Genomic DNA, 230,686 nt, shown 5'->3' with positions numbered 1-230,686 from the left:
TTATTGTCAGGCCTTGCAGTAATCCTTTCGGCAGCTTCTTTTTGCACGGTAAAGAGCATTGTATCAAAAACGGCTCCGGCTTCTACAGTAGAAGCAATCAATTCGGAAGCAATGTTATACGGAAGATTGCCGAAAAAAATATCGGGCTTTCCGTGCTCTTTTAAGTAAGGAAGCCAGTTTTTTTGAACATCCCCTTCAACAAGAGTAAAGCTTTGTTTTGAGTTTTCTAAAAAGAATTTCTTTAAAAGGGATATAAAGCCCTTGTCAATTTCAAAGGCGGTAAGCTTAACTCCCTTTTCTAAAAGAAGATAGGTCATAGCCCCAAGCCCGGGGCCTACTTCCCAAACCCTTGTTCCCTTATCAAGATTTAAAAAGGAAATCAAGCTATCGCGGGTCTTTTTATCGATTAAAAAATTTTGGCCGAATTTTTTTTGCATGGCAAAACCCAGAGTCTCTAAAAGAGCCTTGAGTTCCGCCGGAGAGTCATAATTCGGAAGACCTAAAAGAGCCCCGGAGTCCATCACTACCGCAGCCTATTCGCACAAAAGAGCATAAATCTCCATGGGGTCGGTAGAATTTAATAGGCTGCTTTTAAGCTCTTCATTACGCAGTTTTGCACTAAAATGGGAGATTGTCTGCAAATAATAATCATGTTGATTGTTTGCAGCGGCAATCATAAAGACCAATCGCACGGGGTTTCCGTCAACAGCATCAAAGTCTAAGATATCCCTTTTAGAAATACCTACAGCCATTACAAGATCGGTAACTGAGGACAATCTTACGTGGGGAATGGCAATTCCTCTTCCTACAGCGGTAGACATGAGAGCTTCTCTTTTTAAAATTGCATCTAAAAGCTCTGCCGAATTTTTTACCTGAGGAGCCTTAGCCAGCACCTCCGACATCATAACCAAAACATCATGCTTTGTAGAATAATCTAAAAGGACAACCCTGTCAGGCGACAAAAAATTTTCGGTTACTATTTTATGCTGCTTAGGAGCCGAAGTTTTTGAAGAGGCTAACCTTTCATCCACCCAGCTCTCAATATCATCTTTTTTAAAACGCCAGACCGTCCCAATCTTTCCGGCAGGTATTTCACCTTTTTGAGCCCACTCGTAAACGGTTCTCTCGGAAACACGCAAATAACGGGCTACTTCTTCAATAGTTAAAATTTCGCTTGCCAATAACTTACCTCACTAAATATTTAAGCTCTCTCGACTAAACATATAAACTAAAAAAATGAGCTCAAGTATTCTGCATAAAATGTAAGAATATGTCAAGATATCGCAAAGTTTTTGGGAAAGATTTTTATCCGTTTTTTACGGCCCTTGCCAATTCCCTGCCTCTTTCTTTTAATATCCGCTTATCCTCATCGCTGAGCTTACCCTGCCATTCATGGGATTCGATATTGGTCCACTTAAATTTTTCTATTTTTTCCTCGTATTCTTTTTTGGCTCCCCCTACCCAGCCCCAGCTTCCTATGCGGAACACCTTTTTATTGATAAAGTGCTTCCTTTCAAATAGGTCAAGGATATGGGCCATAGGCGGGAACATCTTGTACTCATAGGTAGGCATTGCCAATAAAAGACCTGCAGAGCGGTAGGCTTCTCCCAAAATAAAGGTAGCATCCGTGTCGGGAATTCTATAGATAGAATAAGGTACGCCTTCTTCATCTATTCCTTCAATAACCGCATCAAGACCGGCCTTGGTATAACCGTACATTGAGCCCCAAATAATACAGATGGTCTTTTCCAATCCGCTTCCGGTTCCGGTATTATAATCTGCAAATTTTTTATAAAGTTCTACGATTCGTGAAGGATTTCCCCTCCAAACCAGACCGTGACTCGGACAAATAAATTTAAGCTCAAGGGCGGCAAGTTTTTCGATTCCCTTGTTTACAAAGGTACTGAAACTTGCAACGATGTTTGCATAGTACCTAAGGGCCTCATTTTCAAAAAAGTTAAGTTCATCTTCCGTGTGCTGGTCATCGAAGATTTTTTCGCCTATACAACCGTACGAGCCGAAGGCATCGCAAGAAAATAAAATTTTATCGTCAGGGTCATAGGTCATCATGGTTTCGGGCCAGTGGATATTCGGCGTCTCATAAAATACAAGTTTTTTCCCTCCGCCTAGGTCCAAAACCTCTCCGTCTTTTACGGCCCTTACCCCCTCGTTTATCTTAAAAAAGTTTTTGACAAGGGCAGCACCTTTTGAAGAAGCCAAAATTTCGGCCTTAGGGTTTTCTTCCTTCACAAGGTTTATAAGGTCTGCGTGGTCAGGTTCAAGGTGGTTTAAGATCACATAATCAAAAGAAGAAAACGAAAGCCCTATGGATTCAAGCTGCTTTCGGTAAGAATCTACCGAGCCGTCCCAGTCTTTTACTATATCTATAAGGGCGGTTTTTTCTCCCTTTACAACATAAGAATTTATAGAAACGCCGTGAGGCAATAGCCATATACCTTCAAAGCGTGCTGTTCTGTCATGTATATCTGCATGAATACAATAAACGCTTTCCGTAAGTTTTTTTGCTTCCATAAAATTGATACCTCCATAAAATAAAAGCTGCGAGTTACAGTAACCCGCAGTTTAAATACTATCATAAGAAATGTATTTGCTCAAGAGAACCAAAGTTTGTTTTGTTATAAATTTTATAATAGACAGTTTTTTGCCTCAGTTATTGTTTTACCTTTATTTTCCCAAATCTCGCGGTAATTATAATTCCAGTAAAACCTGAAAAAACCGCTCCTGCAATAAGAATCTTAAAAAAACCTGCATAGTCAATTACAATGCCGATTATAATCGTTGTACCGATACCTACCAAACTCGCAAATCCGCTTACCAACGAAAAAACCGATGCATGCGCTTCTCCTTTAATTACCTCACTTAGATGTCCGTAAAAAAGCGGAATAACGGCTCCTGTTCCCAAACCGTAAACAAACATTGCCGCTGTAAACGGCTGTAAAAATAGATATGTTTTTGAAAAAATACAACTGTTACCTCTAATCGCCATAATACAAAACGAAACGGCAATCAATATAAAGCAACTTGTAAGTATTTTTCTTTTAGCTGAAACGGTTCTAGCTTTACGAGCTGTATACGAGGCAATAGCTCCTCCTACAAGAGTGATCGATCGCAATAATGGAATATGTGCATCTGTAAAAGATAAAGAGCGAGCCATATTTTGCCAAATAAGAATATATATGGAAAAACAGGTGTATAATGAAGCTAAAATTAAACCAGCCTGTAAAACGGATTTACTATGGAATAGCTCGTTTACGGACGATTTTAAATTTTGCTTTATCGTTGCATCTTGAGCCTTGTTATCGGGGAAAATAAAAAATGCTGCCCCCGATAAAATAAATAAGCCTATTCCGGCAAAAACAAATAAGCGGTTAATACCTAAATCGATAAAACGGGTTATCAGTAAAATTGAAACAACGGAAAATATATTTATGCATGTTCGAGAAATAGAAAAAACTCGTACATTATTTTTTTCATTTTCTATCTTTTTATTTTCAGAAACAAGCCAGCCTTCAAGTGAACCCGATAAAAAAGCATCACTTATCCCTGCAAAAAAAGAACCGAACAAAAAAAATAAAAAGTTTCTCGCAAATCCGTAACATAAATACTGCATACAAGAAAAAAAGAGACCTGCAGCAAAAGTTTTTTTGCGCCCAAAGTAATCGGCTAAAAGACCTGAAGGATATTCAAAAATAAAACCTACACCGAGAATAAGCGAAAATAAAATACTTATTTGAAAATACGAAAAGTTTTGATTTTTCAAATAAAGTGATATTACGCATGAATTTAACACAGTAAAAAAAATATTCGCCGTCTTTAAAAAAATAAACCATTTTTCATGTGTCTTAAATTTACTCATCAGCACATCTCCCCATATTGTAAATAAGTTTTTTAAATTCTGAAAAACCTCCTGACTCATGATATTCTTCATATCATCTATGCGCTATTTTTATACCATACTATGAAGCATTTTTTTCATATTCCGTACCAGGATGAGGACATAAAATGTATGTAGACTTCCTTAAAAACACACAGTTGCATCAGAAAACGGTTAAAAAGCCTCAAATTTATCAGTTTATTATGTAAAAAATTGATAAGGCTCCTCTATTTTAAAAAACACAAAGCAAATTTAAGTCAATTTTTTAGAGGAGCCCATTACAAGAATCACTCACTATGCAAATGCTGAGAGTGTGCTAGTTCCCCTATGTTCCTGAGTTTTTATCCCAGCATAGCCACTGATTTGTAAAAACTTCCACTTCAGGGATAATCCATTCTGTCATAATTTAAACTCCATTTTACCCCTTCTTAATCTCTTCGGCCTTTCGGCAAGCATGAAAGTGTCCCTTTCCTATGTCCATCAAAGAAGGTTCTTCCATAGAAGAACATGACTCGTCCGCATAGGGACATCTCGTATGGAAGCGGCAGCCCGAAGGCACATTTGCAGGAGAAGGAATTTCTCCCGAAATGGGAAGTTTTTTAATCACCTTGAGCATTCCCGGTTTGGGCTCGGGAACGGCTTCAATCAGGGCCTGAGTATAAGGATGCATAGGATTATCTATAACATCATCGGCATCCCCCATCTCTACGATGCGGCCGAGATACATAACCGCTATTCTATCGGTAAAATACCTTGCCGTTGAAAGGTCGTGGGTAATATACAGATAGGTAAGACCCAGTTTCCTTTGAACTTCCCTCATCATGTGAAGAATTTCCGCACGGGTTGAAAGGTCGATCATCGAAACAGGCTCATCCGCAACTATAACCTCGGGATTTAGGATAAGGGTTCTCGCCGTAGCTATACGCTGTCTTTGACCGCCCGAAAGCATGTGAGGATAGCGTGTCATAAATTCCTCAGGCGGGTTGAGCTTTACCTCCGAAATAGCCTTGATGATTTTTTCATCGTTTTCGGCCCTTGTTCCCTTAATCTTATGAATAAGAAGAGGTTCCTCCATTACATCCCGAATTTTAAAACGGGGATTCATAGAAGCATAAGGGTCTTGGAAAATCATCTGAACACGGCGGCGGTAAAAGGCAGTTTTTTCCTTGTCGCTGTTTGTAACATCTTCCCCATTATATAGGATTGTTCCCTCGGTAGGAGTATGAAGCTTCATCGCTATCTTCCCTATCGTAGTTTTACCTGAACCCGACTCCCCTATGAGGCCGAAGATTTCTCCCCTCCTCAGACGCAAGGTAACATCATCTACAGCCTTTATCTTTTTGGCTATACCTTTTGAAAGGCTTTGGACAAAACCTTGATGGGGCTCAAAATATTTTTTTATATTAATCAGTTCAAGAACATGGTCATTAGGATCTATCTTTTTTTCGTTATCGCTCATTTTACACACCTCCAGCATGCTACTTGATGCCCCGGTTCAACCTCAATAAGAGGAGGTTCAACTTCGAAGCACTTATCCATTGTACAATGACACCTCGGATTAAAACGGCAGCCCTTGGGCGGAGAAATAAGGTCGGGCGGTGTTCCCGGAATATAGGAAAGCTCGCTCACCCTCTTCCTTAAAAGAGGTGTTGCCTGTAAAAGTTTTTGGGTATATGGGTGCATGGGCTCCTTACCGTATATCTGATCATTGGTTCCGAGCTCGGCAATTTTTCCCGCATACATAACACAAATCCTATCCGAAATCTCGGCTTCAAGCGACAGATCGTGGGTAATAAATATAAAGGAAAGCTTAAATTTCTGTTTTAGTTCCTTTAAGAGATTTATAATCTGGGCTTGAACAATAACGTCGAGGGCTGTGGTAGGTTCATCCAGAATAACCAGTTTAGGCTTTAAAAATAAACCGCTTGCTATAACAACCCTCTGCTTCATTCCTCCGGAAAGCTCGTGGGGATAGCGGTTTAAAACTTCGGGCGGAAGGCCGACATAGCCCAGATACTCTTCCATTAGGTCTTGAGCTTCTTTATCGCTCATTTCCTTGTGCTCCCTCAAGGTTTCAAGCATCTGTTTTCCGATTGTGTAAACCGGAGTTAAACTGTTCATCGCTCCTTGGAAGACCATCGAAATTTCCTGCCAGCGCACATTTTTTCTTATCTCTGAATCGGAGAGGGGAACAATATTCCTTCCATTGATTATAATCTGAGAATTCTCCTCTACTCTTCCGGGAGGCGAGGGCATTTTAAGCAGAGCCATACCTGTAGTCGTTTTACCGCAGCCGGATTCTCCTACAAGTCCCAGCGTTTCGCCGGCATGAAGAGTAAAACTCACATCATCCAAGGCTTTTACAATACCTGCGGAGGTGTGATAGTACAATCTCAAATTTTTTACATCAAGAACTACTTCTTTATTTTCCATATTAAAACCTCCTTACCTTGTCCTGAGTTTAGGATGCAGTATCTTATCCATTGCAAAACCTAGGAATGCAAATATCATACCCAAAAGGGCTATAAAAAGACCGGGGGGAATAATCCACCACCATAAGCCGTTTAAGGTTGCACCCGAACTTTGAGCATCATGGAGAATTTGTCCCCAAGTTACAATAGAAGGATCTCCCAAACCTAAAAGCGAAAGAGAGGATTCAAAAATAATAGCTCCCGGAACCGAACTTGCCATAATAGCAAAAGAATAAGGCAAAAGAAGAGGTGCGATATGTTTTAGAATGATTCTCCATTTTCCGGCACCGAGGGCCTTTGCAGCTTCAATATAGGTTTCTTCCTTTATTTGTAAGGCCATTGAGCGGACGGTCTTTACCGAGCCTGTCCAGCCGAAAATAATAAGGGCAAGGATTATCATCCATATACTCGGTTTAAAAACTGCGGCCGCTACAATCAATATAGGAATAATAGGAACGGACACGACTATTTCAAAGATAAACATCATAATCGTATCAACCGTTCCGCCGAAGTAGGCACTTATAATTCCGTACATAACGCCGACCAAAACCGAAATAATACTTGCAACAAGACCTATTAAAAGAGCCCATTTTAAACCGGCCATAACGCCGGAAAATAAATCTCTCTTGTTTAGGTCGGTACCCAAAAGTCCCGAAACCGCTCCCGGAATTATAAGCCGAGGATTTTCAATCTTATTAGCAGAGTTGGATGCAACATCTTTAGGTATAACGAATTTAAAAACATATTCACCCTTTAAAGGCTTTTTATCCCTGTACATGGTCTTTGAAACTTCAGAGAACAATAACTGAACAGGATTTGCATTTCCCGATGTAGCAGAAGCGCCGTAAGAAGCCGTAAACTGCTGCATTGTGGATTTTGCATCGGTTAAAACCGTAAAACGGCTGTGATAATCTTTTAAATTTCCTTTTGGAAAAACACCGAGCTCAATACGCTTTCCGTCAGGCCGGATAACATCCATACTCATTATTACATTGCCCGTAAGTTCGGCTCTAAAAATAATGTTATTGGGATTTTTATCGTAATTATAGTTATACTTAAAATTATAAACCTTAGCCTTACCGAAATGCTCCGATTCCTCTTCCGTAATCTCGGGTTCGGTAAACCGAACCGTCCTAGCCGATTTTTTTGAGCTGAACAATTCCGACCATACGGGAGGGGCGGAAGCAGGGTTATCTTCCCAATAAGAAATGTTATGCCAATTATCGTTTGTTCCCTTAAAGGGCAAGACAATAGGCTCAAGTATAATTAAAAGCACAAGTAAACCTAAAAGAACTATAGCAACTATGCCTATTTTTTCTTTTTTAAAATCATTCCAAAATTCTTTAAATCTATCAACAAAATTTTCCATTATTCCTTGCCTCCGACTTTTATACGCGGGTCTAAGAAACCGTAAACCAAATCAAGGATTATAAGACCTGCTTGATAAAGACCTGTTGTAATGGCCAAATCTCCCATTAAGACAGGGATATCGTTTTGCTGAACGGCGATCCAATAAAGCTGACCTAGACCGGGCCACGAAAAAATACCCTCAAATATGATACTTCCCGACATTGAGGCCAAAAAGGAAAGCAATATCATCGTTACCAATGGAGGTGCCGATGTCCTTAAAGTGTGGCCGTGAAGTACCTTCTTTTCGGGGATACCGCGCGCCCTTGCACTCATTATAAAATCTTCCTGCAATGTCCCCAAAACAAGGTTTCGGATAACGTAAGCCGTACTCCAAAAACCTAAGAAAACTAAGGTAAGAATCGGAAGAGCAAGATGCTGCAGCCTATCAAATACAAACCATATACCTTCCGGCACAGGGACAGAGTTTACTCCACCCGATGGGAAAAGAGGAATTTTATAAACAAACACAAATATTAAAAGCATGGCTAACCACCAGCTGGGCATACCGTAAATGATAAGAGTAATCAAACTTGTTACCTTATCCTGCCGGCTTCCCGGCTTTTGGGCTTTTTTTAAGCCCAGGGCTAAACCGATCAGCGTATTAATCACAAAGGCTGTTGTAAAAAGCAAGAGGGTTCTGGGAATCGCTTCTCCCAATATTTTGATAACCTCTTGAGAACCCGTTAAGGATTTTATCGTCGTCGATTTACCGAAATCAAAAGTCAAAACCCTCTTTGCGTTGTGTAAAACACGTTCAACTAAGGGCCTGTCTAATTTATATTGTCTGATAAGGGTCAATTCTTGATCTTTACGCCATGCCATTATCTGTTCGGCAGTCATATTTTTTAGACCCTTTGCTTCAGCACGTACCATTTCCATTATCTGGCTGCGCTGAACCTTTTCATTTATCTGATTAAATAAAAAAGAAAAGATAAAAATAAGAATGGAATATATTACTACACCGCGTAAAATACGTTTAAGTGCATACCACTTGTACATAAAAGTCTCCTACAAAATTTAGGCTTTGAGCTCAAGGCACATTACCGCTAAAAAAGCTCAAAATGCCTCAAAGCCTTTGAGCATCTCTAAAAACATTATTACACTTTTAGAGATACCCTGCTTCAAGGCATCTTGATTTAAATACAATCTTACATTTTATTTAAGAATTGTAAAGCTTACCGAATTTGCTGAGGGCGGCTCATCGGAAATTGAGGTTAATACAACCATTATATATTCCACGCCTTTTTCAAGTCCGGCTAAGTCCGATGCAGGTACGGTAATAGTGAATTTACCGTCACCTATTGCTTTAGCAGTATAAGTCTTCTCTCCGCCTGAAGGAAGCTGGAGACGTCCTTCAACCTTTCCCTTATCGAGAGGAACTCTTTCAACCTCAGGATAAGCATACTTGGAAACGGTTGCCTCAAATACGGCATCCTTGTCTGCCGAAGGAGCTACAGGAGCCTTGACATACTGAATCTCGGTAAGGTCCGTTCTAAACATATTCGGGAAGTAGTCGCTCTTATAAGGATATTTATCAAAGTTAGCCAATACGACGGAGCTTGTAATAGGGTCGATTTTTTCGAACATCAAGGGACCTGTTGTAATATAAGCATTTCCGTATTTTTCGATAAAGGCTATAGAAGCCTTGTATCTCTTAAGGGCGTAATCTTCATTTATAAAATCCTTTAAAGACACAGGAATATGCTTTGAAGCAACAAATTCTTCCAATTTGGCCTTGAGGTCTGCAAGACAATCGGGGTTTTTAACGTTTGCTTCTACACCGCGCTCTCCGCCGTCTTTAGCAAAGTTATAAACCGTTCCGCTCTTTGAGCCGTGTACTACCATTTCTGCCAAGGCTTCATAAATTTCCCAAGGTACGTTTGTTCGTCGTCCGGGGTTAGCAGCCTTTACGCTTAAACCGCCTACAGTTATAGCTGTGTCTCTTGGGATAGGAGCATGGAAGTAGTTACTGTATGTAGTGATAGAACCGTCCTTATTAAATACTATACCTTTTGTGGTTTTAAGACTTGGAAGAGTTACACTGCTTAAAGGAGCATCATAGTAGAGGTCTCCCTCTCCGTCTTGAATAGCCCACTCATAAGCAAAAGCAAAGGCATACCTGACATCGTTAAGATCGACAGGTTCGCCGTGATGCCAGTAATAACCGTCTACAAGCTTACCTGTTACAACAGTTGCAACACTTTGACCGGACTCTGCAGGAACCCATTTTTTTGAAGCCGTATCATACATAACGGCTTCTGCAGGAACGGGAATATCACCGCCCATTGCAAGTTCATCATCTCCTTCCTCTGTCTTGTTGCCTGTGGCTACGAATTTGGGAGCGAATTTCGCATTTGCAACATCAACCGTTGACATAGCAAATTCCAATCGTCCTACAGCAGGGTTATCAAAGGAAGCTCTATCGGTAACGGCATTAAAAAAGGCAGTGCTATAAGAATCACTAAAGCCCTGTCCGCCTACAGGATCCCATTCAGACATAAATAGGGAGCCTTGAGCCGAATACTGCAATACGCGCAAAACCCTCTTTCCCTTATAGGGGCCATCAGCATCGGGCTTAACATCGGCACATCTTACGGTCCAGCCGTTAAAGCCGTCAGAGGTTCCATAGAAAAGACGGGAATTAAATCTTCCTCTGTTGGCTACAAATAAATCGTTTTGAGAAACAACATAAACGCGGACAGCCTCTCCCATTCCTATAGCACACATATCGGTTGTTTCGCTAAAGAATTCTTCGGCAGTCAAATACTGTCCGTAGGCGGCCTTTTTACCTAAAACATCTAATTTTTCGTTTGAATAATTCCAGAATTCGGCCTCTCCGCCTCCGGGCATGTAGCCGTAGAAGGGGCTGTACATCTGGCAAAGAGGAGTTTCCCATGTTACATAGAAACCGCCTGAACCCCAGCCTTCAAGGTACATAGTCCAATCATAGTTGGCAGGGTTTCCGCCGTAAACAAGACTACCGGCTGTTTTTCGGTCGCGCTCAAAACCTTCAACCGTAAGACCGGCTTTTTCGATTTGAGCATGAATATAGCGGGCTGCAGGAAGACGGCCTGTAGGATCGTCAACACGCATTATGGACTTAATTGTAACGGGCTTGCCCTTGTACATCCATTTTCCGTTTTCCTTTACAAGTTTTCCCTTGTTTTCTGCAAGTTGAGAAGCTTTTTGCATAGCATTTTCAATCATGTTGACGGCTTTTTGCTCATCTCCCGTTTCGGTGATACCGAATTTGGAAGCCAAAATATTGTAGCGGTATGCTCCGGGAAGACCCACGGTACAGGGAGTGTACATAGGAGAGCCTTCACCCAAAAGAAGTTCATCTACCAATTTCTTTCGGTTGATTAACCAGTTAAAAGCATAGCGGACTTCCTTGATTGCAACGGGGTTAAACATTTCCTCTCCGGCTTCGGTCTTCCAAACATAGGGAGCCTTGTTGGGAATAGGATTAAATAGAAGAGACCAATAACCTGTAGGAACGGGATAAACATCTATCTTATCTCTGTCTTCATCACTTAAACCCGACAAAAGTACCGGCGGAACAGAGGTAAACATAAGGTCTACCTTTCCCTCAATAACATCTTTTAAGGCAACTGTTTGATCGGTACTTATGGAGTAGACAACCTTATCTACATAGGTACCGTTTTTTACGGGGCTTTTGCCTCCTGCGGCAGTTCCGGCGCCGCCTCCGCATGCAGTAAATACCAAAGCCACTGCAAGCATACATGCTAAAAACTTAACAAAATTCTTCATTAAATTCCTCCTGTTGTTTTTATGTGTTTAAAACACTGCATATATTAAAACATACTATTATGTATTTGTCAAACATTTTTTTTATTTTTTATTTTATTGAGATTTTTTTACCTTAATCTTTACATTTTTATCATTTTATGATACACTTTTTCCTGGTAATTTATCTTACCGACTAAAATACTTGGAGGACACTATGAAAAAAATTCTGGTGCTGATTGTAACACTAGTGCTGGCTTTTTCCGTAATAGCATGCGGCGGAAACAGTGCAGCAACAACTAAGACAAACGAAAGACCTTTCGTTGTAGCTTCTGCAGAATTTAACGGCGACTTTTACACAGGCTGGACAAATTCGACTTATGACAACGATATCCGAAAGTTGATCTGGGCATTCGGTCTTATGAACGAAAATTCCAAAGGTCAAGTTGAGGATTCGCTTCTCGTTGCAGAAAAAAAGGTAAGCGATGACCTTAAAACATGGACATTTAAGCTTGTAAAAGGAGCAAAATTCCATAACGGTGAAGCTTTAACTGCAAAGGATGTAAAGTTTACATATGACTTTTACATGGATACAAAAGCTTTAAGCGATACGGGAGGATCGTCAACAATCAACGATTATGTTGAAAGTATTGAAATTGATGAAGCCGCAAATACCGTAACTTTCCATCTTAAAAAAGTAAGCTATACCATTGACACAGCCGTATTCAGTTCTTATTACCTCTTCCCTGAAGAAACCTTCACAAAGGGGGCAAAGGAAGAAGGTCTTACCGTACAGCAGTATGTAAAAAAACATATTTCAAATCCGATCGGCTACGGACCCTACAAGATGACCGAGTACAAGGAAGGCGAATATGTTAAGTTGGCAGCCTTTAAAGACTACCTCGGTAAAGTACCTGCCATCAAAGAGGTAATCGTTAAGGTTGTTCCCAGTGAAACCGAACTTGACCAGCTCCTTCAGGGTGAAGTAGACATGCTGACAGGTCAAGGTCAAGCCGAAAAAATTGATCCCGTTAAAGATAAGCCCGGCTTTTCTTACACCAATTACTATAGACACGGAGGAGGAACAATCGCCCTCCACTGTAACTTCGGCCCCACTTCCCTTACGGAAGTACGCCAGGCCTTTGCCTATGTTCTTAACAGACCTAAAATCATCGAGCTTTTCTTAGGTCAATACGGTATTTCTTCCAACGGCCCCTACTCCAAAAACGACTGGCCCTTGTGGGATGATGATGAAGAAAACCTTATTGGAACAGCTGCCGTAGGTAAATTCGAAAGCACCTTGACAAGCTATGATATCTTAGATAAAGACGGAAAATTCGATGAAGCTGCAAATATTGCAAAAGCTCAGGAACTCCTTGATAAAGCAGCTGCAAGAAAAGACGGAGATTATGCAAAACTCACAGGTAATGCAAAATCAGGTTATCTTTGGGAAGGAAAACCCCTTGAAATCAAGATTACTTACACACCTTTCTGGTCAGATACATATAACCTCATATTTAATGATACTTATGTTTCAAAGCTCGGCTTTAAGATAAGTTTAACAGGTCTTGATTGGCCCGTAATGTACAGCCACTGGACAGGAGACACAAAAGAAGAAAGAACTTATCATGCTTTTGTAGGCGGTGTAGGTTATGTACTTAAAGCCAATCCCAAAGCCGACTATGCAACAAATCTTATTATGCCTTGGGGACAGCCCTCTAGCAACAACGTAATGTTCTCGGGAGGTTCTTCTTATACCCCTGCAGAATGGGACAAGTTGCTTGACGACATCGAAAATGTTCATCCCGTAACCGGAAGAGAAGAATACAGGAAAAACTGGAGAAAATTCGTAACTGCTATAAATAAAGAAGTTCCCGTTATCCCTGTTTACTCAAATAATTATTTTGACCTCTTTACAGATAAATTGGAAAACTTCCATACTACAGCTTTGTGGAACTGGGCAAGAGCTTTACCTGAAGCAAATTGGAAAAAATAATTAGTCCATTACTGATTGTTTAACTCAATCATAAGACCTCTTGTTTAATTTAAGCGGAGGTCTTATTTTTTACCTAAAGGAGATTTTATGGCAAATAATAATGTAAGCGGTTCAAAATCGCTGTTTGAAATCCTTTTTCCATATATCCGATATATATTCAAGCGTTTAGTATCAATAATTCCGGTATTAATAATCATGTCGGTTGCTATCTTTATACTTATCAACCTGATGCCGGGAGATCCCATACTGGCAATGCTTGATCCCGAAAAGACCAAGGCTATGACGCCGGAAGAAAGAGCCCTATATATTGAAAATATGAGAAAATTTTTAGGATATGATAAGGGCCCTGTAGAAAGATATTTTTTATGGATGGGCGATACCTTTAGAGGAGAATTCGGTTATTCGATAAAATACAATAAACCCGTAAACGAGTTTATAGGTACATACATCGGAAGATCTTTTAAAATAAATATTTGGGGCTTTCTTTTAGCCTTTTTAATTTCGATTCCGGTAGGAATCACGGCGGCAGTAAAAAAGAACAGTTTTTTTGATAAAACCGTAACGGTTTTAACAATAATAGGTATATCCCTGCCCTCTTTCTTTTTAGCGCTGCTTTTAATAATGATATTCGTTATATTTTTGAAAATTTTACCCTTTTCAGGTATGTCAGACCCTAGAGGTATACAGCCTGACTGGCATTATATCATACTGCCGGTTACCGTAGTAGTTCTTACATCCCTTGTAAGTCTTATACGCTATGTACGATCAGCAATGATTGAAATATTAAAATCAGACTACATTAGGACGGCAAGAGCAAAGGGCCTTTCAGAAAAGGTAGTTATATACAGACATGCCTTCCAAAATGCTTTAATACCGGTTGTTACCCTCATAGGTTTATCCATACCGGGACTATTCGGCGGTTCTATAGTTGTAGAAAAAATATTTGCTTATCCCGGAATGGGCCTACTGATGAACTATGCATACGGCTTTAAGGACAGGGCAGTATTACAGACTGTTCTCTTATTCTTTGGACTTCTTACATTATTGGGTAATATCTTCATAGATGTAGGATATATGGTCGTAGATCCGAGGATTCGGGAAGGAAAGGTTTAAATGGCTCAAGAAGAAAACAAAAATTTCAGCGAAAAAGACGAAGTTATTCTATCCCCTGCACAGCAGATAAGAATTAAATTCAAAAATAACAGGCTTGCGATGATAGGCTTTTATATGTTCCTTACAATAGTCCTTCTTGTTGTAGTAACTCATTTCTATACCAAATTCACAGGCTATGATTTTGCAAAAACCGATCCTGCATTAAAAAATAATCCGCCCTCATGGGTTCACCCATTCGGAACGGACAAGTACGGACGGGATACATTCATGAGAGTTCTTGAAGGAGGATGGATTTCGTTACAGGTAGGTTTTTTATCTACATTTATGGCCGTAACCATAGGTTTAACTATGGGTTCAATTGCAGGATTTTTCGGCGGCAGGGTTGATAATATTATTATGAGGTTAATAGAAATACTTTCCTCATTCCCTTTTTTGGCCATAGCTTATACAATTTCTGCCATATTTAGGGAAAGGCCGCCCGAATTCAGGCTCTATGTAATAGTTATAATACTGGGACTTTTAAGCTGGACAGGCTTAGCCCGATTGATACGGGGCCAAATTTTAGCTTTAAGGGAACAGGAATTTATTGTGGCTACAAGGGCTTTGGGCATAAAAAGGCGTAACCAGATTTTTAGACATTTGGTACCCAACGTATTAGCGACCGTTGTAGTATCTGCAACCCTCACCTTTGCATCATCTATTTTGAGCGAAGCATTCTTGTCATTCTTAAACTTGTCGGTAACCGAACCGATTCCGACATGGGGAGCTCTTTTATCGAAGGCAGCAGAAAACAGCACAAGCCTTAGAACTTTTTGGTGGATTTGGATATTCCCCGGTGCAATGCTCTTTTTGTTTATTATGAGTATCAACCTCATCGGTGAAGGTCTTAGAGACTCTATTGACCCGAAGGCCGAATATACAACAAAGGCACAACGAAAAGAGGCCAGAGCCAGACGAAAAGAAGAAAAAAGGCTTGCAAAACAGGCTAAGCAAACAGTAAAGGAGGCGGCTGTATGAAAAATCCTCTACTTGAAGTTAAAAATTTACATACATACTTTTTTACAAACAAGGGAACGATAAAGGCCGTTCAAGGTGTAGATTTTACTATAGAAGCCGGTAAAACTTTGGGAATAGTAGGAGAATCAGGCTCGGGTAAATCCATTACAGCCTTTAGTATTCTCAACCTTCTTGAATATCCGGGCAAAATTGTCCAAGGAGAAATCAATTTCGGCGGAGTAAATCTTGTAAATTTAGGCAAAAAGGAAATAAGAAAGATAAGGGGTAACGATATATCGATGATATTCCAAGAGCCCATGACCTCTCTTAACCCCGTTCACAGAATAGGAAAACAGCTAAGCGAGCCCTTAATTCTTCATCAACACATGTCAAAAAAAGAAGCTTGGAATGCCGCTATCGACCTTTTGCGCGAAGTAAAAATCCCCAATCCGGAAAACGTAGTTTATAACTACCCCTTCCAGCTTTCGGGAGGAATGAGGCAGCGCGTAATGATAGCAATGGCCTTGGCTTGCGAGCCTCGTCTTTTGATAGCCGATGAACCTACAACGGCCCTTGACGTTACAATACAGGCACAGATCTTTAAGTTGATGAACGATTTAAAGAAAAAGCACAACACGGCAATCATGTTTATCACCCATGACTTGGGCGCCATTGCAGAATTGGCCGATGATGTTGCCGTAATGTACACAGGCGAAATCGTTGAAAGGGCTCCGGTAGATGTTATTTTTGACCGACAGACTCAATTTTCTCATCCTTATAAGGAAGGTTTGCTTGAATCAATCCCCCTCTTGGATGAAGAAGTAGAATATCTCGCTCAAATTCAAGGAAGTGTACCTCATCCTCTTAAACTTCCCAAGGGCTGCAGATTTTCGACAAGGTGCGAATATGCAACCGAAAAATGCCGAAACGAAAAGCCCGAATTGGTTGAAGTAGAAGAAGGACACTTAATCAGATGCTTTTATCCGAAATCAGGAGGTAGACATGAGTAAGATATTATTGGAAACTCGAGGCCTTAAACAGTATTTTCCTACCGGCAAAACACGAAATGAGAGAAAAACTCTTAAAAGAATAGCCGATGAAGCTCTTAGGGTTTGTGCCGGCATGTTTAATACTAAGGTTGACATGAATCAGCTGATGGACATGCATAAAAGCGGTAAGGACCTCGGCAAGGAGCTTACAGACCTAATTTTGGACTATGAAACCTATTCTGACCTGCACGGTCAAAACTTATGCGTAATTGCCAATGACGGTATCGACCTCGTTATCCATGAAGGAGAAACCGTAGGCCTTGTAGGAGAATCAGGCTGCGGAAAGTCAACCTTAGGCCGCACAATACTAAAACTTTATAAGCCCACAGCGGGTGAAATCTTTTTTGAGGGTGAAAACATTACAAATTATACTGTAACTCAAATGATGCCCTTACGAAAGAAAATGCAGATTATCTTCCAAGACCCCTATTCATCTCTTAATCCTAAGATGACTGTAGGACAGATCATAGGCGAGGCCTTGCTTGAGCATGGAATGTTCAAGAAAAAAGACCCCGCATATGAAAAGTATGTAAAAGAGATAATGAACACTTGCGGCTTGGCAGACTATATGATTTACAGATATCCTCATGAATTTTCAGGCGGTCAAAGGCAGCGAATCGGTATAGCACGGGCCCTCGCATTAAAACCCAAATTCATAGTATGCGATGAAGCCGTTTCGGCCTTGGACGTATCGATTCAGTCCCAGATCATAAACCTCCTCAATGACCTGCAAAAGGAATTCCACCTATCCTATTTGTTTATTTCGCATGACCTATCGGTTGTAAAGCACATAAGCGATAGAATCGGTGTTATGTATTTGGGAAATATGGTCGAATTTACCGATAAACGCGAAATGTATGCCAATCCTCTTCATCCTTATACAAAAGTCCTTCTTTCAGCCATTCCTGAAACAGACTTACAAAAGATGAGAACAAAGAGGCGAATCTTATTGGAAGGAGACATTCCGTCCAACATCATCACGCCCACAGGCTGTAAATTCCATACAAGATGCCCCATTGCAAAGGATATATGCAAACGCGAAGTTCCTCAATTTAAGGAAGAAAAACCGAGACATTTTGTTGCCTGCCACTTTAGCGGAGCGGAGCTGTAATGTTTTTTAGAGACCATGAGCATAGTTTAAAGTCAAAAAGGCGCCAAGCCATGGAAGAAAATGAAGAATTGAATCATCTGCGGGAAGAAGCAAACCTTGAAAAAGGAGATGTTCCTGCCTTGATAATAGCAGCCCTTACAACCTTGCTGCCTATCGCAGCAATAATTGTATTAGCCTATTATCTGATATCAATGTTCATCTTCGGCTAGAGACTTAAACAAAAGGGATGTTCCTTTAAGGATCATCCCTTTTGTTCATCCTCTCATCCTAACTTTATACAAAATAATCAAATTTACTATTGTAAGAATTTAAGAAGAGTGATATTATAATGAATAATAGCGTGCAAATCACAAAATTTTTCATTATAGGAGATTCTGATATGAAAATTGAAAGATCTGAATACATTGAAAAGCTGGAAAATAGACTTCATAATGGAATGATAAAAGTAGTAACGGGAATTCGCAGAAGCGGAAAATCCTATTTAATTTTTGAATTATTTAGGGAATATTTGCTGCAAAATAAAACCGATGAAAATCACATTATAAAAATAGAATTGGAGCGGTTGGAAAATAGAAAGTTTAGACAACCGGAACAGGCCTTGGATTATATCAAATCTTTTATCAAAGATGATAAGATGCACTATATTTTTTTGGATGAAATTCAAATGATGGAAGATTTTGTAGAAGTGTTAAATTCTTTGCTCCATATTAAAAATGCAGATGTGTATGTTACAGGCAGTAATTCCAAATTTTTATCCAGCGATATTTTGACGGAATTTCGAGGCAGAGGCGATGAAATCCATGTATATCCCTTATCTTTCAAAGAAGTGATGAGTTTTTCTTCAGAAAATCCGTATAGGACATGGGCAAATTATATCATTTATGGCGGATTGCCCCTTGTGCAGAGTATGAATACCGAAGAACAGAAAATCGGTTATTTGACTAAATTATTTGAGGAAACCTATATTAAAGATATTGTTGAAAGAAACAAAATTGAAAAAGTTGTAGAACTGAATGATATGATAAACATATTGGCCTCTTCCATCGGTTCATTGACCAATCCAAGCAAGATTTTAAATACTTTTCAAAGTAAATTGAAATCTAAAATCAGTTTAAATACCATTCGGAGTTATTTGGAATATCTTAAAAATGCCTATGTAATTAGTGAAGCAAATCGATATGATGTAAAAGGCCGAAGATACATAGGAACACCGCTAAAATATTATTTTGAAGATATTGGGCTTAGGAATGCAAGACTCGGATTCAGACAGACTGAAGAATCACACCTCATGGAAAATATTATTTATAATGAACTCAAAAGAAGAGGATTTTCTGTAGATGTAGGTTCTCTCGAAAACCAAAAAACAATGGACGTCAAAAACAGAGAAAGATTTTTTTTGGAGATAGACTTTGTAGCGAATTTGGGAAGCAAGAGATACTATATCCAATCAGCACTTAACATGTCTGCAGAGGAAAAGGAGAAGCAGGAAAAAGCTTCATTACTTGAGATTAAGGATTCTTTTAAAAAAATAATCATTGTTAAAGATGGTCTGCCTGTCAGACGGGATGAAAGCGGAATTGTAACAATGGATCTGTTTGATTTTCTGTTAAATGCAGAATCATTGGGAGATTAAATCAAACATTTAAAAACACTCGGGTTTATATCAAATCATAAACCCAAAAATCGTCCTATCCCGCTTCTCCGGTTTTTACCTTTTCAAGCTTCATTTCTTTTCCGGCAGCCAAAGGTTTTTTACCCTCAATTTTAGGAATATAATCTTCTATCAATATGGGAGCGGCAAAGAAGGTATCTGCGTCTATCGCTGCCGGTTTTTGTGCGTAAAAGGCTTTTACAGCCTCAGGGTCGGAAGGATCGGCATCGCCTTCAAGGATTACGGGCGTTCCGGGAGCGGTCCATGGGGCTTGAAGAAGCTCAACATGCTCTTTTTCTTCTTCATCATACCAGCTTGCCGCCAAAAGCATCCCCTTCGACTCGATACCGCGCATCTTTCGTGGTTTTAGGTTGTCTGCAATTATGACGGTTTTTCCTAAGATTTCGTCTTCCTTCAAAAAGGGGACAAGACCTGAAAGGATTGTTCTTTCTTCGCCTGAGCCGTCATCAAGCTTTTCGATGTAAAGCTTGTCGGCATCGGGATGTCTTTCGACGGATATAATCTTGGCGGTTTTTAAGGCAATCTTTTTGGAAAAAAGCTCGGCCGGAGAGAGTTTAACTTCCGGCTTTGCAGAAGAAACAGCATCGGACTTTGAAGAGCCGCCGTCCTTACAAGCTGAACAGCCTTTTTCCGATTTTTTTCTGTCCTTTTGGCTTCCCGAATAGCGGTCACGATAGGCATCGATGACCTTGTTGTCGAGGGTCTTAAAGATGATTACGGGGTTTTCTACCGTTTTAAGCCCTTCCCTTTCGCCTAAATTTTTCCATGAAAGGAAGACTCCTTCCGGCTTATTAAATTGCGGAGCATTACCGTCAAAGATATTTCCCGACCAAATCTTTTGTCCGAAAAAGCCTGCGGCCTGATCGGCGTATTGGGGCATATAGGGATGAATTAAAATTAAAATATCCTTTATAAGATAGCAAAGCTCGGACATAAGGGCTTCGGCATATTCAGGGTCGGTTTCGCGCCTCTTCCAAGGCTCTCCATCTTGAAAGGCCTTGTTTGCAACTGAGGAAAGGGCAAAGGCTTCATGGAAGGAATCTCTAAGCTCGGCCCAATCCGAAAGCTCCCTTATCTTTTTGAAGCTTGCAGAGGCGGCATCTCTTAAAGATTTTACCATACTCTTTATATCCTCCCGACCTGATTTTGCTCCGTCAACTTGAGGTATTTTGCCATCATAATAGCGGTGAATAAAGGTGGCAGTCCTGTTTACAAGATTGCAGAGGTTTCCGATAAGCTCGCTGTTTACCCTCTCCTGAAAATCCTTCCATGTAAACTGGGTGTCGTTCTTTTCGGGGCGGTTATAAAAGATGTAGAATCTCCACATATCGGCAGGGATACCCGATTCTTTGGCATCGTTTCCGAAAACGCCCACTCCCTTCGACTTTGAAAATTTTCCGTTCTCGTAATTAAGGTACTCGGTGCCGGACATGTGAAAGAGTTTTGTCCAATTTTTTCCGGAACCTATGAGAGAACAGGGGAAGATTACCGTATGGAAGGGAATATTGTCTTTTCCGATAAATTGAAAAAGCTCTACATCATTTTGATCAAGCCACCATGCCTTCCAATCCTTTTCGGCAAGGTCAGCCCAGCATTTTGTTATCGAAATATAGCCTATTGGAGCATCGAACCATACATAAAAAACCTTGTCTTCAAAGCCTTTTTTGGGCACGGGGATTCCCCATTTAAGGTCCCTTGTTATAGCCCTTTCTTGGAGGCCGTCCCTAAGCCAGCTTTTTGACATTTGAAGGGCATTGTTTGACCATCTTCCCTCCTCTGCCGTCTTAGGCATCCACTTTTTGTACTCCGGTACGATTTTGGGAAGGTTTATATAAAGATGGGTTGTAGAGCGCACTTCGGGAGATGCCCCGCAAGAGGAACAACGGGGTTCTTTTAAATCGGTAGGATCTAAAAGTTTTCCGCAATGCTCGCACTGATCGCCCCTTGCTCCGTCATAGGAACATGAAGGGCAGGTGCCCAATACATAGCGGTCGGCCAAAAAGCGCTTACAGGATGGGCAGTAAAGCTGTTCTATAGTATGCTCGGTAATGTAACCGTTTTTATCGAGGTCATTAAAAATACCCTGAGTTATTTCGGTCTGCTGCGGTGTAGAAGTTCTTCCAAAATAGTCGAAGGCAATATTAAACCAATTGTAAATTTCAGCATGAATTGCATGATAGAATGAGCATAGCTCTTCGGGGCTCTTTTTTTCTTCGAGAGCCTTTGTCTCGGTAGCGGTTCCGTATTCATCGGTGCCGCAAATATAAAGAGTTTCATATTCTTTTAAGCGGCAAAAGCGCGCAAATACATCAGCGGATAATACTTGAATTAAGTTTCCCAAATGGGGAAAATTGTTTACATAGGGCAAAGCCGAGGTTACTAATTTTCGTTTCATAGAAATGATTATGAATTATTATTAAAAAAAAATCAACTACCCGCATTAGCTTGCAAGTTTAGTTTTATCTATAAGGAGGTACGGAAGAGGCAGGAATCGAACCTGCCATTGCGAATTATGCAACCTACGGTTTTGAAGACCGCGGGAGCCACCAGACCCCATCTGCTTCCGCAAGGACTATACACAAAATCGGAGCTTTTGTCTAGGGGTGGTTTTGCTTATAATTTAAGTAATATGGAAGATTGGTTATATTTTATTTTTTTTCTACCGATAAAAAGACCTTATTCGGCAGGCAGGCATTCCAATCGCCGTGATTTTTTAATCTTGGAGCTAAAATACAGCTTTTATTTGAGCAAGTTGAACTGACAACAAAAGCTTCGCCTCCTTCTATTTTTATATTTACAATACCTATCTCACCTTCTACGGCAAAATCTATATTTTCTTCCATTGGATAAATCCAATATCCTTTAGGAGTTCTTACCGATAAATATAAAGAAGAGCTATCCGCTGAATATATAAAGAGGGAAACAGTAATTATAATAGCGGTAATAACAGTGAGTATTAAAAAATCTAAGATTTTAATATTATCAAAAACCTTTTTCATTTTTTAAACGCCTAATAACTTTCTTTGTCATTTTTCTTCTGTATAAAAAACCTGAAATACCATCTTGAAAAAAATCAAGAAGATTTTCCCGATTATTCATAGTTACGGCATATCCATGTTGAATCGGGTAAAGAGGATCAGAAAAATCATAGGCAGCAGTTTTTTTCATGTCAATATCGAGAATATGAGTCGGAGTATTACATACTCTATAGTCGGATCGTATTGAAGCGACTTCCAAACATCGTGTTAAAATTGCAATCGAAGAATCTATATCATCATTATTTATTGCCTTAAAAGTTCCAAGCGTAACGGCCAAGATATTTTTAAAACCTTTTTCCTTAGCAATCCAAACAGGAGTATTATTTTTTACACAACCGTCTACAAAAAGTTTTCCGTTATAATTAAACGGAGCAAAAAAACCGGGATAGGAGTATGAAGCTCTCATCGCATCAGCCAATAATCCCTTATCAAAAACCACCTCATTCCCTTCACATAAATCGGTTGCGTTACAATAGAAAGGAATCTTAAGCTGATCAAATGTTTGATAACAGGAAAGTTTTTTAAAAAGAGTTAAACTCCTTTCACCTGAGTCTGCTCCTTGATGAGAAATTAAATTATTTAAACCTACTCCGATTTGTAAAAGCTTTGTCAACTTAGTAAGTCCAAAACCCAAATGAGATACATCCAGATAGTCGGTTAGATCAAAACCTTTTGAAAAAAAAGAAATCATCTCATCTACGGTCATGCCTGAAGCATAGAGCCCGCCGATAATCGCCCCCATAGAACAGCCGACTATACAATCAGGAAGCGGACAGTTCAATTCTTCAAGAGCTTTAAACATTCCAATATAGGCAAGGCCCTTTGCGCCTCCGCCCGATAAAACCAACGCCCATTTCATAATATAATTATATCTATATTTTTAAATTTATACTAGAGGAATCTTTATAATAAAGCGGCAATTTTATCAGGATAGTCCGTTATAATTGAATCCAAACCTGTACTTAAAACTTGGGAATAATCCGTTTGAATTGAACCGAACCAAGCATTGACCCTAAGGCCTTCATTATGAAGCTCATCGACAAATTCTTTTGTAAGCCTATATGCAGGAGGATGATAACACTCTACGCCATACTTCTTTAAATAAGCGGCCGGATGCAAATCCCAAGAATCAACCAAAAAGCCGCATACAAGGGAAGAATCTGTCTTTTTCATCCTCAAAACACTTTCATGGTTAAAAGAAGAAATAATACATTTGTCTTGCAGATTATATTTTTTTAAAAGAGCATATACCTTTTCTTCTATTCCAGGATATTCAAAAACACCTGTCTTTAATTCGATGTTGGAAATAATATCCTTATTTTTTATAAAATCAAAATACTCTTCAAGAGAAGGAATCTTTTCATCCAAATGTTTTATTCCGCTTGAAGCTTCCGAACTTTTAAAATTTGCTGCGGCATTTATTTTTTTTAAGTCGGCAAAGAAAAAATCTTTTACAAGACCTGAAGCATTACATGTCCTATCCAATGCTTCATCATGAATGATAACGGGTACACCGTCGGAAGAAAGGTGCACATCGAACTCTATACCGTCAACGCCTAAGTCCGCTGCTTTAGAAAAAGCAAGCATCGTGTTTTCAGGATACTTACTTCTGAAACCTCTGTGGGCAAAATTAAGAACTTTCCTCATACTACCAACCTCCTGAGGCACCGCCGCCGCCGAAGCTGCCGCCTCCTCCTGAAAATCCTCCGCCAGAAAAACCGCGGCCTGACGATCTTCCTATAGACCCGCCGAAAAAGGAACCTCTTGAAGATGATCTTCCGCTAAAGGAACGTCCCGCTCTGCCGCTTCGGGAGAGCAAGTAGAATATCCAAAAAAGCCCTCCCGGAGAAAATTTTGAAATCATAAGATAGGCAAAAAGTAAAAACAATAAGGCTTGCGGAAATCCGCCTTCATCATCTTCATTTGATGCATTGATTTCTTTTAAGAGGCTTTCGTCTTCTAAAGCATAAGCCGCCATAGCCTTGAGTCCGTCATAAATTCCTTCTCCGTAATTACCCGAACGGAATTGAGGAGCGATAAAGTTTTGGATGATTTGACCGCTTCTTGAATCTGTCAAGTTTTGTTCAAGTCCGTAACCTACCTCAATACGAAGCTTTTTATCCTTAACAGCAACCACCAAAAGAGCTCCTGAGTCTTTTTCTTTATTACCCAACTTCCATTTTTCGGCAACCTGCATAGAATAATCTTCAATAGATTCGCCTTCTAAGGACGGAATTATCAAAACAGCTATCTGAACCTGAGACCTATTGTTCAAGTCCAAAAGGAAATTTTCTATTTTATTAAATTCATTCCTCGAAAGAATTCCGGCCTTGTCAACTACAGGACCGGAAAGCGAAGGAACGGCTAAGCCGAAAGAATTAAAATTATAAAAGATAAAAAAACATAAAACAATTATCTTTTTTAAGATTTTATCTTTTTGCATAATTTTTAAAAGTTAACTTTAGGAGCGGTTGATGCTTGATCATCAGCCTTAAAATAAGCCTTTTCTCTAAAGCCGTTCATATTTGCAATAATAGAACGAGGAAATTGTCTTATATAAACATTGTATGATTGAACGGCTTCATTATATCTTTTTCGTTCAACGGCAATACGGTTTTCCGTTCCTTCAAGCTGGGTTTGTAAATCCATAAAGTTTTGATTTGCCTTAAGCTCAGGATAGTTTTCGGTAATAACCAACAAGCGCTGCAAAGCTGATCCAAGTTCGCTTTGAGCTTGTTGAAATTTTGCAAAGGATTCCGGATTATTTAAAACCTCATCGGAAACCTGCATAACCCCTCCGGCCTTTGACCTTGCTTCTGCGATATCTGTAAATACCTTAGATTCATGACTTGCATAGCCTTTTACAGTATTTACCAAGTTAGGAATTAGATCAAAACGCCTTTGATAAACATTTTCTACCTGACTCCATGCAGACTTTACATTCTCTTCTGCTTTGACAATAGAATTATATGTTCCTACAAAAAAATTATATAAACTGAAAGCCAAAACAAGAACGACAGCCAAAATAATCAATCCGGTTTTCAAACCCTTACTCATAACGCCTCCATAAATGTTAAAATAAGTTGTATTTAATTTAACAAATTACGGATAAAAAAACAAGCACTTGAGTTTTCAATTTATTTTTTTCTCGCGGAAGGTGCTGCAATAAAGAAGATTAGAGCTACAACATAGGGAAAAGACAATAAAAGCCCTGAAGGAATTTGTATTGAGCCCTGCATAATATTAACGGCATATTCGGCTGAAGAAAAAATTAGTACGGCAACAGTGCACAAAATAGGATTTTTATTACCTAAAAAAATTGCGGCTAAGGCAGTCCATCCTCGGCCTGCACTTATATTGGGGGTATAAGCTGAAAGGCGAAACACAAGAGTTGCTCCGGCACAAGCCGCAAAAAAACCTGCCATAGTCCATGAAAATATTTTATAATTATTAGGATTTATTCCGTGGGCTATTAAAACATCGGGCGCTTCACCCGAATATTTTAAATTGATTCCTTTTGAGGTGTGCTTTAAAAATAAAAATATTAAAAAAGCAAAAATCAATGCACTTATAAACGGGATTAAATTGTTTGACGGTAGAATATAAGAAGAAGATGAAAACTCTTCAAATGAGATTATGCCGCTTTTTCCTAAAAAAACTTCCGATGCCCAAGGTACAATTCCTGCTGCAAATAGATTTAAAGAGAGTCCTGTTAAAAAAGAATTTGCATTTGTCTTAACGGTAAATAAGGAAAGTAAAAAAAGGACTAATGATGTCAAAATAATTGAACCTATAAATCCTAATATAGGATAACCTGTAGCGATTGTTATAAGAGCGCAAAAAAATGCCGATATTATAACTGCACCTTCCAAAAAAACAGCCAGAGAACCGGCATACTCCGTCAGCAAAGCAGCTAAAACCAAAAATAAAAGAGGAGCAGAAATTTTCAAAATAACAGGTAATGCATCAATCATTATTTTTTCCTTTTGAAAACACAACCCTTTATACGGGAAAGAAGTTTTATTAACCTTATAGGTAAAAAATTGGCCGAAATAAAAGGAAAAACTACAGCCTGCAAAAACACGGCAGTATCAAACACCAAAGAACCTGACATTACAGCAGCATCTGAAGCACTTTGTATCCATGAGTATAAAAAAGCAGTAGGAATAATTGCAAAGAAACTATTTTTTGCAATTAAAGCTATCGCAAGAGCAGCCCATCCCATTCCCGAAGAAAAAGAGAGATGACAAATATACCAAGTTCCTGTAATTGCAAAAAAGCCGGTTAAGCCGTGAAGCCCTGCAGAAATACCCATACCCGCAAGAGGAGGAGCATAAATTGAAAAACCGGCAAACCTTGAAAACTCCGGAGCAGTTCCGGAAAGACGCAAACGGTATCCCCATTTTGTTTTTGCAAAAAAAACAATAAAAAATAAAACCGCAATAAGTGAAAATATAAAAGATATATTTAAAGAAGAAGGAGGTAAAAAACTTTTAAGTTGAAACTCATCGGCAATCGGGGGCAGAGCAAGTAAATTGCCTGATGTATCTCTCAACGGATTTCCTATAAGATAATTTACCGCAGGCAAAATAGCAGCTGAAATTAAAAAAGAAGTTAAAAGCTCATCAGCATTAAATTTAATTTTAAAAAAACCGGAAATAAAGCCGATTAAGCCTGAAGCAAAAAACACAATTAAACCTGTAATAACAAGTTGAAATACAGGCTCTGTCCAAGTATTCTGCAAAAGGATTCCCGTCAAAAGACCTGCAAAATATATTTGCCCCTCCCCGCCTAAATTAAAACAGCCGCACTTAAAAGCAAATAAGGAGCCCAATGAAGCAAATAGGAGCAAGCTTGTTTTATTCAGCATATTTCCGAAATGCCAAAAAGACGAAAAAGGCTTTAAAAAGAATTGAGATAAAGCATTTCTCGAATCTTGGGAACCTAGGGCAATGAAGCCAATTATTACTATAGTTCCTAACAAAAAAGCCGGTCCGGAACTTAAAAATCCGTATTTTTTCAATTTTCTTTTCCTAAAATATAAACTTTATCAAAATAATTTTTATAAGAAGCCGTGTCAAATTCTTTTGTCAATATTAAAATTATTTTACCTTGATCTGCCAGACTTCGAAACTTATTCATAAGTATTTCTGTACTCAGCATATCCAAACCCCATGCCGGTTCGGATGCTATTATAATTTCAGGATTTTCTGCAAGACAACGGGCCAATATTAAACGTTGGAGTTGCCCCCCTGAAATAGTTCCCTCCAAACGGCTTTTGCCGGCAATTATATTTTCAGTTTTTAATACCGATAAAATAAATTTCTCTGAATCTTTTTTATCGAAAAAGGCATTTTTAAATCTATAACAATTTAAAATATCTTCAATTGAAAGATTTGCATCAGCTCCGCGGAAATTACGATCTGACGGAATAAAGCCTATTTTGTTTTTTAGAAGAAAGGAAGGTTTAATTAGTTTACAATCAAAAACTTTTTTTTCGTCTTTTGTTTCAATTGAAATATATCCACTATGATATCTTGTATCTATATTCCCATGCTTTGTCTCTACCATTCCGGATAAAATATCTTCCAAATACTCAATACCGCTATTAGGGAAACCTATAAGTCCGATAATACTTCCGCTTTCAGCTTCAATTTCAACTTTTTGTATTTCAGAACTAAGGCCTGAATTAAAAGAAATATATATGTTAAAAAGCGAGACACCTTCTTTTTTATCTTTATCAATATTTTTTTTAACCGATTTTTCACGCATCAAAAATACATCTTCAGAAAAGAGCAGTTTTTTTATAAAAATATCTGCCGAGCTATCCGATAACAATGATTTAGTTAAAAAACTACCTTGCATTTTTCCATTTTTTAAAACCGAAATTCGATCGGAAAAATTTAAAGCTTCTTCAACCTTATGAGTAATTAAAATTACTCCCATCTTAGACTCCATACAGTTCTGCTTTAACATTGAAAAGAAGGTTATCCGCTCTTTATCTGTAAAAACCGATGCAGGTTCGTCTAAAATTAAAAATTTGGGATTACGATATAAAGCTGAAAGCATTGCAGTATAAAATTTTTTATCGGCAGAGAGATTTTTTATCTTTGCATTTAAATTCAAATCAATATTCCATTTGGATTTTAAATTCTCTATTTTTTGTTTTTCAGTGCGTAGATTTATAAAAGATAAAAATCTTTTTTGTCCGCTGCCTATCATTATATTTTCAAAAACGCTTGCATTTAAAGCAAGGCGCGGCTTTTGGTGGACAATTGCAATACCGGCATTTAGAGCATCATTCGGAGATCTGAATTTAAAAACTTTATCCGCTATCTTTATTGAACCTTGCGTCGGAGAAATAAGTCCGGAAAAAATATTTACCAGTGTAGATTTTCCGGCTCCGTTCTCTCCGAGCAAAGCATGAATTTCAGAAGTGTAAAACTCTATGTCAACATAACTCAATGCGGCATTTACAAATATTTCTCCGGTACGGCTGTTTTCCGTTTCATATATTTTATAAATACCTCTAAGTTCAGCCGTGGTTTTATTCATCACTTCTTGAAAAACCTTTAATAATTTATTTTACCGGCAAATCTAAAGAGCCGTCATATATTTTCTTCAACATTTCTTCTTGTTTTTTTCGTATCTCCTCCGGAACGGTTTGAATATAAATAGGGTCATCGGAAACAAAATTAACATAACCTTCTTTAATTCCAAGAGTCGAAGCAGTTCCTTCTTTTATAGTTCCTTCAATGAAATTTAGAATTTGCTCGTAGGCCAATTTTTTTTGCATCATCTCGGAACTTGAAATTACATAGCCCTTTGCTTTTGAGTAACCGTTATTATCAAACCATGAAACATAAAAACCCAATTCCTTTGCTGCCGCAAGTACTCCTTGATTAGCACCGCCTGAAATAGGCATGATTACATCTGCTCCGTTTTTATACATTGCTCTGGCCAGCTCCGCCCCTTTAGATGCATCATACCAATTTCCGACAATTTTAAAGTCAACGGAAAATTCCGGATCTACAGCCCTTGCACCCTCTAAAAATGACGGTAAAATTATATTCATCATTGCCGGATATTCCTGCCCCGCTATAAGCCCTAATTTTTTTTCAGCATTTGCAAATTCCATTTTACTTAAACTTACCAAGGCAGAAATATAACCTGCTATATAAGCCTGCTCTCTTTGATTATAACGGAAAGTTGTGATCATCGGATTTCCCTGAGCATAGGCATCAAGAATTAAAAATTTTTGATTGGGGAATTGCTTGGAAATAGGCTCTATAATTCCGGGTAAAGACGGATTAGAAGAAACTATTAAATCATATTTTCCGTCAACAACAAGCGAGGTGAGCTTCGTTCCCCAGTCTGCCTGATTTGTACCGGCTTCCAAAATTTTCAAGTTTACTTTTTTACCCTTTGAATTTGCAGAATCAACTGCCTCTTCAGCTCCTGACGCCAGCATATCGTAAACCGGACTTTCAGCTCTAACACCGGGTAAAAAAACCGCAATACTTATTTCTTTTCCTTCTTTGGTATTCTCTGTTTTTGAACACGAAAAAAAGCAGGAAAGAATTAAAAAACATAAAACAAAACTAAATATTTTTTTCATGGCTAACAATATAACAAAAAAAAGAATGTAATGCAAGACGGACAAAATATAGGGAGCCTCTAAAAACATCAGTTTTTAGAGATGTCCTAAATATAAAAAAACAGCTTTATATAGTCAGGATAAAATATAAAGCATTTACTTTTTGTTCTTTTTATGTTAGAGTGCTAAAACTATAAATTATTCTTGGAGGATTTTATGGATTTTAAACGAAATATAGAAAAGTATGTTGAACTTATTTTAAAAGTCGGCCTTAATATACAAAAGGGCGACGGAATATTTGTGCTTGTAAACGAACACTCAATCGGCATGGTTCGTGAAGTTACAAAACAGGCTTATAAGATGGGAGCTAAGGATGTTGTCTATGATTTTTCGGATGATGAGATGACTCTTGCCCGCTATGCCTATGGAGACGAAAGCATCTTTAAGGAAATGCCTAAATTTAAAATCGACTACATGGAAGCGGCTTATAAAAATAATTACCACCGCCTTGCAATAGTAGCCGACAATCCGGAACTCTTAAAAAATGCAGATGCCAAAAAAGTTTCGGAATGGAATAAAACCAGAGCCATAGCTTCAAAGCCCATAATGAAATACACTATGGAAAACCATGTAAAATGGTGCGTTGCGGCCCACCCTACTCCGGCTTGGGCAAAATCTGTCTTTCCGGAATTAACTGAAGAGCAAGCCCTTACAAAACTTTGGGAAAAGGTCTTCGATGCAACAAGGGTCAGCATGGACGATCCGGTCGCCGCATGGAAAGAACATGATGCAGCCTTAAAAAAACATCAAAACTTTTTAAACGAAATGGCCTTTGAAAAACTCTTATACAAGGGACCGGGAACAGACTTGGAAGTATATCTTACCGAAGGGCACCGCTGGGTAGGCGGTTCAGGCAAGAGTACTCGAGGCGATGTCTTTATGGCTAATATCCCGACTGAAGAAGTATTTTCGATGCCCCACGCCTTTAAGGTAAACGGAACATTAAAAGCTACAAAACCCTTGGCTGCCAGAGGAAGAATTATAAACGATTTCCATTTTACCTTTAAGGACGGAAAGGTTGTAGACTTTGATGCTAAGGAAGGAAAGGATGTGCTTCAATCCCTATTAGACTCCGATGAAGGAGCGAGCCGATTAGGCGAGGTCGCTTTAGTCGCAGATGATTCCCCCATCAGCAATACCGGAGTTCTTTTTAAAAACACCCTTTTTGATGAAAATGCATCCTGTCATTTTGCCATAGGAAATGCCTACAGCGAAAACATAAAAGGCGGAGCAGACTTTTCCGATGAAGACAAGAAAAAAATAGGAATGAATAATTCGATTATTCATGTAGACTTTATGGTAGGCGGCCCCGAACTTTCCGTTATAGGCGTAAAAAAAGACGGAACTCAAGTTCAAATTCTAAAAGACGGAAACTGGGTAATATAAGGAAAAAAATGTTTTACCTCTATCCGATATAACCGGGATAATTGATAAAACAGATATTATTCGGGCACTGCCTGCAATGCCCGAATAATTTTTAAATAAAACCACCTAATTACTTAATTGCCTGTGCGCCGAAACCTTTTACCGCACCGAACAGCTTTACGGCATCATCTTGAGGATATTTGTTTGCAAACATAGACACATCGGTCTGAACCTTCATTGTTTGGTTCATTCCCATTGCACGCCTAAACTCATTAGCAGGAGAGTTGGCATCATAGTCTGTTTTTTCTTTATAAGTAGCATTTAAAAAACCAGCCAGGTATGCCTTGTTTAAGACATTTTTAAGCGGAGCGATGTCTTTTAATTCTTCATTTCCTTCTGCACTATTAAAGCGGTCTACATCTTCAAAGTCCTTTACCCATACATACTCGAAGGTTCCTAAACCCGGCAGGGTTACATCCGCCTGTTTGTTCATAAAAAAGCGGTTGTTGTCTACGAGTACCTTTCGTCCATTTTCCATTGAAGCGGGACTATCGATTCGGCATCGGTCGATTGCAGAAAGACAAGACAGTCCAATAATATTGTGGTGTATATTTACCTCAACCTTTGTCATAACGCGGAACCCATAGCCCATATCTTCAAAAGCATGAGTACGCGGCCATGTAAATAAGACCGTGTTATATGCGAACTCCACCGTTATGGCATTTGGTTTATTTTCTTTTCCCCAAATTTCACAAGCAGACATTGCATTTGCAGTAAAGACGTTATTTAAAATTTTAACATTGCCTGTTCCTCCAAACTGAATGGCAAAATTGGAAGCATTGTTGAATACGCAGTTTTGAATAAGCACATCGCATTTCATAATACTGCCGCCGAATATAGCCTTTTCTGTTGTAATGGATTTTTCATTACCATTCACACCTTGACCCGGCGGTAAAACAAGCATACCGGTTTCTACACCCTGAGGCTTACCCTTTGTGGGATGATACCCGTTTGAAAGACCTTTATCAAAAATAATACCGTCAATTACGAGTTTTTTACCCTCACCGTTTTTAATGTCGAATTCCATAGCTTTGTTTGCTCTGCCTGTTCCGTTTGAGGAGGCCGGCGGCATAACAAGAGTGCGGTATTTTAAAACATCCCGTTTGGAAAAGTCTTTGGAATATCCGCCGTAAATTTCGACTGCTTTTTGTATCATGATAAAACCCTTGTCTCGAATGCCGTAGTAATTGCCTTCTGCAACATAGATTTTATCGCCCGCCTGAGCCTTTTCAGCAGCCTTTTCAATATTCTTAAACGGAGCATCTTTTGTGCCTGCGTTTCCGTTCTTACCCGTTTCTTTTGAAACATAGTAGTCAGCGGCTGCTGCCTGCATTAGGACACAGCACACCAGTAAACAAGTTATAATTCCTTTTTTCATTTTATAACCTCCTATAATATACTTAATTACGGTTCAGTTATATTTCCCTGTGCATCAAGATAGTACACAGGGATAGCAACAACCGGCTCACGATCGCTTCGCCATTTTGATTGAAGCCCTTTCTGAAGCGGGCTGTAATAATAAGCCTTTGCGCTTGCCTCACACTGGGATGTCCAAAAGTCTTTGCTCGTAAATTGAGCTATTTTTTCAGCCTCATCCCGTGATGGGAGCCAGCCTCCTCGTGAAATGCAGTACATAACCGCGCTATTTTTTACCGTATGCGCTTTGGAACTGTTCGATTCGAATTCGCTTTTTAAGAAAATACTGTTTTCTTTTCCGGCACCCATATCTGAGGATAGGTACTTTGTGCTTATATACCGTGAACTATCAAGATCCCATGGCATCGGCTCAGAAGGCGTTCCCATTGCAAGATACCGCCAGCGCCCTGCACCCGTGTTTACCCACACGATCGTTTTACCGTTCAGTATATCGCCTGCATAATACGATTTTGACGGCGTCGACTGCCTTGATTGTGTCGACGACGACGCTGAACTGTTGTCTGAAAGGATAAGCTCTTCCAAAAAAGCACAGCTTGAAAAAAGCAGTCCAATCAGTACGGTTATGATGAGCACCGCAGATCTCATTTTATTGTTGTTTATTTTCATTACAACCTCCTTATTATCAACTATACCACGCTTTTGTGCAGATTTCAACATTCAGTGGAAAATTAAGGGGAAAATTTTATACTTTTTTTACGGAATTAGGCGGAACTTGAGGATATAAAGAAAAGAAAGAGAATACTTTGTTATGCCTTAAAGGCTTTCCCTTAATTTGAAAGCTCCAGATAGATTTGATCGGCAAGGCCGAAGCCGGCGTTTTTGGTCATGCTGCGGCCTAGCTCATCATACATCATATCTTGGTACATCTTGCCTGCAAAGGATTCATCTCCTGCAAGAGTTTTTCCGGTCAAGGTATTCCGCATAGAGTCGAGCATTATTTTTACAAAGTAGGATTCAAACTCAAGAGCTTGTTCGTAAAGCTTACTCGTCCTGTCAATCGAATATCTTGAATGAACCGTCTCGCCGGATTTTCCGAAGGAGGAGGCCATACCTTGAACCTCCCTGTGAGTGTCGGCCGGAACGGGATTTTCTATCTTCATAGATTTTAAAATATCGCCAGGTAGGCGGGTATCAAAGAGGGCTTCCGAATTGCCCGTCTTTAAACCTGAGACGGAAGCAGAGCTTTCGCCCTGAATATTGGAAATAATGGAAGACGCTCTTTCAGAACCTCTTAGAGCTTCAAGCATTTGAGTAAAATTTTGTTGAGATTTTGCCGATGCAGGGACTTCACTTTTATTTATCAAAGAATTTTTTACCTCTTCCCTGCCCGCTTGATTTGTTCCTATTTTGTTTACTTCCATTTCTTCCCTCCCAAGCCTTAACTAAAATTATCTTTAAGATTAACTAAAAACTATCGCTTTAAACTTACCGCAGTACCAAGCATATTGTCGCTTGTCTGGATAGCCTTAGAATTAAACTCGTAAGCTCTTTGAGCCACAATCATATTTACCATTTCGCTTACGGTTGAAACGTTTGACATTTCCAAAAACTTGTGCTCGGTTCTTCCGAAGCCGGTAAACCCGGGACGCCCCGGAATAGCCGTACCTGATGCAGGGGTCTGCCTAAAAAGGTTAGAACCCTCGGCTGAAAGACCTGCATTATTCTGGAAGCGGTAAAGCTCTATCTGGCCTACTTCGATCGGATCGTCTATATCGCCGACTTTAACGGTAACACGGCCGTCCCTGCTGACTGCAATCGTATTTTCACGATAGCCTTCGGGAAAGATTATTTCGGGCAAAACGCGTAAACCGTTTGAGGTTACAAGCTGGCGGTCTGCATCAATCTTAAAAGAGCCATCCCTTGTATAAGCATAGGTTCCGTCATATTGAAGAACCCTAAAAAAACCTTCACCCTGAATTGCTATATCGCTTGTTACGCCCGTATTTTGCAAGGAGCCTTGTTCAAATATTCTTTGGGTAGCGGCAAGCCTTGCACCGTGTCCCATCTGAACTCCTACCGGAGTAATCGTATCCTCTGTAGCAGGTGTACCGGCAGTTTTTACCGTCTGATAGATGAGGTCTTCAAATTCCGCTCTCTGCTTTTTAAAACCGCTTGTATTTACGTTTGCCAGGTTGTTTGCAACCGTGTCGATGTTTGCCTGTTGAGTGTTCATGCCTGTTGCGGCCGTCCATAAACTTCTAACCATAACTTAACTCCTATTTCTTATTTTTTAACTGCTTCATTCCATAGTTTGGCCATCATTGTATCTTCGGCCTGAATGGATTTTTGATTGGCCTCATAGGCCCTGTTTACTTCTATCATCCTAACCATTTCGTTTACGACATTTACATTGGAAGCTTCGATAAAGCCCTGCACTACAACGGGACGGGACGGTCCCTCGGCGGCAATGGCCTTTCCTGAAAGAGGTGTATCCAAATAAAAGCTTGTTCCGTTTTTGCTTAAATATCTGTCGTTTTCAAATTCCACTATTTTTAAGCGGTCCAGATAAACTGAATCGCTTTCGGGTGCGGTAATCGGGCGTACATAGATTTGTCCGTCTTGGTTGATCTTATATTCCATGTCCTGTAAAAAGATGCGGCCGTTTTCTCCCATAACGGGATAGCCTTCCTTAGTCATAAGATAGCCTTCAACGCCAATCATAAAATTTCCGTTTCGGGTATACTTTTCTCCATAAGGAGTTTCGACGGCAAAAAAGCCCTGTCCTTCCAAAGCTAAATCGGCCGGAGAGCTTGTCTGTTTTAAAGAGCCTTGCTCAAACTCGGTAAAAATCTCGTTAGTTTCAACGCCGAGCCCCAGTTTTCCTATAATAGGAGCTATGTCCGATGAGCCGAATGGATTTTTTATTACGCCGTCATCATTCAACCTTCTTAAAAGCAATTCGGGAAAAGACTTTTGAACTGAAACATCTCTTTTAAAACTGGTCGTATCCAAGTTAGCCAAATTATTTGAAATAACATCCAACTGACGCTGTTGAGCAAGCATTCCGCTCGCCGCAGTATACCAACCTCTTACCATATAACCACCTCTTATAATACTGATAAACAGTGAGGCTGAATTTCTGCCGAACTGTTTATCATAGCTCTTATATGATTTTCGGCATAGTAAAAGGTTTTTTTAGTAAAATTTAAGCTTTATAAGGCTATATCTTTTCTATAATCTTTTTGATAGCAGCAAGGGCTCTGCCTCTATGCGAAACGGAGTTTTTTTGATCGGAGCTGAGCTCGGCAAATGTTTTGCCGAATTCTTCCATAAAAAATATAGGATCGTACCCAAAGCCTCCTGAACCGGCCGGTTCTTCAGTTATATAACCTTCGCAAGTTTCCTGAACCGCATAAAAGCGGTCTTCGCTTAAAAGAAAAATCATACAGCAAGCAAAGTGAGCTCTACGGTTTTTCTCTTTTTTTAATTGCAAAAGAACCTTGTTAATACCGGCTTCGGCCGAAACATGTTCTCCGTTTACGGCCCCATAACGGGCAGAATGAATGCCCGGAGCACCGTTTAACGAATCTATACACAAACCTGAATCATCCGCGAGAACAGGAGTTTTTACTATATCATAAAGAGCCTTTGCCTTTATCATAGCGTTTTCAAAAAAACTGCTTCCGTTTTCTTCAGGATCAAATTCTATATTTTCTTCTTTGGGTAAAACAATTTTATGAGCAGGAAGAAGCTCCTGTACCTCATGTTTTTTATTTATGTTTCCTGATGCCAGATATATTTTCATTTTTAGGAGTATACCAGATTTTCATGGTTTTTGCAATATTTTTATCTATTGTTCCTTTACATATGTTTATATACTTTTGTATATCAGTGCTGCTCGGAGCCTTTATTTGTCTCTTATTCAATTTTAAAGTTTTTGTCATTAAATTATGATTATAGTCTAATGAGCGTTTAATTGTTTCATATTGATCTTGAGTATTATTGGTCTTGTATAAAAGATATCTAAAAAGTTGAACCTTTATATAATATTTGTTTCTATTACAACCGTAATAATTAATTTTTTCAAGCCTTTTAAAACAAGCAGCCCTAAGATCTTGAAGGATTGAACACAGAAGAGAAGGAGACATTTTTATTTCGGCCGATATTTTATCGATTAAATCATCATCTAAAAACAAGCAAGCCTTACATGCCAGTAAAAAAATTTTCCTATGCTTGGAAGGCATATTAAAATATAAGGCTCTTCTAAACTCCAATTCTTCTTTTGAAATTTCTGTTTTAGAATAAATAAATTTCTTTTTCATGTTTTTACAATAATCCGGCTCAGACTCAGCTGCATACAGATTAAAGTCATCATTTGAATCACGTTCATGAAGAATATTATGCCATCTAAAATCTTCTTCTTTGGCAATAATTTCTCTATTTATCTCATCTCTTACATTTTTACACCTGAATGTCAAAGCGGAAAACCTTATTGAATTTGTCAAATAAGTATAAAAACTAGCTAAATTATGATTATAGGTATCCAGAACACGTGGAATTTTATAATAAAATTTAAGCAAAAAATCGCTGCGCAAATCTTCATCTTTAAAATACACACCGAAACTCTCCAAATTCATATAGATAATTTCAAAAATTTCCATTATCAGCTCTTGCTTTTTTGAAACGCTTATTTTATTGTCATAATAGGTATTGACAAATTCCTCGCCTTTTTTTAAACTGAAGTTCACTTTTTACCTCCTTTTAATTTTAATATATTGAATATTTAAAAGCAAAAAGTGTGCTAAGAAGCGTATAACAAAAAAACAGTGTTATTGGAGTTTATTTTATTTTTAGAAACCTAAAAACTGATTTTTTAGCTTGTGTCTATTTAAGTTTAATAAAATCTTAGGTCTAAAATGAGTTTTTATAAACATATCGGAAATTCAAACCTTAAAAATACATAAAAAGAACCGATAATCAATAACGGGGAATAAAGCGATGATAAAAAAAAATACTGAAAAAGAATCTCGTACAAGCAGCATAACATTTTATTCAAAAGAGCAGGTACAGTGTCCCGTGTGCAGTACAAAATTTAAAAGAGAAGAGCTGCACTCAGGCGGCGGACGATTAATCGCCGGAGACCTTACCGACGAATTACGCAGGCTTTATGAACCTTCGGCAAAATACGGCGAAATATTTCCGACCGTGTACAATTTAACCGTTTGCCATAAGTGCCTTTATGCAGCCTTTCCGCAAGATTTTTCCATTCCTTCCCGTCCGGTTATCGAAAACCTTTTTGAAAATACGGAAGTAAGATATGATGCAATAAAGGGACTATTTCATAATGTGGATTTTACAAAATCCCGCGGTTTAAATGAAGGAGCAGCCTCATATTACCTTGCGATTTTATGTTACGAGCTTTTTGAAGAAAAATTTTCGCCCACAATAAAACAGGCTATATGCGCCATAAGGGCGGCATGGCTTTTTGACGAACTTGGTAAAAAATACCCTGAAGAAAATTATAAATATGTTTCAGACCTTTTTTATCAAAAGGCAACCTTTCTTTACCGCCGCGCCCTTGAATTGGAATCGACAGGAACGGAAATAATTGCAGGCTTAAAATCTTTCGGCCCTGATGTAGATAAAAACTACGGTTATGACGGTATAATCTATCTTTCAGCCCTTCTTGAATATAAGTACGGCCAAAAGCTCGATATGGAAATGCGTTTAAAACGTTTGGATTATCACAAATTTGCCCTTGCAAAAATGTTCGGTCTAGGAAAATCAAGTAAAAATAAGCCGGGGCCGATTTTGGAAGCGGCAAGAAATCTCTACGACACTCTCAAAGTAGAGCTAAAGGATGTAGACGATTAATGGAAGCATCCCAAAATCAAAAAAACATTCTCCTTACCCTCTCCTATGACGGTACTAATTTTTGCGGCTGGCAAAAGCAAACCAAGGAAGGAGCTGAAACCTTCCGTACGGTTCAAGGAGAATTGGAAAAAGCCTTAACCAAAATTCATAAACATCCTATCGAAACAAACGGCTCAGGCCGCACGGATTCAGGGGTTCACGCAGCCCGCCAAGCCGTAAACTTTTTTAGCGACATAAAAAGCATGAAGGCCTCAAATTTTTTACCGGCACTTAACTCAATCCTGCCTAAGGATATAAGGGTGATAGATGCAGCTGAAGTATCCCCCCTCCTGCATGCACGCTTTAATGCTCTTTCCAGAACCTACCGCTATAAAATCAAATGCGGCAAAACAATCTTTGCCCACGAGCAGCCCTATACTTGGCACATAAGGCGGTATCCTGACATAGCCGCCTTAAACGAAATGGCCTCCTGTCTTTCCGGCGAGTTAGACTGTACCGCTTTTTCTGCAGCCGGAGATCAAAGTATAAGTAAATCCCGCTATATCAAAAAAGCAGTCTTTTTTATCGAAAACGATTATCTTATTTTTGAAATTTGTGCAAATGCCTTTTTATGGAAGATGGTACGCTCAATAGTGGGAACTCTTTTGCATTTAGACGAAATAGGAGCTTCCAAAAAAGATTTTAAGGATATCTTAGAATCAAAGATGAGGGAAAAAGCAGGCCCCACAGCTCCTCCCCAAGGCCTTTTTTTATGGTCTATAGAATATCCTAACGACCTGCTCAAAACACCGCCGGACAGTTTTTAATAGAAAATCAACACCCCTCCGCACGAATAAAGCTAATTACTCTTAAAGCGGTCATATCTGCTTACTGCATTAGAAATAACAAAAAACACAATAACTATCCCGAAGATTACAAAATAAGAGCCTATAGAAAAAAACATATTATATAAGCCGTGTATACCCCAAGTAAAAAGAAAAGGCTTTATAAGCTGTCTTGTCTTTTGCACCATGCTTATTTCAAGATAATACACGCCTAAACCTGCGTGTAAAATATTTGAAGTTAAACTTCTAATCCAAATTGCTTCCGGATAGCGTATTGCATAAGCAAGATTCTCAAAAGAAGCAAAAATTAAGCCGTAAAAAACCGATAAAAGCATTAGGATTCTTATATTCGCCCTCGTTTGAGCCGGAGTAATCTCATCCATATTTTTCATCTTATCCGACCAAAGCAATTTTACGAAAATAGAAAAAAGGAGTGCCTTAACGGCTTCTTCCGGCAGAGAAGAATGAATAAAACAGTCAAAAAGAATGCCGTAAGCATATCCAGTAGTTTTTAAAAAATCCTGAGACAAAAAGTATACAATAGTCTGCATTAAAATCGAAATAAGGACTGCAAAAAATGAAAACAAAAAAATATATAATAATGGTTTAACCGATAAATTTTCTTTTCCTATAATAATAAAAGCCCAAATAATTGAAAGTGCAAAAGAAAGAAACATGAGTGCTGCAATCTGCATATTTGTAAGCATACATTGAAAAAGAATTAAATTCAAGGGGTTTGCCGGACGAGGTCTTTATTTTGAGAGCAAAATGACTTATAATATTTATGTGGGGTTAAGACTATGAATAAAGAAAACAATGATTATGACAAACTTTTTTCGGAGATTACAAAAGCAAAACATCTTGTAGCCTTCACGGGGGCCGGAATAAGCACCCTTGCAGGAATTAAGGACTTTAGAGGAAAGGACGGCCTTTATAAACAGCCGAATACCGAAAAAATGTTCGATATAGACGTCTTTTATCGGGATCCTTCGGTTTATTACGGAATGGCAAAAGAATTTATCTACGGACTAGATGAGAAAAAACCAGCCATAGTGCATACCGTCCTTGCCGGCCTTGAAAAAAGAGGCATCTTAAAAGCCGTAATAACCCAAAACATTGATTTACTCCACCAAAAAGCCGGCAGTAAGAATGTAATTGAGGTGCACGGCTCTCCATCGGTTCACTATTGCACAAGCTGCTCCTACACAGAAACCTTTGAAGAAGCTGCAAAAACAGCTAAAACCGGAGAAGTTCCCAGATGTCCCAAATGCGGAAGCCCCATAAAACCGGCAATAACATTTTTTGGAGAAGCCCTTCCTCAAAAAGCCCTGATGAAGGCAGAAACGGAAGCCTCTAAGTCGGATTTTATGCTGGTTCTAGGTACAAGCCTTTTGGTCTATCCCGCAGCGGCTCTTCCGGCCTATACTTTAAGAAACGGAGGTCAAATAGCAATAGTAAACAATCAGCCGACACAATTTGACTCCTATACGGACCTTTTATTTGAAGATTTAGAAGAAACTTTCGAAGAAATAGACAAAAGATTAAAGAAAATTTAATTTTTTTATTTAAATTCACTTGACAAAAAAGTAAGAATATGGTAACTTACATTCAGGCACAGATTGCGGGTAATTATCCTAAATTACCTGCGTAAAGCGTTCATAAAAGTATTTATATGTGAATGGTTTATACTCTATTTTAATCGCTCCGGTCCGCATACTCCCGGGGCGATTTTTTTTATATTGCAAAATAAGCATTTAAGATTTAAGACTTTGAAGCCGATAGTTAAAATGAGGAAAATCTATCATAAATAATCGAAAGGGTATTTATCTTTTTTTATTTATGTGTTAGGATATGGATTATGGAAAAAGAGAAAAAAATAATTGTTGATTCAGAAAAAATTAAAACAGCCATTCATTTAGGTGTACCTATAGCTATAACTTCGTATACTCTGCCTAAAGAAACAGAAGTCTATATCACGGACGTTATCTCCGAATTTTTAAAGCAGCTCCATTGTGCCGACATTACAGACTATATCGTATATTATACAAACGAGCTCACAACAAACGCAAAAAAAGCCAATACAAAAAGAGTCTATTTTAAAGAAAGAGGTTTAGATATCTCTAATTCCGAAGATTATGAGAAAGGAATGAAGGATTTTAAAGAAGATACAATCTCAAACATGGATCATTATCTTGAACTTCAAAAAAAAGCAGGACTCTACATTAAGCTGGCACTACAGCTAAAAAAAGATAATATAGTCCTTGAAGTCAGCAATAATTCTGCCCTAACCCGTCAAGAATTTAAGAGAATTTTTGATAAAATAGTCAGAGCAAGACAATTTTCTTCATTAATGAGGCCTTTACTCAAGTTTTGGACAATACCGAAGGTGCCGGTTTGGGCCTTGTAATAATGGTTTTGATGCTCAAAAAGATGGGACTGGACGAAAAGGCCTATCAAATAGATGTTGTAAACGGCGTTACCATAAACAGAGTTACAATTCCCCTAAGATTGGAGTTAAAAAAAGAGGCCGCTCCTCTTACAAAAGCTATTGTAGAATATATCAACGAAATACCTCAATTCCCCGAAAATATTATGCAGATACAGAGAGCCATTAACGATCCCGAATCAAAGATGCAGAAGATTGCACAGCTTATAAGCAGCGATATAGGATTGGCGACAGACCTCTTAAAACATGTAAACTCAGTAGCTTTCGGTCTTTTAAAACCATGTATGAACATTGTTGAAGCCGTTAAGTTCGTAGGTTTGCGAGGTATACAGAATTTGCTGTACTCGATGGGAACCATCAAAATATTGGAAGCAACGGAAAACGAACAAAAGCAAATTTGGGAAAATGCTTATCGACTGGCTTTTTTCTCCCTAAATGTTGCAAAACTTACGGGAAAACGGACAGTAGTTGATGATGCCTATATTTGCGGTCTTCTCCATGACCTTGGAAAGATTATACTCGGTTCAATGTATCCCGAATTGGTCGTAAAGCTGGCAGAAATCCAAGCCGAAAGGAACATACCTCCTCAAGTTATGGATATGATTATGAGCGGAATGGCACAGGCCGAAATAGGAGCAACTCTTGCAGAAAAGTGGAACTTCCCCGAACCTATAATAGTAACAATAAGGTATCAGGATAACTTCGAAAATGCCCCCGAAGAACATAAGGACTTAGTCGAAAGCGTTTGTCTTGCAGATTTTATGCTTAACTTTTCTCAGGGAAAAATAGAATACTATCAAATTCCTGAAGTCCTGCTAAAAAGATTTAAAATAAAATCCGAAGAGCAACTTAGAAACCTCTGCGCACGCTTTGAAGCAGCCTTTGAAAAATAAAGACTTTAAAAACTTTATTTAATGTCGGGAAAAAGTTCCTTTATAATTTCACTATAGTCTTTGCCGTAATATAGACAGCCGTAAATAAGGGCTGAGGTAAGAATATTTCTGCCGTAGCCCCTTGTTTCTGCATAGGCAAGACTTTCTAAAAATAAATCCATCGGTAAACCTCCGCCCTGCCTTACCCAGCGCTTTACCGCATTAGGTCCTGCATTATAAGAAAACACGGCATGCATAATTTTTCCGCTATTGCGGCGTATCATATCCGAAAGATAAAAGGCTCCGAAACGGATATTTGTATCGGGATTATTAAGGTCATAAGATTCCAGCTTTAGGCGGCGGGCAATGTCGGCAGCAGTGGGCTTCATAAGCTGAGCAAGCCCTATAGCCCCCGCATGAGAAACTACCTCCGGCTTAAAATAGCTTTCACTCCTGAGCAGGGCATATAAAAGATACTCCGGTAGATTGTATTCTGCCGAATATCTTTTAACCGATTCCAGCCAAGGCCGAGGATACATTAATTTTAAATGATCTTCATTAAATTGAGAACCTGCAGAATTGACCGCAAAGGAGATAATCTTCATAGAATCGGCATAATAGCCGTTTTCCGATAAAACTTGAGAAAAGAAAGCAGCTTCTTTTGCACTGATTTGTGGGTATAAAACAGTAATCTTTTGATATAAGTGAGAGTAAAGCTTATATTTTACAAAGCCCTCTAAAATTTTAATAGAATCTTCATCCGAAAATTCAGCACTCGATTTTCTTTTATAATTTTGTTTACAGGCAGACAGGGCAATGGGGACGCCAAGCTGATAAGCTGCCATAGCCCTATAATAAAAGGAATTATGATCTTTTTCATAGGCTTCAATGTAAAGTTTTTTAGATGTTTCTTCCGGCAAACTGTTTGAGCGGGCTAGTACATAGGCAAGGCGGGCTTGTGCCGTAAATAGATTGGTTTTTTGAACGGCTTTTTGAAGTTTTTCAAGGCCTTTCCAATCTTGTAAAAGAACCAGCTTCACACAGGCATGAGCTGTCAGTTCTTCATAAACCGAAGGATTCTTCCATGAAGGAGCCGATGAGCAAAGTTCTTCCAAGAACACCTTAAATGACCTATTTTTTTCTATATCGAGGATGTACCAAAGGGCAATGTCATAGTCGTAAGGTTGGGGCGGATAGGCTTTAGCCTTTTTAAAAAGCAAAAGAGCCTTTTCGGTATTTTCCTTTCCGCCCATCTTTAGCCGCAGGCGGGCAGCATAAAAAGCATACATGTATTTTTGTACGGCATAATCGGAATGTTTTGCGGATTTTTTTTCATAAAAATCAAGCCGGTTTTCAAAAAGCATCACATCGGAGGCATAATCCGTTGAACCTGATAAGGCAGATCTTCCCGCATCAGAGAGAACCATTCTATGCTCAAAGCACGGGTTATCCCCTGCTTCAATTAAGCTTTTAAAAATACTCCACGCATCTTTAAACTGAGATTCAAAAGTCAGCTTTCTTGCTTTTAGAATATTAAAAAAATCGTCTCCGCAGCCTTTTAATTCATTTTGGTTTTTTTCGATATTTTTTAAACCTTCAATAATCTCTGCATCAAATTTCTGCATATTAAGATAGTCAGGCAAGGGCTGTTCCATTCTTTTAAAATCCCCCGATAGGAATAGTAGCCTTTGAATTTCTTCCCTTATTGTTTGATTGTCTAATTTATTGTCTAATTGGATAGCTTCGGGTAAAGTAAGTTTTGCTTCAAGCTTTTTAAGCTTTTCTTCATTGGATAAAAGAGAATAAAGAGCATCATCGGCCAGTTTTTTATAGGGTATGGGAGCATTTTTTACTGCGTACTCAAAATAAGCCCTAGCCGATTCATCATAGATTTTTTTATCCGAAGCCCCTACCCTCGCCTTTTGGAGGGCAAGGCCTATATAGTACAAGGACGAAGGGTCGGTATTATACAGCTTTTTCAGTTCCAAGGTTTGGGGCTTTAAAAAGCGGTAAAAATTTTCCGAATAAAGGTCCTCAACCAGGCGGGCTTCTTCCGTTTTATCGTAAGAGCCCGCACAGGAAACACTGCAAAGACAAATAAACAAAAAAGACAAGATTAAAGCAATGCGGATAAATTTAAAAGTTATAAGGCTATCCTCTTAAAAATTATTTAGGCGGAATATCTATATAGGTTCCTGCTATAATCAGGTTCGGATTTTTGATTTTATTGTAATCCGCTATTTTTTTATAGAGCCAAGGAGTCTTATAATAGGTTTCGGATAAATCCCAAAGGGTATCACCCCATTTGATCTTGTACCTTACTACGCCCTTAGAATTTACATTCGATTTTTTTTGAGCATCAGCCTTTTTCTTGGCATCAGCTTTTTGTTTAGCTTCTTCTTCAGCTTTCTTTTTAGCCTCAGCAGCAGCCTTTTGCTTGGCTTCTTCCTCCTCTTTTTTCTTAGCTTCAGCCTTTTGCCTTTCTTCCTCTTCGGCTTTTCGTTTAGCTTCGGCAGCGGCTTTTTCTTCAGCATTTTCTTTAGGAACCGTAGAGGTCGTAGCATTTACATCTTTTTTAGACTCCTGCACTTGTTCAATCTTTTCAAGGGCAGAGGCTATTTTATCCCCATCTGCAAAGGGCATTTTTTTTGTCAAAAGAAGGATTGCAAAAACCAAGGCCGTTATACAAAGAATTATTATTATAATTATCAGCCATAGAGGCATCTTTTTCTTTTCGGATTTTTCTTCACTTTGACCGTAAAGCTGAGAATCTGCCCCGGACTCTTCCTCATATAACTCTTCCGTTGAAGAATGTTCAGCCGGCATCATAAAATCATCGGTATCTATGATCCCCTCATCGGAAGTTAAAGGACTATCAAACGAGGCAAAATCGAAATCCAGTCCATCAAGACTTGCCTCATCAAGGTTTTTTAAGGAAACTTTTAGAGACTGATGCGAACCTGAGCCCTCATCAATCGCTTCTGCAGAAAGATTTTTTTCTTCATCAAGCTTTATTTTGAGGTTTATGGTAGGATCCCCTGCAGCACCTGTTGAAACATCTTCTACAATAAGGGAACCTATGTATTCGGGAGCTTCTTTTTCAAATTGCTTAAATAAATTTATTTGAACGCTTTCCTGATTTTCCCTAACCGTAGTCAATTCCAAAGATTGTTCCGACAAAGCATCTTCATCCAAAATCGGGAAAAATGTCCCGTCTGCAAGTTTTATTCCTATTTTTGAAGCCATAATATCCTCCTGCAAAATTCCAAGTTTAATAATTATTTACAGCATCTATAACTATTCTAAACGCAAAATAGGTTCTTGTCAATGAATTTAAAACAAAATCAAGACCTCTTATGTTATTATCGGATAAAATATCTTAAATAATTAAAAGTTTTTACCGTATATCGTAAAATCGAGAGTTTTTTTTCCGGCCAAGAGCATGATAAGGCGGTCAAAGCCCATGGCAACACCGGAGCATGGCGGCATCTTAGAGCAAGTCTCCCCGAAGTCCTTTACAGGGGGATGCGGAACGAGAGCGTTTTTTTGCTTTAATTCGTTTTCGTTTTTAAAATAAGAATTTATTTTGCTTTCATTTCTTTCTTCGGTATAGCAGTTTGCAAGCTCAACCCCGTTTAAATAAACTTCCCAACGCTCGACAGTCTTCCATTCAATAACTTCATTTTTTTTATTGAAAATCTTTTCGGAATTTTCTGCGGCAAGGCAGGGCACAAAGGCGGGATAATCCAAAAGAGCTATGAGTTTGTTTTTAGGAAGATTGGGCTCAACTGCGTGGACTAAAATAAGCTCATATAAATCGTCCTCTTTCCAGTCCGAATAGTTTTCAGCTTCTCCGAGCCCTAACTTTTCAGCGTAGTAAGCGAGTTCCTCCGGTGAATGTTCCGTACTTAAAGGAACTCCTGCGTATTTTCTAAAGGCCTCGTCCATAGTCAGACACTCAAATCCCTTTGATAAGGTTTTTAAGACCTCCCCGTCAACAAGAGGATTTTCTTTAACCCTATCGGAAACATGGCTTAAAAATTCTTCGCTTATCTTTACGGAATCTTTATAGTTTGCGTTTACCGTGTAATATTCCAGCATGGTAAATTCGGGGCTGTGGATATTGCCTATCGATTCTGCATTGCGGTAGCATTTTGAAATCTGAAAAACCGAGCGGGCTGTTTGGGCTATTATCGGCTTAATATAAACTTCGGGCGAGGGAACCAAAAAAAGAGCTTTCCCCTGATGAGTATCTTTTGACAAGGACGGACTTATGTATTCCGTTTTAAAAACTTCCAGACAGGTTTCGGGGATTAGCTCTTCTGAAAGAGCCGGCGTATCCAATTCCAAATAATTCTTTTTAATAAAAAATTCTCTTGCGGCCTGAATACTCAGGGCACGCAATTCTAAAGCTTCAATATCCATAAGAAAAACCTCATTTATTCTGCAAGGGCTAGGACGGGATCAAGCCTAGCCGCCTTGATGGCAGGATGAAGGCCAAAAAATATTCCCGTACATACGCTGACCGAAAAGGCTATCAGCGAGCCCGAAAAATTGGGTAAAAAGATTATTTCGGGAGGGAAGAAAACATTTACAATCAGCTTACTGATTAGAAGCCCTAAAACTATACCTATGAGCCCCCCTGTAAGAGTAAGAGAAGCCGACTCTATTAAAAACTGCATTCTTATGGCTCCGCCCGTAGCCCCGAGAGCCTTTCTTATGCCTATCTCCCTTCGGCGTTCGGTTACGGTAACAAGCATTATATTCATAATGCCTATTCCCCCGACAAGCAAAGATATTCCCGCTATGGCTGAAAGCACAAGGCTTACCATTCCGGTAATCTTAGTCATTTGCTCAAACTGCTGACGGGCAGAGTAAACCCACAGAGCAAAACGGTTACCGCCCGACAGTTCTTCAGAAAAATCCTGAATCTTTACTTCAACCTTGGAGGAGTCCTTAGGATCCGAGATAGCAACTTCGGCTGCCCAAACAGCCTCAGATACCTTTCCCGGAAGCCTACTTAAAGCAAATTTTCTTGGAACAAAGACGGCATCCGAGGTGCGGATCACCCAGGTATTTTTGGGTTTTACAACGCCTATGACCTGAAGACGCACAATAAGTGGAGGAGACTTTTCGCTGCTTGACGGAATCTGCAAAGTAATAAATTTACCTACAGCCCTGCCCTCAGGAAAAAGCTGAAAAGCTATCCTTTCGCCTATAATAGCCTTTTCAGCTCCCATAGAATAATCGGAAGAAGAAAAAAAACTGCCGTAATCCATAACCACGCGGTGAGATTCAAGCCTTTCAGCTTCAATTCCTTCTATATCGCTAATTTCAATCCGCAAATCATTCCTTATAATCGAGGCTTGAAAAGTGTTGGAATAAAAAACATGCTTTATCTCGGGAATTTTTTGCATCAACTTTTTACGGAAAGCTTCATCAAATTTTATGCTTTTACCTTCACCTGCGAATTCGGGATTATCCGCCTGAGTTCCTATGTTGATTATATCCATACTGAACTCTTCAAATTCTTTTATCATGCTGTTTGAAAGAGAACTTGCAAGGCTTGTAACAATTATAACCGAGGTAACGCCTATCACTATGCCCAATAAGGAAAGAAGGGTCCGCATCTTGTTTGTTCTAAAATTATGAAGGGCGTTTATAAAATCTTCAAACATTTTTCTCTTACCACTTAGGAGGCTTTACCCTCAAGGTATCGCCTTCCTTTAAGCCGGATAAAACTTTTACAGTGCCCGGAGTATAGGCTTCAACTTCGACATTAACCCTTTCAATCTTGCCGTTTTCAAGAACTCTTTCAACATATGGTTCGCCCTTATCGTAGGAAAGAGCCGTTTGATCCAAAAGCAAAACTTCTTCATCTTCACCGGCAATGATGTTTCCGCTAAAAGAATAACCGGGTAAAACATTTTCGGGAAGCTTATCGACAACTATCTTTGTTTCTATCACAGTAGCGCCCCTTTGGGAGCCGGATTTAGCGATTGAAGAATGATAGGTAACACGGCCTTCCACTTTTTCATCGCCGAGAGCTTGAAAGCTGAGTAAAACTTTTTGCCCTACCTTTAACCGCGGAACATCTCCTTCGGAAACATCGACAGTAGACTTAAAAAAGGAGCGGTCTATAATCACCCCGAAATTATCCTTGGGCATAACGTATGAACCTTCGGTAAGATCAAAAGAAACGACTATACCGTCAAACTTTGCATAAACGCTTCTATCCCGTAAGGCCCTCTTTAAAGATTCAAGCTCCAGTTTCATCAATTCAAGGTTTTTAGAATAGCCTTGTAATTGTTCTTTTTCAATAGCAAATTCCTGCTTTGCAACTTGAAAAGCCTGATAGGTATTGTCAAGAGCAAAGATAAGGTCGCCTTTTTTTACAATATCGCCTTCTTTAACCGCAACCTTTTTTATAAGGCCTTCGCCCGGAGAGTGAAGGTTTTGCTGTTGAGCAGGCTGAATATAACCTGAAACTTGAATAACATCCTGTATCACTTCTTTAGTTACCGTAACCGTTTGAGAAATCTCCTCAGTTCCCTTCTTGGGTAAAAAAAGAATCCAAACTATCAAAAGTATAATTATTGCGGCAGCAACTGTTAATATAATTCTTTTATTTTTTTGCTTTGTATCCTGCATTTATTTTTCCTCTATATCGAAAGCTTCTTTTAACTCTGCATTGAAAATATGTACGGCGATATTCGAATCGGCTGAACCTAAAAGAGCAGTAATATATTGCAAAGAAGCCTGCTTATTTTCCAAAGCGTTTATAAGTCCCCTTTGGAACCATTTAGCATGCTCCTCGGCATTTTCTTTATAAATATCCAGTTCTTCGGCATAGCGGATTTGCTGCCATTCAAGCTGTTCCCATTTAAGTTTAAAAGTATTAAACTCTTTAGCAAAATTATTTCTCGTGTTTCCCAGCTTTATCTTTTCGCCCGCTTCTTTTAAGGCAACATTTTTTTTATTAAGATAATAATCATAAATTGCAAGCGGATTTATCGAAAAAGACACTTGCATGGCCGGAACGGAAGCGGAGTCCAAACCTAAGCTAAGGCCCGTATCAAGCCTTACCCCGGGAAACATCAGCTGCAGCCCCGAACTTATGTTCTTATTTTGATTCATAGTATAAGAATATCCCAAACTTGCAGAAGCCGAAAATGGGCTTAAATCCATTTTATTTTTTTCGAGAAGTTTTTGATAATCATTTTCCGCTTTTAAAAGGGGCTTATAGTTTTCCGCCCTTAGGTTTTCCATAGAAATCAGCTTTTGTTTCGGGAGACTTTTTGCAAGCCTTATAAAAAATTCATCCTCGTCTTTTTTTGGAATATCAAGACCGCAGGACTCAAAAAAAAGACGGGCGGAAACCTCAAAAGAAAATTCCGTTTCTTTTTCTGTCCTTTCGGAGCTTATCAAATTAAGCCTTGCTGTTCTCAACTTTGAAGATGTTTCGGAATAGCCTTCTGCAAGAATCTGTTTGTAGTTAATATCGGCCTGAATGCCTGAAAGCCTCTTTGAAAGAAGAGCCGAATATTCGTTTAATATTTTTTGAATATCGGTTAAAAGTTTTTTTTCGGCAAGCTCTTTAACTCTCCTCACTTTATTTTCTGCCTCTTTAAGAGCCTCCAAGGAAGTTTCAATTTCCTGCTTTTTTCTTTTGCGGGCTTGGCTGTAAATATCGCCTGAAAGCCCCAGCGAAAAATCTTGAGAACTTTTTCCCATCTTATAAGAATAAGGAGCGGACAGTTTGAGTCCCAGATTATTATAAAGAGGCATACCTGCCGAAATCGAAGGCTGTACGGAAAATCCCGATTTATCCTTTTCGGAACTAAGATTAAAATTTAAAGTAGAACTAAAGTCAAAGGCAAAGAGAGAATTAAGCCTTACGGATTTATAATTATTTAGAGCTATCGCCGCTTCGTTTTCTATCAAAACAATATCGGTATCGTTTTTGCAGCGGTATTCTAAAATTTTGTCATAAATATTTTCTTGAGCAAAAAGAACATTTAACGAAATGAAGAGATAAATAAAAAAAGAATTATGTTTAAGCATTTTTGACACTTGTAAGATTACAAAAAAAGAATAAAAAAGTCAAGGAATTGGAATCGTTTCCGATAGGGAAGTCAATTTGTGTGTTGGCTACGGCTTGAGGGCATAGCTTACCGATAAAACCCTTTCACGCTTCTTCCGTAATCCATTCTTTTACAGTTTTTTCTTCCGGATCAAAGCTGACACCGATGAGCATTATCTTTTTCTTTTCGGCCTTGTACCTTTCGGCATATTTTTTTTCTTTGATTTGCTTTAAGGCGGCTTCAGCACTTTCTTTTAGTTTAAACTCAAAAATATAAATAGCTGTTTCGGTTTTTATAAGGGCATCTGTTCTTCCGTTAGCGACAGGTACCTCAAGCTCGATAAACTGTCCTAAAAGGGCAAAGACCAAATAAACGCAGACTTGAAAATTATGCTCCCTCAATGCGAGGCTTTCATCGGTATCCTTTTTTATATTGTCGTAGGGAAGGCTTGCCATTATCGACTTTAACCTTTGCATAAACTCTTCTAACCTTCCTGCAATTATATCCCTATAAAACTGAGCTATGCAAAAAGGCCCATCCGCATAAACTACATTGCAATAACTCGGAAAAAGATTATATAAAAAACCGTACCTGACTTCATCGTTAGGGAAACCCAACCTATAAAGGTGCAAGAGTTTATCATAGCCCTTAATCGTTAAATATCCTGCTTGAAACAATACGGGTATTTCGGAACCTGCTTCAGCCCTGTAATCCGATAAACCTGCAGAGGTCATCTCTACATTTCCGTCTAAGTCGGGAATATGGTAGTCTCCTTTTTTTAAGGCTTTTACCAAAAAAGTGGGCGTTCCCGTTGCAAACCAATAATAGTCAAATTGATTTCCAAAAAAGACATTTAACAAGCTGAAAGGATTGTACATTCTTTCCGTTTCGGGCGAAAAACAATACCCATCATATTTTTGCTGTAAGGTTTTGATGCACTCTTCATAGCTTAATTCGTTAGCTTGGGCTAAGGCTTTTATTTCCGGTTCAAAGGTGTTTAATAATTCCGTATGAGTTATTCCGCAGATACCTGAAAATTGAGGTGTGAGGCTTATGTCGTTTAAGTTATTTAAGTCACTGAAAATACTAACCTTACTGAATTTAGTAACTCCGGTTAAAAATGCCAAGCGTATATATTGGTCGGCACTTTTTAAAACCGAATAAAATGATTTTAGAACAGCTCTATATTCTTCATTTAAGGCTTCATTATCCATGGAATATAAAAGAGGCTTATCATACTCGTCAATTAAAACGACAACCTGTTTTCCGGTTTTTTCGTAGGCTCGTTTTAAAAGCCCTTCAAAGCGTTTTGCAAAGTTATCTTCTGCCTTAGATGTGCCGTACTTTTCTTCCAAATCGGATAAAAATACATTAAAATTGGTATTCAAAGCTTCAATGCAGTCATATTTTCCGACATTAAAGTCCAAGTAAAAAACTGGATACTCCTGCCAAATTTCTCTTTTTCCCTTTTCGGCTTCTTCAAGTTTTTCGATTGCTAAACCTTTAAACAATTCTTTTTGCCCTAAAAAGTACGCTTCAAGGGTTGAAAGAAAAAGACTCTTTCCGAATCTGCGGGGGCGGCTTAAAAAATAAACACGGCCTGTCGAGGCTAACTTATAAACATATTCGGTCTTATCAACATAGAGATAATTATCATCACGAAATACTTTAAAACTCTGTACGCCTATAGGCAACTTTCTACTAAAATCCATCATAACTAATATTTTAGCATAAGGAAAACAGCTTGTCAATTATCGAATCTTTTTGCTATAATGCAACACATGGAAAATTCACAACTGATTGAGAGCTTTGAAGCTCTTTTTAATGTAATCAAAAGATTAAGGGGGCCGGGAGGCTGTCCATGGGATATAGCCCAAACCCCTATGAGTATGCGCAAGTCCCTTTTGGAAGAAGCCTATGAGGCAGCTGACGCAATAGAAGAACACCATAGTACCGGACAAAATGCCGAACATGTAAAAGAAGAACTCGGCGATATTCTTTTAAATGTACTGATGATTTCGTATATGTATGAACAAGAAGGCCTTTTTTCGACTGCCGATATTATGAAAAATCTTACCGAAAAGCTGATAAGGCGGCATCCCCATGTTTTCGGGGAAACGGAAGGCTATGAAGGGCCTGAAAGCGATAAAAAAGCTTCAACTCCCGAATCCGTTTTAAACCAATGGGAAAACATAAAAGAAAAAATAGAAAGGCCTAAGGCCGAATCAATTTTAGACTCCATCCCCAAAAATTTTCCGCCGATGTTGAGGGCCTTAAAGATTTCAAAAAAGGCAGCAAAGGCCGGTTTTGAATGGACTGAAATCGGCGGCCTTATCGAAAAGATGGAAGAAGAGATGACAGAATTTGCCGAAGCCGTTAAATCAGGATCCGAGGCGGCGATGGAAGACGAGATAGGAGATGTCTTCTTTGTTGCCGTCAATGCTGCACGCTTTTTAAAGATAGATCCCGAAATGGCTTTAATGCATGCAAACAAAAAATTTGAAAGGCGGTTCCGCTTTGTCGAGACTGAAATGAAAAAAAGCGGCCTTGAGCTTTTACCTAAAAATGGGGAAAAGATGGAAGAATTTTGGAATAAGGCAAAGCTTAAAGAAAGGACTAAAAATTAGCAGGAAATAAAAAAAGAGTTTTGCATTTAAGCAAAACTCTTTTTTTTCAGTCTTTAGTTTTTAGGTGAAATACCTACAAGCTCAACATCAAAAATCAAAACCGCATTTCCGGGAATTATAACGGCACTGCCTTGAACAATCCCCTGCTCTCCATAAGCCAATGCCGGCGGAACATAGAACCTGTATTTTGCACCGGAACTCATCAACTGTAGGCCTTCTTTCCAGCCGGGAATAACCCTTGATAATTGGATTTTTACGCTTGAACCGTTTTTATATGAATCGTCAAAAACAGTTTCGTCTATAAGTTTTCCGATATAATTTACTTCAACCTCATCGTTTTCATTAGGGTGAATATCATCTTTCCCCTTTGAAAGCACTTCATACTGTAAGCCGGATTCGGTAACCATCACACCCTCTTTAGCCTTATTTTTTTCCAAAAAGGCATTAGCTTCTTCAAGAGATTTTGCGGCCTTTTCCATTTGAGCCATTTGAAAGGCCTTATTTAAAACCATATGAGCATCAGAAAGACCGGTTTCCTTAAAATCCTTGGCCATTGCTTCATTATAACCCTTTAAAATATGCTTGGGGTTGAGCTTTATACCGTCTTGCTTTACGCTTTGTGCGATGATAACGCCGAAGGCATAACCGACCTCTTCCTCGGTTACCGAAATTTTTTCCTTTTCATCGGCAGCCTCGGAAGAAACTTCAGCTTCCGCTTTTTTATCCTTACAGGATGTAAACATAAAAAACAAACAAACACAACATAACATAAGAGTAAAATTTTTAATAAATTTCATAGAATAAATCCTTATAAATGTAAAATAATAGAAAGCGTAAGAATATCAGTCTTTTAAAAAACAGTCAATAGCTGGACTTTTATAAAAAATATGGTATAATTAAAAAGTACAATTTAATTTAAAGGAGAATCTTATGGCTTCATTTAAAATAACTTTTCCTGACGGAACTCAAAAAGAATTCGTTCATCCGGTATCGGCACGCGAGCTTATACAATATTTTCCTCCCCTCCCGGCTCCTATAGTTGGTATAAAGGTAAACAACTTAGTAGTCCCTTTGAACAAAACCATCGATATACAATCCAATATAGAACCGGTAACATTAGCCGACCGTGAAGGCTCAAACTTTTACAGAAGAACCCTCTGCCTGATTTTAGCTGCTGCAGCAAAGGAGCTTTATCCCGATTTAAGGCTTTTGATGGGGCACAGCTTGGATTACGGTTATTATTATACTCTCGAAGGGGAAAAAGCGGATAAGGCAGACTTTCAAGCTATTAAGAAAAAAATGAATGAAATGGTAGCTGACGATATGCCTATTGATACTCATTGGCTTTCCTACGAAGAAGCCTTGGAAAAATTTGAACACTCGAACCAGCCCGATACCTATAGACTTTTAAACTATACGAGTAAACCCCGTATTTTAATAAACCGCTTAGGTAATTATGAAGACCTTTATTTTCAGCCTCTAATGGATAGGATAGGTGAAGTCAAGGTTTTTGATGTAATGCCCTATCAAGACGGCTTTTTGCTCCGTTTTCCGAGAACATCATCCCATACAAAACTTTCGGAATTTGAGGACCTTCCGCATCTTTTTGAAATTTATAAGGAATATAAACAATGGGGAAAACTGGTCGGCGTTTCCTCCGTCGGACAGCTAAACGATTTGATTACATCAAGAAAAATCAAAGACTATGTAGAAATTACCGAGATACTTCAAAATAATAAACTTGCAGAAATTGCAAAACAGATAACGGATAAAAAAACCGCAAGGGTTATCCTGATAGCCGGCCCTTCAAGTTCAGGAAAAACCACCTCGGCTAAAAAACTTTCAATGCAGCTTAAGGTCTTGGGTTACATACCCAAGGTTATAAGCCTGGACGATTTTTATCTGGGTATTGCTAAAGCACCGAAAAAAGAAGACGGCAGACCCGACTTTGAATGTGTCGAAGCCTTAGATATTGAACTTTTAAACGATGTACTTATCCGCCTCTTTAAGGGTGAAACAGTCGAAATGCCTTCGTACGATTTTAAGGCAAGTGCCCGCAGACCAGAAGGCAAGATGTTCACTCCGGAAAAAAACACCATCTTTATACTGGAAGGAATACATGCACTCAACGATAAGCTCACAGCAAAAATAGATAACTCCTTAAAGTTTAAGGTCTACCTTTCGGCCCTAACCCAGCTTAACTTAGATGACCACAACCGTATTCCTACCTCGGATAATAGGCTCATAAGGCGCATAGTTCGGGATGCCCAATTTAGAGGAAGTCCTGCAGCAAAAACAATAGGAATGTGGGGCGATGTAAGAAGCGGAGAATCAAAATATATTTTCCCCTTCCAAGGAAATGCAGATGCTGCCTTTAACACAGCCCTCGACTATGAACTTGCAGTACTAAAAGTTTATGCAGAACCTCTTTTAAAGGCAGTAAAACCGAATCAAAAAGAATACAACGAGGCATCGCGGCTATTAACATTTTTAGGAAACTTTTTACCCCTGCCGGCCAGTTTTGTACACGGACAGTCCATATTGCGGGAATTTATAGGAGACAGTGCATTTTCGTACAGCTAGATTCGGCCTCGTAGACTAAAAAAGATATTTATGCTATAATGACTTCACTTATGAGTAAGAAATTGGTTTTTTCCGCAAAAGAAGTCGTTGTTTACCCTGGCCAGGGCGTTGGTACTATAACCGATATCACAAAAAAAGAGATAGCCGGCGAAGTTATAGACTATTATGTTATTTATCTATCCGATTCCGATATGACGGTTTTAGTTCCCATTACCGGAATTGATAACCTCGGAATCAGACGTATAGTAACAAAGGCCGAAGCCGAAGCTGCTCTTAAATTTCTCTCTGAAGATTTTGAGCCGATTCCAATCGATTGGAAAGCACGCTACCAAATGAATATGGATCTATTTAAAAGCGGAGAAATTTTAAACACAGCTTCTGTTGTACGCTCCCTCTACCAGCGCAGTAAAACAAAGGAGCTCCCGATTCAGGAGAGAAAACTTTATGATTCTGCCTATAGAATTTTTCAAGACGAAATAGCTGCCGCCATGAAGATGACAAAGGCAGAAGTAGAAGCCTCAATCCACTTGCACCTTGAACCTCTTGGCGGGCCGATAGAAAAATTCAAAGATGAATATGATGATGACGATTTAATCGCAAATGATGATGAAAGACTTGACGATGACGATATGGATGATGATGACATAGAAGATTCGGACTATGAGGACGATTAAAAGTTTAGGATTTGCAGCGGTTATAACGGCAGCAGGCAAATCCGAAAGAATGAAAATTGGAACAAAAAAAGAATATTTAAAATTGCCTGAATACGGAGAGGGTGTTACAGTTCTCTCCGAATGTCTTTTTAAATTTTTACAAACCGGATTGTTTTCCGTTTTGACTATTACCCTACCTGCCAAAGATATTCCTGAAATAAATAATTTAATTTTTAACGATAAAAGAATAAAAAAAGCTCTGCTTGAAAAAAACACAAAAATAATCTTTACAGCAGGAGCCGATACGCGGCAAGCTTCAGTCTTCAATGCTCTTACCGAACTTGAAGAGCTTAAAGAAAAAAACAAAGCCGATTTTAACTTCGTGCTAATTCATGACGGAGCCCGCCCATGGGTCAGCCCTGAGCTTATAAAACGAGTCTGTAATGGGTTAAGCAAGCAGGGTGCGGTAATCCCCGGATATCAAGCCGTTGATACACAAAAAATCATAGATAAATCAGGCAAAATAACTCAACACTTAAAAAGAAGTTCAGTATATTCGGTACAGACACCTCAAGGTTTTGACTTTAAAAAAATATTAGAGGCTCACAAACAAGCTTTAGGAAACGGAAAAGAATATACCGATGACAGCGAAATTTATGCGGAATTTGCCGGAGATGTTTTTATCTGCACGGGAGAAGTTTTCAACAAAAAAATAACTTTTAAGGAAGATATAAAATGAGAACAGGCCTAGGCTATGACTTACACCGCTTAGTCCGAGGAAAAAAGCTTATGATGGGAGGCGTTCATATTCCTTTTAAAAAAGGTGAAAAAGCCCACTCGGATGGAGATGTCCTCCTTCATGCTATAACCGATGCCCTTCTTGGAGCCTGCGGAATGGGCGACATAGGAGAATTTTTTCCGCCGAGCGATAAAAAATGGAAAGATGCAAATTCGGCAGACCTTTTATCAACAGTCTGGAAAAAAATAAACGCACAAGGCTGGAAAATTCAAAACATCGACTGCGTAATAATAATCGAAGAACCTAAAATCCTTCCCTTCAGAGAAGAAATAAGAAAATCAATAGCAGCCATTTTAAAAATAGAAAAAGATCAAATTTTTATAAAAGCCAAAACCGGTGAGGGAATAGGTATAATAGGAAAAGGCAAGGCCGTTGCCGCCCTTGCCTCATGCCTTATCTTTTATCCGAATACTCAAGAATAAGATCTACTTCGCCTAAAGATAGATTTAAAGCTTTTGCAATTTCACTGTTTTTCCATCCCTGCCTAGAAAGTTTTAGTACATTTTCTTGAACGCTTATTGAAGGACTTCCGCTTTCATTCCTCTCAGGTTTTTCGCCTTTAAAGAGATCGGCCATAAGTTTTAGCTGAGCTTCGGATTCGCTTGAGATTTCTTTTAGTCTGGTTTCAGTGGCGGCAAGCCAGCCTCGAGCCTGTTTTAAGTTATCCATTTTTGAATTTAAATCATTTAGGGCAACATCTACACTTTCTATCTTTTCACAGACAGCCTCTGCCCTTCCCTGATTTGCCAAAAGAGTTTCAAGCGTAAGCTTTATCTTTTCCATTTCAGGCGGAATTGCATTTACTTCGGTTTTAAAGTTTTTAATGTCAGACTCCAGTTCCTTTAAATTTTCAAAAGCAGAATCTATGCTTTCCAAAGTCTGATTTAAAACGGCATCCTTTTTTTCCAATCTTTCGTAGCGTGTATTTACATCGCCTATACTCTCTTCAATTCTGCGTATTTGCACCTGATATTGCTGAAGGTCGTCATTTACAGCCGTCAGCTCAATTATTTTTTTATCCATAGAATCTGAAAGAGCATTAAGCTTTATAAACTCACCTTCAAGGAGTTCAATGTTCTTACGCTCATTTATAAAACGGTTTACTTTTTGTTTGGCATCTTCTTCCAGATGAGATACCTTTTCATATTGAAGAGCCAGATCTTCCATTGCATTTTTGTAAACTTCAAATTTAGTAACCTCGTTTTTAAGGGCGGCAATATCCTTTTCCAAACCTTCTTTCAATTCATCCGCACGGTCAAAAACTTTTGTTTGAGATATAAAAGCATTTTGTTTTTTATCAATTTCTTCAATTACCGCACTAAGACGATCGGAATCTGCTTGTATCTTTTCCCTGACCTTTTCTTGGGATTCATCAAGTTAGGTCCGCACCTGAAGAATCATATCGTTAATACTTTGTACCGAGTACTCGGCTTCAGAGGAGGCTTCTTTAATTTTCTTATTGATTACCTCATTTAGTTTTTCTGCCTCAGTATCAAAACGGTCTGTTACTTTGGCAGCATGTTCTTCAATAGCCTTATTTGCAGATGCAATCTTATCATCAACGGAATTTAACTTTGCCTGAATACCATTAAAAGTTTCACCGTTCTTTGCTATAAAATCTTTATACTGGGCATTATATTTGGTATCAAGATTTTTAATGGCATTTTCAGTTAGGCCCGCAAAATTTGTAATCTTATCATCAAAGAAAGAACGGGCATCCGTAAATTGCTGATCCGTCCGGTTTTTCCATGACTCAAAATCTTTTTTGATAACTTCTAACTGAGCCTCCGACTCTTCGCGGATTGAAAGCAGTTTCTCCTGCAAATTTTTTGAGGTACTTTCCAGCTCGCCGTTTTGAAGAGAAATAGCCTCATGTACTTGAGCCTTATAAGATGCAAGTTCATTTTCAAGCTGTTGAGAAGCCTTTGTTTTTATTTGATCAACATCTGCCCTGAAGGACTCTATATATTGCTCTACAGTACCGTCGACAGCTGAAACCCGTGCATTTAAACCTATTTCAATTTCTTTAACCCGCCCATCAAGTTTTGCAAAAAGAGTCTTATATTCGTCGGCTGTCTGACTAAGCCGGCTTCTAAGCTCAGCTTTATACTTTTCTTCCAAATCTTTTCTAGCTGATTCATTTTCAGAAGCAAGAAGAGCCATGTTTGCCGATACATCTTCTTTCCACTGATCAAAGCTTAAGTTTATAGCCTCGCTGCGTTTTGCAAGGTCAGAGAAAAACTCGTCTTCAAACATTTGAAGTTTTTCCGAAACATTAGTATAGGCCTTAGATTTTAGGTCATCTATACCTGCATCGATAGCTTTCATCCGTTCACGGATTTTTTCGGAATTATTAGTAAACTCGTTAAAAAAGTTTTGCTGACTTTGCTTTGAAGCGTTTACATAAGATGAAAAATCGGCCATTATCTCATTTTTAATACCGGCTTGAAGTTTTTCAATTTCTTCCTTAAGAACATCTACATTTGCAATAGCCTGTTCAAATTTAGTGAACCTATCTTCCGTTTGAATTCTAAATTCATTTAATTTTTTGTCTGTAAATTTAGCTAAAGAATTTACATTGTCTTGGAAATTTGAAGCCAAAGAATTAAATTGAGAACGCATAGTTGATTCTGTTTGGTTCAAGTCGGCAGACAGAGCATCCGATCTTACCGAAACTGCATTTTCAACTTCCTTTAACCTTTCTGAAATGGAATCTATACGGGAAGAAATATTTTCTTCTTTTTCGGAAAAATCAGAATTCATTTGAGCAAGATAATCTTTAGCTTGAGCTTCCCATTCCGTTTTAAATTCCGAAGCTATTTGCCTTGTCATACTTAAATTATCATTCATTTGGGCTTCAATCTCGGAAGCTGTTTCCTCAAATTCTTTTCGGTAGTTTTGAACTCTTTCAGCTGTTTCTTCCTTCAACTTGGCAAATGCAGCTTCTTGCAGGGACCCAGCCTTATCGGCAGCCGAATTATAGGCTTCCCTGTAAAGATCCTGAAGTTTAATGGAGGTAACTTCTAATAATTCTCCCGTATCTTTTTGCGCCGAAAAAAGACGGCTTTCTACATCCCTTATTACAAGCCCCATTTCTTCTAAAATTTTATTTTTATATTCACTAAGCTTTGCATCAGCTTCAGCTGCAAAATTTTGCTGTAATTCAGGTATCGTTTCTGTGAGTTTTTGAAGTTCAAGCTTTGCGCCGTTAATCGATTTTGCAAGAGAGTCTACAAAATCCGCCTCCTGTGTAATTTCAGTTAAGTTTTTTTCGGCTAAGGAGGTCATATCCATCAATTTTTGAATCGTTTGTTCCGATTGCGAAATATATCTGTCGATTTCTTGAATAGCAGCAGAGCGTTTTTCAATACCTGCAGTATTTTCTAAAAATTGTTTATAGATATCGTCAAGTTTTTTTACGGTAGCTATAGCCCTTGTTTGCTGAACATCCAGTTCGGTAGAAAGGTCCGTTAAATCGGAATTTTTTTTGTTTACAAATTCCTCAAGATCCACCCTGATTTTATCGCCGTACCTTTTAGCCTTTTCTATGGATCGGTTACTTTTATCGCTTTGTCTAAAAGCAAGAACAATACCCACACAAATTACCAATGTTATCAGATCGAATAGAATATATGTCATTAAAAAATCCCACCTTTTTTTACTCTTAGGCCTCATCTGAAAGCAGAAAAAACCTACCTTACATATTATCAGATTATATCATAAATTTCAATAATTGGCGATAGTTTGAAAAATAAATATCGGGGTTTTCCGATGATTTTGGAAAAAAGACTTTCTTTATCAATATGGAGAACCATCCTTTTATACAAGCCGTGTACATTCCGGCAGATTTAGCCCCTGCAATATCATATTTAAGATTATTTCCAACATAGAGAATCTTATTACAAGGCACCCCTAGGTCCTCAGCCAGCTTTTGAAAAGGTAAGGGAGAGGGTTTAAGAGCTCCAATAGTTTCACTCCCCAAGGCGGTATCACATAGAGGTAAAATTCCCCATACATCATTTTTTTGTTCAGGTAAAAAATCCGAAAGAAGTCCTATCTTCAAGCCCTCGCTTTTAAATTTTTCTATAGCTTCCTTTGCAAAAAAGTAAGGCTTTATCCGCGCAAAACGCTTTTTCCAGCCGGTATAAATTTCAGTCTCCAAAAAGGCTTTAACTTCTTCCTGAGTCTTTCCGCTGTGTTTTGATAATATTTCGGCTTGAAAATCAAAAAAATTGCTCAAAACTTTGTCCGGATTTTTTTCTTGCCATAATCTAATATCTTTGCGCGTCTTATTAAAAGCAGACATTAAATTAAAATTTTTTAAAAGAAACGGAATTATCCGTAAATTAAAACGCCATGAAGGATAGAGAGTCCCGTCGATGTCAAAAGCTATAGCAGAAATACCGTACTTCATATTATTTTATACTATAAATGTATAGCTTTGTCTAGCTCTTGGTTTTGTTATCGGTAATTGACAAGCTCTAATTTTATTTCTATTATAAATCCAAGATTTTAACGGGGAATCTCAAAACGGAAAAAAATTATGTACAAAAAAAATTTGGATCTTACCGAAGGTACAATTTGGAAAACTTTGATAATATTTACTCTTCCCATCTTGGCCGGAAACTTTTTTCAGCACTTATACACGGCAACCGATGCCGTCATTGTGGGAAAATTTACAGGTAAGGAAGGACTTGCAGCCATTGATTCCGTTTTCAGTTTATTAAAATTGCCTATAAGCCTTTTCGGCGGCCTTTCAGCCGGAGCAGCAATTATTATCTCCCAATTATTCGGCGCAAAGAAAACTAAAGAGCTCTTTTATTCAATTCACACTTCTATAGGCCTCACCCTTATTATGGGCATAAGCCTTTCCATAATCGGAGTTCTTATTTCGCCCCTGCTTCTTTTTGTCATGGGCGTTCCTAAAGATATTTTTAATATGACATTGAGCTATGTCAGAATTTATTTTGCAGGAATGAGCGTTTCCCTTTTTTATAATATAGGCTCAGGAATTTTGCGCGCAATGGGAAATTCTAAAACACCATTTTATGCTCTGATAGTTTCTTCAATACTAAATGTAATCTTAGACTTAGTTTTTATAGGAATATTCAATTGGGGAATAGGAGGAGCAGCCCTTGCAACCGTCCTTTCGCAGCTTGTAAGTGCGGTAATAATTCTTTTTGCTCTCACTAAAAAAACGGGATACAGTCCCTTACTCCTTAACAAGATAAAAATTGACAGATTCTCTTCCATTAAAATTGCAAAACTCGGACTTCCTATCGGGATACAGTCAGCTTTTTTTCCTATAGCAAATATGATAATTCAGGCAAGAGTAAACGGTACCGGAACGGAAAACATCGCGGCTTGGGCAGTTTGCGGCAAGCTGGACTTTTTAATTTGGATTTTACTTGAAGCTATGACCTCTTCGGTTGCAACATTTGTTGCTCAAAATTACGGTGCAAAAAAATATGAGCGCATTACCGGAGTTGTACGCTTAAGCCTTATTATGTCCGGCATTATGATAGGAAGCGTTTGCCTAATTCTTTATTTTTGGAATATACCTTTAGGAAAACTATTTATCAACTCAAAGGATTACGAAATTCTTATAATAACCGAAAGGCTCATGCACATCCTAGCACCCTTTTATACGGTCTTTATATTTGCAGAAATCCTTTCAGTAGCCATCCACGGAACGGGAGAAACTTTTAAACCCATGTTAATAACCCTTCTCGGAGTTTGTGCTTCCCGCATTGCTTGGATATTTTTATTTGTTCCTATAAATCCTACAATAGAAATGATTGTCTTAGCCTTTCCCATATCATGGACTTTGACAAGCATTATATTTATAATTTATTATCCAATATATAGAAAAAAAAATTATACTTAGAAAAATAATTTTTCCTTAACTCAAACCTTAAACTTTGCAATTTCAGAAGAAACACCGGAGGCTGTTTCCTTGCTTAGCCGAGCAATATCGCTTACTTCTTGAACGGTTTTATTTACCTGACCTACGCCTATGGACATTTCAGTCATATTTTCGGTTATAGTTTCTGAAAGAGAAGAAAGGGTCTTGAGCTCTTGAGAAATATTTTTTATCCTGACAAGCATTTCATCGGAACTTTTTTTGACAGCTTGACTTAATTCTCCCATTCCGTTTATTTCATGTAAAACGGATTCTGCATCTCTAAGCTGTTCATTCATAGTGCGGATCATTCCGTCTTCTTGCCTGTAAATAAAGTCCATCATAGAGCTGATTTTTTCAAATTGTTCGGAAACGCGAGGTCCTGCACCGTTTAGATTTTCGATCATGCTTTTTAGCTCTTCCAAAACCTTTGTAATCGATTTCCCTTGTTCACCGGATTCTTCTGCCAATTTTCTAATTTCATCGGCTACAACAGCAAAACCTTTTCCGGATTCTCCTGCATGGGCGGCTTCAATTGCAGCGTTCATTGCCAAAAGGTTCGTTTGGCTTGCCGTATTTTGAATAACTGAAATTGCATCTAAAAGGCCATCGGACTGTTCGGTTACAATACGTGTAATATCTACAACCGATTTTACCGTTTCTTTTCCTCGATGAGTAGCCTGTTCAAGTTCTTTAATTGCTTTTAAGTTGTTTTGAGCTTTTCCCCTAACATCCTCAACATGCGAAACAATCTCTCCTATAGCCTTAGTAGAAGACATAAAACTTTCAGACTGATTATCTATATGAGCATCAAGTTCCACAATACCTTTCGATATTTCATCTACACTGCTAACAGCGTTCCCGACACTTGCATTTTGAGTGAGTATCTTCCCTCTAACTCCTTCAATGTTTGTTGTAATTTCATTTAAAGCAGCTGAGGATTCAACCATATTGGAAGATAAATTTTCGCATATGTCCTGCATCTTTCCCGTATGAGCTCCTATGTTTAAAAGAGCAGCGCTGATTTTTTTGATTGCATTATTTAGGACTGAGGTTATATTTCCAAGTTCGTCATTAGAGGTTTCAGCTCTTATTGTAAAATCGCCTTCGGCAATCTTATTAAATACGGAATTCATTTTAGCAAAGCGGGCAAAAAAGAGCCTTAATAAAAAGGAAGTAAGCAATAGCACAATAAGCAAAATACTAAATGACCAAATGATAGGCAGGCGTAAAATTAAAAGCATGGATGGAATAAAATCCCCCATCGGAGCACAAAGCATAATTGAATAAGGGAAATTTTTTAATTGTTTTTTTGCAACAATAACCTTACCTAAATCTTTATCCTTATAATAGTAAAGCCCGGGAAAATCATCACAAGGTGAAAGAGAACCTGTAGTATCTTCAAGTTTTTTCCCTATTAGATTAGCGTTTGAAGAAAGTAAAACATCACCATCTTTTCCAATAAAGCCCAGCCACGAATTATCACTGGGTATAGATTGTTTCATTTTTTCTACAGCCTTATCCAAATTAACGGCCACGCCTGCAAGCCCTAAAGCTTCTCCTCTATTATTAACAACTTTATAATCAAACCAAAAATTTACAACTCCTAAAGTTTTATTGTGGTCAACGTTATAAAAGATCTCTTCTTTTTTCTTTAGAATATCATAAAACCATGAATCAGCCTTATTATCTTTAGATAATTGATCCCGCACAATGTTTTGATTTTTATCTACTACATAATAAGAACCGGTCAATCCGGAAGCGGCAAAACAGGTACTGAACTTTTCATCGTTTGCAAGCTTTAACATCATGGCTTTGATATCTTCACCGCCTTGTTCATCCTCTTCATAAGATTCGAACCACCTTATTAAATTATTCTGTCCTGCAAAGCTTTTTGAAAGAACTAAACCGCTTTCAAGATTTCTTTGCAGCTCCGAAAAAGAAGAGTCCAAAATATAATGAAGATTTTTATAAAAAATACTCTCTATAAATGATCTTGTATAATAAAGGGTTGAAGTCAAAGCTCCAAATACAACAATAACCAAGGTAAGAGTCAAAATTAAATTTACCGATGTCCGAATTTTCATTATAGCCTCAAATTTAATATTTATTCTCTATTTTAATATATTTTCTCAAAATTATCTAGTAATAAAAGAAAAAAAATTGCAATGAAAATTCTCAATTAAGATTTCAAAAAGATATTGGCAACATTATTAAAATATATTATAATAAAAATGTGAGAACCTATAGAAAAATTTTGCAAACAATATACCCATTTCTCTTGTGTTTTCTCATTTTTTCTTGTGTAAGTACGCCGAAACCGCCTCCTGAAAGCGATTCAGGTGGGGGAATAACACAAAATGGAGGAAGTCTTAGACCTATAGGCGAGGGTACAATTCTTTCACTTCCGGGAAAAAATGAGCTTGTTGAAAAAAGACTCGATTCTACGCTCACATCTCTGATAGAAAAAGGCTCTCCTGAAAGTTTAAAGGAGGCTGTTCTCTTTATTCAAAATGACAGTAAAGGGCTTACAAATGAAAATAAGCTCTACCTAAAAATTATCGCCGATATTATGTACTTGGTATATCCTCTTGAAACCAATGGAGAAAAGCCTGCCGTCTCAAACGAAGATGATACTTATTTACAAATACTAAAAGATGTAAAAAAAGGGCTATATCCCGCCTCTGCCGGCAAAAACGGTTTTTTAAGTCTTATACTTCCTACTCTTGTTTTAACTTATGACGATTTTTCAGAAACATCTATAAGCCCCTATAAAGATGACATAGAAGAAAGGCTCCTTTCAGCTAAAGCACTAAAACCTCAGGCTGTTCTACCCTATTACCTTTTAGGTCTTTTAAAAGAAAAAACAAACAGCTTAAATGAAGCTGTCGGTTTTTACCAAAAAGCTTGGTATCTTGACTCCTCATGTTATCCGGCAGGCCTAAAATACGGGTACTTTGCTGCAGAAGCAGGAAACGGAGATGAAGCTTTAAAAATAGCGGAAAATTTATCGGCACGCTATAAAGAAAACACGGAAGTAAAACTCTTATACACGCAGGCCTATATAGCAAACAAAGATTGGAATAAGGCATCCGATAATGTCGTATCCATACTAAAAAAAGAACCTGAAAATATTTCAGCTCTTCTTTTGCGTATAAGAATATTGATAGAACAAAAAGAATATCTAAAGGCCAATGCTCTTTTAGACGCATACTCGACAAAAAACAAAACATCAAAGTATTATCTACTGTACCGGTCCCGCGTTACACGCGAATGGAGCAAAAACCTTATCCGAGCTTCGGAATTTTTAACGGAAGCTTATAGATACTATCCTGATGATTTTAATGTACTTTTGGCCTGTGCAGAAATATGCTTTGAAGCATCAACTCAAATCGATTCCAAGCCGGCTGAATTTTTTATTAGAAAAGTGCTGGAAAACTATCCTGAAAATACGGCAGCCTTATCTCTTTTAATAAAAAATGATATCAACAACGGAAATTGGAATCAGGCCGTAACATCTGCTGCAGATCTGGTAAATAAATATCCAAGCGATACAAACAAAGAACTTTTATTAACCGCATATTTAGGAGCCGGTCAATCTGCACAAGCCTTAAGCCTTGCAAAACAGCTTTATGCCAATAACAAAAATCCTTCAACAAAATTTATCAATCTTTATATAGAAGCTCTTTATGCAGCAAAAGAATACTCAAGTATAAGCCAAATAATAAATCAAAAACTTAAAGGAGCGGATTCGGACCTTAAGTCTATCCTATATTATTACAGTGCAAAATTAGCTCAAAACAACACAACAGAATACTTGAATTTTTTACAATCAAGTCTTTTATCCAATCCTAGAAACAAAGATTCTCTTTTTGCAATGTATGAATGGTATTTAAAAACTAAAGATTATAAAAAAGCAAAATATTATCTTGGTCAAGTAATTGCCTTAGACCCTTCAAACAAGAATATAATCAAGTTATCCGAAAATCTAAATAAATTACTTGCCGATTAACAAAAAAAAGTGTATTATATGAAACATAGAGTATTTTATCACATAATTTAAGGAGTATGAAATGGACAAATATGTATGCGATTTGTGCGGATATGTGTATGATCCGGCCTTGGGCGATCCTGACGGCGGAATTGCACCCGGAACGGCATTTGAAGATATACCTGATGATTGGGTATGCCCCCTTTGCGGAGTAGGAAAAGAAAGCTTTACAAAGGTATGATGCCTTAAAACTCAAACTTGAGCCGGTCTTTAGACTAAGACCGGTTTTGTTTTTTAATCGGAGATGTTATGGAAATAAACGATTTTATAAATACAATAGGATATGATGGAAATTCAGCCATAGTAGATAAGGCAAGACTATCAAAAAATTCAAACAAAAACCTTGATCAACTTTTAGAAGCTGGAGCTTTTAGAGCTGCAGCAGCCTATGCGGTTTATACCGAATCGGAAGAAGACCTTCAAAAAGTAGCGGATGAATATAACAAACTTTCCAATTCAAACTATAAAAAAGAACAAATCAGAAGACTTTTCGGAGTCTCTAAGGTTGAGGTAAAAAGAAGACTTATCTGGTAAGCACCGGTTTTTTCTACTTAATCTTTATAATCAATTATGGAAAATCAAAAAGCCGTGAAGGGGTACTACCTTACACGGCTTTTTATATAAAAAACTAGGGATTATTTTTCACTTAAAAGCATGGTTTTAGCATCAAAAGAAGAGCCGGTATCGGAAGCTCCCTTTCCGTGTTCTTTTAAAGCCTTAATCTTTATAAAATCCCCGTCATTTTCGAGATAGAGAAGCACATCAATCTCATCAATGTACTTTTTTAAACTCTCATCAACTTCAAAAGATGTAACATCTGCAGCAGCGGTATACCAAACGGCAACACCCATTTCCTTGGCAAAGGCCTTCATGTCCTTCATTGCTTCGGGCAGAGCCTTTGCAAAGTTAAAGTCGTCAATCATAACTACTGACGGCTTTGAACCTCCTTCGGACAAAGCCCTGATTGTCTTTAAAATCTGAGTAGTTCTAACCGTATCTTGGTTAAAGTTTAAGACAATCCTCTTTGCAAAGGCTTGAGCCTTTACTTCCTGAGCATTGCCGAGGTTCTTTTTCTTTGCAAGCTCGTTAAACATGTCGTTATACCAAGTTATGGCATAGTCTACATGCTGACTGAACGATATATGAACAACAGGTTTGTCCTGTAAGAGTTTATCCAAACCGAACTGAACCAAAATAGATGTTTTTCCTACACCCTTTTTTGATGTAACAACACCTACCTCACCTGCTGCCAAGCCGCCGCCGAGAGCTTTTTCAAGTTTTCTCATCGGGCTTTTTTCAATCAAATCTTCTTTAAGCATTACAGAGCCTCCTTATTTTTTTTCTGCAAGCCGTTTAGCTTCGTATTCTTTTATCAGTTCTTCCGAAATACTTGCCGGAGCCTTGCCGTACTTGGCAAATTCCATAGAGTATTCAGCCTTTCCCTGTGTTGAAGAACGCAGGATGGTAGAAAATCCGAACATTTCGCTTAACGGAACTTCGGCGTCTACACGGGTAAAGTTATCATCTTCCGTCGATGAAATAATAATTCCTCGTCTTTGGTTTATAAGACCGAAAATATTACCTTGGAATTCCTGAGGGCCTTCGATAGAAACCTTCATAATGGGCTCAAGAATTGCAGGTTTTGCAGCCTTGTAAGCCTCACGGAAGGCTCCGATTGCAGCAGCTTGGAAGGCCATATCCGAGGAGTCTACAGGGTGGGACTGTCCGTCATTTATAGTAACCTTAGTTCCGACAATCGGGAATCCGATGAGGGTTCCTCTTTTAACGGCTTCTTTAAAGCCCTTATCGCAAGAAGGTATAAATTCCGAAGGAATTGCTCCTCCCTTTATCTGATTGTCAAACTCATAATCTTGCTCAGTGCAGGGCTCGATAAAGCCTGCAACACGGCCGAACTGACCGGAACCGCCTGTCTGTTTTTTGTGAGTATAGTTAAAGTCTGCTCTCTGTGTAATAGCTTCTCTGTAAGCAACCTGAGGCATACCTGTTTCAACATCACACTTATATTCCCTCTTCATTCGCTCAATATAAACTTCCAAGTGGAGCTCACCCATACCCTGAATAATGGTCTGGTTCGATTCCTTGTCTACATAGCTTCTGAAAGTCGGGTCTTCTTTTGTAAAGCGGTTAAGAGCCTTGGACATTTGATCGGCAGCCTGCTTATCTTTCGGTGTAAGAGAAAGAGAGATAACGGGATCCGGAACATACATGGAGCTCATTGCATAGTTTAAGTTTCCTCCGCAGAAAGTATCTCCTGAAGCACAGTCAATACCGAAGAGGGCTACAATGTCGCCGGGACCGCCTTCGTTAATATCTTCCATAGTTGCAGAGTTCATTCGAACCAAACGGCCTACCTTAAACTTCTTTTTAGCGCGGGTATTAAAAAGCTCCTCACCTTTCTTTAAAGTTCCCTGATAAACTCGGACATAGGTAAGCTGTCCGTATTTTCCGTCTTCAAGTTTAAAGCCTAATGCAACTACCGGAGCATTTTCATCCGTACCAAGAACGACCGGCTTTTCATTTTCATCGAGATCTAAAGCCGTATTTTCGATTTCTGTCGGATCGGGGAGATAATAGCCTACGGCATCCAAAAGGGGCTGGATACCCTTATTTTTATAAGCTGAACCGAGGAAGACGGGAACAAACTGCTCTGCAAGGGTTCCCTTTCTGACTGCAGCTCTTATCATTTCTTCGGTTTCGGCACCTTCCAAAAAGGCTTCTGCCAATTCATCGGAAAACATGGTAGCGGCATCAATCATTTCTTCCCTGTATTTTTGAGCATCGGCTAAAAGATGCTGCGGGATTTCTGCCATGCGGATTTGGGTACCGTTTTCGCCTTCAAAATACATAGCCTTCATGGTAACAAGGTCTACAACGCCTTCAAGCTTGTCTTCCAAACCTATGGGAATCTGCATCATATAAGCATTGAGTCCTAGTTTTTCCCTAAGCTGCATTCTAACTTTAAATGGGTTAGCGCCGGTTCTATCGCACTTATTTACAAATGCAATTCGGGGAACATGGTAGCGTTTTAACTGTCTGTCAACAGTTATCGACTGGGACTGAACGCCTCCGACAGAACAAAGAACCAAGATAGCTCCGTCCAAAACACGCAAAGAACGCTCTACTTCGATTGTAAAGTCTACGTGTCCGGGAGTGTCAATTACGTTAACCGTATAATCCTTCCATTTAACCTGAGTTGAAGCCGACTGAATCGTGATACCTCGTTCCTTTTCAAGCTCCATATTATCCATCGTAGCACCCACACCGTCCTTTCCGCGGACCTCGTGTAAAGCATGAATTCTATCACAATAAAAAAGAATTCGTTCAGAAAGAGTAGTTTTACCGGAGTCAATGTGTGCACTAATACCGATATTTCTCATCTTAGAAATATCATTACCCATAATCAATACCTCATCTTTATAGATTTTTAGGAGGAAACAGGCAGTTTCTCCTAAATTTTTTTTATAAAAACCGAAAAGTTTTCAATACTTTTCAAAATATAAGACATTCGAGTATAATAAAAAAAACAATAATATACAAGGGGGTCGATTAAAAATGTACATCCTTGTACATCCTGAGTATATTTTTCATCCGCTGTCCATGGCGGATAAATATAAAAAAAGGGAGTCCGTATTCCGAACTCCCCTTTGTACTACCACCTGAAGTGTGCAAAAGCTTTGTTTGCTTCGGCCATTCTATGAACTTCTTCTTTCTTTTTGAAAGCTGTTCCAGTGTTGTTGTATGCATCGATCAGCTCTGAAGCCAATCTTTCGGACATCTCATGACCGCTTCGCTTTCGGGCAGCACCGATAATCCAGCGCATAGCCAAGGCTTCTCGCCTTCCTTCCGGAATATCCATAGGAACCTGATAAGTGGCACCTCCAACTCGGCGGGATTTTACTTCAACAACGGGTTTTACGTTGTCCAAGGCTTTCGAAAAAACGGCCAATGGCTCTTCGCCGGTCTTTTCCTTGATTTTATCAAAAGAATCGTACATGATCTTTGTAGTAATGCTCTTTTTACCTGAAAGCATCATCCTTCCGATAAAGCGGGTAACTACCACGCTATTGTACTTGCTGTCGGGAGCAACAGGGCGTCTTGCAGTAATTTTTCCTCTACCCATTTTTAACCCCCTAAGCCTTGGGCCTCTTGGCTCCGTACTTGGAGCGGCCTCGTTTTCTGTCTTCTACACCGAGAGCGTCTTTAGTACCGCGTATAATGTGATAGCGTACACCCGGGAGGTCCTTAACACGTCCGCCTCTTACGAGAACAACAGAGTGTTCCTGCAAGTTGTGTCCGATACCGGGAATATAAGCGGTTACTTCGATTCCGTTACTTAAACGGATACGGGCAACCTTTCTTAAGGCCGAGTTCGGTTTTTTAGGCGTAATCGTCTTAACGCTGGTGCAAACACCGCGCTTTTGGGGGCAAGACTGCAAGGCAGGACTCTTTGTCTTAACTGCAGCAGATTTGCGGCCCTTCTTTATCAATTGATTAATTGTAGGCATAAGCCTTATCTCCTTAATTTATCCGCCAGCACTACGGAATATCAGAAAGTACAGTATAACATAAATTTTAAAAAAAAGTCAATGCCGTAAAAAGGCGTTTTTAATTAAATCTTTTCGGAGGCTTCGGAGGATGCTTTTTTGCATAAATCGTCTTAAAAAGATGCTTTAAACTTAAAACGGGATGTTTAAATAAAAGCCTCGGCCCAGCATATCTCATTACCTTTTTAATTTTTTCACGCATATCGCTTTTATAGCAATGAATAGGGCAGACATTACAAAAAGGCTTTTTTTCATTATTTCTTCGATAGGGACAGGCTTCAATCCTTTTAGATGCATACAGAAGAAGCTCATCAAGTTCATCATCACTCATTTCCCGTCCTTTAAAAGAGCGGTACATGTTTATCATAATAGCAATGAGCTTTTTTTCTTGTTCTTTTTTATCTTTCTTCAACACAGCCCGCATCTGCTTTTATTGCCGATTTTTCTTCAGCAGAAAGAGTTTTTATCCTAAAGATAAAAACATAATATTTAGCCAAAAACACACAGGCTATTAAGATTCGGGCATAGGGCTTAGCCGAAAAATAAAAAGCGGCGGCAAGCATGATTGAAGCAAAGGAAAGTATGATAATCTTGTTTTTTAGAGCCATGCCCTTTTTTTCGTAAAAGCTTTGAATGTATTTTTTATGAAAAGAGGTACCCATAAACCATCTTTTTAACCTTTCCGAGCCCTTTGCAAAGCATACAACTGTTACCATAAAAAAAGGCGTTGTCGGTAAAATAGGTAATATGATACCCAAAACACCTAAGACAAAGCATAAAAAACCTAAAATAATCCAAACGATATTTATCACTTTCATAGTATAAACCTTTAGTAAGACACAATTTACATTATTTTTTTATTTTTATCAATAGCATTTTTAATAAATTTCGAGTTTAGCCCCTATCTATTCTTTCAAAAATAAGCAGAAATACACATTCCTTGACAAGAGAGGCTTTCTATCCTATACTTCACCCATGGCAAAAGAAAATACAAATCCGCTTGCAAGGATTCCGCAAGTTGAAAAACTTTTAAATGAAGATATATTAAAAAACACGGCAGCTCTTATTGGACGGCCATTTGTCGTAAAAAAGGCCTCGGAGTATTTGGAAGACATACGCAAAAAGGCAAGGGCCGGAGGAGATGTTCCTTCACTTAAGGCTTGTGCCGAAGAAATAAACAAACTGTGCAGGCCCATAATCCGCACAAAAATTACGCCCGTAATAAATGCAACGGGAATAATCCTCCATACAAACCTCGGCCGCTCTCCCCTGCCTGAAAATATTTGGGACAGGGCAAAGGAAACGGCTTCTGGCTATTCTTCTATCGAAATGGATTTGCGGGACGGAAACCGCGGAAAGAGGTTCGAGTTTTTAAATGACTGTATGAGCCTTTTGACCGGAGCCGAGGATGCCCTCATATTGAACAACAATGCGGCGGCTGTTTTTTTAATGTTAAAGGCTCTCGCAGGCGGAAAGGAAGTCATAGTTTCCCGCGGTCAGCAGGTTCAAATAGGCGGAGGCTTCCGTATCCCCGAAATTTTGGAGATGGCAGGCTGTAAGCTCATCGAGGTCGGCACAACAAATATCACAAGCCTTAAGGACATTCAAAAAGCAATAAACGAAAACACGGCCATGGTGCTTTGGGTTCATACCTCAAACTATAAGATACGGGGCTTTACGGAGCAGCCTTCAATTTCAGAAATCAAGGCTATCCTTCCGCAAAACATAATCCTCGCAGTGGATCAGGGCTCGGGAAACCTATCCTTAAACGTTCCCGAAGAGCCTACGGTTTCTTCTATTATAAAGGAAGGAGCGGATTTGGTTTGCTTTTCGGGAGATAAGATTTTGGGAGGGCCGCAGGCAGGCTGGATTGCCGGCAAAAAAGAACTCGTCCAAACCGTAGCTAAAAATCAGCTCATGCGTACCTACCGAGTAGGCAGGGCAGTAGCAAGCCTTATGCAGGAATGTCTCATCCTCTATTTAAACGGAGGAGAATCGGCAGCTCAAAGAGCTCTCCTTTTAGATCAAAAGAAAATAAAGAAGCGTGCCGAAAAAATAATTGCAAGTCTAAAAAGCGGAGCCGGAGAATTGGTGCAAAAAAACTTTTCCCTGGGAGGAGGCAGCACCCCCGACACGGGCTTCAGCTCTTGGGCCGTAAAACTAAATACAAAAAAGCCTTGCGAAAAACTAAAAACGAATTTACGCGAAATGCCGATCCCGATAATAGGTTTTATCGAAGAAGACTCTTTTTATATTCATCCTGCAAGTATCGAAGAAAAATATGATGAATATGTAATCGAGTCTTTAAACAAGTGTTTGTAAAAGATGGCGGAAATTACTACGCGCGAAAAACTGCATACGGTTGCTCTCTCGGCTCCGAAAACGAGCGGGGTTTATCTTTGGAAGGATAAAGCCGGAACGGTCATCTATGTCGGAAAGGCTAAATCTTTAAAGAACCGCCTCAGCTCTTATTTTACATCGAACAGGGATATTAAAACCCGAATTCTGGTTTCCCGTGCCGAGTCAATCGAGTACATTCAAACCGAAAACGAGTATGAAGCCCTCCTCTTGGAAAATACTCTAATCAAAAAACATAAGCCGAGATACAATATAAATCTAAAAGACGGGAAAACCTATCCCGTCTTAAAATTAACCAATGAAGAATTTCCGAAAGTTTACCGCACTCGGAACATTAAAAATGACGGTTCAAAATATTTCGGGCCATTTCCGAATGTTTCAGCCGTCGATATGTTTTTAACTCTTATAAAACATAATTATACCCTGCGTCAATGTAAGCGATTAAAAAAGCGGGAGAGTCCTTGCCTTTATTTCCACATCGGAAGATGTAAGGCTCCCTGCTGCGGCAAGATAAGTGCAGAAGAATACGGTAAGGATATAGAAGAAATTACCCTGCTTTTGGAAGGCGAAATGGGAGATGTTTCCGGCACCTTAAAAGAAAAGATGAAAGAGGCGGCAGAAAAAAAAGAGTTTGAAAAAGCCGCCCGTCTCCGCGACGGAATACAGGCGGTCTATGCTCTCCGCGGACAAAACATAGTTCAAGACATGGACCCCGAAAGCCGCGATTATATCGCATGGGCCTTTGAAGGAGCCATGGTCAGCATAGCCGTTTTAAAGATGAGAAACGGACGGCTTGTCGGCCGCGACCTTTACCGTTCGCACAGCTTAAAAGAAGAAGGAGAAATTCTATCCGAATTTATATCGGCTTATTACACTTCGGCAAACGAAGTTCCGCCTAAAATATTTATCCCGCAAGCTGCCGAAGGAAACGCCCTCATCGAAAAATGGCTTAACGAGGAACTTCACGCAAAGACAAGGATAAGCATTATTCCATTAGAAAAAGAAAATCTTGCAGCAGAAGAAACACCAGCGGCAGACACAAACAGTCCTACCGAAATTGAAGAAGCGGCTTCCAAAACAATCGGCTACGCCGTTAAAGAGCCCGCACCTTTGACAGCCCAAGAAGAAAGGCTGAATCTTTCTCCGGCTGAAATTAAACACCACAAGGCGGCATTGAAGATGGCTCGCTTTAACGCAAAAGAAGATGCTATGCGCCGCCTAAGAGAACAGGGAGATTTTGCCGCTGTTGAAGACTTGCAAAAAAGGCTTAACCTGCCCTGCCTTCCGCAGCGTATCGAAGGCTTCGACATTGCTCACCTCGGCGGCACATTTACGGTCGCTGCCCTGATTTCTTTTAAAGAAGGGAATCCGGACAAAAAGAATTACAGAATATTCAGGTTAAAAAATACTGACGGCATAATCGATGACTATGCTTCAATGAGGGAAGTAATAGCCCGCCGCTATACCCGACTTCTCAACGAGGGTGCAGACCTCCCCGATCTAATTCTTATAGACGGAGGCATTGGGCAGGTAAATGCTGCAAGCAAAATTGTAAACGCCCTCGATCTCGGCATTCCGGTTATCGGCCTTGCCGAAAAAAATGAAGAGGTTTATTTTCCGCATAATTCGGAACCTATCATCTTGCCTCGAAGAAGCGATGCCCTCCGCCTTCTCCAAAGAATCCGTGATGAGGCACACCGCTTTTCAAACACAAGGAACAATAAACTCCGCAGGGCAAACAAACTTAAAACCGAATTTGAAAACCTCCCTCACATTGGAAAAAAGAGAGCCCATGTTTTGTTAAAAGCCTTCGGCAGCACGGAAAACCTAAAAACGCTAACGGCCCAAGCTCTTTCCGAAACCGCAAAGATTTCTTTAAAACAAGCAGAAGAAGTTTTGGAAGCGGTGAGGGCGACCAATAAATAATAATTGAAGAATTACTTAAAAAAGCTTTAAGCGATAACCGTTTTCATTTCTTCTAAAGTATTAGCATAATTTTCTTTAAACTTTGCAAAAAAGCCGTCAAGCAATTCAATGTTTGCAGGGCTTTTAATATTTGAAGGTTCAACCAAAAACTTTTCGATATTTTTTGCAGAGTCGCCCAAGATGTTTGCACCGACCGTATAGGAACTTCCCTTTATCTTGTGAGCCGTTTTCCGTACATTTTCACGTAAAACATCATCACTTAAAACAGTTTCGGCACTTGCACTTAAGAGAACATTCAACCGATCTATTTCAGCCTCATCTTTTTCATAGGCTTCGATAAAGGTTTCAAGTAAACTCATATAGATTTCCATGTCCCCGTCCACAAGTTCCATCGCCGCCGCTTTATCTAGATACATATCGCCTCCTATAACATGAAGATAAACAGCTCGGCAGAATCCATGCCGAACTGTTTATCGCTTCCCTAATAAAAAAAAACTAAATAAAATCTATTTTAAGTTTGTCATCAGCCTGTTAAGCCTTTTTACAAAGTCAACCGGAGCCTTTAGCTCTCCGCTTTCGACCAGGAGGGCTTGTTCCAAAAGGAGGTTGGACATATCTTCTACAAATTCTTTATCCTTCGAATCCTTTAATTTTTGAACCAAGGGATGATCGGCATTTACTTCCAAAATCGGTTTTACGGCACTTGTATTAAACTGCCCCATAGCCCTCATCATTCTTTCCATCTGCAAGCTGGGATCGGTTTCGTCCACAACTATACATGAAGGAGAATCGGAAAGGCGTTTTGAAAAGCGTACCTCTTTTACCTTATCGCCGAGTACCTCTTTAATCTTTTCGAGTACGGGCTTAAAGTCCTTTTCTTTTTTTTCGGCTGCTTTAGTTTCTTCTTCGGTATTAAGTTCCTTGTCGGAGCCGGCTCTGTTTGCCGCCTTTAATTCCCATTCCTTGTATTTTCCCAATGAAGGAATAATTATGTCGTCAATCTCATCGGGCATAATTAAAACTTCAAAGTCTTTTTGTTTGTAAACTTCAAGATGAGGAGATTGGCGCAAGGTCTTTTCATCTTCGCCTGTAATGTAATAGATAGCCTTTTGATCGCTTTTCATTCTCGAAACATAATCGGCAAAGCTGGTCCACTCATCTTCTTTTACTTCGGGCGAAGTTGTCTTAAAGCGTACCAAGTCGGCGAGTTCTTCCCTGTGCTCATAGTCGCTGTACAAGCCTTCTTTTAAGGGGCGGTTAAATTCGGCGATGAATTTATTGTATTTTTCTTTGTTGTTTTCGGCGAGCTTTTTAAACTCTCCTAAAAGTTTTTTAACCGAAGCATTTTTAATGTTTGAAAGAATCCTATTTTGCTGCAAGATCTCACGGCTTACATTTAGGGGTAAATCTTCGCTGTCTATAACACCGCGCACAAAGCGGAGATATGTGGGCAGAAGTTCTTTTTCATCATCGGTAATAAAGACCCTCTTTACAAAGAGCTTAACGCCGGGCTTATAATCCGCATGGAACATATCGAAGGGTGCTTTCGACGGAACATAAAAGAGGGTTGTGTATTCTTGAGTTCCTTCCGCCTTTGTGTGCACATAGAGTAGAGGCTCTTGAGAATCGTGCGAAAGGGATTTATAAAAGTTAAAATAATCTTCTTCTTTTAATTCCGATTTGGGCTTTTGCCAAATAGCTCCGGCATCGTTTATCTGTTCGATTTTAAAGGCTTCCGATTTTACTTTTCCCTTATCGTCATATTGCTTTTCGGTAAAATGAAGATAGATTGGGAAAGCGATGTGGTCGGAATAGGTTTTAATTATTTCTTCAATACGCCAACGGGTAGCATACTCCGAGTCCTCATTATTTAAGTGAAGAATAACACAGGTTCCGTTTGCTCCTTCGGGTACATCATCTATTATGGGGAAGGCCGTATCGTCAACCTTTTCCAAGTCGTAGGCTCCCTTTCCGTCCGAAGTCCATTTCCACACATCGTTTTCTCCGGCTTTTTTGGAAATAACGTCGATGGTAGAGGCTGCCATAAAGGCCGAATAAAAGCCTACACCGAACTGACCGATAAGGTTGGAATCTTTTTTATCGGCAGCAGCAAGCTGATCTAAAAAAGCCTTTGTTCCGGATCTTGCTATCGTTCCCAAATTATTTTTTAGGTCTTCCTCGTTCATACCCAAGCCGGTATCCCGCACGGTAAGCGTATTGGCCGTGTCATCAAAACAGATATCGATTCTGGGCTCGAATTTAATCTGCTTATAAGCCTCATCGGAAAGGGTTAAATACTTTAACTTGTCTAATGCATCCGAAGCATTGGAGACAAGCTCCCTTAAAAAGATTTCCTTGTTTGAATAAAGCGAATGAATAATGAGCGACAAAAGCTGGTTCACTTCAGTTTCAAACTTGTACTGTGCCATATCAACCTCCAAAAAAATAAGCTTAAGGGATTTTCAAATCCCGAGCATTGTTTTTTACGCACTTTCGTAATGAAATGAGAAAGTGCATATCATATTAAAAGTTTTGCCTCGTGCAAAACTTTAAGGTCAAACCAAGCGACGCCAATCTCAGGAGCTTGGGTTGAACAAACCTCCAAAATAAACCGCAAAGACGCAAAGAGCGCAAAGGGGTATTTAAAAATGTAATATTAAATCAATATATTAAAGGATAATAAATTATCGGTAAAAAGGCAAGGGGAGGAAATTTTATCCGAAAACTTAAATAATTTTAAAAAACACTAAAAAAATCTTTATTTATGCCGATATTACCAATAGTAAGTGTATTTGGTTTGTACAATAGAGCCTTTTATATCCGAATAATTATGCAAAATCTCCAAGCTTATTAGTGTACATAATATAAAAAGTTGTAGGTCAAGCATGTATAATAAAATTCAATCTAACCAAAGGTCTAGTGTGGATAAAAATTCGTATGAGGATAAAACTCCGGAACAGATTTTCCTTGAGCAGCGAGCAGAACTATTTTTAAAAGGAGCAAAGAAATATCCTCAATGGTTTCGATATGGACTAAAAAGATTCAATCCTAAATTTAAATATACCAGAAATAATTTCAATAAGAACAAATAAATGTGTTTTTATGTTATAATATCTCATGCACTTTGTAAAAGCAAAAGGAATCTTATCTCCTAAAAACGGAATAAATATTTATCGGGGCTGCTCTCATGGCTGCATTTATTGCGATTCAAGAAGTGAATGTTATCAAATGACTCACAGCTTTGAATATAAGCAGCAATCTCAATTGGAATTTTTTTAATAGTTGAGAATATCCTGTGAGGAATTTTAAACAAAACACTCCGCCTTGACTATTCTTATAAAAAACAATATCATATCGATAATTCCTTATGAAAGATCTACGAAAAAGAACCTTTAATGTTTCAGGCCTTAGTTTCTTGGTTTATTCTCTTTCTTCCATTGCAATCTCAATATGCCTCGTAAATATTAAAAGAGACTTAAATTTTTCGCTTACGGAAGCGGGATTATTCGGAATGCTTTGTGCTATCGAGCAGATGATAATTCTTTTTATAAGCCCCATCTTTGCTGCCAAATTCGGCAAGATAAAAGTTTTGCGCACAGCTCTTTTGATATTAACCGCAGGGCTTTTTTCCTTTTCAAAAAGCATAAACTTTTTTACTGCTCTTTTAAGCGCTCTTTGTATGGGCTTGGGCGTTGCAAATATGGAAGCCCTGCTGACTCCCATAGTAAACGATTTATATCCGAACGATACCGGTGCAAAGATGAATATGATGCATGCCTTTTGGCCATTGGGAACTTGTTCCGGTCTGATAGGTTTCGGCTATCTTCTTTCGATAGGAATAAACTGGAGATACATTTACATAGGCCTATCTATTTTTGCTCTATTGATTTGTTTTTCCTATCCTTCATCAAAAAAAATAAAACTTCCTCCTTCGGACGGAAGCAAGGCTGCCTTTAAAGAGATATTTTCCCTGCCCTCCTTTTGGCTTTTCGGCCTATCCCTTTTCTTTGCAGGAGGCGCCGAAGGAGCTTTTGCCTTTTGGTCGGCTACCCTAATTCAGCTCTATTTAAAAGCCTCTGCCTTTTATGCAGGAATTGTAACGGCGAGCTTTGCTCTCGGAATGTTTATCGGAAGATCCTTAAACAGCAAGGTCTTAAAAAAAGTTTCCATTCAAAAAGCGATAATAGTTTCTTCGATTGCTTCATTTATAGTCAGCCTATTATTTGTTTTTGTAAACTCGCTTTTCGGTTTGGCTGCCTTTTTATTTTGTATGGGTCTTTGCCTTGCATGCCTTTGGCCGACAATCCAATCCTTTGCCGCAGCCATCCTTCCGGTAGATGCAACAGCCCTTATGATTTTTTTATCCTGCTTCGGAGTTCCCGGTTACAGCACTGCAAGTTTTATCATGGGCATAGTCGGCGATAAATACGATTTGTTCATTGCATTTATCACGGTAGTACCAGTCTTTTTAATTTTGGTTCCGATTCTTTTTATCATGGGATGCAAGCTGTCGGGTTCACCTAAGCTAAAACCGTTAAGGAAAAAAAATGAATTTATTGGATAAAGATAAAATCGAAGAAGTATACCGCCGTTTCAAAAAAAATAATCCTAACCCGAAAGGAGAATTACATTCTACAAATATTTTTACCCTTTTGGTAGCGGTGGTACTGTCTGCACAAGCGACTGATGTCGGCGTAAATAAAGCAACGGGCCTTTTTTTTAAGGCAGCCGATACGCCTCAAAAAATGATAGAACTGGGCGAGGAAGGAATTCGCGAATACATCAAAACAATAAATTTATATCCGACGAAGGCTAAACGTATTTTTGAATTAAGCCGCATAATTCAAAATGAGTATTCAGGAAGGGTTCCAGATACAATGGAAGAACTTATAAAACTTCCCGGAGTCGGCCGCAAAACCGCAAACGTAGTTTTAAATATGGGCTTCGGAAAACCCGCAATCGCAGTAGATACCCATATTCTCCGGACAGCTCCGCGCATAGGCCTTTCATCGGGCAAGACTCCGATTCAAGTTGAAGAAGATTTACTTAAAGTTACTCCAAAAAAATATTTACTAAATGCTCACCACTGGATTCTCCTGCATGGGCGATATATCTGCAAGGCCAGAAAACCCGAATGTGAAAACTGTTTTTTGTCCGATATCTGTATGAAGAATTTATAATAAAAAGGAGAAAAACAATGGTCAGACTTGCAGAATTAAAGGACTTATCAAGAGTTGCAGAAATAAATGTTTACGGTTGGAGAAATACTTATAGGGGTATCGTCGACGATAATTTTTTGTTTACTGAGCTGTCGGTTGAAAAATCTATCGAGCGTTTAAAGGAACAAGTTAATACTCAAAACAGTACATCAAAATTCTATGTTTATGAAGATGACAAATACGGAATAATAAAAGGGATGATGCGTACGGGAATGTGCCGGGACAACGATAAGCCTGATAGTTTTGAACTTATGGCTATTTATGTAGAAAAAGCTTTTGAAAGGTCGGGAGTAGGTTCAAAATTAATTACTCATTTTCAAAAAGAAGCAAAAGAAGCCGGCATACATGAATTATGCATCTGGGTATTTCAAGAAAACCGGATTGCAAGAAGTTTTTATGAGCATAACGGCTTTAAGCCGGACGGCAAAACACAAGTCCATGAAGATTTGAAGGCTCCCGAAATGAGATATGTAAAAACAGTTTAAAAGCATTATCTTTTTAATCGGACGGGCTATAAGGCTTCCGCTTCCCAAGTACTGGCAGTTTCTTCATCTATACCGTCGGCAAAAACAGCACCTATTAGAACTATCTTTTTTCCGCCCGTCTTGTAGGGTTCGGCATAGCCTTTTTCTTTTATCTGTTGAATAGCTTCTTTAGGCGTACCCGAATTCATCAGCTTAAACTCAAAGATGTAGACCGTATCATTCGTGTGAACTATACAGTCAGCCCTGCCTTTTGAGCTTACTACTTCGGTTTGAACAAACTGTCCCATCAGGCTAAAGATTATATAAAAGGCTATCTGATAATCTCTTTCCCTCATCTGAATATTTTCTTTTGAAGCCAAGCTGTAGGGAAGCCCGGCACAGGCAGTATACATTCTTTTCATAAAAGATTCGATATCGCCCTTCTCGATGGCTCTTACAAAATTCCCTATAAATAAACCGCTTGAATCCTTTGAGATTGAAGTGTAAGCGGGAACAAGGTTATCTAAAAAGCCGTATTTTACCTCATCATTAGGAAAGCCCAGTTTGTACAAGTCTAGTCTTTCATCATAATCTTTTAAGGTAAGATAGCCCGATTGGAATAGAATAGGTATAGGGTTATTCATATCGGGGCGGTAATCCTGTAAGGCGTTTTCACTCATTTCGGCATCTTCTAAAATATCGCGGATCGATACATCTTTTTGCTTTTCTAAGGTTCTGACCAAAAAAGTAGGGGTTCCGGTCGAAAACCAATAAGAGCTTGTTTCCTTTTTTATAAAGGCATTAAGCAAACTAAAGGGGTTGTATACGCTCTCTCCTTCAGGATGAAAAAAATATCCGTCATAACGCTTTTTTAGAAGAGCAAGAGTTTCTTCATAACTTAGCTTAAGATTTTCCGCCAAGGCTTCAATTTCGGGTTTAAAAGATTGCTTCAATTCGATTTCAGTGATACCGCAGATATCTGAATAATCTTTTTCGAGAGATATGTCCCTCAAATTGTTTAGATCGCTGAAGATACTGACTTTACTGAATTTGGTAACCCCCGTTAAAAATGCAAAACGGAGATACTCGTCGCATGATTTTATTACACCGTAAAACCCCTTTAAGATACGGCGGTATTCTTCATTTAGAGGCTCATTTATAATCATAGTTTCAAGGAGGGGTTTATCGTATTCGTCTACAAGGATGACCGCCTGCTTACCTGTTTTTTCGTAGGCCTTTTTTATTAGGTTTCTAAAGCGGTCAGGGATATCGAGACCAGAGCTCTCGTAAAGTTGTTCATATTCATTAAAAAATGAAAGGAGACGGTTTACAAGCCCCTCCTTTGAATCATAAATCCCTGCATTAAAATCCAAGTATAGAACGGGATACTTCACCCATGCTTCTCTGCCTTCTATTTGAGCGCGCTTTTGTTCCGCGCCTTCGATATAGAGCCCTTTAAAAAGCTCTTTTTTGCCTAAAAAATAAGCCTTTAAGGTAGAAAGAAAAAGGCTTTTTCCAAACCTTCGCGGACGGCTTAAAAAAAACACACGGCTTTCAGCTGCAAGCTTTACCACATATTCGGTTTTATCTACATAAACAAAACCGTCATTACGCATAACCTCAAAACTTTGAACGCCTATAGGCAATCTTCGGATACCCGACATTTTCCACCTCTCATAAAACCTTTTTGCAAGGATTATTAAATCCTGAAAAGAGTTTTTTCACGCAGTTTGTTTACAAACTGCATACAATAATGCGATGTTTTGTACTCAATGTACAAAACTCGTTAGATAAACAGTGAGGCTGAATTTCTGCCGAACTGTTCATCATACATCCTTAATCCATTATATCATATTTTTTAATTTTGTGCACTCTATGACTCGGTCACTGCCTGCAAGGTCTTTATGAATTTGAACTTGCGAAAAACCTGCGTTTCTAAAAATCTCGGCAGCTTGGGCTGCATGGTATTCGCCTACTTCAACAAAAAGTTTCCCGCCGGGGTTTAAGCTTAAATAAGAATTTTGTGCCAAGGGCGGAATTAAGTCCAGCCCTTCAATACCGCCGTCAAGGGCAAGGCGGGGTTCAGAGCGGCCGTCTTCTAAAAGGCTTTCCGTAAGCTTTGACGGAACGTATGGCGGATTTGCAGTTATCAAATCGTAGCTTCGTTTTGACTCCGGTACGCAGGGAAAAGAAAAACGCAGATCGGCTCTTACTGCAAGAACCCTCTTATAAAGAGATTGAGGCAAAAGAGAATCCATATTCTTTTTACAAACTTTTAAAGCCTCTTCCGAAATATCCGCAAGAACTAAAAAAAAACTTTTATCAAAATAACTTTGCATTCTTTGTGCCCTCTGCGGTTTATCAAAATTATTTTGTATAAAAGCAATTTCATAAAGCTCCGCCGTAAGGGATAGGCCTATACAGCCTGTCCCCGTGCAAATATCCAAAACAAAGAGAGACTCATTTTTTTTTAATTTTTCCTTTGCAAAATTCAATGCAAGCTCTACCAAGGTTTCGGTGTCGGGCTTGGGGATAAGCACATTTTCATTTACATAAAAAGTTCTCCCGAAAAAATCTTTTGTTCCGGTTAAATAGGCAATGGGGAGACCTGAACTTCTCTTCTTTACAAAAACTTCAAACTCATTTTTGTAGGGTAAAAAATCAAAATAGGAATGAGACAAAAGCCATGAGCGTTCTTTTTTTAAAAGATGAGCTATCAAAATATCGGCATCAAAGAGAGCCTCATTCCTTCCGTATCCGTTCCTTTTTAAAAGGTGCGAAGAAAGGAAGGAATGAGCAGCAAAAAGACGGGCATCCTTTACGGTAAAAAAAAGCATTGAGCCTTATTTATGCTCCAAGTGATGGTCTGCGGCCTTCATCATTTCTTCGCGGGCGGCTATACAGAGGGCATCGATTAATTCGTCGAGGGCACCCTGCATGACCGCATCCAATTTGTAAAGGGTTAAGTTAATGCGGTGATCGGTTACGCGGTTTTGCGGAAAGTTATAGGTGCGGATACGCTCGGAGCGGTCGCCGGAACCGACCTGACTTTTTCTGTTTTGAGCCCGTTCTGCCTGCTTTTTACTTTCTTCCAAATCATAAAGGCGGCTTCGCAAAACACGCATAGCCTTTGCCTTATTTTTAATCTGGCTTTTTTCATCCTGACAAATAACGACAAGGCCTGTGGGTATGTGGGTAATGCGGACTGCCGAGTCCGTGGTATTAACGCACTGACCGCCCGGGCCGCCTGCACGCATAACATCGATACGCAAATCTTCTTGATTGATTTCGATTTCGGTTTCTTCGGCTTCGGGCAAAACCGCAACGGTTACGGCACTTGTGTGAATGCGGCCTGAGCCCTCCGTTTCAGGAACACGCTGAACGCGGTGAACGCCCGACTCATAGCGGAGACTTCCGTAAACATACTTTCCTGAAATGGAAAAAGTAATTTCCTTGTAACCGCCGAGCTCGGTTTCGTTTAGGGACAAAACCTCGTACTTCCAGTTTTTCATTTCGGCATAGTGGGTGTACATTCTAAAAAGGTCGGCCGCAAAGAGGGCAGCTTCATCTCCTCCTGTACCGCCGCGTATTTCCATAATAATATTTTTTTCTTCAAGAGGATCTGGCGGAATTAAAAGCATCTTGAGATCGGCCTCGCTTTTTTCAAAGGCGGCTTCAAGAGAATGCAGCTCTTCCCTCGCCATCTCTTTAAGCTCGGCATCGCTTTCTTCTTGAATGAGAAGCTTGGAATCTTCTATCTGCTTTTCGATAGAAAGATAGTTATCGTATTCTTCCATCAATTTTGAAAGATAGGAGTGTTCCCTCATGGTTTCTTTATATTTTGCAACATCTTTAATAAGGTTAGGGTTTTCAACTTCTTTTTCGACTTCGACAAGTCTGTTTCTTAAATTATCCAATCGTTCTTTCATAAAAATTCCTTGTACTGAGGAATGAGTATAACAGTTTTTAAGGAAAATGTATACCGCTTAAAAAATGTACATCCCTGTACATTTTTTAAGCTTCGAGTTTTGCCTTACGGCAAAACGTCGCTAGCGTGAAACCACCGGCAGCCAAAAAACAAAGCTATTTTTCGCTCAAGAGCTCTTCTACAAGGTAATCATCGCTCATACAGTGCATATCGGAAATTCCTTTGCTTCACATAAGATTGACCGGATCGGTGTCGACCTCGATGTAGATGCCTGTCATAGGTTTATATTCTTTTACAAAACGGGAGGTGGCGGTTTGGATTAGGGGGAAATTTGAAGAGCGGAGCAAAATCTGTTGGCGGTGATTTCCGGCTATCATCGATAGGACACATTCCGAGGGTCCCATTATTTCGGCTTCGTCTTTGTTTTGTGAAGACAGAATATATTTTAGAATGTTCGCGGCACCTTCTGCGGCCAGCTCGGCTTTTTTTAAGTCCTTGCTTCTAAAGACCAAACGAATCAGACGCTTAAAGGGCGGAAAATCCAAGAGCTTTCTTTGCCCGAGTTCATATTCATAAAACTTTTCGTACTCGTGATTTTTTGCACAGACAATCGAAGGATGGTTAGGCTTTAGGGTTTGAATAATGACAAGCCCGTCCTCGCTGAACCGCCCTGCCCTTCCTGCCGCCTGAGTGATAAGTGCGAAACTCCTTTCGGCGGCTCTAAAGTCGGGCATTTGAAGCCCCGTGTCTGCAAGGATAATTCCGACCAGCCTTACTTTCGGAAAATTCAAACCCTTTGCTATCATCTGAGTTCCGAGGAGGATATCTATTTTCCCCTCCTTAAAATCTTTTAAGCGGTTTTCAAGACTGTTCTTTTTGGAAACAGTGTCGGTGTCAATCCTCGCAACCGTGCAATCGGGGAAGGAGCGGGAAACTTCTTCTTCGATAAATTCCGTACCGACACCGGCATAGCCTATATCGAGGGAATTACATTCGGGGCAAAGAGAAGGCGGCCTTGCCTGCATTCCGCAATAGTGGCATTTCATTACATTTTCACTTTTATGAAAGGTCATCGGCACGGAACAGTTTTTGCAAAGCATCTCATAGCCGCAGGAACGGCATCGAAAAATATGGGAAAAGCCCCGCCTGTTCAAAAAAAGAATTGTTTGTTTTCCTTCATTTTTGGTTTTGCGTATTTCGCTTATAAGCCTGTCGCTCAAAGCTCCCTTTAAGCCGGAAATATTTTCTATTTCGATTTGAGGAAGGCTTCCGCCTGCAAGTCTTTTTGAAAGGGAAAGGAGTTTGATTTTTTTGTTTTGAATCATATTCCACGCTTCAAGCGATGGAGTTGCAGAGCCCATTACCACGGGGCAATTATGCTTTACGGCCAAGTACATCGCAGTCTGGCGGGCATGGTAGCGGGGCACGGAACCCGACTTATATGAAGCATCATGCTCTTCATCGATTATGATAAGGCCTATGTTTTTAGCAGGAGCAAAGACGGCACTCCTCGCCCCGACAATCATCAGGGCTTCTCCCCGTCTTATCCTCATCCATTGGTTAAGCCTTTCGCTTCCCGTAAGGCCTGAGTGCAAAACGGCAGCCTGAGAGCCGAAGCGTTTTACGGCCGCACTTATGACCTGATGGGTAAGCCCTATTTCGGGAACAAGGTAGATGACGGCCTTGCCTTCTGCGATTATCTTTTCGGCGGCCTTTAAAAAAACTTCCGTCTTCCCTGAACCGGTTAAGCCGTATAAATAAAAGAATTCTTTTTTGTTTGAGTTTACGATTTTTTCGACGGCATCTTTTTGTTCATCGGAAAGAGAAAAATTCTTATCTTCAAATTCGGCTCCCCATTTTAAGTTTTCAAAAGAAACTTCTCTTTTTCCCGAAGGAAGAATTGCGGAGAGTGCTTCTCCGAAGCTGCATATATAAAAGTGCGAAATCCAAGAGGCAAGTTCTATCTGTGCCTGCCCGAAAATTGTTTCCTTGTCGACCACTCGTTTAATCGGCTTTATTTTATCTTCTCCCACAGGGCTGTCTTTAGGAAACACCTCGGATTCTTCTATTATAAAGCCTATCAAATTTCTTGAGCCGAGTTGAACAGAAGCCCTCTTTCCGACAAGGCTTCCGCCGTCTTCTTCTATGTTTTTATAGGTAAAGCTTTGGTAGAGTGGAAGATTAAAGGCAAGAGTCAGCCATTTTGCCATAGGTGCCGCCTAGTTATTCTCAATCAATTTGTTGAGGCAATTCATTGAGGCGGGAACGGAAGAGTTTTAGGTCTTCCCATGCAGGGCGTTTTAAGTTGACATCTCTCAAAAGAGCACTTGGGTGATAGGTCGCCATCAGCGGAATGTTTTGGTATTCAAAAAACTTGCCGTGCATCTTGCCTATTCCTTCCTGGGTTTCCAAGAGGTTTTGAAGAGCTACCCGCCCAACCACAAGAATCGCCTTAGGCCTTATCAAAGCAATTTGAGCATTTAAATAATTTCTGCACGCAGCCGTTTCATCGGGCAGAGGGTCGCGGTTATTTGGCGGTCTGCACTTTACAACATTTGTGATATAACAATTATGGGTGCGGTATAATTCGATAGCGGCAAGCATCTTATCCAAAAGCTGTCCGGCCTTACCGACAAAGGGACGGCCTTGTGCATCCTCATCGGCTCCCGGCCCCTCGCCTATGACCATTACTTCTATCTTATTATCAAAATTGGAAAACTCGCAAGGCCCCTCGCCTGCAACCGTGTTATGCCGCCTCTCGCATAGACGGCAGGCCTTACAGGAAGCAATTTGAGCATAGACCTTTTCAAGAGTTTCAAAACCGCTTTCTGCATCCGAATCGCTTAAAGGAATTGTTAAGCCGTCCGCTCCTTCCCTACCGGAGAGAACCGTCTCCGGGAGAACGGTATCGGCAAAATCGGGATATTCTTCATCGGTTTTAAAACCCGATAGATATTCCGAGGCTGTGCGGAAAAATGTGTATAATGTTTTTTTTTCTTCGGCTTTCATCGGTAAAAACTATTGCCCGCTGACCTGAGCGCCGCTCATCTTAGCTTTAAGCTCGCGCAAGGCCTTGAGGGTTTCGCTCGCATCGCTTCTTGCTACGGCCAAAAAATCGATGAGCTGAGGATATTGCTTTAAAAGCTCGCCCCATTCTTTTAGATCATTCATTCGGAATTTTGAAGAGGCAGCGGATTTTCCTTCTTCAATCATAAGGTCGGTAAAGACCTTGCTCCTTGCTTTTTCATATTCCGAATAAACATCTCTTATTGTCGTATACAGTTTTAAATCGGGAATTACAAAATCGGAAGAAAGCTCAACCGAAACAATTTCAATTTCGGTATTCTCCTTGCCTTTTAGATCCGAAGTGATTTTATCGTTAAAGGCTGCATATTGAAATTTCAGCTTTTCATATTCTTCAGGATTGGATAAAAAATACTCGATAAATTCGTTTGCGGATTTTTGAGCGGCTTCTTCAACTCTTGTTCTAATAAAATCGTCCAAATCGCCTTGGGTTTTTATCGAAGCGTTTTTAACAAGGCTTATTAAACTTTCAGGCTTTACTGAAGCCGAAATCTTTAGAGCAAACTTCCAGCGGAAATCGTTTTTTTGTTCCATCACCAAACCGAATTTATCAGCAGAAGGAAGGGCACCTTCATTTTTATACTCAATGTCTTGGGCTTTTAAATTAAAGGTAAGAATTTTTGAATTGGTCGGGACAAGCCTCTCCCATCGCCACATAAATTCGCCCGGAATAATGAGCCTGTCGTGATAGCCTCCCGACTTTGAAAGCATTACGCCGTAAGATCCGGCAGGAACTGAAAACTGCATCCACCCGAAAAAAAAGGCGGTACCTCCCAAGGCAATCAAAATAAAAAGCCAAATTAAAAATGAAGTTCTTTTTTTCATGATATAAGAATAATAGCACAAGAAACTCAATTTTTCAAGAGGCCGATGAAAATCGGTTATCCCCTTCTTCATTTTAATTTTGCTGCAGCAAGGTTCCTAGATGTTCATGGCTTGTTTGGACTGCATCAAGAATTGTCGAAGTGTCATGTAAAAAGTTATCGATCTTCTTTAACGACAAAAAGCCTTCCCTTATGGTAATATCCTGTTCTTTTATGGAAGCGGTTATTTCGGCCAACGAAAAACCTGCATCTTTAAGGGTTGCCGAGTTTTCATCCAAATTAGCTAATACACCGTTAAATGATTTTCTGAATTTTGAAAAAAGTTCTATAAAACCGGTCATACTATTGTTTATTTCATCAACCGATTTATTTAATTCTTCCAGTTTTGATTCGATTTTTTTTGCAAAATCTCCGGTCTGGGTTGCGAGAGAGCGCACCTCATTCGCAATAATTCTAAACCCGTTTCCGACACTTCCGGCACGGGCGGCTTCAATTGAAGCATTGATTGCAAGAATACCGGTCCTTACGGAAACATCTTTAATACCCGACAGCATATCTTCAACTTCCGCAGTCCTGTCCTTTAGCACCTCAAAAGCGGAAGCTGCATTTTCTGCATTTTTCGCAGTGGCTTCAACTTCCTCAACCCTCTCATGAATTTCTTCTTGAATTACGGTTCTTCTTTTTAAAACATTAGAAAGCATTTCATCTACATAATTGGCATTAGATGCAGAAGAGCTGCTTTCCTTTTGTATTTCTTCAAAGGCGGAAAGGATAGTTTCAAACTTCTCCTGCAAATTATCCATAGATTCTTCAATAATTTTAAATGAATGAGAGGTTACAAAATCAAGAATAACGCCTTTGTTATATTGTACAACAATCTTATCGATTAAATCACTAAAATTATCGGCAATGTTCTGTTCATCAGCCATAGAATCTCCCATTAGAATAGGTTTTCGATATAATCCGTACCGCATTTTAAACCGGAAAGCCAATTTAAAAAATTATTTACCTGCTCATCCTTATATATTGCGCCATGCTGCGGAGCTATCATAACCGGCTTTAAACGGCGTATCGTTTCAACCCATTTGCTGACAATCTTATTGGAAGCCATATACCTGACATGAAAGCCTTCAATCAAAGGAATGTGCTTTTCAAAATCTTCTACAAAGGAAGGTTCATCGTCATCATCAAAAACGGCGGCTCCTATATCCCCGCTAAAAAGAATACGGGAGCGCTCATCATATAAACCGAACTGTCCGGGAGAATGCATAAAATGTGAAGGAATACACCTCATATTCGAGCCTGAGGGAAGCGATATACTCATCCCTTTGTCAGGTATCGGAACTATTCTCGAAAGATCGACTATACCGAAGTGAGGCATAAATCGAACCCAAAGCGAAGAAATATATATTTTCGCCTTGGTAATGCCCAGCCATAAAGCTATACCCGAAGAAACATCGGGGTCTTGATGTGAAAAGAAAATAGTATCGATTTTATCCACGGAAATAAAGCGGCTTACAGCAGTAACAACTCTGGAAAAAAGATGTACTCCGCCCGGGTCAAGAAGAACGCCCCGCCCCCTGTCTATAATAAGGTACTGCATTGTCTGCACAGCACCCTTTCTCTGTTTGCTCTCCGAGCCCAGCCATATAAATTTATGATCTGCATCTTCATATAAAACAATACCGTCAATACCGTTATTTTCCATATCAAAACTCCTTATTTCGAGTCAACTAAAATTTACAAAATACAATATATCAACAATTGAGGCAATTTACAAGTATTTTATAAAAAGAAATAACAGTATTTTTATAGAAAAATCAACAACCCCGACGCAAGCATCGGGGTTGTTGTTCTCATAAGGTGGTTGCAGTCGGCTTTAATACCCTTTGTTACGACGCAAGCGTCGGGGTATTAAACCCTCCGCACGAATAAAGCTATTTTCTTGCTATGAGAACCATCGTTCTCGCCTTTTCGTTATAGGGCGAAAAATCAAAATCGCCGTATATTTCTACCGAAGAAAAGCCGGCTGCCAACATAAGCCTTTTTAACTCCACTGCGGAATAAAGACGCTGAACATAGGTGTGATCGGCCTTTCTGCCCTGCTCATCATAAAGAATCCAGCGGGAGCGTAAACCTTCCCAAGCACCTTCGACGGAATATTCGGTTAAGACCGTAAAACCGCCCCGCTCAAACCATTCGCCTTCGGTAAAATCCCGCACTGCAATTTCACGGCCGGTCATTTCGAGAATAAACCAGCCGTTAGGTTTTATGGATTGGGCTATGTTTTTTAAGATTTGCATATCTTCTTCGATTGTGCTGCAATAGCCGAAGCTCGTATACATGCTGATAGCCGCATCAAAGGCTTCAGGGCGGACAAATTTACGCAAATCTCCTTGAATAAGCTCTATGTCGACGCTCTCATCTTGGGCCGAATCCATAGCCGCATTTAAAAAGGGGCGGATTAAGTCGATGCCCGTAACCTTAGCCTTTCTTATCGCAAGCTCGATGGCAATCCTTCCCGGACCGCAGCCCGCATCCAAGATTGAAATCCCTGCATTATCCACAGGAACGCCTATTATCCTTAAGATAGATTCCGCAACGGTAGGAGCCTCAGCCCACCTCTGCGTATCAAACATAATCGGAGCATATTCAGCCCAAAAAGTTTCGTTTTCAAACCAATCTGCAAGTTTTTCCATTATCGTGCCACCACCTCAGTTTTAAGTTTATTTAATGCGGTTTTCCCGCAAACAGCTTCTACAATTGCAAAGGCAAATTCTTCTGCCGCTCCTGCTGCGCAGGCCGTTATTATATTTCCGTCTCTGATAACACGCTCTCCGGCCTTAGGCTTTGTCTTCAAATCCTGACCCATACCGGGGTAGCAGGTATAATGTTTTCCATCTAAAAGCCCCCAAGAGCCCAGGGCAAGGGCAGGAGCCGCACAGATAGCAGCGACAATTCCTCCGCCTGCAAGGGTCTTTTTTGCAAATTCTCTAACAGCCTCTGAGCCTGCAAGAGTGCTGCTGTTAGGAAGACCGCCGGGAAGGATGACGGCAATTAAATCGCCATCCATTTGCAAGGCTTCTTCCAATACAATATCGCAGCCTATAGGAACCTTGTGAGAAGAAACTATAGTCTTCCCTCCGACGCCGACAGTAATTAAATCTATACCGGCTCTTCTCAAATAATCTATGGGCGTAAGGGCTTCAACATCTTCAAATCCGTTTGCTAAAAATAAAAAAGCTTTTTTCATTAATTCCTCCAATTTTACAAGACAACCAAGTTGTGAACAACTAGATAAGATTATTCTAATATGATATAATCATAACATGAAACAAGTTTTATTGATAGGGATAGCCCCCACTTTACGATATTATATTACAAAAAAATTACAAGAAGTCGGCATTTATGTTATTTATGCCGAAACAGTTATAGAAGCCATGAATATTATGAAGCAGCAGCCTGTCATGCTTGTAATAGTAGATTATAGTTTTAGCAGAGATGCCTTATTTAATTTTTTTGCAGAAAAGCAAAAAGCTCCTACCCTTGCAGGAATACCTTCAATAGTATTGGGAAGAAAAATAGCCAAAGTAGACATAGCTTTATTAGCCTCATATGGCGTAAAAAAAGTAATTTCAAAGCCTGTAAGAGTTGATGAACTTTTATCCTCAATAGGCATCATTTTAGGGACAACATTTCCCATAGATCCCACACCCTGTATTTTGGAAACGCGGGTAAATGAGGACGTTATATTTATAGAATTGGCACAAGGTTTAAACAGAGATAAACTTGAGCTGCTTCAATTTAGAATTATAGAACTCATTGAGTCCTATAAACTTAATGAAGCTAAAATTTTAATTATATTGACCGATTTAAATTTAACCTATGCCGATACGGCTAACTTGGAATATTTGATAGATAATATCCTAGCTGTAAAGGTAGTTTCTCCTAAAAATGTAAAGCTTCTTACTCTCAATCAATTTGTAAAAGACTTCTTTTCACAAAACCCCGACTATAATATGATTGAAGTTGTAGGAAGCCTTGGGCAGGCTCTTTCAGCTCTTTTACAAACAACAGAAGATAAGAGAGCTGTAGCTCAAACAATGCTTAATGCCGATAATGAGCGCAATGAAAACGTAGGCAATCTTGAAACCCGTTTTAAACTGGACACGGTCGAAAGTCTTTCCATAGCTGTAGTAGATGATGATTTAGTGATCCGCAAAATGATGACTGCTATTTTTTCGTGCTTAAATGCCGAAGTAGATCTATTTGAAAACGGAGAAGATTTTTTAAATAAAGTAGAAAATGATGTTTATGATGTTATTTTTTTAGATATGATTATGCCGGGAATGAGCGGTATAGATGTTTTAAATGAAGCAAAAAAGAAGGGAATTACAACTCCGTTTGTTATTCTATCTTCCGTCACTCAAAGAGATACCGTTATCAAAGCCCTGGAAAAGGGTGCTAAAAGATACATATTAAAACCCATAAAAAAAGAAACGGTTTTACGCAAGATGGAGGAAGTTCTGGGTGCCTCTATTTAACAAAAATATTTCAAATTTCCGGCTGGGGAAATATTTAAACGAGTCAAATATAGCTTATATAATTTTTTCTCCCGATTATATTCCGCTTTTTTGGAGCCCTGAAGCGGAAAGGCTTTTACCCGACTATTTGATTAAAAATACAAAAGTACAGATATACGACTATGTAAGAAAAATTTTATCTGAAGAGGACTTTATCCGGTTTTCCGTATTTATAAAAAACAACCCAAAAACGGCAGCTTTTGAAGCAAAATTCGACAGGCCCTCAGGACCTTCGGACAAAACTACTTTAAAGTTCAGCTCTACCCAACAAGATGACGGTACTTTTTTTGTAACCATCGATGACATTACCAAACAAAAACTAAAAGAACAATCTTTAATAATTGCAAAACAGGATGCCGAAAAAGCAAACAACATGAGAAGCCTTTTTTTGGCCAATGTAAGCCATGAAATAAGAACTCCTATCCAAACTATAATAGGCATGATGGAGCTTATAAAAGATACAAACTTAGATGAAGAACAAAGTGAATACACCCGTCAAGTCAACTTTAGCGCTGAAGTTTTACTTGCGCTTGTAAACGATATTTTGGATTTTTCAAAACTTGAAAGCGGGAATATGACGATGGAAAAAACGGTTTTTAACTTAACCGATTCCGTTGAGCAGACTGTAGATTTAATTTCGATGGAAGCCCACAAAAAGGGCCTTGAAATAGTTGTAGACATAAACGATAAAATTCCCGACTTTATATACGGCGATCCGGCAAGACTGCAGCAAGTTCTTTTAAACTTCGTAAAAAATGCAGTTAAGTTTACTGAAAAAGGCTATGTTTCAGTTTCAGTCAAACCTGTGTTTGAAAACAACCCAAACAATACCGATACGGAAAAACACTTCTCCATCCTTTGTGAAGTTGCAGATACGGGTATAGGAGTAAATGCAGAACAAAAATCAAAAATATTCGAGTCCTTTTATCAGGGAAATGCCTCTATCAATAGAAAGTATGGCGGTACGGGATTAGGCTTGGCAATTTCTAAAAATATTATAACTATGATGAATGGACAAATAGGAATAAAAGATAATATTCCCTGCGGTTCTGTTTTTTGGTTTAAGGTACCCTTGATTCCTTCAAAAAGAAAAGCTCCTCATGAAAGCACCCTATTGGATAAGAGTACCAGATTTTTAATAGTCGACGATAATATGCAAACCAGAACTATTTTAAAGAGAATGCTTTTTAAATTCGGTTTTCAAGACATAGCCTTGGTCAGTTCCGGAGAACAGGCAATAGGAGTTATGAAAACAGCCGCCGAACATAAAAATCCTTTCAATGTGGTATTTATAGATATGGTTATGCCTAAGATGGACGGATGGCGCCTTGGAGCCGAAATTCACAATGACGAAAATCTTTCAACCTCAAAACTCTTTTTGATGATTCCTGAAGGCAGCCTCGGAAGAGATGCAAAGATGAAACTTTTAGAGTGGTTTGACGGCTATCTTTATAAGCCCTTAAAATCACGAATAGTCTTTCATCTGATTAACGACCTCTATAGAAAATTCGCATCGTCTTCGGAAAATGATGACATTTCGGAATTGGAGCCGGTTGAAGCAGGGAGCCAAGGTCAACAAAATGAAAATGTGCATATTCCAAATGAAGATAACTTTTTCGGCTGTAAGATTTTAGTTGTAGACGATCATCCTGTAAACCAAAAATTATTAAAAATTATCTTGGAAAAAGCCCACTGTATTGTAAGCACGGCAAATGACGGAGAAGAAGCTATAGATAAGGCATCGGGCGAGCTATTTGATATTATATTTATGGATATACAGATGCCCGGAATAAACGGATATGAGGCTACGCAAATCTTGAGGGAAAAGGGATACTCAAAACCTATTATCGCATGTACTGCGGGTTCTCAAGACAATGAAAGAAACCTATGCGAATCTATGGGATTAAACGATATAATAAAAAAGCCCTTTAACAAAAAGCAGCTTTTTGAAATGGTAAAAAAACATTATAAAAAGTAAAAAACTTGTCATCATAGTATGAAGCGGTACTTCAAATAAAAGATTCCATGCCTCACAGTACCTCACACTAAAAACCTTTTTTAGTTCTTTCTAAAAATATTTACTAAGTTGACGGTTATGGGAATCGTACAGATTAAACCTATACTTCCGGAGACGGCACGCAATATCTCGGCCGATAAAATTTCCAAATTTATGATTTCGGTAAACCCGTGCGAAAAAATGATAAAGAGTAAAAGCACGGGAATCGATGTACTAACATAGGCTAAAATAAGCGTATTGGACATTGAGCCTATAATATCCCGCCCTATATTCATCCCCGATTTTATAAGCTGCTTATTCGGTATCTTAGGGCTTACAGCTACAATCTCCCACATCGATGAAGAAATAGACATAGCTACATCCATAACGGCTCCGAGGGAGCCTATCATAATGCCGGCAAATAAAAGTCCCTGATAATCTATTTTACGGTACTGCGGAACAAAGGCTAACATTTGAGCATCTTCGTTTCCCAAACCTGAAAGTCTTAGAATTTTTCCTGCAACAAAGGCAAAAAGGCCTGCTATAATAACCCCGCCTATAGTTCCCAAAATAGCCGTATAGGTTTTATTATTCCTCCCCGAAATAATAAAAAGAGTAATGACGGAGGCAAGACTGCAAATTATAATAGCCCAAAGAATAGGATTATGACCTTGAAGGATAAGGGGAAGAAAAATGCCGAATATCAGGCCTATGGTAAGCCCTAGGGAGATAAGAGCCTTTAGACCGTTTTTTTTACCGACAAAAATTAAAACCGCTGCAAAAATAAAAATAAGAGCATAGACCTTATAGTCCCTTGCCCTCTCATAAATGCGCAAGTTGTTTACCTTCCCTGTTTCATCCTCATCAAGCTGTAAGATGAGCTTTTCGTTTACCTTAAAAATAAGCTTATAAGGAATGGCGAGCTCTATAGTATTCCGGATTGTATAAACCTCATCCCTATGCTTTCCTGTTAAAATTTTTATCTTTAAATGCTGATAACGGAAGTCCGACTCTATCGGAATATCGGGGCGGTTTTCCTTTGTATCGTCATAAACGATTTCGATAACTTTAGCCTTAACGACCTGACTTTCGGGAGCATTTATATAGGTACTATAATAACTGCTTAAGCCATCATACTTCTTCTCCATATCTTGAGATAAATTTTCAGAGGAAGTTTGCCCTGTGTCTTCTGCATATAAATTAAAAAATAAGAGGCTTACAATAAAAAGGAAAATACGCTTCATGTCCGGTTCCGTTCATCTTTACTTAGAAGCCTCTAAAAACATCAGTTTTTAGAGGCTCCCTTTAATAAAAAGCGGCGAGAAAGTTTTTCTACACCGCTTTTATAATCGAATCCTGTTATTTGCTTATATCTTTAATATAATCGACAGGTATGGGTTTAATTGTTTTAGCCTTTTTAATGGCATCAATGAGAGCATCTCTTATAGATACGCTTTCGGCAGAATTTGTTGCCTTGCTAAAATCGTAGGAATCTCCTCCCGTAAACATAAAGCTGTTTACAACAACCCTATATTTTTTATTCATATCAAGGGGTGTTCCATCCATAAGAGTAATCTTTGTGATTCTGTTTTCAAAAGGCTTTCTACCGTCATATTCTACCCTTAAACCTGCAAACTGACCGTCGGTGATATTAGGATTCATTATACCGTGATCGATTGCCTTTTTAATCTCAGAACCGGGAAGATCGAAAACAACGAGATAATTATCAAAGGGCATGATCTCATAAAGGTCGCCTACGGTGATATTGCCTGCTGCAAGGGTTCGTCGTAAGCCTCCTCCGTTTTGAATGGCTATATCGGCCTTTCCCAATTGGCGTTGAACTTCAGCTGCCCATGCACCCAAAAGGGTATTGCTTCCCTTCTCGCTTCTTTCATGGGTAAACTCGCCCTCGGCAACACCGATTACTTCACCCATAATAGGTTTCAGTTCCGTGTCATATTTTGCAAAGAGAGCCTTGCCTTTTTCATCCTCGATAAGAGAATCTTTGTGCTTGTAAATTTCATCGACTGCCGATTCAATCTTTGCAATCTTGTTCTCGCTTCCGAAGGTGATGCTGAGTTTACCTACAGCCCTGCCGTAACAATAGGCTTGAAGTATGGGAATACCGTTTACATTTCCTGAAACTGTTCGATGACTGTGAGCCGAAAGAACAGCATCCAAGCCCTTAATTTCGGTAAGTTTAACTGCATTTCCGCTGATTTGCCCATCTTCTTGGAATGAGTCGATGTGGGTTAAGGCGATAATTGCATCGGGCTTGCCTTCTTTAGCCTTTCCTGCCAATAGATAGTTTACCCATTCTTGGCCTGTTTTTACCGGATCGGTAAATTCCAAACCGCTTACATGTTCAGCGCTTGTCAACACGGCCGTATCGGGATGAGCCAAGCCGATAAAGGCAATCTTGTAGTTTCCTTTTTTGATGATTGCATAGGGTTTTGCCCAGGACACAGGCTTTCCCGTCTTCTTTTCGACAATGTTCGCAGCCAAGAAGGTAAAGTTTCCGTCCTTTTGCCACTTTGTCATGCGGTTTGAACCCCAGTCAAATTCATGGTTACCTACGGCACAGACTTTTACATCCATAGCCCTCATCATAGCCGAAACGGGAGCTCCATAGGTAAGATTGGATATGGCTGTTCCCTGATAGTTATCGCCTCCTGCAACCACGATGGTGTTAGGATTTTCCATTCCGGCAGTGCGGACATAGCCTATCATCTTAGCCATACCGGCATTCTTTCCCTTTCCGGGACGGGTATCTTCTGCAACGTTTCCGTGAAAGTCGTTAAAAAGAAGAATATCGACTTGGTTTGCAGGGGCATTTGCCTCAATTCCCGCATACTGGCCGCTTACATCATGGGATTCGGTTTCACATCCTGTAAAGGCGGCACTCAGGATGAGAACGATCACAACAAAGCCAACGGCTTTAAAAAATTTGCTGTTCTTCATAAGCATACTCCTATAAAAACTTCTAATAATTTGATAGTAAGATTATACACCAGTACAAGAAAAATTACAAGTTTTTTAGGCAAGACCAGAATAAAAAATGATAGAGACTAAGGCTATAGTCCTGCTATTTGGATTAATTTTAGTGCGTCGGCTTTATTTTTTGCATCGCTTTTTGTTTTATCGGGTTCCCTTATGGTTTCTATAAATGTAACCGTACCGCCGTGATTTTTATATTCATTAACCTCTTGTAAGGTTTTTCCCGACGGATGACAAGCACAAAAAATAATTTCGCAATTGTGCGATAAAAATGTGTCCCTATCCTTACGAACATACCTGTAATCATCGCCTCCTGTTTCTAAACCTACTCGTATCATTTTTCCGTTTACATTAAGATCGTATATAACCCAAAAATCTTTGGGTTTATTGTTACTATATTTGGAATCAATAGGTTTAGGATTACTATATTTTTTGTTTAATAAGTCATCTACCAGTTTAAGTGTGGTGGTCTTACCGCTGTCGGAAAGACCTTTTAATACAAATATGTTAAGCATGTTTTCTCCTTTGGGCTTTTAGCCCTATAATTAATATTTAATCAATTGTGTAATGGGTAATTTGTAATTACCCACTACACCTTACCAATTAATCTTAGTTTTTCTTCCAGTTATACACAGTATACCTGTAGCGTAAATAGTTGGCAGCCTTTTCAGGATCGGCTAAATCGCTTTGGTCTATGTCGGTATATTTAACATTATACTCACCATACACAGCCCAACCGGTTGTGTTTGCAAATACTGCCCTATTTAAATTTGTACAGCCGTCAAAAGCCTTCTTTCCTATTTTAGTAAGGCTTGCAGGCAGTTTTACCTCGGTTAAGCCCGTACAGCCTTCAAAAGCAGAAGAGCCTATTTTGGTAAGGCTTGTGCAGCCGGATAGGTCTATACTTGTTAAGCCGGTACAGCCTTCAAAAGCACTCCAGTCTATTTCGGTAAGGCTTGCAGGCAGTTTTACCTCGGTTAAACCAGTACAGCCTTCAAAAGCAGAGTATCCTATTTTAGTAAGGCTTGCAGGCAGCTTCAGCTCGCCGGTTAAACCAGTACAGCCGTTAAAAGCATCCCCGCCTATTGTACGAACTTCCTCTCCCAGCTTAAGATTTTTTAAGTGCTCTTTTACAGAAGCCTCTTTTGTAAGATTGTTGATAATTGAATCTTCGATATTGCAGTTTATATAAAGCGTTTCGATGGGGCAGTCTTTAAAAGCACTGTTGCCTATTCCTGTAAGGCTTGCAGGCAGCTTTACCTCGGTTAAGCCGGTACAGCCTTTAAAAGCAAAAGAGTCTATTTCGGTAAGACTTGTGCAGCCGGATAGGTCTATACTTGTTAAACCCGTACAGCCGGAAAAACCGCTTATTGCAGTAAGGCTTGCAGGCAGTTTTACCTCGGTTAAGCCCGTACAGCCTTCAAAAGCAGAAGAGCCTATTTTGGTAAGGCTTGTGCAGCCGGATAGGTCTATACTTGTTAAGCCGGTACAGCCTGAAAAACCGCTTATTGCAGTAAGGCTTGCAGGCAGCTTTACCTCGGTTAAGCCGGTACAGCCTTTAAAAGCAAAAGAGCCTATTTTGGTAAGACTTGTGCAGCCGGATAGGTCTATACTTGTTAAGCCGGTACAGCCTGAAAAACCGCTTATTGCAGTAAGGCTTGCAGGAAGTTTTACCTCGGTTAAGCCGGTACAGCCTTCAAAAGCAAAAGAGTCTATTTCGGTAAGACTTGTGCAGCCGGATAGGTCTATACTTGTTAAGCCCGTACAGCCTTTAAAAGCACTGTCGCCTATTTTGGTAAGGCTTGCAGGCAGTTTTACCTCGGTTAAACCCGTACAGTCTGAAAAAGCATAAAAGCCTATTTCGGTAATAACCTGATTCCCTATTTTATCGGGTATTACCAGATTGGCAGGAAGTTCTTCTTTTTTGCACTTATAGCCATATATGATTCCTTCCGAACTGACATAAAAAATACCGGTATCATCATTTTTAGGACCCATTAGACCAAAACATCCCGTAAATAATCCCATCAGCAGACCTGCTGCCAATACCAATGCAGTAAGATTTACTGCCCAACGCGAATTACTTTGTTTCATTCTATAATCTCCTTAATTAGGGGGAGAAAACACCCCGTTCAGAGCAGGGTTTTTTCTCCCCCTATAACCCCCTCTTTTTCCCGCGCTGCTTAAGGGCTCTGCCCTTAAGAATCCCGGACGGTTCAAAGTTTCGGGGTATTCTGTACTTTTGGATTGAATTAGTCCCAATCCAGGACATTTAGATTATCCGCACAAAAGGTGCGGCGTTCTCGAATTACCTTTCGAGATATCCTCGAACGATGCTTCGAGGCTGCGTCGACTTATGCTTCGAGCCATCCTAGAACGATGCTTCGAGACTCACTCGAAGTATGCTTCAACGCATCGGCTGATTATGCAGCAACAGTCAAGGCTTTATTAAACCTTCCGGTTTTAACTGTTTTACCGGATTTGTTGCCTTCCAGTATTTTTGTACGCACTTCGATGTAGTAGGTACCTGCCGCCAAATCGGCAGGGATTATTGCCATAAGGCGGGCGGGCTTGTTTTCGGCAATGACCGCAGCGCGTACGGGGGCTCCCGTTTCGGGCACAAAGAAGATGCCTTGAGCGGTATCTTTGGCATCGAACTTGAGGCGGCTTCCTACCAGCTGTATGATTCCTCCTGCGGTCAGTACCTCGTTTACCTTACCCGTTACTATGTCGGTTACTTCGGTAATGTAGGGGTTTGTATCCGCCGCTTCGGTTTTTTCGCACTTGATTTTGGCTGCAGCATCTTTAAGAAGCGGTCCTGCCGTAAGATTTAAGTTTACCGAATGCCGTTTTTTGTCGAAGCTGTCGGTTGCCCCGATAAATACGCCCGATATGCTTAAAGAGGTATTCATCAGCGGAGTGTTGACGGCCGCTCCGTCTTTGATAAGGGCACTTACTACCTCTCCGTAAACTTGCAAGGCAGCCTTTGTGTCCGCCTTGGTAAGAGTCGAACCTTTTTCCATCATAAGGTCAATGATTTCGTCTAAAGAAAACGAGCGCACATCGGCTGTTTGAGCCATATAGTCGTTTTCGTCCGGTGTGAGAAGATTCTCACGCAAACAATATTTCAACATACTGCTCTCCTTATATTTTTTAATTTAACCGCGGAGCACGCAAAGCGTTGAGCAAAGCTCAACTTCGCAAAGGTTTTCAAGGGTGTCTTTGTAATGGCTTCCTTAATCATCCTCTGCGCTCTCTGCGTGCCTTGCGGTTTTATTGAATGTGTAATGTAAAAAACGCACAAGGATAGGGATTCGCTCTTGTGCGTGCGGTTTACTGTGAGAAAATTTGTATTTAGCTGTGAATTTGTTTGAGTGCGGAGCGGGAGCTTATGCCGCTTTATCGCTTGTTGCTTGTTGCTTGTTGCTTGTTGCTTGTTGCTTGTTGCTTGTTGCTTGTTGCTTGTTGCTTGTTGCTTGTTGCTTGTTGCTAAAAATTGTGTCAGGTCCACTGCTGCGTGTCAAGTGCTTTACTTCACTTTTCGCATTTTTTTGGTGAGAATGTTTGTATTTGGTGTTATCAGTGTGTTTGCAGCGTTTTTCTATCATTAGTGTCCATTATAACATAGTCTTTTAGATATTTCAATCTCTTTAAGATTTTTTTATTTAACCGCAGGGGGCGCAAAGAGCGCAAAGGAATTTTTATGATGTTTTGATAACATATTCTTTTATTTACCCTTGGCGTTCCTTGCGGTTTTTTGAATCTGCTCCGCCTATTTTTAAAACGGCTCATACTATATAACCGCCACGGATGGCGGTGATTCCAACTTATGTTTGAAGTACTCATAGCCACCCCCTCATTGATTGTATTATACCATAATTACCTCAATTTTGTAAGAGCTGTTTTTTTTATTTAACCGCAGGGGGCGCTAAGAGCGCAAAGAAATTTTTATGATGTTTTGATAACATATTCTTTTATTTACCCTTGGCGTGCCTTGCGGTTTTTTGAATCTGCTCCGCCTATTTGCAAAAAGGCTATTCAAAATTGCCTCAGGATAGCAGGCGTTTCAAATGTTTTCGACTTCTTCTTTGCTGAGACCGGTCATCTTCTGAATAAAGGAAATCTCACAATTTTCCTCTTTCATCAACTTTGCTGTTTCAAGCTTTGTTTGGTATGAGCCGTCGGCAAAGGCTATTTGTCTTTCTTCAGCTCGCTGTACTGCGATGTCCGTATCATAATCATATTCGGCTACTAACATGTTTATTACCTCCCGTGATTTTCTCTGTAAATACTCTTTTAAGATTCCTTTTTCTATACATATTTTTACCGCATTGGTAAAGCCGTTTTCGCTGTCGAATTGGGTTTGTTTTCTCACTTCCTCTACAAAGAGGCTGTATTCTTCAAGCGGTTTGCAGGCTGCTAAGACTTTATTTGCTTTGTCTGTGTTGATGTTGAGCACTTGTACCGTCAACTCCAGCGGCACTTTTTCCGGCTTTGTGATAAATGCATCAGATAACTTTAGAACTGTAGTTTCCGGGTAGTCCTCCTTGCCGTTGTAGAAAACATAAAACTCAGGCGTGGGGATTTTTGACAGCTTTCTTAAATATCTGTCGGTAGGTGCTTGCAGTTTTTCATATAGCCTTGCTATGTATTCTAAAAAGCGTAGAGGCATATTTTCGTTTATTGTAGACTGATGTTCTGCAAGTACAATGATTTTACCATCTACAAGGCAGGAAACATCATTGATTATATTCATGTACATAACATTATCGAGCCTTATATTTTCAACCGGAGACGAAAGCGGAAGGTGTGTACCGTGCAAGGCGTTATACAGCGATAAGAAATTTTCTTTTGCCTTTTCATCTTCACTGAAAAGGTCGACAAAAACAGAATCTTTATATTTTCTGTTTAAATTACTCATAACTATACCCTCTACTTTTATACTCCGCCATGGACGGCGGTGGGGGTAGATTTGCGATGTTTTGAGCACAGCTCAAAACTCGACGATAAAAAATGTACAAGGACGTACATTTTTTATCAATTTTCTGTTTGAAGTACTCATAGCCGCCCCCTCACTTGTCATATTATACCACAATTACCTCAATTTTGTAAGAGCTGTTTTTTTTATTTAACCGCAGGGGGCGCTAAGAGCGCAAAGGGGTTTAAGGGAGTCTTTGTAAGACATCCTTTTATAATCCTTTGCGAAGTTGAGCGAAGCTCAACGCTATGCGTGCCTTGCGGTTTTTTTAAATCTTGTGATGCTATTACTCCTTACACCTTACCAAGAATTTTTCGGCTATGGGTTTATAGGTTTTGATGATACAGGGATGACCGTGGCAGACCCAATCCATTTTTTCTTTTGTGTCGGGTTTAAGAAGGGTGTAATCCCTGTCCTCTATAGAACAAATATCGGGGCCTACATATTCGAGCGGAATACCTGAATCTATCTTATTCATCGAAATAAATTCATATTCATTTTCCGAAAGCCTTTTACCGATTTTGCCTGCAAGCATGTAGGGAGACTTTGACTCGCCTGCGGTTGTCTTATTTGCTTCCGCACTCGAAAAATAAAAGCCCGTAGAAAACTCCCTGTGGGCCGTATTGTATAATTCTTCTACAAAGGGAGCCGCTTCATCGGCGCTTATTTTTCCGTTTAAAAAATCTATTTTTTTGCGGTAGGCCCTCGCGGTTAAGGCCGTATAGTAAATGCTTTTCATGCGGCCTTCTATTTTTAAAGAATCGACCCCGGCTTCTTTCATCTTATCGAGGTAGTCTATCATACATAAATCTTTTGAAGAAAAAAGAGCCGTATAGTTTTCGCCTTCTTCTACGGGAAAAAGCTCGCCCTTCCGTTCGGATTCTTCGACAAAGAAGTGTCCGCCTTTTTCGGAATACATCTTATAATTCCAGCGGCAAGAATGGGTACATTCCCCTGCGTTTGCGCTTCGGTCGGTAAGATAGGCGCTTATCAGGCAGCGTCCCGAATAAGAAATACACATTGCCCCATGCACAAAACATTCAAGCTCTATTTCGGGAACCCTTTGTTTTATTTCGCGTACATCCTCAAGGCTTGCTTCCCTTCCCAAAACCACGCGGGAAAAGCCTAAGTCCTTGTACACCCTTACGGCCTCATAGTTTATGCAGTTTGCCTGCGTACTTAAATGAAGCGGAATATCGGGAAAGTTTTCTTTTAAAATTCGGGCGGCTCCCAAATCTTGAACTATAAAGGCATCGAAGGGATATTGCTTAAAATATTTAACCTCTTCTAACAGGTTTTTTAAGTCCTCATTATGAAACGAAATATTTATCGCACAATAAAGTTTTTTTGTTAAGCCGCGTTTTTTGTATTCTTCTTTTAAAAGAGAAATATTTTTATATTCTTCTCCCGAAAAATTATCGGCCTTAGCTCTAAGCGAAAAGTTCTTTAATCCTATATAGGCTGCATCGGCTCCATACTCCCATGCATAATCCAATTTTTCAAAATTGCCCGCAGGCGAAAGAAGTTCCATCATTATTCCCCTATCAATCGGCCTTATTTTCTATCACCGAGCCCTTATCAAAAAAACCGGTTATTTTTTTTCCGACAGCTTCAACCGCAATGTGAGCATTGGAAAAATAATCGGGAACGGCCTGAAACAAATGCGGCATACCATCAATTTTATCGAGCACGGCCATTCCTCCGGCCTTTTCTATTTTTTCGCAAAGCCTGATCGAATCATCTAAAAGAATCTCATTACCTCCGCATTGAATAAAAACGGGAGGGAAATTTTCAAAGTTTCCAAAAATAGGAGAAACAAGCTCATTGGTAAGATTTTTTTCTTCCGTGTATAAATGAGCAGCCCCAAATAAAGCAGCTTGAGAAAAAACAAAATCTTTCTTTCGGTTTACGCTTAAGCCCTCACTTGAACAGCTTAAATCCGCCCAAGGCGAAAATAAAACCAGCAAGGCAGGCAGGGGAAGATGCTTATTCTTCAAATAATGAATAAGGGACAAAATCAAGCCGCCCCCGGCCCCGTCTCCTGCAAGAATCAAATTTGCAGGATCTGCCGTGTGCGATTCTATAAGCTTTGCATAGACCTTGTAAACATCTTCAAGGGCGGCAGGAAAGGGATGTTCGGGGGCTGTCTTGTATTCGGGTAAATATAGGTCGGCAGAAGCTTCATGAGCAAGCCCCGCACAAAAGGAGCGGTAAGCTTTTTTTGTGCCGCTTATAAACGAACCCCCGTGTATATATAAGATTACTCTTCCTGAAACAGCCATATCCGGTTTCAATATATCGGTTTTTATTCCCCGATAATCGGCTTCCGATAGGTCTACATTGTTAGGCACATGAGGAGAATATAAAATATCGTCATAAGCAATACGAAGTTCATCTATCGTATACCTTTGAGATAGAACGGCCTTTTTAAATTTCTTTTTTAATTCGCGTAAATCCTTCAATTCGTTTTGCACCTAAATGTCTCCATCTAATTGGTTTTTGATTAATCGGCTTTGAGGCATCGATTAAAACTCATCAAGCTTGCGTAAATTTGCATAGATGCCGTTTAAATTTAAAAGCTCCTCGTGAGTGCCGCTTTCCATAATGCCCTCATCGGTAACCACCAAAATCCTATCGGCATTTCTTATTGTAGAAAGACGATGGGCTATAACTATTGTAGTCCTCTCCTCAGAAAGCTCCTCAATTGCCCTTTGAATTAAAATTTCGTTTTCGGTATCGAGGGCTGAAGTCGCTTCGTCCAAAATCAAAATCGGAGGATTTTTTAAAAAGACTCTGGCAATGGAAATTCTTTGCTTTTGACCGCCTGAAAGCATAACGCCCCGCTCTCCCACATAGGAATCATAGCCGTCTTCCAAACTCATAATAAAATCATGAATGTGCGCATTTTTAGCGGCTTCAATAATTTCCTCATCGGAAGCCTCAGGCTTACCGTAGGCGATATTTTCTTTTATGGTTCCGCCGAAAAGATAAACATCCTGCTGCACAATTCCGATATTTTCCCTCAATGACTTTAATGTCAAGTCCCGAACATCCTTACCGTCTATACTTATCTTTCCGTTTATTACATCATAAAAACGGGGAAGAAGGGAGCATATCGTAGTCTTTCCTCCGCCTGAAGGGCCTACAAGAGCAAGGGTTTTTCCTGCAGGAATATCGATGGAAATATTTTTTAAGATTGTTGTAGTTTCATTGTAGCTGAAATCTACATTTTCGTATTTTATATTTCCTCTTACATCTTTTAGCTCGACGGCATCTTCTTTTTCGGTAATATCCGGTGCAGTTTCTACAACCTGTAAAAAGCGCTTAAAACCGGCAGCTCCTTTTTGGAACATCTCGGTAAAATTGATTAGGAGGTTTATAGGAGCAATATAGATATTTATGTACAAAACATAGATGGTCAAATCGGGAATAGTCAGCTCATTTCTTGCAACAAAAAAGCTTCCGGCTAAAACCGTTACGATAAAAAACAAGCCCTGCAAAAGACCGTTTACACCGACAAACTGCCCCATCTGCATGTAGTTTAAATATTTTGAATGAACAAAGGCCTCGTTTGCCGCATAGAATTTTTTGCTTTCCAGTTCTTCGTTTGCAAAGGACTGCACCACCCTTATCCCCGAAAGAGTGTCCTGCACTTGGGAATTTATTCCGGCTATGGTTTTCCGGTTGAGCATGAAGATTTTACGCATCTTTTTGTTTTGAAAAAAAGTAAAGATGAACATAAGGGATGTAACCGAAGCCAAAATCAAAGTAAGCCTTACATTGATAAAACAAAGGAGCGAAAAAGAACCTATTATTTTTAAAAAGGAAATAAAAAGGTTTTCGGGGCCGTGGTGTGCCAGTTCCGAAATATCGAAAAGGTCTGAGACAATCCTCGAAATCATATCGCCTGTTTTGTTTTTATCGTAATATGAAAATGAAAGACGCTGCATGTGGTTAAAAAGGTCATTCCTCATATCCCTTTCCATTCGGGCACCCATTATATGGCCCCATGAGGTTATAAAATACTGGGCAAAGTATCTTATTATATAAAGCCCCAAAAGAATTGCCGCAATTATAAGTCCAAGGTAGATAATCGCCGAGGCTTGCACATCAAAGCTAAAAATAGTCTTATCCGAAAAGAGCAAAAGCCCGCCGCTTCTTATTTTTGGAATTACCCTTGTTAAGTATCTTATCACTTGGGGAAAAACCAAGTCCACCGCAGACACCAAAAGGGCACAAAAAAGATCAAAGAAAAACAAGAATTTATAAGGCTTGTAATAGGCCGCAAATTTTAAAAATGTGCTTTTTTTATGCATATTTTCGATAATATATGATAATCAAAAAAAAGTAAATAGGCATTTTAAAAGGCTGTGTTTAATTTAACCGCAAGGAGCGCTAAGACCGCTAAGAATTTTTTAACTCTATCGATTACAAAAATCTTTTTATATTTTACTATTTTTTTTAAATATTTTCTATAAATATAATGGGAAGGGGAAATATAAAAAATCAAGGAGAAGGCAAATGATAAAAAGGTTTGAAGATTTAACATTACAAGATGACTTTATGTTCTGTAAAGTTATGCAAAACCCGGATTTGTGTAAAAAGCTCATCGAAATGATTCTATCAGACACAATAGGTAAAATTGCTTATATTTCGGTACAGCACAATATTAGCACTTACGAACAGGCTAAATCTGTAAGATTTGATGTTTTAGTACAGGCAGAAAACGGCAAATTTTATGATGTGGAAATGCAGGTAAGCAACGAAAAGAATATACCTAAAAGAATGAGGTTCTACCAAGCAGCCATTGATATTTCGTTCTTGGATAAGGGGAATTTCTATAACGATTTAAACGACTGCTTTATAATCTTTATTTGTACTTTTGATGCTATCGATAAAAATAGGCCTATTTATACTTTTGAAAACATCTGTCTTGAAGATAAAAACATATCTTTACAAGATGGAACAAAAAAGATTATAATAAACGCAGAGGCCTTTAAAGACACTGAAAACAAAGAATTAAAGGAATTTTTAGAATATCTTAAAACCGGTAAAACAAAGAGTGAATTTACAAGGAGGATAGAAGAAATGATACAAACAGTAAAACAAAATGAACAAGCAAGGCAAGAATATAGATTAATGTCAACCTTTGAGATGGATGCTAGGTATAAAGGCTTTTCAGAAGGGACTTATAATAATAAATGCGAAACCGCAAAACTTATGAAGCGAAAAAACTTTGATATAGCTTTAATTAAAGAAATAACCGGACTTCCCGAATCAGAGATTGAGGAACTGTAAATTAGGGGAAGTACAGCCGGCGGAGCTTCGAGGCTAAGACACTTTTTCGGACCATTGCGGTTTCTATTCCTTTAATTAACCGCAGCGGACGCAAAGACCGCAAAGGAATTTTTTTAACTGCATTGAGATTGTGAACAGAAGGATTTGGATAAAACTAAAGGTTCAAATAAAAGATTCTAAATATTAACTCTCATCTCTTATTTTAGTGAAAACTGATCATTTTTATATTCAGCTGCAGCAAATTCAATAGATTTTAATTTTTCTCCTAATTTTTTTAAAAACCGCCCTATGGACGGTTTAAAAAAGTTAAATAGTTAATGCAGCACCGCCACGGACGGCGGTGGTTCCATTCTTGCGAGTTTTTTGCGAAGCAAAAATACTCGAAGCTTAAAAATGTACACGGATGTACATTTTTAAGCGACTCAAGGCCGGCAAGCCAAGCGGAAGCCATCATTGCTGCTCCTGTAGTCAGGGTAGCTGCGATTCCGTGCGACTACAGCGCAATCCTCCGCACTATTGTTCCAGCTGCCGCCGCGTAAAACACGGTACGAACCTGACACAGGCCCTGCATAGTCCGCTCCAAGCGAAGCCGGCAAATCGCCATACCAATCCCAGCACCATTCCCACACATTTCCTGACATGTCATATAAACCGTAGCCGTTAGGAGACTTTTTCTTTACCTCATGAGTTTTATTTCCGCTGTTTGAATTGTACCAAGCATAGTTTTTAAGTTCAGCCTCGGTATTTGTTCCTGCCCATTGATATTCCTTTCCTCCCTTAGCGGCCCATTCCCATTCAGCCTCCGTTGGAAGTCTAAAACCCTTTTTATTCATATCAAGTTCTGCCTTATTCCAATCTGCATTATTACCTGTAGGAATTTGATCAAAGCTAAGATTTGCAAAATCAACCGGAGTCCCTCCAACATTTACCGTATAGCATGGTTCAAGCCCCAGTTTTATACTGAGTTTATTACAAAAGGCTATTGCATGATACCAGTTTACATTTTCTACAGGACGCTTTCCCTGTGTTTCGTCTGCAGCAGGGGTTCCTGTAAAACCGCTCGGATTATTGCCCATCACCGCCTGCCACAGTTCCTGCGTTACCTCAGTCTCTCCTATAAGATAGGCACTTAAACTTACAGTATGAGGCTTATTATTATAGTAATCATTATGTCCCAACTGGGCATTTGTTACGGCGGCTATACCTTTCATGGTAAATTCTACTGAACCTACAGTATGTGTCTTATCAATAGGAGCAGTATCTTGCCGTGAAACTACAATATCGTGAGTCCATGCCTTATACTTACCATCCACAGCATCTATTGATAAATTTACTGTATTTTCCCCGACACCAAGAGTACCGTTAGTTACAATTACAGGTATTGTTTCGCCCGTTACAGAGCCATAATCAAAACTAGCAGACACATCACTGGCCCTAACCTCAGTCTTACTGTAATCGACAATTATTCGGCCCGATACAGCATTTTTACCAAAGATTGTAAGTGATTTAAGAATCAGAGGATGAGTTTTTTTCTTAAATGTAACCCTTACCGTTGTGTTTGCCGTAATCTTTACCTTTACGCTTGCACTTCCTTCGCCACCGCCTGAAACTATCTGTCCGCCCGTAATTTCCCACTTATCAACTTCATGGGTCGAAGGATCTGCAGGGATTGCTGTAAATGTGATTTCACTGTCCTTTAAGGCCTTGCCTCCTTGTATCTCAGGATTCGCTGTAAGGCTTCCGCCTTCATGTACAAGATTTACAGTGTAGTAGACAGGCTTAGGCTCTTCCTTTACTTTTTGCGGACAGCCTGTAAATAAGATACCCGCAGCCAACAACAATGCAGTAATTGATACTGCCCGATTTAAGACATTAGTCTTAAGTTTGAAATTAGTGTTCTTCATGACTAATTTTCTCCTTTTAAATAAGTTAATTTATACAAAAAACCGCCAGGCCGAATAAATTCAGCCATGCGGTTTATAAATTGAGAAAAATAAGTATTAGCAGCTTTGATTAGAGATATTTTACTTAATAGAGAATTTTTTTGGGGTAAACTTAGGCTAACATTTTTCAACTCATTCCTATTACGTAAATACCGGGAAAGAGAAAATTGTAAATCGCTACAAAGTTTCGTTCTCATACCTTTATTATAGCACAAAATATTGAAAAACTCAAGGTAACGGAATATCAATTTTATTCAATTTACAATATGAAACCTCTAAAAACTTCAGTTTTTAGAGGTTTCATTTGATTTTAATTTAAGATGCTTCCTTTTAAATCTTAAACTTTTTAACCTCATCCGCTAGGTTTTCAATGCTTATCTTATTTTTTTGAGTAATCTCGTTTACTTCCTGTACCGCATTGTTTATCTCTATAACACCGGCAGCCATTTCGTTCATTCCGTCGGTAATAACCCGTGTAAGACCGTCCAGCTTTTGCATTTCTTCGGCAGTTTGCTCGCCGCCTCTTAACATTTCGGCAGAACCTTCTTTTACTTCTACCGTTACGGCATTGATGTCGCGGATAGCGGCAAGCACTTCTTTACTTCCGTTTTCCTGTTCCCTCATCGCTTCGGTTAAACTATTACTCATCGTCTTTACTTCTTCGGAAAGCGAGAAGATGGTATTAAACTTTTCTTCAACGGTTTTAGAAGAAGCCGACAATACTTCAATTTCGTTGCTGAAGGTTTTTAATACGGCGGTAATGGTCTTACCTTGAGCAGCTGAGTCCTCAGCGAGTTTTCTTATTTCATCGGCGACGACTGCAAACCCTTTTCCGGCTTCTCCTGCATGGGCGGCTTCGATTGCAGCATTCATCGCTAGGAGGTTTGTTTGGCTTGCAATGTGCTGAATAACACTTGAAGCTTCTAAAAGGCTGCCCGATTCTTCGGCTATTTTTTGCGTAATCGTATTCGAGTTTAACACCGTATCTTTTCCGTCTGCGGTTGCAGTTGCAAGGTTTTTGATGGCATCGTCGCTTTTTTCAAGAGTTTGAGTAATTGAGCCGATGTTTGCAACCATCTCTTCCACCGAGGCAGAAGAGCGGGCAACGCTGGATGCCTGAAGTTCTATTCTCTCATCAAGTTTTTTTATAGTACTGATAATTTCTTCTACGGTTGCCGATGTCTGGCCGACACTTGCCGCCTGCGCAATAGCTTGCTGTTTAATACCTTCAACATTTGCACTGATTTGGTTTACTGCACTTGCAGTTTCCGTCATGTTGCCTGCAAGCTCATCACCGATGCTCTGCATTGTTCCGGCGTTTACATCTACAGATTTAATGGAAAGACGTATTTTTTCGATTGTTTCGTTAAAATATTCCGAAAGCTGAGTAACCTCATCGTTTCCGATAAGAGGAAGCTGAACGGTTAGGTCTCCTTCGCCTTGGGCAATATCCCTAAGCACATTCACGGCAGTCTTAACGGGACCTACCATCTTTGTAGAAATAATAAACGATATAACTATTGTTACAAGAAGTATTAGGATAACAGACATTATAATTGCGCGGGTCAGCGTATTAAGCGAAATTAAGAATTCGTTTACAGGAGCCCGTATAACGATCGTCCATCCGCTCCTTTCCATTTTTGCATAAGCGCCGATATTTTTTTCTCCGTCCAGCGTGTAATAACCTACTCCCGGCTCTTGGTCCTGCAAGGCTTTTTTTTGAAATTCAGCAGCAGATTTCAATTCGGCATCAGTTTCAGCAAGTTTTTGATAATTGACAAAACCGGAAACAAGCTTATTGTCCCTATGTGCAATAATGGTGCCGTCTTTACTCATCATGTAGCAGTAACCGGTTTTACCTATAACAAGATCTTTAATATCTTCCGACAAAATAAGCCCTTGAAGCCCTGCGCACATAACACCCGAAATTTCACCGTCTGTGTTGTAAATCGGCAAAGAAAAAACGACGTGAATCTTACCCGTATCCGGAGAAAGATAGGGTTCCGAAATAAAATAGTTTCCTTCAAGAGCCGTCTTATACCAATGTCTGTCTGCAACCGAAACCACTCTTCCGTCCATATAATATGTATTGCCGTTTAAGTCGCATATATTTAAAAAAGCTCCATCGTTATCAGAGGAGAGCTCCTGCTGCAGCCGTGCGGATTTTTGAGGATATGACAAACTATCATCATTTAAATCGGGAATACGGGCAACGCCTCTTAAATACTCAAAATCGACATCTATTATGCTTTCCACAAGGGTAGCAATATCGTCAGCCTTATCCGTTAAGCGTTCTTCGACATCTCTAATCATTGCCTTTCTAAAGGTATACCACGATACGGAGCCCTGTATAACTCCGCCCAACATAATCAATAATCCGAAAACAATCAATAATTTTTTCCGTATTGAGAAATGCTTTTCCTTTTTCATATGACCTCTATATCCTATTCAATATTTTAATTGTCTAAATATATACAAAAATATAAAATATATCAATATGTCCAATATCCCTTATTAAAAAAATAACTATTAAGAATTTTTTATATGATATATTAAAAATCCGGCAAAGCTTTGATAAACTCTGCCGGTTAAAAATCAGCTGGCTTTTAATTTTTTTATTATATTTGAAAAGGTTGCCATGCCTGCATAGCGGGCGTTGTAACCGAGCTCATCTTCAATCCTCATAAGCTGGTTATATTTTGCGATGCGGTCGCTTCGGCTCATTGAACCGGTTTTAATTTGTCCGGTCTCAAGGGCAACGGCCAAGTCTGCAATAAAGGCATCTTCTGTCTCGCCTGAGCGGTGCGAAATAACGGCAGTGTAGCCTGCCTTTTGAGCCATTCTTACGGCATCGATTGTTTCGGTAACGGTTCCGATTTGATTGAGCTTTATCAAAATAGAATTGCAGGCTCCTTCTTCAATACCGCGGGCAAGCCGTTTTGTGTTTGTTACAAAAAAGTCGTCGCCCACAATCTGAATCTGATTTCCCAATTCCTTTGTCATCTTTGCATAGCCCTCCCAATCGTTTTGATCGAGCGGATCTTCAATAGAAACAATCGGATAATTACTTATCCAGTCCTTAAAAAGGTCTACCATCTCATCGGCATTTAAAATTTTAGAAGGTGCCGACTTCCAGAATTTATAACCTTTTCTATCGCCTGCATCAAATAGCTCCGAAGAAGCACAGTCCAAAGCTATTACCACATCCTTTCCGGGTTTGTAGCCTGCTTTTTCGATAGCCTTCATTATATAATCCAAGGCTTGAACATTTTCGATGTTGGGAGCAAAACCGCCCTCATCTCCTACAGCCGTAACATGCCCATCCTTCTTTAGAATATCCTTTAAGGCATGAAAAACCTCTGCTGTCATTCTTATGCCTTCACGGATTGATGGAGCTCCTACAGGCATAATCATATACTCCTGAAAATCTATCTTATTGTCGGAGTGGCGGCCGCCGTTTATGATATTAGCCATGGGAACGGGCATCTGCATGGCATGAACGCCTCCCAAATAGCGGTAAAGCGGCAAACCTAAACTGTCGGCAGCGGCACGGGCTACCGCCATCGAAACACCGAGCATAGCATTTGCTCCGAGCTTGGATTTATTTTCGGTGCCGTCAAGATTTATAAGCATATTATCTATTTCGGCCTGATCCAAAGCATCGGCCCCGTCAAGTTCTTCGGCAATAACCGTATTAACTTGGTCAACAGCCTTTAAAACACCCTTTCCCATGTAGCGGCTCTTATCACCGTCCCTCATTTCCAAAGCTTCATATTCTCCCGTAGAAGCCCCGGAAGGAACACAGGCCCGGCCGTAGCTAAAATCGCTTAACTGAACCTCAACCTCTACAGTAGGATTTCCCCGTGAATCTAAAATTTCACGGCCTTCAATATAAATAATATCAGACATATCAACCTCCTTAAAAGATAAAACCGATATTTAATTCTACTCTTATTCTAAAATAAAATCAAGCTGAAAAGAAGAATTGGAATCTGCAACTTATCTAAGGCAGAAAGTTTTTTCGCTTATTTTCTGATATCCACTAAATCGGCTCCGTCTATCATGGTTTCGGTAAATTTTCCCATATTTTGCATGGTAAAGACTGCCCCTTCAAGCAGCTTAAACAAGAGAGGGCAGCCGCTTCCTTCTCCCAAACGCATTTTCATATTTACGACGGGCTCGATTCCAAGCTCAGCGGTGCATATCTTAGCTCCTCTTTCTTCCGACTTATGAGAAGCAAAAAGGTAATCCCTTATGCGAGGATTTAAGTTTACGGCACAGAGGGCTGCAAGACTCGAAATATAGCCGTCGATTACGGCAGGGATTCCGCGGGCAGCAAGGCCTATGTAACAGCCGCACATTGCCGCAATATCAAAGCCCCCGACTTTCGAAATGCAATCGATTGAATCGCCTTTTTTGGGGGCGTTTATTTCGATCGCTTTTTTTACGCTCTTAATCTTGAGCTCATACATAGCCTCTGTCGTAGAAGCCCCGCGTCCTACGGTCAGCTCAGGCTCTACTCCGCAAAGGCCTGAAAGCACAGCTGCCGTTGTGGTAGTATTACAGATACCAAGCTCCCCTATTCCTGCAATATCGAAGCCCTCATCGGCGATTTCAAAGGCCGCCTCTATTCCGGTTTCAATAATGCGGATACAGTCTTCCCTGCTCATCGCAGGGCATTGGGCTATGTTTTCCGTACCGAATTTTATTTTTTTATTGATGACATCTTTCCGTGCACTTGTTTTTATCATTCCGACATCGTAAACTCTGATACCGCTTCCTGACCATTTTGAAATTGTTCCTAGACCTGTTTTTCCCGTGTGCATAATCTCGGCAAGCAAGAAGGTGGTTATCTGGGGCTGTGAGGTAATTTTTTCTGCATAAACTCCGTTATCCGCACAAAAAACAGCCGTTATTTTTTTATCGATTTTTAAATTGTCAAAGCCCTTGATTTTTGCAAGCCTTACCGTCATCTCTTCAAGAGCCCCCAAAGAACCCGGCGGATGAGCAAGGCTGTCCCAAAAAAGCTTGGCCTTTTTTCCTTCTTCTTCCGAAACGGGTTTAATCGAATTCAATGTGTTTTCTAAAATATTCATAAAGGTCTCCCAATATCTGCCAAGTCAATATCTATGTATTTTCTATAGGCTTCAAAATCCTTATCCAAAGTCAATATTAAAAAATCATTGCTATGAGCTACACTGCATATCAAATAATCTGTGTGAGAGCCCTGAAGACCCCTACTCCTACATTTATTATAATATTCTGCAGCCTTTTCATAGTCCTCTGTGGTTATTTCAAAGTCCGAGAATGTTTCGAGAGCTTCTTTAAGCCGGATAAATTTTTCTTCATCCGATATACCGCTTAAAATTTCTTGCCGTATAGGACCTATCATAACCGCATACTGATTGCGGATTAAAAATGAAAGATAATCCAATAATTTTTTGTCATCACTTGTAAGCTGCTTTTTTCTAAAAGCAAGAGACCACACTGAAGTATCGACCAATACAAACTTCATCTCAACCTCATTTTTTTATAATTATAATGAGGATCATATTCTACTTGCCCGAATAGTTTTATAAGATCTTCGGATTTTCGCCTTTTAATAAATTCTTCAAGAGCCGTATTTACCGTCTCTTTTTTTGTGCTATATCCGCCTATCTTATAGGCTGTATCAAGCAGCTCTTCATTTATTGCAAGATTAGTTGCCATAGCATTTACCTCTATAGTAGATTTTACACATATTATTGTGTAAAATCAAGTAATCATCGGGCAAAAAATACTTGATAATACCAAATATATTTGGTATTATAAACTATGCCGTTAAGCGGAAAAGATATGCTCCGCCTTTATAAAAAAGCCGGATGGAAAGTGATTTCACAAAAAGGTTCTCATGTCAAAAGGGGAGGTACACAATGAAATATCATTTTCTGGTACACAAAGAAGAAAACGGTTTTTGGGCAGAATGTATTGAGCTTTCAGGCTGCCTTACTCAAGCAGAAACAGCCGAAGAACTAAAATCAGCCTGTTTTGAAGCTCTTAATCTATATCTCGAAGAACCTCAATCCTCACACATTGTTTTCCCTTTGCCGCAGGACATAACTACCTGCAGTAAGAACATACTGGAAATTCCCGTAGAGCCCGAAATAGCTCTTGCCGTCTTATTACGCCATAACCGCTCAATACTAAATCTAACACAAAAACAAGTATCTGAAAAACTCGGAATGAAAAATGTATACAGCTATCAGCGTTTGGAAAAAAAATCAAATCCGTCTTTACAAATGATAAAAAAAATAACTTCAATTTTTCCTGCAATAAAACTTGAAATGCTTTTTTAGTTTTTATCTATACCTGCAATTATATTTAAAAGACTCGATTTTCCACTGCCTGAAGGTCCCAAAATAAAACTTATTTTTCCCGAAGCAAAATTATAAGAAAGGTCTTCCAAAACAATCTGCTTTTCGTTTCCTACAGAATAGCTTTTAGTGATTGATTTTAATTTTATATCGTGCATACTTATATTTTAAATGCAATAATTTGAGGTGTCAAGTTGTTTTTATGTTTTTGCAAGTTTTAACTACAAAACACGATAAAGCTGTATAAAGTCTTTCTTATTTTTTGTTACAATTTCAGTATCTAAAATTTGAAACCCGCTATTTTCATAAAAATTTATTACTTTTTCTATTTTTTCACATTCAATAAAAACTACTTTTCCACTGGTTAAATTCAAAATATTTTTTACTTGTTTTAAAACGATATCCATTAAATCAGAGCCGTTAATTGATTTTGATTTTTTATTGAAATTTTTACTAAACTGGGCAATAAGAATTGCAGGTATTTTATAAGAATTAGAGTCTTTATCATAATATCCAAAACGGCTAATAATTCTTATTTCTGACTTTGATAAAACCTCTTTTTTCAAAGTCAACATTTTTGTAGCTAATGTAAAGTATCCTAAAATATCACATCCTTTTTTTGAAGAAACTACAAGATAGGTAGATGAGGTATTGAGCTTTGTTGATTGAATTGCTTTTTCCTTCAAAAATTCTTCAACATCCTTATTTATTGAAGAAAATACATCCGACATTGATTTAAAAAAAATCTCTCCGCCTTCTGTTTCCAATAGATCAAATAATCTAATAATTTCAAAACTATTTTCTTTTTGCATTTATCAGTTCTACTAAACGCTCTTGAGAAAGAGTTACAATATTAACATTTTTTAAGGGTCTTTGATTTTCTTGCTCTGAAAATAATTTTACAAAATTACCGGCTTCTTTTTTTGTTTTTATAACAAAAGATTTTGACAAACTTGATGTAGCCATAAATTACCTCCATACTATTTAATTATACTATATTTTAATAAAAAACTAAAGTCTCTTAGTGCTTTTCTGTGCACAAAAATACACTACCCCAATAGTCCCTTAATCTCTTCAGAAGTTAAGGGGCGGTGTTTGCCGGAGGGGAGGTCTGATAAATAAACACAGCCTATTCTGACCCGTGTCAGTTTTTTTATTTTGATATTAAAGAATTTTAAGACTCGGCGGATTTCGCGGTTTTTACCTTCAATTAAAACTATACGCATTTTGTTTTTGGCTATGCGTTCTGCCGAAAGAGCCTTATAAAAAACGCCCTCGATACGCACTCCTCTTAAAAATTTTTGGAGGATTTCATCCGGGTATTCAAAGACGGTTATTACCTCATATTCTTTTTCAATTTCGGAAGAAGGATGCTCAACCTTTGCAGAAAAATCTCCGTCATTTGTAAAAAGAATGGCTCCGCCGGAAAGCATATCCAAGCGGCCTATATTGTAAAGCCTTTCGGTATAGGTATCTTTTAAAAGAGAGGCGGCGATGGGCCTGTCTTTTTCATCGGCCAATGAGCAAACATAGCCTTCAGGTTTATTCAATAGAATATACCGTTTTTCGGACTCGGGGAAAATTTGTTTTCCGTCAAGACAGATTTTTTCTTTACCCGAAACTTTTGTACCGAGTTCGGTTACTATTTTACCGTCAACGCTTACTCTTCCGTTTAAGATGAGATTTTCAGAGGCTCTTCTTGAAGCAACTCCGCAGCGGGCTAAATAAACTTGAAGTCTTATTTCGTCTATCATAAAAATTAAAAGATTCTCTTAATCGAAGGTTCTCTTATCGAGCAAGCTCAAACCTTTCTCTTTCGGTTTCATCGAGTTTAGGCAGGTCGGCAATACTGTTAAGTCTGAAGATTTTTAAAAATTCCTTTGTGGTACCGAACATTGCAGGCTTCCCTGGGACATCTTTTTTGCCGACTTCTTTTATAAGGTCCTTTTCAATAAGGAGGCGAATCATATTGTCGGCGGAAACGCCACGGATAGCTTCAATCTCGGCCCTTGTTACCGGCTGGGAATAAGCAATTATAGAAAGGGTTTCCATTGCGGCACGGGAAAGCCGGCCTTCATTTTTTTTGCCATAGCGGTCTTTTAAATGTTCCCACAAATCTTTTTTCGGCATTATCACCCAGCCGCCCATCATTTTAGCAAGTTCAATTCCGCTTTGGGGAGAAGCATAGGATTCCTGCAAGGCCTTGATGGCATCGCTCACGATTTCCGGCGAAAGCCCTGAAATTTTACAAAGAGCTTCATCGGTTAAAGGGTCGCCTTCCAAATAGAGGATAGCTTCAACCAAGGAGATTTCTTTTTCCAAATTATAATTCTGAACCATTATCTTGCTCCCATGGGCGTATTTTTATATCGCCGAACATTCTGTTTTGCCAGATGCTTGCCATCTTAAATTTAACGGCTTCTAAAATTGCCATAAAGGCACAGACCACATCCATTAAATTCCCTTTGCGCACAATCAAGTCGGTAAACATACACTCACCCTTCTTTTCCAAAAATTCGTTCATAAGGGTAATCTTCTCGTTTACCGAAACTTCTTCATAAAGGTCTAAGATGTGTTCGGCCTTATAATTGGACATTAGCTGAGAAAAGGTTTTTAAAAGATCCCAAGTATCTACCCGCTCCCAAAGTTCTTCTTCTCCAAAAGGCAGGGCGTGCTGAATTTTTTTTCTTTCAAAAAACCATTCCGCTTCGCTTTCTTTTTCTTCCATCAACTCGGAAAGTTTTTTATACTTTTGATATTCAATGAGCTTATCGACCAGCTCGGAACGCGGGTCTTCGATGTCTTCATCATCAACCGAAACTTCAACCGGCAAAAGCATTCTGCTTTTTATATAAATTAAATTAGCGGCCATCGAATAAAAATCGACAAGGTTATCCAAATCGGGTTCAATTGCATAATCAAGGTATTCCAGATATTGCTCGGTTATTTCTGCAATCGGAATATCGTAGATATTTACCTCGTTTTTATTTATCAAAAAAAGAAGAAGGTCTAAGGGGCCTTCAAAGTTATGCACCTTAAATTCCGTATTGGAATAACTTACTTCCTGCGTATCAATCTGACTTAAAGCTTGTGTACTCATAATGCCGCTCCTCTTTTATTGTTCGGCATTTTTAAAAAAAACTCAAATTTTTAAAACTTAAAAAAGGCTGTCGTCAGCCGGAAGGCCTACAGTTTCAGTTTTTTTTGTCTTTGAAGCAGCAGATTTTTCTTCGGCAGCATCATCCGCTTCTTCTTTTTTAGCTTTAGAAGCTGCGTCCTTTGAACCGTCTTCTTTTTTAAGAGCTTCTACGGCCTTTTCTTGAGCTTCTTTTTGTTCTTTTGTTTTTTCTACAAAACTTGAAACATAAGGTCTGCCCGGGAAAAGTTTTTCTCTCAATTCTTTTTCAATCTTTTGAGCTATGTCGATGTTTTCTTCTAAGAATTTTACGGCATTGGGCCTGCCTTGCCCGATTTTATCGTCCCCGTAAGAATACCATGAGCCGCTTTTGCCTATTATCTCTTGTTTTACGGCAGAATCCAAGAGGCTTCCATAGGGACAAACCCCTTTTCCGAAAAGGATTTCCATTTCTACCTTTCTAAAGGGAGGAGCAACCTTGTTTTTTACAACCTTTACACGAATCTTATTTCCCCATGCTTCATCCTCGTCCTTGCCGAGAGTTTCAATTTTCCGTACATCCAGCCGGACGGAGGCATAAAATTTAAGGGCATTTCCTCCCGTGGTTGTTTCGGGGCTTCCGAACATAACGCCTATCTTCATTCGGATTTGGTTGATAAAGATTATCATACAGTTGGACTTGCCTATAATAGCAGTAAGTTTTCTCAAGGCTTGGCTCATCAAGCGGGCCTGTAAACCCATATGAGAGTCTCCCATTTCTCCGGCAATTTCTGCCTGAGGCGTTAGGGCTGCGACCGAGTCAATTACTATTATGTCCACTGCTCCGGAGCGTACAAGGCTTTCTGCTATTTCAAGGGCCTGTTCTCCGGTATCGGGTTGTGAAACCCAAAGCTCATCAATGTTTACTCCCAAGGCTTTTGCATATTGGGGATCCAAGGCATGTTCGGCATCGATAAAGGCGGCTATGCCTCCCTGCTTTTGTGCCTCGGCGACGGCATGAAGAGCTATCGTAGTCTTACCCGAAGATTCGGGGCCGAATATTTCGATAATTCTGCCGCGGGGATAACCGCCGATTCCAAGGGCTTCATCTAAAAGAATACTGCCTGAAGGAATAATTTCTATATTTCCGATAGCGGAATTATTACCTAACTTCATCAAGGAGCCTTGCCCGAATTGTTTTTCGATTTGAAGACGGGCAGCCTCCAGAGCCTTTAACTTATCATCCGGGTTTGCAACTGCCGGTACTTCATTTTTTGCTTTTGCCACAATATTCTCCTTAATTCTACTAATATTATACAAATTAAAAAGCTTTTTTCCTACTTTTTTAAAAAAAAGTTTTAATTTTTTTTGATCAAATGCGGCCAACATGAAGAACCGCTAAAGGATTGTTTATTATATAGAATTTTTAGGCAAAAAGCAAGAAGCCTTTATTGTTCCTAATTATTTAGCCTTCCAATTTTTGTTTTGCCTTTTTAGGCCAGCCGGAATCATTTAGAAGAGCCCGTCCTACACCGATTAGATCGGTTTTTCCTTCCTGTAAAATTTTTTCGGCAGCTTCGGGGCTTACAATTCCTCCGGTGAGAATTACGGGTACACCTACTTTTTCTTTTACGGCCTGAGTTATACGGCTGAACCATCCTTCTTCTTCAAGTTCGGGATTGGTATATCCGCAAAAGCCTCCCGAAATATCAAGTAAGTCAACTCCGGCTTTTTTAAAAAGAAGGCAGGCTTTTACGGAATCTTCGAGAGAACTTCCTCCGGAAATATAATCACAAGCCCCCAAACGGACGGCAATTAAAAAATCGGGGCCGGTTATTTTACGAATGGCCTCTATAATTTCTATATGAAGTCTTGTTCTGCCTTCGATGGAAGATCCATTGTATTTGTCTGTTCGTTTATTCATAATAGGTGAAAAAAACTGATTCAATAGATAGCCGTGGGCAGAATGTATTTCCACACCGTCAAGGCCGGCTTCCTTCGCACGCCTTGCAGCCTGAACAAAATCGTTTATAACCTTATTTATATCTTCCTGCGTCATCGCACGAGGCAGCTCATAATTCGAGCTTTTACGCGGAATCATAACTGAACTTGAACTTAACACGTCATACCCGGTTATCTCGTGATGAGCTGCCGCTCCGGCATGAGAGATCTGGGCAATAACTTTTGATCCGTTTTTATGCAGAACGGAAGCCAGTTTTTTAAAACCTTCTATTGTAGAATCATCCGAGATAGAAAGCTGTCCTGTACTGGCCTTTCCCTCGGGGCTGACATAAGAGTGTTCTATTATTACAAGCCCCACATAAAAGCCTTTAGTTTTTTCATCATAATAATCGCAAAGGGCTTGGCTCACAATTCCGCCGGCATCGGCCTTTTCGGAAGCCATAGGAGGCATTACCAATTTTGTGTTAAGCTCTATATTTTTAATTTTAAAACTAGAAAACAATAAAGACATTTTAAAGCCTCCCTAAAATTATATTCGGTATTCTATCATAGTTTTGAAAGAATTGTAAGGACCCTTATTACATCACGTAAAAATTTAATTCAAGTATAATAAGTCTAATAAAACGGCCCTCTTGTATTCCATGGAGGTATGCCGTATACTTATTAATTGATATGAATATATTGGATTTTATTTATAATATAGTTGCAGACCTTGATTTACCCACTACAATCCTCATCTCGTTTGCATTGATACTGATAAGCGGTTTTTTTGTAACACGTTTTACAAAAAAGATACAGCTGCCTAAGGTTAGCGGTTATATTTTGGCCGGAATTATTATAGGCCCAAGCGGGCTGCATCTTATTCACCGGCGGTTTATTATAAATTTGGACGTTATTTCCATTATTGCGCTCAGTTTTATCGCTTTTGATATGGGGCGGTATTTTAAACGCAGCAACGATAAAAAAGAGATACGGAATATCATATTTATTACTCTGTGCGAATCGCTGCTTGCGGGTTTGCTGGTTACACTCTCCATGCTTTTCGTATTTAAAATGGAACTTTCTTTTCCTTTTTTGCTTGGTGCAATTGCAACAGCTACGGCTCCGGCAAGCACCATCATGACGATAAAAGAATACAACGGCAAAGGGCACTTTGTTGATTTATTGTTACGGATTACCGCTTTTGACGATGTCGTATGTCTTTTTGTATTCAGTATAATGGTTGCAGTGGTTAATGCGCAGGAAAGCAACGGTTTCAATATTATGAGTATTATAAAACCGATCGGACTAAATGCTGCGGTGCTGATTTTAGGCTATTTTACTGCTCTGTGTATGGAATTTATGATAACTGAAAAAAGAAGCTTTGATAATAGATTGATATTGGCAGTCGCATTTCTGTTTTTTATTTCGGGAGTGTGCTCGTATTATAAGGTGAGTCCGCTTCTTGCCTGTATGGTGTGCGGAGCCGTTTATTATAACCGTACAAACGATAAAAAATTATTTGAGCAAATGAACAGTTTTTCCCCGCCGGTTATGAGTAGTTTTTTTATTATTTCCGGTATGAATATGGATTTAAGTATCATTGTGACTGCAGGCATCATAGGCGTTGCTTATTTTGTCATCCGTATTATAGGAAAATATATCGGAGCCTTTGCATCATGTAAAATGTTATCAATCGATAAAAAGATTACAAACAATATGGGGTTTGCCTTAATGCCGCAAGCCGGTGTTGCGATAGGCCTCGCTTTTATGGGAAAAATGCTGTTACCTGAGAAAGAAGGTTTGATTTTATTTAATATCATACTGGCATCATCGGTATTATATGAACTCTTGGGACCGGTAACTGCAAAAATTGCCTTAATACGTGCCGGAGCAATCGATCCTAAACAACTTAAACAGAAGACATAACTTCGGCTGCCGGCATGCCTCAAGCTTTACAAAAGCTATTTAAAAAAACGCAAAGCAAACTTATCAGACATTTTACTCCGAACGCTGATAAAGAAGCGTAATAATCAAAAAAATAAGGGCTATGATAGGCACGCTAAAAACTATAAGAGATACATACCGCGGCGTCAAACAAACAAAAAATGCAATTTGTAGTTTAAAAACATATCTAAGAGTTTCCATTAAAATATAAGACAAAAACGGACAAAGGGGTGAAAATAAAAATAAGCTTTTATTTAACCGCCTGCCCGGCGAAACTCTAAAGCGCCAAGCCAATATAAGCACAAGTAAAGAAACTATCAATAATAAAAGAGGTTCAGTCAAACGGTATAGTACCTCGCTCAAATAGGCTTCTTTTTTTAAACCGTACTTTTCGGCTATCAAACTAAAATAGTACAAATCCGATATCTTCATAGCCGAAGGTCCGCTCACAGACTTTTCAATTAAAATAAAATCAGCCATGGTCATGGGAAGTAAAATATTATGAACATTTTCCCCTGGAAGTTCTCCGGTCAAAACCTTGGGGTAAACGGTATTTTCTTCAGAATATCTATCAACCGAACAAATCTGAAGCATTAACCTGTTTTTTCCTTCATCGTCTACAACTTCTATAAGTTTTGCATAAGGAATAATTATAGACCATTTTTCGGCATTGGATATCCCTAAACGTGTATATAAAACATTCATAAGATATATTTCATTACGTAAAGTAGAGCTTCCATGAGAGATACCGTGTACTTTTATTCCGGCATATTCATGGCTATGCTCTCCGACAGTAAAACTTATGTCCCCCCTCATTATAAAGTTGGGAATATTTTTAAGCTCATCGGTAAAAAAGACTTTTTTTTCAAGCTCAATCCTAGATAGATTTAAAAACCGTTCAACCTCAGGATCTTTTTTATCGGGATTTAAAGCCCGCATAGACGAATCAATTTGTAAGAAAGAATAATAAGCTCTTATATAATCTCCCCTCTGTAAAGCTTCATAGGCAGACTTTTTACTTTTATATAAGGCAATAGAGGGAGCATCTTTATATGAAGTCAAACCTTTTTCAACCTCGGCCCAAGCCCGTACCGCAAGATTTTCTGCATCAATTTTTAAAGGATCTCCGTCCTGAAAAGTTTGCATAGCAAGTTTTGCATAATAGTGAGCCGTATAAAAATCGAATGCGAGAGCGGCTCTTTCCGCTTTTTTTAAGGCAGCTTCTGCAGTCATGCTTATATTATCTACCTCTGAGATATTTTTTCTTAAAACAGAATCGGTGTTATCAATGGAAAGTTTTTCTTTGGCAATCTTAATCTCTTCATTCACCTTCATGGCTTCTTCCGACTGGGGCCATATGCTTAAAGCCCTTCCGATATGATCTCCGGCTTGGCCATAGTCATTCCTGTCATAGGCTTCTTTTGCAAGTTCAGTATATTCTTTATGTGTAAGAGCTTGATAAACGGCTCGCGATTGGTTCTCCATTAAAATAGGTTTAACGGCTTCAGCCAAAACTACATAAAAAGATAAAACGGCAAGAGAAAAATTAAAAAAATGCTGAATAAAGCGAATCATAGCGGATGACCGCCTCTGCATTTTTGCAGGTCCGAATTTTCCGAAAATAATAGGGTAGGCAAAAATCAAAGCTGATGTATAGATAAAGGGAAAATAAAAAATAAACAATAAGATCGATTCACGAATTTTCCATGAAAATAAAAATACCGGCAGAACGGTTTCCTTTATAGGCATAAAAAAAACATAAGCAAAGGCAGCAGCCAGACCAAGTAAAAAGTGAACAAAAAGGTAAGGAAAAAATTTTGAAATTTTATGCATCAATATCCCCCTCGCTAAAGCCCCCTAAGCTATCGGGAATGAAGGTATCAAATTCTTCGTTTATTTTCTCGCCTTTTTTAGGCTTAACCGGTTTCGGCATTTTAATTTTAGGAGCCTTAGGCTTCTTCACTTTAGGAGCCTTTATTTTTGGTTTTTTAATCTTTTGTTTTTTCGGCATTTTTTTTGCACGCCTTACAAGCAGCAATATCGATGTATAAATAAAAAACACTAAGGCTGAAAGACAAAACAAAATAGGCCTTATCCAAAACCTCATGATTTCAAAAGGAAGAATATCCTCTATACTCAAGATAAAGTCCTCAGTTCTTATATAACTATAAGCATAAAGTATTAAGATTAATAAAAGCGGTAAAAAAGTAAAATTGACTATTTTCCATTCCGTTATTGTTGTAAATATCCAAAGAGAAAATATAAGCAAAAAAATCGAACCCGAAAAAATAAGATAGGATGTGTAAGAAATTTTATATTGTTCATATATATCATATACAAAGGGGCGGACTATGCTGCCGGCAGCCTGCACAAAGGCAGGCTGTTCTATAAAAGTTTCTAGGTGCTTATCGTCAATTAAAACCTTTTCTTTTAAGTTAAAGGCCTGATTTATTTTTTCTCCTTGAGAGTACATGAGAGGAATAATAAAAGCAAAAAATAAAGCAAATGTTATAATCAAGGTTAAAAAAGAAAGGCCGTAGTGTTCGGAATGTCTCATCATAAAAACATAGACTGCGAATATCGAAATAATACAGGCTATGGGAAGTATCAGATAAAGGCAATGTAAAAAGGCAGAGAAAAATATGCCCGATACATCTCCATACATCAAAGACTGCCAAATTCCAACCGATATAGAAAATGCTAAAACAGCTAAGACAAAATTTGAGATAAACACTAAAGGTACAAGCAGCCAATTTTTCATATAATGTTTATTTTATCATAAAACAGGCGATATAACAAGGTGCAAGTAACCCAAATACAAAATTACAGACAAACTTTCCGTTAGCTTAGCAGCCTCAGCGGCTCTTCTTTTTTATTACTTTTTTTACTCTCGATTTTTCCCCGTCCTTCTTTTCAGTACTTTGCCTCTTTGAAGCACGAGGTTTTACAGGCTTATCGCTTTTTTCGGCAGCCTTTTTTGCATCACTAACCTTCTTAGCCTTAGTCTTTGCTTTTTCTTTTCTGTTTTTTTCGATAAATTCTATACATTTATCCAAGCCCTGCAAAAAAGGTCTCATCTCATCTTCAAATACGACAACGGCATGGCGGTCAAAGCCAAGCCCCTCAGAAACCTTGCTTTCGACAACCTGTAAAAAAACATCGCCCTTTGTATTTTCTTTAACATTAAAAAAATAAGTCCGGTTTTCTGCCGAAACCTGAGTTGTAAAAAGTTCACCTCTAATTCCCATAATTTTCTCCAATAATGATAAACATGGAGGCTTGTATTTCAAGCCGTAATGTTTATCGAATCTCCAATAATAATTCTTTTTTAAACTATGCGCCTAAATCGGCACGCCTTACCATTTCACCCTGCCATTCAACCAAGTATTTTTCATCTTCAAGCGACAGACCTCTTATATCGGCCATTACTCTAAATATGGGCTCCGTTCCCGAACCGCGCATCCAGATAAATGCTATAGGCTCATCTTTTGAATTATAAAATTGAATCTTAAGGCCGCCCCTTCCCGAAACGGAAAAGTCTTTAAGATCTTCGCTTTGCTTTGTTCCGTTATTTGAAAAACTGCGGTACCTTACAATACCGAACCTGCTTTTAAGTTCATCTTTCTTTTTAGCCCATTCTTCTTCAAATATCTTTTGATAACTGCCCTTTAGAACGGAATGATCCTCAGTACGGATTTTTAAAATAGCTCTTTTTTCTCCGGTGGGAGTTGTTGTATATTGAGGAAGAGTTTTTAAAATATCGGTCAAGGTAAAATCGGGTTTATATTTATCCATTTGTTTTGACTTTTCGCACCAAATATGGAAAAGCCCTTTTTTTATAAATTCCGTTTTTATTAAAAGGAGTTTTAAAATTGCAAAAATGGTATTTATCGGATCCCTTACCTTTGCAGGGTGAGTAATGTTTCCTCCGTTCGACCCCTCTCCTAAAATTCGGACATCATAATTTTTTTCCCGCAATTCGGCGGCTAGATTAACCACATTGGCTTCGCCTACTTCAGCCCTAAAAACTTCAGCACCAAAACAGGCTGCCGCTTCTTCAATCCGCAAGGATGTAGGCCCGTTTACAACAATAGCGGGCTTTTTATTACCTCTTTTACAATAGAAAGAATAAGCCGTTTCTGCAATCACCGAAAGAGCAAATACTTCTTGAGCTTCAAGAGGAACAGCCTTATTAAGCACCTCATTCCAATAGATAATATTTCCGCGGTCTCCATCACAATCGGGCATATAACCTAAAAAGCAGTTTTTATCCAACGGGCTTGCATCCGGATCCAAGTGAAGATGTTCTATCTTTTTTGCACAAAAATCTAAATTAGCTCCTTCAGGTAATATCCCGTGTACGATATTTCCGGGTACTTCGTTTATACCGATTAAGGCTATTTCACTGTCCGTAAAAAACTGCCTATCAATGGAGGCAGCTCTTGCACTTCCGTTAAAATCGGCAACTATAGAAAGAGGATGACCTTCTTTTTTTGCAGCAATAACCGCTTTTTTTATTTTATCAAAAAAGTTATTTTGTGTTTTAGGGTCAGCCGAATTTGTAATTACAGCCTTAGAATAATTATAATAAGAGTCCAATGCTTCTTTTTTTATATAGACTGTCTGCATTCTTATATCTTGTAATTTTTTTAAATTATAATCATTCAGGAATTTTAAAGCTTCATCTTCGGCATCATCGGCTTTGAGCCTTTCTTTAAACATGTTGATTAAAATTTTCGCTTGATCTCCGTCAAGGACGCCGCCTGAGTCCAAGCCGAATTTAAGGCCGTTGTGCCCTATCGGGTTATGACTGGCGGAAATATAAGCAAAGGCTGCACCTATCGATCTTGAATAAGCCATGATTTCGGGAGCAGCCGTACAGCCTACAACCTTTAAATCATAAGAAGTTGAAACAAGAGTTTTTATAAAGACTTCTTTGATAGCAACGCCTGTAGGCCGGCTGTCCCTGCCGATTACTATCGTCTTTATTTTAGGAAAATTTGTCTTTAAAAATTCGGCAAAGGCCAAAGCCGCATGACATACCAGTATTGAATCTTCATATTTTATGTCGGGGCTTTCGTCTTCCTCTTTGCCTGAGTCGGCAAAAACCTTTCTCCATCCTGAGGCGGATAATATCATTTTGGATAATTCAGCATTTATACTTATGCTGTTGTTTGTGTCTTTCAATTAACAATACCTCTTGTTTTACCTTAAGAATTTTTTAGGTTATTTTTTCTCGCATTACTATTGTATCTACTTCTTCTATTTTTTGAAAGTCTTCGGTCATCTTGGAAATATCCAGCTTCTTAGGAACATTTATAAAAAGAACGACCTTAGAATACCCCTTGGACGATTTTGACGAACGGACATTTGTAGATACAATGGATGCAGAATAGTCCGATAAAACATTTATTATCTCCGCCATTGGAGGTTTATTTCCGTGAAAATATATTTCTAAGAATTTATTTTGTCTTACAGGGAAAATTTTAAGTTCAAGCCTATTGATAAGTGAAAGAGTTACTAAAGAAATAACGGTCATCACTATTCCGGCCGTATACAGCCCGCTTCCTATAGCCAAGCCTATTCCTGCAATTACCCATATTGAAGCCGCTGTTGTGAGTCCTTTTACGTTGGCCCCTATCTTCAAAATCGCTCCGGCACCTAAAAAACCCATACCCGAAACAACCTGAGCGGCGATTCTGGCCGTATCGCCCTTACCGCTCATTTGAGGAAGCCAGATGGATATCAGCATTATCCCGCATGCACCCACACAAATTAAGATATGAGTGCGTAAGCCTGCTACCTGTCTTTTACCGGAACGCTCCATACCTATACAACAACCGGCTAAAAAGCTTAAAAGTAAACGAATAATAATTATCTTGTCTGTTAAAGCTCCGGCATCCATAAAAAATCCTTATGACGGTCATTGTAGGTTTTAAAGTTTTGCCCTGAGGGGGACTTGAACCCCCATGCCGTTAAGCACTAGTACCTGAAACTAGCGTGTCTACCAATTCCACCATCGGGGCAAACGAAAGTTTATTATAGCAAAAAAAAAGCGGAGAGTGTCAATTATGCCGTGAAAAGCGCACGGAAATCAATTTTACTAAAAACTGCCGATAATGTAGGTATGGAAATAGAAAATATATTTGATTACTTTAACGACATCAAAATAATAAGCAATTACGACGGATATTTTTACAGCGTAAATGAAGCTTTAAAAATATTACTACTTGGACTTCTTTGCGGCCGTAAAAACATTAGAGAAATACACGAATGGGCAACTGCCGACATTATAAAAGATAGGCTCAATAAAGAATTCGGCATAAAAAAGATACCTTGCTATTATTGGCTAACCTGTCTACTTAAATTGATAAACATAGACTCATTAAACGAATGTTTTATGAATATGGCTGAAGCTCTTATCAAAGAATACGGTACAGAAAAGCCTCTTACAATAGCGATAGACGGAAAAACTATCCGTTCAACAGATAAAATGAGCAGCTATGAAAGTCCGCTGCACATAGTCTCTGCACAAGTTGCAGAATTTGGTATAACATTGGCACAAAAGTGTGTTAAAGGAAAGACAAATGAGATACCTACGGTTCAATCTCTTATAAAAACTCTTAATATAAAAGGGCATATAATCGTTGCAGATGCCTTAAATTGTCAAAAAGAAACGGCAAAAATCATAAAAGAAGGAAAAGGGGACTATTTATTGTCGGTAAAAGGGAACCAGCCTTTATTAAAAGCGGATATTGAAGAATATGTTCAAGATGAAATTCTAAGAAAACAAATGGACACGGCTTGTAAAAGTGAAAAAAATCGTGAAAGAGTTGAAAAGCGAACAGCCTTCTGCACAACTAATTTAGGTTGGATGGATAATACGGATGAATGGGAGGGGTTAAGCTGTATTGGAGCTATTCATTCAGAGTTTAAGAGTAAGAAAGGAAAGAGTGATGAATGGCATTATTATATTTCGAGCAGAAAACTTACAGCTCAACAGCTATTGGATATAGCAAGAAAAGAATGGGTTGTAGAAACCATGCATTGGTTATTAGATGTTCATTTTAGAGAAGACTTTTGTCGGCTTTTAGATAAAAATCTACAACAAGCCTTGAACATAGGACGGAAAGTGGCGTTAAATTTGGTCTCGCGATACAAACAAAAAAATGCACCTAAATCTTCTTTGTCACACATTATGTTTAAAGCTCTCATGGATATATCTTTTATCAAAAAAATATTACAAAATTGATTTCCATGTGAAAAGCGTGTCAATTGTAATCCTAATAAATCTGTTGACCTAAGCTAAAAATTATTGTATAGTCAAAACATGAACAAAGCATTAAAAATATTACAGGAGAGGGGCTTTATCCAGCAATGTACCGATTTGCAAGCCCTTTCCGATAGAATGGACAAGGGGCAAATCGCCTTTTACACAGGTATCGACCCGACAGGGTCAAGTTTACACATAGGGCACATGGTTCCGATTTTTGCCTTAAAGCATTTATGCAGCGAGGGGCACAAGGGAGCCGTTTTAGTCGGCGGAGGCACTTCGCGAATAGGAGACCCGTCGGGAAAAACAGAAATGCGTAAGATGCTTTCTTACGATGAACTCGATAAAAATGCGGCCTCAATTCAAAAACAGATTGAAAAATTTTTAGCGGAAGATATTAAGAATGTACGCTTTGTCAATAACAAGGATTGGCTTGCAGATTTAAACTACATCGATTTTTTACGCGATATAGGTTCTCACTTTTCGGTCAACAAAATGCTCAGCTTTGAAGCCTACAAAAAAAGAATGGAAACGGGGCTTTCCTTTTTGGAATTCAATTATCAGCTTTTGCAAAGCTATGACTTTTTAATGCTCAATCAAAACTACAATGTCGAACTCCAAATAGGCGGTGATGACCAGTGGGGAAACATGGTTGCAGGAAGCGACCTTATCCGCAGAAAGGGAGGCGGCGAAGTTTTTGCCCTCACCTTCTCTCTGGTTACAAGAGCCGACGGCCAAAAAATGGGAAAGAGCGAAAAAGGAGCTCTGTTCTTGGATCCTGCCCTTCTTTCTCCCTACGATTTTTTCCAATATTGGAGAAACACAGCCGATGCCGATGCCGAAAAGTTTATGCTGCTTTTTACATTCCTTCCTATAGAAGAAATAAAATCGGTTTGTGCAGGGGACATAAACAAGGCTAAAGAAAGATTAGCCTTTGAAGTTACAGCCCTCATTCACGGAAAAGAAGAAGCGGAAAAAGCCTTGGAAGGAGCAAGGGCGGCTTTTTCGGGCGGAGGAAATAAGGATGCTATGCCCACGGCGAATTTGAGTCTTTCAAAATTAAATGAGGGTATCGGAGTTCTTGACCTCTTTGCCGAAGCAGGACTTGCCTCCACCAAAAGCGATGCCCGCCGTCTTATCGAGCAGGGAGGAGCCTTTATAAACGAAGAAAAAATTTCGGACATCAAGGCTCTAATCGGAAAAGAAAAACTTGACAAGGACAACGAGATGATTTTGCGTGCCGGTAAAAAACGCTTTATGAGAATAATTTTCAGCTAAAAAACAAACTTGACTGATTCACATAAACATTATATGATATATTATCAAAGCTAGGAGGATCCTATGAAGAATTTTAAGAAAAGCTTCTTTGTGCTGGCCATGCTTTTGGCAGCCGGCACAATGGTTTTTGCAGGAGGCGCAAAAGAAGCAAGCCTTCCCTCGGTTGATTTAACGATGGACAGGGCTGGTGCCCCGATTACCTTACCTGCAAATGTAGAAAGAATTGTTTCGATGGCTCCGTCTACCACGGAAGTTCTAATTGATTTAGGTGTAGCCGACAAGATTATTGCCGCCGATACCAACACTAAAAAGGATGGGCTTTTAAAACAGGATATCCCATATTTCGATATGATGAAGCCTGATGCAGAAAAACTTATTGCCCTAAAACCGGATGTAGTTTTTATCTCAGGGATGTCGAATGCAAAAGGTAATACTCCTTTTTCTCCCTTAATTGATGCAGGTATCTGTGTTGTCAACATTCCCTCATCTTCGAGTATCGAGGCCATTTATCTTGATATTGCATACATAGCTGCCGCCGTAAAACAGGAAAAAAACGGAGCAAAAATTATTTCGGATATGCAAAAAGAAATCGAAGCTGTCCGAAAAAAAGGAGCTGCTATTGCCCAAGACAAAAAGAAAACAGTTTACTTTGAAATAGGAGCCGCTCCTTATATGTACAGTTTGGGAACAGGAACATTTATAAATGAGATGATCGAAATTATCGGCGCTCAAAATATTCTTGCCGATCAAAAAAGTTGGATAGCCGTTTCCGATGAAATGGTTTTAGCTAAGGATCCCGATGTAATTTTGACCAATGTAAACTATATACCTAATCCGATTGATGAAATAATGGCCAGATCAGGCTGGGCTTCTCTTAAAGCCGTAAAGGGCAAAAAGGTTTTCGGTATTGATACAAATTCTTCTTCAAGACCTAACCATAACATTATAAAGGCCTTAAAAGAAATGGCTAAAGCCGTCTATCCCGAAATCTATAAATAATGAAACTTCAATTCAAGCTTGCAGGCTCGATTGCAGCCTGCATCCTTGTTCTCATCTTGGGAATAGGAATAGGTTCGGTCTTTGTTCCGCCCGAAGATATTATTAAAATCATATTTTCAAAAATAGCCCAAAAAGAAATTTACAATATTGAATCGACCTTTGTTGCAATAGTTTGGAACGTGAGGCTGCCTAGGGTGCTGGTCGCTTTTTTGGCAGGCGGCTCCCTTGCCGTAAGCGGGGCCGTAATGCAAAGTATCTTAAAGAACCCATTGGCTTCTTCTTACACCATGGGCGTTTCATCCGGCGCCGCCTTGGGAGCTGCTCTGGTAATTTTGACAGGATTCACTCTTCCTTTAATACCGGTTTTTACCCTTCCTCTTGCAGGCACTATTGCAGGCCTTCTTACAGTCTATGCCTCGGTTAAACTTGCATCCTTAGTTGATAGGAATTTTGAAAACTCGACGATTATTTTAACAGGTATAGTTTTTTCTCTCTTTATAAACGGAATTATAACCATAATAATCGCCCTTAATCGGGACGGAATGGCCCGCCTGATATTTTGGCAGATGGGAAGCTTTGCAAGTCAAAATATAAAAAACTTTAACGTGTTATTGCCTATCTGTGCAGCCGGAACCTTGATTCTTACAGGGTTTTCAAATGAAATGGATTTGCTTACCTTCGGAGAAGAGCAGGCTAAGACTATGGGTCTAGATACAAAAAAAGTTAAATGGCTTCTTTTGTTTTTAGCCTCAGCCCTTACGGGAACAGTAATTTCATTTGTAGGCATAATCGGTTTTATCGATTTAATAGCGCCTCACATTGTACGCAAGCTCGTCGGTGCAAGGCATAAGATAGTGATCCCTGTGTCCTTTTGTATAGGAGGCACTGCGATGGTTCTATGCGATATGACGGCAAGAACTATTTTGTCCCCCCAAGAGCTTCCGGTGGGTGCAATCACCGCCCTCGCAGGTGCTCCGTTTTTTTGCTATGTCTATTTTAAGGGACGGAGGAGGACTTAACTTTTATGGACTGTCCTTTAATAAACGTAAAATCGCTTTACGCGGGATATTCAAAGACTCCCGTTTTAAAAGATATTTCCTTTTCGGTTTCAAAAGGAGACAGCCTTTGTGTTTTGGGTCCTAACGGCTGCGGAAAAACGACCCTCTTAAAAACTCTTGCCGGTCTTATCGGCTATTCGGGTGAAATTCTTTTAAAGGGTCAAAACTTAAAAAATATCAAACGTAAAAACATAGCAAAAAAAATAGCCGTTTTAAGTCAAGTTTCTTCGATATATTTTTCATATTCCGTTTATGATACCGTTATGATGGGAAGATATGCACACAGAGAGGGCAGCTCTTTTCTTTCAGTCTCAAAAAAAGACAGGGCCTATGTAGAAAAATGTTTAAGGGCTGTAGACATTTGGAATTTGCGTGAAAAGAAAATAGATGAACTTTCAGGCGGTCAGCTTCAGCGGGTTTATCTGGCCCGCACTCTTGCTCAAGAACCCGAACTTATCCTGCTCGATGAACCTACAAATCATCTGGACTTAAAAGCCCAAACCGAGCTTATTCTTTTTTTAAAAGAGATTTGCAAAAAAGAAGCTAAAGCCGTCATCGGAGTCTTCCACGATATAAACCTAGCCCTGCAATTTGCAGATAAACTTATTTTTTTAAAAGACGGTACCATACAAGCCTCAGGAAAAAAAGAAGAGGTTTTAACCGGAGAAATTTTACAATCCGTTTACGGGATGGATGTAGCCGCATGGATGAAAAATTCTTTTAATTTATGGCTTAGAGTTTTTTAGCTTAAAGGAATCTTTCTGTCAACCGTTTTTTATCAGCTTATTTCTTTGAGGCTATCTGTTCTGTTGCTCTGTTACCGTGTGGAAAAATGTACACAAATATGCTATAATAGAACGTGGGAGGTATGGTATGTTTTTTGCAGATTATGAAACCCACAAAAAAGAAAAAATTTCTCAGTCAATTCTCTGGGAATATGATACAAAAGCTCCCGATTGGGATTGGAATATAATGTCAAAAATTGTTGTCGCCCGCGTTTTGGAATACGGCAGACCTGAGGATTATTATGCAATGTTTCAACTTTACGGCGGCTTTGAAAGGGTAAAAAATATTGTTGTACAAATTCCTCACCTTTCCCCAAAAGAATTGAATTGGTCTTGTTTGCTTTTTGATTTAAAAAAGGAAGATTTTTTATGCTGCAAAAGAACACTGTCGAGAAAACTGCATTTGAATTGTTAAGAACGCTCATGCAAGACAGTCAAATGGATCAATTTTTTTTAGTTGGCGGCACTTCTATTGCATTACGTCTTGGACACAGGAAAAGTATTGATTTGGACTTATTTACTCAAAATGATATATCGGTATGGGAACTTAATAAGCATTTATCAAAAGAATACGGCTTTATTGAGCGGTATAAAGCTCATAATACGTTAAAAGGCGAAATAAATGGTATATTTATTGACTGTATCAAATATGATTATCCGCTGATAAAACCATTGTCTACAGAAGAAAATATACGGATAGCAAGTTTTGAGGATGTTATTGCCATGAAACTTTCGGCAATTACCGATAACGGCACTCGATTAAAGGATTTTGTTGATATTTCATTTTTATCAACAAAATATTCATTAGATGCAATGCTGGACTTTTATCTATTGAAGTATAAAAATGCCAATATACTATCTGTTGTAAAAGCTTTATCTTATTTTGATGATATAGACTTTATACATGAGCCGGTAAACTTAATAGTCGGAAAATTTAATTGGGAACATATTGAAAAGCGTTTGCATGATATGATAAAAAATCCTCAAGAAATATACACAACCTATCCCATATAAATGCGATTAAACTCATAGTCATGCCGGTTATCCTGATTGTTTTTTTTTATATTTTATAATATACTACTAGCCTATAAAATAAATAATTTGGAGGCAATAATGAATCCGTTGCAGAGCACTGAACCTAAGGAAGTATTTAAATGGTTTTACGAAATCTCTCAAGTGCCGAGAGGTTCGGGAAACGAAAGAGCTATCAGCGATTTTCTTGTAAAATTTGCAAAAGATAGAAGCCTTGAAGTACATCAAGATAAGGCTATGAATGTTATCATAAAGAAGCCCGGAACTGCCGGCTATGAAAAATCTCCGGCGGTTATTATTCAGGGACACATGGATATGGTTTGTGAAAAGGATGCTTCTTCAAACCATGATTTTTTAAAGGATCCTATTAAATTCGTCGTAAAGGGAGAAATGCTCTATGCCGATAAGACAACCCTTGGAGGAGATGACGGCATAGCAGTCGCATACGCTCTTACCCTTCTTGATTCAAAAGATATTCCCCACCCGCCGCTCGAAGTTTTAATTACGACAGAAGAGGAAACGGGGATGGGCGGAGCTATGGCTCTTACTGGTGAGCATCTGCAAGGAACACGCTTTTTAAATATAGATTCGGAAGAAGAAGGTGTCTTTTTGGTAAGCTGTGCAGGCGGAGCCAATATTAATGTTTTCTTCGATATAAAGAAAGAGGCAGCTAAAGGAAAATTCTTAAAAATCACTGTCGGAGGTCTCCTCGGCGGACATTCAGGTATTGAGATAAACAAGCAGAGAGCCAACGCAATTAAACTTTTGGGAAGAATTCTGTACAACATCAAGCAAAACGAAAAAATCAATATAGCCGAAATCTCAGGCGGTTCAAAACACAATGCCATTGCAAAGGATGCCCATGCAGTAATCGCAGTCGAAAATAAGGAAGCCGTTTTGAAGATTGTAGAAAAACTTACCTCTGATTTAAAAAATGAATACAGGGCTGTGGATAAACTTTTAACTGTTACGGCAAATGAAACTCAAAACACTTCAGGCCAAATGTTTACAAAGGAGCTTAGCTTAAATCTAATTGATTTTATGGCAAGTATTCCCAATGGCGTACAATATATGAGCATGGAAATTCCAGGCCTTGTTCAAACAAGCTTAAATAACGGCGTTTTAGAAGAAATCGATGGAAAAATCAAATTTACAACCTCTGTACGAAGCAGCGTAAGGAGTGCCTTGGATGAAATTGTGGATGTACTTAGAATCCAAGCCGAGCGCTGCGGAGCCGAATTTAAAAAATTCTCGGAATATCCGGCTTGGGAGTACAGTCCCAATTCTCCTGTGCGCGATGCTGCCGTTAATGTTTACAAAAAACTTAATAACAAGGAACCCGTAATTACAGCCATCCATGCAGGCCTTGAATGCGGCCTTTTAAAGAAGACCCTTCCTAATATCGATGCTGTAAGTTTTGGGCCCAATTTGTATGATGTTCATACTCCTAACGAACACATGGACATAGCCTCTGTAGAGCGCGTATGGAAATTCTTATTGGCATATCTAGTCGAATTGAAGAATTAGAAATAAGGTGTAAATATTGAGGACCATGCTTAGGCAGGCTTAGTAAAAAACTAAAAAGGGGCATGAAGTCATGCCCCTTATGGGAGTTGTGCTTTGAACCGCCTAAGACGGATACTCACATCTCCCTCTAGCTTTTATTTTAGCATAATTATTGTAATTGTCAAGTGAAATATTCCTAAAAATTTAATTTTTTTTCTCGCCGAAGCTCTTATATGATATATAAAGCAGGTTAAAGAGTGTTCCCAGTAAAAGAATAAATGCCCATGTTCTTGCATGTATAAAAGGATTTTTTATCGGCAAAAAAAGGTCTGATAGAACGGAACTTAAATTCGTTACAAGATCCCATGAATTCCATCTTAAAAATCTTCCCAAATAGATGCCGAAAGCTGAAAGATATATCACAAAACCTGAAAAAATTTGCGGGTATTTTATATTAAAAGGTTTTTTAATCTTGGCTTCGATAAAATCCAAACTTACAAAACCGTAAAAAAGACCTGCAAAGCTGTAAGAAAACAATAGGATTAAATCATACCAGCGCATTGTTGAAGCAGCCGTTTTTAGATGAATAAAATCGGTTACTATATAAAGGGCGTTTGGAAAAAACAAAAGCCAGATAGCCGTAAAAACAATAAAAACTATTTTTTTATTGTTTTTTGACAAGTATAGCATTGAAGAAATAAGCCATGGTACAAAGGCTAAAAATAAATTCCAGCCCAAAAAAAGTAAGAAATAGTTTTCTGCTATAAAAATCCTACACACCGATAAAAAAATACAAAAAAAAGACAAAAACATCAAAGCAAATGTACTCTTAATTTTAAATATATTTTTAAAATAATGTCTCATTCATTCTCCAACAAAAAGAGCCGGGCTCCCATAAAAAAAGAGCCGGCTGTCTTTAAAAAATCAAAAGGCAGCCCGTTCCTTTTATTTTAAATTTTCGTATATTCGCATTAAATTTGTCTTCATGCGCTCAAGATAGCTTTTATTATCTTCAGAGCTTTCGATTGTGTAAATTTTTTCAACCTTGGCTCCAAGCTCTTTTGCAAGGGTTTTTGAAACAAGGGGGCTTGCCGCTTCTTCCGTAAAGATAACTTTTATATTGTGCTCCCTGCAATATTCGACAAGTTTTGCAAGTTCTTTCGGATTCGGTTCATTTTCATTAAAGATATCGGTTACGGAATTTTGATCTAAGGAAAAATCTCTGCAAAGATATCCGAAGGCTGCGTGTCCCGTTACAAAGAGCTTGTTTTTTACTTTAGAAAATTTCTCGGTATATTCTTTTAAAAGTCCGTCAAGTTCGGCAATATATTTATTTGCATTTTCTTTATAGCTTTTTGCATTTGCAGGGTCAGCCGTAGTCAGAGCATTTTCGATATTTTTAACCATAATTTTTGCAGAAGAGAGGCTGAGCCATGTATGAGGATCGGATTCTCCGTGATGGCAGTGTTCATGTCCCTTGCCGTGTTTGTGTTGCCCTGCACAGACTTCGCAGTCACAGTCTTCTCCATGTTCATCATGGTTGTGGTGTCCTGCCTTGATTGCTTCAATTCCGCTGCTTGCCTCGACCATAATCAGCTTTTTGTTGTTGACCGCTTTTACGGCTTCATCAAGCCAAAACTCCATACCAAGACCGTTATAGATTAAAATATCGGCCTTCGATAAAAAAGCAAGGTCTTTAGCTTTGGGCTCAAAGTCATGAGCTTCCATTCCAGGCGGGATGATAACCGAAATATTAACATTGTCTCCTGCAACTGCCTGAGTCAACTCTTTCATTGCATCGAAGGTAACGGCAACATTTTTTTTGCCATTATCGGGCATCTCTTTTGCTCCCATCGCAAAGAGATTTACCGATGAAAGAAGAGCAATAAATAAACATGTTTTTAAAATAGATTTCATATAAACTCCATATTTTTTTAAGACGGAATAGAATATAATACCGTACCGAGATTAAGTCAATAAAAATAAGCTAAAATTAACTTTTTATGGCTGAAGCTCGGGCTCCAGTCCCGGAACCAAATATTTTTCAGGGATTTTAACGGGCCGTCCGGTGCTGTCGACACAGGCCCAAGTTACCTTTGCTTCAGCGCAGACCTTACCTTCTTCATTTTTTATAACCTGCAAAAATGTACCGGAAACCTTACCCAAATCTATGTGAGTAACCTCAATGGCCAGTTTATCGTAAAGTTTGGCAGAGTGCTTGTATTTAATATCTATGTGGGATACATAGAGCATGAAGCCTTCTTCAATCATCCCTACATAATCAAAACCTATTTTTTTTAAAAACTGCATTCTGGCATGTTCCAAATAATTTAAGTAAACCGAGTTGTTTACATGATTATAAGCGTCAAGCTCGTAGCTTCGAACTTCAACATAAAACGTATGCGTCACAATCTTCTCCTAATAAAACCTTTTTGCAGCAAATATCAATTTGCGAAAAAGGTTTTTTCACGCAGTTTGTTTACAAACTGCATACAAAAATACGACGTTTGCCTAAAAGGCAAACTCGAAGATAAACATTCAGGCTTGTATTTCAAGCCGGAATGTTTATCGTTTCTCCTATTTTAGTTTAGCCGTCCGATTTCGTTTGCTTCATGCATTTTTTCAAGGTCTGCCATTACCTGATCGACTACGGCCTGCTTTTTATCTATGCCTGTAAGGTTTTGATGTTCAGCCTTTACTTTTTCTCTATATTCTTCACAGTTTATGACGGGGCTTGCATCAAAGATGAGCCTATCCTTCCAGACAGTATCCTCGGTCATATCTCCCGAATCCGAAATACGCAGGCAGTTTCCATTGCTTGAAACCAAGAGCATTATATCGGACATTTTAATATAGGAATCTATTTCTTTTACACCTTTTTTTGTTTCGGGTTTTCCGGGGCGGTATCGGGTTCCTGCAGGATATACAAGAATTACCCGGCCTTCTTCTTTTGCCTTTTCAAGTGCCCGCATTGAAGCAAGGTTTATCATCTTGCTCCGTTTTAATTCTTCTGCCAAAACTTCAGGGTCTTTAATCGATTTGATGGAACGGCTGGGATAGATATAAATGCGGTCATAGGCGCTTGCAAAGGCCGCAACATAGGGATTATCTTCTCCCAGTTTTAGCCCGGCCATTGCGATGCACTTTTCTGCAAGCTCCGTTCCTTTAGTACCGGTTTTTTTCATTAAATTTATAAAAGCCGGATAATCCAGATTGCTGTAGTGCTCTGCAAGGATTATGCCTTTTTTCCCTTTTTTTACCTCATCTAAAAATTCTTCTAAGTGTTCGGGATGTCTAAACTCCGAATTTTCAAGAACGAGATCGTCTACCATCTCATCAAGAATTTTAGATAGGGCAGGATTTCCCTTTTGTAATACATTTTCGGGCGTAACTGCCGGATTTTTCATCGTGTGTTTTGCAATTTCAGGTAAAATGTCTTTTACATATTCCATTAAAGTTTGCTGCATTTTGCACCTCCATAAATCTTTAAAATAAACCGTCAAAATAATCTTTATATTTTTGATATGAAGATTTATCGACGGTTAAACTTACTACAGTATATTTTGAATTTTCTTTTTTTATTATCAATTTAATATCGTGTTTGATGCTTTTTGTTTCAAGATCATAGACGCTGTTTATGATTTTAAATTTTTGTTTGGAACCTGTTATATTTGTATTTTTTGCGAGCACCTTAGAAGCCTCTCCCGACGAAGAAAAATATCTTATCAAAAAATCGGTTTCCTCTCCGCTTATACCAGAAACAGGTTTTAAATCTACCGTATTTATGTTTAAAAAAGCTTCGTTTCCCATTAAAAAAGAATTGTCGGCGATCTGTTTCCATTGGCTGTCTAAAAAAAGTTTAACCCCGTCAACGGTTCTTGTTTCTTTTTTTGCCTTGAGATTTAAAACAAATTTCGACTCTCCGGTTTTAAATTCTTCAATAGGTTTAAACTCAAAAAAAGTTTTATCGTCTTTTAGCTTTCCCATCTCTACCAATTCAAAGGTCTGTTTATTATTGGAACTTAAAATGCTGTGAATATGAAATAAAGGAATATAGGATATAAATAATACCTCACTTTTTCCCCCAAATTGTTCTTCACTTATAGTCTTAAAACCTGTTTTCACCACTAAGCTTTCATTTAAATTAGTGTTTTTCCATGAAAAAAATTTCGGAAGGATTTCCATAAGATAGTTTACGGCATAGGTATAGTTTGGATCAGTATTTCTTCCTGAAATATTGTTTTGTCCGGTAATTACAAATTCTCCGTCTAAAATTTCCCCGCTAAACAAAACCTTTGCAACAGTTTTTCCGTTTGAGGTGTATAGAAAAGACCCTATCGTATTATCGTTGTAATATAAAAAGCCTACCCATGTCGGTTCCTTCCATGAAAGGTCTTGATAGATAACATAATTTCCCGATTCTGTTCCATCCCATGCGGATTTTTCTTCGGCGGTGAGCTTAAAACCTTCTGCCGTGACGAGAAAAAAAAGTAGAAAACCAAAACTTAAAATTTTTTTCATTTAAAAATCCTCTAGTTTAATTTTGCAAGTTCTTCTTTTACGGTTTTTTCAACTAAGTCTACAACCTTGTCTTTATCGACCAAGCTGCTTTCTACCGCCTTTCTAAGCTTAAATTCGATATTGGGAAGATTTTTTTTGCCGACTACAAGCCTTATCGGAATGCCTATAAGGTCCATATCCTTAAACTTAACGCCTGTCCTTTCTTTTCGGTCATCTAAGAGGGCTTCAATTCCTCTTTTTTTGCATTCTTCGTAGAGGCGGTCGGCTTCCTTTTGCATTTCTCCCTCGTATTTTATGGGAACTATCGCAGCTTGGAAGGGGGCGATACTCATGGGCCAGATTATTCCGTCTTCATCATGGTGTTCTTCGACAATTGAAGCTGTAAGCCGGTCAAGACCTATGCCGTAACAGCCCATGGAAGGGTGCTGCTGTTTTCCGTTTTCGTCGAGATATGTCATATTCATAGCCTTCGTATATTTATATCCCAGCTTAAAGATGTGCCCGAGTTCGTTTCCCTTTTTGGTGTAAAGGGCGGTACCGCAAACCGCACACTTATCTCCGGCCCTTACCGTGCGGAGGTCAAAAACATGGGCGGGCGTAAAATCCCTTGACGGTTCCACATGGAGGAGGTGTTTGTCCTTTTTTAAGGCTCCGGTTACCGCATCGTGCATGATCATAACGCTTTCATCGGCAATGACCGGAATATTTTTTAAGCCTACAGGTCCTGCAAAGCCGACTACCGTTCCTGTAGCTTCTTCGACTTCGGCATCGCTTGCAAGGATTGCTTCCGAGGCTTTAAGGGAGGATTTTAACTTGGCTTCATTTACTTCCAAATCTCCCCTTATGCAGACTGCAATTAAAAGACTTCCCTCGTCGCCGTTTTTTGCACTTTTTTTGCCATTTTCAGCATTGCTGAGTATCTCGGAATTTTCTACCCGGTAAATCAATGTCTTTATAAAAGAAGAACTTTCAGTCTTTAAAAAAGCTGTAAGGTCTTCTATTGTTTTTACATTGGGAGTGTCAATTTCTTCTATAGATAAGGCTGAACCTTGGGGCATATTGCCGTTTCCTTGTTCCTTATCGGGTGCGCAGGCTGCCTTTTCTTCGTTCGCTGCATAACCGCAAGATGGGCAGAGAAGGAGGGTGTCGTCTCCAACCGAAGATTCTACCATAAACTCCTGAGAACCGCTTCCTCCCATAGCACCTGAGTCGGCTTTTACTCCTATTACCGTAAGGCCGCAGCGCTTAAAAATCTTTATATAGGCCTTTTCAAAACTTAGATAGGCTTCGTCTAAACTTTTATCGTTTGTATGGAAAGAGTAAGCGTCCTTCATCGTAAATTCGCGGGTTCTCATAAGCCCATATCGCGGCCGGATTTCATCCCGGTATTTTGTGTTAATCTGATAGGTTAAGAGCGGGTAGTTTTTATAGGAGGATAATTCGTTTTTTAAAAGGGCTGTAAAGGCTTCTTCAGCAGTGGGGCTTACAACCAATTCTTGGTTTAAGCGGTTTTTAATACGCAAAAGTTCAGGGCCCATCGAGTCCCATCTTCCCGATTCCTGCCAAATTTCACCCGGAACGATTACGGGGGGCTTAAATTCGAGACAGCCTATTGCGTCCATTTCTTCCCTAATAATTTTTTCTACCTTTCTAAAGGCTTTTAAGCCGAGGGGCAAATAGGCAAAAAGCCCGTTAGCCAAATTTCTTATCATTCCTGCCCTCAAAAGCAGTTTATGACTTTCAACAACAGCCTCATTCGGGATTTCTCGTAAGGTAGGCATATACATCTGCGTCATCTTCATAATTATTTCTCCAATAAAGATAAACAGTGAGGCAGAATTTCTGCCGAGCTGTTTATCGAAACTCCAATAAAAACTTTTAAGAAAGTTATTTTACCTCTTTTGCTTAAAAAAATCTATAGGCCGGATTTTTTTTAAACTCTCAATACGAGGGCTTTACACGATTTTGTTTTTATGATAGAATAAGACCTTAATGAGCCGGCGTGGTGAAATGGTATACACGATAGACTCAAAATCTATTGGGGGCGACTCCGTAAGGGTTCAAGTCCCTTCGCCGGTATTTGTTTAACCGTCCATTTATATGGACGGTTTTTTAATCGGTACAAATAGTCCCGCTTAAAAAAATATTATTGCCTTTTTAAAATAATGCCTATAGGTAAATGATCCGAATACCCCTTTCCTGAATGAACTGAATATTTGTCGGGATTACCCGATTCATCGGTCAGAGGTCTTGAGTTTACTACACAAAAGAAGCTTATATCAAAATCTTTTCCATCGCTTAAATTATCCGAATAGAAAAAATGATCGATTTCTTCCCAGCTTTCCTTGTAAAAATAGCTTCCTGCGAGTTGATTCCCTTCTTGAGCTGCGGCCTTATAGGCTTCAATATTCCAACAGTTGTCAAATTCGGATAAAAGAGAGAATTCCTTCAGAGTTTGATTAAAATCGCCGCATATGATAAAGGGTGTTTGAGGTTCTGTATTTTTTAGTTCCAACAGCCTTTTATATGCTTGTTCTTCCTGCATATGTCTAAGGGCTTCGCTATCGGAAGTACCCGCCTTAGATTTCCAATGAACATTTAACAGTACCAATTCTCTATCCCCTGTAGAATTGCCTATCTGAATTCTGGTTTCAACAAGAGGCCGTAAATAATTTTTTCCAGAGTATACATTGAAAACCCTTGTTTCGATAATGGGAAACTTTGAAAGTAATGCAGTACTGAATGCTCCTCCGTTTTTTGGCGGAATAAAGACAGCATATTTATATGCATTGTTGATGGGCAGAATTTTACAAAAGTCATCCAATACCGTTTGACTTTCGATTTCTTGCAAAACAAGTATATCCGGTATATCTTTTTCACTTAAGCCTAGGTAAAGGCTGGCTAGATGTAGGGTTTCTTTTAACCGTAATAGCCGTTCGGCATAACGCTCTTTTGACCATTTTGTTTTTGTTCCTTTAAATTCCTTGAATTCATGGCCGTCTTCGATTGCATCAAAAAAAGTTTGGGCATTATAGCTTACAATCGAAATTTTATCTTTTTTGATATTTTGTAAAAGAAAAGTATTTGTACATCCTGCACAAGAAAACGGAAGAATACAACAACATATAAAAATGAATAGACCTAAGATATTTTTTAATTTTTTCATAAGTATCACCTCTACTATTATTGTATGTTTTTTCTTAAATTATTAGCAAAATATTAAAAAAAAAATTTTTTTTCAAGTGCCCTAAAAGATATGATAAAAACATGGGTTTTGGCAGTTTAATTTTGAGTAAATTTGTGATATACTTACAAAATGGAATATCAAGTAACAGCGACACGGAGAAGACCTCAGCGTTTCGAGGACTTGCTGGGTCAGGAATTCGTAGCCGCAACATTGCAAAAATCGATTGAGGCAGGTAAGATAGCCCATGCCTATCTTTTTTCCGGCCCGAGGGGCTGCGGTAAAACAAGTTCGGCTAGAATTTTAGCAAAGGTGCTTAACTGTGCCGAAGGGCCGAAGCCCACGCCTTGCGGCCATTGTACTGCCTGTGAAGAAATTACTGCCGGTTCGTGTTTGGATGTAATCGAAATTGACGGTGCTTCAAATACAAGTGTAAATGATGTAAGGCAGATAAAAGATGAGATTTTATTTCCTCCGAATTCAAACAGGTATAAAATTTATATAATTGATGAAGTTCACATGCTTTCGACAAGTGCATTTAATGCTCTTTTAAAAACCATAGAGGAGCCTCCTCCCTATGTAGTGTTTATTTTTGCTACCACCGAAATTCATAAGGTTCCGGCTACAATTAAAAGCCGCTGTCAACAGTTTAATTTTAAACTCGTATCGATAGAGATACTAAAGCAAGCCCTGGCAGATGCAGCCGCTGAGCTGGGGATAAGAGCAGATGATGAGGCTCTTTATTGGATTGCCCGTGAAGCAACCGGAAGCGTAAGGGATGCTTATACCCTTTTTGATCAGGTTGCAGCTTTTTCGGACGGGCATATAACCTTTGAAAAGATACACGAAAAACTCGGCCTTACAGGTGTAGATTCAATCAATAAGCTTGTTTCGGCTTGCGTTGCAAAGAAGGGGCAAGAAGCTCTGTCTATCTTGGACGGAATTTTACAGGGCGGAATCTCGGTCGAGCAGGTAGTTTCAGACTGTGCAGATTATTTTAGAAGCCTTTTATTGGTAAAGCACGGTATTACAAAGGAAGCTCTCATCGGGCAAAGGGCTGACCGCTTCCCTCAGGATATTTTACAGGGATGGACAACAGTACAAATAGAAAGAGCCCTAAGTATAATGCTTCAGCTTTTTAAGGATCTAAGGTTTTCTATAGATCAGCGTTATGAATTGGAGCTTGCAGTTTCGCGTCTTTCTTGGCTCGGCGACTATGTATCTTCCGCAGATTTAAAAGCCGCCTTTGACGCAGCTCAAAACCTTATGGCTAACCGCCGTACAAATGATGGAGCAGGCAAACCTGTTCCTGACCGCAAGGAAAGTATGGAAGCCTCCGGTTTTAATCGGGAGAATAAAGCTTTTTATGCAGAACAGCCTAAGGAGTCCCCGCGCCCTTTTAACAATGCGGGCAGTTTGACCGAACAATTTAAGGCCGTTTTAAGACGGGACAATAAATTAGACGGGTTTCCGGAAAAAAAAAATGAAGAGAAACAGCCGGTTTTAGATAATGTACCTTCAGGTAATGTGTCTTTTGAAAAAAAAGATGAAAAACAAGAAACCGTACTTCAGACTGCCCGCAATCTAGAGAAATCTTTTAATACTGTAGAGGAATTAAAAGAACCTCTAATTGAAGCTCTTTTAGAAAAGAGCGGTATCTTATCTTCAGCAGTAGGGCAAAGCAAGGATTGGGTTTTAAAAGATGACAGTTTAACATTATTTGCCCGCAGCACTTTTGATTTTTCTTTAATTCAAAACCAAAAAGATAGTATAGCAGGAGCTCTTTTTGATATTACGGGAAAAAAATTTAAACTTATCATAAAAGAATATATACCTCCTGAGGTTGATACGGTTAAAGAAGAAGAAATTAAGGAGCCTGAGAAGATAAGAATGATATTGGATGTATTTATGGGAAAAATAGTCGACCATAAAAGTTTGGAAACGGAAATTGAAGAAGGAGAAGAAAATGATATTAAATCCGTTGATGCGCCTCTTGCAATTCAAGAGCAGAATATTTAAGAAAATTGTAATTGTATATATTATTTTATTTGCAGCTTTATCTGTTTTTTCGGAAGAAGTAAAAAAAGGTGTTTTGGATTTAAGAAACACCAACTTTAATAATGTTAAAGAATTTACCTTAAAGGGAGAGATGGGGTTTTATAATAGGCAGTTTGTTTTCTCTCAAGAAGATATCAATAAGCCGTCCGTTTTTATCCCATGCTCATCGGAATGGAGTCAAACAAAACTTTCAGATGGGACTCAACTTTCCTCATTAGGATATGGAACCTATGTTTTTAAAATTTTATTACCGGAAAACAGTCCTCCCCTTATGCTAAAGATTCCTTCCCCCGTTTCTGCGTGGGCTTTTTTTGTAGATGGAAAAGAAATTATGCGGGGAGGAAATCCCGGTTCATCAAAGGAAAATTCAAACACTGGTCAAGCAGATATAGTGTATAAGATTCCACAAGATAAAACGGAATTAAGTATAGCCGTGCAAGTGTCCAATTTTGCACATTCCAGAGGCGGTATTTATCATGCTATAAATATCGGACTACAGGATAGTATTGAAAAAATAATATTGTCAAAAAGATTTGTAGATATCTTTGTATTCGGATTCGGTTTAGCTATAATATTGTATCATCTTGCTTTATTTATTTTTCGTCCTAAAAATAAAAGCCTTTTATTTTTTGTATTTTTTGCTTTAGTTGTTGTACTTAGAAATCTTGTGAGCGGATATGTATTTAAGTATATCTTCCCTTCAGCTTCTTGGGAGTCGATTACAAAGTTGGATTATCTGACATTTGCATCTGTAGGATTTTTTATATTTACATATTTTAGATCTCTTTATAAAGAAGATACAAATGAAATTATCTATAAAATCATATCGATAGAAGCTCTTGCCTATGTTCTATTTGTCTTAGTGACGCCTGCATATATTTACGGAAAATTGATTACATATCATCAAATAATTATTCTTGCAGAAGTTTTTTATGCTTTTTATTTTGTAATAAGGCTTTTAATCAAGAAAAGAATAGGGAGTATTCCGATTTTTGTCGGTGTTATGTTTTTAGTCATTTCATCGATAAATGATGTTCTTTACAGTATGATGCTCTCTAATATAGGAAACCTTTTACCGTTCGGATTTTCAGGATTTTTGTTTGCTCAAGCTTTTTGTCTTGCTTGGAAAAGTTATCTTGAAACTAAAAAAGCCGACGAAGTCAAATCAATGCTTCTTGATTCGGATAAACAAAAAGGATTGTTATTTGATGAGATAAAGAATACAAGCAGCGAACTAAAGCAGCATGAAATTACCCTAGCGGAAAATATGGACATGGCTGAAGATTCAATGAAAAAACTTTCAGGATATGCCGAGTCCGTAAGACAGGAAATTACCGTACAAGATGGAGAGTTAAGAGGAACCCAAACCGCAACCGACAGTCTTAATTTATTTTTGGAAAATATCTCTCAAGGAATCGAAAATCAATCAAAGGCTGCAGAAAACACGGTTTTACAGATAAAAGAGCTAAATAAGGTAACCAATGACTTATCCGATAAATTTAATACGATAAATGAAGGTTTTGCTTTGCTTTCAGATGCAAGCAAAACAGGCAAGGATAATTTAGCAAAAGTTACTGCAATTATAGGGAATATTTATCAAAGCTCCGAGGTTCTTCTTGAAGCTAACCAGCTCATTACTGCTTTGGCAGAACAAACCAATCTTTTAGCAATGAATGCAGCTATAGAAGCGGCCCATGCAGGAGATGCCGGTAAGGGTTTTGCGGTTGTTGCCGATGAAATAAGAAAACTTGCAGAAAGTTCCGCATCGGAGGCGGACTCAACCGGCAAGATATTAAGCCAAATAAATAATACCATCCGGCAGTCGGCAGAGGCCTCCGGCGTACTTCAAAAAAGTTTTGATGATATAAATCAAAAGGTTTTTGATTTTCAAAATATTCTAGCTAATATTTCAGGTTTTATTTCCGATGTAAACACTCAAACTGAAAAAATGAATTCTATTATGAATACTCTTTTAGAAGAGTTTACCAATGTACAAAAAGAAAAGGATAATATCAGCCGGACACGCTCGGATATTTCAAACAGTTTTAAGAGTCTTTTAAATGCAACCGAGCAGGTTAATTCTGAAATTTCAGAGATGCTGAACAGTATTAAGATCTTAGATCAGGCTATCATAAAAACCAGAGAAGTGGAATCTCAAACGGGTTCTTCAATATCCAAGTTAAATATTCTAATTAGGGAATAAGCCAAAATAACAAAAGCCCCAAGAAAATGCTTGGGGCCTTTTATCGGTTCTTATCCTTTAAAGATTTTTATCCATTGTAAAAGAAAGTTTTGAATACTTAAAAGATTCCAACATCAAGTCGGAAAGATATTCTTTTGTTCTTTTTAATACATGCTCTGCCGTTTTGCGGTTTTCTTCAGTTAAAAATTCGCTTAAAGATTTTGCAGGTATTTTAGCCGCTGCATCGGTAATTTCTTTTACTCTGACTCTTCCGTAACTTTGCATTTCGGTAAGATAGGCATTGTTATTATCCTTAAATGCAGAGTAATGCGCTTCAACAAAATGGCCGATTAGCTTAAATAACCAGTAAGCATTATCGGTAGAAACCATACGGGTCATTCTTTTATAGGCCGTCGGAGTATCCAAAACATTTGTAAAAAACGGAATATACGGAACAAATGCTGTTGTTCCGAGTGCCAGCCACTGTATTCCTTCAAGGCCTTTTGGAGATTTGGGTCTTAATTGTAAAATATGAGACTCGGCTGTACGCGAAAGTGAAATACCTCTAAAACGAGTTTTATTAAAATCACTATTGCCTATGCCGATAGGATCAAATTCCGTTTCATTATAGTGAGAGCTTAGTATGTATTCGACATCTTCAACCGAGATAAGGCGGTTTGCTTTTTGGATAAAAGGAATATCGTTAGATATTGGAGATTGCTCTATTTCGGGATTAAGATATTTTTGAGCAAACCAAGCTCTGGGAGTATTGTAAACTCTGTCTTTTTCGCTTGATGTTCCGAAGATATGTCTAAAGTTAAAACCTTCCCTATCAGGATTCAAGTTATGCTCATTTACAAATTCCTTGATACCCTTTGACCACAGATAATAATCGGTTTTTTTAAAATCGATTTTTTCGATTGAAACCTGATTCGGAGCTACGGCATAGCAGTCATCGGGAATTCTTACGGCAACCCAATGATGGCCGCAGGGAATTTCCATATACCAAATCTCATCGAGGTCGGCAAACAAAATACCGTTACCCTCGGCAGAACCGTATTTTTCGATGAGTTTTCCCAAATAGCTTACCCCCTCCCTTGCAGAGTTTATAAAGGGGAGAACTATGTCGTTGATTGCATCCTCTGCAATTCCGTTTTTTACCAAGGGGTCATATGCAAGTACCTTAGCGTTTCCGTAGACACTTTCGGTAGAGCTCAGGGCTACGTTTTTTTCGTTGATTCCCGCTTCGCCGTAAACGCCTTGGTTTTCCTTATCGTTCGGATAGGCTTGCGGAACGGAGGTGTAACGGTATGCCTTTGCAGGGAGGGGAATCTCCACGCCTGTGTTTTTAGATTTATAAATGCGGTTTGCCTCATTTACTGCCTTTTCTAAAACAAATATTTTTGGGCTTATCGCCAAGTGAAAATCCTCATTTCTTGCAATAAGAATTGAGCCGTCGATGCTGGCTTTTTTGCCTACCAGCACTGTTGTACAGTCGGTGTGTGCCGAAAAAGATTTTACATTATTCATATTTTTCCTCATATGTTAAATTATATTTACAAGTAAAACTATACTCTAAAAACGATATTTTTGCAATATTTTTCTTAAAAACTATTGACATTTTTTTTTATTTTTGATAAACTGGCTAAATCTTATGGGGGCGTAGCGAAGCTGGTTATCGCGCTGGCCTGTCACGCCGGAGATCGCGGGTTCGAGCCCCGTCGCTCCGGAAAAAGCTCACCGCCTTAGTGGTGAGCTTTTTTATTTTATATCTGCATTTTTATTTACGGGCAGTAGCGCAGGGGTAGCGCGCTTGGTTCGGGACCAAGAAGTCGGGGGTTCAAATCCCCCCTGCCCGATTTAAAAGAAAGGTGCGATTAAACCTGCGAATAGGTTAACTAAGTTAAGATCTTCAATTCCAAATTCTTTTTTTCTGATTTCAACTACAAGATAAATTAAGGCTTTTATTTCTCCTTTTAGGATAATCGGGACGAGAATGGCTGAATTCCATGTCGGAATTCCTGTTATGTCGCTTTTTCCTGAAATATTTTCCCAGTCTATTTTGCACAGTTCTTTTTTTTCGGATATGACTTCGGCTATGAAATTTTTGTTTACGGGGAAATCCGGTTTTGTAACAGGCGTATATTTAAATATATTTTTGGATATTTTTTTCTTAATAGGATAGACAAAAATTCCGGAATCTGCACCTACAGCGTCGATTATCTTTTCAAGGCAGATTTCAAGTTTGTTTATTTTTGATATAGAACTCCGTATGAGCGAAACAGTATCGATAAAACTTAGAATGTTTTTTGTATCGCTTAGAGAGTTTCCGGTCAATATTCCAGCCAGCCTGTCGGCCTTTTTTTTACCGGGTTCAAGGCTTTCTTTCCATACAACCACTTGATTTCTACCGCGGTTTTTTGCGGCATACAGGGCTTGGTCTACTTTTGACAATAAGTCTTTTTCCATACTTCCGTGTCTTGGAAAGACAGCTATACCTATACTTATGGTTATCCTAACATCCGGATCATCAAAAAGCAATGCTTCTACCTGCTTCCTGATTTTTTCTGCGATTATCAATGCCTGTTCTTTTTCTACATCCGGTAGAAGAACAATAAATTCTTCTCCTCCCACACGTCCCAAGATCTGACCTTTTTTTAATACGCTCAATACTGTATTAGCGACAGCTTTTAAAACCGTATCGCCTATTTGATGACCGAAAGTATCGTTTATTTTTTTAAATTTATCCAGATCATACATTAGTATGGAAAAAACGCTATTTTTCATTTTAGAAGCCGTTAAGAGATCGCTCAATGCATCTTCAGTGTATTTTCTGGTTAGTGCGGAGGTTAGTTTATCTGTAGCAGCCTCTTGTTGAGCCTTATAACTTTCTATTAAAAATGCAAATGTATTCTCGATGCTAAGACAAAAACTGATTCCAAAATTGCCAAAATTATTTATTTCTTTATTTGATACAAAAACCAAATAACCTGTTACGGTATTTCCTGTTTGCTTATTACAATGATAATTTATTGGAATAACAAGATGTGACGAAACTCCGCTGTCTGCTTTGATATTTGCCATTTTGTATGTAGATGCTTCTATCAATTGTGCAATTTTTTCTATAGCTTTATTTTTACCGAAATTAAATAAAGACTTTATTTTACCGTCATTTGCAGTTACAAATACATCAGCTGAATTCGCAAGAAGATTTAAAGCCGTAAAATTTAAAAGAATTTTTATATTCTGTAAAAAATCATCTGTAAATTTTTCTATTATATCATCAATCGATTTATTTTTAAATAAACCGGATTGCTTTGTTTGCGCTATAATATTTAAAATAAACGCCGGATTATTTTTTAGTTTTTCAATATTATTTTTTAATAAGAGCCTTTTTGTCTGTTCGTAGGATAATGCATCAATAAACTTTTTATAATCAGACTTCATATCTTTCTTGATATAATCGCATATTATCAATGACGGCAAACCATAGTGATGAGCGCTAAAATAAGTTTTTTTAAATTTTAGAGGTACTTTTTTTATAAAAATATCTATTAGCTTTTGGGCTTCAGCAAAATTAATCATTGCCATGCTAATATTATTATTTTCAAGATATATTAATCCCAGCTTTATGTTTATATCTATACTTAGATCCAGCACATACTTATTTTCAATTAAAGACGCAGCTTCTATAAGTTTTTTCTCCGCATTTTTAGGATCCATATATGCTTCTAAAAATAAAAGAGGCGCTTTCATTAACGTGGAATCATTACTGCATTTTATTTCAAGCACCATCTTGATTATTTTTCTAAAATCAATGTCATGCCTGAAGATGATAATTTTTCTTAAACAATAAATCATCTCATAAAACACAAGATATATATTATCCGAAAAAATGGGATTGGAAATTATTTTAATGAGACTATCCTCCAATTCTTCCGTTGAATTCATTTTACCTTGTGCAATTTTATTCAGGCTGATACATAATGATGGAAAAACGGATATAATATCCATACCCTCATTTTTATAATTGATGTTTTCATCTTGAGCTTCATTTGCCGCTTCAAAATCTCCCATTCCATAGTAAAAAACAGCTCTTGTTTGATTAAAAATATTTATATCGGAAGGAGCTTTCGGTATATTTTTATTTTTTAGAATTTTCTTTATTTGCATTTCAATTTCTGCCGCTTTATCATACATACACATAGAAAGGAAGATATCATGCATAAAAGTATGAGCAAAAAACATTTCACTATTATAAGAATATTGTATTATTTTTTTTATTACTTGATTACAAATAATATATGCATTTTCATAATCATGAAAATGCGAATAGATAATACTCAGATTAAGTGAAGCCATTATTTGTGAAACCACATTTCCTGTTATATTATTATTTTTTAAAATTTTTGTATAATATGCTATTGCCTCATCAAAGTTATTATATATTTCATCTTGGATGATAGCTAAGTTATTAAAAATTATGTCTTGAATATTAGTATCACTTATTTCTTTTGCTTTTTTCAGAGCTTCCAAATAGACTTTTTCCGCCTCTTTATATTGACCGGAATAAAATAAATTATTTGCCAGATCCAGCAATACCTTTGTTTTTATAAATGTAAATTCTTTAAAATTACCGCATTTTAGTATAATTTTTTTTGCTTCATCTATAGCTTCAACATAGTTATTTTTATATTGCAAAAATGCTATACGGGCTTTACCAAAAGATAATTGCGTATAAGTATCATCTACAGCAGCAGCTGCCTTTTCGGCTAAAGCTAGTGATCTAGCAATTTTTTCGGGATTAGATTTAGATTGAATTCCTTGAATTGCTTTTATTATATAGATTTTGGCAGTATATATTTTATTTTCACTCGATTTTAGCATTATTTTTTCTGCTTCCTCTATTCTTCTTGTACATTCTATTAAATTATCATTTCCCAGATATGATTCGGCAAGAATAAGAAGTATTTCCAATTTTTTATCGTTGTCATCATTTGGGATAAACGTATATATTTTTTCAAATATATCTATATAGGCTATAGGAGTACATTCTTTTTTTATTTTATTTTTATATTTTATACAATAATTTACCGCCTCGTCAAATAGTTCCGCTTTTTCTGCATGATATATAAATTCATAGATGTCGAAAATTTTTAGTTTTTTCATTTTTTGTATGATTTTTTTATGTATTTCAATGCGATAATGATAATCAAGTTCATCATACAAAGTTTTTTGTAAAATTTTATTTACAATTACATATTCATCGGCTGACGGCTTTGTAGTTTTTTTTATAATATTTTGATCCAAAAGTCTAGGTATCGATTTTTGAATGATTGTATCTGTCGCATTTAAAATTTCCGGTAAAGCTTGTATTCTAAAACTGAATTTAAAGATACATAAATCCTTTAAAAAAGTTAATTCACTTTTATCTAGATTTTTTATTTGTCTTTTTACGGCTTGCTGTATGTTTGCAGATATAGGTATAGGGATAGAAGGGTTAGATAGATTTGTAGAAAGCTTGCATGATTCATTTAGATTGTCTTTTTCTAAGTCTCCAGATATAGTAAGTTCTTTTAAAGCTTCATTAATAAATAAAGGATTACCTGATGTGTTTAAATATATTTTTTTTAATAATACTTCAGGGATATTTTTTATATTTATCGTGTTTCGTATTAAGGCTTCTGTATCTAGTTCAGACAGGCTTTGGAGATTTATCTTTTTTATAGACGATTCATTTGACAGTGTTTTAATGAGTTTTTTTGCATAATGATTATTATTAACTAAGCTTTCATTTACCGATTGTATCAATATTATATTTTTTTTATCAGAATTCTCTATTGCTATGTATAATATTGTTTTTGTTATAAATTCATTTATTAAGTGTATGTCATCAATAATGAAAACTATTGATTGAGATGATGCATTTTCTATCATTAATTTTGTTATTAAATTTACAAGTTTATATTTAAGTGCACTTATCTTTGCTATATCCTCATTGACTTCCATTTCGGATTTTAAAGTATCAAGAATTGTATTTAATTCTTTCTCATGATTTTTTTGAATCAATGAGCTTTTTAAAAATAAGCTTTTCATAAGATAAAGAATAAATGTAATATCATTCATATCACCAATACCCGGAATATAAAAAACATCCAGTCTTTCAAGCAAAAGTAAAAAATATAATTCGTATAAGAACAATGTTTTTCCCACACCGAATGCACCTGTTATCAATATATTTTTATTTTCAGCCTTAGATGATTTTGTTTCTTTAAATATGGAAAATATTTCTTCCTTTTCTTTTTCACGGTTGATAGGAAACAGGCATTTTTTTTCAATGCTTATTGGGGTCGAAATAGTATAATCTGTATTTATATTATAATTAACATCAGATATTATTTCATAAAATGGGTAAGCCGTTTTTTTTGCTTTTCGGGCATTAATTTTATCATATATCTTAAAAAAACATGTATAAAGATTTTTTTTATTTTCATTATCTAATTTATCGATTTTTATCTGCTGCAATTCCTGAAAATATTTTTCATGATTCCTTATTATGTTCTTTTTTAAAAGTAAAGATAAAATAGTTGTTTTTACAATATCGTAATTATATACAAATGTACGCACTTCGGAATCAGTTAAAAAACGAATTTGGTCTGAATATTGATTTTTTTCTGAAACAATATCTTTTATTTTTAAAAAAACTCGGTCTTTATCTCTTATCACATATATATTATTTAGATCAAGGTTATTACATACTATTCCATATGTTATTAAATAATTTAACTCCTTCAATATTGCAGCAAACAATTCAAAGATTTCATCCGTTTTAGCATCAATCAAAAAATTAAATATAGGTTCTTTTTTTTCTATATATTCAATGGTATATAAGTATATATCTTCATTTACTGTTTTATCGTCTATACTTATTAATCGCGTAAAATCATAATTTTTTATGTGAGCTGTTTCTTTTAATTGTTTTATCAGAATAAATTTATCTCTGATAAACTGCATAAAATCTTCATCCATATTTGAAGCATATATTAGTCTCAGCTCGATCAGCTCATCCTTATCGGAAATTAGATCTTTAACAATAAAGGCTGCATCATTTTTTACTTCTAGCGGGAGCTCTTTAATAATTATATATCTATTATTCAATATTTTCATTTAGTCCTCCCTTATATATTTGCAGATATTATATCCGCCAAAAATTTAAAGAAATTAAATTTACTTAAATTAAATTTAGAATATTTTTCGGGAGCTGCCAAATAAATTACACCTATAATCTTCTCGTTTTTTATCATAGGTGCAATCATTACGGAATTCCATTCCGGCATATTTGTTATGCTGTTTCTTTTTACGATTGAATCCCAATCTACTTGAAAAATACTCGAACCGTCTTCAGCAACTGAATGAATCAGTTGCTCATTAATCTGATAAGTTTCAAAGCCTACTTTTGTATTAATTTTAAAGACAGGTGCATTTGATTCTTTCCTTACGGATTTAAGAATAATAGCCCCGCTCTCAGCTTCAAAGCATTTAATTATTTTTATCAGTAAGGTCTTTGTTAACTCGTGTTTAGGCATATCCTGTTTTAATATATCACATATTTCTATTGTAGTAGTTACATTTTCACTAAAAGAAGCCTCATCTGCTATAACAACACCGGTCTGGTTTATTTTATCTCCCCTTTTATTAATTATAGAGGGATTCCACACGGTACTTTTGTTCCTACCGGTATTTTTGGAATGGTATAAGGCTTGATCTGCACTTGTAAGCAGCTCCGAAACCGTTTTTCCATGTTCAGGAAATGTAGCGATCCCAAGGCTTATTGTTATGTTTTTCTCAAATTCTGTAAAAATTAATTTTTCTATTCTTTTCCTAAAATGCTCAGCCGCTTTAAAGGCTTTTTGTGAGTCGCTATCAGGTAAGATCACAGTGAATTCTTCACCGCCGTATCTACCCAATATCTGGCCATGATTTAAGGAATCCAAAATTGTCTCTGTTACTTTTTTAAGTACTATATCACCTACAAGATGTCCATAGGTGTCATTTATATTTTTAAATTTATCCAAGTCATATAAAATAAGAGAAAATTTTGAATTAGAGTTATATAAATTTTTGATAATATTTTTAAAAAAGATATCAAAATATTTTCTTGTATAAGCACCGGTCAGTACATCATAAGCGGATGATTGTTGAAAGTTTTTGCTTTCGATAATCATCGTTAAAAGGTTAGAATGATTTTTACAAATAATTCTTCCTTCATGTGAAAAATTATTTATGATTTTTTCGGATGTAAAGATCATAAAACCTAAAACTTTATAACCAGCAGCGCCGAAATTCCGTTTATTAACGGGAATAACCATACAAGGCTTATGTAAAACTTTTTCTATTTTTGTTATATTTTGATATCCGAATTTTATTATAGCATCGAATATCTTCTTCAAATCATGACTATCATTTTCATGATGTAAAACAAAATGAGGTTCATCGGATTTGCTTATATCTAAAAAATCATAAGATGATGCAATTACATTTAAAGCCAAAAATTTCATTACACAAGCCATATTCTGTTCGTAATTGTCAGTAAAATTATTAACAAGTTCAACCGATGTAGTATGCTCATAACCTTCATTTTTGAGATAAGTTTCTATCAATTTTTCTTTAAATTTTTTATCTTTTTTTATTATATTTATATGTTTTAGCTTTAACATTTCCTCCAGTTCGGAGTCTTCTATATTTCTGTTATATTTTTTTCCTTTTGTTATAGTTTTGCCTTTTAGAAAATCGGAAACTATATTGAACGGTCTGCTTAAATCCCAGTTATTAAATAAGTTAATTCTATATTTTCCGGGTATGTTTTTTATTATAGATGCTATCTTATTTTGAATTTCCAAATAATGCATGATAGCCAAACTTTGTATTCCATCTGTATAATAATAATCAGCTAATGCCATATTAATAAATAGAGTTATATTTATAAGATTTTTAGGTTTTATAAGATGTAGATTTTCTTGTAAAACCTTTTCTAATTCAGCCTTATTAAAATAAGTTTTTAAATAATTCATACCTGAAATTTGAAAATCATATAATCCCGGCATATCGAATTTTATTATCTGTATTATTAAGGGCGTAAAATCAATATCAGGACGCTTTATAATCATTGTAATAACGGTATCAAATAAATTTTTAGTCAACTTTTTTTTACTTGATTCTTTATTTTGTTTCGGGTTTATATATGAAGTAAAAATTTTTACCAAATTAGCAATATCGTTTTTGTCTCTTTTAATGATTCTTAAGGCTTCAAGCGTAAAATACACCATAAATATTTTTCTGTCTGGCTGGTATTTTTGTATTTTTATGCTCTTCTTTAAATAAGCGATTGCTTTAGCATTGCATCCGAATTCCTGATACATTCTTGCAACTAATACATAAAATATAAAGTTATCTTCATAAACATATTTTAATTTATTTTCACGTATTGCTTTTATATATTTTTTTTGATATTCACAAAACTCTTTATATCTATATAAGTTCTGTGTAATTTCCATAAGAGTTATTATACATGCAAATTTAAATATTTCCATATTATAAGCAGATATTTTAGACTCTGCATCTTTTGCATATTCATAAGCTTCATAATTATTTTGTATTTGAGCAAGCATTCTTGCATAGTTAATTATTGAAATAATTTCAATTGATAAAAAGCTGTATTTTTTTGCCAAGTTTATAACATTTTTTATATATGACATGCTTTTTTCGATATTAGGGTGAATCTCCCAATATAGTAAGGAGATATTATGCATTGCGAGAACTTTAGTTCTAATATTATCGGATAAGGATGCCAGTTTTTTTGCTTTCTGAAAATATTTTAAAGCCGTTCTTTTATCCAAATCTCTGTGATAAAGATAACCTAAGAATATATAAGCGTCAGCTCTATAAAACATATATTCCGGATTATTTTTTGTGATCTCCAGTATTTTATATGTAGATTCCTTACAATCATTATGCTGCTGCTTTATATTATAATACAAACATTTTGCGTGCTGTAGTCTGATATTTATGATATCACTGGGTGACTTTTCATAAAGGTCAGTCAATTTATTTATATATATAAGAATTTCGCTGTCATTTAAGTAGAAGTATTCGTACTTTACCATTAGGTTATAATAATATGATAAAAGAACCGTATTCTTTATTTTTGGTAAATCTTCATCAAGTCTTAATTTTATTTCAGCTTCTTTGTCTTTTAAGCCCATCTGATTATACAGTTCAAATACTTTTAAGAGTATTGTAAATCTATTTATAATATTTTGACCGGCGATAAGAGGCGGAATTTTTTCATATATTTTTAATACAGCATCTATGTTTTTTGTTTTCATGTTTTGCTTTATTATATCAAAATAACAAGCTAGAATTGCTTTTTTATTGCCGGCCCCTTCCAAGTGCCAAATAAGTTCGTTCATATCGGCATCTGATTCTTTTTTCAGAATGTCCGCTATCTTTTTATGCTGCAGCATTTTATGTTTAGGATCCAAAAGTCCATATAAAATATCACGCATAACCTTATTTGTAATTGTATAGTTTCGTATATCGCCTGATTGGATAAGGGTAATTAACCCTTTGTTCACAAGTGTTTTTATAATTTTATCTATTTGTGTTGGAATCAAGGGTAAAAGTTTATACAAATAATCGATTTTGAATACAGTTTGAAATAAAGAAGTTTCAAAGTATAATTTCTTTTCTACCGGTGAAAGAGTATTCAATTGATTTGTTAATGTTTCGTCAATTGATTTTGGAATTATGTTTTGAGCTTCATCGTTACGTAGACTTTTAGAAAAAAGCCATGCCCCTGTAATCTTATCCTTGTATACCTTTCCCGTATTTACAAATTCTTTTATCATTTCTATTATAAAAGATTGGCATCCTGCAGTATATTTATATAAAACAGGGCCTAAGGATACAGGAGAATATTTTAAAATTAAAACATTTTTCAGCATTTCTATAGTTTCTTCTTCAGAAAAATAGTTCATCTCAAAAACTTGAGATTTTTCATGCTCATTTAATATGTTTAGAAAGTTCTTAAATTTATGTGAAAGAGGAGCAACAGTTTCATCATAGGATAAAATTATGCCAAAACGTTCGGTTTCTATAACTTCGGTTACTAAATATAGAATCATATCAAGCATAAAATCGTCTGCAAATTCCAAATCATCTAAAATAGTAAAGACAGGAAGCGGTCCGATTATTTTAAAAAAGAAGTTTTTAGCTTCATTGAAAAGTTTAAATTTTATATTCTCATATTCTTTTTTTTCATTTTTAATAGACTTTTGATCTTTGATTTGCTTTATGTTTCTTATAAGCGTTTCTCTCTCTGCCATATCCTGAAGAGAGTAAAAATCTAAAAAAACCTTTTCTAAAAAATCTTCCCAAAAATGCTCCGGACCGGAATTTTTAAGATTATAATTAGAGTATATATTTGTTCCTTGTAGAGCTAGTCTGTATTCAGCTTCTTTTAAAAACCTTGTCTTACCTGTTCCCTGATTGCCCTTGATAAGAAAAATCGTTTTTTTTGCCGTTCCTGAACTTATTTCGTTTCTTGCTTGAGACACAATATTTATCTCATTTTGTCTTCCTACCAATTTAGGTTTGAATGTTATGCTGTTAAGAGGAGTAATAACGTCTACAGGGTAGTCCCTATCTAGGCCTTTATTTATATCATGAATAATGGTATGTATTTTAACTTTTTCATTTTTATCTTTATGCTGAATTTGCTTTTTTGCTATTTCATACAATATATTAAAAATATCGGCATCATTTTTATTTAAATTTTTATAGCACGACTTTAATTTTACAACAGCCGATGATAAACTTGTGTGAATTTCTTGTCCTGTAAGAAGTGTAATTATAAAAAGAATTACCGTATCAATATTTTCGCTGGTTCCCGTATAGTCTTTAGCTTCCTTAAGGCGTACCGATGAATTGTTTTCAAGTTTTGCCGATACAATATCTTTTATTCTTACTTGAAATCCATCTTTTTTTTTGACTATCATTACATTATCATGAGTAAATATATCGTACTCAAATCCCATGTTGCTGGCATGAACAAGACTTTGGCAAACCGATATTATTATCTTAAGAATATCCTCCATCGAGCATTGTTTTATGAATTCCAAAACGGGTATTGTATTTTCAATATACTCGGTAGTAAAGATATATAAAATTTCATCAGGACTTGAAGGCGGTAAAGGAGGATAGGCCAGAGACAGACTGGAAAAGCCGTAATTTTTAAGATAAAAATAGTTGTCTATATTGCTTATGGTAATAAAGTTATCTTTAAAAAAAGCGAATTCTTCTTTTGATAGATCTAAAGACGATACAACCTTTAAGTTAATCTTAGCGTTTCCTGCCCATAAATCTACAGCCGAAAATTCCTGTACATGAGATATTGTATTGTTTATTTTACCGACAACTTTATATCGATTATTTATAATTTCCATAAGATATGTCCGATGTGCTATTAAAAAACATACTGACACATACTTTTTAATTCTACCATGCTTTATCAAAAAAGTCTAGCCCTTTTAATATTTGTAAACTTGTGTTACAATGACTTATGCTGATTTCCGAAATACATGGTCCTCTTACAAATATTGCCGGAGTAGGTGCTGCCGCAGTCTCACAGCTAAAAAGACTTGGAGTAGAAAATGCCGGAGACCTTTTAAGGCTTTTCCCGCGGGATTGGGAAGACCGCTCGAAAATAAACGTCTTTTTGGATTGGAACAAGTTTCAAAAAATACACGTAGAAGTTACAGTTGCAGGCCATGAATGGTTCGGTTTCGGAAAAATGAGGACTCTAAAGCTGATAGTTGCCGACAAAAACGGAATGACGTCCTCCCTTATATGCTTTAACCGTCCTTTTTTAGAAAAAAGCTTCCCTGTCGGGGCTCGCGCCTTTGTATATGGCTCTTTTTACCGCAAATACGGGGAGATTCAGTCCTCCGCATTCGATCTTGAAAAACCCGAAAACATGCAGTCAAAGATTCTTCCCGTTTATCCCCTAACGTCAGGACTTGGACAGGCAAAACTGCGGAAAATAATTGCTTCCGCCCTAAAAATGTATGCCCACGGCATAGATTCCGAGCTTCCCGATTCTATTTTACAAAAATACGGCCTTCCGCCTAAGCAGGAAGTGCTTTTTATGCTCCATGCTCCAAAATCTATGGCTGAGGTAGAAAAAGGCCGCCATGCCCTCATCTTTGAAGAGTTCTTTTTGTTTCAATATGCCATAGGGATGCGCTCTATTGAAAGGAGGGGACGGCTTCCCAACCTTGACGATGAAAGCAATATAGGCAAAACCGTCAAAAAAGAACCTGTTTTAAGGCCTCTTCAAAGTTCTCTTTTGGAAAGGCTCAACTTTAAGCTTACTCAAGACCAGCTTTCGGTTTGTGCCGAAATAAACGAAGACTTGGACGGCCCTAATCCCATGGCCCGCCTTATGCAGGGAGATGTAGGTTCGGGGAAGACCCTTGTTGCCTTTTTAGCCTGCTTAAAGGTAATAGAACAGGGAGGACAAACGGCATTTTTAGCTCCTACAGAGCTTTTAGCCCGTCAACATGCCGAAAATGCTGCCCGTCTCTTGGAGCCCCTCGGCGTCCGCCTTGCCTTTTTAACCGGAAATACCAAGGCCAAAGGAAGAAGCAGGCTTTTACAGGAATTGCAAAAGGGAAATATCGATTTGATAATCGGCACCCATTCTCTTTTTTCTCAAGGGGTGCAGTATAAAAATTTAAGGCTTGCCGTAATCGATGAGCAGCACCGCTTCGGCGTTCTCCAGCGTTCGGCCATAATCCAAAAGGGAGCCGAGAGCAATGAAGAGAAGATGAGCCCCCACCTTCTTATGATGAGTGCGACCCCTATTCCCCGCACCCTCGCTCTTTCTATCTTCGGAGACTTGGATATTTCGACCATTAAAACCATGCCGCCCGGAAGAAAGCCGATTATCACCTATGTTGCGGGGGAGGATAAGGCTGAAAGGGTTTATAACTTTATCGGACAAGAGATTTTGAAAGGCAGACAGGCTTATTTTGTATACCCTTTAATAGAAGAAAATGAAGATTTGTCCTTAAAATCCGCCGAAAGGATGTTTGAAGAATTAAAGACGGGCTTCCCCAATCATAGTTTGGCCCTGATTCACTCCAAGGTTGCGGAAGAAGAACAAAAAAGAATTATGCAAGAATTCAGGTCGGGAAAGCTCAATATACTCGTTGCGACCTCTGTGGTGGAAGTCGGTGTGGATGTTCCCAATGCGACCTGTATGGTAATAGAACATGCCGACAGGTTCGGTCTTTCAGCCCTTCATCAGCTTCGCGGAAGGGTCGGGCGTGGAGACCTGCAAGCCTATTGTTTTTTAATTTACGGAAAAAAAATTACCGAGGACGGAAGGGCTCGGCTAACCGCAATGAAGGAAACAAATGACGGCTTTATAATTGCCGAAGAAGATTTAAGGCTCCGCGGCCCGGGAGATATAGGAGGGGTTGAGCAGTCGGGCTATCACCTAGGCTTTACAATTGCCGATCCTGCCCGCGATTTTAAAATCTTGCAGGAAGCCCGCTCCGCTGCCTTTGAACTCCTCGAGCAAACTAAATTTTAGAAAGCTTCTGGCAACTGTTAGAAATACCGGTCTAACAGAGATAGGTTTAACATCGCCTATTGTTAATATATAAAATATATACTTATGGACTTACACGTATTTATATGCTATAATTATACGTGTGAGGTGATATATGTTGGCAAAGCTTACATTGACTATAGAGCAGTCTGTAATAGAACAGGCAAAGGAATATGCTCAAAAAAAGAATAGGAGTGTTTCTCGAATTGTAGAAGAGTATCTGAAAAATATCGTAACCAATCATGACATAGGTACTTCTTTTTCTAAAATGAAATCACCGATAACCGATAGCATTTCGGGAATGTTTCATGATAATGGAAAATCTTATAAAGATATGCTCAGTGAAGCATTGCAGGATAAATATTTATGATAAAAAGGGTCTTTATTGATACAGATATTATCCTTGATGTTGCATTAGCTCGAGAACCGTTTTTTACTGCCAGTAAAATCATATTAGCAATGGCAGAAAACAATATTATCATAGGAAATATTTCATCGAATTGTGTTGCCAATATTTATTATATATTGAGAAAATCCGGCAGTGATAATAAGGCGAGAAAATTTATACTAAATATAGTTAAGTATATAACCGTAATAGCAATCAATCACCGGAATGTATTAGACTCACTAAGATCAAAATTTTCTGATTTTGAAGATGCATTACAACACTATTCGGCTGTAGAGAACCAATGCGAATATATAATAACCAGAAATATTGAAGACTACAAAAATGCAAAAGTAAAAGTCCTGTTGCCGGAAGAATTTATTGGAATGTTCTAATACGGATAAAAAAATTCTTTTGCAAAGCTGCTTTTTATATTTTTGATTATATTTTCATCATAATCACTTATTGCTATAATAAATGATCCGTTATCTTTCCTAAACATCATATTGCTAAAGTAATCTAATTTCAAATCCCAATCATATAATAACTCAGGATCGCAAACTCCATTTTTCTTAAAAAACTAACATGTGCACATTATCACTGTCAAAATTATCCATAATGTTTGCACTATGTGAAACCAACACAAAAGTTTTATTATTGTTTTTCACCAGCGACTGCATAATTTCATAAAACCATAAGCGTGCTTCGTTACTTAAAGCAGAATCAGGTTCGTCCATTATAAAAACATCAGCATTACTATTTAATAATTTCAAGATATGTACAATTTGTTTTTGCCCGGCACTTAAATTTTCACCAAAGTTTTCAACTTTTGTTTCAGCATAAATACCGACAAGCTGCAAAATAGTACTTACATCAATATTTAGCTTTCCAGAATTTTCAGTGATGTTTTCTAACACTGTTCCATTGCGCAAGTATGTTGTATTTGTAATGTAGCATAATTTTTTCGGTGCAGCCGCAGAAAGTGTACCATTCAATTTTATTTCAGGGATATATGTATGCTCCAATCCGCAAAGACTATTCAGCAATGTCGTTTTTCCTTTTCCGTTTGCACCGCAAATTATATTTATTTTGTTGTATTCAAAATTAATGCTTTCCCTTGAATCCTCCCAAATTATTTCTGCGCTTTGCGGCAAATTCTCCGGCACCGTACCGGAATGCTCTTTTGCATAAAGATCATTTATTCTGTCAATAGATGCACTTGCCATACTTAATTGATTCTTAGCATGTAAGCATGAAGAAAAATATTTCAGTGCTTGCGAAATCAATGTACTGATTTGTACCACAAGACCTGCTGTAATTGCAGTATCTTCTTGTTTTAAAAAAAACAAAATAATGAATGATAATAAAATAGTTATCGTACTTACTGTTGTATACAAAAAACTTGAAATCTGGCTATGGTATGCAATCTGAATGGAGGTTTCATTCAAGACTTCATTTACTTCATTGAAGTCATCTAAAGTATTCTTTAATCTTTGATTTGCAAAGATATACTTAAAATTATTATACATGTTGATAATAAAACTTTCTTTATGCACATGCGCTTCTCGCTGTGCATTACTATCCTTTTTTAATATCTTATCAAAAATGTATGAAACAAAAAATAAAATTACAAATGCAATCAAAAGTAAAACGGTAATAAGCATGCTTTTAAAAAACAAATACACACAGTAAAAAATAATTGCTAAAATATTTATTGCGAGTACCGGGAAAAAGCCAAATAGAATCGGCATGAGCCTATTTACATCATTATTCAAAAGTTTAACTGTATCAGCCGCATTACATGAATACACATCATACCATTTTAAATTTAAAAACTGATATGTCAGTCTTTGAGACAAATCAGCATAAACTTTTTTTCCTACATGCTTTGCTAAAAGCACATTCAAAAAATTCACACACACTAACAAAACTATAACTAAAATATATTTCAAAAAGCCATTGTAATTTTCCGGTATCGTTTGATTTGAAAAATAAATATCAATCACTTTTTTTAAATAATATGTTTCAAAAAAAGTTATTATAGCAATACCCCCATGAACACAAAACCACAGTATTTGAACTTTCCAAAATAGCACACCAAGCCGTTTAATTAAATCTTTCATAAATCCTCACAGTGCTCACATTCTTCAGTATACACGCAATACTTTTCATGCAAGGCTCTTGACTCATCTAAAACAGTCCTAAAGTTCCCATAGCGAAACAAATTATCTCAAGAGTATAGCATATTGATTTTTAAATATCAAGATAAAAATATTCTTTTCATAAAAAATTAAGTATTATAAACACAAAACGGTCCAGAGGACTTATATTTTATCACATCCTCAATGAGTTAAAATATCTAATATAAAAGTTTTGTTTTCCTGATTAAGTTTTTATATATATTTATATTTTAGAAAGCTGGTTTATAAGGCCCGCCATATCTTTGGGATAGCTTGCGCTTATTTCGATTTTTTCCTTGCTTATAGGATGAAAGAATTTTAAGGAATAGGCGTGGAGGGCAAGACGAGAGATTATAGGGCGTTCCTCATATTTGTCTCCTCTCCAATTCTTTTTTAAGGCCGATATGTAAACTGGCTCTCCGTTTCCGTAAAGATTATCGCATAGGATAGGAAGCCAAAGGTGTTTTAGGTGAGCCCTTATTTGATGGGTTCTGCCCGTTATGGGACGGGCTTCCAAAAGGCAAAAGCGGCTGAATTTTTTAAGAAGGCTGAATTCGGTTAAAGACTCTTTTCCTTTTTTTTCGTCTATGACGGTGCGGTGCAGCTTATCCCCGTCTATTCTAAGTTTTGCCTCAGTTTTAAAATTTTCTTCTTGAGGAATGCCGGTCGATACCGCATGATAGATTTTTTCGATTTTGCGGTTTTGAAAATCATCGTTTAAAATTTTATGGGCTTCCGCATTTAGGGCATAGATAATGAGGCCTGAAGTTTCCTTATCGAGCCTGTGGACAGGATAAATTTTTGTCTCTTCCCTATCCTTGTAAAGTTCTTCAAGTATCTTATCAAGGCGGGGAGCTTCGCTGTCCCAGCGGTCGGCTCCTACGAGGAGGCCGGCACTTTTATTTACAATGAGAATATCCTTATCTTCATATAGAATTTCGTAAAGCTTTTTTTTCATTATAATTCCAAGTTTGTGATTTTTAGCCTTGATTACCGTTTAAAAAACTGTCGGTACCTTTCCGTAAAATAGGCTCAAGGCTCCATCGGTCGAAATTAAAACTTCTTCTTTTGTATCATCGTCTGCCTCAAAAATAATCAAGTCCAATTTGTCAAGATTAAAATCTTTTTTTTCGTTGAATGTTTCGGCTCTAAGTAAGGTTTTGGTATTGTACAAAAAAATCCAGCCGATTTCTCCCTTCAATACCGAAAACTTTAAAACCGAATTTTTGTTTAGAGCAAAGTTTTTTACTTCCGTTTCTACACCGTCTTTTACCATGAGGTTAAAATCCCTTACCCTTCCCATGCTGACCGTTTTTGCTCCGCCGTCAAAGGCATAGACTTCGTAGGGCTTAAGTTTGGTAAAGTTTTTTTCGTCATGGCTTATTTTTAAGTCCCCGTTTAAGGGAGAAATAAAACGGAAAAACCCCGAAAGAGGGGTAAAGTCTGATCTATCCAAATCGACGGTAGCGGAGCTTAATCGGAATAAAAAATCTCTTTTTTTATAATCGGCTTCATGCGGATATATAAAAAGCTCCGTTGTAGTGCCTCCGCTCCAGTTTGAAGTTTTAAAATCTTTTTCTCTGTAATGTGTAATTTTCATAAGTTAAATCCTTTTTGTTATTAATGATAAAATATTATCCCGTCCGGTTTTTTTTGCAGCAGAGCTTATTATAATGAGATCTTTGTCAAAGTTAAAGAAGTCTGCCCAAGCATTTTTTGCCTTTATCTGATCATTTTTGCCTATCTTATCGGCCTTGGTTCCGACTATTACAACCTCAATATTTAAGCCGTGAAAAAAGCCGATACTTTCTTTTTCGGTTTCGGTAGGTTCCCGCCTCATGTCCATTAAAAAAAAGATGGTCTTTAAGAGGGGGCGGTTTGTACAATATTCGTAGAGCATCTTGTCGATTTGCAAGGTCATGCCGCCTGAAAGTTTTGCATAGCCGTAGCCCGGAAGGTCTGTGAGCACAAACATGTCTTTTGGAACCGGCCCTGAAAACTTTTTTGTCTTAGGGTTAAAATTTAAAGAAGCCGGACAGTTTACCAAGAAAAAATTTACTTCCCGCGTCATTCCGGGACGGGAACCTGTCTTGACCAAATTTTTTCTGTTAACAAGCATATTTATGAGGCTCGACTTTCCTGCATTGGAGCGCCGGAAAAAAGCAAATTCCGAAACACCGATTTCAGGAAACTGTTCCGCCTTAACGGCTCCCTTTATAAATTCAGCATTTATAATTTTCATAAAAGGAATTCCGAAAAGGCTTTGAGAGTAGGGGGCATATCGTTTGAAAGCACCTTCTTTGCAAGGGTTTTTCCGAGCTGAACACCCTCTTGGTCAAAGCTGTTTAAGTTCCAGATAAAACCTTGGAACATCACCTTATTTTCGTAATGGGCAAGGAGGGCTCCGAGGTTTTCGGGAGTTAATTCTTCCCCATAGATTAAACTTGCGGGACGGTTGCCTGCAAAGTCCTTGTTTTTGTTTGTATCGGTTTTTCCTGCTGCAAAGGCCATAATTTGGGCTGCCAAATTTGCATTCAGTTTTTGCATATTGGTTGAGCCCTCGCTTTCGATATCAAGACCGATTTGGCTTTTTTTAAAGCCTATAAACTGCAAGGGGATTATATCGCTTCCCTGATGAAGGAGCTGATAAAAAGAGTGTTGTCCGTTTGTGCCCGGCTCTCCGAAAATTACGGGACCCGTTTTATAAGAAACTTTTTCGCCGAAACGGTTTACCGTTTTTCCGTTCGATTCCATGTCCAACTGCTGGAGGTGGGCAGGAAAGCGGGAAAGGGCCTGACAGTATGGAAGAATGGCCGTTGCCGAGCAGCCTAAAATGTTTCTTTCATAAATGCCGAGGAGGGCATCCAAGAGGCTTGCATTTTCTTTTATGTTTTTGTTTAGTGAAAGCTTATCTCCTTCTGCTGCTCCTTTTAAAAAGGCATCCACCGTTTCCATACCGAAGGCGAGAGCGAGTACTGCCGCTCCGCAAACCGAAGTTGAAGAATATCTTCCGCCTATAAAATCGTCCATATAAAAGGAAGTAAGATAGCCGGGGTTATTTGCTAGGGGGCTTGTTTCGCTTGTAACGGCAAGCATTTGTTTTTTGCAGTCAAGGCCGTTTTTTTCGAGAACGGATTTTACAAATCTTTCGTTTGCCAGAGTTTCCTGAGTTGTGCCGCTTTTTGAAACGAGGATAAAAAGGGTGCTTGCAAGATTTATGGAGTTTAAAACTTCGGCTGCATCGTCGGGGTCTACATTAGAAATAAAATGAGCCCTCATCTTTGTCTTTGCCCGATTTTTTAAGGCTATGTACATGGCTCTGGGGCCTAGGTCCGAGCCGCCTATTCCGATTTGAACTACATCGGTAAAGACTTTTCCTTGAGAGGTTTTAATCTTACCGGAATGAACCGCTTCGGAAAATTCTTTTATTTTTTTGAGCTCGTTGAGGTAAAAGCTCCTCATGTTTACGCCCTTATAAACTACATCATTTTTTAATTGACCGCGGGTGAGCTGATGGAGGACCATACGGTTTTCGCCGGTATTTATAAAATCTCCGTTTAATAAAAGCTCATACTTTTCGATCAGCTTTTGCTCATCGGCGAGGGACTGCAAAGCCTTAAGAATTTCATCGTTTACAGGCTTGGCCGCATAATTGTATTTGAGGTTTCCGCCCATTTTAACCGAATAATTTTTTACTCTTTTAACCGAACTTTCAGTATTGAAAATATCTGCGAGCTTTAAATTTTCAGCTTGTTCTTTATGAATTTTTTGTAATTGTGTAAAAGATGTACACTTATCTAAATTTTTCCATTCCATAAATTCTATTCTAACCTTTTTTGACAAAAAAAACAACTTGTTTGGAAAATCTTTAAAAGCTTTAATTGGAGCAGTCTATAAGCCGGTCGTTAATCGTTAATACAAAATAAACCTCTTTGCAGCAAAGTAAAAAGCACATAAAATCTTGCATATTTTCAACCTTCATGCTATACTGTATACTCTACAGAAGGTAATTATGTAACTTTTACTTAATTTTAATATTTAAAGGAGAAATCTATTATGATTACAAACAAAGAAATCGGAAAAGCGATGACAATCAAACTTGATGCAACGCTTCCCCCCGATCCCGTTTTTGAAAAGGGAATAAGAAGGGCGCCGAGCCGAGGCTTTAACTTGACAAAGTCTCAAACAGAGACGGCCTTAAAAAACGCCCTCCGCTATGTACCGGAAGAACTTCATGAAAAGCTCGCTCCGGAGTTTTTGGATGAACTTTTTACCTACGGCCGAATCTATGCTTACCGCTATAGGCCCCACGGAAACATCTACGGAAAACCCATAGATGAGTACAAGGGCAAATGTCTTGCAGCAAAGGCTATGCAGGTTATGATAGACAACAACCTTGACTTTGATGTCGCCCTCTACCCATACGAGCTTGTAACCTACGGTGAAACGGGCTCGGTCTGCCATGACTGGCTCCAGTACCGCCTCATCAAAAAATACTTGGAAGAATTAACCGAAGATCAAACCCTTGTTATGGAATCGGGGCACCCCTTAGGCCTCTTCCCTTCAAAACCGGAAGCTCCGAGAGTTATAATTACAAACGGCCTTATGATAGGTATGTTTGACAATTACAAGGACTGGGAAGTTGCAGAAGAAATGGGCGTTGCCAACTACGGCCAGATGACGGCCGGCGGCTGGATGTATATCGGCCCTCAAGGTATAGTTCACGGAACATTTAATACAATCCTCACAGCCGGCCGCAAGGAACTGGGAGTCGCAAGCGACGGCGACTTAAAGGGAAAGCTCTTTATTTCTTCCGGTTTGGGCGGAATGTCGGGAGCCCAACCCAAGGCCTGCGAAATTGCAAATGCCGTCGGTGTTTTTGCCGAAGTCGATAAATCGAGAATAAATACCCGTCTTGAACAAGGCTGGGTTCACGAAATGTCCGACAATTTGGATGAAATCTTTAAAAAGGTTGACGAGTACCTAAAAAAGAAGGAGCCTATTTCAATCGCCTATCACGGCAACATTGTAGACCTTCTTCAATATTGTGTAGACAAAAAAGTTCACATCGATCTCCTTTCTGATCAAACATCCTGCCATGCACCCTATGAGGGAGGCTATTGTCCCGAAAAGATGACCTTTGAAGAAAGAACTAAGCTCCTCTATGAAAACCGCGAAGAATTCTGCAAGAGGGTAGATTCTACATTAAAGCACCACTTTGAGCTTATCAAAATTCTTTCATCGAGAGGAACATACTTTTTCGACTACGGAAACTCCTTCCTCAAAGCCGTGTTTGATGCGGGCGCAAAGGATGTTTCCAAAAACGGAATCGATGAAAAAGACGGTTTTATCTTCCCCTCTTATGTAGAAGACCTTATGGGACTCGAACTCTTTGACTACGGTTACGGCCCATTCCGCTGGGTATGCTTATCAGGAAAACCTGAAGACTTGGACAAGACGGATGCCGCCGCAATGAGCTGTATCAACCCCGACCGCCGCGGACAGGACAGGGATAACTACTACTGGGTACGCGATGCCAAAAAGAATAGATTAGTTGTAGGAACTCAAGCCCGAATTCTTTATCAAGATGCAGAAGGAAGACGCGACATTGCCTTAAAGTTTAACGAAATGGTACGCAAGGGCGAAATCGGCCCCGTTATGATGGGACGCGACCACCACGATGTAAGCGGCACCGATTCTCCTTTCCGCGAAACTTCCAATATCAAGGACGGAAGCAATGTAATGGCAGACATGGCAGTACAGTGCTATGCCGGAAACGCAGCCCGGGGAATGAGCCTTGTAGCCCTCCACAACGGCGGCGGTGTAGGTATAGGAAAATCCATTAACGGAGGTTTCGGCCTCGTGCTTGACGGAAGCGAGCGTGTTGACGAAATCATCAAATCGGCCATTATGTGGGACGTAATGGGAGGCGTAGCCCGCCGAAACTGGGCCCGCAACGAAAACTCCATTACCACCAGTATCGAATATAACAAAAACTATTCAAATGGACACATCACTATTCCATATGTTGCTAAAGACGAGTTTGTAAAAAAACTGGTCGAGCAAAAATATAAAAAATAAAACGGCTGATACCAAAAAAACGCAGGACTTTTAATGAGCCCTGCGTTTTTTTGCTTTATTATTGAAGTTTTAACACCTAAACCTTAAACTGCCTCATTTCCTTTGCAAGACTATTTATGCTGTCTTGATGGGTTTGACTCATAGAATCTATTTCGTTAACAGCCTTATTTATCTCTTCTGCATCAACAGACATATCATTCATGCCCTTTGTAATAACTTCGCTTATTTTCGATATATTCTGCATCTCTTGTGATACAGTATTGCTGCTCATAAGCATTTCGGTTGAACTTTCTTTAACCGACGCAGTAGCTTCAATAAAGCCTGAAATAGCTTTTAAGACCTCTTCGCCTCTTGCAATTTCTTCTTTCATTGCCTGCATTATCATATTTTCTTGATTTCTTACAGCTTCAGTAAGCCTAAAGTTTTCCATAAAAAGCTCTTCGGACTTTATGCTGTCAGATGCAATCTTATCTATCTTTAATTTAAGATTTTGTAAAACGGTTGTTATGGTTTTTCCCTGCGTACTGGACTCTTCAGACAGCTTCCTTATTTCATCGGCAACAACGGCAAAGCCCTTTCCTGCCTCGCCGGCATGAGCCGCCTCAATAGCGGCATTCATCGCAAGAAGATTTGTTTGGCTTGCAATATGCTGAATAATCTTTCCGGCATTTAAAAGGCCTTCAGACTCTTCACTCATTTCGGATGTAAGTTTTGCAGACTCTATCGAAGACTGCTTTACATAGCCGGAGGCTTCTTCCAGCCGTGTAATTAAATCCCTATTCTTTTCCAAAATACCGCCCACATTCTTAATATTAAGTATAAGCTGTTCCATTGCCGAAGAAGAAACGGTCATACTTGCAGACTGATTTTCAATATGAGAATCAAGCTTTTCAATATTTTGAAGGAGTATACCTATTGAAGTTCCCGTATGATCAATACTTGAAAATTGTTTTGAAATTTTTTCTTTTATTTCATCAATGTTTGAGGTTATCTGATTTATAGAACCGGCAGTCTGGGCTATACTTCCTACCAGCTCTTCACTAAAATTCCTCATTATATCGGTATTTTCAGATGCCGTTTTGATGGAAGAGCATATCTTTGATATAGTCTTATTAAAATAGGCTGATAATTTTGCCGTTTCATCCCGACCCCTTATAGGCAGCCGGACAGTCAAATCTCCCCCGCCCTCAGAAATATCTTTTAACACATAAAGCACTTTTTTTATTGGGTCAGTAATTCTAAGGACAATTATTATAAAAGCTAGAAGAAATATCAGTAACACGGCTAAACTTATACTAATGATAGAGCTTATAGCTGAATAATATTCTGCATAAACCTCGTCTTCCTGAATCAATCCTACTATTTTCCACTCAAGCCCTTCTATAATCTTTGTATAAGTAAGCCAATACTTACCGTCAATAAAAATTCTCTTATTTATTGAATCTTTAAGCTTAGCCAAATCAGGAATTGGAACATTAGAAATATTTTTAAAGTTAAAATCCATATGCTTAGGATCAGCCAATATCGTCCCATCCTCTTGAATAAGCATAAAATATCCTTTTGTTCCAAGCTTAGATTTGGAAATCATATCGGTTAAAGTTTTTAGAGTAACTTCAATACCTGCAACCCTTAAAAATTCGCTGTTTTCAGAAAAAACACTTTTGTAAAGACCGATAACGGTATCTCCGACTGTAGATTCAAAAGCTTCGGCTATTACCGTATCTCCATTCGCAGCAACGGCATCTTCATACCATTTACGCTTGCGGGGATCAAAAAAAGCAGGCATTTCTCCGTCATAACTGGTAACCGAACCGCCCCACTTTGTTCCCATATAAACTTCAACATATTCCGGAAAACTTGAAAATAAGTTTCTAAAAACATCAACTATATTTTTTTCCGTTTCACTTCTATTTACAGCTTTTAAGCTTGTTTTAGTCTCCGATAGGGCAAAAGAATTTATAGATCCGTCTGCAGACCTAACGTCTTTATTTTGTGAAACGGATAACAGAACAGATTTTGCATTATCAAAAAATATTGTAAACGCGTTAGATATATATTCCAGATCACGAGGAATAACCCTATCTACCCGCTTTAAATTTTCCCGCTTAATATTCTTTCCGATAATATATACCATTAAGCTTGTAAAAACTAAAATAGTAAATACAAAAAACAGTATTATTTTATACCTAATAGAAAAAAGTCTCTCTTTTTTTCTGTGATGCCGGTGTCTATCATAATAGTTCTCCCTAAATATTTTCAATCTCATTTCGGTTTTAAGCTTTGCTTATTCTGTATCTATAATAATTTATTTATATGTACCGCTCTCGTAAAACAAAAAAGTAAAAAACTCGTTACAAGCGAATACACATATTTTTTCAAAATGCGTCTACTTGACTTTATAGCTTTTTTTTGCTTTACTGTGAGATACATGAAAAAAAATATAAGTGTTATTTTATTTATTCTCATAGGTTCGCTTTGCTTTTCTCAAAATATAACTACTGCAGGCGATTTGTTTAATTCAGTTTCCGATAGGTATGCTCAAATACAGGATTATATTGTCGACATGAATATAGCTGCCGGATCGTCAACACAACAGGCCACAGCAATGTTTAAAAAACCGGATAAACTTCGCTTAGACTTTAAATCCCCTGCAGAACAATGTATTGTTTTTAACGGAAATACTCTTTCAATTTACCTGCCTCAATACAGAACAATTCTAACCCAAGATGTGGAACAGAGCAATGCCGGAGGATCATCGTTAGCAACACCTCAAGGTTTATCTCTTATGAAAAGAGGCTACACAATTCAATATGAGGTTACATCGGCTCCTCAGCCGTTGGAGGAAGGCTCATCGGAAAATGTTATTATTTTGCTTATGAACCGAAAATCCGCAACAGAAGCATTTAAAACCCTGCGTGTTATGATTTATCCTGACGGTAAATTAATACGCCGAATCGAAGCTATTCCTGTTTCAGGAGGTAAGATAGTTTTTGATTTTTACAATTACAGAATAAATGCCGGCGTCGGCAGTAAGAATTTCGTATTTGATGCGCCTTCGACCGCAAAAACTTTTAATAATTTTCTTTTTGTCGATTAATTTGGGAGATAAAAAATGAATAAAATCGGAAGTCTGCTCACAGAAACAAGAACAAAAAATGAGCTTGAATTAGACCAAGTAGCAAGAGAAACGAACATAGCTAAAAGATATTTGGAAGCCCTGGAAAATGGAGATTACGAAGTTTTTCCGGCAGAGCCTTATGTTGTAGGTTTTTTAAGAAGCTACTGTGAATATTTAGGGCTTGATCCCGATGAAACAATAAATCTTTATAAGCAAGTAAAAATACAGGAGACATCACTTCCTCCCGATGCCTTACTGCAAAAAAGAAGTTTTTCTTTCTCCAAACCTTTAATTATAGGCTTAGGTATTTTAGCTGCTCTTGCCCTTATAATAACCCTCACTTTTTTTGCCGTTAAAGACTGGATACCGGCTATTCGTCAAAAAAAACTTGAAGAAAACTCAAAGGTAAACATCATAGAAAAAAGGGAAGCAAAACTATACGAAATAACTCAGTCAAAATTTGAAGAAAGAATATTTGAAGGAGACTCTTTACAACTAAGTATAGAAAATAAAAAATATACAATCGAAGTGGAAAAAATCAGTCCCAAATTAACTTTAAAAACAGATGCCGGTACGCAAGTTATAAGTCTTGGACAGACCGTAAAAATAGATCTCAACAATGATTTAACCATTGACCTAGAGATATCCTTAGAGGATATAGATAAAAATAATCCCAATACCGGGGCCCTTGTTTCAATATTGAGCGGGGCATCAATAGATCAAGATGACTTAAGCCCGTCTAGCTCAGATCTGGTAATCACCGAACCCAATTCTGCAGCAGCCTCTTCTTACAAGGTTCTTTTTGAAAGCGGCTCAGCCTACCCCGTTACCTTAAATGCAGTTTTCCGAGGTTATTGCCTTTTCAGACATGAGGCAGATAGAAAAAATAGAGAAGAACGCTATTACCAAAAAGCCGAACAGCTGACCGTTCAAGCCAATGACGGCTTAAGAATTTGGGCTTCAAACGGCAATGCCGTAAAACTCCAAGTTGTAGCAGGAGGCAAAACCGTTGATCTTGATATCAGCCGCCCCGGAGAGGTCATAGTAAAAGACCTAAAATGGATAAAGGATGACCAGACCAAACGCTATAAATTTATAGTGATAGATGTTGACTAAAATTAGATGCCTTCAAAGAAATTTTTTATAGATTTGCATGGCTGTGCAAAAAATCAGGTAGATGCAGAGCTCATTATCGGTATAATGGGTCAATTAGGATGGGAAAATACTCTTGATCCAAATGAAGCGGAGCTTATAATTGTCAACTCTTGCGGATTTATTAACTCTGCAAAGGAAGAGTCTCTCAACTCTGTTTTACAGGCTAGACTGGAATATCCAAAAGCAAAAATCCTTTTAGCAGGCTGCCTAGCAGAGCGCTATGCTGAGACTTTAAAAAAAGATTTGCCTGAAGCAGACGCTATTTTTGGAAACGGAAATCTTTCCCTTTTACCCCAAATAGTGAATACACTGTTTTCAAAAAAGCCGGAAAATAAAAAGCTGACCCGTAATATCCTAGTTCCGCCTCAGATAGGTGTCTGCGGAGGGGAAAGGCCGCAAATACTTAATTTTCCACGTTCGGCCTATATTAAAATAACCGAAGGCTGTGATAACTTTTGCAGCTTTTGTGCTATCCCGATTATAAGAGGAAGGCTTAGAAGCCGCCCTATAAAAGAAATTTGTGATGAAATAGAAACTTTTCTGGAAAGAGGCTTTTATGAGTTCAACTTGATAGGTCAGGACTTAGCGGCCTATCAAACAGGAAAAGATGACACCAAAGAGCCTAAAGAGAGCTCCAAGTCCGGCTTAGCATCACTTTTAGAGGCTATCTCAAAAATAAAAGGTTCTTTTAAAATTCGCCTCCTTTATATCCATCCCGATCATTTTCCCCTCGACATACTCGATATAATAACTCAAGATAAAAGGTTTTTACCGTATTTTGATATACCTTTTCAATCCGGGTCGGAAACAATAATCAAGGCTATGAATAGAAAAGGCTCTGCTGAAAAGTATCTGGAATTGGTTCAAGCCATAAGAGAGGCTTTTAGAAAATCGGCAAGTCCTTATGGAGAGCCTCAAATACGCACAACTTTTTTGGCGGGCTTTCCGGGAGAAACCGAAGAAGATTTTAAAAAAACTGCCGAATTTTTAAAAAAACTGCAGCCCCTGTGGTCGGGAGGTTTTACATATTCCAGAGAAGAAAATACGGCTTCTTATTCCTTTAAAAAACCTGTGCCTAAAAGGACGGCAGAAAAAAGGCTTGAAGAAATCAGACTTATTCAAAAAGAAATTACCGAAAAAAAACTTGAATCCTTTATCGGTACCGAAACGGAAGTCTTTATTGAAGAGCTAATCCCTACAGAGGAAGATGATAAAACAGAAGACGATAAAACTTTTTTAGCCCTCGGAAGAGCATGGTTTCAGGCTCCCGATGTAGACGGAGCTGTAATTTTAAACTTTACTTATGAAAAAAAGGATTCGGAAGGCAAGGATATTGCTCCGGGCTCCATAGTCAAAGCAAAAATCATAGCCCGTAATGGTTTTGACCTTGAAGCCGGAGTTTTATAAAACAGGTTTATAAAAACCTCTCAATTAGATTCTGCTGCGGCTATTGCATAACTATTAAAAATATGCTAAATTTAAAGATATTATGACGGAAAAACCGTATAATCTATTTCAAGTTGTACAATACAACAGGAGGAACAAATGAGTATTTCACTCGCATTGTATGCTGTGCTTGGAGGCGGGATTGCAGCCCTAGCTTATGCACTTGTAAGAACCTTGTGGATTTATAAACAAAAGGTTTCAGATCAGTCTTTAAAAGAAATTGGAGGCCATATAGCCGATGGGGCCATGGCTTTTTTAAGAAGAGAATATTTAACTCTTCTTCCTTTTATCGCCATAGTTGCCGTTTTTTTAGCTATCGGAAATAATGGAGCTCTTAGGTTCCAGTCCCTTTCATTCTTGCTCGGCGCTCTTGCTTCAATGTCGGCCGGATACATAGGTATGCGTGTTGCAACACAGGCCAACTCACGCACAACACAGGCTGCGAAGGATCAGGGCCTAAACGGAGCTTTAAAAATTGCTTTTTCAGGCGGAAGCGTTATGGGAATGAGCGTTGTCGGTCTTGCTTTTATAGGCCTTTTTATCGTTCTCATTCTTTCTACTTCAATTTTAGGAACAAGTGAAGATGTACTAAAAGACATTATTTTACCCTTAGCCACAGCTTTTTCTTTGGGAGCATCCTCGATTGCTCTTTTTTCACGTGTAGGCGGCGGTATTTATACAAAGGCTGCCGACGTAGGAGCCGACCTTGTAGGAAAGGTTGAAGCAGGTATCCCCGAAGATGACCCCAGAAACCCTGCCACTATTGCAGACAACGTAGGCGACAATGTAGGAGACGTTGCAGGCATGGGTGCCGACCTTTTTGAATCCTTTGTCGGTTCGTTGGTAGGAGCAATGATCTTAGGCCTAATCATAAATACACCCGATTCTTCTTTAAAAATTAAGATGATGATTTTGCCCTTGCTGATTTCGGTTGTAGGCCTTGCAGCCTCTTTAATCGGAACATTCTTTGTAAAGGCAAAACCCGGTTCAAACCCTCAAAAAGCCCTTAACACAGGAACTTTCGGAGCCGCAATCGTTGCAACCATCTTTGTTTTCTTCCTGGTAAAATTCATCATGGGCGATGCAACATTTAACGGAACCCAAGGATATTTACATGTATTTGCTTCTACAGTAATAGGTCTTGCCGCAGGCGTTTTAATCGGTATCATTACCGAATTCTACACAGGTACAGGCAAAAAGCCGGTTAAAGGCATAGTAGATGCTTGCGAAACAGGAGCTGCAACCACGATTATTTCAGGTTTAGCCGTAGGTATGAGAAGCGCCTTCCCTGTAATGCTTTTAATCGGAGCTTCAATCTTTTCAAGCTTTATGTTGGCAGGCCTTTATGGTGTAGGTATAGCTGCTGTAGGTATGTTGGTAACCCTAGGAATCCAGCTTGCAGTTGATGCTTACGGCCCAATAGCCGACAATGCAGGCGGTCTTGCCGAGATGGCAAACTTCCCCAAGGATGTCCGCAATATTACTGACAGCCTTGATGCTGTAGGAAATACAACAGCCGCTATCGGTAAGGGTTTTGCTATCGGATCAGCTGCTTTAACAGCCATCATCCTCTTTACCTCATTTAAAGAGCAGTCCGGTGTAGCAAGCGTAGATATTACAAACATTAACGTTCTTGTCGGCGTTCTTTTAGGAGGAGTTTTCCCCTTCTTGTTCTCAGCCTTAACAATGTCGGCTGTAGGAAAAGCTGCTCATAAGATGATCGAAGAAGTTCGCCGCCAGTTTAAACAGCACCCCGGCATCTTGGAAAATACCGAAAAACCGGATTATAAGAGGTGCGTAGATATCAGTACTCAGGCTGCATTAAAAGAAATGATTATCCCGGGTCTTGCTGCAATTGTTACCCCCATCATTGTAGGCTTTGCAGGAGGCCCCGCAATGTTAATCGGTCTTTTGACAGGCGTAACCGTATCGGGCGTTGTATTGGCAGTCTTTATGTCCAATGCAGGCGGTGCATGGGATAATGCAAAGAAGATGATTGAAGGCGGAATCGCAGGCGGAAAAGGCTCACCTTCTCACAAGGCCGCTGTTGTAGGCGACACTGTAGGAGACCCCTTCAAAGATACTTCCGGTCCCTCCATCAACATATTGATTAAGCTTATGTCAATGGTTTCATTGGTTATAGCTCCTATGCTAAAAGCTTTTTGGGGCTAAATAAAACAGCTTGTTAAACAAAAAAAGACGGCAGTAAATGCCGTCTTTTTTTTATCAGTGTTGCTGATTTCTCCCGTAAAATTTATTATAAAAAACGCTTTAAAGATCCAGCTTTAAATCCCCATCCTTAATCCAATTTATCTTTCTTAAAATAAAGGTAAAAAATAATGCTAATACAGCCGGCAGGATAAAGTGTAAAAGAAAAATAGCAAAATATGTGTCTAGGCCTCCCTTCCCTATAGAGTCCATTGCCGTTATAGTTCCAATTTGACCGACAAGGCCGCAGGTTCCCATACCTGAACCGAGGGGGATATTTTCCATTTTAAAAATAATAGTAGCCAAGGGGCCTAAAATAGCCGCCGTCAAGGTCGGCGGTATCCATATCCTAGGGTTTTTGATAATATTGGGCATGTGGAGCATACTTGTTCCTATGCCTACGGCAAAACTTCCTCCAAGCCCGTTATCCCGATAACTCATAACCGCGAAGCCTATCATCTGAGCGGCACAGCCGACGGTTGCAGCTCCTCCTGCAAGCCCTGCAAGAGAAAGCATCATACAGATGGCAGCACTGCTTATAGGCAGGGTAAGAATAATGCCGACCAACACTGAAACCGTAACTCCCATCCAAAAGGGCTGGAGGGTAGTAGCGTCCATAATGATTTTTCCAAGCCAAGTCATAAAAGAGGACATTCCCGGCCCTACCAAGGCCGCAATTATAGTACCGGAAATAATAGTTACCATAGGGGTAACGATTAGATCAATCTTTGTTTCGCGGGAGACAGCCTTTCCAAGCTCGGTGCTGATTATCGTTGCGACAAAGGCGCCTACAGGCCCGCCAAGCTTGTTCCCTGCAAAGCCTACTATCGTTGCCGAAAAAAGCACAAAGGTGTGGGCTTTTAAAGCATGGGCTATGGCTATACCGATTGCGGCCCCCGTCATATCTCGGCAGATCGGCCAGACGGTTTTAGTCAAAAAAGGAATATTAAGTTTAAGACCGATACTGTTTAGTATGGTACCTACCAAAAGAGAAGAAAAAAGCCCCATCGCCATCGCACTCATAGCGTCGATAAAATAACGCTTAGCCGATATTTCGATGTTCTTTTTAACCAAAAAGTTTTTAAAAGAGTGGTTCATTTAAGATGCTCCCGGAATATATTTTTTAGCGGAAAAGGTATTGGAGAATATGGGAATCGAACCCACGACCTATTGATTGCGAACCAATCGCTCTACCAACTGAGCTAATTCCCCAAAGCTGTAAATAAACTCATTGCAAGAATTATGTTGCTTAATGTTACATCAAATAAAAAAAAAAAGCAATCAGGTATCTTGTTTTTTTCAAATTTTTTGCGTAGAATATAAAACATGAAAAGAAGCTTTATTTTATTACTTACCATAATGAGTATTGTACTCATAGGCTCATGTGAAACCCTAAAATCTACACAAAAAGAAGATAAAAGGTCTTCTCAGCTAAAAGAAAAAATCGTTTTAGCGCCACTTGACGAATATATAACCGAAAGGGTTTGGAGACTGGCCGGCTGCTATCTTGAAAACGGACAGTATATGTTTTTAGATGCAAATATGCTTACTTCCCGTATTAAGTTTTTAAAGGATGGAAAATTTGAAGCTACCAGCGGAATAAGCGACTATACCGGAATATGGAAACAAAAAACAAAGACAAAGCAAACAGAATACTTTTTTAATTTTCAAATAAATGAAAAAAAGCATGTCGACCCGTCAAATACTATAGGAAAGCCATTTGATAAGGCCTTTGAGCAAAATTTAAAAAACACAGAGATTCTTAAACTTACAGTAAATGAAATAAAACTTTATTCAAAATACGGGGAGCTCTTATTACATTTTATCAGGCTCTAAATCTATTTTAAAATGTGAATAAAAAACCGTCCTTTACCGGACGGTTTTTTTTATACCAGCTTAAATTTTTAGGCAAATTCCTTGCCGTAGCGGTTTATGGCAGCAGCCATATTATCAAGGCTTACCTGCTCCATAACGCCTCCCATTTCCCATGCGACACGGGGCATACCGTATACGACTGAAGAGGCCTCATCTTGGCCTATCGTGCGGGAGCCTTCGGTGTAGAGCCTTGTAATATTTTGAGCTCCATCTTTGCCCATACCTGTCATTATTATACCTAGAGCATGATTTTGATATTCCTTTGCAACCGATTCAAACAGAACATCGACGCTGGGCTTATGACCGCTTTGAGGTTCCGTATCTATAACTTTTGCAACAGCGGCAAGAGAACGCTTTTCTACAATCAAGTGTTTTCCTCCGGGAGCAATGAGAATGCGGCCGGGCTTTATAAGATCACCGTCTTCGGCTTCTTTCACTTCAAGAGGACAGATCTTATCCAAACTTGCAGCAAATTCTTTTGTAAATCCTGGGGGCATATGCTGTACAACAACTATGGGCTGGGGTAAATCCTTATCAATAGATGCAAATACTTGACGAAGAGCATTCGGGCCTCCGGTTGAAATACCGATAGCAATAATCTGAATATTTCCATGCTCTCTTTGAGCCTTAGGTTTTTCTTCTTTTTGAGGCTCAGGAGCTGCCATAGGCTTGGGGAGAGGACTTTTAAATGTGTCCGAAACAGGGTGCTTTGTATCTGTGCCTCTTGTACCTGTTTCAATTTGATGACGCCGGCCGTAGGCAAGCAGCATTTTTGAAAGGGTTTCTGAAACTGTAGTTAGATTAGCAGATTCAGAGCCAGAAGGCTTTGTAATAAAGTCGCAAGCTCCAAGTTCTAAACAATCCATAGTAACCTTAGCACCCTCTTTTGCAATACTGGACAAAATTACTACAGGGATTTTTATATTTTGTTTTTTTAACTCCCTTAAAAATTCTATGCCGTTCATCTCAGGCATTTCCAAGTCCAAAACAATCACATCAGGCATTACACGGTCAAGTTTTTGAAGTGCAAACCGGCCGTTCATAGCCTTATCGGCAATCTTTAACCCGGGTGTAGCCTCAACAATCTTCCCTATCAGGTTTCTCATCAATGCCGAATCATCTACTATCAAAACACGAATATCTTCCATAAAAAGACTCCTCTAAAAAGATATATAAAAATTGTAAAATTAAAATCCCTTTTGATAAAAACACGCCCAATCCGTTTTTACAAACTTAAATTGAGTTTCCATACCGAATAAAGACTCGGAATGTCCTATAAATAAAAATGACTTTGGCGACATAGCACGCCAGAACCTATCAATAACATCTTTTTGTGCAGGTTCGTCAAAATAGATCAAAACATTGCGGCAAAATACAAGATCAAAGTCGGTATGTTTTGAATCATGCTTTAAATTGTGGTAGTCAAAATTTACCATCTGCATTATGTCTTTTTTTACCTGGTAACCGTCATTTACCTTATCAAAATAAAGCTTTAAATAATCTTCCGGAATTCCGGCAACTCTGGATTCTTGATAAAAGCCTGTTTTTCCGACAAGAAGACATTTTAGAGATAAGTCGGAGGCTGTAATTTCTGCTGAAAATCCTGCGGGAAGATGTTTTTTCATAACCATAGCTATGGTATAAGGCTCCTCTCCGGTTGAGCAGCCGGCGCTCCATATTTTAATTTTATTTTTACCTGAGGCTCTTTTTACCTTTACAAGTTCAGGAATAACATAGTTTTCTAATGCATCAAAATGAGGCTGATTTCTAAAAAATCTTGTAAGATTCGTTGTAACAGAGTCTAAAAGATTCTTTTGCTCTTCCGAGTTCTTTATAATCATTTCATAATAATCCGAAACCTTTTCAAGCTGCTTTTCCCTAAGTTTTCCTTTTAATCTGCTTTCCAAAATAGACCTATTAGTATCGGAAAAAGTAATACCGCTTGCGGTATATATCAAATCGCTAAACATACGGAATTCTTGATCAGTTAAAAATTCTGACATACTCTAGGCTCCTAGTTATCTTTAAATTTATTTTTTTACATTTTCTCCATAGTTTACGCCCTATACCTAATTATGTCAATCGGCAGTCAAGGCTTTTGACTAAGATTAAAAAAGATAGTATAATAAAACTATGTTCAAGAAAGCTAAATTTTTATTTATAGCCTCTATTCCAGCCATTATATCACTTTCTTGTAGTTTAAACTATAGTAAAGAGACACAAAATTTTGAAAAAAAACCGAATTTTGTATTTAAAAATGCAAATTTGGACAAATATGAGGACTCATCCCTAAATTTAAGAGTGAATTTTACTGAGCTGGAAATTTACGATCCTGATAAGGTATGGGTCGGGAAAAACTTGAGATTTTTTAAAGCAGACAAAACTAAGCCTCAAAATGATAAAATAAGCGCCGAATTAAAAGGAAGAGCAGGAATCGTAAAAATAGATGAAAAAAACAATAAATATTTTTTAGGTAAAAAAGTTTTCTTTGAAGATTTAAAAGAAAACCTTGCCATCTCAGGAGATGCTTTCTTTTGGGATAAAACCGAAAATATTTTATACGGAACGGAAAAAGGAATAGTAAGCTTTAAAAAAGGCGATGAATTTTATATTGAAGGAACAGGTTTTATAGCAAATACATTATCAAAAGAATTTGAATTTGTACAGTCAGTAAAAGGGAATATAAATTCAAAGGAGGAGCAAAAAAATGGAAACTAAAAAATACAAACATAAAATATTTTTTATATCATGTCTTTTTACTTTTCTCTTTTTAATAAAGATTGATGCACAAAGCTCAAAGATAAGTTTTAAGGCCGATAAGGTAACAGCCTCTGTAGCAGAAAATAAAAAATCTACCAACTTGATAGGAAATGCTGAAGTTAAGGTAGACAGCCTTACCATATCTGCTAACAGTATAGAAATTTTTGGAACAGACTACAGATATGTCAATGCAAGCGGTTCGGTTAATGGCGAAGATATTGAAAAAGGATATAGTTTTAGTGCAGATTTAATCAAATTCGACCGCAAAACCGATACCGTTACAATGTTCGGTAAAGTAGAGCTTAAAGATTCAAAAAATGATGTAAGCATAAACTCTGAAAATATGGAATATAAAAAAAAGCAGGAAGTCATGGTTATGCGCTTTAGCGTAAAAATAGTCAATAAAGATATAAGCTGTAACTCGATGTTTGCACTGTATAACCGCAATGAATCAAGATTGGAATTGACCGGCCGTCCGGTGGTAAAAAAAGGACAGGATGAATTTAAGGCCGGGAAAATATCGGTTAATCTGGACACTGAAGACATTATACTGGACGGAAGAGTTCGGGGCTCGGTAGAGCAAAAAAAAGAAGAAAAACAGGAAGAAAAAGATACGGCAGTACAAGAAGCGGAACCGCTTACTAAAGAAATTAAACAGGAGTAATCCTATGTTCAATACAAAGAGTATTCTAAAGGTAGAAGGCTTAAATAAATTTTTTAGAAAAAAACATGCTGTGAATAATTTAAGCTTTTCGATGGAGCAAGGCGAGATCGTAGGTCTTTTAGGCCCTAACGGTGCAGGAAAAACTACATCTTTCTATATGATTGTCGGCTTTTACAAACCAAACTCAGGCGATATCTATATGGATGGAATAAAGATAACGAATCTGCCTATGTACAAAAGAGCCCATGCAGGCATTTCCTACCTGCCGCAAGAAGCTTCCGTCTTTAGGAAGCTTACGGTAGAACAAAATATATATGCTATATTAGAGACCCGCAAAGATCTTTCTAAGGAGCAAAAAAAAGAAAAACTGGATTTTCTTCTCGAAGAATTCGGTATAACTGAAAACCGTAAACAGCAAGCCTACACCCTTTCGGGCGGCGAAAGAAGAAGAACGGAAATCGCAAGGGCCCTGGCTATTGAGCCCAAATTTCTACTTTTAGATGAACCTTTTGCAGGAATCGATCCGATTGCCGTACATGATATAAAGAGTATAATAAGGATATTAGCAAATCAAGGCATAGGAATTCTAATCACTGATCACAATGTCAGGGACACTTTAGAGATAACCGATAGAGCCTACATAATAGGGAATGGAGAAATTGTAGAACAGGGCTCACGGGATGAAATTCTAAACTCTGAAATTGCCAGAAAGATCTATCTGGGTGAAGAATTCAAAATGTAATCGGCTTAGAATTGAGGATAAGATGCTGGAATTAATTGTTTTTTTAGGAAACTACGGAAAAAAGTACGAAAACACAAGGCATAATGCCGCCTGGGTTTTATGTGATGAACTGGATATAAGTAAAAATGTTCTATGGCAAGATAAATTTAAGGGACAATATGCAAAAGTTTCTTCTGCCTTAACTGACGGAAGGGCAGTTCATCTATTAAAGCCGGAGACTTATATGAACCTTTCTGGAGAAAGCGTCGTTGCAGCATCTTCTTTTTTTAGGATAAAACCCGAAAATATCTTGATAGTACATGATGAGCTGGAGCTAAAACCCGGTATTATAAGCTTCAAATGGTCGGGAGGGCTTGGCGGCCATAACGGTTTAAGATCTATAAAAACAACCTTGGGTACAGCCGATTTTTTCAGGCTGAGGATAGGCATAGGCCGCCCCGATTTTTCTGCTCAAGGCGGAGATTCCACCCCCGATATTTCAGGTTATGTACTTTCGCGTTTTTCTCAATCGGAATTAAATGTTTTAAAGAGCCAAGTGCCATCGGTAAATCCTTTTTTCCAAAAGATACTGCAAACAGAAGAACCCCAATCCTGTATAAAGGAATGGGCAAAAGTCCTGCCTCCTCAAGCCTAAACTTTCTTGCTTAAGATTTTTTTTATTTTTCCGAAACTTAAATGAGGAATTACAATGAAAAAAACACTGATCTTATTGATTTTTATCTCCTTTTTTTTACTGCCGTCCTTCCCGGAAAATACTGCAGAATCGGATGTTTATAAAAAGCTCGTAGAATCTATTGTAAGAATTGAACCTCCTAAGATTAAGGATGGATATATAATATTTACGGCAACAGGGAAGAGGCATGTAGGTATAGTCTTTTCTCATGAAGATTATAAAAAAATTCATTCCTTTAAAAAACTCATACCCGGAGAATTAAGTGAAGAGAAAGAAACCGTTTTTTTTCATATTTTTACAATACCTGAAGAATTTACCGAGATTAAATACAGGCTCGTAATAGACGGCCTTTGGTCATCAGATCCCTTAAACAAAAATACCTTCTTTGACTTTAATCACAACATGAGCGTATCCCGCATAAGCGTTCCCTATAAAAAAGAATATAGAACCGAAGTAAGCAATAAAAATTCGGTAAAATTTACTTATCTAGGTGAACCTAAAAAAAGCGTAAGCCTTGCAGGTTCTTTTAATAATTGGGATCCCTTTATGTATGAACTTACGGAAGTTTCTCCGGGCAGGTATGAATTAAATTTAAATTTACCCTCCGGAACATGGATTTATGCTTATTTTTCGGGAGGAACACAGCTTCCGGATACAACAAAGAAAGATTATGTATATACTATAGACGGACGAGTTGCCTCGGTTATCAGAATTGACTAAAGTTCGTTATAAAAAGGTTTTTATAGGAGGTATGATAAAATAGTAAACAAACAAACGGTAATGTGATAAACTGAACTAAAAAGAAGTTCAGTGGAAACCAGGCAATAGTTCGTCATGTTTAGTGGAGGCAATGACCTCCGAATGGGAGAATGAAGAGCTTTTGCCGCATCATACAGTAGTCGTTAAAGACTGAATGGGAGATTGGAATATATTACCGAAAAGACTTTCCGCTGAAACACAAAGGGAGGGAGGTCGAAATGACATTTTTTATTGGCGTGGATTTGCACAAAACACAGTTTACAGTTCATGTAAGAACGGAAGAAAGGTCTGAAACCCTAAATCAGATAAGACAATATAAAACTGATGACAAAGGTTATGCCGACTTTATGACAAGAATAAAAGCTTACAAAGAAATCGGAGCTGTTGTAAAATTGAGTTGAATCAACAGGGAACACCCGTTTTTTCAAACACGAGGTAGAAAAAGCCGGAGCAGAAGTTACAGTCATAAATACTTTGAAGTTCAAGGTTATAACTGAATCTGCTAAAAAAACTGATAAGCATGATGCTTGTACAATTTCAGAGTTTCTTTCAAAAGACATGCTACCTGAAAGCTATCTTTGCAGTAAAGAAACTGAAAATATGAGGCGGCTTTTAAAGTCTAGGGAAAGGCTGGTTCGCTCGATAGTAGGTCAAAAGAATGAAGTTCATGCTCTTTTAAGTATGGGGCTAAAAGATGAAAGCAGGAGCCTACAGTAAAAAGGACGCCAGAGAGTTCTGACGTCCTTGAGTCGAATAACGACAACGTGCTCGAGGCACAATCAGTACAACTGATGTTTGAAATTATAAGGCAAATGGAAGAAAGTGTCAAGATAATAGAAAACAACTTACAGAATTGACAAAGGATGATCAAATGGTAAATCGTCTTTGAGTATACGAGGTTGTGGAAAGATAACGGCATGGACTATAAGAGCCTATACTGAGGATATGGGAAGGTTTGCAAGTGCAAAAATATGCAGCCTTTGCGGACTTGTTCCATGGGTGTCTGATTCTAATGAAAGTATTAGGCATGGAAAAATTACGAAGCGAGGCCCGCAGGAATTAAGAGTGAGCTTTGTACAATTGGTAATGGGTATAAGACGTTGCAAAGATACTGCCTGTTGGCGTTTAATGCAGCGTTATGAATATATGAAAACACATAAGGGCAGCGGAAAGTCAATCATAGCCGCTGCGAGGAAGTTGGCAGAGATTGTATGGGCAATGCTCAGCAATAAAGAAGATTTTGACTGTGAAAAGATGAAAGGAACATACAACCGTATGAATCTTGCAGTTTAATTTTTATCTGCCATCTATTTTAATTTTTTTTAAGAAAGTCGATTTTGTTTGTTGACTTTTTATGGGAGATTATATATGCATGAATATATTATACAAGGCGGATTCCCGGTAAAAGGGACCATAAAAGCAAGCGGAAATAAAAATGCGGCCCTCCCCTGCATAGCCGCTGCTATTCTCTCAGAAGAACCTATTATCCTAAAAAACATTCCTGAAATTGAAGATGTTTTTGTAATGCTTCAAGTCTTTGAAGCTTTGGGAGGCCATTACGAAAAGATAGAAAAGAATGTGTTTAAACTCCAAATAGAAAAAGTAAAAACAAGCAAGATACCAGATGACCTCGCTTCAAAGATAAGAGCCTCTATTTTATTTGCCGGACCTCTTTTAGCGAGAACCGGAAAAGCCGTTCTGCCTCCTCCCGGAGGAGATGTTATAGGCCGCCGCCGTCTGGATACCCATTTTTTAGCCTTAACGGAATTGGGTGCAAGAGTCGAAACGGATCAAAATTTTTCTTTTATTGCACACAAACTAAAAGGCGAAGATATATTTTTAGATGAGGCTTCCGTTACGGCAACGGAAAACGCTATAATGGCAGCAAGCCTTGCAGAAGGAACAACAATTATAACAAATGCGGCAAGCGAACCCCATGTTCAAGAGCTGTGTAAAATGCTAAATAAAATGGGTGCTAAGATCAGCGGACTAGGCTCTAATATCCTGACTATTGAAGGAGTTGAAAAATTAGGCGGAACAGAGCACAGAATAGGACCTGACTATATGGAAATAGGCTCCTTCATAGGTCTTGCAGCCGTTACCCGCGGGCAGCTAAAAATTACCGATGTAGAACCAAAAGATATGCGGCCCTTAAAGGTGGCTTTCGGCAAGTTGGGCATAGGCTGGTCTTTAGAAGGAAGCACCCTTACCGTCCCCGACAAGCAAAAGATGCAGGTAAACTGTGATTTGGGAGGCATGATTCCCAAAATAGATGATGCTCCATGGCCGGGTTTTCCTCCTGATTTAACCAGTATTATGACAGTCATCGCTACACAGGTGGAAGGCACCGTCTTAATCCACGAAAAAATGTTTGAATCTCGAATGTTTTTTGTAGATAAGCTAATAGGAATGGGAGCCCGCATTACTCTTTGTGATCCGCACAGGGCTGTTATTTCAGGCCCCAGCTCACTGCAAGGAAGCGAACTGGTTTCCCCTGATGTAAGGGCAGGAATGGCTATGGTAATAGCAGCTTGCTGTGCCAGAGGAGAAAGCATTATACGCAATGTATATCAAATAGAAAGAGGCTATGAACATCTGGTAGAGAGGCTAAAATCTATAGGTGTAAAAATAGAACTTAAGGAAAAATAATAGCTAAATTTTAATAAGACCAAATTATAAAAAAAACCGTATCGGCAAGAGCTCAATACGGTTTTTTTTAGTTTAAAGGGTTCTACTTAACAGCATTTTCAATCATTTCAATATTTTCATCATTTGAAATAATCTCAAGAGCCTTCATAATGTCGTTATAAAGAATGCGGTCTTCGGTAACCTTGGAGATGTGTTTTCGGATAAGCTTCATCATCGCGTCGGTTCCCTTGCCGTATTTTTCGATACCGCGTAAATCGCAGGCTTGAGCAGCCGTAAGCCACTCAATAGCAAGAACATGGCGTACGTTTTTAACGATTTCGGTTATCTTTCGGGCAGCAGTCGTTCCCATACTTACGTGGTCTTCTTTGTTTCCTGATGAGGTAATGGAGTCAACGCTGGCAGGATGAGCCAATACCTTGTTTTCTGAAACAAGGGAGGCTGCCGTATATTGAGGAATCATAAAGCCTGAATTTACTCCGCCGTTTTCTATTAAGAAGGCGGGAAGGCCTCCGTTTAGCTGCGGGTTTACAAGGCGTTCGATTCGGCGCTCGCTTATGTTTGCAAGCTCGCTGACGGCAATCCCCAAGAAGTCCATGGTAATAGCAATGGGCTGACCGTGGAAGTTTCCGCCTGAAATAACATCATGATTGTCCGGGAATACTAGCGGATTATCGGTTACGGCATTGATTTCTACCTCTAAAACCTTGCGCACATAGGCGATAGCATCGGCACTTGCTCCATGAACTTGCGGAACACAGCGGAGGGTATAAGGGTCTTGAACATCATTTTCTCTTGTGTTGATAGAAGAACTGCCCTTTAACATTTTAAGAATAAAGGCAGCCGTATCAATCTGTCCCTTGTGAGGACGGGATTTATGGATTCTTGGGTCGAGGGCTGCGGTAATTCCCCTAAAGGCTTCAAACACCAAGGAAGCACCCATGTTTGCAGTTTTTAAAAGCTGCTCTGCGTCGTGCAGGGCTAAGGCTCCGATACCGGACATTACGGGTGTACCGTTAATTATACCGAGACCGTCTTTTCCCGAAAGGACGACAGGCTTTAAGCCGGCTTTCGCAAGAGCCGCCTGTCCTTCCATAAGCTTACCTTCATAATAAGCCTTTCCCTCTCCTATCATTACGAGAGCAATGTGGGCTAGGTTTGCCAAGTCACCGCTTGCTCCTAAAGAACCTTTTTCGGGCACATAGGGCGTTACTCCCTTATTTAACATATCTACAAGGATATCCGGGACTGCAGGAGTTACTCCGGAAAAACCGCTCGCATGAGTGTTAAGCCTTAAAAGCATTATGGCTCTAACTATGTCTTCCGGGAAGGGATTGCCGACACCGCAGGCATGGCTCAATATTAAGTTCCTCTGCAAGGCTCCGTTTTGATCCTTAGTAATCGTTACGGTGGATAATTCTCCAAAGCCGGTCGAAATGCCGTAGGTAGGCTTTCCGCTTTTTACGATGTCATCAACGATTTTTTTTGAATCCTTGATTCTTTTTTTTGCATCTGCGGATAGTTTTACTTCCGCTCCATGGCGGGCAACAGCTACAACGTCTTCTATTGTTAAACTGCTGCCGGTTACTGTTACTGGTTTTACTTTCATTTGTTGCTCCTTATATTTTTATTTTGAATAAATATCATTTTAAAAGTTTAAATTCTGCAATTACAGGATGATGATCCGAAACTTCAAAATTTAAATCAATAGTTTTTACTCCGGTAATTTCAACATTGGGAGAACATATAAACCCATCTATTATTGTGGTGTAATTTTCTCCTTTAACATAGGGCTTTTCCAAGAGCCGTACAGTCGGCACCGATTTATCAAAACCCCATCTCCATCCGTCGCCGATAAAATCGGCAGGAGAGTATTCTATCCATTCAAGGTATTCCTCAGGTGTAGTATAAGGCATAAAGCTGTTTTTTTCTACACCCGGAAAAAGAGAATTCCAATCTCCTCCGGCAATTACCCAGTGCCCTTCATTATATAATTTTAAAGCAAGGGCCTTTAGATAGTCCATCTCCTGCTTTCTCAGCACTCCTGCCTTATCATAAGCCGAAAGATGTAGGTTTATTATGTAAAGATTTTTACTCAGAACATCGGTTTTGATTTCAGAAATCAGAAGGCAGCGTTTTAAGTTGACGGTTTTTAAGGGCCATGAAAATGCTCCCGGAAGCTGATGTCTATACGCTTTTTCTATTCCGCATCCGCTTAAAGTAAAGACCCCGCTTTTTACTCTTCCTAAAGGATTTAAAACGGGGGCGGGAACAATGAAGGCATCATAGTTTAAGGCTGTGGCCGAATCATAATCGGTAAAAAAATCGGATAAGGCTTTTTTTTGATTTATATAAAAACTGCGTTTAGATTTTATGTCGATTTCTTGGATAAGATTAAAACTGCAATCTTCTTTTTTAAGAATTTCTTTTACTCGTTCAAGGTTATTTAATACAGCCTCCTTGCTTCGGGCTGTAACATTTTTTCCGCCGTCATAAAAAAAATCGTTTTGAGCATCAAGGCCGCAATAGCCTATATTCCAGCTTAACATTTTAAAGACCTCATCGGTTTTTAAAGTTTCTTTTTTTGCTCCTTTTGTTATCTCTGCATTTTCAATCGGCTTAGGACGATACTCGGCTGCGGTAACAAACACAAAAAAAAGAACGGTTAAAAAAATCAATACTGCTAGAACAGCCAAGGGAACAAAAATAAATAATTTACGTGAAAGCATATCAGCCTGCCTCTTATTAAATTTATCGCTCTTTATAGATTATATCTTAAAAAAAAGTTTTATTCAATCGACGCTATCAAGAGTTTTTTCCTGAAAGCTTATTTTTCCATGAAGAGATTAACTGCAAAGCATTTATAGGGGTGATTTCATCAGGGTTTGTCGAAAGAATTTCGTTTAAGATGAGCTCTTCCTCTGCAAATAGGGATAAGGCTTTTTCCTGCGGATTTGAGGACGGCTTTTTTTCAGACATTCCGGCATATTGATTATCCGTTCCTAAAAATTTAGGATTTTTAAATTGACTGCGCATGTATAAAAGGTTTTCGGCACGGGTTAAAACACTTCGCGGAATACCTGCAAGCCCTGCAACATGAATACCGTAAGAGTTTCCTGCAGAGCCCGGGACAACTTTTTTTAAAAAAACTATTTTTCCTTCCGCTTCAAGCACATCCAGTTTTAGATTAATAATCTTTTCATGTTCCAATCCGGTAAGTTCATGGTAATGAGTTGCAAATAATGTTTTTGCTTTAATAATATTTATAAGATGTTCGCTTACAGCTTGAGCAATTGCAAGGCCGTCCTCCATTGAAGTTCCCCGTCCAACCTCATCCATTATGACAAGACTTTCCTTTGTTGCGGAATTAAGAATATAGGCCGTTTCAATCATCTCTACCAAAAATGTAGATTCGCCTCGAGCTAAATTGTCGGTAGCCCCTACTCTGCAAAAAATTTTATCTACAGGGCTTAATACGGCTTTTTCAGCTGGAACAAAGGATCCTATCTGGGCTAATATACATATCAAGGCAGTCTGCCTTAAAAAAGTACTTTTGCCTGCCATATTGGGTCCTGTAATTACGGCAAAAGACGGAATATTATCAAAGCCGATTTCGGCTGAGCCGGTTTCGGCCGAGCCGGCTGAGCCTTCTTCCGGTAAATCACCTGAAGAAAGCAAAATAGAATTCGGCACAAATTCTCCTGACGGAAGATGGTTTTCAACAACAGGATGGCGGCCGTTTATAATATGTAAAATTCCCGAACCCTTTTTTATTTCGGGTCTTGTCCAAGCATGTAAAACGGCAGCTCTTGCAAAAGATTGGTTTACATCAAGCTCCGCAACTTCTTCTGCAATTTTTTGTAAAAACCTATTATGTTCTTCTATGCCGGAACATATTTCTTCAAAGACTTCCTGCTCAGCTTCGATAAGTCTTTCTTCGGAGTTGTTTATGTTGTCTTCAATTTGTTTTAAGGTTTCCGTTGTAAACCGGTCGGCATTGGAAAGAGATCTCAAGCGGATAAAATAATCGGGAACGGCCGAAATATTTCCTAAGGAGACTTCCAAAAAATAGCCGATCATTCTATTGTATTTTATTTTTAAATTGCTTATGCCTGTTTTCTTTCTTTCATCGTTTAAATATTGTTCAAGAATATCGTGAGCATTTTCTTTTATATTTTTTATCTTGTCTACTTTTTTTGAAAACCCGCACTTTATAAGTTTTCCGTCATTTAAAGCTGTAGAACATTCTTCATTTATAGAATTTTCCAAAAGCTCATAAATTTTATTTAATAAGCCGTTTTCTTCATCATTAATGTGTAAAAAATCCAAGCTCTTATCTTTTACAAGCCCCGATATTGTGATAACCGATTTTAGGCTTTGTTTTAGTGCAAGAAGATCTTTACCGTGGGTCTTTTTCATTGCTATCCGGCCGGCAAGTCTTTCTATGTCAAGAATTGAAGAAAGGGTATCCCTTATAAGGGCGGCAGACCTTTCATCCCGATACAGACTTTGTACTTTTTCAAGTCTTTCATCTATCTCTCTTTTTGACCTAAGGGGATAGCTTATGCGTCTTCTTAAAAGGCGCGTTCCCATAGCGGTTTTTGTATAGTTCACCGATTCAAAAAGGCTGTAGGCAGTGCTGTTATCCCTTAAATTTGAAAGAAGCTCAAGGTTTTTCCTCGTGGAGTCATCTAAAGAAACAAAATCGCTTTCAACATAAGTTTTTATACCCGAAATATGCGAGATATCACGGTCTGCCATTTCCTCTAAATATTGAATTAAAAGACCGGCCGGAGGAAGCTCGGCAGAATCTCTGTCAAGTAAAAAGCCTTTTAAATTCTCCGTACCGAATAGAGTGCAAAGTCTTTTTTCTGCCTGTTCCGGATTAAAACTCCAATCAGGATAAAAGTTTTGCATCATAGCCGGATATTCGGAAAGGATCTGTTTTAAGGAAGGAAATTCGCTTTGCAGTGATTGCTGAATTAAAATTTCTTTAGGATTGACCCGTCCTATTTCTTTTAAAAACTGCTCTTTAAAATCGGATTTAGGGAAGGATGTTGCAAAAAAATTCCCCGTTGTAATATCAATATAGGCAAAACCCGCATAGTAGTCCTCTCCCCTATGTCCTGCCGTTTTTTTGGCAGAACAATATACGGCAGCAAGATAATTATTTGCTCCTTGTTCCAAAAAATCATCTTCAGCCACAGTCCCCGGAGTGATGACCTCAACAACTTTACGGTCGGTCAGCCCGCCGGCAACGGGCTCGGTAATTTGCTCACATATAGCTATCTTTTTCCCTGCTCTTAATAAACGGGCTATATAAATTTTAGCCGCATGGTAGGGGATTCCGCACATCGGCACATCATTTCTTTTTGTCAGGGTTAAATTTAAGATGCGGCTTACTTCAACAGCCTCATCAAAAAACATTTCATAAAAGTCTCCAAGCCTGAAAAAAAGTATTTCATCCTTGTATTTTGCCTTAATACTAAGGTATTGCCGTATCATCGGCGTCTGAGCTTTATTCACTTTACTTTCTAAGTTCTTGAATAACTTTATCCGTTATATCGACGGTTGGGCTGTACCAAATAATACCCGAATTATGTTCATAGCTTAAAACCATTGTATAGCCCTCAGATTCAGCTACAGATCTAACAGCTTCATATAAGGCACTATAAAACTCATCATCATTGATAAGATTTTTTCTAAGCATATCCAATTCATCATTGGAAGCCTTTACATATTCCATCAATAAAGTTATTTTACTCTTTATTTTTTCTTCATATTTTTTTACTTCAGCCTCTTTTCCTTCAGCTTCTGCATTAACCTTTATTTGCCTAAGCTTGATAATATCGGCTTCAATCAGTTTTTTTTGATTTTCAAATTTTTCCTTTTTGTCCTGATAATCTCTTGCTGCCTTCGCATCCCGTCTAAAAGTATCAAAGATAAGACCGGTATCTATTACCGCAAAGCGGGTAATTTGCTGCGCATATACCCCGAGCGAAAACAAGAACATAGCAAAAATAATTACAAAGCTTTTTTTATTCATATAAAACTCCTTTTTTGTTATTATAGGTTTGGAATATTGAATGAAAGAACAAATTTCCAATCAGGTCCTTTTCCATTTCCCCAAACAGGCTTGCCGTTTTGAGATTTAAAAGTATTAGCAAGCAATAAGCGTAAAGGGAACTGGGAAATTGAAAAACGAAGCCCTGGGCCGAAACTGAAGTAGTAATCGTTTATACTAAGACTTCCTAAAGAGGTTAAGTCCTTTTTTATTGCTACAGCATCAAAGAAAAAGTCGAATGATAAAATACCGTGAGCTAAAGGCCATCTAAATTCTATCCAGTTGTTTTGTAAAACCGTTCCGGCTCCCGCTGAACCAAGAGTCATCCATCCGCGGCCCTTAAACACGCCGTCAATAGCCAGTTGTCTGTCTAAACTGACAGTCTTTTTATCTAGAGGAATTTGGAATGAAAAACTTGAGTAAAAACCTAAAACGAATTTAAGATTCCATATATCGCTTACGGGATAATCCAAGAGAGTTATATAGAATTCACCCTTTGTGTCCGATTGGAATACATATTCATCTTCAATTTTGGGTAATAAGCCGAAAAAGCTTATTTCTTGACTTAAAAACCAACCCTTTGAAGGATCATGGGACACATCTCGATTATCTACAGAAAGTTTTAATTTAAAAGAATTGCTTAAACGCCATTGTTCTTCCTGACTTCTTACCTTGGCATCTGCAGGCCTATATAATTTGTTATTATAAAAGTTTTTTACTATACCGAAATCCAAACCGCCCCGTAAGGTTATGACGGCAAATTTAGGAAACCACCTATAACCGGTGTTTATTCCAAAACTCAGCTCAAACCTGTCATATTTCATTTTATAGGCGTCAGCCAATGCTGAGCTTGCTTTATCCACCGACGGTAATAATAGATCCTGATATGCATATTGGATTTTATGGGTTGCAGAAAAATTAAACCCTACCGAAAGAGGTGTTCCTAAAAACCAGTTTTCGGTAAATCCCAATGACAAAGTTTGAGTATCGGTTGCAGCGTTTAAATTCGCCGAAAGCTCTCTTCCCGTTCCAAAGAGATTTTTTTCTTCCCACTGGGCAAAAACCGCCATTGGGAATGTATCCGGATCTGCCGTTCCCGAAAATGTAATTCCAAATTGAACATTTGCTGTGGATTGTTCTTCAACATTTATAACAACATCAACGAGGTCGGATTCCGAACCGGGCAAAACATCCGGTACAACCGATGAAAAATACCTTAAATTAACTAGATTCCTAAAACTGTTTAAAATTTTGGTTTTTGAAAAAACATCGCCTTCTTTTAAAAGAATTTCTCTTAAAATAACGTCGTATTTTGTCTTAGTATTGCCTTTTATGATTATGTTTTCAATATGGCTGCGCTCTCTCTCAACAATTAAAATTGTATAGCTGACTTCATTGGCTGCAGAATTTCTATTTTCTTTTTTATCTATATAGTTACCGGTATAACCGTTTTCATAATAGATATTTGCAACCTCGCCGAAGCCTGTCTCAAATTTTTTTAAATTGAAAACATCGCCCTTTTGGAGTTTGATTTTTTCGCTTAATTGCTCTGTAGTAAATATGTAGTTCCCTTGAAACTCCGTTCCCCCATAAATAAATTGCTCCCCTTCCATTATTACATAGGTCAGGGTTATTTGTTCTTTTTGAGGATCAGAGTCGGAATCTATGTCCTTTTTTATGGTTTCAACATGGGCATCGATGTATCCATGTTCTCCATAAAGCATCTTAATTGCAGCCTTATCAGCTTGAAGAGCTTCTTCACGGAATATACCTTTTTGAATAAGCCAAGCTTCTTTAGATTCAAGAACTTTTTTTAAGGCCTTTTCAGGAAATTTTGAATTTCCTTCAAAAAGAATCTTAGTTATGACGGACATTTTTCCTTCACTAACAGTGAATTCTATATTTATATTGTTTTTTTCTTTATTTTCCGTATATTTGCTGTATATTTCAGCTTTGGAAAAACCTTTTGATTTATAGAATTCTTTTAATGTTCTTTCAGCATTTTTTAAATTCGTTTCATTAAACACATCGCCTTTTTTTAGACTGATTGCCGACATAAGATCCGAATTTTTTAGCTGATAGTTCCCTTTAAATAAAATATTGCTTATATAAGGCTTTTCTTTTACAGTGAATTCCAAAAAAACGGCTGAATACTCTTCATCTGCAGGTATGGCTTTCGGTACAATATCCGTAAAATAATCTAAAGCGTATATTTTCTGTAAAATTTCCCAATATAACTCATCCGAAAAAGCTTGTTTTTTATAGGATTTAAAGATTTCATCCAATTCGGAAATACTGATGTTTTGCAAACCTTTAAATTGAACGCCTAAAAGAGGTTTCCCATTATACCAGCCTTCAGAAGCTTGAGAAAAACAAGCAAAGGCAAATAAAAAAAACAGCAAACCTATAATCTTTTTCTTTAACATTTTTTACCCCTTAAATCAGTACGAATACTTCCAAGATATAGTCAATCCTGCATCCTGAACAAATAATGTATCCGGACTGCTGGGAGTCATGTGCCATCTCAGGAGAAAAAATGGAGTACTCATTTCCAATCCTATTTCAGGCTGAAACAGTAAATTACCGTAAACAGACTTCTTTACAATATCTTTTTTTATAGAAAGCGGATCGTAATAGCTAAGATGCAGCATTGCATCCGCGTATATGGCAGAACCGAAATACTTACCTATGTAAACACTTGTATTATCAAAATAGTTACCGATTGTCAATGGCTTATCATTAGCCGATTTAAATAAATTTTCTAAAATAACGTTTTGTATCAAAAGACTTCTCAGCGAAAAAACATCTACATGGAGTAAACTTCTGGCTTCTTGTTCAATTTTCTTTAAAAAGCCCATTTGAGCCAAGATATCCGATGTGTTAAGAAGAGCTTCCTTAAGAACATTGCCTTTTCCTAGATCGCTCAAAGCTACCTGTCCCATTAAAGCCATAGTTTCAGAGTCAGACATAGCCGTAGGCGGAGAAGTAGAAATAACAGGTTTAAACCTTTCCAAATCAAGATACTGGTCTTTTGCCGTCAGGCTGATTGTAATAGGCTGTCCGTCAGCCGTTTTATCCCTTTATTTCCGCACGAACGGATATTATGGGTTCTATATTAAGCGGAGTATTTAAAATTTTTAACTCTCCTTCTTTAATATAGAAATTCCGCTTTATATAAAATATATCACCGGTTCTTATCTTTGCATAACCGGACATCTCAAACTTATCGGTTAAGGTGTCAACATTTAAGTTAAAAGGGGTATCCTCAGTATAAGCAATGGCCCTTAAAACAGGAAGATCTGTTGATGGAAATCTAAATTCCGATTTTTTTCCCAGACTCAAATCCAAGTTCATCGAAAATGAAGTTGAATTTCCCGATGAAGAGTCTTTTTGTCTCTTAGTATCTCCAAAAAACACCGAAAAATAGCCCTTATCAAAATGAGCTGCCCCATCAAGGGCTACGGCATCGGGGCTGATGTCTATTCTTACTTTTCCTTCAGCTCTTCCATCCGCCTGAAAAATAATATTTTTTGTTTTTATCCAAGCCTGCGTTTTTTTCCAAGATACCGCAATTTATGGTAGTATAATAAGGCAGCCAGCCTATAAATTCCGAATCCGCCTGAGCCCAGAGGCTTCCTACTTTCCCCGTCAATACGGTATAAGGAACATGTAAAAGTGTTCCATCCAGCGTTATAGGAATATTTACGGGACCGTAAGTATCAGGAGAATAATTAGGAGAGGTGCAGTACAGCTCCTCGCCGTTAAGTTCTCCATAAAAAACAGGATCTTTTGGGCTGCCTTTTATCATAACATTTCCTTTAAGTGCCCCGCTTGAAAATTTTATGATATCATTATTAGGTATAGCATCCACAACTTTTGCAAGATCGGCTCCTATGTTGGTAATTGAAAGATCAATAGATTCCTTTGTAACAGTTCCGTCGAGATTAAAGTGTATCGGCAAGGACTCATCTATGTGCAAGGACACAACTCCGTCATCTGTCTTAAACCCGTAAATATTATCGTTTTCGCCTGCATATAAAGCGATAATATTAGGCTCCCTTATTAAACTTGCAGTTATATCCTGTTCACCATTTTGACCTGCAAAGACCCAATCGCTTATCTTAATATTTATGCTAAAATGAGAAGTCAGATTAAGAGTCTTTTTGAGAATACTTTGTTCAGAGGCATCCTTTAAATCGGCAGTTGAAGTAAAATTAACTAAAACCGACGCCTTATTTTCTTTCTTATCCGTATCGGTTCTATATTTAAATTCGAGTGAAGCTTGCTGCTCAGAAGGACTTATAAGAGCTTTTATGTCATCAATCTTATGCAGCCCCCACCTTAGTTCCGAGTCTGAAATGGAAATTTGATTATTGTCTATAAAAGAAAGAGCTCTTCCCTCAAGGTTTTTACCTTTTAAATTAAAATTAATTTCCTTTATGTCCGATTTTATAGAAACGGCATCTTTATTTCCAAGAAAAACAAATTCAGCATTTAGTTTGTTTTCCTGTTTTTGTTTTTTAAAAAATCTGTTTAGTGAAATATTTTTTATATCACATGTACCGTCAAAATAAATCTTATCCGAAATTGAAAATAATGAATTTAAAAGAAAAAATTCCGTTTTACTTTTGTCGGAAAGAGATATATTAACGGCATATTGATTAACATCCTTATCTAAAATAGGAACTAAATTAAATGCAGCAGTACCTTCCATCTGTTTATTTTTTATACCGGCTTTTACATTATGAAAAAAAACTTCATCAGGTTTTGCATAGCCTTCAACATAAAATTCCAAACTATCATCAGTTCTGGTAATATCCGTTTCAATATATTCCAGTTTTGCATAAGAGCAAGTAAATTCCCAATCCGTCTTATCTTCATACTCAAAGACGGTATCAGCCGAAAAAAGAGAGTTTATAAAGGGAATCGGCAGCTCTTTAACCTGTATTGTTCCCCGAATCTTATCTTTATTATTTTTTACTATGTTTATGTTTAAACCGTAATCGCCGTAAATGCTCAACATTTCATCTGCTAAAAGTCCTGCAATATTATAAGTAATATTATTTAAGGTAAAAAAAGAATCAAAAACAAGACCTTCATTTTCAAAGCCGGAATTTAAGCTGCCTTTTAAATGTATATCACTAAAAAGAATATCTATATCGTTTACATTAAAAGAAGACTCATTTCCCTTTAAAGAAAACAGACTGTAAAATCCGTTTTTTTCACTCGATGCAAGAACCATCTGAATTATATTATATGATACTTGTTTAAAATCGCTTGAAATATAAAATTCATTTGTCATCCGGACAGGAGATAAAAGGTTTTTTATAAAATTCTTTGCAGGTATTTTAATAGAAACTATTGACTCAACAGCAGAATAAAGATTGCTTAAGCTTATAGCGTCTGCAGCCCCATGAAGCTCCAAATATCCCGGATTTTCCTTGGTAACCTTATCTTTTGGATGAGTCCATGTTCCGTCAATATTAAATCTTCCGCTTTGATCTTTTACTGAAAGATATACATCTGTTTTTTTTTCTTTTTTTTCGATAATGCCCTGTATATCTTCAAAAGAAGCACTTCCAAGTTTTACCTGCCTTATATTGGCCAGTATTTGATCTTTAAATGAAGAAACATTTAACTTCACAGTAAAGTTTTCACCTGAGGGCAGTTTAAATTTGGAAACATTTAAATCAAAGTTAGGTAAAATTTCCTTTATCCCATAAGTACCCGATAGGGACAGACCTATATCCTCTCCTCGTATATTTAGTTTTTTTATGTTGATAAGATTTTCATCGCCCTCAGCCTGAAAATTTAAAAAGGAGTTTGAGATTTCTGTTCCCGATAATTTAAATTTTGGAATATCTACACCAAAACCGGTATTCCATAAAAGCCTTTTGTCTTTACTAAAACTTAAATTAAAATTCCCAGTAAAACTTGTATCTTTTAACAATTGAAAAAAATCATTTTTATTTTGGCCTGAAAAAATTAAAAAAGGATGAAAATTTTTACATTCAAGATTTATATTTCCGCTGTTTTCTGATGTATTCCAAGAGCCTTTTAAATCAATAGGCTGAATATCCTGTAGTGTTGTAATGGAAGCTATTTTATCAAGATATGAGGCAAAGATAGAAAATTTATTTACATGGACATTTCCGACTTTGATATTTGAAAAATTTACTATTGAAGAGGCAGAACTCGTATTGGGATAAAAAGAACCGTTTATATTTATAGAGGTACTGATAGCCGGTATTCCGGACAGAATAAGACTGCTATACCTAAAAGAAGAATTTAAATTAAAATCTATCTTAGTTGAATTTAAAACAAGAGTACCGTTTGAAGTATAAAAATTTACCTTTAATCTATTGTCTCCGTAATTTATAGCTATATTCTTCAGCTCAATATTTATGGGCTGAATATTTGTGAACTTTTTTAAGTTTTCTTTAACAAGTTGAAGGATATTGTCCTGAGAAGAATCAACTGATACGATTGCTTCGGCTTTCTCTTTTCCTGAACTTAATATTTTAATTTTTTTTAAAATATTTTCATTTTTTTCGTAATTAAAATCTATAATTCCATCATATACGCCTGCATATGAAAAGATAGAGGAAAAATCTTTTTTAAGTAAAGAATATAACCTATAATCAAAATACAGTAATGAAAATTGAGCTATTTTTTCCTCTGTTTCAGCATTATAAATATTTAGATCCCTTATCTTTATTCTGTTAAAAAAAGAAGGGGAGATAGAAGAATAGGTAATTTTAACCTCAAATTCTGGTCTCAAGCGTTTTAATTAAGTTATCCCTTATATATACCAGCCTTTCTTCCATAGCTTTGACGACGGGCCGGAACACCAGCAAGGAACTTATAAATATTGTGAGAAAAATTAAAATTTCTATAATGCGCCTTTTCTTTATATTTTCCACTTAACTACTATTATATCAAAAAAAAAAATGTTATGATAGGTATCATGATATTACCCAACTTTATTGTATTTGAAGGGATAGACGGCTCAGGCACAACAAGCCAGATAAGGCTTTTAAAAGAAAGGTTTGAGGCCGAAAAAAAGGAAAATCCTGCCTTTTTTACCCAAGAACCGACAACGAGCCCTATAGGCTCTTTAATCAGATCTGCCCTTCAAGGCTCCTTTAAGCTTGCTCCGGAAACCATGACCCGTTTATTTGCTGCCGACCGATGTGAGCATATTTACGGAATTAAGGGCATACTTGAACAATTACAAGACGGAAGGGTTGTCATATCGGATAGATATATTTTTTCAAGTCTTGCATACCAAAGTGCTGCAGGAGCGGCAGACCTTGCAATACATCAAAACTCAAGCTTCCCTCTGCCTGAGTTTTTATTCTTTTTTGATTTACCGGTAGATATTTCGATGAGCAGGGTAATGGAAAGAAGTAATTTGCTTGAAATATATGAAGAAAAGAGCTTTCAGTATAAAGTACAAAGAGAATACAAAAAAATAATAGATGAATACCGTATAAAAGAACCTGAAATGAATATAATAAGCATAAACGCCGTAGATCAAATTGAAGAAATTCACGAAAAATTATGGAGTATTATAAAAGATTTGCCGAAAATATAAAAGATGAAAGGAAAAACCTTCTTTTTTGTATGTTTATGTTTTTTTACTTATCTCAATAGCCCTGTTTTTCCGTATTTTGTGGAATACAAAGAACAATATTATAAGCTTTATCATATACACTATGCACAGGAACCTGATGATATAGTCGAAAATATTTACTGGCTTGAAAGGGCTATAAACGCCGATTTTTGTAATCCCCTTTATGCCCTAGGCAAAATTTCTACAAAAAAAGAGTGGGAAAAATACAGGAATATGTTTATGATGCATCTTAACCTAAAAATGGTAGAACAGCATTTAAGGCTGGGAAGCAAATTCGATAAGGAGATTGCATATTTTTATAATTATCCATGGAAAGAACAAAACATAGAAAGCCTTTCTAAAGCTGAAGAGCTTTATCAAACAGCCCTTATCTATTGGTATGAGGCAAAACTATGGGCTGAAAAGGCCAATATAAAAGAATTTCAATTTTTATTTTTAGATGACTTGCCTTCGTGGGAAAATGAAAGAGAGCGTATAGCCTTAGGCGATTTAAACTACGAAAGGACAATAAAAAGAGAGCTCCTCCGCCTTCAAAAAGTACGAGAAGATTTTATGAACATGAATGATACTACTTACTGATTTTTAGGATTTCCCTATTTACATATATTCATTTGTTTGCTAATATGGAATGTATGGATAAGTGTTTTAAATTAAGCCCTTCACTTTTGAGTGCAGACTTTTCAAAGCTCGGTGAAGAGTTGACATATATAGAAAAAAACGGCGGAGACTGGGTTCATATAGATGTCATGGATGGGCATTTTGTACCCAATCTGACTTTTGGAGCGCCGGTAATAAAATCTATACGCAAAAGCTCCAACCTTATTTTTGATGTACATCTAATGGTAAGTGAGCCGCAAAATTTTGTGGCCGATTTTGCAGAGGCGGGAGCCGATTATTTTACATTTCACACAGAAGCCTGCGTCCATGCTGACAGGCTTATAGCAGACATTCGGTCTCATGGAATGAAAGCCGGTATAAGTATTGTACCTACAACGCCTGTCGGAATGATTACGGAAATAGCCCCATTGGTTGACCTAATTTTGGTTATGAGTGTTAATCCGGGCTTCGGCGGGCAAAAACTGCTTCCATATTGCCTAGAAAAGGTAAAAGACTTAAAAACATTACGCGAAAAAAAAAGCTGGAAGTATTTGATTTCAGTCGACGGCGGAATTGATTCAAAGAACATAAAACAGGTTTTGGATTCGGGAGCCGATGTAATAGTTTCAGGCTCTGCATTTTTTTCAGGAGATTTACGGATATGAAAAAATTTCTTTATTTGTTTTTTTTACTTTTTACCTTAAATGCTTTTACACAAACCTATACGGACTATGTTTCATCGGGATTAGACGCATATGCCCGATCGGACTGGCCTTCTGCAGTCCTAGCATTTCAAAAAGCAATAGAAACCTCAAAAAATTCTTTAGATGAGCCGCTTTATTGGCTTATCATGACAAATGCTTCTGCGCGGAATTATTCCGCGGCTTTAAAAGATGCCGAGGATTTTTTACGCCGTTTTACGAACAGCTCAAAAACCGCTGAAGTTATTTACCAACAAGGACGGATATGCTGCCTCTCGTCAAAATATGAGCAATCCATAAATATTTTATACGGCTTTTTAAGAAAATATCCTAACCATAGACAAACTGCATCTGCATATTATTGGATAGGAGAAAACTTATACATGGTAGGAAGGCTAAAAGATGCAAGAAGTATTTTTTCAAGGGTTATAATCGACTATCCTTCTTCTGCAAAGGTTGAACCTGCCCGCTATAAAATAGCCCTAATAGATCAAACTTCTACACAAGATGAACTTTTAAAACTATTAAAAATAAGCCATGAAGAATTATTAAAACTGGCTGAAGAGTCTGAAAAAATTAAAAAGACTTATGAGCAGACTATAGCCGCATATCAAAAACAATCAATGGATGGCGGAGGAGATATAAGAATTGCAGAACTTGCAGAGCAGCTCAAGATGGAAAGAAAGAAAAATGAAGAACTGTATGATAAAACCGTCATGCTTGAATTAAAAAATCAAGAGCTTCTGGCAATTCTAGCCCAAGATAACTCCAAATATACTTCGGAAATAACCGATGATAAAGAAAGCTCTGCAGAAAATTCTTCAGATAATGAAAAACGCAAGGCTGCGATTGAAGCCTTAATAAAAAAAGCAAAGCTTTTACAGGATATGTATAATAAACTTTTGGAGGAAAACAACTGATGAAACAAAAAAAATATTTTGCAATTTTAATTTTAAGTTTATTTGTGAGTGTTTTATATGCTAAACCTAAACCGGATTATGAACTTGTAAAAGATAATTTAAAATTAAAGGTTTTTAGAAAAACAGGTAATTTTTGTCTTTATAGCCTTTCGGCCAGAGGAAAAGAAAAATATATACCGCTATATGATGACAGGTCTTTAGGGCGTACCAATAAATTCTATGTTTATAAAGACAATAAGGTCTATGAGCTCAAAAAAAGAATAAGCAAACCTGTTAAAATTGAAGCAAATGAAGATTCTATAAATATCATATATGATTTTGATGAGTCTTTTTATGTTATTCAAAAACTTTCATTTACGGATAAAAGCTACGGAACAAGCGGCCCGCTTTTAAAAATTGAAACTATAATTGAAAACACAGGCGGAGAGATTTCGGAATTTGCACTTAAAGCACTCTTTGATACTAAACTGGGAGAGAATAGAAATATTCCTCTTTATACGGATCTTAGAGCAGGAATTTTCAAAGAAACCGTTTTAGAACCGGCCCTTGAAAAAGACTCTGCCGTTATTTCCGCAAATTCGGATGCAGCTTGTTTGTTTTTAATCAATCATACGGGGGCTTCCATCCCTCAGCATATATATGTTGCAAACTGGGAAAGACTTCAAAGCATAAAATGGCAGCCTTCTATAGTTCAGGGCAGACTTTTTAGCACAAAATATTTTCATAACGATTCAGCCTTACTCTTTGTTTGGCCCAAAGCAGCCTTAGAACCATTATCAAAAATGACAATCACAATGTTCATCGGCTGCTATGACTTTTTGAGAAAAAATATAAAAGCCGAAAAAGAACCGGATAACAAGGAAAGCGAAATAACTGCGCCTCAAAAAAATATTGAACCTGAAAGTCCTCAAGATTCAAAAGATTATGAAAAAATAAAAGCCTTGGTAAATAAAATTCTTGAGATTGAATCAAACCCGGATATGGCTTCGGATGAGTATATTAATGATCTAACAAAACAAGCAGATAATGCATTACAAAATATACAGGAATAAAAGATGGCTCTATCTGTTGTAGAACAAGGTAAAAAACTCTTAGCTAAAAAAAAATATAATGAAGTTATCTCTTTATTAGAACCTCATGTGCTTGAATATAGGGATTCCTTTGCTTTTCATTTTTATTTAGGACTCTCTTTTTTAAATGCCGGAGATATACAGGGTGCCATGGATTATTTTTCAAGAGCAAGACAAATAAAACCTTCAGATCCAGACTTACTTTCAACCTATGCTGCCATGGCCTTGAGGCGTTCCCTAACAACAGAAGCTGTAGAATATTATTTGCAAGCCCTTGAACATAACCCTAATTGTAAACTTGCAAAAAGGGGCTTGGATCTTATACGCAAAAATAATTCTCCCGAACAGATAGGAGATCTGGTTCAGTCAGGAAAAATAAAATCTTTATACCCAGTCCCGGGAAGTGAAGAAAAAAAAGGCCGAATAATTGCTATAACTCTAGTCTTTGCTATCTCTATTATATCTTTTATTTTTATTGTTCCTTACATAAACCACACACGCCGATTCAATGATAATGAACGGGCCGATATGGACGAATTTAAATTGGACAGTAATGAAAGAAAACATGCCGTGGATATGGAAGGCACATATTTTTATATTTTGACTCAAAACCAAATATTAAAGTCTTATTCAGAAGCGCAAACATATTTTAAGGCTCACAGGGATAATGCAGCTCAAGTTGAGATAAACCGCCTTATTTCATCCAACGCTTCTTTTTCGATAAAACAAAAGGCCAGACTTTTGATGGATTATTTTGAAGAACCGGGTTTTGACAATATAAAAGACGTATACCCTTATAGTCAAGTAAAACAAGAACCTATTCTCTATATCGATTGCTGGGTTGTATGGAAGGGTATGCCGACAAACATCCAAACAGGAAATTACAGTACGGCATTTAACTTATTAGTGGGCTATGACACAAAACAAATATTAGAAGGTGTTGTCCCCGTATTCTGTCAATTTGTTTCAAAAATAGATCCGGATAGACCTATAAGTGTCTTGGGGCAAATAACTATAAAAGACGGAACCATTTGCTTAAAAGGAAAGGGCATCCACCAAAGCCAAAAACCGGCAGAAAACGATTAAAATTCTATATGATAAGCATCTATTTCTTCTCCGCTTGAGGCTAAAGAGCAAGCTCTGTCCAAACAGTTACGAAGCTCTCGTATATTCCCCGGCCAATTGTAAGAGCTAAGCTTTTTTTGAGCGGCATCGCTTATATTTCGGCCTATGTCTATAAGATATCTTTGTACAATATATTTTATATCTTCTTTTCGGCTTCTAAGCGGCGGAATTTCGTGATGTAAAACATCCAAACGGTAATATAAATCTTGACGGAATTTTTTCTCTTTAACCATTTGCTTTAAATTTTCATTTGCAGCTGCTATTAAACGGAAATTAACCTTCTTTGACTCGGTAGAACCTACCGGACGAATAAGACCCGATTCAAGAACATGCAGAAGTTTTGCTTGAATATCCGGTGAAAGAGTTTCCATTTCATCTAAAAAAATCGTACCGCCTTCAGCTTCATAAAACGCACCTTCTTTTTTAACCGCTCCTGTAAAGCTCCCTTTTTCCGTACCGAAAAAAAATGACTCCGCAAGAGATTCAGGAACACAACTTACATTGATGGAAGTAAATTTTTTTGCTTTTATTTTAGACAGTTTATGAATTAAATTTGCAGCTAAACTTTTTCCGCAGCCTGTCTCTCCGGATAGAAGCACGGGCAGGCTTGAATCAGCGGCCCTAAGTATAAAAGCCCTCAACTCAAAAGCGGAATTACTGATACCCAATATTTTATCTTTTAGTATTTCAACATTTTCATCGTTTTTTGTATAATTAAATACAGTGCTGCGGCAGACTCCTTCAGTAAAAAAGGTTTCAATTTTTTCGTAAACATCTTTTAAATCTCTGGGAAGCTCAAAGACTGCGGATACATTATAATCCAGCAAGTTATAATGCCTTTCATCTTGTTTACAATGTATAATGATAAAAATATGCAGATGGGGGAAACTTCTTTTTATTAAATCCACTACATCAGGCAAAAAAAAGCCTCCCGACTCGGCATCTAAAATTACAAAATCACAAGACTTATCTGTTAAGATATCTATTATTTTACTATTGTCAAGAGTTAAATACACATCCCACAAACCCTTAAATTGTTCGACAAAGTTGCAGCCGTCTTCCTCCGAATAAGCCGCATAAACACACTTTCTCATAAATTTATTCTATCAGATTTAAGCTGTTCTTTCAAGGTCTTTTTTTTAGAGATATTTGTAATTTTTGCAAAGACCGGCTTTTCCGCTTCTAAATATCGGCTGATCCTTCTTTTACGGTAATAATCTTGTCTGCCCTAGCCCGCAAGCCTTCGCTTACATGGTGCGAAATTATTATGCAGGTTAAATCTTTTTGAGAGAGAACGGTATTTTCTATTTCGGTACCAGTTTCCTTATCTAAGGCAGAGGTAGCTTCATCCATCAAAAGAATTGGGGAATCCTTTACCAAGGCCCTCGCAATGGCTATGCGCTGTTTTTCTCCGCCTGAAATTTTAGAGGCTCCTTCCCCTATCCTTGTTTCAAGTCCGAGAGGAAGGCCATCGATAAACCTTTGTAAGCCGGCCTTTTTACAGGCTTCTTTTATCCTTTCATCGCTTATATCTTCATTATAAAGAGCAATATTATTTTTGATTGTGTCGTCAAAGATAAAGGGAGACTGATGCACTACCGACACAAGCTTAAAGTATGCGGCATCGGGAATCTTGCGGATATCCGTTCCGTCTATTTTTATAAGCCCCTCATAGCCGGTAAATTTTTTATATAAAAGGCTTAAAAGGGTGGATTTTCCCGAACCGCTTTCCCCGACAATTAAAACCTTTTCGCCTTTTTTTATCGTGAGATTTATATTTTTTAAGGCAGGAAAAGCACTCCGATTTTCATCATCATCTTCACCATCTTGAGGATAGCAAAAACTCATATTTTCAAAACTTATCGAGTCTTCAAAGAAAGTTTTTGCTTCCAAGTCTTTTAAAGAGCTGTCGTTTTCTTGCAAGTTTAAAATTTCATCCAACTCTTTTATTACCGCTTTTGAAGCTAAAAGCGAAGTTATGTAGTGTGTCAGGTTACTCAAAGGGTAAACGATAAAAACAACAAGCTGGCTTGCGGCTATGATTACCGAGATTTTAAAAAAGCCCAGAAGAACCAAAACGGCACCTAAAAAGAAAACTCCTATGTAGGTTATGTTGGAAAGCAAATCTCCGAGGCTTCCCATAAAGCCGTTCATGCACATGTCTTTAAAAGAAGCTTTTTTATAACCTGTGTTCGCATTGCGGTGAAGAATCTCGATTTTTTCCTGAAGGTTATAGGACTTAATCAAATCAAAGGCGGAAAATATTTCTTTTAGACTGATAGTGTAGTTTTCGCTTTTTTCGATATAGTTTCTTTCGGCTTCAGCTACGGGCTTCACCGTAAATTTGGGTACAATGAGCTGGATAAGGCCGGTAAAAAGCACAAAGAGGGAAAGCCTCCAATCCATAATCGAAAGCCAAATAACCGAAACTATCAGCTGTAAAAATGAAGGATAAATTCGGAAGATTGTCCAAAAGTAAGACTCTTCCAGTTTTTCAACATTCTTTGTAAAAAAGGCAACATAGCTTCCCGAATTGCGCGAGGCGTACTCGCTAGTGCTCATAGTTAATATTTTTTTCATCAAGGCTTCCCTCAATGAAAAAACCGCTTGTGCACCTGCTTTTTCACGCACCCTTGTAGTCACAATATTGACCAAAAAGGAGATAACAAGATAGGCTATGGTACCAATGAGGTACAAGTGCAGCTTTTCGATAGTTCCGTTTGTTGCATAGTCTATTGCCAGCATCATCACATACGAAACTCCTACTTCCAACGCAGTGGAAAGGGCCTGCAAGACAAGGTATAAAACCATATACCATGTCTTTAAAAATTTGAACACAATGTTCCTCCATAAAAAGTTTTAATAATCTTTAAATATTTTCTCCAGTCTTTCTTTGCCTATGGTTTTCATAAAGCCTGCAAGGCGCGGGCCCTGATCCTTCGAAACAAGGGCTTGATAAACGGCAACAAACATTTGCTTGGGCTCCAAGCCGCATTCTTTTGCCGCATCGTAAAGGGCTGTCGAAAATGTCTTTTCGTCCATCTCGTCCATTTTAGGTAAAAGGGAATCCCTTATCATTTTAACCGCCTTTGTTTCCGGCTCGGAAAGTTCAGCCTTTGAGCCGTCAGTTCTTAAAGCAAACTTAAATTCTTCGGGAGCACCCCCGTCTGTAATCCAGTTCCAAGCACATTCGGCACGGGTTCTCAGCCTATCAACTTGGGCAGGCTTTACATCGGGAAGCCCCTTTATTACGGCTTCAATATCGCCCGAATTTATCTGTAAAAGATTGCATAAATGCCTAAAAGGAATTTGATAGGAAATACACTCAGGCATTCCGTCTATTTGAGAAAGCTCATAAATTCTATATTCTTTTTCGAAGGTCTCATCGTTTTTTGCCTTTTCGGTCTTCCACGCAATGCGCTCGGTTTTGTCATAGTCCTCGTAAATCTTAATTACATCAAGGTCAAAGCTGATAACGAATTCGGTGTTGGGCCTTGTACCCGCAAAAAGATAACGGGCAACTTCGGGCTGATAAACCTCGAGTACTTCTGCAAGGCTTACAACCTTTCCCTTAGAAGAGGCCATCTTTCCGGGCACTCCCTTTAAACCGATAAAATCATATCGGAAACTTACGGGAGCAGGCCAGTTATAAATGCGGTCGGAAACCAAGCTTGCCGTATCGAAGGAACCTCCTTGTGAGTGATGATCCTTTCCGGCCGGCTCAAAAACGTTTTTCTCAAAAGCCCAGCGCATGGGCCAGTCAACCCTCCAGCCCAGCTTTACAGATTTTGCCTTACGCAGATCCACGGCTTCACAATGTCCGCATTCGCAAGAATATTTAAGAGTCCAGTCATTGTCCCATGATTCTATCTTTGTTGTGTCTTTATTACAGGCTGTACAAAAAACGGAAACGGGCCAGTATTCTTCGGTAATTTTATGAGACTCATCCCGGTAAGTATTTAAAATGTCTTTAAGCTCTTCCCTGTTATCCAAGGCTTTTTTCATGCCGGCTGCATACATCCCCTTTTGATAGCGTTCGGCCTGATAAAGATATTCGGGATGAATTCCGACGCGGGGCAATACGGCTTCTACATCATGCTCGTGGTGGCGTGCATAGTTTTCATCCCTCTCAAATGTATCTGGAACCATCGTAATCGGATAGCGGAGGTATTTTTCCAAAACTTCGGGCTTGGGCATATTTGCGGGAACCTTGCGGAATACGTCATAGTCGTCCCAAGAATAAATAAAGCGCACGTTTTTTCCGCGGGAGCGCAAAGCCCTCACAACCAAATCGACGGAAATAATTTCGCGGAAATTTCCTACATGAACTGTCCCCGAAGGCGTAATACCGGATGCGCAGGTGTAAACATCGAGGTCTCCCCTCTCTCTTATGATTTTTTCGGCAGTCTGATCCGCCCAATGTAATAATTTCTTTTCGTTTGACATAATTTTTTCCTTAAAAACACTTAAATATAGACAAAAACATGGTATTTTATACAAAAAAAGAGAAGGTGTCAATCGTATAATTCTAAATCTTACCTTGCATTATAGCTAAAGCTATTGTATAATAATCTTTATGTTAAATAAACAAAGAAAGATGACTTGGCGGACTTATCTCGCCTATGGGGCTGCCGATTTATACGGCGGAGGCTGTTTTTTTATCGTTACTACATTTGCGATGTACTATCTGGTAAATGTAATAGGACTTCATCCTGTTTTAGCAGGGCTTATCCCTGCTATCGGAAAGTTTTGGGATGCCGTATCGGATCCGATGATGGGTTACATAGCCGATAATACTCCGCAAAACCGTTTCGGAAAAAGGAGAGTTTGGTTTTTGGTATCAATTATTCCAATTGCACTTTCCTTTATCATAATTTGGTTCCCGACCGGAATCGAAAGTCAGGCCGGAAAATTTATCTTTTATACGATAGCCTATATTATATTTTTTACCGTTTCGACCGTTTCCTACATACCCTATGCGGCCCTTTCAGCCGAGATAACTAAGGATTTTTCCGAAAGAAATAAGCTCAACGGTTCCCGCCTTATGTTTTCTTTTATAGCTACCCTTTTGGGCGGGCTTTTGGCTCAGCCGATTATCGATGCCTTTCACGGCAGTATGATGGGCTACTTTGTAATGAGTATAGTTTTTGCCCTTATCTTTGCCCTTCCATGGATTCCTCTTTATTTTGAAACATGGGAATTGCCGGAAGAAAAGAGCCAAAAAAAATCGGATGCTAAATTTATAAAAACCTTTTTATCCCTTTTTAAAAGCAGGTCTTGCAGAATTCATATTGCGATGTATGTCTGCTCCTACGGAGCTTTGGATATAGTTATGTCTTTGGTCTTGTTCTATATTGTGGATTATCTAAACCGCGGAAGTGTTTTTGTAATAGCCCAAGGTGCGCTCTTACTAACAATGATGGCGACCCTGCCCATTCATAACCGCATAATAAACAAGAGAGGGCATAAACCCGTCTATGTTACAGCCCTAATCATCTTTGCCGTTTCTATAGTCCTTATGTCTTTCCATACGCCTCAAACAAATCCGGTCTTTTTGATATTGAACATGGTGCTTATGGGTGTCGGAATTTCGGCAAACAATTTGATTCCTCATCAGCTTCTTCCCTTTTTGTCTGACATCGACAAACTTATGAGCGGAGAAAATCGAGCCGGAACCTATTCGGCTGCGATGACTCTTACCCGAAAACTTTTTTTAGGTTTGGTGATAATGACCACAATAGGCTTTGTTTTAAGCGGTATAGGTTATAAAAATCCGGTACCCTCGATTTTGACTCAAAAGCAATTTCAAGAAGCTCAAAACTTGGCTGTAAAAAATAATGAAAATTTTGAAAATATAAACAAGTATTATTCTCTGCGGGAAGACGGGAATTTCCATCTAAAATACATGAGCCGAAGCACTGATGAGATTATTACTTCTATGTATAAAAAACTAAAAAAGAATGAAAATGCTAATCCTCTTTTTTCATTCTTTGAAGGAAAAAATAACTTTGACGAGATTCCTCAAGATATTTTTGAAAATTTACTTTCTTCTTTTGATAAAAAAGACTTCAATGAAATCGATAAAAAATTCTTGGTAGAATCTTCTTATACAAAATCGGGAGAAGTTTATAAAAAAATCGAAGCTCAAGATTTTTATACAAAAGATGACCTTTATGACTTGAAGGAACTTTTGGATAAGATTGATTTTAAATATTCCGGTATAGGACAGGTTCAAAAACCGCAGCAAAAGAATAGCACTTTAAAGGGCGTAAAGATTTCCTTTATAATAATGCCTCTTTTTATGATTCTTTTCGGTATCTTCTTCGGTCTTAAATTTAATGTAAGCCCTGAAAATCATAAAATAATTCTTGATGAATTAAACAGGCTGGAAGCAGGCGGTAAAAAAGAAGACGCGGACGAAAAAACCAAACAGATTTGCGAGCTTTTGATAGGAGAGCCTTACGGCAGAACATAAGAGCCGCATGAATAAAACCTCCTGAGCCCTAAGGATCAGGAGGTTTTTTTGTGTTTTTATAAAAATTTTATTGACTTTTTACTAAATCCGGTATATATTATAAATATACGACCTAGACTAGAATATGAAGGGGTGTAGTTTTATAATTATATATGTATACTAGACTTACAACAACTAAACTTAATAGAATTTTTTTATGTTTCAGTGAAGATATTACAGCAGCAGCTACTGCAAAAATTACCGGAATCAATCGGAACACCGTAAACAGATATTTTGGAATAATTCGGGAAAAAATACTTAAATACAGCCTTTTTGAGCAGGCAAAAGAAATTTCGGCCAATACTCGTCATATTTCCTATTTTAAAAAAACTAAAATTCGAAGAAAAAAGATACACGATTTTATTGCCGAGCGTCCGGTATTGGGGCTCTTAAAAAACGGTAAAAAAATATTTGTCAGTTTGGTGCATGACGATTCCCATGAAAGCCTCCTTTCAATAATAAAGGGCGATTTGGAGAAGCTTGTTTCCCATCAAAACAAAATTGAACCTTTTAACACTTCGTTGCTAAAGGATTGCGATCAATACAGGGTTTTTTATAATGAAAGTGAAATCAAAAATGAGCACACAGCGGGAATTGAAAATTTTTTAACCTTTGCAAAAAAACGTTTGGCAAAATTTAACGGCTTTTCATCAGGCTCTTTTTTACTTCATCTAAAAGAATGTGAATTTAGATATAATCATCGTGATGAAGATTTATGTGTTTTGATCAAAAAAATTTTTAAAAAATTTTAAATTGTTATAAATACTAAAAAGTAATTATCTAAGGAGATTGGAACTTTATGAATAAAACAAAATTGAGCTTTATTATTTTAACAATTGTTTTAGGTGTAACTGTATTTTTTGCTTTTATGCTTCCGAATATAATTATGGATAATGAATTGCGTCATTTTTTTCCTGAAGAACATGATTCGTACAAACGCTTTAACCGATTAACTGAAGATTTCGGCGATCAATATATAATGGATGTTGTAATAGAAACAAAAGAAGAAACTATCCTTCATAAAGAAACTATTGGGATAATTGCACAAATTACCGAAGACTTGGAAAATCTTGACAATATTGTAAATGTAAAGTCGATAACAAATGTTGATTTTATTACCGATGATCAAGGAACTCTTTCGACAGGGGCATTAATCCCCGAAAGTTTTAATGGAACAAAGAGTGAAATAGATGATCTACAGAAAAGAATTTTAGAATGGCCTAAGGCATATATCGGTACCGTTCTGTCTTCAGATTTTAAAGGCGTACAAATAATTGCAACCTTAAACTCAGACTCAACTCCGCCGGAAGTAAGCCGTATTTACAATGATACCTTAAACATAATTGAAACAAATTTGAGTAAGGATAAAAGTTTAAACTACAAAATTGCAGGAGATCCGGTATTAGGTGAATATGGAAAAATATTTATGTATGCAGATTTAAAAAATCTAATTCCATTAATAACGGTTGTCGTTTTGCTTTGCCTTTTTTTCTCCTTTAAAAATATAGAAGGAACTCTTCTCCCCCTATTGACGGTTTTAATAAGTACGATTTGGACAGCCGGCATTATGTCAATCATAGGAGAACCTCTTACGATAGTTTCAAGTTGTCTTCCGGTCTTGCTTATCGCTGTAGGTTCTGCTTACGGGATACACATAATAAATTATTATTACCAAAAATTGGAAAAGGAACCTCTTATTACAAGTGTAAGCCGCCACCAGGAACTTATAATGCAGACACTTAAAAGTGCCCGTCCGCCTGTTTTACTTGCAGGCATCACAACAATTGCAGGATTTGTTTCTACAATAACAAGTCCTATAAAACCCTTGAAATCTTTTGCGATCTTTAGTGCGGTAGGTATTGTCATCGCTCTTTCCTTAGCTTTTTTATTTATACCCTCTGTTTTAATGCTAAAATCGGTCAAACAAATACAAAAACAGCAAAAAAGAATGAGCCTCATAAATGTTAAAAAGAATGCGCGCCTTGCAGCTCTGGGTGTAAATAAAAAAGGAGCTGTTCTCGACAGATTTTATTCCTATTTTAATAAAAGACAGGCTGTTTTCATTATCGGTCTTTTAGTCATAATAGGAATTTCAATTTGGGGAATTTTTAATCTTAATATTGAGTCGGCATTTTTGGAATATTTTCCTAAAAATTCAAAGATACGCAGTGATGTAGTTTCTATCGATAATACGTATGTAGGAACTACAGGTTTTAGCTTGGTTGTAACAGGACGTGAAAAAGGAGATATGTGCAATCCTGAAATTTTGAAGAGCATGGAAGATCTTGAAAATTTTTTAAAATCAAATCATCCCGAAATAGGCAGCATTGTTTCTTTTACCGAATTTATAAAACGCATGAATCAGGTTATGAATGCTCATCCTATAGAACCTCATACTTATAATGCGAATGAAGAAGGCTCCGATATCGTTGACAGTTTTTTCGATGATGAAGATACTCTTGAAAGTGATTCATACTCTGAAACCGATACAATTGCTTCCGGTACGGTTTCGGTATTAAAAGATAACTTAAATCGGGAAGAAACTATAGAGCTCTTCGTTTCAGCTTACGCTAAAGCTTATGCTTCTTCTAATTCAAGAGAACTCGGTGTATCCGAATTTATTGAAGCCTTAAAGCGTGAGATTAACTATAGGGGAGCGGCTTATTATGAAATACCCGAAGATATCGAAAAATATTCTGTTTCACAAAAAGAAGAATTAAAAAATATTATTTCGCAGTATTTGCTTTTATATTCAGGGGCTCTTGATTCTCTTTTAGATGAAACTCTTGAACCTAAGAAAAGCAGAATGCAGATTATAATGCGGACTCATGATACGGGGAAAATTAAAAATGTTATTCAGGATGCAGAATATTTTGCAAGTACACATTTTCCTCAAGGCTATACTTTAGAAGCTGCCGGTTTGGGAGAGTTGGAAACAGCTATGACTTCTATGATAATTTCAAGTCAAGTATCAAGTTTGGTTTTGGCTGTTGGTATAGTGTTTTGTATTTTATCTCTCTTTTACCGATCTTTTATTGCGGGTCTAATCGGGGCTATTCCTCTCGGTATTTCCATCTTACTTAATTTCGGCATTATGAGTTTAACGGGAATAAACCTTGATATGGTAACAAGTTTGGTTGCGGCTATTGCAATAGGAATCGGAATAGATTACACGGTTCACTTTATGAATAATTATCATAATGAAAGAATAATAAGTGAAGACTTAACACAGGTTACATTAAAAACTCTCCGCCATTCAGGAAAAGGAATTGCTGTAAACGCTTTTTCGGTCGGATGCGGTTTTTTGGTAATGTGTTTTTCTAAATTCGTAGTCCTCAGGTTTGTAGGTTTTTTGGTAGCGGTAGTAATGTTCACAAGCTCCGTTGCTGCATTGACCATATTACCTGTCGTATTAAATATTTTTAAACCATCATTTATGGCTAAACCGCATAAAAATATTTTTGCGCAAAAGCCGAAAGGAGAAACAAATGAATAAGTCATTGTTAAAAAAATCGGTCATACTGTTTGCATTAACGGTATTATGTATCAGCTTTGCCTTTGCTGAAGACGGCAAAAGTATTGTTCAAAAATCACTCGATGTAAAACGGCCTAAGTTTACTCACTCTGCCTTAAAGATGACTCTTGTCGATTCTAAAGGAAATACTGAAGAACGGATGATAGAACAATGGGCAAAAGATCCCGGAGATAAAACAGGAGCTGCCGTTATCGTTTTTAAAAAGCCTGCTTTGATTAAGGATACAAGGTTTTTGCAAATAGTAAATAAAGAGAGGGCTAACGATAAGTGGATTTATCTTCCAGCTCTTAGAACTGTCCGCCGTATTGCGGGGGCAGAGGGTTCAAAACCATTTATGGGAACTGATGCCGATTATGATGATCTTGAAACAAGAAAAATAGATGATGATACTCATACTCTGCTCGGTGAAGAAACAGTTGATTCTTACAATTGCTGGAAAGTCGAATCTGCGGCAGTAGATCCGAAAAGCAGCCGCTATTCAAAAAAAATTACCTACATCGACAAGGTCACTTGTATTCCGGTAATGGCCGAAATGTATGACAAAAAAGGTGCGTTGCTCAAAGTATTGAAGGTAGAAAAACTTGAACAAAAGAACGGATATTGGATTCCTATAAAAGGAAATTTAACGAATGTTCAAACCAAACATTCTACCCATCTTGAAATCCTAAATATAGAAATAGATAAACCGATTAATGATAAAATGTTCACGCAGAATTTTTTAAATACGGGAAGATTATAAGGTATTTTGCGATTTTTTAACGGAGGCATTATGAAAAAATATATATTTATTTGTATGATTTTTGTTTTTCTACATTTTGCCCACGCTCAAGACTCATTTTTTGATGATTCTAATTTCAACGATGAAAGTGCAAACTCGGAAACCGGACAAAGTTTATCGTCGAATTTTGAATTTTCAGGCTTTGCCGCTCTTGGAATAAGATTCTATCCTCACCCTGATTTAAAGCGGGCGGAAGCTGTTCCTAATTTCGGCATAAATTTAAAACACTCTTCTTCAAAAACGGAAATTGACTCTCATTTTAAATTCAATATGAGGACTATTTTAGAATATCCTCTTGATTTTATTGATGAGTGTACAATGAGAGCCTATCTTGGAGATTTTGTATTATCAACAGGAAAGATGAAATTGGTTTGGGGAAGGGGTGATATGCTCCATGTTTTGGATGTATTTAATGCTAACGATTTTACGGATTTTACTATTCCTTCTTATATTGACCGAAGAATAGGAGAGCCGATGATTCATCTAGCTTACAATGCTCCTATATCCTTGCGTCTTGAAGCTGCATGGACACCTCTTATGACCCCCGACCGTGTTTCCTTAAAAGGGCCTTGGATACCTTCTCAAATTGAGGAGGCAAAACAAAAACTCGCCAGTACCCTTTTTGACGGTACATTGCTAGATTTATTTCCATCACAAAAAATTGAAAATATAATGTATACAACCATAAAGGATACTTTAACTGCCATAACATCTCCTCCGGCTAATATAACGGTAAATTTTCCTGTATTGTCTGATGAGGAAATAGATCAAATTAGTTCACAATTTAATTCTCTTCAAAAATTTGTAGTAAAAGCAATATTAAAATCTTTAAGCGGCAAGCCTATTACTATCGATATTTCAGGAACATTAACCGAAGATAAAATAAATGAAATTGCAGAAAAAGAATCAAAAAAATATGCAAAATTTATTATTGAGGAATTTAAAACTTCCTTACAAAAAGCCGGCACAATAATCCAAAACTTTGATTTAGATCCTTTTATAAAAATCGGAATGAACTCTTTTCTTCCCGATATAAATCAGATAAAATACGGGCAGTACGGCTTACGGCTTTCAGGTTCTTTGGGGCCGACCGATATGGCTTGCCAATATTATTTTGGGCATTATAAAACTCCATCTATCGATGTTTCTGCAATAGTCGAAAAAGCTATGAGCGGCGGGAATATAAGAGATTGTGTTTATTACGATCCTATTCACATTTTTGGTATGGATTTCGGAGCTGCAATTTTTATGTTTAATTTTAGATCGGAAGCTGCATATTATATGAGCTATGATTTTAAGGGTAATAATCCTGCCGTTCATAATAACAGCATTCAGTGGGTTTTAGGTTTTGACGTAGATATTCCGCTCAATAACATAAACCTAAATATTCAAAATATAGGTTCTTATATTTTAGGTTTTAAAAATGTAAAAGAAAATAATAAAAACGGTTTTATAGACATGGATTGGAATAAAGCAGAAAAAGCTTCAAACAATAAGCTGGTTGTAAATATTTCGGACTCATGGCTCCACGAAAATTTGACCGATTCTATAACAATAATTTGGGGAATAGAACACAATGATGCAGTTATTATGCCCAAAATAAAATATAGGATAAAAGACGAATTTTATGTGGAGGGAACGGGGGCTTATATTTATGCAAAAGATAAAAAAAGCGAATTTGCTTCATGGAAAAATAATCACTTTGTTCAATTAAGCTTTGAATATCATTTTTAATTAAAGCATAGAAAAAACCTCCTTGAGTCCTTTAAGGATCAGGAGGTTTTTTTTATAACAACTTAACCTTATTAGCCGCCGAAAAACAGCGGGACTAAGAACGAGGCAAGCAGGATTATAAATGCACCTCCCAAGCGGGATGAGATTTGAGCAAAGGGCATGAGTTCCATGCGCTTTGAAGCCGTAAGAACGGCAACGTCTCCAGTTCCTCCCATGTTTGCCATACAAAGACCTGCAGTGATAGCAGCTTCAATAGGATAAAAGCCTACAAGTTTTCCTATAATTCCGGCACCGATAATTGCACCGATTACAACCAAGAGAACAAGTACAACATAAGAAATGCTGAATGCTCCGATAATATCGCCAAGGTTTGTATATGCAATACCTATACCGACCAAGAGGGCTGCGGTAAAGTTTTTTGCGACGAATTTATACCAAAGAGCGCAAGCATTTTCAAAGTTTTTGGGCAAGATATTTACAGCTTTTACAACAGCAACGCTTATAATCATCCAAGCATAGGTGTGGATATTTACGCCGATAAGTTTAAATAGGTTAGATACTATATTTCCCCATGTAAAGAAGGCTGTTGCAATAACGATAGCAATTCCGAACTCCTGCAAAGAAAAATGCCTTTGAAGTTCTTCATCATTAGGAACTTCAAATGTTCCGCTTGCAAGAAGCTGTCCGTTTCCTGTCCAAGAGGGTTTAACCTTACCGAGTTTATCTAGTACACCTCCGGCAACTATTGCAAGAGCATTACCGAGAGCTACTGCCGGTACAAGCTTAGATAAGATTTGCTCTGTGGGAATTTTCAATGCGGATGAAAATACTTGGGAGATCGGAACGGCTCCGGCCCCCATACCTCCGCCCATGATTGGAATACCGACATAAGCTATAGCTTCCGTTGCCTTCATTCCAAAAATAGGAGCTCCTAGTGCAACCAAAACCAATGCTGCTGCAACAGAGCCTATAATACACGGGAAGTAGCGTATAGCAGCTTTAATTAAAAGCTTTCTGTCCATTCCCAGGATAGAACCTGTGATAAGGGCTGCAATGTAAAAGTCTAAAAAACCTCCGCTTTTCATAAAGGTCGAAGTATTTTTTAAAATTCCTTCGGGCAAAACATTATAATAAGCAAGGGCGCTGGATGCAAAGATAATTACGATCGGCCCTCCTCCAAAGAATGTTTTTACTATAGGAGTGTTATCTCCGATAATGTTTAGTACTTCACCAAGTACCATCATCAAAAGAAGGGCTCCTATCATTCCGCCGGGCAGCTTATTCCACCATATGGCAGCAATTACAACTGCCGAAATAATGCCGAAAAGTGTGAGCGGCATGCCAAAAATTTGATACTTTTTCTTTTCATTTACCATAAAATCTTCCTCCGTTTAAAGATCTTTTTTATCAAAAGGTTTTTCGACTTTATCTTCCGAAATTACTATATTTGTTAAATCCGTCAACTTTAATAAACGTATAGAATTAGTATTGTCTTGAATTAATAAACCTCGATCGCTGATTGTTATTGGAGTATAGGGCAATACCTGCACTGCAGACTTAGCTTGAAGCTCAAGATTTTCATTATATCGGCCTATATAGTATTTACCGTTGCTGTCAATAACCGCATAATAATCATTTCCGTTTTTAACCAAAACACTTTCTGCTGCAATATTCTCATTGCTTTGTTTAACAATTTCTAAAGATTTTGCATCAATAAGCACAAGAGCTATTACGGCATTACCCGACTTTGTACCGGCTATTGCCATTAAATTCTTACCGATAATGTGAAGGTTTCTTCCTCTGATTGTATCAATTCCTGAAGTTCTAAGCTCTTCTTCCGTCTTAAGATCTAAAAGAACGAGCTCCGAAAGCATTTTAGATTCGTCTACAACCTTCAAACCGTAGCCCGGAATTGCTGAGGCAATAGCAGCATCTCCTTCAGCTTTTTTTTCAGCCTTTTTCTCTTCAATAATTTTTTGGGTATCCGAGGCAATATCCTTTCTATCGGTTTGAGCTTCTTCTGCCTTTTTCTCGGCTATTTTTTTCTCTTCTTTTACCTCTTTTTTAGTCTCATCGGCTTTCTTTTGCTTCTCATCGGCTTCTTCCTTAGCCTTTTTAGCTTCTTCAGTCTTCTTTTCGGTTTCTTTTTGGGACTTTTCAACTTCTTTTTTCTTTTCTTCAGCTACTTTTTTATCTTCAGGTTTACCTGTTGTTGCTGCCTTTTCTTCAGCTTTTTTAGCCTCTTTTTGCTTTTGCTCAGTTTCTTTCTTTTGCTTTTCAGCGGCTTTTTGCTTTGTATCGGCTTCCTTCTTTTTAGCATCAGCTTCTTTTTGCTGTTTGTCGGCTTCTTTTTTTGCAATCTCTGCACGCTTGGCAGCTTCAGCACTTTCCCGTTCCTTTAGATCAACCATATCTTTACGCTTTTCAATATCCTTGTCCTTATCCTCTTTCATCTTTTCGACTACTTTTTTATCGGAAATTGAAGTTGTATCTACCGTACTTATAGTTCCGGCATATTTTTGATCTGTAAGAGGAATAACTATCTGGGTTTGTCCTGCCCATTGATCGTAGCGTAAAGCTATACCGGCCTTATCCTTCGACAGATTTTTTGTTACAATAGACTTATACTTTTTATTAAAAAAGTCCATATTTCCGCGATAAACGGCATTGTATATTGTAACAAAGTGAGCCAAAGTTGCTGCGTCTTTTTGAGAATATCCGTAAGCAGAGCTCAAATATCCTGCTATGATCAACCGTACATTATTAATATGATCAACACCGGCATCTTTTCCGATAATAAAAATATCGGCATCAAAACCTTCTTTTACTGCAGCATCAACACAATGAATAATAGAATACCTATTCATGTCCCCTGCACGGCCTGATTTTACGGCTCCTGCAAGATTAGAGCCTATGCTTCGAATTGTGTCAACACTATCGACAACATCATGCGGACCGGCGTAGTTAATAAACTCTATGCTTTCATTTTTTACGGAATTAATTTCAGGCTTGTCAACCTCAATTGCAAAACCTGAAAAAATTAACATAAGTGTAAAAAACGAAAAAAACAATAGCTTTCTCATAAGTAAATCCTCCGTTCTTCCTATTTTACTATATTTTTTAGTTTTTGTCTTGCATAATTTTGAATAATATTGGAATAAGGCCCCTTTACTATATAAAAAAGGCTTGAAATAGCAGCTTGAGTTGTTTCTTGTTCACCAAAGCGCATCAATGCAGTTAAACAATCGCAAGCTGCCGTCATAAGACCGATATCATTATATTTTGCCTTATTCATAATATATCGGATACCTTCCATCGTTCTGTCATCCGGATCATAAGCTAATTGTTCTACACCTCTTAAAATACCGGCAAGCACATCAGGGTCATCTATACGGTAAATTTCATCTAAAAGAATATCAAGATACTCATAGGAGCCAAGCCTGCCTAAAAGCTCCGCAGCCCTTGCTCTGTCAAGAGGATTAAAATCTTGAGAAAAATAGGCTGCCTTTCTTTTATTTTCTAATATTGTTTTTAGTTGAAAAGCATAGCGGGGTTCTTTTTCACCGACCGTCCCATCCTCAATATCTTTTTTTATAACTTCTAAAAGTTCATCTATTGTTGAATATTCAATAAAAAAGGGAAGATCATCTTTACCCTTATCGTCATCCTGTACAATCGAATAAAACTTATCGGTGGCACTTCGTTTTGTCCCTTTCCGTAAAAGCTTTGTTTCAACTCTATAGGCATTTAAAATTTCGTTAGTTATTCCAACCAAAAGCCCGTTTTCGGTTATGATAGGAAAAAATAGCGTTTCAGGAATCTTTTTTTCCCACTTGATTCTCCCCTTATCGGTAATAAGGCATCCGAAGCCCTTTGAAGTAATATTGAATTCGTTCCCTATAGCATAGCACTTTACACCATCTTTAAAACTACCCGAAGTCTTTTCTTCCCAAATCAGCTCATTGGAATTAAGATCTTTACATGCAATCCTGCCGTTCTCAAACATATATAGAGCTTTTCCGTTTTTATAAAAAATATTTTTACATATTTCAGATTCAAATCCCTGCCAAACAGCTTCGGAACCTCCGCCTATTTTATAATAGGAAATTGAACCGTCGGTACAGGCAAGGATATAACCATTAGGAGCTTCTCCTATGGCTGAAACAGTCTTTTTAAGACGGTACTGTTCTACAATAGAACCGAAGATAGAAATGCGCAAGAAATCTCCGGATTTTAAAATCAAAACTATATCTTTGGAGCCTGTTTCGGCAGGCTGTGATATGGGAGGAGAAACAAGAGGAAGAGACCACTTTAATTTCCCTGAAGATGTGAGGCAGATTATGTTGTCATCTTGGATAATAAATAGGCGTCCGTCTCTCGCAGTGTGTATAGGAAAAATCGTTTTTTTCTTTAGAGGATAAGTCCAAAGAGGCATTCCTTGAGAAGAAAAGGCTTCGATATTTCCTTTTGCAGTAACCATAAAAACTATTCCTGCTTGAGAAACAGATAAAAACTCACTTGGAAATTCACTTGTATTTCTACGCCATAAAAAAGTACCTTGAGAAGTAATGCAGTTTAAAGCCCTATCATCTCCGGCCGTATAAATATTTCCGTTCCAAAAAACAGGCATGGTAATATTCTTTCCGGCAAAAACCAAGGTCCAGTAGGCTTCAAGACTTTGGGCCGGCAGATGAAACGAAAATATAAAAAAAATTAAAAAGATAAAAAAAATCCGTTTTTTCATAGCCTTACTAAAATAATACTAATACCATAAAGAATTTTAAAGATTTTTTCAAGATAGAGTTCTTTTAAAATATAAAAGGAAATACCCTCTTAGGTTTTAAGGCTGCAAATTCTTCAGGAAATTCTTCCTTGTATCTTTTATTTATAGTATAGGCCCTAGGAACAAGGTTTGCACAAGTCCAAAAAGCAAACAAGAGGCCTACAAAACTCCACGATAATAGAGCAAACCCGAACCATTCCAATATTTCGCCGAAATAATTGGCACTTGAAACATATTTATACATTCTTTTATGCGGAAAATAATGAGAATTATCCCCGGGCTTTCGTAAGGAGCGTATATACTTGTCCGAATCTATGTTTATAGCCATTCCGAGTAAAAAGACAAGAACTCCTATTATAAAACGCGGATCATAGAGCCATGAAACTTGATACATACTCTTAGGTGAAAGGTAAAAAAGCCATGCACCTATTAAAAAGGTGTTTATCGTGTTAAAAGTAATACCCATTAGAACTATGAGAAGAGGCATCTTACTTTTTCCCTTAAGTAAAAACGGGAATATCAGAACACGCTGGGCATAGTGCAGTACAAAAAAAAGGCCGATTATAATTCTTACAAAATTTTCAGGTTTAGCCCACACACACATTAGTACAATCATAGTAATCAGTGTAGGAACTTCCATCATAAACCAAGCAATTTTATTATTAAAGGAAAATCCCCATTTTTTATTTATCATTTTACCGTATCCGGCCGGTACAAAAAACAGTACTACAAAACAAATCAAACCGACACCGAATAAGACAAGTTGAGCAATATTAAAAGTAAATATCAATTTATACATATTAATAAGTATAAATTCTTTATAAAAGATGTCAAGAGTATAAAATTTTATTGCCAATAATTTATTTGCACTGCCCTCTTTTACTCTTTTAAAAATAGAGTTATACTAAAATATAGACTTTTGTTTTTAAAAAATGAGTTTTTACTCTGTGCCCCTTTTTAAAAACATTAGGCACTTTTATACTAATAGGAGAAGAGTATGCAATCATTAAAAGGAACAAAGACCGAACAAAACATTCTTTCGGCTTTTATCGGAGAGTCTCAGGCTCGTAATAAGTACACATTTTGGGCAAGCACGGCCGAAAAAGAAGGCTTTGTGCAAATCGCAAGAATTTTTATCGAAACGGCAGAGCAGGAAAGGGAACATGCAAAACGCCTTTTTAATTTTTTAGAAGGCGGAGAAGTTACCGTTTCGGCTACGGCACCTGCAGGCGTGGTAGGCACAACTTTGGAAAATCTAAGGCAAGCGGCCGCCGGTGAAAATCATGAATGGCAGCACATGTATCCGGAGTTTGCTAAAACTGCAAGGGAAGAAGGTTTTCCTTTAATCGCTGCCGTTATGGAGAGCATCGCTGTTGCCGAAAAATACCATGCAGAAAGGTATGAGGCCTTTATCAAAAGGCTCGAAGAGAATTCTATGTGGGTACAAGAAAGTCCGACAACATGGAAGTGCTTAAACTGCGGCTTTATCGTGGTCAGCAAAAACGCTCCCGAAAAATGTCCTGCCTGTGCTCATCCTAAAGCTTATTTTGCCCGTTTAGAAGAAAGTTTTTAAACTTAATCTAAACACTGAGCTTATCTTTCCAAAGAGGGGTTTTCAGTTTTTTGATAAGCCCCTCTTCAAGCAGCTCTGCACTTAAACGCTTTACATCCCCGGCTTCCCAAAATGTTTTCTTTGAAGAAAAAAAATCGATAGCTTCATTTTGAGTAAAAATTCTTTTATTTGCTTTTATAAGTTTTATAAAAAGCTTTTCGTCCTCGGGATATTGAACCGCCGTTTTATTACAAATATCGCAGCCCGAACAGGCGATTACTTCTTCATCAGGATTAGAAGCTTCTGCCCTTGTTTCACCGAGAGCCTTTAATAGAACCGCCCTGCGGCACTTTCCGCTTTCGGCAAAGTCTTTAAGAACTCCTGCCCTAAGACGCTGTTTTTCGGGTAAAAGCTCTATCCTTTTTTTATCGGCAGGCGACCATAGCAGAACTGCTTCGGCAATGCTCCCGTCACGCCCGCCCCTTCCTGCTTCTTGAATATAGGCTTCGGCAGTAGGAGAAGGATCCATGTGAATTACAGTTTTAACATCCTTCTTATCGACACCCATCCCCCAAGCACAAGTACATATCAGTATACCGCTTTTATGTTCATGGAACCATTTTTCTGTTTCGGCTTTTTCTTCTCTTTCGAGACCCGCATGATAAAATCTTATATTTTCATCATTTAAGCGGAGCCGTAAGAATGAAGCTGTCTGTTCAGTTCCCTTTCGGCTGGAACAAAAGATGACCATAGGTCTTTTCCTTTTTTGCACCTCTTCAAGAAGGGCAGGATTTTTTACCCTGCAATGCTTTACAAAATAAATTATATTTGTTCTATCCGATTCGCCTCGAACCAAATGAGCCCTGCCCTCAAAAAGAATTTCGGCTATACGCTGTAAAACCGGAGGACTCGCCGTTGCCGTAAAAGCTGAAACGGCGAATGGATGAAGCTTTTTGATTATGTTTGTAAGTTCAAGATAGGCAGGTCTAAAACTGTCTCCCCATTCGGTAACGCAGTGCGCCTCGTCTATTGCCAAGTGAACCACATTGCAGGCTGCAATCCTATCTATAAGAGTTCCGCCTGAAAGAACTTCGGGGTTTGCGATTATGAGCTTTGCAGGAGGTTTGCCGTCACTCCCTTCCATGCGTGCAAGCTGGGCTTCTCTTTCTTCTTTAGTTTGCCCGCCCTTAAAGATAACAGGCTCAAGTCCGCCCTCCGCCATTCGCCTAAACTGATCGCTCATA

Annotated in this window: 191 protein-coding genes, 6 tRNA genes and 3 pseudogenes (2 of these 200 running past the window's edge); 75 read left to right on the top strand and 125 right to left on the bottom strand. The window is 38.1% G+C overall.

All coding sequences use genetic code 11. The annotated features are described in order from the left end of the window. From rsmA to E4N78_RS03630, 9 genes are all read right to left on the bottom strand, one after another. Positions 1–521, bottom strand: partial view of a 16S rRNA (adenine(1518)-N(6)/adenine(1519)-N(6))-dimethyltransferase RsmA gene (rsmA, locus tag E4N78_RS03670; RefSeq protein ID WP_255812312.1) — the 5' portion only. Its footprint begins 373 nt before the window's first position; the window shows 521 of its 894 coding nt (coding positions 1–521); the start codon lies at positions 519–521; its stop codon lies beyond the left edge, outside the window. Between the two features lie 12 nt (positions 522–533). Beyond that, complete coding sequence (locus E4N78_RS03665; protein ID WP_255811714.1) at positions 534–1,181, bottom strand: PTS sugar transporter subunit IIA; 648 nt, start codon at positions 1,179–1,181, stop codon at positions 534–536. A gap of 124 nt (positions 1,182–1,305) precedes the next feature. Continuing rightward, a complete protein-coding gene (locus E4N78_RS03660; protein ID WP_255811713.1) occupies positions 1,306–2,532 on the bottom strand; it encodes an FprA family A-type flavoprotein in 1,227 nt (408 codons plus the stop codon). Between the two features lie 139 nt (positions 2,533–2,671). After that, the gene (locus E4N78_RS03655) at positions 2,672–3,877 is read right to left on the bottom strand and encodes an MFS transporter (protein ID WP_255811712.1); all 1,206 of its coding nucleotides are present in this window, start codon (positions 3,875–3,877) and stop codon (positions 2,672–2,674) included. Between the two features lie 436 nt (positions 3,878–4,313). Further along, positions 4,314–5,354: an ABC transporter ATP-binding protein gene (locus E4N78_RS03650; protein WP_255811711.1), complete on the bottom strand. Its 1,041-nt coding sequence runs from the start codon at positions 5,352–5,354 to the stop codon at positions 4,314–4,316. After that, the gene (locus tag E4N78_RS03645) at positions 5,351–6,328 is read right to left on the bottom strand and encodes an ABC transporter ATP-binding protein (protein ID WP_255811710.1); all 978 of its coding nucleotides are present in this window, start codon (positions 6,326–6,328) and stop codon (positions 5,351–5,353) included. The genes E4N78_RS03650 and E4N78_RS03645 overlap by 4 nt, the downstream gene beginning before the upstream one ends. Positions 6,329–6,340: 12 nt before the next feature. After that, positions 6,341–7,735: an ABC transporter permease gene (locus tag E4N78_RS03640; RefSeq protein WP_255811709.1), complete on the bottom strand. Its 1,395-nt coding sequence runs from the start codon at positions 7,733–7,735 to the stop codon at positions 6,341–6,343. After that, a complete protein-coding gene (locus E4N78_RS03635) occupies positions 7,735–8,775 on the bottom strand; it encodes an ABC transporter permease (RefSeq protein WP_255811708.1) in 1,041 nt (346 codons plus the stop codon). Before E4N78_RS03635 ends, E4N78_RS03640 begins: the two co-directional genes overlap by 1 nt. Positions 8,776–8,931: 156 nt before the next feature. Further along, the gene (locus tag E4N78_RS03630; RefSeq protein WP_255811707.1) at positions 8,932–11,547 is read right to left on the bottom strand and encodes an ABC transporter substrate-binding protein; all 2,616 of its coding nucleotides are present in this window, start codon (positions 11,545–11,547) and stop codon (positions 8,932–8,934) included. A 193-nt stretch (positions 11,548–11,740) separates the two neighbouring features. Here E4N78_RS03630 and E4N78_RS03625 point away from each other — a divergent pair, with 193 nt between their 5' ends. From E4N78_RS03625 to E4N78_RS03595, 7 genes are all read left to right on the top strand, one after another. Next, positions 11,741–13,519 (top strand): ABC transporter substrate-binding protein, encoded by a 1,779-nt coding sequence (locus tag E4N78_RS03625; RefSeq protein WP_255811706.1) that lies wholly within the window; start codon positions 11,741–11,743, stop codon positions 13,517–13,519. Between the two features lie 87 nt (positions 13,520–13,606). Then, complete coding sequence (locus E4N78_RS03620) at positions 13,607–14,632, top strand: ABC transporter permease (RefSeq protein ID WP_255811705.1); 1,026 nt, start codon at positions 13,607–13,609, stop codon at positions 14,630–14,632. Then, the gene (locus tag E4N78_RS03615) at positions 14,633–15,649 is read left to right on the top strand and encodes an ABC transporter permease (RefSeq protein ID WP_255811704.1); all 1,017 of its coding nucleotides are present in this window, start codon (positions 14,633–14,635) and stop codon (positions 15,647–15,649) included. Further along, positions 15,646–16,638, top strand: coding sequence for an ABC transporter ATP-binding protein (locus E4N78_RS03610; RefSeq protein WP_255811703.1), 993 nt, complete (start codon positions 15,646–15,648; stop codon positions 16,636–16,638). The genes E4N78_RS03615 and E4N78_RS03610 overlap by 4 nt, the downstream gene beginning before the upstream one ends. Beyond that, the gene (locus E4N78_RS03605) at positions 16,631–17,788 is read left to right on the top strand and encodes an ABC transporter ATP-binding protein (protein WP_255811702.1); all 1,158 of its coding nucleotides are present in this window, start codon (positions 16,631–16,633) and stop codon (positions 17,786–17,788) included. The genes E4N78_RS03610 and E4N78_RS03605 overlap by 8 nt, the downstream gene beginning before the upstream one ends. Further along, positions 17,788–17,997, top strand: a complete 210-nt coding sequence (locus E4N78_RS03600; protein ID WP_255811701.1) for a hypothetical protein — start codon at positions 17,788–17,790, stop codon at positions 17,995–17,997. Before E4N78_RS03605 ends, E4N78_RS03600 begins: the two co-directional genes overlap by 1 nt. A gap of 170 nt (positions 17,998–18,167) precedes the next feature. Beyond that, complete coding sequence (locus E4N78_RS03595; RefSeq protein ID WP_255811700.1) at positions 18,168–19,421, top strand: ATP-binding protein; 1,254 nt, start codon at positions 18,168–18,170, stop codon at positions 19,419–19,421. Between the two features lie 55 nt (positions 19,422–19,476). On the opposite strand, the gene metG is transcribed toward E4N78_RS03595, so the two are convergent. The 11 genes from metG to E4N78_RS03540 form a co-directional block, all read right to left on the bottom strand. Then, on the bottom strand, positions 19,477–21,855 hold the full coding sequence (metG, locus tag E4N78_RS03590; protein ID WP_255811699.1) for a methionine--tRNA ligase: 2,379 nt from the start codon (positions 21,853–21,855) through the stop codon (positions 19,477–19,479). Between the two features lie 81 nt (positions 21,856–21,936). Continuing rightward, positions 21,937–22,025, bottom strand: a tRNA-Sec gene (locus E4N78_RS03585). 83 nt (positions 22,026–22,108) lie between these two features. After that, positions 22,109–22,459: a NusG domain II-containing protein gene (locus E4N78_RS03580; RefSeq protein ID WP_255811698.1), complete on the bottom strand. Its 351-nt coding sequence runs from the start codon at positions 22,457–22,459 to the stop codon at positions 22,109–22,111. Continuing rightward, positions 22,443–23,357: a patatin-like phospholipase family protein gene (locus E4N78_RS03575; RefSeq protein WP_255811697.1), complete on the bottom strand. Its 915-nt coding sequence runs from the start codon at positions 23,355–23,357 to the stop codon at positions 22,443–22,445. The genes E4N78_RS03580 and E4N78_RS03575 overlap by 17 nt, the downstream gene beginning before the upstream one ends. A gap of 44 nt (positions 23,358–23,401) precedes the next feature. After that, on the bottom strand, positions 23,402–24,145 hold the full coding sequence (locus tag E4N78_RS03570) for a glycerophosphodiester phosphodiesterase (RefSeq protein WP_255811696.1): 744 nt from the start codon (positions 24,143–24,145) through the stop codon (positions 23,402–23,404). 1 nt (position 24,146) lies between these two features. After that, positions 24,147–24,941, bottom strand: a complete 795-nt coding sequence (locus E4N78_RS03565; protein WP_255811695.1) for a TPM domain-containing protein — start codon at positions 24,939–24,941, stop codon at positions 24,147–24,149. A 5-nt stretch (positions 24,942–24,946) separates the two neighbouring features. Beyond that, positions 24,947–25,555, bottom strand: a complete 609-nt coding sequence (locus E4N78_RS03560) for a LemA family protein (RefSeq protein ID WP_255811694.1) — start codon at positions 25,553–25,555, stop codon at positions 24,947–24,949. An 80-nt stretch (positions 25,556–25,635) separates the two neighbouring features. Further along, positions 25,636–26,472, bottom strand: coding sequence for an ABC transporter permease (locus tag E4N78_RS03555; protein ID WP_255811693.1), 837 nt, complete (start codon positions 26,470–26,472; stop codon positions 25,636–25,638). Continuing rightward, positions 26,472–27,521: an ABC transporter permease gene (locus E4N78_RS03550; protein ID WP_255811692.1), complete on the bottom strand. Its 1,050-nt coding sequence runs from the start codon at positions 27,519–27,521 to the stop codon at positions 26,472–26,474. Before E4N78_RS03550 ends, E4N78_RS03555 begins: the two co-directional genes overlap by 1 nt. Continuing rightward, the gene (locus E4N78_RS03545; RefSeq protein ID WP_255811691.1) at positions 27,518–29,053 is read right to left on the bottom strand and encodes an ATP-binding cassette domain-containing protein; all 1,536 of its coding nucleotides are present in this window, start codon (positions 29,051–29,053) and stop codon (positions 27,518–27,520) included. The genes E4N78_RS03550 and E4N78_RS03545 overlap by 4 nt, the downstream gene beginning before the upstream one ends. Before the next feature lie 25 nt (positions 29,054–29,078). Further along, a complete protein-coding gene (locus E4N78_RS03540) occupies positions 29,079–30,116 on the bottom strand; it encodes a BMP family ABC transporter substrate-binding protein (RefSeq protein WP_255811690.1) in 1,038 nt (345 codons plus the stop codon). 195 nt (positions 30,117–30,311) lie between these two features. On the opposite strand from E4N78_RS03540, the gene E4N78_RS03535 reads away from it, so the two are divergent. Continuing rightward, complete coding sequence (locus E4N78_RS03535; protein WP_255811689.1) at positions 30,312–31,541, top strand: aminopeptidase; 1,230 nt, start codon at positions 30,312–30,314, stop codon at positions 31,539–31,541. Between the two features lie 109 nt (positions 31,542–31,650). On the opposite strand, the gene E4N78_RS03530 is transcribed toward E4N78_RS03535, so the two are convergent. The 7 genes from E4N78_RS03530 to E4N78_RS03500 form a co-directional block, all read right to left on the bottom strand. Continuing rightward, complete coding sequence (locus tag E4N78_RS03530; RefSeq protein ID WP_255811688.1) at positions 31,651–32,958, bottom strand: right-handed parallel beta-helix repeat-containing protein; 1,308 nt, start codon at positions 32,956–32,958, stop codon at positions 31,651–31,653. A gap of 26 nt (positions 32,959–32,984) precedes the next feature. Continuing rightward, the gene (locus tag E4N78_RS03525) at positions 32,985–33,623 is read right to left on the bottom strand and encodes a hypothetical protein (RefSeq protein WP_255811687.1); all 639 of its coding nucleotides are present in this window, start codon (positions 33,621–33,623) and stop codon (positions 32,985–32,987) included. A gap of 161 nt (positions 33,624–33,784) precedes the next feature. Beyond that, positions 33,785–34,378 (bottom strand): rod-binding protein, encoded by a 594-nt coding sequence (locus E4N78_RS03520; RefSeq protein ID WP_255811686.1) that lies wholly within the window; start codon positions 34,376–34,378, stop codon positions 33,785–33,787. A gap of 50 nt (positions 34,379–34,428) precedes the next feature. After that, positions 34,429–35,223, bottom strand: coding sequence for a flagellar basal-body rod protein FlgG (gene flgG, locus E4N78_RS03515; protein WP_002670463.1), 795 nt, complete (start codon positions 35,221–35,223; stop codon positions 34,429–34,431). Positions 35,224–35,240: 17 nt separating this feature from the next. After that, positions 35,241–36,053 (bottom strand): flagellar basal-body rod protein FlgF, encoded by an 813-nt coding sequence (gene flgF / locus E4N78_RS03510; protein WP_255811685.1) that lies wholly within the window; start codon positions 36,051–36,053, stop codon positions 35,241–35,243. Between the two features lie 124 nt (positions 36,054–36,177). Then, positions 36,178–36,762: an RdgB/HAM1 family non-canonical purine NTP pyrophosphatase gene (gene rdgB / locus E4N78_RS03505; protein ID WP_255811684.1), complete on the bottom strand. Its 585-nt coding sequence runs from the start codon at positions 36,760–36,762 to the stop codon at positions 36,178–36,180. Continuing rightward, complete coding sequence (locus tag E4N78_RS03500; protein ID WP_255811683.1) at positions 36,728–37,705, bottom strand: nucleoside-triphosphatase; 978 nt, start codon at positions 37,703–37,705, stop codon at positions 36,728–36,730. Before E4N78_RS03500 ends, rdgB begins: the two co-directional genes overlap by 35 nt. A 250-nt stretch (positions 37,706–37,955) precedes the next feature. Between E4N78_RS03500 and E4N78_RS03495 the strand changes: the two genes are divergently transcribed. After that, positions 37,956–38,831 carry a DUF2225 domain-containing protein gene (locus E4N78_RS03495; protein ID WP_255811682.1) on the top strand — a complete coding sequence of 292 codons (876 nt, stop codon included), beginning with the start codon at positions 37,956–37,958 and terminating at the stop codon, positions 38,829–38,831. Then, positions 38,831–39,637, top strand: a complete 807-nt coding sequence (gene truA, locus E4N78_RS03490) for a tRNA pseudouridine(38-40) synthase TruA (RefSeq protein WP_255811681.1) — start codon at positions 38,831–38,833, stop codon at positions 39,635–39,637. The genes E4N78_RS03495 and truA overlap by 1 nt, the downstream gene beginning before the upstream one ends. A 32-nt stretch (positions 39,638–39,669) precedes the next feature. On the opposite strand, the gene E4N78_RS03485 is transcribed toward truA, so the two are convergent. Further along, positions 39,670–40,362: a PrsW family intramembrane metalloprotease gene (locus tag E4N78_RS03485; protein WP_255811680.1), complete on the bottom strand. Its 693-nt coding sequence runs from the start codon at positions 40,360–40,362 to the stop codon at positions 39,670–39,672. Positions 40,363–40,455: 93 nt separating this feature from the next. Between E4N78_RS03485 and E4N78_RS03480 the strand changes: the two genes are divergently transcribed. Beyond that, positions 40,456–41,211: an SIR2 family NAD-dependent protein deacylase gene (locus E4N78_RS03480; RefSeq protein ID WP_255811679.1), complete on the top strand. Its 756-nt coding sequence runs from the start codon at positions 40,456–40,458 to the stop codon at positions 41,209–41,211. 302 nt (positions 41,212–41,513) lie between these two features. After that, positions 41,514–42,994 (top strand): annotated as a pseudogene (locus tag E4N78_RS03470) (ATP-binding protein). 14 nt (positions 42,995–43,008) lie between these two features. Here the strand turns inward: E4N78_RS03470 and E4N78_RS03465 are convergent. From E4N78_RS03465 to E4N78_RS03435, 7 genes are all read right to left on the bottom strand, one after another. Beyond that, entirely contained in the window at positions 43,009–45,078 is a 2,070-nt protein-coding gene (locus E4N78_RS03465) for a flagellar assembly lytic transglycosylase (RefSeq protein WP_255811676.1), read from the bottom strand. 61 nt (positions 45,079–45,139) lie between these two features. After that, complete coding sequence (locus E4N78_RS03460) at positions 45,140–46,219, bottom strand: LysM peptidoglycan-binding domain-containing protein (protein ID WP_255811675.1); 1,080 nt, start codon at positions 46,217–46,219, stop codon at positions 45,140–45,142. A gap of 141 nt (positions 46,220–46,360) precedes the next feature. Next, positions 46,361–47,398, bottom strand: a complete 1,038-nt coding sequence (locus E4N78_RS03455; RefSeq protein WP_255811674.1) for an EF-P lysine aminoacylase GenX — start codon at positions 47,396–47,398, stop codon at positions 46,361–46,363. A 14-nt stretch (positions 47,399–47,412) separates the two neighbouring features. Beyond that, positions 47,413–48,651, bottom strand: a complete 1,239-nt coding sequence (locus E4N78_RS03450) for an ABC transporter permease (RefSeq protein WP_255811673.1) — start codon at positions 48,649–48,651, stop codon at positions 47,413–47,415. 7 nt (positions 48,652–48,658) lie between these two features. Beyond that, the gene (locus E4N78_RS03445; protein ID WP_255811672.1) at positions 48,659–49,624 is read right to left on the bottom strand and encodes an efflux RND transporter periplasmic adaptor subunit; all 966 of its coding nucleotides are present in this window, start codon (positions 49,622–49,624) and stop codon (positions 48,659–48,661) included. Beyond that, positions 49,625–51,037: a hypothetical protein gene (locus tag E4N78_RS03440; protein ID WP_255812311.1), complete on the bottom strand. Its 1,413-nt coding sequence runs from the start codon at positions 51,035–51,037 to the stop codon at positions 49,625–49,627. 124 nt (positions 51,038–51,161) lie between these two features. Further along, entirely contained in the window at positions 51,162–52,769 is a 1,608-nt protein-coding gene (locus tag E4N78_RS03435; protein WP_255812310.1) for an ATP-binding protein, read from the bottom strand. Between the two features lie 69 nt (positions 52,770–52,838). Here E4N78_RS03435 and mazG point away from each other — a divergent pair, with 69 nt between their 5' ends. Next, complete coding sequence (gene mazG, locus E4N78_RS03430; protein ID WP_255811671.1) at positions 52,839–53,684, top strand: nucleoside triphosphate pyrophosphohydrolase; 846 nt, start codon at positions 52,839–52,841, stop codon at positions 53,682–53,684. A 53-nt stretch (positions 53,685–53,737) separates the two neighbouring features. On the opposite strand, the gene E4N78_RS03425 is transcribed toward mazG, so the two are convergent. Beyond that, positions 53,738–54,481 carry an FKBP-type peptidyl-prolyl cis-trans isomerase gene (locus E4N78_RS03425; RefSeq protein WP_255811670.1) on the bottom strand — a complete coding sequence of 248 codons (744 nt, stop codon included), beginning with the start codon at positions 54,479–54,481 and terminating at the stop codon, positions 53,738–53,740. Between the two features lie 133 nt (positions 54,482–54,614). Here E4N78_RS03425 and E4N78_RS03420 point away from each other — a divergent pair, with 133 nt between their 5' ends. Genes E4N78_RS03420 through ispF form a run of 4 tightly spaced genes read left to right on the top strand, consistent with a single transcriptional unit; the run spans position 54,615 to position 58,141 of the window. Continuing rightward, positions 54,615–56,267: a nucleoside kinase gene (locus E4N78_RS03420; protein WP_255811669.1), complete on the top strand. Its 1,653-nt coding sequence runs from the start codon at positions 54,615–54,617 to the stop codon at positions 56,265–56,267. Between the two features lie 50 nt (positions 56,268–56,317). After that, positions 56,318–56,941, top strand: coding sequence for a CarD family transcriptional regulator (locus tag E4N78_RS03415; protein ID WP_255811668.1), 624 nt, complete (start codon positions 56,318–56,320; stop codon positions 56,939–56,941). Further along, positions 56,928–57,659 carry an IspD/TarI family cytidylyltransferase gene (locus E4N78_RS03410; protein ID WP_255811667.1) on the top strand — a complete coding sequence of 244 codons (732 nt, stop codon included), beginning with the start codon at positions 56,928–56,930 and terminating at the stop codon, positions 57,657–57,659. The genes E4N78_RS03415 and E4N78_RS03410 overlap by 14 nt, the downstream gene beginning before the upstream one ends. Next, positions 57,656–58,141 (top strand): 2-C-methyl-D-erythritol 2,4-cyclodiphosphate synthase, encoded by a 486-nt coding sequence (gene ispF / locus E4N78_RS03405; protein WP_255811666.1) that lies wholly within the window; start codon positions 57,656–57,658, stop codon positions 58,139–58,141. Before E4N78_RS03410 ends, ispF begins: the two co-directional genes overlap by 4 nt. Here ispF and E4N78_RS03400 read toward each other — a convergent pair. From E4N78_RS03400 to E4N78_RS03390, 3 genes are all read right to left on the bottom strand, one after another. Continuing rightward, positions 58,113–59,021 carry a SpiroCoCo family coiled-coil protein gene (locus tag E4N78_RS03400; protein WP_442267884.1) on the bottom strand — a complete coding sequence of 303 codons (909 nt, stop codon included), beginning with the start codon at positions 59,019–59,021 and terminating at the stop codon, positions 58,113–58,115. The two genes, ispF and E4N78_RS03400, sit on opposite strands and share 29 nt — an antisense overlap. A 75-nt stretch (positions 59,022–59,096) precedes the next feature. Continuing rightward, the gene (locus tag E4N78_RS03395) at positions 59,097–61,358 is read right to left on the bottom strand and encodes a SpiroCoCo family coiled-coil protein (RefSeq protein ID WP_255811664.1); all 2,262 of its coding nucleotides are present in this window, start codon (positions 61,356–61,358) and stop codon (positions 59,097–59,099) included. 73 nt (positions 61,359–61,431) lie between these two features. Continuing rightward, a complete protein-coding gene (locus E4N78_RS03390; RefSeq protein WP_255811663.1) occupies positions 61,432–62,133 on the bottom strand; it encodes an HAD family hydrolase in 702 nt (233 codons plus the stop codon). 129 nt (positions 62,134–62,262) lie between these two features. On the opposite strand from E4N78_RS03390, the gene E4N78_RS03385 reads away from it, so the two are divergent. Beyond that, complete coding sequence (locus E4N78_RS03385) at positions 62,263–63,606, top strand: MATE family efflux transporter (RefSeq protein WP_255811662.1); 1,344 nt, start codon at positions 62,263–62,265, stop codon at positions 63,604–63,606. 20 nt (positions 63,607–63,626) lie between these two features. Here E4N78_RS03385 and E4N78_RS03380 read toward each other — a convergent pair whose 3' ends face one another. Next, the gene (locus tag E4N78_RS03380) at positions 63,627–65,708 is read right to left on the bottom strand and encodes a methyl-accepting chemotaxis protein (protein ID WP_255811661.1); all 2,082 of its coding nucleotides are present in this window, start codon (positions 65,706–65,708) and stop codon (positions 63,627–63,629) included. Positions 65,709–65,857: 149 nt separating this feature from the next. On the opposite strand from E4N78_RS03380, the gene E4N78_RS03375 reads away from it, so the two are divergent. The 3 genes from E4N78_RS03375 to E4N78_RS03365 all read left to right on the top strand — a co-directional run bounded on the left by E4N78_RS03375 (position 65,858) and on the right by E4N78_RS03365 (position 68,206). Continuing rightward, positions 65,858–67,633: a tetratricopeptide repeat protein gene (locus tag E4N78_RS03375; RefSeq protein WP_255811660.1), complete on the top strand. Its 1,776-nt coding sequence runs from the start codon at positions 65,858–65,860 to the stop codon at positions 67,631–67,633. 61 nt (positions 67,634–67,694) lie between these two features. Further along, the gene (rd, locus tag E4N78_RS03370; RefSeq protein ID WP_002670545.1) at positions 67,695–67,853 is read left to right on the top strand and encodes a rubredoxin; all 159 of its coding nucleotides are present in this window, start codon (positions 67,695–67,697) and stop codon (positions 67,851–67,853) included. A gap of 68 nt (positions 67,854–67,921) precedes the next feature. After that, positions 67,922–68,206 (top strand): hypothetical protein, encoded by a 285-nt coding sequence (locus E4N78_RS03365; RefSeq protein WP_255811659.1) that lies wholly within the window; start codon positions 67,922–67,924, stop codon positions 68,204–68,206. Positions 68,207–68,307: 101 nt separating this feature from the next. Here the strand turns inward: E4N78_RS03365 and E4N78_RS03360 are convergent, their stop codons facing one another. From E4N78_RS03360 to E4N78_RS03335, 6 genes are all read right to left on the bottom strand, one after another. Beyond that, positions 68,308–68,991, bottom strand: a complete 684-nt coding sequence (locus E4N78_RS03360; protein ID WP_255811658.1) for a P-loop NTPase family protein — start codon at positions 68,989–68,991, stop codon at positions 68,308–68,310. 12 nt (positions 68,992–69,003) lie between these two features. Then, on the bottom strand, positions 69,004–71,091 hold the full coding sequence (fusA, locus tag E4N78_RS03355; RefSeq protein ID WP_255811657.1) for an elongation factor G: 2,088 nt from the start codon (positions 71,089–71,091) through the stop codon (positions 69,004–69,006). Positions 71,092–71,342: 251 nt separating this feature from the next. Further along, complete coding sequence (gene rpsG / locus E4N78_RS03350) at positions 71,343–71,813, bottom strand: 30S ribosomal protein S7 (RefSeq protein ID WP_002670537.1); 471 nt, start codon at positions 71,811–71,813, stop codon at positions 71,343–71,345. A gap of 10 nt (positions 71,814–71,823) precedes the next feature. Then, complete coding sequence (gene rpsL, locus E4N78_RS03345; RefSeq protein ID WP_002670535.1) at positions 71,824–72,198, bottom strand: 30S ribosomal protein S12; 375 nt, start codon at positions 72,196–72,198, stop codon at positions 71,824–71,826. Between the two features lie 100 nt (positions 72,199–72,298). Beyond that, complete coding sequence (locus E4N78_RS03340) at positions 72,299–72,661, bottom strand: nitrous oxide-stimulated promoter family protein (protein WP_255811656.1); 363 nt, start codon at positions 72,659–72,661, stop codon at positions 72,299–72,301. Next, the gene (locus tag E4N78_RS03335) at positions 72,636–73,055 is read right to left on the bottom strand and encodes a YbaN family protein (protein ID WP_255811655.1); all 420 of its coding nucleotides are present in this window, start codon (positions 73,053–73,055) and stop codon (positions 72,636–72,638) included. The genes E4N78_RS03340 and E4N78_RS03335 overlap by 26 nt, the downstream gene beginning before the upstream one ends. Before the next feature lie 157 nt (positions 73,056–73,212). Between E4N78_RS03335 and selA the strand changes: the two genes are divergently transcribed. Continuing rightward, on the top strand, positions 73,213–74,559 hold the full coding sequence (gene selA, locus E4N78_RS03330; RefSeq protein WP_255811654.1) for an L-seryl-tRNA(Sec) selenium transferase: 1,347 nt from the start codon (positions 73,213–73,215) through the stop codon (positions 74,557–74,559). Positions 74,560–74,562: 3 nt separating this feature from the next. Next, a complete protein-coding gene (gene uvrC / locus E4N78_RS03325; protein ID WP_255811653.1) occupies positions 74,563–76,521 on the top strand; it encodes an excinuclease ABC subunit UvrC in 1,959 nt (652 codons plus the stop codon). 26 nt (positions 76,522–76,547) lie between these two features. Here uvrC and E4N78_RS03320 read toward each other — a convergent pair whose 3' ends face one another. Then, positions 76,548–76,937 carry an Hpt domain-containing protein gene (locus E4N78_RS03320; RefSeq protein WP_255811652.1) on the bottom strand — a complete coding sequence of 130 codons (390 nt, stop codon included), beginning with the start codon at positions 76,935–76,937 and terminating at the stop codon, positions 76,548–76,550. A gap of 90 nt (positions 76,938–77,027) precedes the next feature. Beyond that, entirely contained in the window at positions 77,028–78,950 is a 1,923-nt protein-coding gene (gene htpG / locus E4N78_RS03315) for a molecular chaperone HtpG (RefSeq protein ID WP_255811651.1), read from the bottom strand. Between the two features lie 688 nt (positions 78,951–79,638). Between htpG and E4N78_RS03310 the strand changes: the two are divergent. The 4 genes and pseudogenes from E4N78_RS03310 to E4N78_RS03295 form a co-directional block, all read left to right on the top strand. Then, positions 79,639–79,767: pseudogene (locus tag E4N78_RS03310) on the top strand (radical SAM protein); the annotation flags it as partial. 121 nt (positions 79,768–79,888) lie between these two features. After that, positions 79,889–81,085 (top strand): MFS transporter, encoded by a 1,197-nt coding sequence (locus E4N78_RS03305; protein ID WP_255811650.1) that lies wholly within the window; start codon positions 79,889–79,891, stop codon positions 81,083–81,085. Beyond that, a complete protein-coding gene (gene nth / locus E4N78_RS03300; RefSeq protein ID WP_255811649.1) occupies positions 81,069–81,701 on the top strand; it encodes an endonuclease III in 633 nt (210 codons plus the stop codon). The genes E4N78_RS03305 and nth overlap by 17 nt, the downstream gene beginning before the upstream one ends. 17 nt (positions 81,702–81,718) lie before the next feature. Next, the gene (locus E4N78_RS03295; protein ID WP_255811648.1) at positions 81,719–82,225 is read left to right on the top strand and encodes a GNAT family N-acetyltransferase; all 507 of its coding nucleotides are present in this window, start codon (positions 81,719–81,721) and stop codon (positions 82,223–82,225) included. Positions 82,226–82,251: 26 nt separating this feature from the next. On the opposite strand, the gene E4N78_RS03290 is transcribed toward E4N78_RS03295, so the two are convergent. The 10 genes from E4N78_RS03290 to E4N78_RS03245 all read right to left on the bottom strand — a co-directional run bounded on the left by E4N78_RS03290 (position 82,252) and on the right by E4N78_RS03245 (position 93,293). After that, the gene (locus tag E4N78_RS03290) at positions 82,252–83,868 is read right to left on the bottom strand and encodes an ATP-binding protein (protein ID WP_255811647.1); all 1,617 of its coding nucleotides are present in this window, start codon (positions 83,866–83,868) and stop codon (positions 82,252–82,254) included. Positions 83,869–84,048: 180 nt separating this feature from the next. Continuing rightward, positions 84,049–85,041, bottom strand: coding sequence for a peptide chain release factor N(5)-glutamine methyltransferase (gene prmC / locus E4N78_RS03285; protein WP_255811646.1), 993 nt, complete (start codon positions 85,039–85,041; stop codon positions 84,049–84,051). A 6-nt stretch (positions 85,042–85,047) separates the two neighbouring features. Continuing rightward, a complete protein-coding gene (gene prfA / locus E4N78_RS03280) occupies positions 85,048–86,133 on the bottom strand; it encodes a peptide chain release factor 1 (protein ID WP_255811645.1) in 1,086 nt (361 codons plus the stop codon). 226 nt (positions 86,134–86,359) lie between these two features. Continuing rightward, positions 86,360–88,342 (bottom strand): replication restart helicase PriA, encoded by a 1,983-nt coding sequence (priA, locus tag E4N78_RS03275; protein WP_255811644.1) that lies wholly within the window; start codon positions 88,340–88,342, stop codon positions 86,360–86,362. 19 nt (positions 88,343–88,361) lie between these two features. Beyond that, complete coding sequence (locus tag E4N78_RS03270) at positions 88,362–89,141, bottom strand: uracil-DNA glycosylase (RefSeq protein ID WP_255811643.1); 780 nt, start codon at positions 89,139–89,141, stop codon at positions 88,362–88,364. Between the two features lie 9 nt (positions 89,142–89,150). Beyond that, entirely contained in the window at positions 89,151–90,041 is an 891-nt protein-coding gene (locus E4N78_RS03265) for an SPFH domain-containing protein (protein WP_255811642.1), read from the bottom strand. A 73-nt stretch (positions 90,042–90,114) separates the two neighbouring features. Further along, the gene (locus E4N78_RS03260; protein ID WP_255811641.1) at positions 90,115–90,969 is read right to left on the bottom strand and encodes a methyl-accepting chemotaxis protein; all 855 of its coding nucleotides are present in this window, start codon (positions 90,967–90,969) and stop codon (positions 90,115–90,117) included. 11 nt (positions 90,970–90,980) lie between these two features. Next, positions 90,981–91,748: an oxygen-binding di-iron domain-containing protein gene (locus tag E4N78_RS03255; protein ID WP_255811640.1), complete on the bottom strand. Its 768-nt coding sequence runs from the start codon at positions 91,746–91,748 to the stop codon at positions 90,981–90,983. A gap of 229 nt (positions 91,749–91,977) precedes the next feature. Next, positions 91,978–92,739 (bottom strand): class I SAM-dependent methyltransferase, encoded by a 762-nt coding sequence (locus E4N78_RS03250; RefSeq protein WP_255811639.1) that lies wholly within the window; start codon positions 92,737–92,739, stop codon positions 91,978–91,980. Beyond that, positions 92,739–93,293, bottom strand: a complete 555-nt coding sequence (locus E4N78_RS03245) for a DJ-1 family glyoxalase III (protein WP_255811638.1) — start codon at positions 93,291–93,293, stop codon at positions 92,739–92,741. Before E4N78_RS03245 ends, E4N78_RS03250 begins: the two co-directional genes overlap by 1 nt. 76 nt (positions 93,294–93,369) lie before the next feature. Here E4N78_RS03245 and E4N78_RS03240 point away from each other — a divergent pair, with 76 nt between their 5' ends. Both E4N78_RS03240 and E4N78_RS03235 read left to right on the top strand, forming a co-directional pair. Next, the gene (locus E4N78_RS03240) at positions 93,370–94,584 is read left to right on the top strand and encodes a response regulator (protein ID WP_255811637.1); all 1,215 of its coding nucleotides are present in this window, start codon (positions 93,370–93,372) and stop codon (positions 94,582–94,584) included. Continuing rightward, complete coding sequence (locus tag E4N78_RS03235) at positions 94,571–96,601, top strand: response regulator (RefSeq protein ID WP_255811636.1); 2,031 nt, start codon at positions 94,571–94,573, stop codon at positions 96,599–96,601. The genes E4N78_RS03240 and E4N78_RS03235 overlap by 14 nt, the downstream gene beginning before the upstream one ends. Before the next feature lie 80 nt (positions 96,602–96,681). On the opposite strand, the gene E4N78_RS03230 is transcribed toward E4N78_RS03235, so the two are convergent. The 10 genes from E4N78_RS03230 to E4N78_RS03185 all read right to left on the bottom strand — a co-directional run bounded on the left by E4N78_RS03230 (position 96,682) and on the right by E4N78_RS03185 (position 108,910). Then, complete coding sequence (locus tag E4N78_RS03230; RefSeq protein ID WP_255811635.1) at positions 96,682–97,863, bottom strand: YibE/F family protein; 1,182 nt, start codon at positions 97,861–97,863, stop codon at positions 96,682–96,684. Between the two features lie 115 nt (positions 97,864–97,978). Next, on the bottom strand, positions 97,979–99,580 hold the full coding sequence (locus E4N78_RS03225) for a 5'-nucleotidase C-terminal domain-containing protein (protein WP_255811634.1): 1,602 nt from the start codon (positions 99,578–99,580) through the stop codon (positions 97,979–97,981). 113 nt (positions 99,581–99,693) lie between these two features. Beyond that, the gene (locus tag E4N78_RS03220) at positions 99,694–100,131 is read right to left on the bottom strand and encodes a hypothetical protein (RefSeq protein WP_255811633.1); all 438 of its coding nucleotides are present in this window, start codon (positions 100,129–100,131) and stop codon (positions 99,694–99,696) included. A gap of 94 nt (positions 100,132–100,225) precedes the next feature. Beyond that, complete coding sequence (locus E4N78_RS03215; RefSeq protein WP_255811632.1) at positions 100,226–101,710, bottom strand: leucine-rich repeat domain-containing protein; 1,485 nt, start codon at positions 101,708–101,710, stop codon at positions 100,226–100,228. Positions 101,711–102,039: 329 nt separating this feature from the next. Continuing rightward, positions 102,040–102,750, bottom strand: a complete 711-nt coding sequence (locus tag E4N78_RS03210; protein WP_255811631.1) for a DNA-binding domain-containing protein — start codon at positions 102,748–102,750, stop codon at positions 102,040–102,042. A 255-nt stretch (positions 102,751–103,005) separates the two neighbouring features. Beyond that, positions 103,006–103,224, bottom strand: a complete 219-nt coding sequence (locus E4N78_RS03205) for a hypothetical protein (RefSeq protein ID WP_255811630.1) — start codon at positions 103,222–103,224, stop codon at positions 103,006–103,008. 458 nt (positions 103,225–103,682) lie between these two features. Next, a complete protein-coding gene (locus E4N78_RS03200) occupies positions 103,683–104,537 on the bottom strand; it encodes an Rpn family recombination-promoting nuclease/putative transposase (RefSeq protein ID WP_255811629.1) in 855 nt (284 codons plus the stop codon). A 343-nt stretch (positions 104,538–104,880) separates the two neighbouring features. Further along, positions 104,881–106,125, bottom strand: a complete 1,245-nt coding sequence (locus E4N78_RS03195) for a peptidase U32 family protein (RefSeq protein WP_255812309.1) — start codon at positions 106,123–106,125, stop codon at positions 104,881–104,883. 13 nt (positions 106,126–106,138) lie between these two features. After that, positions 106,139–107,068 carry an alpha/beta hydrolase fold domain-containing protein gene (locus E4N78_RS03190; RefSeq protein WP_255811628.1) on the bottom strand — a complete coding sequence of 310 codons (930 nt, stop codon included), beginning with the start codon at positions 107,066–107,068 and terminating at the stop codon, positions 106,139–106,141. A 51-nt stretch (positions 107,069–107,119) separates the two neighbouring features. Beyond that, positions 107,120–108,910 (bottom strand): ABC transporter ATP-binding protein, encoded by a 1,791-nt coding sequence (locus E4N78_RS03185; protein WP_255811627.1) that lies wholly within the window; start codon positions 108,908–108,910, stop codon positions 107,120–107,122. Between the two features lie 205 nt (positions 108,911–109,115). On the opposite strand from E4N78_RS03185, the gene E4N78_RS03180 reads away from it, so the two are divergent. Continuing rightward, positions 109,116–109,892 carry an Rpn family recombination-promoting nuclease/putative transposase gene (locus E4N78_RS03180; protein WP_255811626.1) on the top strand — a complete coding sequence of 259 codons (777 nt, stop codon included), beginning with the start codon at positions 109,116–109,118 and terminating at the stop codon, positions 109,890–109,892. Positions 109,893–110,314: 422 nt separating this feature from the next. On the opposite strand, the gene E4N78_RS03175 is transcribed toward E4N78_RS03180, so the two are convergent. The 7 genes from E4N78_RS03175 to E4N78_RS03145 form a co-directional block, all read right to left on the bottom strand. Beyond that, on the bottom strand, positions 110,315–111,796 hold the full coding sequence (locus E4N78_RS03175) for a formylglycine-generating enzyme family protein (RefSeq protein WP_255811625.1): 1,482 nt from the start codon (positions 111,794–111,796) through the stop codon (positions 110,315–110,317). Between the two features lie 2 nt (positions 111,797–111,798). Beyond that, positions 111,799–112,032, bottom strand: a complete 234-nt coding sequence (locus E4N78_RS03170) for a hypothetical protein (RefSeq protein ID WP_255811624.1) — start codon at positions 112,030–112,032, stop codon at positions 111,799–111,801. Positions 112,033–112,165: 133 nt separating this feature from the next. After that, positions 112,166–114,265, bottom strand: coding sequence for a methyl-accepting chemotaxis protein (locus E4N78_RS03165; protein ID WP_255811623.1), 2,100 nt, complete (start codon positions 114,263–114,265; stop codon positions 112,166–112,168). A 165-nt stretch (positions 114,266–114,430) separates the two neighbouring features. After that, entirely contained in the window at positions 114,431–115,744 is a 1,314-nt protein-coding gene (eno, locus tag E4N78_RS03160; protein WP_255811622.1) for a phosphopyruvate hydratase, read from the bottom strand. 116 nt (positions 115,745–115,860) lie between these two features. Then, positions 115,861–116,931 (bottom strand): nicotinate-nucleotide--dimethylbenzimidazole phosphoribosyltransferase, encoded by a 1,071-nt coding sequence (gene cobT / locus E4N78_RS03155; protein WP_255811621.1) that lies wholly within the window; start codon positions 116,929–116,931, stop codon positions 115,861–115,863. Further along, positions 116,928–117,350, bottom strand: a complete 423-nt coding sequence (gene vapC, locus E4N78_RS03150) for a type II toxin-antitoxin system VapC family toxin (RefSeq protein WP_255811620.1) — start codon at positions 117,348–117,350, stop codon at positions 116,928–116,930. Before vapC ends, cobT begins: the two co-directional genes overlap by 4 nt. Beyond that, on the bottom strand, positions 117,347–117,544 hold the full coding sequence (locus E4N78_RS03145; RefSeq protein ID WP_002670205.1) for a type II toxin-antitoxin system VapB family antitoxin: 198 nt from the start codon (positions 117,542–117,544) through the stop codon (positions 117,347–117,349). Before E4N78_RS03145 ends, vapC begins: the two co-directional genes overlap by 4 nt. Positions 117,545–117,747: 203 nt before the next feature. On the opposite strand from E4N78_RS03145, the gene E4N78_RS03140 reads away from it, so the two are divergent. Beyond that, the gene (locus E4N78_RS03140; protein WP_002689737.1) at positions 117,748–118,170 is read left to right on the top strand and encodes a type II toxin-antitoxin system HicB family antitoxin; all 423 of its coding nucleotides are present in this window, start codon (positions 117,748–117,750) and stop codon (positions 118,168–118,170) included. Here the strand turns inward: E4N78_RS03140 and E4N78_RS03135 are convergent. The 8 genes from E4N78_RS03135 to E4N78_RS03100 all read right to left on the bottom strand — a co-directional run bounded on the left by E4N78_RS03135 (position 118,167) and on the right by E4N78_RS03100 (position 123,776). Next, entirely contained in the window at positions 118,167–118,346 is a 180-nt protein-coding gene (locus tag E4N78_RS03135; RefSeq protein ID WP_255811619.1) for an ATP-binding cassette domain-containing protein, read from the bottom strand. The two genes, E4N78_RS03140 and E4N78_RS03135, sit on opposite strands and share 4 nt — an antisense overlap. Positions 118,347–118,409: 63 nt before the next feature. Next, entirely contained in the window at positions 118,410–119,000 is a 591-nt protein-coding gene (locus tag E4N78_RS03130) for a hypothetical protein (protein WP_255811618.1), read from the bottom strand. After that, positions 118,984–119,154 (bottom strand): hypothetical protein, encoded by a 171-nt coding sequence (locus E4N78_RS03125; protein ID WP_255811617.1) that lies wholly within the window; start codon positions 119,152–119,154, stop codon positions 118,984–118,986. Before E4N78_RS03125 ends, E4N78_RS03130 begins: the two co-directional genes overlap by 17 nt. A gap of 83 nt (positions 119,155–119,237) precedes the next feature. Beyond that, the gene (locus tag E4N78_RS03120; protein ID WP_255811616.1) at positions 119,238–119,942 is read right to left on the bottom strand and encodes a pseudouridine synthase; all 705 of its coding nucleotides are present in this window, start codon (positions 119,940–119,942) and stop codon (positions 119,238–119,240) included. Positions 119,943–119,976: 34 nt separating this feature from the next. Then, positions 119,977–120,528, bottom strand: coding sequence for an SMC-Scp complex subunit ScpB (scpB, locus tag E4N78_RS03115; RefSeq protein ID WP_002672067.1), 552 nt, complete (start codon positions 120,526–120,528; stop codon positions 119,977–119,979). Continuing rightward, positions 120,512–121,288, bottom strand: a complete 777-nt coding sequence (locus tag E4N78_RS03110; RefSeq protein WP_002692957.1) for a segregation and condensation protein A — start codon at positions 121,286–121,288, stop codon at positions 120,512–120,514. The genes scpB and E4N78_RS03110 overlap by 17 nt, the downstream gene beginning before the upstream one ends. A 57-nt stretch (positions 121,289–121,345) precedes the next feature. Further along, positions 121,346–122,590: a recombinase RecA gene (gene recA, locus E4N78_RS03105; RefSeq protein WP_255811615.1), complete on the bottom strand. Its 1,245-nt coding sequence runs from the start codon at positions 122,588–122,590 to the stop codon at positions 121,346–121,348. A 178-nt stretch (positions 122,591–122,768) separates the two neighbouring features. Continuing rightward, positions 122,769–123,776: an NADH:flavin oxidoreductase gene (locus E4N78_RS03100; RefSeq protein WP_255811614.1), complete on the bottom strand. Its 1,008-nt coding sequence runs from the start codon at positions 123,774–123,776 to the stop codon at positions 122,769–122,771. A 161-nt stretch (positions 123,777–123,937) separates the two neighbouring features. Here E4N78_RS03100 and E4N78_RS03095 point away from each other — a divergent pair, with 161 nt between their 5' ends. Further along, positions 123,938–125,173: a cation:proton antiporter gene (locus E4N78_RS03095; RefSeq protein ID WP_255811613.1), complete on the top strand. Its 1,236-nt coding sequence runs from the start codon at positions 123,938–123,940 to the stop codon at positions 125,171–125,173. A 72-nt stretch (positions 125,174–125,245) separates the two neighbouring features. On the opposite strand, the gene E4N78_RS03090 is transcribed toward E4N78_RS03095, so the two are convergent. The 6 genes from E4N78_RS03090 to E4N78_RS03065 form a co-directional block, all read right to left on the bottom strand. Then, on the bottom strand, positions 125,246–127,024 hold the full coding sequence (locus tag E4N78_RS03090; RefSeq protein WP_255811612.1) for a hypothetical protein: 1,779 nt from the start codon (positions 127,022–127,024) through the stop codon (positions 125,246–125,248). Continuing rightward, positions 127,017–127,952, bottom strand: coding sequence for a hypothetical protein (locus E4N78_RS03085; RefSeq protein ID WP_255811611.1), 936 nt, complete (start codon positions 127,950–127,952; stop codon positions 127,017–127,019). The genes E4N78_RS03090 and E4N78_RS03085 overlap by 8 nt, the downstream gene beginning before the upstream one ends. A gap of 94 nt (positions 127,953–128,046) precedes the next feature. Beyond that, on the bottom strand, positions 128,047–128,439 hold the full coding sequence (locus E4N78_RS03080) for a PUR family DNA/RNA-binding protein (protein WP_255811610.1): 393 nt from the start codon (positions 128,437–128,439) through the stop codon (positions 128,047–128,049). 85 nt (positions 128,440–128,524) lie between these two features. Beyond that, complete coding sequence (locus tag E4N78_RS03075; protein WP_255811609.1) at positions 128,525–130,378, bottom strand: phosphoglucomutase; 1,854 nt, start codon at positions 130,376–130,378, stop codon at positions 128,525–128,527. A 34-nt stretch (positions 130,379–130,412) separates the two neighbouring features. Next, positions 130,413–131,096 (bottom strand): MgtC/SapB family protein, encoded by a 684-nt coding sequence (locus E4N78_RS03070; protein ID WP_255811608.1) that lies wholly within the window; start codon positions 131,094–131,096, stop codon positions 130,413–130,415. A 39-nt stretch (positions 131,097–131,135) separates the two neighbouring features. Then, positions 131,136–131,217, bottom strand: a tRNA-Leu gene (locus E4N78_RS03065). A 50-nt stretch (positions 131,218–131,267) separates the two neighbouring features. On the opposite strand from E4N78_RS03065, the gene E4N78_RS03060 reads away from it, so the two are divergent. The 8 genes from E4N78_RS03060 to E4N78_RS03025 all read left to right on the top strand — a co-directional run bounded on the left by E4N78_RS03060 (position 131,268) and on the right by E4N78_RS03025 (position 139,143). Further along, the gene (locus E4N78_RS03060; RefSeq protein ID WP_255811607.1) at positions 131,268–132,443 is read left to right on the top strand and encodes an ISAs1 family transposase; all 1,176 of its coding nucleotides are present in this window, start codon (positions 131,268–131,270) and stop codon (positions 132,441–132,443) included. 78 nt (positions 132,444–132,521) lie between these two features. Beyond that, positions 132,522–133,742 carry a tyrosine--tRNA ligase gene (tyrS, locus tag E4N78_RS03055; protein ID WP_255811606.1) on the top strand — a complete coding sequence of 407 codons (1,221 nt, stop codon included), beginning with the start codon at positions 132,522–132,524 and terminating at the stop codon, positions 133,740–133,742. Positions 133,743–133,805: 63 nt separating this feature from the next. Next, the gene (locus E4N78_RS03050) at positions 133,806–134,741 is read left to right on the top strand and encodes an ABC transporter substrate-binding protein (protein ID WP_255811605.1); all 936 of its coding nucleotides are present in this window, start codon (positions 133,806–133,808) and stop codon (positions 134,739–134,741) included. Further along, positions 134,741–135,760 (top strand): FecCD family ABC transporter permease, encoded by a 1,020-nt coding sequence (locus tag E4N78_RS03045; protein WP_255811604.1) that lies wholly within the window; start codon positions 134,741–134,743, stop codon positions 135,758–135,760. The genes E4N78_RS03050 and E4N78_RS03045 overlap by 1 nt, the downstream gene beginning before the upstream one ends. A gap of 5 nt (positions 135,761–135,765) precedes the next feature. Further along, positions 135,766–136,545: an ABC transporter ATP-binding protein gene (locus E4N78_RS03040; protein WP_255811603.1), complete on the top strand. Its 780-nt coding sequence runs from the start codon at positions 135,766–135,768 to the stop codon at positions 136,543–136,545. Between the two features lie 127 nt (positions 136,546–136,672). After that, complete coding sequence (locus tag E4N78_RS03035; protein ID WP_010697845.1) at positions 136,673–136,999, top strand: DUF6922 domain-containing protein; 327 nt, start codon at positions 136,673–136,675, stop codon at positions 136,997–136,999. Next, entirely contained in the window at positions 136,954–137,598 is a 645-nt protein-coding gene (locus tag E4N78_RS03030) for a nucleotidyl transferase AbiEii/AbiGii toxin family protein (RefSeq protein WP_255811602.1), read from the top strand. Before E4N78_RS03035 ends, E4N78_RS03030 begins: the two co-directional genes overlap by 46 nt. Before the next feature lie 99 nt (positions 137,599–137,697). Then, entirely contained in the window at positions 137,698–139,143 is a 1,446-nt protein-coding gene (locus tag E4N78_RS03025; protein WP_255811601.1) for an aminoacyl-histidine dipeptidase, read from the top strand. Positions 139,144–139,326: 183 nt separating this feature from the next. Here the strand turns inward: E4N78_RS03025 and E4N78_RS03020 are convergent, their stop codons facing one another. From E4N78_RS03020 to E4N78_RS02995, 6 genes are all read right to left on the bottom strand, one after another. Next, entirely contained in the window at positions 139,327–139,986 is a 660-nt protein-coding gene (locus tag E4N78_RS03020) for a DUF1361 domain-containing protein (RefSeq protein ID WP_255811600.1), read from the bottom strand. 81 nt (positions 139,987–140,067) lie between these two features. Next, on the bottom strand, positions 140,068–141,039 hold the full coding sequence (locus E4N78_RS03015; protein ID WP_255811599.1) for a metal ABC transporter substrate-binding protein: 972 nt from the start codon (positions 141,037–141,039) through the stop codon (positions 140,068–140,070). Positions 141,040–141,123: 84 nt separating this feature from the next. Continuing rightward, the gene (locus tag E4N78_RS03010) at positions 141,124–141,531 is read right to left on the bottom strand and encodes an acyl-CoA thioesterase (protein ID WP_255811598.1); all 408 of its coding nucleotides are present in this window, start codon (positions 141,529–141,531) and stop codon (positions 141,124–141,126) included. Between the two features lie 173 nt (positions 141,532–141,704). Next, a complete protein-coding gene (locus tag E4N78_RS03005) occupies positions 141,705–142,589 on the bottom strand; it encodes a 1-acyl-sn-glycerol-3-phosphate acyltransferase (protein ID WP_255811597.1) in 885 nt (294 codons plus the stop codon). A gap of 19 nt (positions 142,590–142,608) precedes the next feature. Then, the gene (locus E4N78_RS03000; protein ID WP_255811596.1) at positions 142,609–143,643 is read right to left on the bottom strand and encodes a DUF7954 domain-containing protein; all 1,035 of its coding nucleotides are present in this window, start codon (positions 143,641–143,643) and stop codon (positions 142,609–142,611) included. 11 nt (positions 143,644–143,654) lie between these two features. Further along, positions 143,655–145,445, bottom strand: coding sequence for a proline--tRNA ligase (locus E4N78_RS02995; protein WP_255811595.1), 1,791 nt, complete (start codon positions 145,443–145,445; stop codon positions 143,655–143,657). A 194-nt stretch (positions 145,446–145,639) separates the two neighbouring features. On the opposite strand from E4N78_RS02995, the gene E4N78_RS02990 reads away from it, so the two are divergent. After that, positions 145,640–145,722, top strand: a tRNA-Leu gene (locus E4N78_RS02990). 67 nt (positions 145,723–145,789) lie between these two features. Here E4N78_RS02990 and E4N78_RS02985 read toward each other — a convergent pair. Next, positions 145,790–146,809, bottom strand: coding sequence for an endonuclease/exonuclease/phosphatase family protein (locus tag E4N78_RS02985; protein WP_255811594.1), 1,020 nt, complete (start codon positions 146,807–146,809; stop codon positions 145,790–145,792). Between the two features lie 150 nt (positions 146,810–146,959). On the opposite strand from E4N78_RS02985, the gene dnaX reads away from it, so the two are divergent. After that, entirely contained in the window at positions 146,960–148,846 is a 1,887-nt protein-coding gene (gene dnaX, locus E4N78_RS02980; RefSeq protein WP_255811593.1) for a DNA polymerase III subunit gamma/tau, read from the top strand. After that, positions 148,794–151,088, top strand: a complete 2,295-nt coding sequence (locus E4N78_RS02975; RefSeq protein WP_255811592.1) for a 7TM diverse intracellular signaling domain-containing protein — start codon at positions 148,794–148,796, stop codon at positions 151,086–151,088. Before dnaX ends, E4N78_RS02975 begins: the two co-directional genes overlap by 53 nt. A 57-nt stretch (positions 151,089–151,145) precedes the next feature. On the opposite strand, the gene E4N78_RS02970 is transcribed toward E4N78_RS02975, so the two are convergent. Continuing rightward, entirely contained in the window at positions 151,146–152,597 is a 1,452-nt protein-coding gene (locus E4N78_RS02970) for a C69 family dipeptidase (protein WP_255811591.1), read from the bottom strand. Between the two features lie 126 nt (positions 152,598–152,723). Here E4N78_RS02970 and E4N78_RS02965 point away from each other — a divergent pair. Then, positions 152,724–152,797, top strand: a tRNA-Asp gene (locus tag E4N78_RS02965). A 57-nt stretch (positions 152,798–152,854) separates the two neighbouring features. Continuing rightward, positions 152,855–152,926: transfer RNA gene (locus tag E4N78_RS02960), tRNA-Pro, on the top strand. Position 152,927: 1 nt separating this feature from the next. Here the strand turns inward: E4N78_RS02960 and E4N78_RS02955 are convergent. Together E4N78_RS02955 and E4N78_RS02950 are read right to left on the bottom strand one after the other, a co-directional pair. Beyond that, complete coding sequence (locus E4N78_RS02955; RefSeq protein ID WP_255811590.1) at positions 152,928–158,234, bottom strand: diguanylate cyclase; 5,307 nt, start codon at positions 158,232–158,234, stop codon at positions 152,928–152,930. Positions 158,235–158,245: 11 nt separating this feature from the next. After that, positions 158,246–163,570: a diguanylate cyclase gene (locus E4N78_RS02950; RefSeq protein ID WP_255811589.1), complete on the bottom strand. Its 5,325-nt coding sequence runs from the start codon at positions 163,568–163,570 to the stop codon at positions 158,246–158,248. Positions 163,571–163,686: 116 nt separating this feature from the next. On the opposite strand from E4N78_RS02950, the gene recG reads away from it, so the two are divergent. The 3 genes from recG to E4N78_RS02935 all read left to right on the top strand — a co-directional run bounded on the left by recG (position 163,687) and on the right by E4N78_RS02935 (position 166,521). After that, positions 163,687–165,723 carry an ATP-dependent DNA helicase RecG gene (gene recG / locus E4N78_RS02945; protein ID WP_255811588.1) on the top strand — a complete coding sequence of 679 codons (2,037 nt, stop codon included), beginning with the start codon at positions 163,687–163,689 and terminating at the stop codon, positions 165,721–165,723. A gap of 133 nt (positions 165,724–165,856) precedes the next feature. Beyond that, a complete protein-coding gene (locus tag E4N78_RS02940; protein WP_002676042.1) occupies positions 165,857–166,111 on the top strand; it encodes a DUF6364 family protein in 255 nt (84 codons plus the stop codon). Further along, the gene (locus E4N78_RS02935; RefSeq protein WP_255811587.1) at positions 166,108–166,521 is read left to right on the top strand and encodes a PIN domain-containing protein; all 414 of its coding nucleotides are present in this window, start codon (positions 166,108–166,110) and stop codon (positions 166,519–166,521) included. The genes E4N78_RS02940 and E4N78_RS02935 overlap by 4 nt, the downstream gene beginning before the upstream one ends. Before the next feature lie 177 nt (positions 166,522–166,698). Here the strand turns inward: E4N78_RS02935 and E4N78_RS02930 are convergent, their stop codons facing one another. The 5 genes from E4N78_RS02930 to E4N78_RS02910 form a co-directional block, all read right to left on the bottom strand. Then, positions 166,699–168,249, bottom strand: coding sequence for an ATP-binding cassette domain-containing protein (locus tag E4N78_RS02930; protein ID WP_255811586.1), 1,551 nt, complete (start codon positions 168,247–168,249; stop codon positions 166,699–166,701). Positions 168,250–168,529: 280 nt separating this feature from the next. Further along, positions 168,530–169,264 carry an RluA family pseudouridine synthase gene (locus tag E4N78_RS02925; protein ID WP_255811585.1) on the bottom strand — a complete coding sequence of 245 codons (735 nt, stop codon included), beginning with the start codon at positions 169,262–169,264 and terminating at the stop codon, positions 168,530–168,532. A 39-nt stretch (positions 169,265–169,303) separates the two neighbouring features. After that, positions 169,304–169,906, bottom strand: coding sequence for a HutD family protein (locus E4N78_RS02920; protein ID WP_255811584.1), 603 nt, complete (start codon positions 169,904–169,906; stop codon positions 169,304–169,306). 3 nt (positions 169,907–169,909) lie between these two features. Then, positions 169,910–170,548 (bottom strand): ribosome biogenesis GTP-binding protein YihA/YsxC, encoded by a 639-nt coding sequence (yihA, locus tag E4N78_RS02915; RefSeq protein ID WP_255811583.1) that lies wholly within the window; start codon positions 170,546–170,548, stop codon positions 169,910–169,912. Continuing rightward, complete coding sequence (locus tag E4N78_RS02910; protein ID WP_255811582.1) at positions 170,545–172,122, bottom strand: glucose-6-phosphate isomerase; 1,578 nt, start codon at positions 172,120–172,122, stop codon at positions 170,545–170,547. The genes yihA and E4N78_RS02910 overlap by 4 nt, the downstream gene beginning before the upstream one ends. Before the next feature lie 240 nt (positions 172,123–172,362). Here E4N78_RS02910 and E4N78_RS02905 point away from each other — a divergent pair, with 240 nt between their 5' ends. Continuing rightward, on the top strand, positions 172,363–174,387 hold the full coding sequence (locus E4N78_RS02905; RefSeq protein ID WP_255811581.1) for a urocanate hydratase: 2,025 nt from the start codon (positions 172,363–172,365) through the stop codon (positions 174,385–174,387). 76 nt (positions 174,388–174,463) lie between these two features. Here E4N78_RS02905 and E4N78_RS02900 read toward each other — a convergent pair whose 3' ends face one another. After that, on the bottom strand, positions 174,464–176,521 hold the full coding sequence (locus E4N78_RS02900; RefSeq protein WP_255811580.1) for a methyl-accepting chemotaxis protein: 2,058 nt from the start codon (positions 176,519–176,521) through the stop codon (positions 174,464–174,466). Between the two features lie 294 nt (positions 176,522–176,815). On the opposite strand from E4N78_RS02900, the gene E4N78_RS02895 reads away from it, so the two are divergent. The 4 genes from E4N78_RS02895 (at position 176,816) to E4N78_RS02880 (ending at position 182,278) form a co-directional block, all read left to right on the top strand. Beyond that, positions 176,816–177,484, top strand: coding sequence for a LolA family protein (locus E4N78_RS02895; RefSeq protein ID WP_255811579.1), 669 nt, complete (start codon positions 176,816–176,818; stop codon positions 177,482–177,484). Positions 177,485–177,499: 15 nt separating this feature from the next. Continuing rightward, complete coding sequence (locus E4N78_RS02890) at positions 177,500–178,621, top strand: helix-turn-helix domain-containing protein (RefSeq protein ID WP_255811578.1); 1,122 nt, start codon at positions 177,500–177,502, stop codon at positions 178,619–178,621. A gap of 6 nt (positions 178,622–178,627) precedes the next feature. Beyond that, the gene (gene rimO / locus E4N78_RS02885; RefSeq protein ID WP_255811577.1) at positions 178,628–180,067 is read left to right on the top strand and encodes a 30S ribosomal protein S12 methylthiotransferase RimO; all 1,440 of its coding nucleotides are present in this window, start codon (positions 178,628–178,630) and stop codon (positions 180,065–180,067) included. Positions 180,068–180,205: 138 nt separating this feature from the next. Further along, positions 180,206–182,278 carry a sodium-translocating pyrophosphatase gene (locus E4N78_RS02880; protein WP_255811576.1) on the top strand — a complete coding sequence of 691 codons (2,073 nt, stop codon included), beginning with the start codon at positions 180,206–180,208 and terminating at the stop codon, positions 182,276–182,278. Between the two features lie 99 nt (positions 182,279–182,377). Here E4N78_RS02880 and E4N78_RS02875 read toward each other — a convergent pair whose 3' ends face one another. Beyond that, positions 182,378–183,412, bottom strand: a complete 1,035-nt coding sequence (locus E4N78_RS02875; protein WP_255811575.1) for a PTS sugar transporter subunit IIC — start codon at positions 183,410–183,412, stop codon at positions 182,378–182,380. 41 nt (positions 183,413–183,453) lie between these two features. Continuing rightward, positions 183,454–183,526 (bottom strand) — tRNA-Ala (locus E4N78_RS02870). Positions 183,527–183,640: 114 nt separating this feature from the next. Between E4N78_RS02870 and E4N78_RS02865 the strand changes: the two genes are divergently transcribed. Next, positions 183,641–184,150 (top strand): hypothetical protein, encoded by a 510-nt coding sequence (locus tag E4N78_RS02865; RefSeq protein WP_255811574.1) that lies wholly within the window; start codon positions 183,641–183,643, stop codon positions 184,148–184,150. A 68-nt stretch (positions 184,151–184,218) separates the two neighbouring features. Here E4N78_RS02865 and E4N78_RS02860 read toward each other — a convergent pair whose 3' ends face one another. Together E4N78_RS02860 and E4N78_RS02855 are read right to left on the bottom strand one after the other, a co-directional pair. Continuing rightward, positions 184,219–185,337, bottom strand: a complete 1,119-nt coding sequence (locus E4N78_RS02860; RefSeq protein ID WP_255811573.1) for a protein-glutamate methylesterase/protein-glutamine glutaminase — start codon at positions 185,335–185,337, stop codon at positions 184,219–184,221. A 39-nt stretch (positions 185,338–185,376) separates the two neighbouring features. Next, complete coding sequence (locus tag E4N78_RS02855; protein WP_255811572.1) at positions 185,377–186,192, bottom strand: CheR family methyltransferase; 816 nt, start codon at positions 186,190–186,192, stop codon at positions 185,377–185,379. 130 nt (positions 186,193–186,322) lie between these two features. Here E4N78_RS02855 and E4N78_RS02850 point away from each other — a divergent pair, with 130 nt between their 5' ends. The 9 genes and pseudogenes from E4N78_RS02850 (at position 186,323) to murA (ending at position 192,436) form a co-directional block, all read left to right on the top strand. Next, positions 186,323–186,907 carry a hypothetical protein gene (locus tag E4N78_RS02850; RefSeq protein WP_255811571.1) on the top strand — a complete coding sequence of 195 codons (585 nt, stop codon included), beginning with the start codon at positions 186,323–186,325 and terminating at the stop codon, positions 186,905–186,907. Further along, entirely contained in the window at positions 186,897–187,613 is a 717-nt protein-coding gene (locus E4N78_RS02845; RefSeq protein ID WP_255811570.1) for an LptA/OstA family protein, read from the top strand. The genes E4N78_RS02850 and E4N78_RS02845 overlap by 11 nt, the downstream gene beginning before the upstream one ends. A 4-nt stretch (positions 187,614–187,617) precedes the next feature. Then, the gene (lptB, locus tag E4N78_RS02840) at positions 187,618–188,355 is read left to right on the top strand and encodes an LPS export ABC transporter ATP-binding protein (protein ID WP_255811569.1); all 738 of its coding nucleotides are present in this window, start codon (positions 187,618–187,620) and stop codon (positions 188,353–188,355) included. Between the two features lie 22 nt (positions 188,356–188,377). Next, on the top strand, positions 188,378–188,989 hold the full coding sequence (gene pth / locus E4N78_RS02835; RefSeq protein WP_255811568.1) for an aminoacyl-tRNA hydrolase: 612 nt from the start codon (positions 188,378–188,380) through the stop codon (positions 188,987–188,989). 54 nt (positions 188,990–189,043) lie between these two features. Beyond that, positions 189,044–189,748 carry a glycogen-binding domain-containing protein gene (locus tag E4N78_RS02830; protein ID WP_255811567.1) on the top strand — a complete coding sequence of 235 codons (705 nt, stop codon included), beginning with the start codon at positions 189,044–189,046 and terminating at the stop codon, positions 189,746–189,748. A gap of 257 nt (positions 189,749–190,005) precedes the next feature. Then, complete coding sequence (locus E4N78_RS02825) at positions 190,006–190,188, top strand: hypothetical protein (RefSeq protein ID WP_255811566.1); 183 nt, start codon at positions 190,006–190,008, stop codon at positions 190,186–190,188. A 46-nt stretch (positions 190,189–190,234) separates the two neighbouring features. Then, positions 190,235–190,504, top strand: a pseudogene (locus E4N78_RS02820) (IS110 family transposase); the annotation flags it as partial. A 168-nt stretch (positions 190,505–190,672) separates the two neighbouring features. Next, complete coding sequence (locus E4N78_RS02815; RefSeq protein WP_255811565.1) at positions 190,673–191,080, top strand: transposase; 408 nt, start codon at positions 190,673–190,675, stop codon at positions 191,078–191,080. A 75-nt stretch (positions 191,081–191,155) separates the two neighbouring features. Next, positions 191,156–192,436 (top strand): UDP-N-acetylglucosamine 1-carboxyvinyltransferase, encoded by a 1,281-nt coding sequence (murA, locus tag E4N78_RS02810; RefSeq protein WP_255811564.1) that lies wholly within the window; start codon positions 191,156–191,158, stop codon positions 192,434–192,436. A gap of 82 nt (positions 192,437–192,518) precedes the next feature. Here the strand turns inward: murA and hutH are convergent, their stop codons facing one another. The 8 genes from hutH to E4N78_RS02770 all read right to left on the bottom strand — a co-directional run bounded on the left by hutH (position 192,519) and on the right by E4N78_RS02770 (position 205,278). Then, entirely contained in the window at positions 192,519–194,042 is a 1,524-nt protein-coding gene (gene hutH / locus E4N78_RS02805; RefSeq protein ID WP_255811563.1) for a histidine ammonia-lyase, read from the bottom strand. A gap of 34 nt (positions 194,043–194,076) precedes the next feature. Then, positions 194,077–195,162 carry an endonuclease/exonuclease/phosphatase family protein gene (locus E4N78_RS02800; protein WP_255811562.1) on the bottom strand — a complete coding sequence of 362 codons (1,086 nt, stop codon included), beginning with the start codon at positions 195,160–195,162 and terminating at the stop codon, positions 194,077–194,079. 76 nt (positions 195,163–195,238) lie between these two features. Next, entirely contained in the window at positions 195,239–197,938 is a 2,700-nt protein-coding gene (gene mutS / locus E4N78_RS02795) for a DNA mismatch repair protein MutS (RefSeq protein ID WP_255812308.1), read from the bottom strand. A gap of 22 nt (positions 197,939–197,960) precedes the next feature. Next, positions 197,961–198,479 (bottom strand): OmpH/Skp family outer membrane protein, encoded by a 519-nt coding sequence (locus tag E4N78_RS02790; RefSeq protein ID WP_255811561.1) that lies wholly within the window; start codon positions 198,477–198,479, stop codon positions 197,961–197,963. 20 nt (positions 198,480–198,499) lie between these two features. Continuing rightward, positions 198,500–200,923 carry an outer membrane protein assembly factor BamA gene (bamA, locus tag E4N78_RS02785; protein ID WP_255811560.1) on the bottom strand — a complete coding sequence of 808 codons (2,424 nt, stop codon included), beginning with the start codon at positions 200,921–200,923 and terminating at the stop codon, positions 198,500–198,502. Between the two features lie 15 nt (positions 200,924–200,938). Further along, positions 200,939–201,511, bottom strand: a complete 573-nt coding sequence (locus tag E4N78_RS02780; RefSeq protein WP_255811559.1) for a hypothetical protein — start codon at positions 201,509–201,511, stop codon at positions 200,939–200,941. Between the two features lie 58 nt (positions 201,512–201,569). Next, complete coding sequence (locus E4N78_RS02775) at positions 201,570–201,914, bottom strand: hypothetical protein (protein WP_255811558.1); 345 nt, start codon at positions 201,912–201,914, stop codon at positions 201,570–201,572. Between the two features lie 79 nt (positions 201,915–201,993). After that, on the bottom strand, positions 201,994–205,278 hold the full coding sequence (locus E4N78_RS02770) for a translocation/assembly module TamB domain-containing protein (protein WP_255811557.1): 3,285 nt from the start codon (positions 205,276–205,278) through the stop codon (positions 201,994–201,996). Between the two features lie 174 nt (positions 205,279–205,452). On the opposite strand from E4N78_RS02770, the gene tmk reads away from it, so the two are divergent. The 6 genes from tmk to E4N78_RS02740 are packed head-to-tail and all read left to right on the top strand — an operon-like array spanning position 205,453 to position 210,507. Next, the gene (gene tmk / locus E4N78_RS02765; protein ID WP_255811556.1) at positions 205,453–206,094 is read left to right on the top strand and encodes a dTMP kinase; all 642 of its coding nucleotides are present in this window, start codon (positions 205,453–205,455) and stop codon (positions 206,092–206,094) included. 3 nt (positions 206,095–206,097) lie between these two features. Next, positions 206,098–206,712, top strand: coding sequence for a hypothetical protein (locus E4N78_RS02760; protein ID WP_255811555.1), 615 nt, complete (start codon positions 206,098–206,100; stop codon positions 206,710–206,712). 53 nt (positions 206,713–206,765) lie between these two features. Further along, entirely contained in the window at positions 206,766–207,395 is a 630-nt protein-coding gene (rpe, locus tag E4N78_RS02755) for a ribulose-phosphate 3-epimerase (protein ID WP_255811554.1), read from the top strand. After that, the gene (locus E4N78_RS02750; protein WP_255811553.1) at positions 207,392–208,351 is read left to right on the top strand and encodes a tetratricopeptide repeat protein; all 960 of its coding nucleotides are present in this window, start codon (positions 207,392–207,394) and stop codon (positions 208,349–208,351) included. Before rpe ends, E4N78_RS02750 begins: the two co-directional genes overlap by 4 nt. Further along, positions 208,351–209,403 (top strand): hypothetical protein, encoded by a 1,053-nt coding sequence (locus tag E4N78_RS02745; protein ID WP_255811552.1) that lies wholly within the window; start codon positions 208,351–208,353, stop codon positions 209,401–209,403. Before E4N78_RS02750 ends, E4N78_RS02745 begins: the two co-directional genes overlap by 1 nt. Positions 209,404–209,406: 3 nt before the next feature. Beyond that, positions 209,407–210,507: a tetratricopeptide repeat protein gene (locus E4N78_RS02740; protein ID WP_255811551.1), complete on the top strand. Its 1,101-nt coding sequence runs from the start codon at positions 209,407–209,409 to the stop codon at positions 210,505–210,507. Here the strand turns inward: E4N78_RS02740 and E4N78_RS02735 are convergent. From E4N78_RS02735 to lysS, 3 genes are all read right to left on the bottom strand, one after another. Continuing rightward, positions 210,504–211,640 carry a sigma 54-interacting transcriptional regulator gene (locus E4N78_RS02735; RefSeq protein ID WP_255811550.1) on the bottom strand — a complete coding sequence of 379 codons (1,137 nt, stop codon included), beginning with the start codon at positions 211,638–211,640 and terminating at the stop codon, positions 210,504–210,506. The two genes, E4N78_RS02740 and E4N78_RS02735, sit on opposite strands and share 4 nt — an antisense overlap. An 88-nt stretch (positions 211,641–211,728) precedes the next feature. Continuing rightward, positions 211,729–213,384: an ABC transporter ATP-binding protein gene (locus tag E4N78_RS02730; protein ID WP_255811549.1), complete on the bottom strand. Its 1,656-nt coding sequence runs from the start codon at positions 213,382–213,384 to the stop codon at positions 211,729–211,731. 21 nt (positions 213,385–213,405) lie between these two features. Further along, on the bottom strand, positions 213,406–214,992 hold the full coding sequence (gene lysS / locus E4N78_RS02725) for a lysine--tRNA ligase (RefSeq protein WP_255811548.1): 1,587 nt from the start codon (positions 214,990–214,992) through the stop codon (positions 213,406–213,408). 130 nt (positions 214,993–215,122) lie between these two features. Between lysS and E4N78_RS02720 the strand changes: the two genes are divergently transcribed. From E4N78_RS02720 to E4N78_RS02700, 5 genes are all read left to right on the top strand, one after another. Next, positions 215,123–217,021, top strand: coding sequence for an MFS transporter (locus E4N78_RS02720; RefSeq protein ID WP_255811547.1), 1,899 nt, complete (start codon positions 215,123–215,125; stop codon positions 217,019–217,021). Between the two features lie 152 nt (positions 217,022–217,173). After that, positions 217,174–217,812, top strand: coding sequence for a hypothetical protein (locus tag E4N78_RS02715; RefSeq protein ID WP_255811546.1), 639 nt, complete (start codon positions 217,174–217,176; stop codon positions 217,810–217,812). 47 nt (positions 217,813–217,859) lie between these two features. Next, positions 217,860–220,556, top strand: coding sequence for an efflux RND transporter permease subunit (locus tag E4N78_RS02710; protein ID WP_255811545.1), 2,697 nt, complete (start codon positions 217,860–217,862; stop codon positions 220,554–220,556). After that, a complete protein-coding gene (locus E4N78_RS02705) occupies positions 220,549–221,334 on the top strand; it encodes an outer membrane lipoprotein-sorting protein (protein WP_255811544.1) in 786 nt (261 codons plus the stop codon). The genes E4N78_RS02710 and E4N78_RS02705 overlap by 8 nt, the downstream gene beginning before the upstream one ends. A gap of 30 nt (positions 221,335–221,364) precedes the next feature. Further along, positions 221,365–223,107, top strand: a complete 1,743-nt coding sequence (locus tag E4N78_RS02700) for a DUF1302 family protein (RefSeq protein ID WP_255811543.1) — start codon at positions 221,365–221,367, stop codon at positions 223,105–223,107. 71 nt (positions 223,108–223,178) lie between these two features. On the opposite strand, the gene E4N78_RS02695 is transcribed toward E4N78_RS02700, so the two are convergent. The 4 genes from E4N78_RS02695 to E4N78_RS02680 all read right to left on the bottom strand — a co-directional run bounded on the left by E4N78_RS02695 (position 223,179) and on the right by E4N78_RS02680 (position 228,689). Continuing rightward, a complete protein-coding gene (locus tag E4N78_RS02695) occupies positions 223,179–224,483 on the bottom strand; it encodes a 2-hydroxycarboxylate transporter family protein (RefSeq protein ID WP_255811542.1) in 1,305 nt (434 codons plus the stop codon). A 15-nt stretch (positions 224,484–224,498) separates the two neighbouring features. Next, positions 224,499–226,190 carry a P83/100 family protein gene (locus E4N78_RS02690; protein ID WP_255811541.1) on the bottom strand — a complete coding sequence of 564 codons (1,692 nt, stop codon included), beginning with the start codon at positions 226,188–226,190 and terminating at the stop codon, positions 224,499–224,501. Between the two features lie 20 nt (positions 226,191–226,210). Continuing rightward, positions 226,211–227,851 carry a PQQ-binding-like beta-propeller repeat protein gene (locus E4N78_RS02685; RefSeq protein ID WP_255811540.1) on the bottom strand — a complete coding sequence of 547 codons (1,641 nt, stop codon included), beginning with the start codon at positions 227,849–227,851 and terminating at the stop codon, positions 226,211–226,213. Between the two features lie 64 nt (positions 227,852–227,915). Further along, complete coding sequence (locus E4N78_RS02680) at positions 227,916–228,689, bottom strand: DUF1295 domain-containing protein (protein WP_255811539.1); 774 nt, start codon at positions 228,687–228,689, stop codon at positions 227,916–227,918. A 198-nt stretch (positions 228,690–228,887) separates the two neighbouring features. Between E4N78_RS02680 and rbr the strand changes: the two genes are divergently transcribed. Continuing rightward, positions 228,888–229,463, top strand: a complete 576-nt coding sequence (gene rbr, locus E4N78_RS02675; protein ID WP_002672707.1) for a rubrerythrin — start codon at positions 228,888–228,890, stop codon at positions 229,461–229,463. 7 nt (positions 229,464–229,470) lie between these two features. On the opposite strand, the gene E4N78_RS02670 is transcribed toward rbr, so the two are convergent. Continuing rightward, a protein-coding gene (locus tag E4N78_RS02670) for a RecQ family ATP-dependent DNA helicase (RefSeq protein WP_255811538.1) crosses the window boundary here: on the bottom strand, positions 229,471–230,686 show its 3' portion. Its footprint extends 488 nt past the window's final position; 1,216 of the gene's 1,704 nt are visible here — the last part of the coding sequence; the start codon falls outside the window, past its right edge; it ends in the stop codon at positions 229,471–229,473.

It is taken from the genome of Treponema denticola, from assembly GCF_024400535.1.
GTDB lineage: Bacteria > Spirochaetota > Spirochaetia > Treponematales > Treponemataceae > Treponema_B > Treponema_B denticola_C.
The sequence above is the reverse complement of the archived record's forward strand: the minus strand, read 5'-3'. Positions and strand labels throughout refer to the sequence as shown.

Coding starts and splice junctions, on each gene's coding strand:
- bamA (WP_255811560.1), bottom strand. CDS start 200,923: ATGTTAAAGAAAAAGATTATAGGTTTGCTGTTTTTTTTATTTGCCTTT.
- E4N78_RS03265 (WP_255811642.1), bottom strand. CDS start 90,041: ATGAAAAAAAGAACTTCATTTTTAATTTGGCTTTTTATTTTGATTGCC.
- E4N78_RS03070 (WP_255811608.1), bottom strand. CDS start 131,096: ATGGATGCCGGAGCTTTAACAGACAAGATAATTATTATTCGTTTACTT.
- E4N78_RS03015 (WP_255811599.1), bottom strand. CDS start 141,039: ATGAAATCTATTTTAAAAACATGTTTATTTATTGCTCTTCTTTCATCG.
- E4N78_RS02910 (WP_255811582.1), bottom strand. CDS start 172,122: ATGGAATGGAAAAATTTAGATAAGTGTACATCTTTTACACAATTACAA.
- E4N78_RS03660 (WP_255811713.1), bottom strand. CDS start 2,532: ATGGAAGCAAAAAAACTTACGGAAAGCGTTTATTGTATTCATGCAGAT.
- E4N78_RS03540 (WP_255811690.1), bottom strand. CDS start 30,116: ATGAAAAAAATATTTAGTTTTGTTTTATGTTTTTTAATTCTTTCCTGC.
- E4N78_RS03125 (WP_255811617.1), bottom strand. CDS start 119,154: ATGGCTACATCAAGTTTGTCAAAATCTTTTGTTATAAAAACAAAAAAA.
- nth (WP_255811649.1), top strand. CDS start 81,069: ATGAATTTATTGGATAAAGATAAAATCGAAGAAGTATACCGCCGTTTC.
- E4N78_RS03095 (WP_255811613.1), top strand. CDS start 123,938: ATGAATATATTGGATTTTATTTATAATATAGTTGCAGACCTTGATTTA.
- rpsL (WP_002670535.1), bottom strand. CDS start 72,198: ATGCCTACAATTAATCAATTGATAAAGAAGGGCCGCAAATCTGCTGCA.
- E4N78_RS03395 (WP_255811664.1), bottom strand. CDS start 61,358: ATGACATATATTCTATTCGATCTGATAACATTGGTAATTTGTGTGGGT.
- eno (WP_255811622.1), bottom strand. CDS start 115,744: ATGTCTGATATTATTTATATTGAAGGCCGTGAAATTTTAGATTCACGG.
- E4N78_RS03050 (WP_255811605.1), top strand. CDS start 133,806: ATGAAGAATTTTAAGAAAAGCTTCTTTGTGCTGGCCATGCTTTTGGCA.
- E4N78_RS02905 (WP_255811581.1), top strand. CDS start 172,363: ATGATTACAAACAAAGAAATCGGAAAAGCGATGACAATCAAACTTGAT.
- E4N78_RS03215 (WP_255811632.1), bottom strand. CDS start 101,710: ATGAAACAAAGTAATTCGCGTTGGGCAGTAAATCTTACTGCATTGGTA.
- recG (WP_255811588.1), top strand. CDS start 163,687: ATGCTGATTTCCGAAATACATGGTCCTCTTACAAATATTGCCGGAGTA.
- E4N78_RS03100 (WP_255811614.1), bottom strand. CDS start 123,776: ATGTCTTTATTGTTTTCTAGTTTTAAAATTAAAAATATAGAGCTTAAC.
- E4N78_RS03035 (WP_010697845.1), top strand. CDS start 136,673: ATGTTTTTTGCAGATTATGAAACCCACAAAAAAGAAAAAATTTCTCAG.
- E4N78_RS03655 (WP_255811712.1), bottom strand. CDS start 3,877: ATGAGTAAATTTAAGACACATGAAAAATGGTTTATTTTTTTAAAGACG.
- E4N78_RS03455 (WP_255811674.1), bottom strand. CDS start 47,398: ATGGATATTGAAGCTTTAGAATTGCGTGCCCTGAGTATTCAGGCCGCA.
- rd (WP_002670545.1), top strand. CDS start 67,695: ATGGACAAATATGTATGCGATTTGTGCGGATATGTGTATGATCCGGCC.
- fusA (WP_255811657.1), bottom strand. CDS start 71,091: ATGGGTAATGATATTTCTAAGATGAGAAATATCGGTATTAGTGCACAC.
- hutH (WP_255811563.1), bottom strand. CDS start 194,042: ATGAAAGTAAAACCAGTAACAGTAACCGGCAGCAGTTTAACAATAGAA.
- E4N78_RS02985 (WP_255811594.1), bottom strand. CDS start 146,809: ATGAAAAAATTAAAAAATATCTTAGGTCTATTCATTTTTATATGTTGT.
- E4N78_RS03545 (WP_255811691.1), bottom strand. CDS start 29,053: ATGAATAAAACCACGGCTGAACTTAGAGGTATTTATAAAATATATGAA.
- E4N78_RS02855 (WP_255811572.1), bottom strand. CDS start 186,192: ATGTCAGAATTTTTAACTGATCAAGAATTCCGTATGTTTAGCGATTTG.
- pth (WP_255811568.1), top strand. CDS start 188,378: ATGCTGGAATTAATTGTTTTTTTAGGAAACTACGGAAAAAAGTACGAA.
- E4N78_RS02925 (WP_255811585.1), bottom strand. CDS start 169,264: ATGAAAAAAAAGCTTTACGAAATTCTATATGAAGATAAGGATATTCTC.
- E4N78_RS03290 (WP_255811647.1), bottom strand. CDS start 83,868: ATGTCGGGTATCCGAAGATTGCCTATAGGCGTTCAAAGTTTTGAGGTT.
- E4N78_RS03460 (WP_255811675.1), bottom strand. CDS start 46,219: ATGGCTTCAAAAATAGGAATAAAACTTGCAGACGGGACATTTTTCCCG.
- lysS (WP_255811548.1), bottom strand. CDS start 214,992: ATGTCAAACGAAAAGAAATTATTACATTGGGCGGATCAGACTGCCGAA.
- E4N78_RS03140 (WP_002689737.1), top strand. CDS start 117,748: ATGAAATATCATTTTCTGGTACACAAAGAAGAAAACGGTTTTTGGGCA.
- metG (WP_255811699.1), bottom strand. CDS start 21,855: ATGAAACGAAAATTAGTAACCTCGGCTTTGCCCTATGTAAACAATTTT.
- E4N78_RS03480 (WP_255811679.1), top strand. CDS start 40,456: ATGAATAAAGAAAACAATGATTATGACAAACTTTTTTCGGAGATTACA.
- E4N78_RS03640 (WP_255811709.1), bottom strand. CDS start 7,735: ATGGAAAATTTTGTTGATAGATTTAAAGAATTTTGGAATGATTTTAAA.
- rpe (WP_255811554.1), top strand. CDS start 206,766: ATGGATAAGTGTTTTAAATTAAGCCCTTCACTTTTGAGTGCAGACTTT.
- E4N78_RS03630 (WP_255811707.1), bottom strand. CDS start 11,547: ATGAAGAATTTTGTTAAGTTTTTAGCATGTATGCTTGCAGTGGCTTTG.
- E4N78_RS03170 (WP_255811624.1), bottom strand. CDS start 112,032: ATGAGAACGAAACTTTGTAGCGATTTACAATTTTCTCTTTCCCGGTAT.
- tyrS (WP_255811606.1), top strand. CDS start 132,522: ATGAACAAAGCATTAAAAATATTACAGGAGAGGGGCTTTATCCAGCAA.
- prfA (WP_255811645.1), bottom strand. CDS start 86,133: ATGAAAGAACGATTGGATAATTTAAGAAACAGACTTGTCGAAGTCGAA.
- E4N78_RS02800 (WP_255811562.1), bottom strand. CDS start 195,162: ATGCTTTCACGTAAATTATTTATTTTTGTTCCCTTGGCTGTTCTAGCA.
- E4N78_RS03200 (WP_255811629.1), bottom strand. CDS start 104,537: ATGAGTAATTTAAACAGAAAATATAAAGATTCTGTTTTTGTCGACCTT.
- E4N78_RS03020 (WP_255811600.1), bottom strand. CDS start 139,986: ATGAGACATTATTTTAAAAATATATTTAAAATTAAGAGTACATTTGCT.
- E4N78_RS03295 (WP_255811648.1), top strand. CDS start 81,719: ATGGTCAGACTTGCAGAATTAAAGGACTTATCAAGAGTTGCAGAAATA.
- yihA (WP_255811583.1), bottom strand. CDS start 170,548: ATGAAAATTATAAATGCTGAATTTATAAAGGGAGCCGTTAAGGCGGAA.
- E4N78_RS02710 (WP_255811545.1), top strand. CDS start 217,860: ATGAATAAAACAAAATTGAGCTTTATTATTTTAACAATTGTTTTAGGT.
- E4N78_RS02890 (WP_255811578.1), top strand. CDS start 177,500: ATGAATAAAATCGGAAGTCTGCTCACAGAAACAAGAACAAAAAATGAG.
- E4N78_RS03650 (WP_255811711.1), bottom strand. CDS start 5,354: ATGAGCGATAACGAAAAAAAGATAGATCCTAATGACCATGTTCTTGAA.
- E4N78_RS03485 (WP_255811680.1), bottom strand. CDS start 40,362: ATGCTTACAAATATGCAGATTGCAGCACTCATGTTTCTTTCTTTTGCA.
- E4N78_RS03120 (WP_255811616.1), bottom strand. CDS start 119,942: ATGATAGACGAAATAAGACTTCAAGTTTATTTAGCCCGCTGCGGAGTT.
- murA (WP_255811564.1), top strand. CDS start 191,156: ATGCATGAATATATTATACAAGGCGGATTCCCGGTAAAAGGGACCATA.
- E4N78_RS02995 (WP_255811595.1), bottom strand. CDS start 145,445: ATGAAGATGACGCAGATGTATATGCCTACCTTACGAGAAATCCCGAAT.
- E4N78_RS03225 (WP_255811634.1), bottom strand. CDS start 99,580: ATGAAGAACAGCAAATTTTTTAAAGCCGTTGGCTTTGTTGTGATCGTT.
- E4N78_RS03195 (WP_255812309.1), bottom strand. CDS start 106,125: ATGGAACTTCTTTCGCCTGCGGGCAATTTTGAAAAATTGGATTATGCA.
- E4N78_RS03245 (WP_255811638.1), bottom strand. CDS start 93,293: ATGAAAAAAGCTTTTTTATTTTTAGCAAACGGATTTGAAGATGTTGAA.
- flgG (WP_002670463.1), bottom strand. CDS start 35,223: ATGGTTAGAAGTTTATGGACGGCCGCAACAGGCATGAACACTCAACAG.
- E4N78_RS03565 (WP_255811695.1), bottom strand. CDS start 24,941: ATGCAAAAAGATAAAATCTTAAAAAAGATAATTGTTTTATGTTTTTTT.
- E4N78_RS03555 (WP_255811693.1), bottom strand. CDS start 26,472: ATGATTGATGCATTACCTGTTATTTTGAAAATTTCTGCTCCTCTTTTA.
- E4N78_RS03605 (WP_255811702.1), top strand. CDS start 16,631: ATGAGTAAGATATTATTGGAAACTCGAGGCCTTAAACAGTATTTTCCT.
- mutS (WP_255812308.1), bottom strand. CDS start 197,938: ATGATACGGCAATACCTTAGTATTAAGGCAAAATACAAGGATGAAATA.
- E4N78_RS03240 (WP_255811637.1), top strand. CDS start 93,370: ATGAAACAAGTTTTATTGATAGGGATAGCCCCCACTTTACGATATTAT.
- E4N78_RS03000 (WP_255811596.1), bottom strand. CDS start 143,643: ATGAAAAAAATTTTAAGTTTTGGTTTTCTACTTTTTTTTCTCGTCACG.
- E4N78_RS02900 (WP_255811580.1), bottom strand. CDS start 176,521: ATGGTATATATTATCGGAAAGAATATTAAGCGGGAAAATTTAAAGCGG.
- E4N78_RS03450 (WP_255811673.1), bottom strand. CDS start 48,651: ATGTTTGAAGATTTTATAAACGCCCTTCATAATTTTAGAACAAACAAG.
- rdgB (WP_255811684.1), bottom strand. CDS start 36,762: ATGAAAATATATCTGGCATCAGGAAACATAAATAAAAAACATGAGGTA.
- E4N78_RS02880 (WP_255811576.1), top strand. CDS start 180,206: ATGAGTATTTCACTCGCATTGTATGCTGTGCTTGGAGGCGGGATTGCA.
- E4N78_RS03145 (WP_002670205.1), bottom strand. CDS start 117,544: ATGGCAACTAATCTTGCAATAAATGAAGAGCTGCTTGATACAGCCTAT.
- E4N78_RS02720 (WP_255811547.1), top strand. CDS start 215,123: ATGTTAAATAAACAAAGAAAGATGACTTGGCGGACTTATCTCGCCTAT.
- E4N78_RS02750 (WP_255811553.1), top strand. CDS start 207,392: ATGAAAAAATTTCTTTATTTGTTTTTTTTACTTTTTACCTTAAATGCT.
- E4N78_RS03230 (WP_255811635.1), bottom strand. CDS start 97,863: ATGAAGCGTATTTTCCTTTTTATTGTAAGCCTCTTATTTTTTAATTTA.
- E4N78_RS03520 (WP_255811686.1), bottom strand. CDS start 34,378: ATGGAAGTAAACAAAATAGGAACAAATCAAGCGGGCAGGGAAGAGGTA.
- E4N78_RS03270 (WP_255811643.1), bottom strand. CDS start 89,141: ATGAAAGCCGAAGAAAAAAAAACATTATACACATTTTTCCGCACAGCC.
- E4N78_RS03620 (WP_255811705.1), top strand. CDS start 13,607: ATGGCAAATAATAATGTAAGCGGTTCAAAATCGCTGTTTGAAATCCTT.
- ispF (WP_255811666.1), top strand. CDS start 57,656: ATGAGAACAGGCCTAGGCTATGACTTACACCGCTTAGTCCGAGGAAAA.
- E4N78_RS03420 (WP_255811669.1), top strand. CDS start 54,615: ATGGCTTCATTTAAAATAACTTTTCCTGACGGAACTCAAAAAGAATTC.
- E4N78_RS02950 (WP_255811589.1), bottom strand. CDS start 163,570: ATGGAAATTATAAATAATCGATATAAAGTTGTCGGTAAAATAAACAAT.
- E4N78_RS03365 (WP_255811659.1), top strand. CDS start 67,922: ATGGAAATAAACGATTTTATAAATACAATAGGATATGATGGAAATTCA.
- E4N78_RS03495 (WP_255811682.1), top strand. CDS start 37,956: ATGATAAAAAAAAATACTGAAAAAGAATCTCGTACAAGCAGCATAACA.
- E4N78_RS02735 (WP_255811550.1), bottom strand. CDS start 211,640: ATGAGAAAGTGTGTTTATGCGGCTTATTCGGAGGAAGACGGCTGCAAC.
- E4N78_RS02830 (WP_255811567.1), top strand. CDS start 189,044: ATGAAAAAAACACTGATCTTATTGATTTTTATCTCCTTTTTTTTACTG.
- E4N78_RS02845 (WP_255811570.1), top strand. CDS start 186,897: ATGGAAACTAAAAAATACAAACATAAAATATTTTTTATATCATGTCTT.
- E4N78_RS03110 (WP_002692957.1), bottom strand. CDS start 121,288: ATGAGTACACAAGCTTTAAGTCAGATTGATACGCAGGAAGTAAGTTAT.
- E4N78_RS02745 (WP_255811552.1), top strand. CDS start 208,351: ATGAAACAAAAAAAATATTTTGCAATTTTAATTTTAAGTTTATTTGTG.
- E4N78_RS03180 (WP_255811626.1), top strand. CDS start 109,116: ATGATAAAAAGGTTTGAAGATTTAACATTACAAGATGACTTTATGTTC.
- E4N78_RS03030 (WP_255811602.1), top strand. CDS start 136,954: ATGCTGCAAAAGAACACTGTCGAGAAAACTGCATTTGAATTGTTAAGA.
- uvrC (WP_255811653.1), top strand. CDS start 74,563: ATGGCGGAAATTACTACGCGCGAAAAACTGCATACGGTTGCTCTCTCG.
- E4N78_RS03645 (WP_255811710.1), bottom strand. CDS start 6,328: ATGGAAAATAAAGAAGTAGTTCTTGATGTAAAAAATTTGAGATTGTAC.
- E4N78_RS02875 (WP_255811575.1), bottom strand. CDS start 183,412: ATGAACCACTCTTTTAAAAACTTTTTGGTTAAAAAGAACATCGAAATA.
- E4N78_RS02740 (WP_255811551.1), top strand. CDS start 209,407: ATGGCTCTATCTGTTGTAGAACAAGGTAAAAAACTCTTAGCTAAAAAA.
- flgF (WP_255811685.1), bottom strand. CDS start 36,053: ATGGTAAGAGGTTGGTATACTGCGGCGAGCGGAATGCTTGCTCAACAG.
- scpB (WP_002672067.1), bottom strand. CDS start 120,528: ATGGTTCAGAATTATAATTTGGAAAAAGAAATCTCCTTGGTTGAAGCT.
- E4N78_RS02895 (WP_255811579.1), top strand. CDS start 176,816: ATGAAAAAAAATATAAGTGTTATTTTATTTATTCTCATAGGTTCGCTT.
- E4N78_RS03085 (WP_255811611.1), bottom strand. CDS start 127,952: ATGAAAAATTGGCTGCTTGTACCTTTAGTGTTTATCTCAAATTTTGTC.
- E4N78_RS03135 (WP_255811619.1), bottom strand. CDS start 118,346: ATGCACGATATAAAATTAAAATCAATCACTAAAAGCTATTCTGTAGGA.
- truA (WP_255811681.1), top strand. CDS start 38,831: ATGGAAGCATCCCAAAATCAAAAAAACATTCTCCTTACCCTCTCCTAT.
- E4N78_RS03385 (WP_255811662.1), top strand. CDS start 62,263: ATGTACAAAAAAAATTTGGATCTTACCGAAGGTACAATTTGGAAAACT.
- rimO (WP_255811577.1), top strand. CDS start 178,628: ATGCCTTCAAAGAAATTTTTTATAGATTTGCATGGCTGTGCAAAAAAT.
- E4N78_RS03165 (WP_255811623.1), bottom strand. CDS start 114,265: ATGAAAAAGGAAAAGCATTTCTCAATACGGAAAAAATTATTGATTGTT.
- E4N78_RS02760 (WP_255811555.1), top strand. CDS start 206,098: ATGAAAGGAAAAACCTTCTTTTTTGTATGTTTATGTTTTTTTACTTAT.
- E4N78_RS02690 (WP_255811541.1), bottom strand. CDS start 226,190: ATGAGAAAGCTATTGTTTTTTTCGTTTTTTACACTTATGTTAATTTTT.
- prmC (WP_255811646.1), bottom strand. CDS start 85,041: ATGCTTTTTTTTACCGTAAAGGATGCCCGTCTTTTTGCTGCTCATTCC.
- E4N78_RS03210 (WP_255811631.1), bottom strand. CDS start 102,750: ATGTTGAAATATTGTTTGCGTGAGAATCTTCTCACACCGGACGAAAAC.
- E4N78_RS03610 (WP_255811703.1), top strand. CDS start 15,646: ATGAAAAATCCTCTACTTGAAGTTAAAAATTTACATACATACTTTTTT.
- E4N78_RS03005 (WP_255811597.1), bottom strand. CDS start 142,589: ATGCAGCAAACTTTAATGGAATATGTAAAAGACATTTTACCTGAAATT.
- cobT (WP_255811621.1), bottom strand. CDS start 116,931: ATGAATATTTTAGAAAACACATTGAATTCGATTAAACCCGTTTCGGAA.
- rbr (WP_002672707.1), top strand. CDS start 228,888: ATGCAATCATTAAAAGGAACAAAGACCGAACAAAACATTCTTTCGGCT.
- E4N78_RS02825 (WP_255811566.1), top strand. CDS start 190,006: ATGACATTTTTTATTGGCGTGGATTTGCACAAAACACAGTTTACAGTT.
- E4N78_RS03580 (WP_255811698.1), bottom strand. CDS start 22,459: ATGAAAAAGGTTTTTGATAATATTAAAATCTTAGATTTTTTAATACTC.
- E4N78_RS03305 (WP_255811650.1), top strand. CDS start 79,889: ATGAAAGATCTACGAAAAAGAACCTTTAATGTTTCAGGCCTTAGTTTC.
- E4N78_RS03220 (WP_255811633.1), bottom strand. CDS start 100,131: ATGCTTAACATATTTGTATTAAAAGGTCTTTCCGACAGCGGTAAGACC.
- E4N78_RS02850 (WP_255811571.1), top strand. CDS start 186,323: ATGTTCAAGAAAGCTAAATTTTTATTTATAGCCTCTATTCCAGCCATT.
- E4N78_RS03425 (WP_255811670.1), bottom strand. CDS start 54,481: ATGAAATTTATTAAAAATTTTACTCTTATGTTATGTTGTGTTTGTTTG.
- E4N78_RS02920 (WP_255811584.1), bottom strand. CDS start 169,906: ATGAAAATTACACATTACAGAGAAAAAGATTTTAAAACTTCAAACTGG.
- tmk (WP_255811556.1), top strand. CDS start 205,453: ATGATAGGTATCATGATATTACCCAACTTTATTGTATTTGAAGGGATA.
- E4N78_RS03380 (WP_255811661.1), bottom strand. CDS start 65,708: ATGAAAATTCGGACATCGGTAAATTTAATTTTGACTCTTACCTTGGTT.
- E4N78_RS03415 (WP_255811668.1), top strand. CDS start 56,318: ATGAGTAAGAAATTGGTTTTTTCCGCAAAAGAAGTCGTTGTTTACCCT.
- E4N78_RS03080 (WP_255811610.1), bottom strand. CDS start 128,439: ATGGGAATTAGAGGTGAACTTTTTACAACTCAGGTTTCGGCAGAAAAC.
- E4N78_RS02935 (WP_255811587.1), top strand. CDS start 166,108: ATGATAAAAAGGGTCTTTATTGATACAGATATTATCCTTGATGTTGCA.
- E4N78_RS03530 (WP_255811688.1), bottom strand. CDS start 32,958: ATGAAAAAAGGAATTATAACTTGTTTACTGGTGTGCTGTGTCCTAATG.
- E4N78_RS02790 (WP_255811561.1), bottom strand. CDS start 198,479: ATGAATAAAAAAAGCTTTGTAATTATTTTTGCTATGTTCTTGTTTTCG.
- E4N78_RS03445 (WP_255811672.1), bottom strand. CDS start 49,624: ATGCAGGATACAAAGCAAAAAAATAAAAGAATTATATTAACAGTTGCT.
- E4N78_RS03600 (WP_255811701.1), top strand. CDS start 17,788: ATGTTTTTTAGAGACCATGAGCATAGTTTAAAGTCAAAAAGGCGCCAA.
- E4N78_RS02680 (WP_255811539.1), bottom strand. CDS start 228,689: ATGTATAAATTGATATTTACTTTTAATATTGCTCAACTTGTCTTATTC.
- E4N78_RS03535 (WP_255811689.1), top strand. CDS start 30,312: ATGGATTTTAAACGAAATATAGAAAAGTATGTTGAACTTATTTTAAAA.
- E4N78_RS03575 (WP_255811697.1), bottom strand. CDS start 23,357: ATGAAATGGGCGTTGGTTTTATCGGGCGGAGGCGCAAAGGGCCTTGCC.
- dnaX (WP_255811593.1), top strand. CDS start 146,960: ATGGAATATCAAGTAACAGCGACACGGAGAAGACCTCAGCGTTTCGAG.
- E4N78_RS03185 (WP_255811627.1), bottom strand. CDS start 108,910: ATGCATAAAAAAAGCACATTTTTAAAATTTGCGGCCTATTACAAGCCT.
- E4N78_RS02940 (WP_002676042.1), top strand. CDS start 165,857: ATGTTGGCAAAGCTTACATTGACTATAGAGCAGTCTGTAATAGAACAG.
- E4N78_RS03635 (WP_255811708.1), bottom strand. CDS start 8,775: ATGTACAAGTGGTATGCACTTAAACGTATTTTACGCGGTGTAGTAATA.
- E4N78_RS03560 (WP_255811694.1), bottom strand. CDS start 25,555: ATGAGTAAGGGTTTGAAAACCGGATTGATTATTTTGGCTGTCGTTCTT.
- E4N78_RS03260 (WP_255811641.1), bottom strand. CDS start 90,969: ATGGCTGATGAACAGAACATTGCCGATAATTTTAGTGATTTAATCGAT.
- E4N78_RS03335 (WP_255811655.1), bottom strand. CDS start 73,055: ATGAAAGTGATAAATATCGTTTGGATTATTTTAGGTTTTTTATGCTTT.
- vapC (WP_255811620.1), bottom strand. CDS start 117,350: ATGAAGTTTGTATTGGTCGATACTTCAGTGTGGTCTCTTGCTTTTAGA.
- E4N78_RS03435 (WP_255812310.1), bottom strand. CDS start 52,769: ATGGATTTTAGTAGAAAGTTGCCTATAGGCGTACAGAGTTTTAAAGTA.
- E4N78_RS03175 (WP_255811625.1), bottom strand. CDS start 111,796: ATGAAGAACACTAATTTCAAACTTAAGACTAATGTCTTAAATCGGGCA.
- E4N78_RS03090 (WP_255811612.1), bottom strand. CDS start 127,024: ATGCATAAAATTTCAAAATTTTTTCCTTACCTTTTTGTTCACTTTTTA.
- E4N78_RS03410 (WP_255811667.1), top strand. CDS start 56,928: ATGAGGACGATTAAAAGTTTAGGATTTGCAGCGGTTATAACGGCAGCA.
- E4N78_RS03025 (WP_255811601.1), top strand. CDS start 137,698: ATGAATCCGTTGCAGAGCACTGAACCTAAGGAAGTATTTAAATGGTTT.
- E4N78_RS02695 (WP_255811542.1), bottom strand. CDS start 224,483: ATGGTAAATGAAAAGAAAAAGTATCAAATTTTTGGCATGCCGCTCACA.
- priA (WP_255811644.1), bottom strand. CDS start 88,342: ATGGCAAAATGGCTGACTCTTGCCTTTAATCTTCCACTCTACCAAAGC.
- E4N78_RS02955 (WP_255811590.1), bottom strand. CDS start 158,234: ATGAAAATATTGAATAATAGATATATAATTATTAAAGAGCTCCCGCTA.
- E4N78_RS03130 (WP_255811618.1), bottom strand. CDS start 119,000: ATGCAAAAAGAAAATAGTTTTGAAATTATTAGATTATTTGATCTATTG.
- E4N78_RS02930 (WP_255811586.1), bottom strand. CDS start 168,249: ATGAAAGATTTAATTAAACGGCTTGGTGTGCTATTTTGGAAAGTTCAA.
- E4N78_RS02975 (WP_255811592.1), top strand. CDS start 148,794: ATGATATTAAATCCGTTGATGCGCCTCTTGCAATTCAAGAGCAGAATA.
- E4N78_RS03570 (WP_255811696.1), bottom strand. CDS start 24,145: ATGAGGAAAGTTCTTAATTTTGCCCACAGAGGTTTCAGAAGTAAGTAT.
- E4N78_RS02865 (WP_255811574.1), top strand. CDS start 183,641: ATGAAAAGAAGCTTTATTTTATTACTTACCATAATGAGTATTGTACTC.
- E4N78_RS03255 (WP_255811640.1), bottom strand. CDS start 91,748: ATGGAAAATAACGGTATTGACGGTATTGTTTTATATGAAGATGCAGAT.
- E4N78_RS03440 (WP_255812311.1), bottom strand. CDS start 51,037: ATGCTTAAACATAATTCTTTTTTTATTTATCTCTTCATTTCGTTAAAT.
- E4N78_RS03040 (WP_255811603.1), top strand. CDS start 135,766: ATGGACTGTCCTTTAATAAACGTAAAATCGCTTTACGCGGGATATTCA.
- E4N78_RS02860 (WP_255811573.1), bottom strand. CDS start 185,337: ATGGAAGATATTCGTGTTTTGATAGTAGATGATTCGGCATTGATGAGA.
- E4N78_RS03390 (WP_255811663.1), bottom strand. CDS start 62,133: ATGAAGTACGGTATTTCTGCTATAGCTTTTGACATCGACGGGACTCTC.
- mazG (WP_255811671.1), top strand. CDS start 52,839: ATGGAAAATTCACAACTGATTGAGAGCTTTGAAGCTCTTTTTAATGTA.
- E4N78_RS02970 (WP_255811591.1), bottom strand. CDS start 152,597: ATGAATAATGTAAAATCTTTTTCGGCACACACCGACTGTACAACAGTG.
- E4N78_RS02705 (WP_255811544.1), top strand. CDS start 220,549: ATGAATAAGTCATTGTTAAAAAAATCGGTCATACTGTTTGCATTAACG.
- E4N78_RS03250 (WP_255811639.1), bottom strand. CDS start 92,739: ATGGAAAAACTTGCAGATTGGTTTGAAAACGAAACTTTTTGGGCTGAA.
- selA (WP_255811654.1), top strand. CDS start 73,213: ATGGCAAAAGAAAATACAAATCCGCTTGCAAGGATTCCGCAAGTTGAA.
- E4N78_RS02685 (WP_255811540.1), bottom strand. CDS start 227,851: ATGAAAAAACGGATTTTTTTTATCTTTTTAATTTTTTTTATATTTTCG.
- lptB (WP_255811569.1), top strand. CDS start 187,618: ATGTTCAATACAAAGAGTATTCTAAAGGTAGAAGGCTTAAATAAATTT.
- E4N78_RS03525 (WP_255811687.1), bottom strand. CDS start 33,623: ATGAAAATAAACAACAATAAAATGAGATCTGCGGTGCTCATCATAACC.
- E4N78_RS02715 (WP_255811546.1), top strand. CDS start 217,174: ATGTATACTAGACTTACAACAACTAAACTTAATAGAATTTTTTTATGT.
- E4N78_RS03320 (WP_255811652.1), bottom strand. CDS start 76,937: ATGTATCTAGATAAAGCGGCGGCGATGGAACTTGTGGACGGGGACATG.
- E4N78_RS02700 (WP_255811543.1), top strand. CDS start 221,365: ATGAAAAAATATATATTTATTTGTATGATTTTTGTTTTTCTACATTTT.
- E4N78_RS03045 (WP_255811604.1), top strand. CDS start 134,741: ATGAAACTTCAATTCAAGCTTGCAGGCTCGATTGCAGCCTGCATCCTT.
- E4N78_RS03595 (WP_255811700.1), top strand. CDS start 18,168: ATGAAAATTGAAAGATCTGAATACATTGAAAAGCTGGAAAATAGACTT.
- E4N78_RS03360 (WP_255811658.1), bottom strand. CDS start 68,991: ATGCTTAAAGAAGATTTGATTGAAAAAAGCCCGATGAGAAAACTTGAA.
- E4N78_RS03625 (WP_255811706.1), top strand. CDS start 11,741: ATGAAAAAAATTCTGGTGCTGATTGTAACACTAGTGCTGGCTTTTTCC.
- E4N78_RS03340 (WP_255811656.1), bottom strand. CDS start 72,661: ATGCGGGCTGTGTTGAAGAAAGATAAAAAAGAACAAGAAAAAAAGCTC.
- rpsG (WP_002670537.1), bottom strand. CDS start 71,813: ATGGGTAGAGGAAAAATTACTGCAAGACGCCCTGTTGCTCCCGACAGC.
- E4N78_RS03615 (WP_255811704.1), top strand. CDS start 14,633: ATGGCTCAAGAAGAAAACAAAAATTTCAGCGAAAAAGACGAAGTTATT.
- E4N78_RS03205 (WP_255811630.1), bottom strand. CDS start 103,224: ATGATAGAAAAACGCTGCAAACACACTGATAACACCAAATACAAACAT.
- htpG (WP_255811651.1), bottom strand. CDS start 78,950: ATGGCACAGTACAAGTTTGAAACTGAAGTGAACCAGCTTTTGTCGCTC.